The sequence below is a fragment of the Pseudomonas sp. GW822-FHT04C11 genome, from assembly GCF_058800905.1.
Window position 1 is genome coordinate 1 of sequence record NZ_JBXAMS010000007.1, and the last position, 227064, is coordinate 227064.

At 58.9% G+C, this 227064-nt stretch carries 209 protein-coding genes and 1 pseudogene (1 of these 210 only partly in view); 113 read left to right on the forward strand and 97 right to left on the reverse strand.

Annotation, left to right across the window (positions count from 1 at the left end; genetic code table 11):
* Positions 1–294 precede the first annotated feature (294 nt).
* The 5 genes from AC1RJ3_RS13160 to AC1RJ3_RS13180 are packed head-to-tail and all read left to right on the forward strand — an operon-like array spanning position 295 to position 4913.
* Positions 295–1338 carry a DUF5924 family protein gene (locus AC1RJ3_RS13160; protein ID WP_493079243.1) on the forward strand — a complete coding sequence of 348 codons (1044 nt, stop codon included), beginning with the start codon at positions 295–297 and terminating at the stop codon, positions 1336–1338.
* Positions 1339–1392: 54 nt separating this feature from the next.
* The gene (locus AC1RJ3_RS13165) at positions 1393–2538 is read left to right on the forward strand and encodes an ABC transporter permease (protein WP_347928528.1); all 1146 of its coding nucleotides are present in this window, start codon (positions 1393–1395) and stop codon (positions 2536–2538) included.
* Entirely contained in the window at positions 2535–3338 is an 804-nt protein-coding gene (locus AC1RJ3_RS13170) for an ABC transporter ATP-binding protein (RefSeq protein ID WP_347928527.1), read from the forward strand. The genes AC1RJ3_RS13165 and AC1RJ3_RS13170 overlap by 4 nt, the downstream gene beginning before the upstream one ends.
* A gap of 1 nt (position 3339) precedes the next feature.
* On the forward strand, positions 3340–4278 hold the full coding sequence (locus tag AC1RJ3_RS13175; protein ID WP_054594961.1) for an MlaD family protein: 939 nt from the start codon (positions 3340–3342) through the stop codon (positions 4276–4278).
* Positions 4275–4913, forward strand: coding sequence for an ABC-type transport auxiliary lipoprotein family protein (locus AC1RJ3_RS13180; RefSeq protein WP_493079244.1), 639 nt, complete (start codon positions 4275–4277; stop codon positions 4911–4913). Before AC1RJ3_RS13175 ends, AC1RJ3_RS13180 begins: the two co-directional genes overlap by 4 nt.
* Positions 4914–5082: 169 nt before the next feature.
* Here AC1RJ3_RS13180 and AC1RJ3_RS13185 read toward each other — a convergent pair whose 3' ends face one another.
* The 4 genes from AC1RJ3_RS13185 to AC1RJ3_RS13200 all read right to left on the reverse strand — a co-directional run bounded on the left by AC1RJ3_RS13185 (position 5083) and on the right by AC1RJ3_RS13200 (position 9138).
* The gene (locus AC1RJ3_RS13185) at positions 5083–6312 is read right to left on the reverse strand and encodes a nucleoside recognition domain-containing protein (protein WP_054594959.1); all 1230 of its coding nucleotides are present in this window, start codon (positions 6310–6312) and stop codon (positions 5083–5085) included.
* A 205-nt stretch (positions 6313–6517) separates the two neighbouring features.
* Positions 6518–7849 carry a glutamate/aspartate:proton symporter GltP gene (gltP, locus tag AC1RJ3_RS13190; protein WP_054594958.1) on the reverse strand — a complete coding sequence of 444 codons (1332 nt, stop codon included), beginning with the start codon at positions 7847–7849 and terminating at the stop codon, positions 6518–6520.
* 763 nt (positions 7850–8612) lie between these two features.
* A complete protein-coding gene (locus AC1RJ3_RS13195; protein ID WP_019694493.1) occupies positions 8613–8777 on the reverse strand; it encodes a DUF1328 domain-containing protein in 165 nt (54 codons plus the stop codon).
* A gap of 73 nt (positions 8778–8850) precedes the next feature.
* Positions 8851–9138 carry a hypothetical protein gene (locus tag AC1RJ3_RS13200; protein ID WP_054594957.1) on the reverse strand — a complete coding sequence of 96 codons (288 nt, stop codon included), beginning with the start codon at positions 9136–9138 and terminating at the stop codon, positions 8851–8853.
* Between the two features lie 441 nt (positions 9139–9579).
* On the opposite strand from AC1RJ3_RS13200, the gene algB reads away from it, so the two are divergent.
* Both algB and AC1RJ3_RS13210 read left to right on the forward strand, forming a co-directional pair.
* Positions 9580–10926: a sigma-54-dependent response regulator transcription factor AlgB gene (gene algB / locus AC1RJ3_RS13205; RefSeq protein WP_054594956.1), complete on the forward strand. Its 1347-nt coding sequence runs from the start codon at positions 9580–9582 to the stop codon at positions 10924–10926.
* 10 nt (positions 10927–10936) lie between these two features.
* Positions 10937–12727: an ATP-binding protein gene (locus AC1RJ3_RS13210; RefSeq protein ID WP_054594955.1), complete on the forward strand. Its 1791-nt coding sequence runs from the start codon at positions 10937–10939 to the stop codon at positions 12725–12727.
* A 7-nt stretch (positions 12728–12734) separates the two neighbouring features.
* Here AC1RJ3_RS13210 and AC1RJ3_RS13215 read toward each other — a convergent pair whose 3' ends face one another.
* The 7 genes from AC1RJ3_RS13215 to AC1RJ3_RS13245 form a co-directional block, all read right to left on the reverse strand.
* Positions 12735–14348: an EAL domain-containing protein gene (locus AC1RJ3_RS13215; RefSeq protein ID WP_493079371.1), complete on the reverse strand. Its 1614-nt coding sequence runs from the start codon at positions 14346–14348 to the stop codon at positions 12735–12737.
* 76 nt (positions 14349–14424) lie between these two features.
* Entirely contained in the window at positions 14425–15204 is a 780-nt protein-coding gene (locus AC1RJ3_RS13220; protein WP_493079245.1) for an N-acetylmuramoyl-L-alanine amidase, read from the reverse strand.
* 99 nt (positions 15205–15303) lie between these two features.
* The gene (locus AC1RJ3_RS13225; RefSeq protein WP_493079246.1) at positions 15304–17451 is read right to left on the reverse strand and encodes a GGDEF domain-containing protein; all 2148 of its coding nucleotides are present in this window, start codon (positions 17449–17451) and stop codon (positions 15304–15306) included.
* Positions 17448–18326 (reverse strand): endonuclease/exonuclease/phosphatase family protein, encoded by an 879-nt coding sequence (locus tag AC1RJ3_RS13230; protein ID WP_054594952.1) that lies wholly within the window; start codon positions 18324–18326, stop codon positions 17448–17450. The genes AC1RJ3_RS13225 and AC1RJ3_RS13230 overlap by 4 nt, the downstream gene beginning before the upstream one ends.
* A 12-nt stretch (positions 18327–18338) precedes the next feature.
* The gene (locus AC1RJ3_RS13235) at positions 18339–18968 is read right to left on the reverse strand and encodes a thiol:disulfide interchange protein DsbA/DsbL (protein WP_103314908.1); all 630 of its coding nucleotides are present in this window, start codon (positions 18966–18968) and stop codon (positions 18339–18341) included.
* A gap of 200 nt (positions 18969–19168) precedes the next feature.
* A complete protein-coding gene (locus tag AC1RJ3_RS13240; protein WP_054594950.1) occupies positions 19169–19774 on the reverse strand; it encodes a c-type cytochrome in 606 nt (201 codons plus the stop codon).
* Positions 19775–19820: 46 nt separating this feature from the next.
* Positions 19821–20111 carry a c-type cytochrome gene (locus AC1RJ3_RS13245; RefSeq protein ID WP_054594949.1) on the reverse strand — a complete coding sequence of 97 codons (291 nt, stop codon included), beginning with the start codon at positions 20109–20111 and terminating at the stop codon, positions 19821–19823.
* Between the two features lie 191 nt (positions 20112–20302).
* On the opposite strand from AC1RJ3_RS13245, the gene yihA reads away from it, so the two are divergent.
* The gene (gene yihA / locus AC1RJ3_RS13250; RefSeq protein ID WP_054594948.1) at positions 20303–20947 is read left to right on the forward strand and encodes a ribosome biogenesis GTP-binding protein YihA/YsxC; all 645 of its coding nucleotides are present in this window, start codon (positions 20303–20305) and stop codon (positions 20945–20947) included.
* Positions 20948–21386: 439 nt separating this feature from the next.
* On the opposite strand, the gene polA is transcribed toward yihA, so the two are convergent.
* On the reverse strand, positions 21387–24158 hold the full coding sequence (gene polA / locus AC1RJ3_RS13255) for a DNA polymerase I (RefSeq protein ID WP_493079247.1): 2772 nt from the start codon (positions 24156–24158) through the stop codon (positions 21387–21389).
* A gap of 74 nt (positions 24159–24232) precedes the next feature.
* Between polA and AC1RJ3_RS13260 the strand changes: the two genes are divergently transcribed.
* Positions 24233–24523, forward strand: a complete 291-nt coding sequence (locus tag AC1RJ3_RS13260; protein WP_054594946.1) for a DUF2782 domain-containing protein — start codon at positions 24233–24235, stop codon at positions 24521–24523.
* Between the two features lie 60 nt (positions 24524–24583).
* Positions 24584–25534: a homoserine kinase gene (locus AC1RJ3_RS13265; RefSeq protein WP_493079248.1), complete on the forward strand. Its 951-nt coding sequence runs from the start codon at positions 24584–24586 to the stop codon at positions 25532–25534.
* A gap of 49 nt (positions 25535–25583) precedes the next feature.
* On the opposite strand, the gene AC1RJ3_RS13270 is transcribed toward AC1RJ3_RS13265, so the two are convergent.
* Positions 25584–26513 carry a zinc ABC transporter substrate-binding protein gene (locus AC1RJ3_RS13270; RefSeq protein WP_081013722.1) on the reverse strand — a complete coding sequence of 310 codons (930 nt, stop codon included), beginning with the start codon at positions 26511–26513 and terminating at the stop codon, positions 25584–25586.
* A gap of 57 nt (positions 26514–26570) precedes the next feature.
* On the opposite strand from AC1RJ3_RS13270, the gene AC1RJ3_RS13275 reads away from it, so the two are divergent.
* The 7 genes from AC1RJ3_RS13275 to AC1RJ3_RS13305 all read left to right on the forward strand — a co-directional run bounded on the left by AC1RJ3_RS13275 (position 26571) and on the right by AC1RJ3_RS13305 (position 32095).
* Positions 26571–27053: a Fur family transcriptional regulator gene (locus AC1RJ3_RS13275; RefSeq protein ID WP_054594943.1), complete on the forward strand. Its 483-nt coding sequence runs from the start codon at positions 26571–26573 to the stop codon at positions 27051–27053.
* Positions 27053–27838 carry a zinc ABC transporter ATP-binding protein ZnuC gene (znuC, locus tag AC1RJ3_RS13280; protein ID WP_054594942.1) on the forward strand — a complete coding sequence of 262 codons (786 nt, stop codon included), beginning with the start codon at positions 27053–27055 and terminating at the stop codon, positions 27836–27838. The genes AC1RJ3_RS13275 and znuC overlap by 1 nt, the downstream gene beginning before the upstream one ends.
* A complete protein-coding gene (znuB, locus tag AC1RJ3_RS13285) occupies positions 27831–28619 on the forward strand; it encodes a zinc ABC transporter permease subunit ZnuB (protein WP_493079249.1) in 789 nt (262 codons plus the stop codon). The genes znuC and znuB overlap by 8 nt, the downstream gene beginning before the upstream one ends.
* Positions 28620–28656: 37 nt before the next feature.
* Complete coding sequence (locus AC1RJ3_RS13290; RefSeq protein WP_054594940.1) at positions 28657–29370, forward strand: PA5502 family lipoprotein; 714 nt, start codon at positions 28657–28659, stop codon at positions 29368–29370.
* A 208-nt stretch (positions 29371–29578) separates the two neighbouring features.
* Entirely contained in the window at positions 29579–30586 is a 1008-nt protein-coding gene (locus tag AC1RJ3_RS13295) for a methionine ABC transporter ATP-binding protein (protein ID WP_054594939.1), read from the forward strand.
* Positions 30586–31260, forward strand: a complete 675-nt coding sequence (locus tag AC1RJ3_RS13300) for a methionine ABC transporter permease (RefSeq protein ID WP_493079250.1) — start codon at positions 30586–30588, stop codon at positions 31258–31260. Before AC1RJ3_RS13295 ends, AC1RJ3_RS13300 begins: the two co-directional genes overlap by 1 nt.
* A gap of 61 nt (positions 31261–31321) precedes the next feature.
* Positions 31322–32095 carry a MetQ/NlpA family ABC transporter substrate-binding protein gene (locus AC1RJ3_RS13305; protein WP_347928521.1) on the forward strand — a complete coding sequence of 258 codons (774 nt, stop codon included), beginning with the start codon at positions 31322–31324 and terminating at the stop codon, positions 32093–32095.
* 153 nt (positions 32096–32248) lie between these two features.
* Here the strand turns inward: AC1RJ3_RS13305 and AC1RJ3_RS13310 are convergent, their stop codons facing one another.
* From AC1RJ3_RS13310 to AC1RJ3_RS13330, 5 genes are read right to left on the reverse strand one after another with little or no spacing between them, the layout of a single operon-like run.
* Positions 32249–32884, reverse strand: a complete 636-nt coding sequence (locus AC1RJ3_RS13310; RefSeq protein ID WP_054594936.1) for an SCO family protein — start codon at positions 32882–32884, stop codon at positions 32249–32251.
* On the reverse strand, positions 32881–33780 hold the full coding sequence (gene cyoE / locus AC1RJ3_RS13315; RefSeq protein WP_103314900.1) for a heme o synthase: 900 nt from the start codon (positions 33778–33780) through the stop codon (positions 32881–32883). The genes AC1RJ3_RS13310 and cyoE overlap by 4 nt, the downstream gene beginning before the upstream one ends.
* Positions 33768–34847, reverse strand: a complete 1080-nt coding sequence (locus AC1RJ3_RS13320; protein ID WP_493079251.1) for a COX15/CtaA family protein — start codon at positions 34845–34847, stop codon at positions 33768–33770. The genes cyoE and AC1RJ3_RS13320 overlap by 13 nt, the downstream gene beginning before the upstream one ends.
* 10 nt (positions 34848–34857) lie before the next feature.
* Positions 34858–35448 (reverse strand): PA_0111/PP_0108 family redox-active disulfide protein, encoded by a 591-nt coding sequence (locus AC1RJ3_RS13325; protein ID WP_054598210.1) that lies wholly within the window; start codon positions 35446–35448, stop codon positions 34858–34860.
* Positions 35414–36154, reverse strand: a complete 741-nt coding sequence (locus AC1RJ3_RS13330; protein WP_493079252.1) for an SURF1 family protein — start codon at positions 36152–36154, stop codon at positions 35414–35416. Before AC1RJ3_RS13330 ends, AC1RJ3_RS13325 begins: the two co-directional genes overlap by 35 nt.
* 69 nt (positions 36155–36223) lie before the next feature.
* On the opposite strand from AC1RJ3_RS13330, the gene AC1RJ3_RS13335 reads away from it, so the two are divergent.
* Positions 36224–36427 (forward strand): twin transmembrane helix small protein, encoded by a 204-nt coding sequence (locus AC1RJ3_RS13335; RefSeq protein ID WP_019694466.1) that lies wholly within the window; start codon positions 36224–36226, stop codon positions 36425–36427.
* Between the two features lie 8 nt (positions 36428–36435).
* On the opposite strand, the gene AC1RJ3_RS13340 is transcribed toward AC1RJ3_RS13335, so the two are convergent.
* The 4 genes from AC1RJ3_RS13340 to coxB form a co-directional block, all read right to left on the reverse strand.
* Positions 36436–37323: a cytochrome c oxidase subunit 3 gene (locus tag AC1RJ3_RS13340; RefSeq protein ID WP_054594932.1), complete on the reverse strand. Its 888-nt coding sequence runs from the start codon at positions 37321–37323 to the stop codon at positions 36436–36438.
* A gap of 34 nt (positions 37324–37357) precedes the next feature.
* Positions 37358–37915 (reverse strand): cytochrome c oxidase assembly protein, encoded by a 558-nt coding sequence (locus AC1RJ3_RS13345; protein WP_054594931.1) that lies wholly within the window; start codon positions 37913–37915, stop codon positions 37358–37360.
* Positions 37916–37946: 31 nt separating this feature from the next.
* Positions 37947–39542 carry a cytochrome c oxidase subunit I gene (gene ctaD, locus AC1RJ3_RS13350; protein WP_103314896.1) on the reverse strand — a complete coding sequence of 532 codons (1596 nt, stop codon included), beginning with the start codon at positions 39540–39542 and terminating at the stop codon, positions 37947–37949.
* A gap of 82 nt (positions 39543–39624) precedes the next feature.
* Positions 39625–40752, reverse strand: a complete 1128-nt coding sequence (coxB, locus tag AC1RJ3_RS13355) for a cytochrome c oxidase subunit II (protein WP_054594929.1) — start codon at positions 40750–40752, stop codon at positions 39625–39627.
* Positions 40753–41125: 373 nt separating this feature from the next.
* On the opposite strand from coxB, the gene AC1RJ3_RS13360 reads away from it, so the two are divergent.
* Positions 41126–41776: a hypothetical protein gene (locus AC1RJ3_RS13360; protein ID WP_054594928.1), complete on the forward strand. Its 651-nt coding sequence runs from the start codon at positions 41126–41128 to the stop codon at positions 41774–41776.
* 58 nt (positions 41777–41834) lie between these two features.
* Here AC1RJ3_RS13360 and AC1RJ3_RS13365 read toward each other — a convergent pair whose 3' ends face one another.
* The 3 genes from AC1RJ3_RS13365 to AC1RJ3_RS13375 form a co-directional block, all read right to left on the reverse strand.
* Positions 41835–43373, reverse strand: coding sequence for a SulP family inorganic anion transporter (locus tag AC1RJ3_RS13365; protein WP_493079253.1), 1539 nt, complete (start codon positions 43371–43373; stop codon positions 41835–41837).
* 89 nt (positions 43374–43462) lie between these two features.
* Positions 43463–44194, reverse strand: coding sequence for a carbonic anhydrase (locus AC1RJ3_RS13370; RefSeq protein WP_347928518.1), 732 nt, complete (start codon positions 44192–44194; stop codon positions 43463–43465).
* 243 nt (positions 44195–44437) lie between these two features.
* Positions 44438–45496, reverse strand: a complete 1059-nt coding sequence (locus AC1RJ3_RS13375) for a PA0069 family radical SAM protein (RefSeq protein WP_347928517.1) — start codon at positions 45494–45496, stop codon at positions 44438–44440.
* Between the two features lie 244 nt (positions 45497–45740).
* Between AC1RJ3_RS13375 and AC1RJ3_RS13380 the strand changes: the two genes are divergently transcribed.
* Positions 45741–46043, forward strand: coding sequence for a hypothetical protein (locus tag AC1RJ3_RS13380; protein WP_493079254.1), 303 nt, complete (start codon positions 45741–45743; stop codon positions 46041–46043).
* 99 nt (positions 46044–46142) lie between these two features.
* Here the strand turns inward: AC1RJ3_RS13380 and AC1RJ3_RS13385 are convergent, their stop codons facing one another.
* From AC1RJ3_RS13385 to AC1RJ3_RS13395, 3 genes are read right to left on the reverse strand one after another with little or no spacing between them, the layout of a single operon-like run.
* On the reverse strand, positions 46143–47450 hold the full coding sequence (locus AC1RJ3_RS13385) for a c-type cytochrome (protein WP_493079255.1): 1308 nt from the start codon (positions 47448–47450) through the stop codon (positions 46143–46145).
* A 12-nt stretch (positions 47451–47462) separates the two neighbouring features.
* Positions 47463–49247, reverse strand: coding sequence for a GMC family oxidoreductase (locus AC1RJ3_RS13390; RefSeq protein WP_054594922.1), 1785 nt, complete (start codon positions 49245–49247; stop codon positions 47463–47465).
* A gap of 2 nt (positions 49248–49249) precedes the next feature.
* The gene (locus tag AC1RJ3_RS13395; protein ID WP_493079256.1) at positions 49250–49990 is read right to left on the reverse strand and encodes a gluconate 2-dehydrogenase subunit 3 family protein; all 741 of its coding nucleotides are present in this window, start codon (positions 49988–49990) and stop codon (positions 49250–49252) included.
* A 307-nt stretch (positions 49991–50297) separates the two neighbouring features.
* On the opposite strand from AC1RJ3_RS13395, the gene AC1RJ3_RS13400 reads away from it, so the two are divergent.
* Positions 50298–50954 carry a dual specificity protein phosphatase family protein gene (locus tag AC1RJ3_RS13400; RefSeq protein ID WP_054594920.1) on the forward strand — a complete coding sequence of 219 codons (657 nt, stop codon included), beginning with the start codon at positions 50298–50300 and terminating at the stop codon, positions 50952–50954.
* A 137-nt stretch (positions 50955–51091) separates the two neighbouring features.
* Here AC1RJ3_RS13400 and AC1RJ3_RS13405 read toward each other — a convergent pair whose 3' ends face one another.
* Positions 51092–51382: a YheV family putative zinc ribbon protein gene (locus tag AC1RJ3_RS13405; protein WP_019694456.1), complete on the reverse strand. Its 291-nt coding sequence runs from the start codon at positions 51380–51382 to the stop codon at positions 51092–51094.
* Positions 51379–53457: an oligopeptidase A gene (prlC, locus tag AC1RJ3_RS13410; RefSeq protein ID WP_347928514.1), complete on the reverse strand. Its 2079-nt coding sequence runs from the start codon at positions 53455–53457 to the stop codon at positions 51379–51381. Before prlC ends, AC1RJ3_RS13405 begins: the two co-directional genes overlap by 4 nt.
* A 62-nt stretch (positions 53458–53519) precedes the next feature.
* On the opposite strand from prlC, the gene AC1RJ3_RS13415 reads away from it, so the two are divergent.
* Positions 53520–54065 (forward strand): gamma carbonic anhydrase family protein, encoded by a 546-nt coding sequence (locus tag AC1RJ3_RS13415; RefSeq protein WP_054594919.1) that lies wholly within the window; start codon positions 53520–53522, stop codon positions 54063–54065.
* Between the two features lie 27 nt (positions 54066–54092).
* Positions 54093–54743 carry an HAD family hydrolase gene (locus AC1RJ3_RS13420; protein ID WP_347928513.1) on the forward strand — a complete coding sequence of 217 codons (651 nt, stop codon included), beginning with the start codon at positions 54093–54095 and terminating at the stop codon, positions 54741–54743.
* A 162-nt stretch (positions 54744–54905) separates the two neighbouring features.
* Here the strand turns inward: AC1RJ3_RS13420 and AC1RJ3_RS13425 are convergent, their stop codons facing one another.
* Entirely contained in the window at positions 54906–55982 is a 1077-nt protein-coding gene (locus tag AC1RJ3_RS13425) for an aminopeptidase (RefSeq protein ID WP_493079257.1), read from the reverse strand.
* A gap of 59 nt (positions 55983–56041) precedes the next feature.
* Here AC1RJ3_RS13425 and AC1RJ3_RS13430 point away from each other — a divergent pair, with 59 nt between their 5' ends.
* The gene (locus AC1RJ3_RS13430; protein WP_493079258.1) at positions 56042–56458 is read left to right on the forward strand and encodes a PA0061/PA0062 family lipoprotein; all 417 of its coding nucleotides are present in this window, start codon (positions 56042–56044) and stop codon (positions 56456–56458) included.
* Between the two features lie 40 nt (positions 56459–56498).
* Entirely contained in the window at positions 56499–56918 is a 420-nt protein-coding gene (locus tag AC1RJ3_RS13435) for a PA0061/PA0062 family lipoprotein (RefSeq protein ID WP_054594915.1), read from the forward strand.
* Between the two features lie 6 nt (positions 56919–56924).
* Here the strand turns inward: AC1RJ3_RS13435 and AC1RJ3_RS13440 are convergent, their stop codons facing one another.
* A complete protein-coding gene (locus tag AC1RJ3_RS13440) occupies positions 56925–57158 on the reverse strand; it encodes a DUF1161 domain-containing protein (protein ID WP_054594914.1) in 234 nt (77 codons plus the stop codon).
* A 127-nt stretch (positions 57159–57285) separates the two neighbouring features.
* Entirely contained in the window at positions 57286–57717 is a 432-nt protein-coding gene (locus AC1RJ3_RS13445; protein WP_054594913.1) for an OsmC family protein, read from the reverse strand.
* A 241-nt stretch (positions 57718–57958) separates the two neighbouring features.
* Here AC1RJ3_RS13445 and AC1RJ3_RS13450 point away from each other — a divergent pair, with 241 nt between their 5' ends.
* Positions 57959–58960, forward strand: a complete 1002-nt coding sequence (locus AC1RJ3_RS13450; protein WP_489111976.1) for an LLM class flavin-dependent oxidoreductase — start codon at positions 57959–57961, stop codon at positions 58958–58960.
* A 67-nt stretch (positions 58961–59027) separates the two neighbouring features.
* Here the strand turns inward: AC1RJ3_RS13450 and AC1RJ3_RS13455 are convergent, their stop codons facing one another.
* Positions 59028–59249 (reverse strand): DUF1161 domain-containing protein, encoded by a 222-nt coding sequence (locus AC1RJ3_RS13455; RefSeq protein ID WP_493079259.1) that lies wholly within the window; start codon positions 59247–59249, stop codon positions 59028–59030.
* A gap of 132 nt (positions 59250–59381) precedes the next feature.
* Complete coding sequence (locus AC1RJ3_RS13460; protein ID WP_054594910.1) at positions 59382–59597, reverse strand: dodecin; 216 nt, start codon at positions 59595–59597, stop codon at positions 59382–59384.
* A gap of 142 nt (positions 59598–59739) precedes the next feature.
* Between AC1RJ3_RS13460 and AC1RJ3_RS13465 the strand changes: the two genes are divergently transcribed.
* Positions 59740–60066, forward strand: a complete 327-nt coding sequence (locus AC1RJ3_RS13465; protein ID WP_054594909.1) for an ElaB/YgaM/YqjD family protein — start codon at positions 59740–59742, stop codon at positions 60064–60066.
* Here the strand turns inward: AC1RJ3_RS13465 and AC1RJ3_RS13470 are convergent.
* Positions 60063–60953, reverse strand: coding sequence for a LysR family transcriptional regulator (locus AC1RJ3_RS13470; RefSeq protein WP_054594908.1), 891 nt, complete (start codon positions 60951–60953; stop codon positions 60063–60065). The two genes, AC1RJ3_RS13465 and AC1RJ3_RS13470, sit on opposite strands and share 4 nt — an antisense overlap.
* A gap of 126 nt (positions 60954–61079) precedes the next feature.
* Between AC1RJ3_RS13470 and trpB the strand changes: the two genes are divergently transcribed.
* From trpB to AC1RJ3_RS13485, 3 genes are all read left to right on the forward strand, one after another.
* Positions 61080–62300, forward strand: a complete 1221-nt coding sequence (trpB, locus tag AC1RJ3_RS13475; RefSeq protein ID WP_054594907.1) for a tryptophan synthase subunit beta — start codon at positions 61080–61082, stop codon at positions 62298–62300.
* Positions 62300–63112: a tryptophan synthase subunit alpha gene (gene trpA, locus AC1RJ3_RS13480; RefSeq protein WP_054594906.1), complete on the forward strand. Its 813-nt coding sequence runs from the start codon at positions 62300–62302 to the stop codon at positions 63110–63112. Before trpB ends, trpA begins: the two co-directional genes overlap by 1 nt.
* A gap of 123 nt (positions 63113–63235) precedes the next feature.
* Complete coding sequence (locus tag AC1RJ3_RS13485) at positions 63236–63667, forward strand: anti-virulence regulator CigR family protein (protein WP_054594905.1); 432 nt, start codon at positions 63236–63238, stop codon at positions 63665–63667.
* 165 nt (positions 63668–63832) lie between these two features.
* Here AC1RJ3_RS13485 and AC1RJ3_RS13490 read toward each other — a convergent pair whose 3' ends face one another.
* Complete coding sequence (locus tag AC1RJ3_RS13490) at positions 63833–64159, reverse strand: DOPA 4,5-dioxygenase family protein (protein WP_054594904.1); 327 nt, start codon at positions 64157–64159, stop codon at positions 63833–63835.
* Positions 64160–64199: 40 nt separating this feature from the next.
* Positions 64200–65150: a choline sulfate utilization transcriptional regulator gene (locus AC1RJ3_RS13495; RefSeq protein WP_347928510.1), complete on the reverse strand. Its 951-nt coding sequence runs from the start codon at positions 65148–65150 to the stop codon at positions 64200–64202.
* 114 nt (positions 65151–65264) lie between these two features.
* Between AC1RJ3_RS13495 and betC the strand changes: the two genes are divergently transcribed.
* The 3 genes from betC (at position 65265) to AC1RJ3_RS13510 (ending at position 69478) form a co-directional block, all read left to right on the forward strand.
* Positions 65265–66779 carry a choline-sulfatase gene (gene betC / locus AC1RJ3_RS13500; RefSeq protein ID WP_493079260.1) on the forward strand — a complete coding sequence of 505 codons (1515 nt, stop codon included), beginning with the start codon at positions 65265–65267 and terminating at the stop codon, positions 66777–66779.
* Between the two features lie 15 nt (positions 66780–66794).
* Entirely contained in the window at positions 66795–67715 is a 921-nt protein-coding gene (gene choX / locus AC1RJ3_RS13505; RefSeq protein ID WP_054594901.1) for a choline ABC transporter substrate-binding protein, read from the forward strand.
* A gap of 194 nt (positions 67716–67909) precedes the next feature.
* The gene (locus tag AC1RJ3_RS13510) at positions 67910–69478 is read left to right on the forward strand and encodes a SulP family inorganic anion transporter (RefSeq protein ID WP_347928507.1); all 1569 of its coding nucleotides are present in this window, start codon (positions 67910–67912) and stop codon (positions 69476–69478) included.
* Positions 69479–69644: 166 nt separating this feature from the next.
* On the opposite strand, the gene aroE is transcribed toward AC1RJ3_RS13510, so the two are convergent.
* Complete coding sequence (gene aroE, locus AC1RJ3_RS13515; RefSeq protein WP_493079261.1) at positions 69645–70466, reverse strand: shikimate dehydrogenase; 822 nt, start codon at positions 70464–70466, stop codon at positions 69645–69647.
* Between the two features lie 13 nt (positions 70467–70479).
* Positions 70480–71394, reverse strand: coding sequence for an oxygen-dependent coproporphyrinogen oxidase (hemF, locus tag AC1RJ3_RS13520; RefSeq protein ID WP_493079262.1), 915 nt, complete (start codon positions 71392–71394; stop codon positions 70480–70482).
* 178 nt (positions 71395–71572) lie between these two features.
* On the opposite strand from hemF, the gene AC1RJ3_RS13525 reads away from it, so the two are divergent.
* Entirely contained in the window at positions 71573–72550 is a 978-nt protein-coding gene (locus tag AC1RJ3_RS13525; RefSeq protein WP_054594897.1) for an NADPH:quinone reductase, read from the forward strand.
* Positions 72551–72696: 146 nt separating this feature from the next.
* On the opposite strand, the gene tsaC is transcribed toward AC1RJ3_RS13525, so the two are convergent.
* From tsaC to AC1RJ3_RS13540, 3 genes are all read right to left on the reverse strand, one after another.
* Positions 72697–73254, reverse strand: a complete 558-nt coding sequence (gene tsaC / locus AC1RJ3_RS13530) for an L-threonylcarbamoyladenylate synthase type 1 TsaC (protein WP_054594896.1) — start codon at positions 73252–73254, stop codon at positions 72697–72699.
* 51 nt (positions 73255–73305) lie between these two features.
* Positions 73306–74409 carry a DNA-processing protein DprA gene (gene dprA, locus AC1RJ3_RS13535; RefSeq protein ID WP_103314874.1) on the reverse strand — a complete coding sequence of 368 codons (1104 nt, stop codon included), beginning with the start codon at positions 74407–74409 and terminating at the stop codon, positions 73306–73308.
* Positions 74410–74489: 80 nt separating this feature from the next.
* The gene (locus AC1RJ3_RS13540) at positions 74490–75515 is read right to left on the reverse strand and encodes a LysM peptidoglycan-binding domain-containing protein (RefSeq protein ID WP_054594894.1); all 1026 of its coding nucleotides are present in this window, start codon (positions 75513–75515) and stop codon (positions 74490–74492) included.
* A gap of 170 nt (positions 75516–75685) precedes the next feature.
* Here AC1RJ3_RS13540 and def point away from each other — a divergent pair, with 170 nt between their 5' ends.
* The 5 genes from def to AC1RJ3_RS13565 all read left to right on the forward strand — a co-directional run bounded on the left by def (position 75686) and on the right by AC1RJ3_RS13565 (position 80415).
* On the forward strand, positions 75686–76192 hold the full coding sequence (gene def / locus AC1RJ3_RS13545) for a peptide deformylase (RefSeq protein ID WP_054594893.1): 507 nt from the start codon (positions 75686–75688) through the stop codon (positions 76190–76192).
* Positions 76193–76258: 66 nt separating this feature from the next.
* Positions 76259–77218, forward strand: a complete 960-nt coding sequence (gene fmt, locus AC1RJ3_RS13550; RefSeq protein WP_054594892.1) for a methionyl-tRNA formyltransferase — start codon at positions 76259–76261, stop codon at positions 77216–77218.
* A complete protein-coding gene (gene rsmB, locus AC1RJ3_RS13555) occupies positions 77215–78525 on the forward strand; it encodes a 16S rRNA (cytosine(967)-C(5))-methyltransferase RsmB (protein ID WP_103314872.1) in 1311 nt (436 codons plus the stop codon). The genes fmt and rsmB overlap by 4 nt, the downstream gene beginning before the upstream one ends.
* Before the next feature lie 23 nt (positions 78526–78548).
* A complete protein-coding gene (gene trkA, locus AC1RJ3_RS13560) occupies positions 78549–79922 on the forward strand; it encodes a Trk system potassium transporter TrkA (RefSeq protein ID WP_054594890.1) in 1374 nt (457 codons plus the stop codon).
* A gap of 178 nt (positions 79923–80100) precedes the next feature.
* On the forward strand, positions 80101–80415 hold the full coding sequence (locus AC1RJ3_RS13565) for a tetratricopeptide repeat protein (RefSeq protein ID WP_493079263.1): 315 nt from the start codon (positions 80101–80103) through the stop codon (positions 80413–80415).
* A 16-nt stretch (positions 80416–80431) separates the two neighbouring features.
* Here the strand turns inward: AC1RJ3_RS13565 and AC1RJ3_RS13570 are convergent, their stop codons facing one another.
* The 3 genes from AC1RJ3_RS13570 to tag all read right to left on the reverse strand — a co-directional run bounded on the left by AC1RJ3_RS13570 (position 80432) and on the right by tag (position 82245).
* A complete protein-coding gene (locus AC1RJ3_RS13570) occupies positions 80432–80671 on the reverse strand; it encodes a PilZ domain-containing protein (RefSeq protein ID WP_054594888.1) in 240 nt (79 codons plus the stop codon).
* 71 nt (positions 80672–80742) lie between these two features.
* The gene (locus tag AC1RJ3_RS13575; protein WP_054594887.1) at positions 80743–81630 is read right to left on the reverse strand and encodes a lysophospholipid acyltransferase; all 888 of its coding nucleotides are present in this window, start codon (positions 81628–81630) and stop codon (positions 80743–80745) included.
* A gap of 51 nt (positions 81631–81681) precedes the next feature.
* The gene (gene tag, locus AC1RJ3_RS13580; RefSeq protein ID WP_489111969.1) at positions 81682–82245 is read right to left on the reverse strand and encodes a DNA-3-methyladenine glycosylase I; all 564 of its coding nucleotides are present in this window, start codon (positions 82243–82245) and stop codon (positions 81682–81684) included.
* A gap of 81 nt (positions 82246–82326) precedes the next feature.
* On the opposite strand from tag, the gene glyQ reads away from it, so the two are divergent.
* The 4 genes from glyQ (at position 82327) to AC1RJ3_RS13600 (ending at position 86709) form a co-directional block, all read left to right on the forward strand.
* Entirely contained in the window at positions 82327–83280 is a 954-nt protein-coding gene (gene glyQ, locus AC1RJ3_RS13585) for a glycine--tRNA ligase subunit alpha (protein WP_031319418.1), read from the forward strand.
* Entirely contained in the window at positions 83277–85331 is a 2055-nt protein-coding gene (gene glyS, locus AC1RJ3_RS13590) for a glycine--tRNA ligase subunit beta (RefSeq protein ID WP_054594886.1), read from the forward strand. The genes glyQ and glyS overlap by 4 nt, the downstream gene beginning before the upstream one ends.
* A 4-nt stretch (positions 85332–85335) precedes the next feature.
* Positions 85336–85875 carry a D-glycero-beta-D-manno-heptose 1,7-bisphosphate 7-phosphatase gene (gmhB, locus tag AC1RJ3_RS13595; RefSeq protein ID WP_173859956.1) on the forward strand — a complete coding sequence of 180 codons (540 nt, stop codon included), beginning with the start codon at positions 85336–85338 and terminating at the stop codon, positions 85873–85875.
* Positions 85876–85938: 63 nt separating this feature from the next.
* Positions 85939–86709, forward strand: coding sequence for a lysophospholipid acyltransferase family protein (locus AC1RJ3_RS13600; protein ID WP_347928503.1), 771 nt, complete (start codon positions 85939–85941; stop codon positions 86707–86709).
* A 379-nt stretch (positions 86710–87088) separates the two neighbouring features.
* Here the strand turns inward: AC1RJ3_RS13600 and AC1RJ3_RS13605 are convergent, their stop codons facing one another.
* From AC1RJ3_RS13605 to AC1RJ3_RS13615, 3 genes are all read right to left on the reverse strand, one after another.
* Positions 87089–89395, reverse strand: coding sequence for a CHASE2 domain-containing protein (locus tag AC1RJ3_RS13605; RefSeq protein ID WP_493079264.1), 2307 nt, complete (start codon positions 89393–89395; stop codon positions 87089–87091).
* Positions 89396–89413: 18 nt separating this feature from the next.
* Positions 89414–90415, reverse strand: a complete 1002-nt coding sequence (locus AC1RJ3_RS13610; protein WP_493079265.1) for a FecR family protein — start codon at positions 90413–90415, stop codon at positions 89414–89416.
* A 429-nt stretch (positions 90416–90844) separates the two neighbouring features.
* Positions 90845–91021, reverse strand: a complete 177-nt coding sequence (locus tag AC1RJ3_RS13615; protein ID WP_158249100.1) for a hypothetical protein — start codon at positions 91019–91021, stop codon at positions 90845–90847.
* A 295-nt stretch (positions 91022–91316) separates the two neighbouring features.
* Between AC1RJ3_RS13615 and AC1RJ3_RS13620 the strand changes: the two genes are divergently transcribed.
* On the forward strand, positions 91317–92036 hold the full coding sequence (locus AC1RJ3_RS13620; protein WP_493079266.1) for a response regulator transcription factor: 720 nt from the start codon (positions 91317–91319) through the stop codon (positions 92034–92036).
* 79 nt (positions 92037–92115) lie between these two features.
* Here the strand turns inward: AC1RJ3_RS13620 and gyrB are convergent, their stop codons facing one another.
* Genes gyrB through dnaA form a run of 4 tightly spaced genes read right to left on the reverse strand, consistent with a single transcriptional unit; the run spans position 92116 to position 98322 of the window.
* Entirely contained in the window at positions 92116–94533 is a 2418-nt protein-coding gene (gyrB, locus tag AC1RJ3_RS13625; RefSeq protein ID WP_019694408.1) for a DNA topoisomerase (ATP-hydrolyzing) subunit B, read from the reverse strand.
* A gap of 4 nt (positions 94534–94537) precedes the next feature.
* Positions 94538–95641 (reverse strand): DNA replication/repair protein RecF, encoded by a 1104-nt coding sequence (gene recF / locus AC1RJ3_RS13630; RefSeq protein WP_054594865.1) that lies wholly within the window; start codon positions 95639–95641, stop codon positions 94538–94540.
* Positions 95642–95661: 20 nt separating this feature from the next.
* Entirely contained in the window at positions 95662–96765 is a 1104-nt protein-coding gene (dnaN, locus tag AC1RJ3_RS13635) for a DNA polymerase III subunit beta (RefSeq protein WP_044460382.1), read from the reverse strand.
* A 39-nt stretch (positions 96766–96804) separates the two neighbouring features.
* Positions 96805–98322, reverse strand: a complete 1518-nt coding sequence (gene dnaA, locus AC1RJ3_RS13640; RefSeq protein WP_493079267.1) for a chromosomal replication initiator protein DnaA — start codon at positions 98320–98322, stop codon at positions 96805–96807.
* A gap of 565 nt (positions 98323–98887) precedes the next feature.
* On the opposite strand from dnaA, the gene rpmH reads away from it, so the two are divergent.
* From rpmH to AC1RJ3_RS13790, 30 genes are all read left to right on the forward strand, one after another.
* Complete coding sequence (gene rpmH, locus AC1RJ3_RS13645; protein WP_003213577.1) at positions 98888–99022, forward strand: 50S ribosomal protein L34; 135 nt, start codon at positions 98888–98890, stop codon at positions 99020–99022.
* A gap of 16 nt (positions 99023–99038) precedes the next feature.
* Positions 99039–99440, forward strand: a complete 402-nt coding sequence (rnpA, locus tag AC1RJ3_RS13650) for a ribonuclease P protein component (RefSeq protein ID WP_031319651.1) — start codon at positions 99039–99041, stop codon at positions 99438–99440.
* A complete protein-coding gene (gene yidD, locus AC1RJ3_RS13655; RefSeq protein ID WP_052966011.1) occupies positions 99433–99678 on the forward strand; it encodes a membrane protein insertion efficiency factor YidD in 246 nt (81 codons plus the stop codon). The genes rnpA and yidD overlap by 8 nt, the downstream gene beginning before the upstream one ends.
* A 2-nt stretch (positions 99679–99680) precedes the next feature.
* A complete protein-coding gene (gene yidC, locus AC1RJ3_RS13660; RefSeq protein ID WP_054594863.1) occupies positions 99681–101363 on the forward strand; it encodes a membrane protein insertase YidC in 1683 nt (560 codons plus the stop codon).
* Between the two features lie 79 nt (positions 101364–101442).
* Positions 101443–102813 carry a tRNA uridine-5-carboxymethylaminomethyl(34) synthesis GTPase MnmE gene (gene mnmE, locus AC1RJ3_RS13665; protein WP_054594862.1) on the forward strand — a complete coding sequence of 457 codons (1371 nt, stop codon included), beginning with the start codon at positions 101443–101445 and terminating at the stop codon, positions 102811–102813.
* 605 nt (positions 102814–103418) lie between these two features.
* The gene (gene mnmG, locus AC1RJ3_RS13670; RefSeq protein ID WP_103314863.1) at positions 103419–105317 is read left to right on the forward strand and encodes a tRNA uridine-5-carboxymethylaminomethyl(34) synthesis enzyme MnmG; all 1899 of its coding nucleotides are present in this window, start codon (positions 103419–103421) and stop codon (positions 105315–105317) included.
* Positions 105314–105958 (forward strand): 16S rRNA (guanine(527)-N(7))-methyltransferase RsmG, encoded by a 645-nt coding sequence (gene rsmG / locus AC1RJ3_RS13675; RefSeq protein WP_103314862.1) that lies wholly within the window; start codon positions 105314–105316, stop codon positions 105956–105958. Before mnmG ends, rsmG begins: the two co-directional genes overlap by 4 nt.
* An 18-nt stretch (positions 105959–105976) precedes the next feature.
* On the forward strand, positions 105977–106774 hold the full coding sequence (locus AC1RJ3_RS13680; RefSeq protein WP_019694399.1) for a ParA family protein: 798 nt from the start codon (positions 105977–105979) through the stop codon (positions 106772–106774).
* A gap of 9 nt (positions 106775–106783) precedes the next feature.
* Positions 106784–107656, forward strand: coding sequence for a ParB/RepB/Spo0J family partition protein (locus AC1RJ3_RS13685; RefSeq protein WP_103314861.1), 873 nt, complete (start codon positions 106784–106786; stop codon positions 107654–107656).
* Between the two features lie 148 nt (positions 107657–107804).
* Positions 107805–108212, forward strand: a complete 408-nt coding sequence (locus AC1RJ3_RS13690) for a F0F1 ATP synthase subunit I (RefSeq protein WP_054594857.1) — start codon at positions 107805–107807, stop codon at positions 108210–108212.
* Between the two features lie 16 nt (positions 108213–108228).
* Positions 108229–109098 carry a F0F1 ATP synthase subunit A gene (gene atpB, locus AC1RJ3_RS13695; protein ID WP_054594856.1) on the forward strand — a complete coding sequence of 290 codons (870 nt, stop codon included), beginning with the start codon at positions 108229–108231 and terminating at the stop codon, positions 109096–109098.
* 133 nt (positions 109099–109231) lie between these two features.
* The gene (gene atpE / locus AC1RJ3_RS13700; protein ID WP_019694395.1) at positions 109232–109489 is read left to right on the forward strand and encodes a F0F1 ATP synthase subunit C; all 258 of its coding nucleotides are present in this window, start codon (positions 109232–109234) and stop codon (positions 109487–109489) included.
* 58 nt (positions 109490–109547) lie between these two features.
* Positions 109548–110018 carry a F0F1 ATP synthase subunit B gene (locus tag AC1RJ3_RS13705; RefSeq protein WP_054594855.1) on the forward strand — a complete coding sequence of 157 codons (471 nt, stop codon included), beginning with the start codon at positions 109548–109550 and terminating at the stop codon, positions 110016–110018.
* 12 nt (positions 110019–110030) lie between these two features.
* Entirely contained in the window at positions 110031–110567 is a 537-nt protein-coding gene (locus AC1RJ3_RS13710) for a F0F1 ATP synthase subunit delta (protein ID WP_054594854.1), read from the forward strand.
* A gap of 21 nt (positions 110568–110588) precedes the next feature.
* A complete protein-coding gene (gene atpA / locus AC1RJ3_RS13715; RefSeq protein ID WP_054594853.1) occupies positions 110589–112133 on the forward strand; it encodes a F0F1 ATP synthase subunit alpha in 1545 nt (514 codons plus the stop codon).
* 50 nt (positions 112134–112183) lie between these two features.
* Positions 112184–113044 (forward strand): F0F1 ATP synthase subunit gamma, encoded by an 861-nt coding sequence (gene atpG / locus AC1RJ3_RS13720; protein WP_054594852.1) that lies wholly within the window; start codon positions 112184–112186, stop codon positions 113042–113044.
* Between the two features lie 27 nt (positions 113045–113071).
* Positions 113072–114451, forward strand: coding sequence for a F0F1 ATP synthase subunit beta (gene atpD / locus AC1RJ3_RS13725; RefSeq protein ID WP_019694391.1), 1380 nt, complete (start codon positions 113072–113074; stop codon positions 114449–114451).
* 45 nt (positions 114452–114496) lie between these two features.
* Complete coding sequence (locus tag AC1RJ3_RS13730; RefSeq protein ID WP_054594851.1) at positions 114497–114922, forward strand: F0F1 ATP synthase subunit epsilon; 426 nt, start codon at positions 114497–114499, stop codon at positions 114920–114922.
* A 117-nt stretch (positions 114923–115039) separates the two neighbouring features.
* A complete protein-coding gene (gene glmU / locus AC1RJ3_RS13735) occupies positions 115040–116407 on the forward strand; it encodes a bifunctional UDP-N-acetylglucosamine diphosphorylase/glucosamine-1-phosphate N-acetyltransferase GlmU (RefSeq protein ID WP_493079268.1) in 1368 nt (455 codons plus the stop codon).
* Positions 116408–116620: 213 nt separating this feature from the next.
* Positions 116621–117397, forward strand: coding sequence for a DeoR/GlpR family DNA-binding transcription regulator (locus AC1RJ3_RS13740; protein ID WP_493079269.1), 777 nt, complete (start codon positions 116621–116623; stop codon positions 117395–117397).
* A gap of 1 nt (position 117398) precedes the next feature.
* Positions 117399–119231 (forward strand): glutamine--fructose-6-phosphate transaminase (isomerizing), encoded by a 1833-nt coding sequence (gene glmS, locus AC1RJ3_RS13745; RefSeq protein WP_493079270.1) that lies wholly within the window; start codon positions 117399–117401, stop codon positions 119229–119231.
* A gap of 528 nt (positions 119232–119759) precedes the next feature.
* Positions 119760–120767, forward strand: coding sequence for a 3-oxoacyl-[acyl-carrier-protein] synthase III C-terminal domain-containing protein (locus tag AC1RJ3_RS13750; RefSeq protein ID WP_493079271.1), 1008 nt, complete (start codon positions 119760–119762; stop codon positions 120765–120767).
* Positions 120764–121780 (forward strand): NAD-dependent epimerase/dehydratase family protein, encoded by a 1017-nt coding sequence (locus tag AC1RJ3_RS13755; protein ID WP_493079272.1) that lies wholly within the window; start codon positions 120764–120766, stop codon positions 121778–121780. Before AC1RJ3_RS13750 ends, AC1RJ3_RS13755 begins: the two co-directional genes overlap by 4 nt.
* The gene (locus AC1RJ3_RS13760) at positions 121773–122579 is read left to right on the forward strand and encodes an MBL fold metallo-hydrolase (protein ID WP_054594845.1); all 807 of its coding nucleotides are present in this window, start codon (positions 121773–121775) and stop codon (positions 122577–122579) included. Before AC1RJ3_RS13755 ends, AC1RJ3_RS13760 begins: the two co-directional genes overlap by 8 nt.
* Positions 122576–123859 carry a F390 synthetase-related protein gene (locus AC1RJ3_RS13765; RefSeq protein WP_054594844.1) on the forward strand — a complete coding sequence of 428 codons (1284 nt, stop codon included), beginning with the start codon at positions 122576–122578 and terminating at the stop codon, positions 123857–123859. Before AC1RJ3_RS13760 ends, AC1RJ3_RS13765 begins: the two co-directional genes overlap by 4 nt.
* On the forward strand, positions 123856–124473 hold the full coding sequence (locus AC1RJ3_RS13770) for a phosphatase PAP2 family protein (RefSeq protein ID WP_493079273.1): 618 nt from the start codon (positions 123856–123858) through the stop codon (positions 124471–124473). Before AC1RJ3_RS13765 ends, AC1RJ3_RS13770 begins: the two co-directional genes overlap by 4 nt.
* Positions 124473–125612 (forward strand): sterol desaturase family protein, encoded by a 1140-nt coding sequence (locus tag AC1RJ3_RS13775; protein WP_493079274.1) that lies wholly within the window; start codon positions 124473–124475, stop codon positions 125610–125612. Before AC1RJ3_RS13770 ends, AC1RJ3_RS13775 begins: the two co-directional genes overlap by 1 nt.
* Complete coding sequence (locus AC1RJ3_RS13780; protein ID WP_493079275.1) at positions 125605–126711, forward strand: fatty acid desaturase family protein; 1107 nt, start codon at positions 125605–125607, stop codon at positions 126709–126711. The genes AC1RJ3_RS13775 and AC1RJ3_RS13780 overlap by 8 nt, the downstream gene beginning before the upstream one ends.
* Entirely contained in the window at positions 126711–127796 is a 1086-nt protein-coding gene (locus AC1RJ3_RS13785) for a fatty acid desaturase family protein (protein WP_493079276.1), read from the forward strand. The genes AC1RJ3_RS13780 and AC1RJ3_RS13785 overlap by 1 nt, the downstream gene beginning before the upstream one ends.
* Before the next feature lie 54 nt (positions 127797–127850).
* Complete coding sequence (locus AC1RJ3_RS13790; protein WP_054594839.1) at positions 127851–128441, forward strand: metal-dependent hydrolase; 591 nt, start codon at positions 127851–127853, stop codon at positions 128439–128441.
* Here AC1RJ3_RS13790 and AC1RJ3_RS13795 read toward each other — a convergent pair.
* Entirely contained in the window at positions 128432–128662 is a 231-nt protein-coding gene (locus AC1RJ3_RS13795) for a hypothetical protein (RefSeq protein WP_054598207.1), read from the reverse strand. The genes AC1RJ3_RS13790 and AC1RJ3_RS13795 overlap by 10 nt on opposite strands.
* 162 nt (positions 128663–128824) lie before the next feature.
* Here AC1RJ3_RS13795 and AC1RJ3_RS13800 point away from each other — a divergent pair, with 162 nt between their 5' ends.
* The gene (locus AC1RJ3_RS13800; protein WP_347928487.1) at positions 128825–130483 is read left to right on the forward strand and encodes a SulP family inorganic anion transporter; all 1659 of its coding nucleotides are present in this window, start codon (positions 128825–128827) and stop codon (positions 130481–130483) included.
* A 63-nt stretch (positions 130484–130546) separates the two neighbouring features.
* Here the strand turns inward: AC1RJ3_RS13800 and AC1RJ3_RS13805 are convergent, their stop codons facing one another.
* Together AC1RJ3_RS13805 and AC1RJ3_RS13810 are read right to left on the reverse strand one after the other, a co-directional pair.
* Positions 130547–130732, reverse strand: a complete 186-nt coding sequence (locus AC1RJ3_RS13805; RefSeq protein WP_054594837.1) for a ribbon-helix-helix protein, CopG family — start codon at positions 130730–130732, stop codon at positions 130547–130549.
* A 254-nt stretch (positions 130733–130986) separates the two neighbouring features.
* Positions 130987–132627, reverse strand: a complete 1641-nt coding sequence (locus AC1RJ3_RS13810; RefSeq protein WP_347928486.1) for an NRAMP family divalent metal transporter — start codon at positions 132625–132627, stop codon at positions 130987–130989.
* A 1315-nt stretch (positions 132628–133942) separates the two neighbouring features.
* Here AC1RJ3_RS13810 and AC1RJ3_RS13815 point away from each other — a divergent pair.
* The 5 genes from AC1RJ3_RS13815 to AC1RJ3_RS13835 all read left to right on the forward strand — a co-directional run bounded on the left by AC1RJ3_RS13815 (position 133943) and on the right by AC1RJ3_RS13835 (position 140816).
* Complete coding sequence (locus AC1RJ3_RS13815) at positions 133943–135685, forward strand: ABC transporter permease (RefSeq protein WP_347928485.1); 1743 nt, start codon at positions 133943–133945, stop codon at positions 135683–135685.
* Between the two features lie 14 nt (positions 135686–135699).
* Complete coding sequence (locus tag AC1RJ3_RS13820; RefSeq protein ID WP_493079277.1) at positions 135700–137022, forward strand: ABC transporter ATP-binding protein; 1323 nt, start codon at positions 135700–135702, stop codon at positions 137020–137022.
* A gap of 43 nt (positions 137023–137065) precedes the next feature.
* Positions 137066–137968: a LysR family transcriptional regulator gene (locus AC1RJ3_RS13825; RefSeq protein ID WP_054594833.1), complete on the forward strand. Its 903-nt coding sequence runs from the start codon at positions 137066–137068 to the stop codon at positions 137966–137968.
* A gap of 130 nt (positions 137969–138098) precedes the next feature.
* Entirely contained in the window at positions 138099–138722 is a 624-nt protein-coding gene (locus AC1RJ3_RS13830) for a glutathione S-transferase family protein (RefSeq protein WP_493079278.1), read from the forward strand.
* 63 nt (positions 138723–138785) lie between these two features.
* Positions 138786–140816 carry a pyridoxamine 5'-phosphate oxidase family protein gene (locus tag AC1RJ3_RS13835; RefSeq protein ID WP_493079279.1) on the forward strand — a complete coding sequence of 677 codons (2031 nt, stop codon included), beginning with the start codon at positions 138786–138788 and terminating at the stop codon, positions 140814–140816.
* A gap of 12 nt (positions 140817–140828) precedes the next feature.
* Here AC1RJ3_RS13835 and AC1RJ3_RS13840 read toward each other — a convergent pair whose 3' ends face one another.
* Genes AC1RJ3_RS13840 through AC1RJ3_RS13875 form a run of 8 tightly spaced genes read right to left on the reverse strand, consistent with a single transcriptional unit; the run spans position 140829 to position 149817 of the window.
* Positions 140829–141959, reverse strand: a complete 1131-nt coding sequence (locus tag AC1RJ3_RS13840; RefSeq protein WP_493079280.1) for a glycosyltransferase family 4 protein — start codon at positions 141957–141959, stop codon at positions 140829–140831.
* Positions 141960–143090, reverse strand: coding sequence for a glycosyltransferase family 4 protein (locus AC1RJ3_RS13845; RefSeq protein WP_493079281.1), 1131 nt, complete (start codon positions 143088–143090; stop codon positions 141960–141962).
* A complete protein-coding gene (locus tag AC1RJ3_RS13850) occupies positions 143074–144441 on the reverse strand; it encodes a glycosyltransferase family 4 protein (protein WP_493079282.1) in 1368 nt (455 codons plus the stop codon). Before AC1RJ3_RS13850 ends, AC1RJ3_RS13845 begins: the two co-directional genes overlap by 17 nt.
* Positions 144438–145691 carry an ABC transporter ATP-binding protein gene (locus tag AC1RJ3_RS13855; protein WP_493079283.1) on the reverse strand — a complete coding sequence of 418 codons (1254 nt, stop codon included), beginning with the start codon at positions 145689–145691 and terminating at the stop codon, positions 144438–144440. The genes AC1RJ3_RS13850 and AC1RJ3_RS13855 overlap by 4 nt, the downstream gene beginning before the upstream one ends.
* Entirely contained in the window at positions 145691–146488 is a 798-nt protein-coding gene (locus tag AC1RJ3_RS13860; RefSeq protein WP_493079284.1) for an ABC transporter permease, read from the reverse strand. Before AC1RJ3_RS13860 ends, AC1RJ3_RS13855 begins: the two co-directional genes overlap by 1 nt.
* Positions 146489–147931 (reverse strand): mannose-1-phosphate guanylyltransferase/mannose-6-phosphate isomerase, encoded by a 1443-nt coding sequence (locus AC1RJ3_RS13865; RefSeq protein ID WP_493079285.1) that lies wholly within the window; start codon positions 147929–147931, stop codon positions 146489–146491.
* A 3-nt stretch (positions 147932–147934) separates the two neighbouring features.
* Positions 147935–148906 (reverse strand): GDP-mannose 4,6-dehydratase, encoded by a 972-nt coding sequence (gmd, locus tag AC1RJ3_RS13870; RefSeq protein ID WP_493079286.1) that lies wholly within the window; start codon positions 148904–148906, stop codon positions 147935–147937.
* Positions 148903–149817 (reverse strand): GDP-mannose 4,6-dehydratase, encoded by a 915-nt coding sequence (locus tag AC1RJ3_RS13875; protein WP_493079287.1) that lies wholly within the window; start codon positions 149815–149817, stop codon positions 148903–148905. The genes gmd and AC1RJ3_RS13875 overlap by 4 nt, the downstream gene beginning before the upstream one ends.
* Positions 149818–150246: 429 nt before the next feature.
* Between AC1RJ3_RS13875 and AC1RJ3_RS13880 the strand changes: the two genes are divergently transcribed.
* The 7 genes from AC1RJ3_RS13880 to AC1RJ3_RS13910 all read left to right on the forward strand — a co-directional run bounded on the left by AC1RJ3_RS13880 (position 150247) and on the right by AC1RJ3_RS13910 (position 159585).
* Positions 150247–151812, forward strand: coding sequence for a glycosyltransferase (locus tag AC1RJ3_RS13880; RefSeq protein ID WP_493079288.1), 1566 nt, complete (start codon positions 150247–150249; stop codon positions 151810–151812).
* Positions 151806–153110 carry a glycosyltransferase gene (locus AC1RJ3_RS13885; RefSeq protein WP_493079289.1) on the forward strand — a complete coding sequence of 435 codons (1305 nt, stop codon included), beginning with the start codon at positions 151806–151808 and terminating at the stop codon, positions 153108–153110. The genes AC1RJ3_RS13880 and AC1RJ3_RS13885 overlap by 7 nt, the downstream gene beginning before the upstream one ends.
* A complete protein-coding gene (locus AC1RJ3_RS13890; RefSeq protein ID WP_493079290.1) occupies positions 153107–154000 on the forward strand; it encodes a class I SAM-dependent methyltransferase in 894 nt (297 codons plus the stop codon). Before AC1RJ3_RS13885 ends, AC1RJ3_RS13890 begins: the two co-directional genes overlap by 4 nt.
* The gene (locus AC1RJ3_RS13895; RefSeq protein WP_493079291.1) at positions 153994–154833 is read left to right on the forward strand and encodes a class I SAM-dependent methyltransferase; all 840 of its coding nucleotides are present in this window, start codon (positions 153994–153996) and stop codon (positions 154831–154833) included. The genes AC1RJ3_RS13890 and AC1RJ3_RS13895 overlap by 7 nt, the downstream gene beginning before the upstream one ends.
* A 93-nt stretch (positions 154834–154926) precedes the next feature.
* Positions 154927–156135, forward strand: a complete 1209-nt coding sequence (locus tag AC1RJ3_RS13900) for an acyltransferase family protein (RefSeq protein ID WP_493079292.1) — start codon at positions 154927–154929, stop codon at positions 156133–156135.
* 116 nt (positions 156136–156251) lie between these two features.
* A complete protein-coding gene (locus AC1RJ3_RS13905; protein ID WP_493079293.1) occupies positions 156252–157451 on the forward strand; it encodes a DUF3142 domain-containing protein in 1200 nt (399 codons plus the stop codon).
* Positions 157438–159585 (forward strand): hypothetical protein, encoded by a 2148-nt coding sequence (locus tag AC1RJ3_RS13910; RefSeq protein WP_493079294.1) that lies wholly within the window; start codon positions 157438–157440, stop codon positions 159583–159585. Before AC1RJ3_RS13905 ends, AC1RJ3_RS13910 begins: the two co-directional genes overlap by 14 nt.
* Here the strand turns inward: AC1RJ3_RS13910 and AC1RJ3_RS13915 are convergent.
* The gene (locus tag AC1RJ3_RS13915) at positions 159582–160211 is read right to left on the reverse strand and encodes a LysE family translocator (protein ID WP_493079295.1); all 630 of its coding nucleotides are present in this window, start codon (positions 160209–160211) and stop codon (positions 159582–159584) included. The two genes, AC1RJ3_RS13910 and AC1RJ3_RS13915, sit on opposite strands and share 4 nt — an antisense overlap.
* A gap of 144 nt (positions 160212–160355) precedes the next feature.
* Between AC1RJ3_RS13915 and AC1RJ3_RS13920 the strand changes: the two genes are divergently transcribed.
* The 7 genes and pseudogenes from AC1RJ3_RS13920 to cfaB all read left to right on the forward strand — a co-directional run bounded on the left by AC1RJ3_RS13920 (position 160356) and on the right by cfaB (position 168401).
* Complete coding sequence (locus AC1RJ3_RS13920) at positions 160356–160829, forward strand: Lrp/AsnC family transcriptional regulator (RefSeq protein ID WP_054594814.1); 474 nt, start codon at positions 160356–160358, stop codon at positions 160827–160829.
* Between the two features lie 164 nt (positions 160830–160993).
* The gene (gene hflK / locus AC1RJ3_RS13925) at positions 160994–162967 is read left to right on the forward strand and encodes a protease modulator HflK (protein WP_493079296.1); all 1974 of its coding nucleotides are present in this window, start codon (positions 160994–160996) and stop codon (positions 162965–162967) included.
* Positions 162964–164013 carry a protease modulator HflC gene (hflC, locus tag AC1RJ3_RS13930; RefSeq protein ID WP_493079297.1) on the forward strand — a complete coding sequence of 350 codons (1050 nt, stop codon included), beginning with the start codon at positions 162964–162966 and terminating at the stop codon, positions 164011–164013. Before hflK (AC1RJ3_RS13925) ends, hflC begins: the two co-directional genes overlap by 4 nt.
* The gene (gene hflK, locus AC1RJ3_RS13935; RefSeq protein ID WP_493079298.1) at positions 164010–165068 is read left to right on the forward strand and encodes a protease modulator HflK; all 1059 of its coding nucleotides are present in this window, start codon (positions 164010–164012) and stop codon (positions 165066–165068) included. The genes hflC and hflK (AC1RJ3_RS13935) overlap by 4 nt, the downstream gene beginning before the upstream one ends.
* Positions 165065–166975, forward strand: a complete 1911-nt coding sequence (locus AC1RJ3_RS13940) for a cation-translocating P-type ATPase (protein ID WP_493079299.1) — start codon at positions 165065–165067, stop codon at positions 166973–166975. Before hflK (AC1RJ3_RS13935) ends, AC1RJ3_RS13940 begins: the two co-directional genes overlap by 4 nt.
* Positions 166976–167018: 43 nt before the next feature.
* A pseudogene (locus AC1RJ3_RS13945) lies at positions 167019–167129 on the forward strand (HvfC/BufC N-terminal domain-containing protein); the annotation flags it as partial.
* A gap of 84 nt (positions 167130–167213) precedes the next feature.
* The gene (gene cfaB, locus AC1RJ3_RS13950; RefSeq protein ID WP_493079300.1) at positions 167214–168401 is read left to right on the forward strand and encodes a C17 cyclopropane fatty acid synthase CfaB; all 1188 of its coding nucleotides are present in this window, start codon (positions 167214–167216) and stop codon (positions 168399–168401) included.
* Here cfaB and cls read toward each other — a convergent pair.
* Complete coding sequence (cls, locus tag AC1RJ3_RS13955) at positions 168398–169837, reverse strand: cardiolipin synthase (RefSeq protein WP_054594809.1); 1440 nt, start codon at positions 169835–169837, stop codon at positions 168398–168400. The two genes, cfaB and cls, sit on opposite strands and share 4 nt — an antisense overlap.
* A gap of 131 nt (positions 169838–169968) precedes the next feature.
* On the opposite strand from cls, the gene AC1RJ3_RS13960 reads away from it, so the two are divergent.
* A complete protein-coding gene (locus tag AC1RJ3_RS13960) occupies positions 169969–170490 on the forward strand; it encodes a DUF3617 domain-containing protein (protein ID WP_054594808.1) in 522 nt (173 codons plus the stop codon).
* On the opposite strand, the gene AC1RJ3_RS13965 is transcribed toward AC1RJ3_RS13960, so the two are convergent.
* The 7 genes from AC1RJ3_RS13965 to folE2 are packed head-to-tail and all read right to left on the reverse strand — an operon-like array spanning position 170474 to position 176651.
* Positions 170474–171394, reverse strand: coding sequence for a His/Gly/Thr/Pro-type tRNA ligase C-terminal domain-containing protein (locus AC1RJ3_RS13965; RefSeq protein WP_493079301.1), 921 nt, complete (start codon positions 171392–171394; stop codon positions 170474–170476). The genes AC1RJ3_RS13960 and AC1RJ3_RS13965 overlap by 17 nt on opposite strands.
* Positions 171395–171430: 36 nt before the next feature.
* Positions 171431–172768, reverse strand: a complete 1338-nt coding sequence (locus AC1RJ3_RS13970; protein WP_493079302.1) for a dihydroorotase — start codon at positions 172766–172768, stop codon at positions 171431–171433.
* 2 nt (positions 172769–172770) lie between these two features.
* The gene (locus AC1RJ3_RS13975) at positions 172771–173331 is read right to left on the reverse strand and encodes a gamma carbonic anhydrase family protein (RefSeq protein ID WP_489112023.1); all 561 of its coding nucleotides are present in this window, start codon (positions 173329–173331) and stop codon (positions 172771–172773) included.
* Positions 173328–174212 (reverse strand): metal ABC transporter substrate-binding protein, encoded by an 885-nt coding sequence (locus tag AC1RJ3_RS13980; RefSeq protein ID WP_489112024.1) that lies wholly within the window; start codon positions 174210–174212, stop codon positions 173328–173330. Before AC1RJ3_RS13980 ends, AC1RJ3_RS13975 begins: the two co-directional genes overlap by 4 nt.
* A gap of 11 nt (positions 174213–174223) precedes the next feature.
* Positions 174224–175090 (reverse strand): metal ABC transporter permease, encoded by an 867-nt coding sequence (locus AC1RJ3_RS13985; protein ID WP_347928459.1) that lies wholly within the window; start codon positions 175088–175090, stop codon positions 174224–174226.
* Positions 175090–175758, reverse strand: a complete 669-nt coding sequence (locus AC1RJ3_RS13990; protein ID WP_493079303.1) for a metal ABC transporter ATP-binding protein — start codon at positions 175756–175758, stop codon at positions 175090–175092. Before AC1RJ3_RS13990 ends, AC1RJ3_RS13985 begins: the two co-directional genes overlap by 1 nt.
* Positions 175755–176651 (reverse strand): GTP cyclohydrolase FolE2, encoded by an 897-nt coding sequence (gene folE2 / locus AC1RJ3_RS13995; protein ID WP_347928456.1) that lies wholly within the window; start codon positions 176649–176651, stop codon positions 175755–175757. Before folE2 ends, AC1RJ3_RS13990 begins: the two co-directional genes overlap by 4 nt.
* 86 nt (positions 176652–176737) lie before the next feature.
* Between folE2 and AC1RJ3_RS14000 the strand changes: the two genes are divergently transcribed.
* Positions 176738–177949 (forward strand): N-acetylmuramoyl-L-alanine amidase, encoded by a 1212-nt coding sequence (locus tag AC1RJ3_RS14000; protein WP_054594800.1) that lies wholly within the window; start codon positions 176738–176740, stop codon positions 177947–177949.
* Here the strand turns inward: AC1RJ3_RS14000 and AC1RJ3_RS14005 are convergent.
* Positions 177946–178323 carry a glutamine synthetase gene (locus AC1RJ3_RS14005; protein WP_103314824.1) on the reverse strand — a complete coding sequence of 126 codons (378 nt, stop codon included), beginning with the start codon at positions 178321–178323 and terminating at the stop codon, positions 177946–177948. The two genes, AC1RJ3_RS14000 and AC1RJ3_RS14005, sit on opposite strands and share 4 nt — an antisense overlap.
* A gap of 138 nt (positions 178324–178461) precedes the next feature.
* On the opposite strand from AC1RJ3_RS14005, the gene zigA reads away from it, so the two are divergent.
* Together zigA and AC1RJ3_RS14015 are read left to right on the forward strand one after the other, a co-directional pair.
* Complete coding sequence (gene zigA, locus AC1RJ3_RS14010; RefSeq protein WP_493079304.1) at positions 178462–179670, forward strand: zinc metallochaperone GTPase ZigA; 1209 nt, start codon at positions 178462–178464, stop codon at positions 179668–179670.
* Positions 179670–180311 carry a DUF1826 domain-containing protein gene (locus AC1RJ3_RS14015; RefSeq protein ID WP_493079305.1) on the forward strand — a complete coding sequence of 214 codons (642 nt, stop codon included), beginning with the start codon at positions 179670–179672 and terminating at the stop codon, positions 180309–180311. The genes zigA and AC1RJ3_RS14015 overlap by 1 nt, the downstream gene beginning before the upstream one ends.
* Position 180312: 1 nt before the next feature.
* Here AC1RJ3_RS14015 and AC1RJ3_RS14020 read toward each other — a convergent pair whose 3' ends face one another.
* On the reverse strand, positions 180313–180669 hold the full coding sequence (locus AC1RJ3_RS14020; protein ID WP_493079306.1) for an NADH:ubiquinone oxidoreductase: 357 nt from the start codon (positions 180667–180669) through the stop codon (positions 180313–180315).
* A gap of 27 nt (positions 180670–180696) precedes the next feature.
* Here AC1RJ3_RS14020 and AC1RJ3_RS14025 point away from each other — a divergent pair, with 27 nt between their 5' ends.
* Positions 180697–181668, forward strand: coding sequence for a CobW family GTP-binding protein (locus tag AC1RJ3_RS14025; RefSeq protein WP_493079307.1), 972 nt, complete (start codon positions 180697–180699; stop codon positions 181666–181668).
* Between the two features lie 13 nt (positions 181669–181681).
* Here the strand turns inward: AC1RJ3_RS14025 and AC1RJ3_RS14030 are convergent, their stop codons facing one another.
* Positions 181682–182080 (reverse strand): DUF3301 domain-containing protein, encoded by a 399-nt coding sequence (locus AC1RJ3_RS14030; RefSeq protein WP_493079308.1) that lies wholly within the window; start codon positions 182078–182080, stop codon positions 181682–181684.
* Between the two features lie 115 nt (positions 182081–182195).
* Here AC1RJ3_RS14030 and pdxY point away from each other — a divergent pair, with 115 nt between their 5' ends.
* A complete protein-coding gene (pdxY, locus tag AC1RJ3_RS14035; protein ID WP_493079309.1) occupies positions 182196–183068 on the forward strand; it encodes a pyridoxal kinase PdxY in 873 nt (290 codons plus the stop codon).
* A 65-nt stretch (positions 183069–183133) separates the two neighbouring features.
* Here the strand turns inward: pdxY and AC1RJ3_RS14040 are convergent, their stop codons facing one another.
* On the reverse strand, positions 183134–183616 hold the full coding sequence (locus tag AC1RJ3_RS14040; RefSeq protein ID WP_019694342.1) for an acyl-CoA thioesterase: 483 nt from the start codon (positions 183614–183616) through the stop codon (positions 183134–183136).
* 259 nt (positions 183617–183875) lie between these two features.
* Here AC1RJ3_RS14040 and AC1RJ3_RS14045 point away from each other — a divergent pair, with 259 nt between their 5' ends.
* The gene (locus AC1RJ3_RS14045) at positions 183876–185639 is read left to right on the forward strand and encodes a cation:proton antiporter (RefSeq protein ID WP_493079310.1); all 1764 of its coding nucleotides are present in this window, start codon (positions 183876–183878) and stop codon (positions 185637–185639) included.
* A 160-nt stretch (positions 185640–185799) separates the two neighbouring features.
* Here the strand turns inward: AC1RJ3_RS14045 and AC1RJ3_RS14050 are convergent, their stop codons facing one another.
* The 4 genes from AC1RJ3_RS14050 to uvrD form a co-directional block, all read right to left on the reverse strand.
* The gene (locus AC1RJ3_RS14050) at positions 185800–186207 is read right to left on the reverse strand and encodes an SMI1/KNR4 family protein (protein WP_019694340.1); all 408 of its coding nucleotides are present in this window, start codon (positions 186205–186207) and stop codon (positions 185800–185802) included.
* Between the two features lie 271 nt (positions 186208–186478).
* Complete coding sequence (locus tag AC1RJ3_RS14055) at positions 186479–187351, reverse strand: Tim44 domain-containing protein (RefSeq protein ID WP_347928446.1); 873 nt, start codon at positions 187349–187351, stop codon at positions 186479–186481.
* 178 nt (positions 187352–187529) lie between these two features.
* A complete protein-coding gene (locus AC1RJ3_RS14060; protein WP_071552707.1) occupies positions 187530–187970 on the reverse strand; it encodes an EamA family transporter in 441 nt (146 codons plus the stop codon).
* Positions 187971–188032: 62 nt separating this feature from the next.
* A complete protein-coding gene (uvrD, locus tag AC1RJ3_RS14065) occupies positions 188033–190216 on the reverse strand; it encodes a DNA helicase II (RefSeq protein WP_427532878.1) in 2184 nt (727 codons plus the stop codon).
* A gap of 261 nt (positions 190217–190477) precedes the next feature.
* On the opposite strand from uvrD, the gene AC1RJ3_RS14070 reads away from it, so the two are divergent.
* On the forward strand, positions 190478–193345 hold the full coding sequence (locus AC1RJ3_RS14070) for a putative bifunctional diguanylate cyclase/phosphodiesterase (RefSeq protein ID WP_493079311.1): 2868 nt from the start codon (positions 190478–190480) through the stop codon (positions 193343–193345).
* A gap of 84 nt (positions 193346–193429) precedes the next feature.
* On the opposite strand, the gene AC1RJ3_RS14075 is transcribed toward AC1RJ3_RS14070, so the two are convergent.
* Complete coding sequence (locus AC1RJ3_RS14075) at positions 193430–193744, reverse strand: hypothetical protein (RefSeq protein WP_493079312.1); 315 nt, start codon at positions 193742–193744, stop codon at positions 193430–193432.
* 422 nt (positions 193745–194166) lie between these two features.
* Here AC1RJ3_RS14075 and hexR point away from each other — a divergent pair, with 422 nt between their 5' ends.
* Entirely contained in the window at positions 194167–195033 is an 867-nt protein-coding gene (gene hexR / locus AC1RJ3_RS14080; protein WP_007954250.1) for a transcriptional regulator HexR, read from the forward strand.
* A 233-nt stretch (positions 195034–195266) separates the two neighbouring features.
* A complete protein-coding gene (locus AC1RJ3_RS14085) occupies positions 195267–195476 on the forward strand; it encodes a PA3496 family putative envelope integrity protein (protein WP_081013719.1) in 210 nt (69 codons plus the stop codon).
* Here the strand turns inward: AC1RJ3_RS14085 and AC1RJ3_RS14090 are convergent.
* Positions 195418–196380, reverse strand: a complete 963-nt coding sequence (locus AC1RJ3_RS14090) for a LysR family transcriptional regulator (protein WP_054594786.1) — start codon at positions 196378–196380, stop codon at positions 195418–195420. The two genes, AC1RJ3_RS14085 and AC1RJ3_RS14090, sit on opposite strands and share 59 nt — an antisense overlap.
* A gap of 189 nt (positions 196381–196569) precedes the next feature.
* Here AC1RJ3_RS14090 and AC1RJ3_RS14095 point away from each other — a divergent pair, with 189 nt between their 5' ends.
* Both AC1RJ3_RS14095 and oadA read left to right on the forward strand, forming a co-directional pair.
* Positions 196570–197985 carry an acetyl-CoA carboxylase biotin carboxylase subunit gene (locus AC1RJ3_RS14095; protein ID WP_019694334.1) on the forward strand — a complete coding sequence of 472 codons (1416 nt, stop codon included), beginning with the start codon at positions 196570–196572 and terminating at the stop codon, positions 197983–197985.
* Positions 197986–197996: 11 nt separating this feature from the next.
* On the forward strand, positions 197997–199805 hold the full coding sequence (oadA, locus tag AC1RJ3_RS14100; RefSeq protein ID WP_103314812.1) for a sodium-extruding oxaloacetate decarboxylase subunit alpha: 1809 nt from the start codon (positions 197997–197999) through the stop codon (positions 199803–199805).
* 499 nt (positions 199806–200304) lie between these two features.
* Here oadA and AC1RJ3_RS14105 read toward each other — a convergent pair whose 3' ends face one another.
* Positions 200305–202500 (reverse strand): autotransporter outer membrane beta-barrel domain-containing protein, encoded by a 2196-nt coding sequence (locus AC1RJ3_RS14105; RefSeq protein WP_493079313.1) that lies wholly within the window; start codon positions 202498–202500, stop codon positions 200305–200307.
* Between the two features lie 345 nt (positions 202501–202845).
* Between AC1RJ3_RS14105 and AC1RJ3_RS14110 the strand changes: the two genes are divergently transcribed.
* Both AC1RJ3_RS14110 and AC1RJ3_RS14115 read left to right on the forward strand, forming a co-directional pair.
* On the forward strand, positions 202846–203130 hold the full coding sequence (locus tag AC1RJ3_RS14110) for a helix-turn-helix domain-containing protein (protein ID WP_103314810.1): 285 nt from the start codon (positions 202846–202848) through the stop codon (positions 203128–203130).
* Positions 203131–203552: 422 nt separating this feature from the next.
* A complete protein-coding gene (locus AC1RJ3_RS14115) occupies positions 203553–203858 on the forward strand; it encodes a hypothetical protein (protein ID WP_103314809.1) in 306 nt (101 codons plus the stop codon).
* Between the two features lie 146 nt (positions 203859–204004).
* Here AC1RJ3_RS14115 and AC1RJ3_RS14120 read toward each other — a convergent pair whose 3' ends face one another.
* Both AC1RJ3_RS14120 and AC1RJ3_RS14125 read right to left on the reverse strand, forming a co-directional pair.
* Positions 204005–204841, reverse strand: coding sequence for an amino acid ABC transporter permease (locus AC1RJ3_RS14120; RefSeq protein ID WP_347928434.1), 837 nt, complete (start codon positions 204839–204841; stop codon positions 204005–204007).
* Positions 204838–205659, reverse strand: a complete 822-nt coding sequence (locus tag AC1RJ3_RS14125) for an ABC transporter substrate-binding protein (protein WP_493079314.1) — start codon at positions 205657–205659, stop codon at positions 204838–204840. Before AC1RJ3_RS14125 ends, AC1RJ3_RS14120 begins: the two co-directional genes overlap by 4 nt.
* Before the next feature lie 113 nt (positions 205660–205772).
* Between AC1RJ3_RS14125 and AC1RJ3_RS14130 the strand changes: the two genes are divergently transcribed.
* A complete protein-coding gene (locus AC1RJ3_RS14130; RefSeq protein ID WP_493079315.1) occupies positions 205773–206672 on the forward strand; it encodes a homocysteine S-methyltransferase family protein in 900 nt (299 codons plus the stop codon).
* 128 nt (positions 206673–206800) lie between these two features.
* Here the strand turns inward: AC1RJ3_RS14130 and AC1RJ3_RS14135 are convergent, their stop codons facing one another.
* From AC1RJ3_RS14135 to AC1RJ3_RS14145, 3 genes are read right to left on the reverse strand one after another with little or no spacing between them, the layout of a single operon-like run.
* On the reverse strand, positions 206801–207472 hold the full coding sequence (locus AC1RJ3_RS14135) for a GNAT family N-acetyltransferase (protein ID WP_347928429.1): 672 nt from the start codon (positions 207470–207472) through the stop codon (positions 206801–206803).
* A 17-nt stretch (positions 207473–207489) separates the two neighbouring features.
* Entirely contained in the window at positions 207490–207936 is a 447-nt protein-coding gene (locus AC1RJ3_RS14140) for a GNAT family N-acetyltransferase (RefSeq protein ID WP_347928428.1), read from the reverse strand.
* Between the two features lie 2 nt (positions 207937–207938).
* Positions 207939–208568 (reverse strand): FMN-binding negative transcriptional regulator, encoded by a 630-nt coding sequence (locus AC1RJ3_RS14145; RefSeq protein ID WP_493079316.1) that lies wholly within the window; start codon positions 208566–208568, stop codon positions 207939–207941.
* Positions 208569–208672: 104 nt separating this feature from the next.
* Here AC1RJ3_RS14145 and pdxR point away from each other — a divergent pair, with 104 nt between their 5' ends.
* The gene (gene pdxR / locus AC1RJ3_RS14150; protein WP_493079317.1) at positions 208673–210217 is read left to right on the forward strand and encodes a MocR-like pyridoxine biosynthesis transcription factor PdxR; all 1545 of its coding nucleotides are present in this window, start codon (positions 208673–208675) and stop codon (positions 210215–210217) included.
* A 41-nt stretch (positions 210218–210258) separates the two neighbouring features.
* Here the strand turns inward: pdxR and AC1RJ3_RS14155 are convergent, their stop codons facing one another.
* The 8 genes from AC1RJ3_RS14155 to AC1RJ3_RS14190 all read right to left on the reverse strand — a co-directional run bounded on the left by AC1RJ3_RS14155 (position 210259) and on the right by AC1RJ3_RS14190 (position 224836).
* Positions 210259–214836: a dermonecrotic toxin domain-containing protein gene (locus tag AC1RJ3_RS14155; RefSeq protein WP_493079318.1), complete on the reverse strand. Its 4578-nt coding sequence runs from the start codon at positions 214834–214836 to the stop codon at positions 210259–210261.
* A gap of 120 nt (positions 214837–214956) precedes the next feature.
* Positions 214957–216057 carry a polyamine ABC transporter substrate-binding protein gene (locus tag AC1RJ3_RS14160; RefSeq protein ID WP_054594775.1) on the reverse strand — a complete coding sequence of 367 codons (1101 nt, stop codon included), beginning with the start codon at positions 216055–216057 and terminating at the stop codon, positions 214957–214959.
* Between the two features lie 12 nt (positions 216058–216069).
* Positions 216070–217101: a histone deacetylase family protein gene (locus AC1RJ3_RS14165; RefSeq protein ID WP_493079319.1), complete on the reverse strand. Its 1032-nt coding sequence runs from the start codon at positions 217099–217101 to the stop codon at positions 216070–216072.
* A 164-nt stretch (positions 217102–217265) separates the two neighbouring features.
* Positions 217266–219155, reverse strand: a complete 1890-nt coding sequence (locus AC1RJ3_RS14170; RefSeq protein WP_493079320.1) for an ankyrin repeat domain-containing protein — start codon at positions 219153–219155, stop codon at positions 217266–217268.
* Positions 219156–219227: 72 nt separating this feature from the next.
* Positions 219228–220220 (reverse strand): AraC family transcriptional regulator, encoded by a 993-nt coding sequence (locus AC1RJ3_RS14175; RefSeq protein WP_347928419.1) that lies wholly within the window; start codon positions 220218–220220, stop codon positions 219228–219230.
* 165 nt (positions 220221–220385) lie between these two features.
* Positions 220386–221390, reverse strand: coding sequence for an asparaginase (locus AC1RJ3_RS14180; protein WP_493079321.1), 1005 nt, complete (start codon positions 221388–221390; stop codon positions 220386–220388).
* A gap of 97 nt (positions 221391–221487) precedes the next feature.
* Positions 221488–222939: an alanine/glycine:cation symporter family protein gene (locus tag AC1RJ3_RS14185; RefSeq protein WP_054594770.1), complete on the reverse strand. Its 1452-nt coding sequence runs from the start codon at positions 222937–222939 to the stop codon at positions 221488–221490.
* A gap of 472 nt (positions 222940–223411) precedes the next feature.
* Positions 223412–224836, reverse strand: a complete 1425-nt coding sequence (locus AC1RJ3_RS14190) for an aspartate ammonia-lyase (RefSeq protein ID WP_054594769.1) — start codon at positions 224834–224836, stop codon at positions 223412–223414.
* A 180-nt stretch (positions 224837–225016) separates the two neighbouring features.
* On the opposite strand from AC1RJ3_RS14190, the gene AC1RJ3_RS14195 reads away from it, so the two are divergent.
* From AC1RJ3_RS14195 to AC1RJ3_RS14205, 3 genes are all read left to right on the forward strand, one after another.
* Positions 225017–225925: a LysR substrate-binding domain-containing protein gene (locus AC1RJ3_RS14195; RefSeq protein ID WP_054594768.1), complete on the forward strand. Its 909-nt coding sequence runs from the start codon at positions 225017–225019 to the stop codon at positions 225923–225925.
* A gap of 240 nt (positions 225926–226165) precedes the next feature.
* On the forward strand, positions 226166–226657 hold the full coding sequence (purE, locus tag AC1RJ3_RS14200) for a 5-(carboxyamino)imidazole ribonucleotide mutase (protein ID WP_019694319.1): 492 nt from the start codon (positions 226166–226168) through the stop codon (positions 226655–226657).
* 11 nt (positions 226658–226668) lie between these two features.
* A protein-coding gene (locus AC1RJ3_RS14205; protein WP_054594767.1) for a 5-(carboxyamino)imidazole ribonucleotide synthase crosses the window boundary here: on the forward strand, positions 226669–227064 show its beginning. It continues 687 nt past the right edge of the window; the window shows 396 of its 1083 coding nt (coding positions 1–396); its start codon is at positions 226669–226671; the stop codon falls past the right edge of the window.

Below are 227064 nucleotides of genomic sequence, written 5' to 3' on the forward strand. Positions count from 1 at the left end.
ACTGGGGCTCAGCGGCACATGACTGGAAAAGCGCGATGAATCAATTTGCGATTCTGTACGGAGATCGATTTATCAGGTCGACCTGGTAAAAGCACGGCCTGCCTGACGGCAGGCCGTTACCGGCCCGCACACAAAATATCTGACAGTCCCGTTTTTAGGGCCGCTTCGCGACCCAGCGGGAGCAAGCTCCCTCGCCACAGTTGCTGTACCCGGTCACACAGTGGCTCCTCGCAACATCACTGTGCCAGCGTTATCCTGTCGGGGTTTTTTCCCACGACAATTGCGAACTACCGAATGCCTATCCTGACCCGTTACGTACTGCGCATCCTCGAACTGATGAAGCGCTATCCTGGGGTCATTGCGCTCGGTGGCTTCATCTCAGGGGTCTGCAGTTTCATTCTGGTCGACCGCCAACAAAGCCTGGCAACCTGGATTGCAACCATCATGCTGGTCAGCTGGCTCTGGCTGATGCTGGAAAACAGCCTGACGGAGCTGTTCACCAAAGTCTTCAAGCGTGAGATCCCGCAGCCGTTGTTGCGCTATGCGACGCAGATGATTCATCAGGAAAGTCTGTTCTTCGTCTTGCCGTTCTTTTTCATCACTACCACCTGGAACAGTGGGCAACTGGTGTTCACCGGGCTGCTCGGAGCGGCGGCGCTGGTTTCGATCACCGACCCGCTGTATTACAAATGGCTGGCGCCGCGCCGCTGGCTGTTCCTGGCGATGCACACCCTGACGCTGTTTGCCGCGCTGCTGACGGCATTGCCGATCATCCTGAACCTGACCACCGCTCAGAGTTTCAAACTGGCTCTTGGCACCGCGATGCTGCTGTCCTTTCCAAGCCTGGCGTCGATCTTTCCGATTCGTACGATCCGCGGCGGCCTGAGCGTGCTCAGCATCACCCTGGCCATCGGCTGCGCCGGCTGGTTGCTGCGTTCCTGGGTGCCGCCGGCCACGTTGTGGATGACGCAAGTGGCAATCAGCACACAACTACAAGACCGTACACCCGGCGACAGCCACAATGAAGTCAGCGTCGCCCAACTGCGCCCTGATGGTCTGTACGCCTACACCGCGATCAACGCACCGCGCGGGCTCGACGAGCGGATTTATCACGTCTGGCAGTTCAACGGCAAAGAGGTCGACCGCATCGCACTGGATATCCACGGCGGGCGCAAGGAAGGATACCGGGCCTGGAGCCATAAACAGAACTTCCCCGGCAACCCGGCAGGCGACTGGCAAGTAAGGGTACTGACTGAAGACGGTCAGGTGATCGGCGTACTGCGCTTTGAGGTGACCGACGCCAGCCAAAACGGCACGACGCCGAGCGAGGCAAAATAGCCGGGATCATGCTATTACGTAGCACTGCGTATCAGTCGAACAAGCACGGAGATTATGAGCAGCACAATTGCCGGCAGTGCCCAACTCGATACTTCGAACACCCCTGCGCGGTTGCGGGTCACGGGTGACTGGACGCTTGTCCATTACGCCGACCTCAAACGCCTGAGCAACACTCTCAAAGGTCAGTACGACGACCGAACCCCCATCGACCTCAACGGCCTCGGCGCGCTCGACACCGCCGGTGCCTCGCTGCTGGTCGAGCTGCTCGGTGCCGAACGCCTCGGCAAGTCCGCCGAGCACCCCGACTGCAGCCTGTCCGCAGCCGACCGCGCGCTGCTGCAAACCGTCTATTGCTCGCTGACTGACTTCTGCATCCCCATCAAAGAGCCCGAAATCAGTGTCGGCATTCAACTGCTGACCCGCATCGGGCGCGCGGTCGATGCGGTCTGGCAGGACACGCTGCAACTGTTGGGGTTTGTCGGGCTGATCCTGGAAACCATCACTCGCAGCCTGTTTCGCCCCAAGCGCTGGCGGATCACGCCAATGGTCGCGCACATCGAACAAACCGGCCTCGACGCCGCGCCCATCGTCGCCTTGCTGACCTTCATGGTGGGTGCAGTGGTGGCCTTCCTCGGTGCCACGGTACTCGCCAGTTTTGGTGCGAGCATTTTTACCGTGGACCTGGTGGCATTCTCGTTCCTGCGTGAGTTTGGTGTGCTGCTGACCGCGATCCTGATGGCCGGGCGCACTGCCAGTGCCTTCACCGCGCAAATCGGCTCGATGAAAGCCAACGAAGAAATCGACGCAATCCGCACCTTGGGCCTCGATCCGATGGAGCTGCTGGTGGTGCCGCGGGTGTTGGCGTTGCTGGTAGCGCTGCCGATGCTGACCTTTCTGGCAATGCTCTCGGGGATAGTCGGTGGCGGGGTGGTCTGTGCGATATCGCTGGGTATCTCGCCGGCGATGTTCCTGTCTTTGCTGCAATCGGACATCGGCGTTCAACATTTTCTGGTCGGCATGGTCAAAGCACCGATCTTCGCTTTTCTGATCGCCTCCATCGGTTGTCTGGAAGGCTTCAAGGTCAGTGGCAGCGCTGAATCCGTTGGCGCCCACACCACGTCCAGTGTGGTGCAGTCGATTTTCGTGGTGATCGTGCTCGATGCGGTCGCCGCGTTGTTCTTTATGGAGATGGGCTGGTGAGTCGTTTACCCCGTGCGCCCTCAGAGGCGGTGATCGAAGTCCGTGGGCTGTGCAATCGCTTCGGCCGCCAAAGCGTGCATGAAAACCTCGACCTGGATTTGTACAAGGGCGAGATTCTCGCCGTGGTCGGCGGCTCAGGCAGCGGCAAATCGGTGTTGCTGCGCAGCATCGTTGGCCTGCGCCAGCCCAGCGAAGGCATGGTGAAGGTGTTTGGCAAAAACCTGCCGAGCCTGACGGAGCATGAACGCTCACTGGTCGAGCGGCGCTTCGGCGTGTTGTTTCAGAAGGGTGCGTTGTTCTCTTCGCTGACCGTGACCGAAAACGTCGCCTTGCCCTTGATCGAACACGCCGGCCTGAGTCGCGACGACGCCGAACATCTGGCGGCGGTTAAACTGGCCTTGGCTGGCCTGCCGCTGTCGGCTGCCGACAAGTACCCGGCCTCGCTGTCCGGCGGCATGATCAAACGCGCCGCGCTGGCCCGCGCCTTGGCGCTGGACCCGGACATCCTGTTCCTCGATGAGCCGACCGCCGGCCTCGATCCGATCGGCGCCGCGGCGTTCGATCAGTTGATCCTGACGTTGCGTGATGCGTTGGGGCTGAGTGTTTTCCTGGTCACCCACGACCTCGATACGCTGTACACCATCACCGACCGGGTCGCGGTGCTGGCGCAGAAAAAAGTACTGGTGGCCGACGCCATCGACACCGTGTCGGAAACCGACGACGCGTGGATTCACGAATACTTCCACGGCCCACGCGGCCGTGCGGCGCTTTCAGCCGCTTCACAGCTTAACGAGGTATGACATGGAAACCCGAGCCCACCATGTATTGATCGGCCTGTTCACCGTATTGGTGGTGGCCGGTGCATTGCTGTTCGGCCTGTGGCTGGCCAAGTCCAGCGTCGACAGCGAGTTCAAGGATTATGAGGTCGTCTTCAACGAGGCGGTCAGCGGTCTGTCCAAAGGCAGTGCAGTGCAGTACAGCGGGATCAAGGTCGGCGATGTAGTGAGTTTGCGCCTCGACCCCAAAGACCCGCGCCGGGTATTGGCGCGGATTCGCCTGGGTGGCGAAACCCCGATCAAGGAAGACACCCAGGCGAAACTGGCGCTGACCGGGATTACCGGCACCTCGATCATCCAGCTCAGCGGGGGTACGCCACAAAGCCCCGAGCTACGCGGCAAGGACGGTAATTTACCGGAGATTGTTGCCTCTCCTTCGCCCATCTCACGATTGCTGAACAATAGTGATGACCTGATCAGCAGCGTCAACCTGTTGCTGCATAGCGCCAACCAGATGATGTCGCCGGAAAACGTCGACCGCCTGGGCAAAACCCTTGAGAACCTGGAGCAAACCACCGGAAGCATTGCCGAGCAGCGCGGGGATCTTAGCCAGGCCATGCAACAACTGGCGTCGGTAGGCAAACAGGCCAGCGCCACTCTGGAACAGACGTCTGCGCTGATGCGCAACGCCAACGGTATGCTCAACGATCAAGGCAAACAGATGGTCGGCAGTGCCGAGCAAGCCATGAAGTCGCTGGAGCAGAGCAGCGCGACCATCAACAGCTTGCTGACCGACAATCAGGATGCGCTGAATAACGGCATGCAGGGGCTCAACAGCCTGGCCCCGGCCATACGTGAGTTGCGCGACACCCTGAGTTCGTTACGTGCCATCTCTCGTCGCCTGGACTCCAACCCCAGTGGTTACTTGCTGGGCGGCGACAAGGATAAGGAGTTCACGCCATGAAACCTGTCTACCGCGGCTTTGCGCACTGCGCGCTGTTGGCGAGTTTCGCGCTGACCAGTGCCTGCTCGATTCTACCCAAGGCTGACCCGCTGGATGTCTACCGCCTGCCTGCCACGCCGAACGCCGCGTCATCGATGCACGCCAACTCGGTGCTGTGGTCGCTACGTCTGTCTAAACCTCAGGCCAGCGACGTGCTCAACAGTGCAAAAATCGCCGTGATCCCTCAAGGCGATCTGATCAGCAGCTACAAGGCTTCGCGCTGGAGCGATCCTACGCCGATCCTGTTGCGCAATCGGCTGCTCGCCGGGTTTGCCCAGGATGGCCGCGTACAGCGGCTCAGTACCGACGACAGCAACTTGCAGACGGATCTGGAACTGGGCGGGAACCTGCAAGCGTTCCAGACGGAATATCAAGGCAACACCGCGCAAGTGGTCATTAGCCTGGATGCGCTACTGGTGCGTGGAAATGACCAGCGGATCCTCGCCAGCCGCCGCTTCGAAGTGCGCCAGCCATTGAGCGATGTGAAGGTGCCCGCAGTGGTGACCGGGTTTGGTCAGGCCAGTGACACGCTCACGGCGCAGGTGATTGCATGGACGGTAGAGCAGGGGCAGAAGACTGCGACCATGAAGCCCTGAGCCAGCACCGTACCCGTGGCAAGGGAGCTTGCTCCCGCCGGCCGGTCCGCGCTCGGGCGAAGCAGTCGCAAACCATTGGGCACGGTGTGCCAGACAGAATGTAATCACAGGTTTTAGGGCCGCTACGCGACCCAGCGGGAGCAAGCTCCCTCGCCACAGAGATAGCGGACTACCCAAAGAACCAGTAGCAAACCCCGATCGCCCCCAGCACCCCGGCGAGTTCCGCCAGCAGTGCGCAACCCACGGCATGTCGCGCACGCTGAATGCTCACCGCTCCGAAGTACACCGCCAGCACATAGAACGTGGTTTCGGTACTGCCTTGAATAGTTGCTGCCACCAGCGCCGGGAAGCTGTCGACGCCTTGAGTCTTCATGGTTTCGATCAGCATCGCCCGTGCAGCGCTGCCGGAGAACGGCTTGACCATCGCGGTCGGCAGGGCATCGACGAAACGCGTGTCCCATCCGGCCCACTGCACCAGATGGCGAATCCCGTCCAGACCGAAGTCCAGCGCCCCGGACGCGCGCAATACGCCCACTGCACAGAGCATCGCTACCAGATACGGCAGCAGGTTCTTGGCGACATCGAAGCCTTCTTTGGCACCTTCGACGAACGCTTCGTAGACCTTGACCTTGCGCAGCGCGCCAATCACCAGAAACAGCATGATCATCCCGAACATCGTCAGGTTGCCGAGGATCGATGACAGGCTCGCCAGGGCAGTGGCTGAGAGCGCCGTCAACAGCGCCATGAAGCCACCCAGCAGCAGCGCACCCGGAATCAGATAGGCCAGCACCACCGGGTCCCACAGTCGCAGACGCTGCATGAACGATACCGACAGCAGACCGACGATGGTTGAACAACTGGTCGCCAGCAAGATCGGCAGGAACACCAGCGTCGGGTCGGCCGCACCTTGCTGGGCGCGGTACATGAAGATAGTCACGGGCAGCAGGGTCAGGGACGAGGCGTTAAGCACCAGGAACAGGATTTGTGCATTGCTTGCGACCGTGGTGCTGGGATTGAGCTCCTGCAACGCACGCATCGCCTTGAGACCAATCGGCGTAGCGGCATTGTCGAGCCCCAGGGTGTTGGCAGCAAAGTTGAGGGTGATCAGGCCGATGGCCGGATGACCCGCCGGCACTTCGGGCATCAGGCGCAGGAACAGTGGGCCCAGCGCCTTGGCCAGCCAGTCGACGATCCCGGCTTTTTCAGCGATCCGCAGAAAGCCCAGCCAGAGGGTCAGGGTGCCGAACAGCAACACCATGACGTCGACCGACAGCTTGGCCATGGCGAAGATGCTTTCCACCATCGTCGCGAAGATCCCGGCATTGCCGCCAATCAGCCACTGCGCGAGTGCCGAAACGGCCGCCACGATGAAAAAGCCAAGCCACAGGCCATTGAGCATCAGTCAAATCCCCCAGAAGATGCCGCGAATGATAGCGGGGTGGGCAGAAACGACAAACCCCGGATTTCTCCGGGGTTTGTTTGGCTCTACTTGTAGGAGCGGGAGGCGTCTGGCTCTTGCCCGCGATGAACAATGATGCGGTGTATCTGATACACCGTGGCGCCTGCATCGCGGGCAAGCCTTGCTCCTACAGAGGGCGGCACTGTCAGTTGCGGGAAGCCTCGCCAGCCGGCAGCTTCTCTTTGCTGCGCCAGTGCGGCAGGGAGTTCCAGTAGCGCTGGCCCTTGGCGTCGTCGTACATACCTTCCCAACGGGAGACAACCAGCACAGCCAAGGCGTTGCCGATCACGTTCAGTGCGGTACGGGCCATGTCCATGATGCGGTCGACACCGGCAATGAACGCCAGGCCTTCCAATGGAATACCGACACTGCCCAGCGTTGCCAGCAGAACCACGAACGACACGCCCGGCACGCCGGCGATACCTTTGGAGGTGACCATCAGCGTCAGTACCAGCAGCAACTGCTGGCTGATCGACAGGTCGATACCGTACAGCTGGGCAATGAAGATCGCCGCGATGCTCTGGTACAGGGTCGAACCGTCGAGGTTGAACGAGTAACCGGTTGGCACCACGAAGCTGCAAATAGCTTTCGGTGCGCCGTAGGCTTCCATCTTCTCGATCACGCGCGGCAGCACGGTTTCGGAGCTCGCGGTGGAGTAGGCCAGCACCAGCTCATCCTTGAAGATGCGCATCAGCTTGATCACCGAGAAACCGAACAGGCGAGCAATCAGGCCCAGCACTACGAAGGCGAAGAAGGCGATGGCGACGTAAACCAGGATCACCAGTTTGGCCAGCGGCAGCAGGGACGCGAAACCGAAGTTGGCAACGGTCACTGCGATCAGTGCGAACACGCCGATCGGGGCGTAGTTCATGATCATGTGAGTGACCTTGAACATGCTCTCCGAGACGCCCTGGAACATCTTCACCAGCGGCTCGCGCAGGTCCGATTGCAGGCTCGACAGACCAAGACCGAACAACACCGAGAAGAAGATGATCGGCAGCATCTCGCCACGCGCCATGGCGGCAAAGATGTTCGATGGAATCAGGTTGAGGATGGTTTCGATGAACGCGTGTTCATGCTGAACCTCGGCCGCGGTCGCCTGGTACTTGGAAATATCCACAGTGCCCAGGGTGCTCATGTCGATGCCGGAACCCGGGTGGAACACGTTGGCCAGCACCAGGCCGACCAGAATGGCGATGGTAGTGACGATTTCGAAGTAAATGATGGTCTTGAGACCAATGCGCCCCAGCTTCTTCGCATCACCCACACCGGCAATGCCGACGACCAGCGAGGAGATCACGATAGGGATCACGATCATCTTGATCAGACGGATAAAGATATCGCCCGCCGGTTGCAGGACGTTACTGATCCACCAGGCTTTTTCCGCACTGAAGTGGTTGAGCAACGCACCGATTGCAATGCCCAGTACCAGACCGATGAGGATCTGCCAAGCGAGGCTCAGCTTTGCCTTCTTCATATCATTACCCTTTTCTTATAAATGGACTCGGGAAGATGCACAAACTGGAACGCCCAATGGCGGAAAAGTCTGTGCATCTGCCCCCGGATAAGGTCGCCCGGAGCGCGTAATTACGGCTCTCTGGCAGATAAAAAAGGCGCAACTATTCCGATGCACAGGAGCGACGTCTAATGCCGTAAACGCCTACCCTATGCCGAATCGGCATGAGCTTTTTCAAAGCAAACCGCCGTCCCAACCGGTTCGAATACGACATTTCGGCAGGCATAAGTGCCGTGAACCGGCCATCGCAGAGGGGATTGATCGTTTTTTGAGCAACGGAATATGGACAAAAACCAAGGAAAAATCCTACGCGCCGTAGTGAATAGTGAGCAGCAATCAGCGCCAAATTTGTCGATATACGGTCACCCGGAAACACTGCGAAATGTTTTGTGAAGAACACCGATGGTTTTTTTGCCGGCCGGGGTAGCGATAAAAATGGTTTGGCAGCTCTAGGTCAATGCTTTGCACATATAAGCACGCCGCAGATTTGTCACGTCATGAATGACGGTCAAATATGCGGCGCTGCTTGTCCTGACCCGGCCCTTGCGCGGGTACTCCCTGTACCCGTAGGTCACTCCAATTCTGAAGCAATCAGAACGTCCCGGCCCCTTGGCCATGCGCGCACCCTCCTCGGGTGGGCGCAGAGGAAAGAGGTATTGCTGACCTCCTTCTGTTTTTCAAACCCGCTACCCGTTCGGGTCTGTCTTCAAGCAAATGCCCACGATCAGCCTCGACCACGACGGCCAAAGATGAACGAAGCAACAAACATCACCAGGAACACGACAAAGAGAATCTTGGCGATACCCGTGGCGGTGCCCGCGATACCACCGAAGCCCAGTACGGCAGCGACAATGGCAATAATCAAAAATGTAATCGCCCAGCTCAACATGGTGATTCTCCTTACGCTTCTATTTAGAGGTGTTGCTATTCCCGGCACATGAACATCGCGCCGAGCCAGTTACCTAGAACACCCAACGGTCCTGACGCAGCGCCACGGCACCAGGTTCTGCCTGGTCCACACTCATCATTCGCATTGAGGCTGCACCAGCAGGCCGACTGCCTACTGCGCTGAAATGGGTTTGGGTCAAGTGATGAGTCGGCGCAATCGCTGCCTCTGGCTGCTGGCTTTGTTCCCAGCGCAAGAACTGCTGGCCGCCGATCAAGGTGATCAACAAGGCAAACACGGCAAACATCCCTTGCTGGATAGACAGTGGCGAGATACGCAATTGGGCGGCACGTTGGCGATTCATCCGAAACTCCTCCCACACTGGTGGTTATTGGTCAGGGGGCTTCTTCTTAAAATGCCCCCGACTTAACCAGACCGTTGCAGCCTGCATGCCAGCTTCAGGACAGAAATAAACACAACAAAATCAAATAGATATCTTGATTAGCAAAGTGCATTCGGACGCATCCTGCACGATGCCCCGCAGAAGATCGTGCGTAATGCACGATCGATTTGCAGGAAATCGAAAATTTTTGGAATGTATGAAGGGATACGGATGTCAGAAAAAGAGACGGGAAAACGTCGAGGCCGTCAGATAAAGAATAAAAGCCATTAAAATCATATAGTTATTATAAATCCCGACAGACAACTACCCCATTCTGATGAGAAGCGCCCAGAATAAACCATGCAACTTGCCCGATTTTTCCGAGACTAAATTAAGAGCATTCATTTAAGGAGCGTAGGAAAAATGGAATCCGCCACCGAGCATCAAGGCCGCATTTTGCTGGTAGATGATGAATCCGCCATCCTGCGCACCTTCCGCTACTGCCTGGAAGACGAAGGCTATAGCGTTGCCACCGCCAACAGCGCGGCCCAGGCCGACGCCTTGTTGCAACGGCAGGTCTTCGACTTGTGCTTCCTTGACCTGCGTCTGGGCGAAGACAACGGTCTCGACGTCCTGGCGCAAATGCGTGTGCAGGCGCCCTGGATGCGCGTAGTGATCGTCACCGCACACTCGGCCGTGGACACCGCCGTCGATGCTATCCAGGCCGGCGCCGCCGACTATCTGGTCAAACCTTGCAGCCCTGACCAATTGCGCCTGGCCACCGCCAAACAACTGGAAATGCGCCAGCTCTCGGCACGCCTTGAAGCCCTCGAAGGTGAAGTCCGCAAACCCAACGATGGCCTGGATTCCCACAGCCCGGCGATGAAAGTCGTACTGGAAACCGCCCGCCAGGTCGCCAGCACCGATGCCAATATTCTGATACTCGGCGAATCCGGTACCGGTAAAGGCGAACTGGCCCGGGCCATTCACGGCTGGAGCAAACGCGCGAAGAAATCCTTCATCACCATCAACTGCCCATCATTGACAACCGAGCTGATGGAAAGCGAGCTCTTCGGCCACAGCCGCGGGGCATTTACCGGTGCCAGCGAAAGTACCCTCGGCCGGGTTAATCAGGCCGACGGGGGTACATTGTTTCTTGATGAGATCGGCGATTTTCCGCTGGCCTTGCAGCCCAAACTGCTGCGCTTCATTCAGGACAAGGAATACGAAAGGGTCGGCGACCCGGTGACCCGTCGCGCCGATGTGCGAATCCTCGCCGCCACCAACCTCAATCTTGAAGACATGACTCGCGACGGTCGTTTCCGCGAAGACCTGCTCTACCGGCTGAACGTCATCACCTTGCACCTGCCACCACTGCGCGAACGAACCGAGGACATTCTGGCCCTGGCCGAGCGCTTCCTGGCACGCTTCGTCAAGGAATACGCGCGGCCGGCTCGTGTCTTCAGCGACGAAGCACGCGAGGCGCTGCTCGGCTATCGCTGGCCAGGCAACATCCGCGAACTGCGTAACGTGGTCGAACGAGCAAGCATCATTTGCCCACAGGAGCGAGTCGAGATCAGCCATTTGGGCATGGCCGAGCAAACCACCAGCAACGCTCCCAGAATCGGAGCGGCGCTAAGCCTGGATGAATTGGAGAAAGCCCACATCGGCGCGGTACTGGCCAGCGCCGGCACCCTCGATCAAGCAGCCAAGACCCTGGGTATCGACGCCTCGACGCTGTACCGCAAACGCAAGCAGTACAACCTGTGAGCAACACCTTATGAAGCTGGCGATGAAGTTGCGCACACGGCTGTTTCTGAGTATCTCGGCACTGATCACCGTGGCGTTGCTCGGCCTGGTACTCGGGCTGGTCAGCGTGATGCAGATAGCCAGTAACCAGGAAGCGCTGATCCGCGACAACTTCATCACCCTCGACCTGGAGCTCAAGCTGCGCCAGACCCTGGACGATCAGTTGATCAACATGCTCAGCATAAAGCCCGACCTTGAGGCACTGGAATCCTCTGAACGGCGCTACTTCGAGCTACTGGATCAAGGCATCGAGCACGAAAACAGTTTCAATGGCGAGCATCACGGCTTCGAGCAGGCCCGCACGGACTACCTGTCCTTTCTCAAGGCCTTCAGCCTCACGCAGGAACCGTCCGGCAAGCTCGCCGGCAATCGGGACCTCACCGAAAAGTTCAACGTGCTGCGCAACGGCCTTATTGCCGAACACAAACAGGCTCTGGACAACATCGACGAGACCCAGCGCAATGCCCGCGAACATGCACTGCTGATTGCCGGTTTGCTCGGATTGGTCGGGTTGGCAGTACTGGCCATCGGCTTCATCACCGCTCACGGCATCGCCCGGCGCTTCGGTGAGCCGATCGAGGCACTCGCCAAGGCCGCGGATAACATCGGCCAGGGTAACTTCGATGTCACCCTGCCGATTTCCCCGGCAGTGGAACTGACCCAGCTCACCCGGCGCTTCGGGATCATGGCCGAAGCCTTGCGCGAGCATCAGGCAACCAATGTCGATGAACTGCTCGCCGGTCAGCAACGCTTGCAAGCCGTGCTCGACAGCATCGATGACGGTTTGCTGATGATTGATCGTCAGGGCCAACTGGAGCACCTTAATCCGGTTGCACAGCGTCAATTGGGCTGGGACGAAGGCCGCCTCGGCCAAGGCCTGGGCACCGCACTCCAGCGGCCAGAGCTCGATGAACAACTACAAACGGTACTGCGCGGCGGAACGCTGGAGCGTGCGCCTGAAGACCTGAGCATCGAAGTCGATGGCGAGTCGCGTCTGTTGACCTACAGCCTGACGCCGGTCATTCATCCCCAGGGGCATATCCTCGGCGCCGTCATGGTGCTGCACGATGTCACCGAGCAACGGGCCTTTGAACGGGTGCGCAGCGAGTTCGTACTGCGTGCCTCCCATGAGCTGCGTACGCCGGTCACCGGCATGCACATGGCCTTCGGCCTGTTCCGCGAGCGCGCGCACTTTACCGAGGACTCTCGCGAAGCCGACCTGTTGAACACGGTGAATGAGGAAATGCAGCGTTTGATGCAGTTGATCAACGACCTGCTGAACTTCTCGCGTTATCAGAATGGTCTACAAAAACTCACCCTGGCGCCGTGCAACATCGATGACCTGCTGGAGCAGGCACAGGAGCGTTTCGCCGAGCGGGCTAATGAGCAAAGCATCGAGTTGCTGGTGGAAGTGCACACACCACTCCCGCGCCTGCAGGCCGATCAGGCGCAACTCGACCGGGTGCTGGACAACCTGATCGACAACGCGCTGCGCCATACCAGCCACCATGGGCAAATACGCTTGCAGGCTCGCCGGCACGGCGAAAGGGTGATCGTCAGCGTCGAGGACAATGGCGAAGGCATCGCTTACGGCCAGCAGGGGCGGATTTTCGAACCCTTCGTTCAAGTCGGGCGCAAGAAGGGCGGCGCCGGGCTCGGCCTGGCACTGTGCAAGGAGATCGTGCAGCTGCACGGTGGTCGCATGGGCGTATATTCCCGGCCGGGACAGGGCACCCAGTTCTATATGGCACTGCCACTCTAACGAGCGATCACGCCTCGTCATCCAACCGCCGTGACGCCAACCGACGGCCTCGGGTGATCAGTTCAATGAACTGCGTCGCGGTCAAGGCATGGGCGAACAACCAGCCTTGGCCGTAATTCACTCCCTCACTGCTCAGCAACGTGGCCTGGGCTTCATGTTCGATACCTTCGGCAATCACCTTGAGCTGCAAGGCATGCGCCATGCGAATGATGTGCGGCGCCACGCCGCTGCTGGCGGCGTCGTGGCCCAGCGCATCAATGAAAGCCTTATCGATTTTAAGGTAGTCCACTGGCAGGGTTTGCAGGTAAGCCAGGCTGCAATAACCGGTGCCAAAGTCGTCGATCAACACTTGATGCCCGGCATCGCGCAACGCTTGCAGGTTCTCCCGTGCGACCACCACATCGATCAACCCGCGCTCGGTCACCTCAAATGCGATCTGCCGCGCAGCGATCCGGTGCGTGGCCAGCAAGCCTGCCATGACCTGGCCAACCCGCGGCACCATGACGTCGCAGGCCGCCAGGTTGACCGAAATATACAGCTGCGGGTTGGCGCGAAGTAACTTACCGAGCTGTTCAAGCAATCGCTGCAACACGAAGTCAGTGATCTGACGGATCTGCCCGGAGTCTTCCGCCATGGGAATAAACAGGTCCGGGCTGGTCAGCGTGCCGTCCGGCCGGCGCCAGCGCAATAAGGCTTCGGCACCGACACAGTGACGGCTCTTGAGATCGAAGATCGGCTGATACAGGACCTGTAACTCCCCCCGCTTGAGGGCTCCCTGCAACTCACCGCCCAACGATTGCCGCTGGCGGGCCATCAAAAACACCAAACCGCCAATGCTCAAGCCCAGCACCAGGCTTGCCGGCACCAGCCACCACCACAGCGTGGGCAGGTGCGATGCGGTTCGAGGGCTGATCAACACCAACTGGTACTCGGGATTGTTGGTCGGCATGCGATAGATCAGCCGGGTTTTCGTGACCTGCAACGGTTCACTGCTGAAGGACGACCAAGGGTCGCTGAGTGGCCAGGCTTGTGGTGTGCCGAGTACCGGGATCGCCCGAGCGCCATGATCGACCACCACCAACAGGCTGCTGCCGGGCGTGAGATCAACCATGTCGGTCAAATGCCCTCGGGAGGTAGCGACGCGAAAATTACCGCGTCCCAACATCAGCGCTGCACGGTCTTCATCGGGCTCGGTCGAGGTGTTGAGCCAATAACTGTAGGTCGGCCCTTTGATGTCCGGCGGTCGGATTGCCGAAAGCCCATCCTGCCGCGGTCGGCTCGAACAAAATTGCGTGCTATCGATATAGGCCGCTTCATAGACGAAGCGGTAATTGAAACTGACCTGCTGCAAGGTCGCGATCATGTCTGCATCACAGTTACGCAACGGCTGCGCTTCCAGGTCATCCAGGCCTTCGCGCAGTTGACCGAACAGTTGCTCCAGACGCTCCAGAAAGCGTTCGCCCTGAGCATTCATCTGTTCGCTTTCACGTTGCTGGACCTGCCGCTGCGCCACCCCGAGGCTGCCAGCCAACAGCAAGGCCGCACTCAGCGCAGCCGCTAGTATCGCCAAAGACCAAGGGCGATAGAACCAACTGCGCAGGGTTTCGCCAGCGACTGCCATCATTGAATATCCGAAGGATTACCAATGAGTTATAGCTACTGATCAGAAAATAGCCCTGACCGTCGGGCGGGCGTCATTATTTTGTCTGGTTGAGCACCTGCAGAATCGCGGCGCTTTGCGCGTCTGGCGTACCGTCAAACCGTGAAGGTCGATAGTGCATCTGGAAAGCTGCCAGCACATGCCGGGTGGCCACATCCAGTTCACCGGTCTGCGGCGTTGTATAGCCCAGACGCGCGAGCTCTTCCTGAAACCAGGTGATACTCGGAAGTTGTGCTTCGAATAACGCCTGCTGACGCGCTACGGCCTGGGCATCGGGCCAGACCACCAGCCCTTCGTCGGCCAGACGCTTCCACGGGAACAACGGACCCGGATCAAGCTTGCGTAGCGGCGCGATGTCACTGTGGCCAATGATGTTTCGCGGGCTGATGTTGTTGCGCTTGCTGATGTCCTTGATCAGGAAAATCAAAGACTGAACCTGCGCCTCGCTGTAGGGATACCAGACGCGCCCGGCAGGCGTATCGTGAAATCCCGGATTGACGATTTCGATGCCAATCGAGCTTGAGTTCAGCCAGGTCCGGCCCTGCCACTCGCTTTCCCCGGCATGCCAGGCCCGACGGCTTTCATCCACCAACTTGAAAATAGTGGCGCTCTTGTCATCGCCCACCAGGTAATGGCTGCTGACCTCGCCATGGGTCAACAGCGCCAACGAACGCTCCTGCGAGGCGGTGGTGTAATGCACCACGATAAACTGCACACGATTGTCGAAGTTCACCGACGGATGGTTGGTGTCGATTCGCGGGCCGCTGGCGCAACCCGCCAGGACCAGAAGTACCAAAAGCAGAGGAATCGATTTCATGATCTGGACAATACGCTGAGATAGTAATGCAACAGTGTAACGTACCGCCTTCTTCTGGACCGGCAAAGCCTGGCATTTAACCCGATGGATCACTTATCGTCAGCCCAGCTCCACTCGGTTTCGGCCGGCATTTTTTGCCCGGTAAAGCGCCTGATCGGCTCTTTTCAGCACAAGATCGCTGTGTTCTCCCGCTTTGAACGCCGTCATTCCCATGGAAACCGTGATCGTCACGCGCTCACCTTTGAAATGAAACGGGCAGGCTTCGATAGCCGCGCGCAGGGTTTCTGCCAACTTGGCGCCGACAGCCAAAGGGGTATTGGGCACCAACAAGACAAACTCCTCACCACCGAAACGGGCAATGAAGTCCGTACCGCGCAGGCGCTTGCGCAGTACGTTGGCAATGATCTTCAGCACTTTGTCGCCGGCCAGGTGACCGTAGTTATCGTTGATGCGCTTAAAGTGGTCGAGATCGAGCATCGCCAGCAACAGCGAGTTTCCGTGTTGCTGCCACTGGGCAATCTCGTGCTCCAGACGCTCGCTCCAGGCCGCCCGGTTCGGTAAACCGGTCAGCGGATCGACCAGGGCTTTCTGACGTTGCTCTTCCAGGTGCTCGCGGTAACCCTGAGCCTCCTGCTCCATGCTCGCAACTCGCTCGGCCAAGCCTTGTAGACGTGCCGCAACCTCCTGCTCACGCTCGTCGCGCTGTTTCTGGTGCTGATCCATGGTGCCGAGCAACCCTTCCAGATGGTTCTCCAGCACATGCTTGAGGCCCTCCAGATCGGCGGCGTCCTGCATGCTGCTCTGCAAGCCATCGACCTGCTCACGGATCTGCGTGTCCATCTCCCGCGCAGCAGAGCGGTTGTCGGCATGACCCTCACTGGCGGCTTGCAGGTTGCTTTGGAAGGACTCCAATCGCTCATTGAGTTGCTTGAGGTAAACCTCGAACTCATGCTGACCGCTGTCAGTGATCGCCAGCATCAAAACCGCCAGATCATCGAGGATCGGCAGCAGTTCGTACCAATTCAAGCCATTTTGCAGCCGATCGCGCATCGCCTCGGCCTGCGGACGGTGACGCTCGGGCAGCGACAAATCGTCCAGCAGCCCCAGCAGCGTGCTCTCGATGTGTTTGGCCACCGAGCTGTAGGACGGCTCCGGCGAGTCGGGCAGTGCGTAAAGAACATCCTGCTCAGGATGCTCCGGGTCCAGAGTAGCCAAGGCTTCTGCCATCGCCGGCAGGGGAGGAAGGCTATCAATTAACGGCGAAGCTTCATCCGCCGCCCGAGGGACCTCGGATGTCAGCTCGTCGGGATTGATCGCCATTGAATCAGCAACCGTCACCGGGTCGGGTGTCGGGGATATCTGCGGTTCTTCCGGCGTATCCACATCCGGCAGATTCTGTTCCGCTACCTGCGCTTTGCCACGCGCAGCTTCGACGGCCAGCACTGGAGGAACAAAAGCCACCACGTCAGGTGCTGGCTTTGCTTCTTCCAGCGACTGAGGTGCCAACGGCTCCGACTCTGCAATCACAGCGTGCGGCACCTGCGCGGTGGGTGCCGGGATTTCGTGTACAGCGGGGGTAATAACCTGGATCGGCAACGGCACTGGTGATTCATGCACCTGCTCGGCTGTCGCCTCTGTTACAGGTGCCGACACTTGCTCAACAGGGCTCGGAGCAGGCGCTTCGTGTTGTAGCGCACCGGCTTCTGAAGCCTGAGCATCCGCCTCTCTACCGCCAAACAAACGCTGCAGCAAACCTGGGCGGCTTGGCTCGGCAGGGTTATCCAGCAGATTCAGCGCCTGACCTTGCAGACCACTGAGCTCACCGAGCAACAGGGGGATTTCACGTGCCTGGCCAACCCGTCCGTCGAGCTGCTTGGCAAAGGTCTTGAGCGGGCGGCTGATCTCGCGCGGCAACGGCAACGCCTGGAGCTGACTGACCAGGGCGGTCAATGCAGCGCTGACTTGATTGACCCGGGTCTCGCGCCGCTGCTCGGAGTCGAGCACCGCTTTCTCCAGGCGTGGTAGCAATGCCGCCAATCCAGCATCCATATCGTTGGTGCGGATGACTTCGCGCATTTCCTTCATGCACTGGTCAACCGCACGGTCGGTGCCCTCGGCCGCCAGCGTGCTGCGAACCAGTCCGCGACGCAGCAAGTCGAGGCGGGCATCCCAACGACGCTCGAGCTTTTCCTGTTGTTCGATACTTTTGAGGTATTTCTCTTTCCAGCGCTGTGCTTCGTCGCTCATTCAGGGGTTCCGCGAAGGGCAGGACTCAGCGCGGGCAATGCATCGACCGTGAGCGAACCCGGCAGACGAATCTCTACCGCGACGGGCAGGTGATCGGAAATCGGTTGCGCCAGCACTTCGACCCGTTCAAGGACCAGCGTAGGGCTGAGCAGAATATGGTCAAGACAGCGTTGCGGGCGCCAGCTGGGGAAAGTCGCTTCGACTTGCGGCGCAAGCAGGCCCAGGTCTCGCAGTGGAGAGGTTTGCAGCAGGTCACTGGCGTGGGTGTTCATGTCGCCCATCAGCACCTGATGCTTGTAGTCACCGATCAGCTCGCGAATGTAGGCCAACTGCATCGTCCGCACGCGCGCCCCCAGCGCGAGGTGCATCATCACGACCACCAGCGCATCCGGTCCTTCGCCAAACCGCACAAGAATCGCACCACGGCCCTTTGGCCCCGGCAGCGGATGATCTTCAATCGCCCATGGGCGCAATCGACTGAGCACGCCATTGCTGTGCTGGGCGAGGCGGCCCAGGTTGCGATTGAGTTGTTGATACCAGTAGGGGAAGGCACCGAGCTGGGCCAGGTGTTCGACTTGATTGACGTAGCCTGACCGCAGGCTGCCGCCATCGGCTTCCTGCAAAGCGACCAGATCGTAGTCGCCCAGCAGATTGCCGATTTTCTGCAGGTTATCCGCTCGCCCGGTGTGCGGCAGCAAATGCTGCCAGCTACGGGTCAGGTAATGCCGATAACGCTCGGTACTGATACCGACCTGGATGTTGAAACTGAGCAAACGCAGACGGCTGTCTGCAGGCAAGCCCGAGGACTCCAGATGATGCTCGTTGACCTGCGGATCATGCAGACCAACGAGACGTTCAGTACCCCAGCGGCGCATGGCGGGCGCCGCTTACTTAGCGGCGCGCTCCTTGGCGATTAGCTGATCGGCCACGCTCAAGGTGCCTTCAGGACCACCGGCAGTGCCCAGATCGAAGCGGTATTTGCCGTTCACGACCATGGTTGGTACGCCAGAGATCTGATAGGCCTGAGCCTTTTTCTTGGCATCTTCAACTTTGCCTTTGACGGCGAACGAGTTGTAGGTGCTCAGGAACTTCTCTTTGTCGACGCCTTCGCCGGCCAGGAACTCAGCCATTTCTTCCGGGGTAGCGAGCTTCTTGCCACTGTGGATCGCTTCGAAGACGGCTTTATGGACCTTGTGTTCCACGCCCATCGCTTCCAGGGTGATGTACAGTTGGCCGTGAACGTTCCAGATACCACCGAACATGGCCGGAATACGCACGAAGTTCACGTCTGCAGGCAGTTTTTCAACCCAGGGATTGATGGTCGGCTCGAATGCATAGCAGTGCGGGCAGCCATACCAGAACAGTTCTACGACTTCGATCTTGCCAGGCACAGCCACCGGAACGGCGCTGCCCAATTCGACATATTGTTTACCGGCTTCAAGCGGTTCGGCAGCTTGGGCGGTCATACCAAACAGGCTGGCAGTGACGAGTGCGGCGCTGAGAATCAGATTACGCATGCTTTACTCCTGAACAAATTGGGTCGCCTCGCGCGACCTGTTTTCTGGCAGATCATGGCGGGCATTAGTGCTCTAGTGTAACGGCAGCAGCCACAAAAAAGGGCAGCCTAAGCCACCCTTTTTATGTTTGCATCGAAGGATTAATCGAGCGTTAACATTGCGCGAGATCAACACCCTGCGCAACGCCTGCTCAACCGACCTTAGTGCAGGCCCTGAATGTAGCTGGACACCGCTTCGATGTCCTTGTTGCTCAATTTTGCAGCAATGCTCTGCATGATTTTCGTGTCGCCGTCGTTGGTACGGTTACCTTCGCGGAAATCAGTCAGCTGCTTGGCGATGTATTGAGCGTGCTGGCCGCCCAGATGCGGGAAGGCAGCAGCGGCGTTGCCCGCGCCATTAGGTGAGTGGCAACCGGTGCAAGACGGCATGCCCTGGTCCAGTTTGCCACCACGGAACAACTCTTCACCGTGAGCCACGACTTTAGGATCTGCTGCGCCGACGCTGCCTTTCTGGCTGGAGAAGTAGGCAGCAAGGTCAGCCAGGTCCTGATCGCTCAGGTTGGTCAGCAGGCCGGTCATCTCCAGAACGGTGCGCTTGCCCGACTTGATGTCGTGCAGTTGCTTGTTCAGGTAACGCTCACCCTGACCCGCCAGCTTTGGAAAGTTTGGCGCCATGCTATTGCCGTCCGGGCCATGACAGGCGCCACATACTGCGGCTTTCGCCTGACCAGCAGTCGCATCGCCTGCAGCATGGGCTATGCCGGAGATCCCCAGGGTCAACAGCAGACTCACGATCAATTTGTTCATCAGCTAATCCAACTACGGCTAAGGGTTAAAGAGTTATGGACCGGGATCACTCGTTCATCCACTGGATGATTGCTCGGTAATCCTCGGCACTGCAGTCCATGCACAAACCACGCGGCGGCATCGCCTTGAAACCCTGGGTCACGTGTTGCACCAGCGTCTCCATACCTTGCGCCAGTCTTGGCGCCCAAGCTTCCTGATCGCCCTTTTGAGGCGCCGTTGGGAGTTGGCCGGAATGACAGGCTCCACAAACACGGTTGTACACAGCTTCCGGATCCTGTGTAGCCTGAGCGCTGTAAAGCGGCATCAAGACACCGGCAGCTAGCAGCCATTTCGTCATAAAACGACCTTTTCAGGGTTGAGAGCGTGCTGCGTTCTAGTGCGCAATCAAGGTTAATCGCTCTCGTGAACTTCATCCTACGCCGGGACAAAGCGCACACAAAATCTGCGGCATTATATACTGGCGTCACTGAAACGGAAACGACGCTGCTCTTTGCGACCAATCTCGGCACCGCCCACATCGGAAATCCCATGCAACTCAAGAACCCCATCCTCGGCCTGTGCCAACAGTCCACCTTCATGCTCAGCGCCGCCAAAGTCGACCAATGTCCTGACGATGAAGGCTTTGAAGTGGCCTTCGCCGGGCGTTCCAACGCCGGCAAATCCAGCGCCCTGAACACCCTGACTCACGCCAGCCTGGCGCGCACCTCGAAAACACCAGGCCGCACGCAACTCTTGAACTTCTTCAAGCTAGACGATGAACGCCGTCTGGTCGACCTGCCGGGTTACGGTTATGCGAAAGTACCCATCCCGCTGAAGCAACACTGGCAGCGCCACCTGGAAGCGTATCTGGGTAGCCGCGAGAGTCTGAAAGGCCTGATTCTGATGATGGACATCCGTCATCCAATGACCGACTTCGACCTGCTGATGCTCGACTGGGCCGTGGCCAGCGGCATGCCGATGCACATTCTGCTGACCAAGGCCGACAAACTGACCTATGGCGCAGCGAAGAACACCTTGCTCAAAGTTCAGGCAGAAATCCGTAAAGGCTGGGGCGAAACCGTGACCATCCAGCTGTTCTCGGCACCAAAACGCCTGGGCCTCGAAGACGCCTACACCGTATTGGCGAACTGGATGGAACTGGCCGACAAGGGCACCGAGACAGAAGCTCAATAAGCTTTTGGGGATATCCGAGATACGGAAAACTGTCTGTGGGACGGTCAGGCAAGGCAAAAACACGGCTCGAAAGCGGAGTTTAGGGACCTAAATGAGCATTTCGAGCCGTGTTTTTAACGCAGCATGGCCGTTCCACAGGCAGTTTTTGGGCAAAAAAAACCCCGAATTACGTATGGGGAGAGAGTAATTCGGGGTCTAAGTTTCCGGACCGCTAGGGCGGGGTCCAGATATCTGCCAACACTTAACACAACATAGGAGCATCGAAGGGCTTCACCACCCATTCAGTAACTCTGAGTGGCGCTTCACAGATTTAGTTCCGGTTAATTTCAAAACCTATTGGGAATAACCCCAAGAATTTTCCGAACTAAGAGCCCTTCGCCGATGACTTGCCGCGACACTACGCCGCGGCGCTATCCCCGAAAAAGTGCCTCACACCGGCTTAGTGCGCTTCATCCCAGTTATTTCCAACGCCGACTTCCACCAAAAGTGGTACATCCAGGGTCGCTGCACTGCTCATGTGAACGCGAATTTCCTCACGAACCTGGTCAATCAGGTCTTCGCGAACCTCAAGTACCAATTCATCGTGCACCTGCAGAATCACTTTGGCGTCCAGACCCGAGGTCAGCAGCCAGTTATCCACCGCCACCATGGCCTTCTTGATGATATCCGCCGCAGTGCCTTGCATCGGCGCGTTGATTGCCGTGCGCTCGGCGCCTTTGCGCAGGGCCGGATTTTTCGCGTTGATGTCCGGCAGGTACAGGCGACGACCGAATATGGTTTCGACGAAACCTTGCTCGGCCGCCTGGGCGCGGGTGCGCTCCATGTACTCGAGCACGCCTGGATAGCGGGCGAAATAACGGTCGATATAGGCTTGGGACTGTTTACGGTCGACGCCGATCTGCTTGGCCAGGCCAAATGCGCTCATGCCGTAGATCAGGCCGAAGTTGATCGCCTTGGCGCTGCGCCGCTGATCGGTGGTGACGTCCGCCAGCTCAACCCCAAACACCTCGGCAGCGGTGGCTTTGTGCACGTCCAGATCATTGCGGAAGGCGTGCAACAGCCCTTCGTCCTTGGCCAGGTGGGCCATGATCCGCAGCTCGATCTGCGAATAGTCCGCCGCCAGCAGCTTGTAGCCTTTGGGGGCAATGAACGCCTGACGAATCCGTCGACCTTCGGCAGTACGAATCGGAATGTTCTGCAGGTTTGGATCGCTGGAAGACAAGCGACCGGTCGCTGCCACCGCTTGATGGTAGGACGTATGAATCCGCCCGGTGCGCGGATTGATCTGCTCTGGCAGACGGTCGGTGTAGGTGCTTTTCAGCTTGCTCAAGGAGCGGTACTGCATCAATACCTTGGGCAGCGGGTAATCCTGCTCGGCCAGTTCCGCCAGTACCGCTTCGGCAGTCGAAGCCTGGCCCTTGGCGGTTTTGCTGAGAATCGGCAGCCCGAGTTTTTCGTAGAGGATCACACCCAATTGCTTCGGTGAACCGAGGTTGAACTCCTCACCGGCAATGGCGAACGCCTCACGCTCCAGCGCGACCAGCTTATCGCCCAGTTCAACGCTCTGGATGCCCAGCAGGTTGGCGTCGACCAACGCGCCCTGGCGCTCGATACGCGCCAACACTGGCACCAGCGGCATCTCGATTTCGCTGAGGACTTTGCTCAGGCTCGGAATGGCGTCGAGCTTTTCATGCAGGGTCTGATGCAGACGCAGGGTCACGTCGGCGTCTTCGGCGGCGTATGGCCCGGCCAGCTCCAGCGAAATCTGATCGAAGGTCAGTTGCTTGACGCCCTTGCCCGCGATGTCCTGGAAGCTGGTGGTGGTGTAGCCCAAATACTTGAGCGCCAGGCTGTCCATGTCGTGACGGGTCGCTGTCGAATCCAGCACGTAGGACTCGAGCATGGTGTCGAAGGCGATGCCCTGCACCATGATGCCGCAGCTCTGATCGCCACCGATGGCGCAGTTGGCCAGGATGTTCATGTCGAACTTGGCGTGCTGGCCGACCTTGAGTTTGCTCGGGTCTTCCAGAATCGGCTTCAGTGCGCGCAACACCGTGTCGCGATCCAGTTGATCCGGCACGCCCATGTAGGAATGGGTCAACGGAATGTAGGCTGCTTCGTTGGCCTGCACAGCGAACGACAGCCCGACAAGTTGCGCTTGCTGCGCATCGATGCCGGTGGTTTCGGTATCGAAGGCGAACAGCGTGGCGTTTTGCAGCTTCTTCAGCCAGACGTCGAAATCTGCCTGGGTGAGGACCGTGGTGTAGTGGGGACCATCGCTATCGGCTACGGCTTCTTCAACCGCCGCGACCACTTCCTGGCCCGCTCGCTTGGCATCACGCTGAACTTCCTCGAACCAGCTCTTGAACTCGAGCAGGGTATAGAGCTCGGCGAGCTTTTCACGGTCCGGCTCACGCAGGTGCAAGTCGTCCAGACCGATATCCAGCGGCACGTCGACCTTGATGGTCGCCAGTTGATAGGAGAGGAACGCCATCTCCTTGTGTTCTTCAAGCTTGGCAGGCAACGTTTTGGCACCACGAATCGGCAGCGTCGGGACGATATCGAGTTGCGCATAGAGCTCGGTCAGGCCGCCGTTCACACCCACCAGCAGGCCGGACGCCGTCTTTGGGCCAATGCCCGGCACGCCTGGAATGTTGTCGGAGGAATCGCCCATCAGTGCCAGGTAATCGATGATCTGCTCGGGAGCGACGCCGAATTTCTCCTTCACGCCAGCCACATCCATCGCGCTACCGGTCATGGTATTGACCAAGGTAATGTGCCCGTCGACCAACTGCGCCATGTCCTTGTCGCCCGTCGAGATCACCACCGGACGATCGGCGGCCGCGCTGCTGCGGGCCAGCGTGCCGATCACGTCGTCGGCCTCAACACCATCGACGCACAGCAACGGAAAGCCCAAGGCAATCACGCTCGCATGCAATGGCTCGATCTGCACACGCATGTCATCGGGCATGCTGGGACGATTGGCTTTGTACTCGGCGTACAGGTCATCGCGAAATGTTCCGCCCTTGGCGTCGAATACCACGGCGAACGGGCTGTCCGGGTACTGCTTGCGCAGACTCTTGAGCATGTTCAGCACGCCCTTGACTGCGCCGGTCGGCAGGCCTTTGGACGTGGTCAACGGTGGCAGCGCATGAAAGGCGCGGTACAGGTAAGAAGAACCGTCCACCAGGACGAGGGGGGCTTGGCTCATGAGCAGGATCAACCTTTTCGGCGGGTCCGGCGCTAGAATAGCGGGACCGTTGACGACAAAGGGACAAGGTTATCATGCGCTCACTCAATCGCTTGTTACTGGCTGGCTTCTTTGCAATCACTCCCCTGGCCGTCATGGCAGCCAATGATGCACCGACGCCGGAACCGGAAGTCACCATCCACACTGAAGGCGACAAAGTCATTCAGGAGTACCGCCAGAACGGCTTCGTGTACGCGATCAAGGTCACACCGAAGGGTGGAAAACCGTACTTTCTGATACGTGCGGACGGAACGGAGGCAAACTATATCCGCTCGGATCAGCCGAATATGCTGATTCCGGCGTGGGAAATTTTTACGTGGAAGTAGTTTCTTAACTTTAATCGGCGCTGGCTCAACCGCGGCGCCCGAACTGAGCAGTTTTTAACCATGTCTGTGTTCACCCCCCTGGCTCGGCCCGAGCTGGAAACCTTTCTCGCCCCTTATGGGCTCGGCCGCCTGCTTGATTTCCAGGGGATTGCCGCGGGTAGCGAAAACACCAATTTCTTCATCAGCCTGGAGCAGGGGGAGTTTGTCCTGACCCTGGTTGAGCGCGGCCCCGTGCAGGAGATGCCGTTCTTCATCGAGCTGCTCGACGTGCTGCACGACGCCGACCTGCCGGTACCCTATGCGCTGCGCACCACCGACGGCATCGCCCTACGCGAACTGGCCGGCAAGCCTGCACTGCTGCAGCCGCGGCTGGCCGGTAAGCACATCAAGGAAGCCAACGCACAACATTGCGCACAAGTCGGCGAATTGCTGGGGCACCTGCACCTGGCGACCAAAGACCACATGATCAAGCGCAAGACTGATCGTGGCCTCGACTGGATGCTCGAAGAAGGCACGCAACTGCTGTCGCACCTGAATGCCGCGCAAAGCAATCTGCTGCAACGCGCCTTGAACGAAATCACTGAGCAGAAGATTAAAATTCTGGCGCTGCCTCGGGCCAACATCCACGCCGACCTGTTCCGCGACAACGCGATGTTCGAAGGCACGCACCTGACCGGGCTGATCGACTTCTACAACGCCTGCTCAGGCCCGATGCTCTACGACGTGGCGATTGCCCTGAATGACTGGTGCTCGGACGAAGACGGCGTGCTTGACGGCCCGCGGGCCAGGGCATTGCTCGGGGCTTATGCCGCGTTGCGCCCATTTACCGCCGCCGAGGCCGAGTTGTGGCCGACCATGCTGCGGGTAGCCTGCGTGAGGTTCTGGCTATCGCGCTTGATCGCCGCCGAATCCTTTGCCGGGCAGGACGTGCTGATTCACGACCCGATGGAGTTCCAGCAACGGTTGGCCCAGCGTCAACACGTCAGCACGCCGTTGCCGTTCGCCCTCTAAACCGTGGCGAGGGGGCTTGCCCCCTCACCACAGGGTCTGCGCTCGGGGGTTAAAGCGACTCCAGGCAACCCGCCAAATCATTCCCCAATTTCTCCAACACCTGCTCATAGCCGCGAGCCGTTGCCGGCGTGTAGCCGCCCAACGCATCCAGCTCCGCCAGTTTCACCGGCAAACCGGCCACCAGCGTCTCGGCCAGGCGTGGGCGCAGCGGTGGTTCGCTGAACACGCAGGTCTTGCCGACTTCCTGCAAGCGCGAGCGCATCGCTGCAACATGCTGTGCACCTGGCTGTACTTCAGCGGCTACGCTGAACACGCCGGTGTGCTTGAGGCCGTAGGCGTCTTCGAAGTAATCGAACGCTTCATGAAACACGAAGTAAGGCTTGCCCGCGATACCGGCCAAGCGCGCTTTCAAACGCAGATCCAGCGCGTCCAGGCGCTCATCGAACGCCTTGAGGTTGCTCTGATAGCGCGGCGCATTGGCCGGATCGGCAGCACTCAAGTCGGTGGCGATTTTTGCCGCGATCACTCGCGCATTAACCGGCGACAACCAGAGGTGAGCATCGAGACTGCCAGGGCGATGGTCGTGATCGTGTTCGTCTGCCTCTTCCGCATGGGAGTGGCTGTCTTCGGCAAAACGCCGCAGCTTCAGACCTGGCAGGTCCTGCACCGCAACCGATGGCAGGCTACGACCTTTGAGCACGCGCGGAAGGAAACCTTCCATGTCCGGGCCGATCCAGTAGAGCAGCTCCACCGACTGCACCTTCCGTACGTCGGATGGACGCAAGGCATAGTTATGCGGCGATGCACCCGGCGGCAGCAAGACCTCGGGAACCCCGACGCCATCCTGCACCGCAGCAGCAATCAGCTGCAGGGGCTTGATGCTGGTCAGTACGTTCACTTCGGCATGAGCGGCGCCGATCGCAAAAAAACCGGCAGCAAATGTGACAAAAATGGCAAAAAGTCTGGGCACGATGACCACTCAAGTAGGCGAGAACGGGTAACATAATAACGTCTCTCACAAAACTCGTCGCCGCTCATGCCTAAAACACCGCTAGCCAGCCGTCCCCACGACCACTCTCATTGCGTGCACAGCGCATTGTCCGAGGCCGATGTCATTTGCGCACGTCAGGGCTTGCGCCTGACCGCGCTGCGTCGGCGGGTGCTGGAACTGGTCTGGCAAAGCCACAAGCCGCTGGGCGCCTACGACATTCTGGCGGTACTCAGCGAGCAGGATGGCCGCCGCGCCGCGCCGCCGACGGTGTATCGCGCGCTGGATTTCCTGCTGGATAACGGCCTGGTCCACCGCATTTCCTCACTCAACGCCTTCGTCGGCTGCAATCATCCGGGGCACGCCCACCAGGGCCAGTTCCTGATTTGCCGTGAATGCCACGCGGCCATCGAACTCGAGCAAAAATCCATCAGCGACACCATCATCCACAGCGCCGGCGAAGTCGGGTTTGTGGTCGAAGGCCAGACCGTCGAAGTGGTCGGTCTTTGCTCGGGTTGCCAGGGGGCTTGATGAGCACTGCGTTAATTCGCCTCAATCAGGTTGCGGTGACCTTTGCCGGACAAAGCGTACTGGACAACATCGAGCTGAGCGTCGAGCCGAGGCAGATCGTTACCCTGATCGGCCCCAACGGCGCCGGCAAGACCACGCTGGTCCGCGCCGTGCTTGGCCTGCTCAAGCCCGACAGCGGCAGCGTCTGGCGCAAGCCGAAACTGCGGGTCGGCTATATGCCGCAGAAGCTGCATGTTGACCCGACCTTGCCGCTCTCGGTACTGCGCTTCTTGCGCCTGGTGCCGGGCGTAGATCGTGCGCGCGCCTTGGCAGCGCTCAAGGAAGTCGGCGCCGAACAGGTGATCGACAGCCCGGTGCAAAGCGTTTCCGGCGGCGAAATGCAGCGCGTATTACTGGCCCGCGCCCTGTTGCGCGAGCCAGAACTGCTGGTGCTTGACGAGCCGGTGCAAGGCGTCGACGTGGCCGGACAAGCCGAACTCTATAGCCTGATCACTCGCCTGCGCGACCGCCACGGTTGTGGGGTGTTGATGGTTTCCCACGATCTGCACCTGGTGATGAGCACCACCGACCAGGTGGTCTGCCTCAATCGCCACGTCTGCTGCTCCGGGCATCCCGAGCAGGTCAGCGGCGACCCGGCGTTCGTCGAGCTGTTCGGCAAGAACGCGCAGAGCCTGGCGGTCTATCACCACCATCACGACCACGCCCACGACTTGCATGGCTCGGTCGTCAGCGCGGCACCGACCGTTCACACCCACGTTCATGGAGATGGCTGCAAGCATGGCTGATTTTCTGTTGTACGCCCTGCTCGCAGGCCTGGCCCTGGCCGCCGTCGCAGGTCCGCTGGGATCGTTCGTGGTCTGGCGGCGCATGGCCTATTTCGGCGACACCCTGTCCCATGCAGCGCTGCTCGGCGTGGCGTTGGGTTTTCTGCTGGATGTCAGCCCGACCATCGCGGTGACCGTCGGCTGCCTGTTGCTGGCCGTGCTGCTGGTGACCTTGCAACAGCGCCAGCCGCTGGCCTCCGATACCTTGTTGGGGATTCTTGCGCCGAGCACGCTCTCTCTCGGCCTGGTGGTACTAAGCTTCATGCATGAAGTGCGGATCGACCTGATGGCCTATCTGTTCGGCGACCTGCTGGCGATCAGCCTGACCGATCTGGCGTGGATCCTCGGCGGCAGTGCGGCGGTGATGCTGCTGTTGGTGGCGCTGTGGCGGCCGTTGCTGGCGATTACCGTGCACGAAGAATTGGCCACGGTTGAAGGCCTGCCGGTAGCAGCATTGCGCATGACCTTGATGCTGCTGATTGCGGTGGTGATCGCGGTGGCGATGAAAATTGTCGGCGTGCTGCTGATTACCTCGTTGTTGATCATCCCGGCGGCTGCGGCACAACGTCACGCACGTTCTCCAGAGCAGATGGCCTTGGGCGCGAGTTTGCTCGGTATACTCGCGGTCTGCGGTGGCCTGGCGCTGTCGTGGTTCAAGGACACGCCGGCCGGCCCATCGATTGTGGTGGCTGCCGCCGCGCTGTTTCTGCTGAGTTTTGTCCTGCCCCGTCGAGGGGTGTAGACTTGCTCGTTTTTTGCGCAATCAGAGAGTCGCAGGAATGAAGCCGTTCGCCTCCCGTTATCTGCTCCTTGTTGCATTTTCGCTGCTACTTGGCGCCTGCCAAAGCACGCCGCCGGCCCCCGAGGTCCCGGACGCACGGGCTACGGCGATCGCGCAGCTGGAGCAAAGCCTGGCCAGCAGTGAACTGGCCACCGCCGAGGATCAATTGGCCGCCTTGCAGGCCGAATCACCCAACGATCAGTCGCTGGAGCAATATCAACGGCAACTCGCCGAAGCCTATTTGCAACGCAGCCAGATCGTTCTGCAAAAAGGCGACGTGAATGCCGCCGCCACGGCCCTGAGCCGGGCCCGTGCGTTGATGCCCAAAGCTCCGGCGCTGACCGGTGGTGTCAACAACGCCATCAGCCACGCGCGCAAGGCCGAACTGGACCAGGCCGAGGCAGCCCTCAAAGCCGCCGAAGCCAAGCGTGTCGCCAAGGTCATCGACCCAACGGCCGAGAGCACCACCGTTGCGCTGAACATCGCCGATAGCAAGCAATTGCGTCGGCAACTCGATGCGATTGCCAGCGATGTGGTGAGTTATGAGTGCGACGTCAGCATTCAGGCGCCGCGCACCGAAGATTATCCGTGGCTGGCCACGTTGCTGACCAAACGGGTGAAGAAGCTGGATGCCGACTTCGACCTGAAGATCGAGCGGCAGATTCTGCGCAATGTCCCGGCACAGATGGTTCTGACGCCGCGCAAGCCTTAAAAGAAGAAGATCGCAGCCTCCGGCAGTGCCTACATCGGTCCGTAGGAGCTGCCGGAGGCTCCGATCTTTTGCATTTCCGGTTATCGCGTTATTTCCAAATGACTGGATGAATGCGAAATAAATGCTAAGAGCCTCTATACGGACAGGCTAAAATGCCCGCCCGGCTAACCGCTGATCCTTTTCTAACGCGCCCCACAAGGTTCGCTACGTGATCGAGTTTCAAAACGTCCATAAAACTTACCGCGTTGCCGGTAAGGATATTCCCGCGCTGCACCCTACCAATCTGTCGATTGAGAACGGTCAGGTATACGGCCTGATCGGTCATTCCGGTGCGGGAAAAAGTACCCTGTTGCGCCTGATCAACCGCCTGGAAGACTCCAGCGGCGGCAAGATCATCGTCGATGGTGAAGAAGTCACCGCGCTGGACGCCAATGCGCTGCGCCGTTTCCGTCAGCAAGTCGGGATGATCTTCCAGCACTTCAACCTGCTGGCCTCCAAGACAGTTGCCGACAACGTCGCACTGCCACTGACCCTGGCCGGTGAACTGTCGCGCAGCGAGATCGATCAACGGGTGGCCGAGTTGCTGGCTCGCGTCGGCCTGTCCGACCACGCAAAGAAGTACCCGGCGCAGTTGTCCGGTGGCCAGAAGCAGCGCGTCGGCATCGCCCGCGCCCTGGCGACCAAGCCAAAAATCCTGCTGTGTGACGAAGCCACCAGCGCCCTCGACCCGCAAACCACCGCGTCGGTCCTGCAATTGTTGGCCGAGATCAACCGTGAGCTGAACCTGACCATCGTGCTGATCACCCATGAAATGGACGTGATTCGCCGGGTCTGCGATCAGGTCGCCGTGATGGATGCCGGCGTGATCGTCGAGCAAGGTCCGGTGGCCGACGTGTTCTTGCACCCCAAGCACCCGACCACCAAGCGTTTCGTGCAGGAAGACGAGCAAATCGACGAAAGCGAGCAGCGCGACGACTTCGCTCACGTGCCGGGCCGTATCGTGCGCCTGACCTTCCAGGGCGACGCCACCTACGCGCCGTTGCTGGGCACCGTCGCCCGCGAAACGGGTGTGGACTACAGCATCCTCGCCGGTCGTATCGACCGCATCAAAGACGTCCCCTACGGGCAACTGACCCTGGCGGTCACCGGCGGTGACATGGAAGCGGCCTTCGCCCGCTTCACCGCAGCCGACGTCCACATGGAGGTGCTGCGCTAATGGAAATCCTGATGAGTTTCTTCGCCAATATCGACTGGCTCGAAATCTGGCAGGCTACCGGCGACACCTTGCTGATGCTTGGCGGTTCGCTGTTGTTCACCGTACTGCTCGGCCTGCCGCTGGGTGTGTTGCTGTTCCTCTGCAGCCCGCGCCAGTTGCTCGAAGCCAAAGGCGTTTACGCGCTGCTGTCGCTGATCGTGAATATCCTGCGCTCGCTGCCGTTCATCATTCTGCTGATCGTGATGATCCCGTTCACCGTACTGATCACCGGCACCTCGCTGGGCGTCGGCGGTGCGATTCCGCCGCTGGTGGTGGGCGCAACGCCGTTCTTCGCCCGTCTGGTGGAAACCGCCCTGCGTGAAGTCGATCGCGGCATCATCGAAGCGACCCAGGCCATGGGCGCGACGACCCGCCAGATCATCGTCAACGCGCTGCTGCCCGAAGCCCGTCCGGGTATTTTCGCAGCGATCACGGTGACCGCGATTACGCTGGTGTCCTACACGGCGATGGCCGGTGTGGTCGGTGCCGGTGGTTTGGGTGACCTGGCAATCCGCTTCGGTTACCAACGCTTCCAGACTGACGTGATGGTGGTGACCGTGGTGTTGCTGCTGGTGCTGGTCCAGGTTCTGCAAACCGTCGGCGATAAGCTGGTGGTGCACTTTTCCCGAAAATAAATGCAATCGCCGGCCACGGCTGGCAGGCGCTCGAAAGGGCGCCTCACAAGGAGTTTGCTGGATGAAAAAACTACTCGTCGCATTCGCTGCCGTTGCAGCGTTCTCCGCTCAGGCCGCTGAAACCCTGACCGTCGCTGCTACTCCGGTTCCGCACGCGGAAATCCTCGAGTTCGTGAAGCCGGCACTGGCCAAAGAAGGCGTCGACCTCAAGGTCAAGGTGTTCACCGACTACGTGCAGCCGAACGTACAGGTTGCCGAGAAACGCCTGGACGCCAACTTCTTCCAGCACCAGCCGTACCTCGATGAATTCAACAAGGCCAAGGGCACACACCTGGTGAGCGTTGCCGGTGTGCACCTCGAGCCGCTGGGCGCGTACTCCAACAAGTACAAGACCCTTGCCGAACTGCCAGGCGGCGCCAACGTGGTGATCCCGAACGACGCCACCAACGGCGGTCGTGCACTGTTGCTGCTGGAGAAGGCTGGCCTGATCAAGTTGAAGGATTCGAAAAACATCCTGTCGACCGTCAAGGACATCACCGAGAACACCAAAGACCTGAAGTTCCGTGAACTGGAAGCCGCGACCATCCCGCGCGTGCTGACCCAGGTCGACCTGGCACTGATCAACACCAACTACGCGCTGGAAGCCAAGCTCGATCCGTCCAAGGACGCGCTGGTGATCGAAGGCAAGGACTCGCCTTACGTGAACATCCTGGTCGCCCGCGCGGACGACAAGGACAGCGACGCGATGAAGAAACTGGTTGCTGCGCTGCACAGCCCGGAAGTGAAGGCGTTCATTCTGGAGAAGTACAAAGGCGCGGTATTGCCGGCGTTCTGATCTGCTGATGTAAAACAAAACGGGGACACAATCACTGTGTCCCCGTTTTTTTATGCCTGTGTCCCGTCTGGCTGCTATGGCCCTTTCCACTGTAGGAGCACAGCTTGCTGGCGATGGCGCCCGCAAGATCGCCATTGCCAGCAAGCTGTGCGCCTACATACGCTTGAGCATCACTGGCAACTGGGCCACCAGTTTCGTGTTGTTCAACGGTGCACGAATGAACCCGCGCTGGGTGCCGTCCGGCCCGATTACCGCCAGGTTGCCGCTGTGGTCGACGGTGTAGTTGGGTTTGCTGGTGTCCGCCGGAATGAACGGAATGCTCACCGCATTGGCGACTTTCTGCAGGTCTTCGACCGAAGCCGGCGTCAGGCCGACAAACTGCGGATCGAAGTAGCCCAGGTATTGCTTGAGCTGCTTGGGGGTGTCGCGGTTCGGGTCGACGCTGACCAGAATGATCTGCAACTTGTCGACCGCGTCCGCTGGTAGCTCGCTCTTGATCTGCCGCAGTTGCGCCAGCGTGGTCGGGCAGATGTCCGGGCAGAAGGTGTAACCAAAGAACAGCAGGCTCCATTTGCCTTTCAAGGCGTTGACCGTGACGGGTTGGCCGTCCTGATTGGTCATCTGCACGTCCGGCAGGTTACGGCTTTGCGGCAACAGGATGATCCCGGCGTCGATCAGCGCAGTCGGATCGCCCTGGCCTTTGCCAGACAGTACTTTGTTGACGGTAAGCCCCAGGACCAGCGCGATCAGGGCAACAAGAATGAAGACGGTTTTCTGGGTTCGGGTCATAGGTTCAACATTAAGTAGTGGTCTACGAGCAGGGCGATAAACAGCAGGAACAAGTAATAAATAGAGTACTTGAAGGTGTTGATCGCCGCGTGCGGCTGAGTGCCACGGTACAGCACCACGGCCCATTGCAGAAACCTCGCGCCCAGTCCCAGGGCGCAAATCAGGTACAGCAAACCGCTCATGTGAATGACATAGGGCATCAAGCTCACGGCCAGCAGGGCAAAGGTGTAAAGCAGGATGTGGATCTTGGTGTAATGCTCGCCGTGGGTCACCGGCAGCATGGGAATATCGGCCTTGGCGTACTCCTCTTTGCGATGAATCGCCAGCGCCCAGAAGTGTGGCGGGGTCCAGGCAAAGATAATCAGCACCAGCAGCAGCGGTTCGGCGCTGACATGCCCGGTAGCGGCGACCCAACCCAACAGTGGCGGTGCAGCGCCGGCCAGTCCGCCGATAACGATGTTCTGCGGCGTCGCCCGCTTGAGAAAACCGGTGTAGACCACCGCATAGCCAAGCAGCGAGGCGAGGGTCAGCCAGGCGGTCAGCGGGTTGGTGAACGCCAGCAGCAGGGCTTGCCCGGCCACCGCCAATAACAGCGCGAAGGTCAGTGCGGCGGTTGGTGAAACCCGGCCTTCGGCCAGTGGCCGCTTGTGCGTGCGCGCCATCACCGCGTCAATCCGCCGGTCCACCACATGGTTGACCGCCGCCGCGCCGCCCGCGCACAGTCCGATCCCCAGGTTGCCAAACACCAGCACCGTCCACGGCACCCCGGCACGCGTGGCGAGAAACATACCGACCAGCGACGTGATCAGCATCAACACCACGACTTTCGGCTTGGTCAGCTCCAGATAGTCACGCCAGATCGCTTGGCGGTGACGTTCGCCGATCAGAGTCGCCATGGCATTTCTCCTTTTATTGTTATCGGCCCGGCTGCGTGTTTACGCGGGCTGAAGCGCCAGCGTCCGGGGGCCTGCTGCCTGACTCGAACCAGGCTGGTTCGTGCGTGATAGTTGACCAGCACCATCGTCAGCAACAGCGCCGCGCCGCCTGCGTTATGGGCAACGGCCACCGGCAACGGCAGGTGAAACAGCACATTGCTGATGCCCAGGGTGATCTGCACTGCCAATGCCCCCAGCACCAACCCGGCGAGTCGGGTCATGCCGACGACTTTGAGCTGCCAGGCCAGCCCCAGCAGCACTACTGTGACCAGCAAAGCGCCAATGCGGTGAGTCAGGTGAATCGCCGTGCGCGCATCGCTGTCGAGCTGCCCGCCGAGGTAATTGGGGCCGATGTGTTGGGTCAGGTGAAAGCCGTTGGCAAAATCAGCCGGTGGCAACCATTGGCCATGGCAGGTCGGGAAGTCGATACAGGCCACCGCCGCGTAGTTGGCACTGACCCAGCCGCCGAGAGCGATCTGTCCGATCACCAGCAACAACCCGGCCGTCGCCCAGTACTGCAAACGTCGCGGCACGATCAGCGCCGGCAATACGCCAGACAAGCGCAAGGTCAGCAGAAACAGCAGGCTCAAGGTCGCAAAGCCACCCAGCAAATGTCCTGTCACCACCTGCGGCCAGAGCTTGAGGGTGACCGTCCACATGCCAAAGGCCGCTTGGGCAAACACCACCGCGAGCAAGAACAACGGCAACTTCAAGGGTTGGTCCAGATGATGGCGATGGGTCCAGGCGCGTGCCGCCAGCAACACAATCAGCAAACCAAGGGTGCCGGCGAAATAGCGGTGAATCATCTCGTTCCAGCCCTTGTGGGCAACCACCGGCGTGTCTGGAAAATGCAACTCGGCATGAGCCAGCTGGGCTTCGCTCTTCGGCACGCTGATAAATCCGTAGCAACCCGGCCAGTCCGGGCAACCAAGGCCGGCATGGGTTAGCCGGGTATAGGCACCCAACAAGACGACAATCAGTGCCAGCAAGGTGGCAAACAGCGCGAGGCGAAATCCAGGTTTGGCCATGACGATGCCCTTATCCGATGTTCGACAGTTTGAGCAGGTGGCGCAGGTCGTTGAGCAGGTCCTTGCCTTTGACGGTAGGGTCGAAGCGCAGCACCAGATTGCCGTGCGGATCGATGATCCAGAGCTGCGCCGAGCCTTTGCCCTGAACATTTTTAGTGTAGGTCGAAAGGTCCAGTGGATAACGCTGCAACTGCGGGTATTCGCGCTTGAGCTTGCCCTCATAGTCCGCGCTCAAGGGTTGGGCCACGGCCAATGCATGGCTGGCACGCGAGGCATCACGACCCAGAGCGACCTGAATCTGCCGGGCCAGGTACACCAACTGCTGACAATCGACCGAGCAGTCCTGCGGTGCGGTCACCAGCATCTGCCAGCGGTCTTCGTCCGCCTGCACCCCCAACTCGGCACGGCTCTGACCGTTGCCGATCAGTTCACCGTGATAGCTGCGACCTTCCGGCACCCAGAACTGCAACTTGTACATGCCGGTGGCTAGGATCATCGGACCAATCACCATCAGCAGGATCAGCACCAGCTGCCAGCGCCCACGACGACGCTGTGGCGCCTGCGCTTCAGACATGTTGGGTGGATTCATGGCCGCTCCCATGCTGTTTCTCCTTTGCGTTGTGCCATCCGAAGTAGAGATAAAGACCGAACAGCGCGAGCGCCATGGCGAACCACTGCACGGCATAACCGAGGTGTTTTTCCGGCCCCATGGCCACGACCGGCCAATCGGCCTCGTAGGACGCCGGCCCGGCTTCTTCACGTAATTCGTAAGCAAACCCGGTTCGACCCAGCTCGCTCCAGAGCTTGGCCGGATCGATCGCCGTCACCAGCCTTGGCCAGTTGGCGTTCGCCGGATCGGCGTGCAGTTGAAAGGTCGCACCCGGAGGGACATACACCCAGGCGTCGAGACTCAACGATTGCTCGGGGGTGGTGAACACTGGCGGTGTGCGCCGGTTCGGCCACGGCAGCCAGCCGCGATTGAGCAATAACCAGAGACCGCTCGCCTGGTCGTGAAAGGGTTGCAGCAGCTCGACCCCCGGCCGGCCATTGCGGGTGCGGTTGTCGAGCAGGTAACTGTGGGCCGCATCGAACTGGCCATGCAGGCGAACGCGTCGGAATGCCGGGTCTTGAGTGCTCGACAGTAGTTCGCTGGTCATCGGTTCAGCCACGCGGCGTTCGGCGTAGCTCACCAGCAACACGCGTTTCTGCTCGCCCCGGCTCAATTGCCAAAAGCCCAGAAAGACCAGCAACGGCAGCAGTGCAAGCACCACCAGGGTCGGCGCGATACCTGGCCGAAAGCGCTTCATGGCGTCGCCAAAAAGTTGATAAACAGGGTAGCTATACTCAAGTACATCGCATTCCCCCGGAGTCTCACCATGCTCAAAGCAGCCATCGTCCTGATGCTGATTGCCACGGTTGTCAGCCTGTTCAGCGGCCTGTTTTTTCTGGTCAAGGACGACAGCAGCTCAAAACGCCTGGTCACCGCCCTGAGTGTTCGTGTCGGCCTGGCTGCCATCACCGTCGGCTTGATTGCCTGGGGATTCTTCAGCGGCCAGCTGGTGTCCAGCGCGCCCTGGTAAGCGCCACCTCAAAGCACGTAAACGAAGACAAACAGGCCAATCCACACCACATCGACGAAGTGCCAATACCAACTGGCCGCCTCGAAGCCGAACTGGTGATCGCCATCGAAATGCCCACGCATGATCCGCATCAGCATCACGAACAGGATGATCGTGCCGATGGTCACGTGAGCGCCGTGGAAACCGGTCAGCATGAAGAAGGTCGCGCCATACACGCCTGAGCCCAGGGTCAGTCCCAGCTCGTGATAGGCGTGGATGTATTCCTTGGCCTGGAAGCTGAGGAACGCACAGCCCAGCAGTACCGTCAGCGCCAGCCAGAGCTTCAGTGCACCGCGATGGCCCTTTTTCAAGGCATGGTGGGCGATGGTCACCGTGACGCTGGAGCTCACCAGCAACACCGTGTTCAGCAGCGGCAAACCCCAGGGACTGATAACTTCCTTGGGCGGCGGGAAGAGTGTCGGGTCAGGGGTGTGCAGCAACGGCCAGGCGAACTGGAAGTTCGGCCAGAGCATGTGCGCGATGCCCTTGCCGCCCTCACCGCCGAGCCACGGCCCGGACAGGTTGCGCACGTAGAACAGCGCACCGAAGAAGGCGATGAAGAACATCACCTCGGAGAAAATGAACCAGCTCATGCCCCAGCGGAACGAGCGATCGAGCTGCGAGCTGTACAACCCCGCGCGGCTTTCCTTGATCACCGTGCCGAACCAGCCGAACAGCATGTAGGCCAGCAACAGGCCGCCAACGAAGAAGATCAGCGGGCCGTGGGATTCCGGGCGCGCGGCCTTGAGGTCGTTGAACCAGGTCGCCAGGCCAAACACGGTGACGAACATGCCGATCGTGGCAATGATTGGCCATTTGCTCTGGGCGGGAACGTAATAATGCTCATGACTTGCCATTTATTGTTCTCCTTATCGGGCACGCTTGAACGCCTCAAGGACCGGCATTGGTGTTTGCCACGACCGGTGGATGACGTGCGGTGATATCGAACAGCGTGTAAGCCAGCGTCAGGTGCTTCACATCCTTGGAAATCTCACGGTCAACGATGAAACGTACGGGCATTTCGATTCGTTCGCCGGGTTGCAGCACCTGCTGGGTGAAGCAGAAGCACTCGGTCTTGTGGAAATACACCGCTGAGTCGCCCGGAGAAATGCTGGGTATCGCCTGCGCGCTCATCGGGTGATCGGTCGGGTTGCGGGCAACGAAGATCATCTCGTTTACTGCCCCCGGATTGATCACCATGTCGTCGGCCTTGGGATAAAACTCCCAGACCATGTCCACGGCGTTGGTCGACAGAAACTGCACGCGAATTTGCCGCGACGTGTCGACCACCTGCTCGCCTTCGTACTGCCCGGCGGTTTTGCCGTTGATACCGAACGCCTTGCACATCACGTCGTAAATCGGCACCAGGACAAACCCGAAGACAAACATGCTGGCCACCACCAACAGCAGCCGGGTGACCAGCTTCTTCAAGGAAATAGAGTCAGCCATGGCGCAAGCCCTCCCACAAAGGTCATGGCGTTCATTTCACTTCCGGTGGCGTGACAAAGGTGTGATACGGCGCCGGCGACGGCACGCTCCACTCCAGGCCTTCCGCACCTTCCCAGGGTTTCGCCGGGGCTGCCGGGCCGCCACGGATGGTCTTGATCACGATGAACAGGAAAAAGATCTGCGTTGCCCCGAAGGTGAATGCGCCAATCGACGACACCATGTTGAAGTCGGCGAATTGCAGGTTGTAGTCCGGAATCCGCCGCGGCATACCCGCCAGGCCCACGAAGTGCATCGGGAAGAAGGCCATGTTCATGCCGATGAACGACAGCCAGAAGTGCAGCTTGCCGAGGGTTTCGTCGTACATGTGGCCGGTCCATTTCGGCATCCAGTAGTAGGCCGAAGCGAAGATCCCGAAGATCGCCCCCGGCACCAGCACGTAGTGGAAATGCGCGACCACGAAGTAGGTGTCCTGGTACTGGAAGTCCGCCGGAGCGATGGCCAGCATCAACCCGGAGAACCCGCCAATCGAGAACAGGATCACGAACGCTACGGCAAACAGCATCGGTGTCTCGAAAGTCAGCGAGCCTTGCCACATGGTGCTGACCCAGTTGAACACCTTGACCCCGGTGGGCACCGCGATCAGCAGCGTCGCGTACATGAAGAACAGCTCGCCCACCAGCGGGATGCCGACCACGAACATGTGGTGCGCCCAGACGATGAACGACAGGAAGGCGATACTCGCCGTGGCGTAAACCATCGAGGTGTAGCCAAACAGTGGCTTGCGAGAGAAGGTCGGAATGATCGAGCTGACGGCACCGAACGCCGGCAGGATCATGATGTACACCTCGGGGTGGCCGAAGAACCAGAACACGTGCTGGAACAGCACCGGATCACCGCCACCGGCAGCGCTGAAGAAGCTGGTGCCGAAGTGGATATCCATCAACATCATGGTCACGCAACCCGCCAGCACCGGCATCACCGCGATCAACAGGAACGCGGTGATCAGCCAGGTCCAGACGAACAGCGGCATTTTCATCAGGGTCATGCCCGGGGCACGCAGGTTGAGGATGGTGGCGATCACGTTGATCGCGCCCATGATCGAACTGATACCCATCAAGTGGATGGCAAAGATGAAGAAGGTCACGCTTTCCGGCGCGTAGGTCGTCGATAGCGGGGCGTAGAAGGTCCAGCCGAAGTTCGGTCCGCCTCCTGGCATGAACAGCGTCGACACCAGCAGCAGGAACGCTGCCGGCAACAGCCAGAAGCTGAAGTTGTTCATCCGCGGCAGGGCCATGTCCGGCGCGCCGATCATCAGCGGGATCATCCAGTTGGCGAGGCCGACAAACGCCGGCATCACCGCACCGAAGACCATCACCAGACCGTGCATGGTGGTCATCTGATTGAAGAATGCCGGTTCGACGATCTGCAGACCGGGCTGGAACAACTCGGCGCGAATCACCATGGCGAACGAACCGCCGAGCAGGAACATCATGAAGCTGAACCACAGGTACAGCGTGCCAATGTCTTTGTGGTTGGTGGTCAGCACCCAGCGCATCAGGCCCTTGGCCGGACCGTGGACGTGGTTGTCGACGATTGCATGACCGTGGTCATCGTTCACAGCATTCATGGCCTGTCTCCTGCAAACGGGTGGGCTGGACAGCTCGGGGTGCTTGGCCCCGAGCGTTCAAGGGAACACGCAATAGACCGGGTCATTTGCTTGCCGCCTGTTTGAGGGCCAGTACGTCTTTAGGGGTGACCATGTCGCCTTTGTTGTTGCCCCAGGCATTTCGTTCGTAGGTCACGACGGCGGCAATATCGACTTCCGACAGCTGCTTGCCGAACGCCGCCATGGCGGTGCCGGGTTTGCCGAAGAACACACGATGCAGATGGTCTTCTATTGGCCCGGTCGCGATAGGCGAACCTTTGAGTGCCGGGAACAGCGGTGGCATACCCTGGCCTTCAGGTTGGTGACAGGCAGCACAGGTGGTGTGATAAATCTTGTCGCCGCGTTCCTTCAGCTCGTCAAGGGTCCACTCTTTGCTGGTCAGCTCCTTGAGCTTGGCGGCGTCGGCTTTGCGCTCAGTCAGCCAGGTGTCGTAGTCGGCCTGGGTTTTGACGTCGACCACAATCGGCATGAAGCCATGGTCCTTGCCGCACAGTTCGGCGCACTGGCCACGGTAGATGCCGGGTTTGTCGACGCGGGTCCAGGCTTCGTTGACGAACCCTGGAATTGCATCGCGCTTGACCGCAAATGCCGGCACCCACCACGAGTGGATGACGTCGGCAGAGGTCACCAGAAAGCGCACCTTGGCACCGATCGGCAGCACCAGCGGCTGATCGACTTCCAACAGGTAATTTTCGCCTTTGGCAGTTTTGTTGTGGATTTGCTCTTGCGGGGTGGCCAGGTTGCTGAAGAACTCGACGTCCTGACCCAGGTATTTGTAGTGCCACTTCCACTGATAACCGGTGATCTGGATATCGATATCCGGCTCACTGGTGTCATACATCTTGATCAGGGTCGCGGTCGCCGGAACGGCCATGGCGACCAGAATGATGAAAGGCACCACGGTCCAGAGGATCTCCACCGTCGTACTTTCATGGAACTTGGCAGCCACCTGCCCGGTGGAGCGTCGATGCAGCATCATCGACCAGAACATGGCGCCGAAAACGATGATGCCGATCACCACACAAATCCAGAAAATGGTCATGTGCAGGTCGAATACTGCGTGACTGACTTCAGTCGCTCCAGGCGCCATATTCACAGTCCAGGCCGCTTGCGCCTGACCGAAAATCGACCACAACAGGAGGCCCATCCAGACATGTGGATGTCGCATCATTGCGGGTTCCCCTTATCGTTCTTGTTATCCCGCCGGCTAACACCGACGGCAAGGGAGCGGCTTTTTCAGACTACGAACTTGAATCGCCGGGCCTTGCTGCCTACGCAGTCGGGCGTCATCAGCTAACTCCATTCAGATCCGAGTATAGACAGCGAGTGCGACCCCGCAATGCGATGGCGTAAATGAGCTGAAACACCTGACACTTGCGCCACAGGCCACGGATGGAGAAGGATGTGGGATCGGTGATGGCAAATCGATATAACGCAGTGGCATGAAAGGTGAAATAATTATGACAAATACGTCTTAGCCACGTTTATAAGCAGGCTAACTTATGTCTTCCCCTATTTCCTTGCCTTCGTTTCCTGGAGTTTTCATGAACACCGCCGCATTGCGCGAGCAGATTCAACGTGCACAACAACATGAAGCCGAAACCGGTCAGCTGACCCGTCAGCTGGAAGTCCAATTGCCGCACCTGCATTCATCCATCCAATTGCCAGACATCGACGCCAAGGGCGTGATGACCCGTTTTGTCACTGCTTATATAGAACAAGTGCCGGACTTGCTCGACGCTGCCAATGACGTAGCGCGTGAAGCGGGGATCGAGTCTCAGATCAAACCGGTGCTGACAATCGCCGAGCAGTTCTTCCTCCAGCCACCGGCAATCATGGCCGGTCACGAAGGCCTGGATGGCCTGCTGGACGAAGCCTACCTGGCACATCGCCTGGTAGAAGAGGTTAACGACCTCTACATCAAACATTTCGGCCAGCCACTGATCCCATTGGACATGACTGTCGCCAACCTGATTGCCCACCAACTGATCGGCGAGGACTTCGCCAATCAACTGGATGAGGCTGTGCATCACGCCGTTGATGAGATGCTGAACGAAGAAAGCTTCGCGCTGGAGTCCGTCGAAGCCTACCGGGAAAAACTCAACAGCCCGGACACCGGCGCCGCCTGGAAGCGCTGGCCATGCCTGTCGCGCCAGCTGGGCGTAGGCCTGGAACTGGATCAGCCTGCGGCTTGATCCAACTGTAAAAACCGAACACCTGTGGGAGCGGGCTTGCCCGCTCCCACACTGTTATCTATCCCGCGGAACCCACTCCTACGGTCGTCCGCAATCGCCCCTCCAGCCGGCGCTTCAATCCGCGCGCCTCGATCAGCAGTTTCGAGCCTTTGCTGGCATTGGCCCGCCCCCATTCCTCAAGCAACTCCAGACATGAGTGGTCGATATAACTCAGGTTATTCAGCGGCACATGCACCGTCGCGCCCGCCGGAATAGCCCCTAGCACCCGGGTCAACGCCGGCACCTTGAGAAAGGTCGCAGCCCCCATCAATCGCAACTCCATTTCGCCCTCTGCCGGAAGGTTGATCAGGCTGATTTTCAGTCGAGAAGCCTTCCAGGCCAGCTTCGCCAGGGTCAAGCCAAAACCGACCAGCACTCCGGTCAGCAAGTCGCTGAAGATAATCGCCAGCGCGGTCACCGCGTAGGTAATCATCGGCATCCGGCCATACCGTCCCAGTCCGCGAAACGCCTTCAAATCCACCAGTTTCACCCCGGTGTACACCAGCACGCCTGCCAGACTGGCAACCGGGATGCTTTGCAGCACACTGGACAACAGCAACACAAATGCCAGCAGCCAGACACCGTGAAAAATCGCCGACAACCGCGTTTTGGCGCCGGCCTGTACGTTGGCTGAACTGCGCACGATCACGCCCGTCATTGGCAGAGCGCCGACCAGACCGCAGAGCATGTTGCCGATGCCTTGGGCGGACAGTTCGCGGTCGAAATCCGAACGCTCGCCGCTGTGCATGCGATCGACCGCAGCGGCCGAAAGCAGGGTTTCGGCGCTGGCGATAAAGGCCACGGCAAAGGCGGCGATCAGCAGGTTGGGGTCGGCGAAACTCAACAGGTCGGCCGGTTTCAGCCAGTCAATTGCCTCGGCGAGGTTAGCCGGGACTTCGACCCGCTTGACGTTCAATGCCAGCGCCAGACTGGCAAGGGTCGCCAATCCAACGCCAAGCAACGCACCAGGAATAAAGCGCAGCGCTTGCGGGCGAAATTTCTCCCACAGTCCCATGACCAGAATCGTCGACAGCCCAAGCAGACCGGCCTGCCAACCCAGCCCGCCACCCAGGGTCGGCAAGGCTTGGGCAACAGCCGCCGGAAACCCGCTGAGGTTGTCCAGGCCTGAGGGTTTAGGGACTCCGTCGAGCATCACATGTATCTGCGACAGCACGATCAACACACCGATGCCTGCCAGCATGCCGTAAACCACCGCTGGCGCCGTCACGCGGAACCAGCAGCCCAGCCGCAAACGCCCTGCCACCAGTTGCAGAAACCCGGCCAGTAGCAAAATCGGCCCAAGCATCGCCACACCATGCTGGCGCACCAGTTCAAAGACCAGTACCGCCAGCCCCGCAGCCGGACCACTGACTTGCAGCGGCGAACCGGCCAGCCAACCGACCACCAGACCACCGATAATCCCGGTGATCAGGCCCTTGGCCGGCGGCATGCCGGAAGCGATTGCAATGCCCATGCACAAGGGCAGGGCGACCAGAAACACCACCACCGAAGCCAGCAGCTCCCGTGGCAAAACAGCTTTCAATTGCGCAGCACGCATGAGCGTTCTCCTGAGATTCTTCAGGCGTGGCGAAGCCCGACCGCTTTTTCAGCAGCCTTGGCCAGACCAGACAAGGTGTTTAGGAGGATTTAGAAGCGCGCTTTGGGCGTCGCCACGGGAATCGGATGACTGCCATCCAGAGGCAGGAAGCAGCCCTTATCCGCGTCGTAGGCTTTTATTTCGCTGGTTTCGATGCTGTAGACCCAGCCATGGATAAACAGCTGACCGTTGGCCATGCGCGAGGCCACTGAAGGGTGAGTGCGCAAATGCTGCAACTGGGCGATGACGTTTTCTTCGGTAAGCACCTGCATGCTTTCGTTTTCGTCAGCGCAATGGCAGTTTTCCTGGACCATGGTTTTTGCCACTTCGGCGTGGCGTAGCCAGGCTTTGACCGTGGGCATTTTTTCCAGGCTTTGCGGATTGAGTACAGCACGCATGGCACCGCAATCGGAATGCCCACAAATGATGATGTGCTGCACGCCAAGAGCCAGCACTGCATATTCGATGGCCGTGGAAACCCCGCCGTTCATCTGGCCATAGGGCGGCACTACGTTGCCAACGTTGCGGGTGACAAACAGATCGCCAGGAGCGCTTTGGGTAATCAATTCGGGAACGATGCGCGAGTCCGCGCACGCAATGAACATCGCTCGGGGCCGTTGAGCCGTGGCGAGTTTCTTGAAGAGTTCTTCCTGTTGCGGGAAGACCTCGTGGTGGAAGTGTAAAAAGCCGTCAACGATATGCTGCAGCGCTGCATCGGCGCTTTCAGCCACAGGGAGGGCGGAAGCCGACGCAGCCAACGGCTGTTTATCCTTGTCACTCATGATTCATCCTCTTTGACGGAGTAGGGAAATTTTCCCGATTTACCTGGGATAAAGCCAGCGACTGGTAAGGAAACATCCAGATCGCCGATCAGTGACCATCCAGTCACTTGATGAGCAAGGTACCCACCGAAACTTAACTCAAACTGAATCAACTGCTCTAGAACGTGCGTTCCAGGTTAAAAAAAACGTGACTGACGGACAAACACACAACGCTTTTCACTACTCACCATAGGCCAATTGTTGCTAAAGCAACGACATTTGAGCCCCGGGCGGACAAAAGGCTGTGCAGTCCAGGTTGAAGCCTTCACGTTGATTGAGCCCAAGACGTTTTATTGTTTTGGCGAAGCGTTGCGCCAACAGATCGGCGAACGGTCCTTCACCGCGCATACGAGCGCCAAAACGACTGTCATACAGTTCGCCGCCGCGGCTTTGACGGATCAAACTCAATACATGGGCTGCACGCTGCGGATAGTGGGCTGCCAGCCACTCCTCGAACAACGGTGCCACTTCCAGCGGCAGACGCAACATCATGTACGCCGCACTCTGCGCACCGGCCGCGTGAGCTTCGGTCAGCAGGCTTTCCAGTTCACTGTCGTTGATCATCGGGATCATCGGCGAACACAAGACACCCACCGGAATCCCGACCTCACGCATGACCCGAATCGCCCGCAACCGCGCCTTCGGGGCGGCCGTTCGCGGCTCAAGGATGCGCTTGAGCTCGTCGTCGAGGCTGGTCAGGCTGATCATCACCGCCACCAGCCGCTGTTCGGCAAGCTCACCGAGCAAATCCAGATCACGAAGAATCAACGAGCCTTTAGTGATGATCGTCACCGGATGCCGGTAACGCAGCAGCACCTGAAGAATCCGCCGGGTGATTTTGTGTTCACGCTCGATCGGCTGATAGGGATCGGTATTTGAGCCCAGATTGATCGGCGCACACTGATAACCGCGCTTGGAAAGCTGCTGCTCCAGTACGTCGGCCGCGTTGCTTTTGGCGATCAGCTTCGTCTCGAAGTCCAGACCCGGTGACAGGTCCCAGTAGGCATGACTGGGTCGCGCATAGCAGTAGATGCAGCCGTGCTCGCAACCTCGATAGGGATTGATCGAGCGATCGAAGGGCAGGTCGGGCGAGTTGTTGCGGGTGATGATGGTTTTCGCCGTTTCGATGCGCACCTCGGTGCCTTGGGTCAGCGGTGCTTCCTGGTACCAGCCATCGTCTTCGACCACCGAACGGTTCGGTGCAAAGCGATTGTGCGGGTTGCTGGCGGTGCCACGTCCGCGAGGTGGCAAGGGCGTGAACATTGGAAAAACCCTCATTGCTGTATGCATGTACAGTACCGAAAGATCCAATGTCAGGCCAGTGCCGTTCGGCAGCTTCAGCGAAAAGATCAGGCTAGCCGCCTACCCACTTTATATAACTACTTGCTAATCACGCTATATACGCAAGAACGAGAAACATATAAGCATTGGTCATCCGATAAAGATAACCCGTACTATCCTTGGCACACGCACCACCAGACTGAATAACCATTAAAAGGATTTAACAATGTCTTTCTTTAATCAACGCGGTATCTTTCTGCAACTTATGCAGCCGAGTCCTTCTGAACCCAATACCCTGGTTTCACTGCAACTTGCCCGTAAAGAACTTGGTTGGGATGCGGAAAATGAAATGCAAACCGAGACGCTGGTGAAATCGATTTTCATGACGGCGGTTTCCAGCGACGGCGGGCACTCCTTCACCCTCGGAACCGTGCGCAAGGATGTCGACGGTGATGGCGACATTGATGCCAATGACAAAGCCAAGCTGCTGGCACTGGCCAAAGCTTACGCAAATATTGTTAATCCATGATTAAACTTGATCGCGTAGCGGCTAATGCACTCTACCGATCATAAACCAACGCCTGCGAGGCTCATTTCGCAGGCGTTGATTATTACAACTTAATAAACATCAATTAGAACTTGTTAGTTTTCCAGACTTGTCAGCAGGCATTGATTTCACTTCATCCTTGCGCACGTCAGCGACGTCAGCCGGCTTAATCTGCGCCCCCTTGTTTCCCCAACTCGTGCGAATGAAGTTCACCACATCCGCCACTTCCTGATCCGACAAACGCCAGGCGAATGCCGGCATGGTGAACGTCGACGGCGCCGTGTGGGTCGCCGGCAAGGTACCGCCCTTGAGCACGATATTGATCAACGAGACCGGATCGTCCGATTGCAACACCGGATTGCCCGCCAGTGCCGGGAATACCCGGGTGTAGCCATGCCCGTCGGTACGGTGGCAGGCGGCACAGTTGTCGATGTACACCGAGGCACCGGGTTTGCTGTCGTCACCTTTCCACAGCGCTTGTGCCACTTGCGGGTCGTACGGGTGTGGCTGATCGTTCGGATCATTCGCCGGCAAAGACTTGAGGTATCGGGCGATCGCTGTCAGGTCGTCATCGCTCATATATTGCATGCTGTGTTCCACCACATCGCTCATGCCGCCGAACACTGCACTGCGGTCACTACGACCGGTCTTGAGGAGCTGCACCAGTTGCTCTTCGCTCCAACTACCGAGTCCATCCTTGTGATCGCCACGCAAGCTTTTCGCGATCCAGCCTTCTAACGGCGCACTGCCTGACAGAAACGCACTGCCTTCGTTGGCGCTCAAGGCTTTTTCCTGCATGGTCAGGGCTCGTGGCGTATGGCAAGCGCCGCAATGTCCGAGGCCTTCCACCAGATAGGCTCCACGGCTGATTGCCGCCTCTTTACCGTCGGCCGGCTGATACGCCACGACGCTTGGCGCAAACATCCAGCGCCAGCCGGTCAGTGGCCAGCGCATGCTCAACGGCCAGGGAATGTCGCTGCCCTTGTTCTCTTGAGTGACCGGCGCCACGCCTTTCATGAAATAGGCATACAAGGCTTTCATGTCTGCATCGCTGACACGGGCATAGGACGGATACGGCATCGCCGGGTAAAGCGTACTACCGTTTTTGGCCACACCATGGCGCACGGCTTTGTCGAAATCGTCAAAGCTGTAGTCGCCCAGGCCGGTTTTGTCCGGGGTAATGTTGGTGGAATAGATCGTGCCGATCGGCGTCTCCATCGGCAGTCCGCCTGCAAACGGCTTACCACCCTTGGCGGTATGGCAAGCCACACAGTCACCCGCGCGGGCGAGGTATTCGCCCTGTTTGATCAACGCTTGCGATGCATCTTCTGCCGCGCTGATCGAGCAACTGCCGAGCAGGGCAAGGGTGGCGATAACGAGATTTTTCATGGTCATCGCTCCTTAAGCCTGAACCAGCGGGCCGGGATTCTTCAGGTACTGCTCGCGAATCGCCCGCGCCGACCAGTAGGTCAGTGCCGCGACCAGACCGGTCGGGTTGTAACCCAATCCTTGCGGGAACGCCGAAGCGCCCGGCACGAACACGTTATGTACGTCCCAGCTCTGCAAATAGCGGTTCAGCGCACTGGTTTTCGGATGGGTGCCCATGATCGCGCCACCATTGAGGTGGGTGGTCTGGTAAGAAGCCGTGTTGAAATGTTCACCCACCTGTTTGCCGAGCAGGGCAATGGCCTTGGGGTTCATCGCTTGTGCGATCTTGCTCATCTTGTCGACCATGAAGCGGTTCATCTTGATGTCGTTTTCATGCCAGTCGAAAGTCATCCGCAGCAGCGGCTGGCCGTAGGCATCGCGGTATACCGGGTCGAGATCCAGGTAGTTGCCTCGGTAGGACTGATGCGCACCGTGAGCGTCCATCGACACCTGGTGGGTGTAATAATCGGCAGTCGCACGTTTCCATGCACTGCCCCAGGCGGGTGTTCCCGGCGGGTTCGAAGTTCCGGCAATCGGCCGGCTGCCGGCCTGGTTGACCCACATCGGTGCACCACCGACAAAGCCGTGCGGGCCGTGATCGAAGTTGTCGGCGTTGAAGTCATCCACCGCCACACCATTGCCACCTGCGCCAATGAAATTATTGGTGTGCACGTCTTTGTCGAAGTAGGCCTTGATCGTCGCCATGTTCTGATAGGCGAAGTTCTTGCCGACCACACCTTCGCCGCTGATCGGGTCGTACGGTTTGCCGATCCCGGACAACAGCATCAACCGCACGTTGTGGAACTGGAACGCACCGAGGATCACCAGGTCCGCCGGCTGCTCGATTTCCCGGCCCTGACTATCGATGTAGGTCACACCGGTCGCCTTGCGCTTGGTACTGTCGAGATTGACACGCAGCACGTGGGAATTGGGTCGCAACTCGAAGTTCGGCAATGGCTTGAGCGCCGGCAGGATGTTCACGTTCGGCGAAGCCTTGGAGTACATGTAGCACACGTAGCCACTGCAAAAACCGCAGAAGTTGCACGGCCCCATCTGCGCACCGTAGGGATTGGTGTAGGGCCCTGAGGTATTGGCGGAAGGCAGGTTGTAGGGTTTGTAACCGACAGCATTGGCGGCATTCTGGAACAACTGCGCGGAGTAGGTGTTCTTCTGCGACGCCAACGGGAAGTGGTTCGAACGGTCCGGCGCATAGGGGTTACCGCCCTTGCCTTCGCCGACCACTTGACCTTTCACGGTCCAGGCCTGACCCGAGGTGCCGAAGACTTTCTCGGCGTAATCGAAAAACGGTTCCAGCTCTTCATAGCTGACGCCAAAGTCCTGGATGGTCATGTCCTTGGGGATGAAGTGCTTGCCGTAGCGCTCCTCATAATGACTGCGCATACGCAACTCGATCGGATCGACCCGAAAGTGCACACCCGACCAGTGCAGTCCGGCCCCGCCCACACCATTACCCGGCAGGAACGCCCCGAGCTGACGGTTGGGCAGCGCAATGTCATTCACGCTATGGCGAATGGTCACGGTCTCTTTGGAGATGTCCTGAAAGAGTTTCTTGCGCACGCTGTAGGTGAGTTCGTCGATCACCTGCGGATAGTTGCCGTCGGGGTAAGTGTCCTGCATCGGCCCGCGTTCCAGCGCCAGCACATTGAGGCCAGCCTCCGTCAGTTCCTTGGCCATGATCGCGCCGGTCCAGCCAAACCCGACGATCACTGCGTCGACCTTCTTCATCGTGGTTGTCATGCTCACGCCCTCTCGCCGCGAATAGAAACTGCCGGGAAGGGGTATTGCTCGTTGCGTTCAACCCAATCCATGAAATCGGCGCGCGCGCCGGGAAAGCCGATCATGGTCCAGCCGACCATGCCTTTGTTGCCGCCGTGGATCGGGTCGCAGAAGAACCCTTCCTTGGTGTTTTGCAGCAAAAGGCTGAAAAAAACCTTCGGCGGGACGCTGTCGAATGTTGGCGTACCGGCCTCCAATTGCTTGAGCAACTCGTCTCGGGTAGCGCTGTCTTGCGCAGCAAAAACTTTGCCGTTGAACGCCTTCGACCAGGCGTCCGTCGCGGCGATACCCAAACGGTAGATGTCCTTGGGAACCAGTTTGCTCTGCCAGCCCATTTCCGGCGCAGCGTCTGCATTGAACGGGCCTTGCATGTACCAAAGAGCACCCGCCGCGTACGGGGTATTCATTTGCCGGTCGATGTACTCCGGCACACCCGCTTCGAGTGCACCCGGTCCCTGTTCATCGGCAGGAATCAAGCGGGCAACCGCTGCCTGGATGAATGCCCACTCTTCGGCGGTGAAGTAGCTCGGCTCATAAACACTGCTGCTGACCGGCGTTTTGCCAGGACCGGCCGGTGCGGCTTCAGGAGCGGCCATCAAGACCGAACTGCCCAAACCGGTACTGGCAACGGTGACCACCGGGATCAAGGTCAGGGATTTGCGTAAAAACTCACGCCGCGGGTTGTCTCGATCTTGATCAGACATGGGGGGGGCACCTCATCAGGCATTCACGGATAGATCAGCTGCTTCATGGAGCAGCTTGTCGTTTTGGCAGCGATGCAGGCCGATAAGGCCCGAAGGAAAAGAACATATCTGCAAACTTTAGTTACAAATGGTAGCAGGCTAAGCATATGAGTGAATCGTTTCAGTTTAAAATCCACAGATTATTTCTGAAGTATCGAGGGCCCCTCAGGCTTAACGATTCTTTGACAAGCCCCTCACAGAGCTTTGACTGCTCAGGGTTCAGGCTGGGATTTAGTCACCCATTCCTTCATCCACGGCTCCCTGACTCATGTCGAAAAACCACCTCTTGCTCGCACTGTGCCTGTCGCTCATGGCGTTATTTGCGTTCGATCAGGTTCAAGCCGAGCAAACCCAATCCATCCGTCCCGGCGAATGGGCCCAGCCCGTCGAAGCGCAGTACGGCCTTTACCAGATGTCACCGACTCTCTACCGCAGCACACTTCCCGATCACGGAGCGCTGCCGCTGCTGGAAAAACTCCAGATCACGACGGTGATCAATTTTCTGCCCGAGTCCGACGCAAGCTGGCTATCGACACCCGGCATCAACCTGGTGCAATTGCCGTACAAGACCAGCCATGTCGATGACAGCGAGGTGCTCAGTGCATTGCGGGCCATACAAACCGGTCAAAGCAAAGGCCCGGTGTTGATCCATTGCAAACGCGGATCGGATCGCACTGGCCTGATGGCTGCGATGTACCGCGTGGTGGTACAAGGCTGGAGCAAGGAAGACGCCCTCGACGAAATGACCCAGGGCGGTTTCGACGACAATACCCACTTCAAGAACGGCATTCGCTACATGATGAAGGCAGATATCGACAAACTGCGGACCGCACTGGCCAACGGCGATTGCAGTACCAGTGTGTTTGCGACCTGCTCGATGAAAAGCTGGTTGAAAACGGTCAATAGCGAAAAACCGAAGATCTGAGGGGCGCACCACAACCAGCCCCTGCCCCAAACAGGCAAGGCGGGGTCGTGAACATACAATCGAGGAGTGTGGCGTCAGTCGATAAATACCGCCCTTGAGCGCTCAGACTCAAAGGCGGATTACCAAGCGCCGGGAGATCAGGAGTGATCGTCGGGCTTTTTCTTCAGCTTCGGATTGGGGAAGAACTGCACAGCCTGGACCTTGGCGTCCGGGACTTTCAACGCGGTGGTATTGACCCGCGTACCCAATTCCTTGGGCACTGACAGACCTTGCTCGTTCAGCGTGTCGGAATAACCGCAGGCCACGCATTCGCGGTGCGGCACCTCGTCTTCGCTCCACATCATCAACTTGTCCGGCTCGCTGCACGCCGGGCAGACTGCCCCGGCGATGAAGCGTTTCTTGGTTTTGCTCACTGGCGCGTCACTCATGCTGCCGCGTCCTCGTCGAGGCCGCTATGGCGCAAGAGTGCGTCAATCGACGGTGCACGTCCGCGGAAGTCGACGAACAGCACCATCGGCTCCTGAGAACCGCCGCGCGCCAGGATCGCCTCGCGGAACGCACGACCGGTGGCCGCATTGAGCACGCCGTCTTCCTCGAATTTCGAGAAGGCATCGGCCGACAGCACTTCAGCCCATTTGTAGCTGTAGTAACCCGCCGCATAACCGCCAGCGAAGATATGCGCGAAGCTGTTAGGGAAACGGTTGTAGGCCGGCGGACGCATGACCGAAACCTCGTCGCGCACGCCTTCAAGCACTTGCAGTACGCTGCGACCGTCGCCATGGGTAGCGTGCAGCTCGAAGTCGAACAGCGAGAATTCCAGCTGGCGAACCATCATCAGTCCGGACTGGAAGTTCTTCGCAGCGAGCATTTTTTGCAGCAGGTCCTGCGGCAGTGGCTCGCCGGTTTCGTAATGACCGGAGATCAACGCCAGGCCTTCCGGCTCCCAGCACCAGTTTTCCATGAACTGACTTGGCAGCTCGACCGCGTCCCACGCCACGCCGTTGATCCCGGACACGCCGGAATATTCAACGCGGGTCAGCAGGTGATGCAGGCCGTGACCAAATTCGTGGAACAGCGTGGTGACTTCATCGTGGGTCAGCAGGGCAGGCTTGCCACTGTCGGCCGGGGTGAAGTTGCACACCAGATTAGCCACCGGGCTTTGCAGTACACCTTCAGCGGTGCGGCGACGGTCGCGGGCGCCATCCATCCAGGCACCGCCGCGCTTGTTGGCACGGGCATACAGGTCGAAGAAGAAGCGCCCGACGTGCTCGCCGTTCTCCTTGATTTCGAACAGGCGAACGTCCGGATGCCAGGTGTCGAAACCTTTCAGCTCGGCGATTTCGATGCCATACAGACGCTGAACGATGGCGAACAGACCGCTCAGGACTTTATCGATCGGGAAGTACGCACGCAGGGTTTCCTGGGCAACGCTGTAACGCTGTTCACGGAGTTTTTCGCCGTAGAAACCGCTGTCCCAGCTTTGCAGATCAGGGCAACCCTGTTCGGCAGCGTAGGCTTTGAGTTGCTCGAGATCCTGCGCGGCGAACGGTTTGCTGCGCTTGGCCAGATCGCGCAGGAAGCTCAGCACCTGATCGCTGGACTCGGCCATTTTGGTTGCCAGGCTCAGCTCCGAGAAACTGGCGAACCCCAGCAGCTTGGCCAGCTCCTGACGCAGGTCGAGGATCTCTTCCATCACTGGGCTGTTATCGTTCTGACCGGCGTTCGGGCCTTGGTCCGACGCACGGGTGCAGTAGGCGGCGTAGACTTCTTCGCGTAGCGCGCGGTCTTGGGCGTAGGTCATCACCGCGTAGTAGCTCGGGAATTCCAGGTTGATCAGCCAGCCTTGCAAATCTTTGGCTTGGGCGGCGGCGGCCATTTGCGCCTTGGCCGAATCGGTCAGGCCGGCGAGGGCGGCCTCATCGGTGATGTGTTTGGTCCAGGCCTGGGTGGCATCGAGCAATTGGTTGGAGAAATGGCTGCCCAGCTCGGACAGCTTGCTCTGCACCTCGGCGTAACGTTTTTGCTCAGCCGCCGGCAAATCGATACCCGACAGACGGAAATCACGCAGCGCGTGTTCCAGAATGGTTTTTTGCGCGACATCGAAACCGGCTGCTTCCGGGCTATTGACCAGCGCTTCATAGGCCTGGAACAGCTCGCGGTTCTGGCCCATTTCGGTGGCGTAGGCACTCAGCGCCGGCAGGCAGGACTCGTAAGCCTCACGCAGTTCGGCACTGTTGCACACCGCATTCAGGTGACTGACCGGGCTCCAGGCTGCGCCCAGGCGATCGTTCAGTTCGTCCATCGCCAGCACCAGGCCCGCCCAGGTAGGCTGTTTGCCCTGGGTTTTGAGGATCTCGGCGATGGCGGCGCGGTTGTCCGCAAGGATCTGTTCGATGGCCGGTTGTACGTGCTCGGCGCGGATCGCCGAGAACGGCGGCAGGTCGTAGGGCTGCAAAAGAGGATTGTTCACGCTCACGGTTGGCACCTTGGCTGGAAGAAACATGTAGCCATCTTAATTACAATCGACGCCAACCGCAGCTATCAACAACAGAGAGAGAGCCTATCGTGTCCCTTCGCAAGTACCAGAACCACACCCCCGTGCTCGGCAAATGCGCCTTTGTCGACAGCTCGGCGGTGGTGATCGGCGACGTCGAAATAGGCGAAGACAGCTCTGTCTGGCCGCTGACCGTGATCCGCGGCGACATGCACCGCATCCGCATTGGCCAGCGCACCAGCGTGCAGGATGGCTGTGTGCTGCACATCACCCACGCCGGGCCCTTCAACCCTGACGGTTTCCCGCTGTTGATCGGCGACGACGTGACCATCGCCCACAAAGTCATGCTGCACGGCTGCTCCGTCGGCAACCGGATCCTGATCGGCATGGGCAGCATCGTCATGGACGGCGCGGTGGTCGAAGACGAGGTGATCATCGGCGCTGGCAGCCTGGTGCCGCCGGGCAAACGCCTGGAAAGCGGTTTCCTCTATGTCGGCAGCCCGGTGAAACAGATCCGTCCACTGACTGACAAGGAACGGGCGTTTTTCACCTACAGCGCGGCGAATTACGTGAAGCTCAAAGACCTGCATCTGGCCGAAGGCTACGACCAGCTCTGACACCGGCAGACTCACTCAGGAATATTCATGCATTACCAAACCGTTTTATTCGACCTCGATGGCACCCTGACCGACCCGCGTGAGGGCATCACTCGCTCGATCCAGTTCGCCTTGAGCAAACTGGGGATCGACGAGCCAGACCTGACCAAGCTCGAACACTTCATCGGCCCGCCGTTGCTGCAAGCCTTCATGCAGTTCTACGACTTTGATGAGCCGAAGGCCTGGGAGGCGGTGAATTTCTACCGCGAGCGCTTCAAGGTTACCGGCCTGTACGAAAACCGCGTGTTCGACGGTGTCATGCCATTGTTGGAAACCCTTGATGGGCAAGGGCGGCAGCTGTATATCGCGACGTCGAAGCCGTGGGTTTTCGCCCGGGAAATCGCCCGGCACTTCGGTTTCGATCGGCACTTCAAAGTGATCTACGGCAGCGAACTGGATGGCACCCGCACCGATAAGGTCGAGCTGATTGCCCATTTGATGGCCGAAGAAGGCCTGGACCCGGCCACCACACTGATGATCGGCGACCGCAAACACGACCTGATCGGCGCCAAACGCAACGGTCTGGACGCAGCGGCGGTGGGCTATGGATTCGGCAGCCACGAAGAATTGAGCGCCGAACAGCCGGCGTATCACTTCGAGACATTGGCCGAGTTGCATCAGACGTTTTTGCGGGGTTAACCGCTGGACCGCTTTTGTGGCGAGGGAGCTTGCTCCCGCTGGCCGGTCCGCGCTCGGGCGCAGCAGTCGTAACCTGTGGAAGGTGTTCAACTTGAAACACCGTGCCGCATGATATTGGGGTCGCTGCGCGACCCAGCGGGAGCAAGCTCCCTCGCCACAGGGCTATTTGCCAACCAACGCCTTCAACGCTGCCTTTCGCTCCCCAACTGGCAACCTGCCGAGTTTTTCCACGGCGGCGTAGAAAGCCACCCAATTACCATCGATCTGTCTAAACAAAGCGGAAAACGCCGGCACCCATTGATCATAGAGTCCGAATGGCAGCAGCCGGGCGTTGTTCATCGGGGCATTGATCCAGGCATCAAAGCGCTTGTCGCCGGCCCATTGGCTGTCGCGCAGGGTTCGATAATCGCTGCGCAAACGTTCGAACTCGGCGACTTTACGCTGGCGCATCTGTTCGGTCGCAAGGGGCAATGCATAGAGTTTTTCGAGTCGCGTACGGGTGTCCAGAATCAGCTGGGTAAATTGATCACGTTGCTGCTCTTGAGCTTTGCCGGCCGGCGGTAAACCGCAAGCTGCACGCCATTGGCGGGTGCCTTCCTGTTCGACGAAGGTGGCGAAAGACTCGTTGAACTCTGTGTCGTCCTTCACATAAAACCGCTGATGCGCCAGTTCGTGAAAAATCAGCGTCGCCAGACGCTCGTCACCCCAGTTCATCATTGAACTGATGATCGGGTCGTTGAACCAGCCCAAGGTCGAATAGGCTTCAACACCGCTGATCGACACGTCCATGCCCTGCAGGCGCAACAGCGCAGCGTTGCCTCGCGCGGCGCTCTGGCTGTAGTACCCGCGATAGGCCACGCACCCGGCGATCGGAAAGCAATGATTCTGCGGCTTGAGGGAAAACTCCGGCGTGGCGAACACATTCCACACCACATACGGTCGGCCAATGTCGGCGTAGAGGCGATAACTTTTGTTGTCTGGCAAGTGCAACCGCTGGCTGGCGAACTCGCGGGCCTTTTGCGACTGAGCCAGGCGCGCGCGCAGTTTCGCGTCACGCGCAGGGTCGGCAACCACCTCGCTCACCGGCTCACGCGCCCGCAGCAATTGCCACTGACCGCTGGCCAACTGACTGTAGTAATTGACGCTCGAGCAACCGTTCAGCAACAAAAGCAACGCGGCCGGAAACAAAACGCGCAAAACGCGATCAAGTAACCGATGGCTTGAAAGCAGCCTGATCACATCAAATCATCCTTGGGGAGTCTGCTCGCAAGACTATCTCGCCTGACTGGAGCTTCGCTATGCGCGCGTTATTGCTGACTGCAAACCTGCTGATGCTGGCTGGCTGTGTTGGACTGCCCCAACCCGACCCGGCGCAAGCCTGGATCGACCTCGGGCCCCATCAACATGACACTGTGTTGCAAGCGCTGGAAGTGGACACCAAGGCCACCGCCGATAAACGCTACTTCCAGATTCCACCGGGCAGCCATGAGTTGAAGGTGCGTTATCAGTTCGCGGTAGAACCAACGAATATCGGCCCCGACGCCGAACCGCTATGGCGCGATTGCCGGTTAAGTGTGAAGTTCAACGACTTCAGTGCCGGCCAGCGATATCAACTGCAAGCGGGGAATATCGGCTTCCGGCCGTGGGCCAAACTCTATGATCAGCAGCGCAAAGTCGTTGGCCAAGCGCATCTGGCGGGCTGCCAACGCACCTGATCAGCGCTATGCTTATTACCTGACCGCTCGGAAATCAATCATGCGCAGGTATCTGCTGTTTTTCGCTATCAGCTCTCTGACTGCCTGTGTGAGCCCGCTACCCACCGCGAACCCGAACATGGCCTGGGTCGACTTCGCCATGCCGACGCCCGGGGGCAAAGTCCTCATGGCCGAGAGCCTGGACAATAAGCGCCTGAAAGACGGGCGATTCTTCCAGGTCACACCCGGCAGCCATGAATTGAAGGTTCGCTTCGACTTTGAGCAGTTTTACGGAGGTTTTGGCATGCAATTCGACTCGCCAAACCGACTGTGCTATTTGACCGTGCGCTACGATCATTTCGAAGCCGGCCAACGTTACCTGCTCGAAGCTCGCTCGCTGACCACCACACCCAGCGCCCGGCTGTATAACGCCAAGCGCGAGCTCGTCGCCGAAGAGAGTCAGACTTTTTGCATCCCGTAAGACGGATTATCTGTCGTTCTTCTGATAGATGATTTTCTTCGTTCCGCCTTCACACGTGCCGACCACCATGTTCTGGTCGTGCACTTCGTCATTGGTGACGATCTCCAGGGTGTAGGACGATACGTTATTGGCCTGGATCTTGGATTCGATCTCGGCCTTGAGTTCTTCGCAGGATTTGGTTGCCGCCAGGGCCGATGTGGCCAGCACACTGCAGATAACCGCCAAGGCAAAACGTTTCATGGTTGAAGCTCCCTTGAGGCAGCGCGCACAGTCATGCGCTGAAGCTGCTGTCACTTATTCGACCACAGTTTCAGTTCACGAGTTCTGATTTGTAGCAGCTGGCGTGCCAGCTGCTACCAGGACGCGATCAGCCCACGAGTGTCGCATCAAGCGTGATTTTAGCGTTCAACACCTTGGAAACCGGGCAGCCTACTTTAGCCTTCTTGCTCAACTCCTCGAATTGCTGCTGGCTCGCGCCAGGGATTTTCGCTTTGAGCGTCAGGTGCACGGCGGTGATCGCAAAACCACCGTCGACCTGATCCAGCGTCACTTCGGCCTGGGTGTCGATCGTGTCGGCCTTGAGGCCAGCCTCGCCGAGAATCATCGAAAATGCCATGGAGAAACACCCCGCATGAGCGGCGCCGATCAGTTCTTCCGGGTTGGTGCCCGGGCCGCCTTCGAAACGCGCCTTGAAGCCATAAGGTGCATCTTTCAGGACCCCGGTTTCGGTGGAGATAGAACCAAGGCCGGTCTTCAAATCACCGACCCAATGTGCCGATGCTTTCTTTTTGATACTCATCTCTGCCTCCTCAATATCCGGCGCGAGGATCGCGCCTTCATGGTTTTCGGTTGCCTGGGTTCTGAGGATAGAAGGCTGGGCAAAGTTCATCGTGTCGGATCGAACCGCTTATCTGGTCGGCAATTTCACGTCTGCTATTGAAACTCGGGTATATGCCCACATTGCATAGAACACGCTCATGCATTCGGCAGGTTTTCGTTGGTGAGAAAAGCCTGCGTACCCTCATTGGAGAAGCCGGCTTATGAAACAACTGTCCGATATCAAGTTCTCGACGCTGGACCTGGTGCCCGTTCGCGAGAACGGCAGCCCTGCGCAATCGCTGCGCAACTCGCTGGACCTGGCGCAACATGTGGAGAAGTGGGGATATAACCGCTTCTGGGTCGCCGAACACCACAACATGGATGGCATCGCCAGCTCCGCGACTTCCGTACTGCTTGGCTATCTGGCCGGCGGGACGTCGAGCATTCGTGTCGGCTCTGGTGGCGTGATGCTGCCCAACCATGCACCACTGGTGATCGCCGAACAATTCGGCACCCTCGAAAGCCTCTATCCGGGGCGAATCGACCTCGGTCTGGGTCGCGCACCGGGCTCCGATCAGATGACCGCCCGCGCCTTGCGCCGTGAACGCTCCGGCAGCGCCGACGATTTCCCCGAAGACGTCGCCGAACTGCTGCGCTACCTGGGCCCACGCACGCCGGACCAGCGCATTATCGCGATGCCCGGCACCGGCACCCATGTGCCGGTCTGGCTGCTGGGCTCCAGCCTGTTCAGCGCGCAACTGGCCGGCGAGCGCGGTTTGCCTTACGCCTTTGCCTCGCATTTCGCACCGCGTTATATGCATGAAGCGATTCGGGTTTACCGCAATCACTTCAAGCCTTCAGCCGTACTGGATAAACCCTACGTGATGCTGGGCGTGCCGCTGGTAGCCGCCGACACCGACGAACAAGCCGATTACCTGGCAACCTCGGTCTACCAACGAATCCTGGCGCTGATGCGCGGCCAAAGCCTGGTTCAACGGCCACCGGTGAAAACCATGGATGGCCTGTGGTTGCCCCATGAGAAAGAAGCCGTCGGTGATTTCCTCGGCCTGGCCATGGTCGGCAGCCCGGCGAAAATTCGCGGCAAACTTGAAGTGCTGATCGAGCAGACTCAAGCCGACGAGTTGATTTTCACCTGTGACCTGTACGAACACGCTGATCGCCTGCATTCCTACGAACTGCTGGCGCAAGTGATGAAGGGCTAAGTCTCTGACAACACCTGCAAAAAAGCCGACGCCATGGCGTCGGCTTTACATAAACAGCTGACTCAACCTACTTCTTGTAGATGATGACCTTCTTGCCTGCCTCGCATTTACCGACCACCTTGCCACCCGCGGCCGCGCCTTTATCGACGATTTCCAGCGAATAGTTTTTGGAGCCCTTGGCATCGATTTTTGCCGCAATTTCGCTTTTCAGCTCTTCGCACGGTTTGCCCGCCGCAAAGGTTGTTCCCGCAATGCTCAACAAACCCACCGCCAATATAAATTTCTTCATCGGTCACATTCCCTGGTCGGATCAAAAGGGGTAAGCGTTAACACTCGGGCGCCTGCCGCCCAAGACGAAGTAGCGCTTTGCCATTCCCTATGGCAATCGGCCAGCGCACAAGTTCAGAAGCCTAGCTCAACCTCAGCTATTGGCAATCCGGAACCCGACTTTGAGCGTGACCTGAAAGTGTGCCGCCTTGCCGTCCTTGATGTGCCCGCGGGTTTCGGTAACCTCGAACCACTCCATGAGCTTGATGCTTTTGCTGGCCTCGGCCAATGCATTGTTGATGGCATCTTCAATGCTGGTAGGGGACGAGCCAACCAGTTCGACTTTCTTGTAAGTGTGATGGTCAGTCATGGCGTTCTCCTGGAATTGTGATTAGAGCCTAGCAGCGATTGTCGGTATTTCTTCTGTCGTTGAAGGTTCAAAATGAATGCACTTTCCCGAACCGTTGGAGTCCCAACCAACACAAGCACTCAATCAATGAAGGAGAGTCATCATGGCCATCACCTCGTTGCGTAAAGCCTCATTGCAAAGCATGGAAGCCGAGATCGAAAGTCTGCTCAAGTCGCTGGAAAGCTTGAAGAGTGATACCTCGGACGAGTCGCTGAAAACTCTCAAGGCCCTCAAAAACAACGCCGAGAACGCGCTGAGACACTCGCGCCACCTGCTCAGCGATGCGTACGAAGAAGTCAAAGTCAAAACCCGCGAAACCGGGATCGCCACCCGCGATTACGCCCAGGAACACCCATGGACTAGCGCTAGCGTCGCAGTCGGTGCCTTGGGTTTGCTGGCCGCGTATCTGCTATACAAACGCGGCCATTAAGGCTGGCGCAGCTCGTTTTTCAGCCACTGCGCCAACTGCCGAGCGCGCCCGTCAGCGGCGCGCTTGGGTAGCCACAACGCCAGTTGCGCCGGGGTTTCACTGAAACCCCACGGCGCAACCAGGCGACCGGCCTTCAAGTCCTCGGCCACCAGCGGCTCAGGGGCAATCGCCACGCCCAGCCCGGCCACCGCCGCCTCCAGCAAATAATACAAATGCTCGAAACCCTGCCCGAACTTCAGCGCCTTGGCGTCGAGGTCGTTGCGCTGAGCCCAACTGGGCCAGGCTTGCGGGCGTGAAGTGGTGTGCAGCAAGGATTGGTTGAGCAGCGCGGCCGCTGGCGCCTGGCACAGACTGTCGTAACCGGCAAAGCGAGGGCTGAGCACCGGGCCGATGCGCTCGCTGGCCAATTCATAAACCTGCATGTCCGCAGGCCACGGCGGCTCGGCAAACACCAGCAAGGCATCGAGCCCCGGCCGCCGTGGGTCAAGATCGCCTTCACCCGCCGACAGGTGCAAACGCAAGTCCGGCAGGTCGGCATTCAACCGGCCCAGACGTGGAATGAACCAGCGCGCCAGCAAACTGCCAGAGCAGCCAAGCACGAACGGCGCGTCGGCGTGACCTTGCGTCAGTTCACCGCAAACGGTGCGCAAACGCTCGAAGGCCTCGCTGCTGGCATCGCGTAAGCGCACGCCGGCATCTGTGAGTTTCAGGCCGCGCCCATCCTTGACGAACAGGCTCACCCCCAGATGCTCCTCCAGTACTTTCAACTGTCGACTGACGGCACCGTGAGTCACATGCAGTTGCTCCGCAGCCTGACTGACGCTGTTCAGGCGGGCAGTGGCTTCGAAGGCGCGCAGGGCGTTCAGCGGGGGGAGGTCGTGGCTCATGATATCTGTGAGTTTTTCTGACAGGTTACGGCGATCTTATCGGTTTTCAGCTCAAGACGTCAGGGGTAGAGTGAACGCCATTGCCCTGCTACGAATTAACTTTTTGAAATTCAACTGGAGCGCCCCATGACCCAGACTAATCTGCGCAACGGCCCTGATGCCAACGGCCTGTTTGGCGCGTTCGGCGGCCGCTACGTCGCCGAGACCCTGATGCCGTTGATCCTCGACCTGGCCCGCGAATATGAAGCGGCCAAGGATGATCCGGCGTTCAAAGAAGAACTGGCCTACTTCCAGCGCGACTACGTCGGCCGTCCAAGCCCGCTGTACTTCGCCGAGCGCCTGACCGAATTCTGCGGCGGCGCGAAGATCTACCTCAAGCGCGAAGAGCTGAACCACACCGGCGCGCACAAGATCAACAACTGCATCGGCCAGATCCTGCTGGCGCGGCGCATGGGCAAAAAACGCATCATCGCCGAGACCGGCGCCGGCATGCACGGCGTGGCGACCGCCACCGTGGCCGCGCGCTTTGGCCTCGATTGCGTGATCTACATGGGCACCACCGACATCGAGCGCCAACAGGCCAACGTGTTCCGCATGAAACTGCTGGGCGCCGAAGTGATCCCCGTGGTCGCCGGCACCGGCACCCTGAAAGACGCGATGAACGAAGCCCTGCGTGACTGGGTGACCAACGTCGACAGCACCTTCTACCTGATCGGCACCGTGGCCGGCCCGCACCCTTATCCGGCGATGGTCCGCGACTTCCAGGCAGTGATCGGCAAAGAAACCCGCGAACAACTGCAAGCCAAGGAAGGTCGCCTGCCGGACAGCCTGGTGGCGTGCATCGGTGGTGGTTCCAACGCCATGGGCCTGTTCCACCCGTTCCTCGATGACAAAAGCGTCGAAATCATCGGCGTTGAAGCGGCGGGTCATGGCATCGAAACCGGCAAACATGCGGCCAGCCTGAACGGCGGCGTACCGGGCGTGCTGCACGGCAACCGGACCTTCCTGCTGCAGGACGACGATGGCCAGATCATCGATGCTCACTCGATCTCCGCCGGCCTCGACTATCCGGGCATCGGTCCGGAACACGCCTGGTTGCATGACATCGGCCGCGTTCAGTACACCTCGGTGACTGACCACGAAGCCTTGGACGCCTTCCACAAATGCTGCCGCCTGGAAGGGATTATTCCTGCACTGGAAAGCGCCCACGCCCTGGCCGAAGTGTTCAAACGCGCACCGACCCTGCCGAAGGATCACCTGATGGTGGTCAACCTGTCCGGCCGTGGCGACAAAGACATGCAAACCGTGATGCACCATATGGATCAGTCCCAGCAGGAGAAACACTGATGAGCCGCCTGCAAACGCGCTTCGCCGAACTCAAAGAACAGAACCGCGCCGCCCTGGTGACCTTCGTCACTGCCGGCGACCCGAGCTATGACACCTCGCTGGCGATCCTCAAAGGTTTACCAGCGGCAGGTGCCGACGTGATCGAGCTGGGCATGCCCTTCACCGATCCGATGGCCGACGGCCCGGCAATCCAGCTCGCCAACATCCGCGCCCTGGGTGCCAAACAGAACCTGGCGAAAACCCTGCAAATGGTTCGCGAGTTCCGCAAAGACAACAACCACACGCCGCTGGTGCTGATGGGTTACTTCAACCCTATTCATTACTACGGCGTACCGCGCTTCATCAGCGACGCCAAGGAAGCCGGTGTCGATGGCCTGATCGTGGTCGACATGCCGCCAGAACATAACGCCGAGCTGTGCGACCCGGCGCAAGCGGCTGGCATCGACTTCATCCGCCTGACCACGCCGACCACCGACGACGTGCGTCTGCCGACGGTGCTCAATGGCAGTTCCGGTTTTGTGTACTACGTGTCGGTGGCCGGTGTGACCGGTGCTGGCGCAGCGACCCTGGAACACGTCGAAGAAGCCGTGGCCCGCTTGCGTCGCCACACCGACCTGCCGATCAGCATCGGGTTCGGCATCCGCACACCAGAGCAAGCGGCGTCCATCGCCCGTCTGGCAGACGGCGTGGTGGTGGGTTCGGCACTGATCGACCACATCGCTAACGCAACCACACCCGAGCAGGCCATCGACGGCGTACTCGGCCTGTGCTCGGCGTTGTCCGAAGGTGTGCGTAAAGCCCGCGTCAGCTAAGAGTAAAGTTCCTGATACAGAGGAATTAGTGCCCGGCGCCGCAGACTAAATAGCAAGACCCAGGGGTTTGGAACCGAGTTCTAAGCCCCTTTTTTTGCTGTGGATGCTCTGAGGAAGACCCAAATGAAAATGCCCAAACGCTTGATCGCCAGCCTGGGTGTATTGATGCTCAGCGCCACGCCCTTGCTCCACGTAAGCGCCGATGAGCGCGACGATCATGATCGCGGTGGCCCGCGGTATGAGCATCGCGGCGATGATCACCGCGATCACCGCCCTGAATACAGACGGCCACCTCAGGACTTCGGTCCGGTGCGCGAAGTGATCCGCGTCAACCACGGGTATTTCGTCCGCGGTGCACCACCACCGCCAGGCGTTCGCTGGGTCAGAGGCCAACCCTTGCCGCGCGGCTACTACGGTGAACGCCTGGACAGCCGGGCCCTCGAACGCTTGCCGTATTACCCAGGTTACGAATGGCGACGCATGGGCGGTGACATCGTGCTGATCGCCATAGGCACCGGGGTGGTTTATGAAGTGCTGGAAGGGGTTCTGTACTAAATACCGTCCGTGGCGAGGGAGCTTGCTCCCGCTCGACTGCGTAGCAGTCGTAACTCAGCGACCTCGTCTTACCTGATGTAACCGGGTCGTTGAAGTTGGGGCCGCTTCGCGACCCAGCGGGAGCAAGCTCCCTCGCCACGGGTTTGCACTGTACTGAACATATGCTCAAAAAATCGACAAATCCAGTGGCCGAACCGCACCCATCCAGATCGCATGGTCGGTGTGGTCGGCCAGGTCGTCACCCGTATCCGGGTGCACAAACACCACCAGGCCTTTGCGATTGAGCGCCAGCCACGGCAGCACTTCGCCGAGCAGCTCCGGTGCGAAGGCCAATTGGCAGCTCCAGTCCGGGTGCGGGCCGACCAGCCGTTCGTGGACCCGGCCCATCTTCAGCGGGAACAGCTGCGCAGCCTGCTCACACAGGGCTCGCGCCTGATCGATGGTGTTCGCGTCAAAGTACACATGGGCGTGATAGCCCTTGATCCGTTGCATAGCGTTCTCGTGTCTCGGGATTCATTCCTCACCCGCAACGCTACACCGCAATAGACGGCAGCGCCAAACCTGTCAGCGACTCCGCGCTGCTGGCCTGTTCGGTCATCAGCCAATCGACGAACTGCTGGATCAGCGCACTGCGGCGTTTGCGTTGGGGCAAGACCACGTAATAGCCGAAGCTCGATATCGCAGTCTCGGCAATCGGCCGACACAACAGACCTTGCGCCAGCAAGTTATCCACAAGGTGCCGCCAACCAATCGCCACGCCCTGGCCGCCAATCGCCGCTTGAATCAACAGTGTGTAGTTATCGAAACGTAGCTGCCCCGGTGCCGGTGGGGTAGCGATACCCAAGGTGCGGAACACGCCGCTCCAGTCGAACCAGTGGCTGCTGTTTTCGCCACGTAAATGCAGCAGCGGCAACTCTTGCAGAGCGTGGGCGGGCAGGGGCACTGCGCGGTCTTTGAGCAGCAGCGGGCTGCACACCGGGAACACTTCTTCACTGAACAGCCAATGGCTCTCGCCCTGCTTGAAACGCCCATCACCAAACAGCACGGCCACATCGATGTCAGTGCGCAGCATGTTGTGGCTGCGCTCGCTGGTGACCAGGCTGACGTCCACCTGTGGATTGGCCTCATGAAAACGGTGCAAACGCGGCATCAGCCAATAGGCGGCGAAGGCGAAGTCGGTGGCCACCTGCAACACCTCGTGCTGATGCTGGGCGCTGATCGCATTCAGCCCGGCGTCGATGCTCTGCAAACCGGCCTGCACCTGCTCGAACAGAATCGCCCCGGCCTCGGTCAGCTCGATGCCTCGGTAGATGCGGTCGAACAACCGCGTGCCGAGTTGCTCCTCCAGCCGTTTGAGCTGCTGACTGACAGCGGGCTGCGTGGTGCCGAGTTCCACCGCCGCAGCGGTGAAGCTGCGGTGACGTGCCGCGGCTTCAAAGGCGCGAAACAGGTCCAGGGACAAATCACCAAGGGCGTCATACATAAGCTGTGCTTATCCTAGTCATTGCCGGGCGTGGGCTTTACCACAAAGTGCTTGGGTTACATCCTCGATCACAGCACTTTCGCATAACTGCTCACTATGGAATGCCGCGATCTCATGAAGCGCAAGAACATTCTTTTCATCATGGCCGATCAAATGGCCGCGCCCCTGTTGCCGTTCTACGGTTCATCGCCGATCAAGCTGCCCAACCTGAGCCGCCTCGCCGCACAAGGCGTGGTGTTCGACGCCGCGTATTGCAACAGCCCGTTGTGTGCCCCTTCGCGTTTCACCCTGGTCAGCGGCCAGTTGCCAAGCAAGATCGGCGCCTACGACAACGCAGCGGATTTTCCGGCAGATGTACCGACCTATGCCCACTACCTGCGACGCCTCGGCTACCGCACCGCGTTGTCCGGCAAGATGCATTTCTGTGGTCCGGATCAGTTGCATGGCTACGAAGAACGCCTGACCAGCGACATCTATCCGGCCGACTACGGCTGGGCAGTGAACTGGGATGAACCGGACGTACGCCCGAGCTGGTATCACAACATGTCCTCGGTGCTGCAGGCCGGGCCTTGCGTGCGCACCAATCAGCTGGATTTCGACGAGGAGGTGGTGTTCAAGGCCCAGCAGTACCTGTTCGATCACATCCGCGAAGATGGCGATCAGCCGTTTTGCCTGACCGTGTCGATGACTCACCCACACGATCCGTACACCATTCCCAAGGCCTTTTGGGACCTGTACGACGACAACGACATCCCATTGCCGGAAACCCCGGCGCAAGCCGATCTCGATCCGCATTCCCAGCGCCTGCTCAAAGTGTACGACCTGTGGGACAAGCCGCTGCCTGTGAATAAGATTCGCGATGCGCGCCGCGCCTATTTCGGTGCGTGCAGCTATATCGACAGCAACGTCGGCAAACTTCTGCAAACCCTCGAGGATACGGGGCTGATCGACGACACCGTCATTGTCTTCTCCGGTGACCACGGCGACATGCTCGGCGAGCGTGGGCTCTGGTACAAAATGCACTGGTTCGAAATGGCCGCCCGCGTGCCGCTGCTGGTCAGCGCACCGGGGCAGTTCGCCGCTGGGCGAGTCGGCGCTGCGGTGTCCACCGCCGACTTGCTGCCAACCCTGGTGGAACTGGCCGGCGGCACGTTAGAGCCCGGCTTGCCACTGGACGGTCGCTCGCTGGTGCCGCACCTGCAAGGGCAGGGCGGACACGACGAAGTGTTTGGTGAATACATGGCCGAAGGCACCATCAGTCCGCTGATGATGATCCGCCGTGGCGCCTACAAATTCATCTACAGCGAAGACGATCCGTGCCTGCTCTTCGACGTGCACAACGATCCGCATGAACAGGAGGAACTCAGCCAATCCGTGCAACATCGCCAGTTGTTCGACGATTTTCTCGCCGAAGCACGGGCTAAATGGAATATCCCGGAAATCCACCAACAGGTGCTCGCCAGCCAGCGTCGACGACGTTTCGTCGCCCAGGCGCTGACGTTCGGCAAGCTGAAGAGCTGGGATCACCAGCCGTTTATCGATGCCAGTCAGCAGTACATGCGCAACCACATCGACCTCGATGATCTGGAGCGCAAAGCACGTTATCCACAACCCTGCCAAAACCAATAACGTAAGGGGAAGAACATGCAAAAGTTATCCACAGTACTGACGGCGGGGCTGCTGGCCTTGAGCAGCGTTTCGGCCTACGCCGAGCAAAGTTGCGACACGGTGAAAATGGCGGACCCGGGCTGGAGCGACATTGCCGCAACCAACGCCATCACCGGTTTCCTGCTTGAAGGCATGGGCTACAAGGCCAAGGTCGACACCTTGGCGGTGCCGATCACCTTTGGCGGGCTCAAGGACGGCCAGGTCGATGTGTTCCTGGGTAACTGGATGCCGGCGCAGCAGGGCTTCTACGACAAATTCGTGGCCAATGGCGATGTCACCCAGCTGTCGAAGAACCTCGACGGCACCGAGTTCACCCTGGCAGTGCCAGACTACGTGTGGGACGCCGGTGTGCATAACTTTGCCGACTTGAACAAATACGCCGACAAGTTCGACAAGAAGATCTACGGCATAGGCTCCGGAGCCCCGGCGAACATCTCGCTGCAAGAGATCATCAAGAAGAACGATTTCGACCTCGGCCAATGGAAGCTGATCGAATCCAGCGAACAGGCAATGCTCGCCGAAGTGTCCCGCGCGGTGAAAAAGCAGAAGTTCGTGACCTTCCTCGGCTGGACCCCGCACCCGATGAACGTGCAGCTGAAAATGCATTACCTGAAGGGCGGCGAGAAATACTTCGGCGATACCGGCAGTGTGCACACCCTGACCCGCAAAGGTTATGCACAGGCCTGCCCGAACGTAGGCAAACTGCTGACCAACCTGAGCTTCACCCAGGAGATGGAGAACAGCATCATGGCCGAAGTGGTCAACAAGAAGCTCAGCAACGCCGACGCGGCGAAGGCGTGGATCAAGGCCAATCCGGCGGTGCTGGACAAGTGGCTGGATGGCGTGAAGACCGTGGATGGGAAGGACGCGTTGCCAGCAGTAAAGGCCAAACTGTAAGGATCTCTGACCACCCTGTGGCGAGGGAGCTTGCTCCCGCTCGACCGCGCAGCGGTCGCAAAATCGCTCATTGCGTTGTATCTGAAAGAGCGCGATTGCCGGTTTTGGGGCTGCTATGCAGCCCAGCGGGAGCAAGCTCCCTCGCCACAATGCTTTATCCTGACGCCTTTGAATGATTCCGACCGAGAGGCCCCATGGCAATCTCCAGACGCCATAAGCTCTTCCCCTTTCTCAGTTGGCTGCCCCGGCAAACCCGCGCCAGCGTTGGCCGCGACCTTGTCGTAGGCCTCAGCGGGGCGATTCTTGCGTTACCACAATCCATTGCCTACGCCCTGATCGCCGGGTTACCCGCCGAATACGGCTTGTACGCTGCCATCATCCCGGTATTGATTGCCTGCCTCTGGGGGTCGTCCTGGCATTTGATCTGCGGCCCGACAGCAGCGATCTCTATCGTTCTTTACGCCAGCGTCAGTCCCTTGGCCATGCCCGGCTCCCAGGACTACATCACGCTGATCCTGCTGCTGACCTTCCTCGCCGGTATTTTCCAGTGGCTGCTGGGCATGTTGCGCTTTGGCGCGCTGGTGAACTTCGTTTCGCACTCGGTGGTGCTGGGTTTCACCCTCGGTGCGGCGGTGGTGATCGCCCTTGGGCAGTTGCCGAACCTGTTGGGGCTGGACCTGCCGAATCAGGCCACGGCGCTGAACAGCCTGGTGTCACTGATCGGCGATATTGGCGCGCTGGATAAACCATCGCTGGTGCTGGGTCTTGGCACTCTGGCAGTGGGCATTGTGCTGAAACTGCTGCTGCCACGCTGGCCGAGCCTGTTGATCAGCCTGATTTTCAGCGGCCTGTTGGTGTGGCTGTGGCCGTCGATGTTTGGCCATGTGAAGTTGGTCAGCTCGTTCGTCGGCCGGTTACCGCCATTCAGCCCGTTGCCGCTGGATCTGGACCTGGTGTTGCGCCTGCTGCCCAGTGCGGTGGCAGTCGGCATGCTCGGGCTGGTGACCAGCCTGTCGATTGCCCGCTCCTTGTCGCAACGCTCGCAGCAGTTACTCGATGCGAATCAGGAGGTCCGCGCGCAGGGGCTTTCGAACATCGTCGGCAGCTTTTTCGCAGGCTCGCTGTCGGCCGGCTCCTTTACCCGTTCGGGATTGAGTTATGAGGCGGGTGCCTGCTCGCCACTGGCCGGGGTGTTCTCGGCGCTGTGGGTGGCGTTGTTTGCACTGACCGGGGCGACGCTGATAGCGCATATCCCGATTCCAGCGATGGCCGGGAGCATTCTGCTGATTTGCTGGGGATTGGTGGACCATCGCGGCATTCGCGCGTTGTTCCGGGTCAGCCATGCCGAATTCGCGGTGATGGCGCTGACGTGCGTCGCCACCTTGCTGCTGGAGCTACAAACGGCGATCTACGCTGGGGTGTTGGTCTCGCTGTTTTTCTACCTCAAACGCACCTCGCAACCCCGCGTGCAGCAATGGAGCGAAGGCGATGAAGAGATTCTGCGGGTCGGTGGCTCGATCTTCTTCGGCGCCAGCCACTACCTGCAAGTCCGTCTGCAACGTACTCAAGGCTTGAAGGTGGTAATCGAAGGGCAGTACATCAATTTCATCGACTATTCCGGCGTAGAGATGCTGCACCAGGAAGCGCGAAGACTGCTCAGACAAGGCCGCAGCCTGATCCTGCGCCGGGCGCGCGGGCATGTGGTCGAAGAGTTGTTGAGACTGGAAGGACCGGAGAAATGCCCGATCCGGTTTGAGGATTGAAACACGCAAATACCACGTCGACCCCACCCCCTGTGGCGAGGGGGCTTGCCCCCGTTCGGGTGCGAAGCGCCCGCGCTCTTACTGATGCATCGCGTTAGCAAATTTCAGGGCCGCTGCGCAGCCCAACGGGGGCAAGCCCCCTCACCACAAAGGCCAGCATCGCCAGTTACAGCGCCAACTGGCGGCGGAGTTCAACCAGCACAGGGGCGGTGTCCGGGCGTACGCCGCGCCACAGGAAGAACGCTTCGGCGGCCTGTTCGGCGAGCATCCCCAAGCCATCCATCGACACCGCGGCGCCGTGTTCGCTGGCCCAGCGGCAGAACGAAGTCGGTTCCTTGCCGTACATCATGTCGTAGCAAACGGTCTTGCCCGGTTCGATCAGGCTGCTGGCAATCGGCGGCACATCGCCTGACAGGCTGGCCGACGTCGCGTTGATAATCAGGTCCACGGGCTCACGCAACCAGTCGAAACCACTGGCGGATACCGGGCCAAGATCCGCGAACAGTTCAGCCAGCAACTCGGCTTTTTCCAGTGTTCGATTGGCGATGATCACCGACGCCGGCTGCTCGGCCAGCAACGGCTCCAGCGCGCCACGCACTGCACCGCCTGCACCCAGCAGCAGAATGCGTTTACCGCGCAGGCTGAATCCGGCGTTGACCGTCAAATCCCGCACCAGCCCGGCACCATCGGTGTTGTCGCCCAACAGGCTGCCATCCGCCAGTTTGCTCAAGGTGTTGACCGCCCCCGCTCGCTGAGCCCGTTCCGTCAGGCTGTTGGCCAGACGATAGGCCTCTTCCTTGAACGGCACCGTGACGTTGGCTCCACGACCTTCGCGGAAAAACTCCGTGGCACAACCGGAAAAGTCATCCAGCGGCGCCAGCAAGGTGCTGTAGTCCAATTTTTGGGCGGTCTGCTCGGCAAACAGGCGATGGATCAACGGCGATTTACTGTGGCCAATCGGGTTACCGAATACGACGTAACGGTCCATCAGGATTCCTCGTTCAGACGTTTGCCAACCAATCGCGATCTTGCAGGAAATACTCGGTCAGGCGCGCTTCTTCACTGCCAGGCTCGGCCTTCCAGTCGTAACTCCAGCGCACTTGCGGCGGCAGCGACATGAGAATCGACTCGGTACGACCGCCCGATTGCAGGCCGAACAGCGTGCCGCGGTCGTACACCAGGTTGAACTCGACGTAGCGCCCACGGCGGAATTCCTGAAACTCGCGCTGTTTTTCGGAGAAGGCTTGTGCCTTGCGACGCTGGACGATCGGCAAGTACGCATCGATGTAAGCATCGCCGATAGCGCGCATGAAGGCGAAACAGGTGTCGAAGTCCCACTCGTTCAGGTCATCGAAGAACAGACCGCCGATACCTCGGGGTTCGTTGCGATGCTTGATCTGGAAGTAGCTGTCGCACCACGCCTTGTAACAGCTGTAGACGTCCGGCCCAAAGGGCTCGCAGGCCTTCGCGGCTACACGGTGCCAATGCACGCAGTCTTCTTCGTTGCCGTAGTAAGGGGTCAGGTCGAAGCCGCCGCCGAACCACCAGACCGCTTCTTCACCTTCTTTCTCGGCGATGAAAAAGCGCACGTTGGCGTGGGACGTCGGCACATGCGGGTTGTGCGGGTGAATCACCAGCGACACACCAAGGGCTTCGAAGCCGCGCCCGGCCAGTTCCGGCCGATGGGCGCTGGCGGACGGCGGAAGACCGCTGCCAAAGACGTGGGAAAAGTTGACGCCGCCCTTCTCGATGACCGCGCCGTTTTCGATCACCCGCGTGCGACCGCCACCACCGGCTGGCCGGGTCCAGGCGTCTTCGACGAAACGAGTGCCACCATCTTCGGCTTCCAGCGCAGCACAAATGCGGTCTTGCAGGTCGAGCAGGTAGGCTTTTACGGCCTCGGTGCGGGTAGTCATGGCATCACCTTGAATCGGGCAAAGCTACGCGGCGCTCGATCAGAACGGCGGCCGGCGCAAATGGGCGCGTAGCATAACACTGCACTCGTGACCGTCGCAGTTGACGAAGATCAAGCTTAGGAGTCCGATAGGGTCCTTCGCCGAAAGACCGACGGCAAACACACCAAGGAGAGTGCAGATGGCCAAACGTATCCAGTTCCGAGCCCATGGTGGCCCCGAAGTGCTTGAGTATGTGGATTATCAGCCTGCCGAGCCGGGCCCGCAGCAAGTGCGCGTCAGCAACAAGGCTATCGGTCTGAATTTCATCGACACCTATTACCGCAGCGGCCTCTACGCGCCGCCCGCCCTGCCATCGGGCCTTGGCGCGGAAGGCGCGGGCGTGGTCGACGCAGTGGGCAGCGACGTCACGCGTTTCAAGGTCGGTGACCGCGTGGCCTACGGCAGTGGCCCACTGGGTGCTTACAGCGAGATGCATGTATTGCCGCAAGACAATCTGGTGCATCTGCCGGATGCCATCAGTTTCGAACAGGCCGCGGGCGTCATGCTCAAGGGCCTGACCGTGCAGTACCTGTTGCGTCAGACCTACGAACTCAAGGGTGGCGAGACCATCCTGTTCCACGCCGCTGCCGGCGGTGTCGGTTCGCTGGCCTGCCAATGGGCCAAGGCCTTGGGCGTGAAGTTGATCGGTACCGTCAGTTCGCCGGAAAAAGCCGCACTGGCAAAATCCCTCGGCGCCTGGGCAACCATCGACTACAGCAAGGAAAACGTCGTACAACGCGTGCTGGAACTGACTGACGGCAAAAAGGTGCCGGTGGTCTACGACGGCGTTGGCAAGGACACCTGGCTGACTTCGCTCGACTGTGTAGCGCCACGCGGGCTGGTGGTGAGTTTCGGCAATGCATCAGGTGCGGTGGACGGGGTGAACCTGGGGATTCTCGCGGCAAAAGGCTCGCTGTACGTGACCCGGCCAACCCTGGGGACTTACGCCAACAACGCTGAAAACCTGCAAACCATGGCCGATGAGCTGTTCGGGATGATCATCAGCGGCCAGTTGAAAGTGGACATCAACCAGCGTTATCCACTGGCTGACGCGGCTAAGGCGCAGATTGAGCTGTCGGCGCGGCGTACTACCGGGTCGACGGTGTTGTTGCCTTAAATCTGAATTGTGGTGAGGGGACTTGCCCCCGTTGGACTGCGCAGCTGTCCCAAAATCTGCCAATGCAGTAAATCAGGCATATGACCCACGCCTGATTTACCGGCGCTACGCGCCCGAACGGGGGCAAGCGCCCTCGCCACAAGGTCTCAGGCCGGGCGCACCACATTGCCGGTCGCCAGATCGCGAATCAGGCTCGGGTTTTTCCGTCCGCCCAGATTCCCGCCCAGCACCAGATCGATTTGCCCGCGGAAATACTGCTCGACGCGAATTCGCGAACGCGCTGCCGGCCGGCCTTGCGGGTTGGCAGAAGTCGACACCAGTGGTCCGACCAACGCACACAAATCCCGCACCTGCGGGTGATCGCTAACCCGCAACGCCACGGTCTCATGCACTCCGGTGATCCATTGCGGCAGCATGTTTTGATGGGGCACCAGCCAGGTGTTCGGCCCCGGCCAGGTGCTGGCCATGCGATCCATCCACAGTTCCGGGAAATCTTCGAACAGGAAGTCGAACTGGCGAATGTTGTCGGCAACCAGGATCAGGCCCTTTTCCACCGAACGGCCCTTGATCGCCAGCAAGCGATACACCGCCTCTTCATCCCACGGGTCGCAACCCAGGCCCCAGACCGCTTCGGTTGGATAGGCAATCACCGCCCCTGCGCGAATCGCTTGTGCGGCTTGTTGCACACGCCAACTGTTGACCATTACCGACTCTCCAAAATAAGGCTGTGCGCAGTTTACCGATCTTTCATGAACCTAGCTTACGCGCGCAAACCAGCGTCCGCCTTCGCTCACCGCCCGTCCCTCCATTTCAAGCTCCGTCAGCGCCGCCAATACCTTCGGCAACGCCCATCCCGCCGCGTCGGCCAGGGCCTCGCTGGTATGCGGGGCGGCGAATAGCAGGCACAGCAACGGATGATCGACGGGCGCCGCAGTGTCTGTGGATAACGGCAGATTCTGCCAACCGCGCAGGCCTTCGAGGATATGTTCGATAGTCTCCACCAACACCGCGCCGTCACGTATCAACTGGTGGCAACCACGAGCCCCGGGGTGATGGATCGATCCTGGAATGGCATACACCTCACGACCCTGTTCCGCTGCCAACCGTGCGGTAATCAGCGAACCGCTGGCGACACTGGCCTCGACCACCAGCACGCCGAGGGATAAACCGCTGATGATCCGATTGCGCCGCGGGAAGTTGCTGGCCTGTGGTCCGGCGTCCAGCGGGAACTCGGAAACCACCGCACTGCCTTGCGCAATCATCGCGTCGGCGATCCGCCGATTGCGCTGTGGATAAAAATTTTCCAGGCCGGTGCCGAGCACTCCAACGGTCTGCCCTCCGACGTCCAGCGCGGCTTGATGCGCTGCCGCATCGATTCCCAATGCCAAGCCGCTGGTGATGACAAAACCGGCGCCTGCCAGGCTGCGGGAAAACGCCGTGGCGGTGTCCATCCCCGGCCTTGATGCGCGTCGGCTGCCGACCATCGCCAGCTGCGGTTTTTCCAGAATGCCCGGATCGCCCGCGACAAATAACAGCGGTGGCGGGTCACTGATTTCTGCCAACAGAGCCGGGTAGCCCGGCTGGTCAACCATCAGTAAATACTGGCCTTCACGCTCTAGCCAGGCTAATGCGTGGTAGGCGCCATCACGAATAAGCGGGCTACGCCGAGCGTCGGCGCACGCCGCTGGCAACCCCAACGCACGCCAGGCAGAGGCTGGTGCGCTGATGGCTTTTGAGGCCGAGCCAAAAGCTTCGAGCAGCTTTTGAAAACGTCGAGGGCCGAGCTCCGGAAGACGATGCAAACGCAAACGCGCTTCCAGTTCCGCCGGTGAAACCTGCGTAGGTGCGAACAGCGGCATAAGATCATCCTTGATCGTTATTGGTCGTGTTGAATCAGCAACAAGCTGTGGATAAGTCTGTTGGTAACTTGTTGAGTCTTTTACGGATTACGCACCTTGTCCATCACCGCGAGGGAGCGCGAAGCGTTGAGCACCAAGCCATAGCTGAGCTTTTCGTAGGTGCGGAAGATCATCAGCAAACCGGCGCGTTCATCCGGTATTTTCACCTGTTCGCCGGTGACCCGGTCACGTACGGTTTCACCGGTTTTCATCACCACCAGCACGTTGCCTTCGGCCAAGCCGTCGCGCTGGCCCTTGTTCAAAGTGACCACATCGAGCGCACCGATCTGCGTAACACCACGTGGCACGTCGATGATCAAGCCGTGAATATCGGTTTTCGGTGCGCTGGGCATGAAGGTTGAGTTGATCGCCCGTTCTTCGCCGCTGAACAAGCGGTCGCCGAGTCGAACCTCTTGAGTGGTGCGTTGCAAGGCGAGAGTGGCGACATCGCCTTCAGTGGCGATGATCTCGCCGCCGCCGATATCGTCGGCGTTGATCCCCAGAAACTCTTTGCTTTGCGGGTCGCTGTAGACCTTGCCCTGACGGAAAATGCCGTACACCGAATGCTCCGGGTCGAACTTGCCGCGTGCGTAGATGCGATCGCCCATACCGCTGAGTACCCGTTCGGCGTCGCCGGCAACGATGTACGGTGCCTTGTTGAAGTCTTCGACGTTGTCGATGATGCGGTTGCTCAACAGGAAACTGTTGATCGAGCGCAGCGGAATACTCGGAATGGCGTCGGCCATCGGCGTGCTGCGCACTTGTGGCGAAAGCTTGATAGTGCCGCGTGAAGCCCCGCGATTGAGGGTCAGGCGCGGTTGCCCGTTGATATAGACCAGTGACAGCGAGTCACCGGGATAGATCAGGTTGGGGTTTTCGATTTGCGGGTTGGCCTGCCAGAGTTCGGGCCATTTCCAGGGTTCGCGGAGGTATTTCCCGGAGATGTCCCAAAGTGTGTCGCCCGCCACCACGGTGTAATGCTGTGGAAAACCTTCCTTGAGTTGCACTTGTCCGTGTGCGAAACCGGCCGAGGCCAGAAGCAGCAAGGCGAGTAGTGATTTCCTCATGCGGTGAATCCCTTTATTATGTGCATTCGAGTAGAACGCCAGAGCCCTCGTGGCCCGCTCCCCCTTTCTAATGAAAAGAAGGGAGCTACGTTTTACAACGGTAGCCTGCATCTTCGGACCCGCCAGGCCATCGGCCCAGACTTTACTTCACACGTGCAGCAATTACGCTTATGGCTATTTTGAACATCCTCGAATTTCCCGACCCGCGCCTGCGTACTATCGCCAAACCGGTGGCCGTAGTGGACGACGAAGTGCGGCAGTTGGTCGATGACATGTTTGAAACAATGTATGAAGCACCCGGCATCGGCCTCGCGGCGACCCAGGTCAACGTGCACAAACGCATCGTGGTCATGGACCTTTCCGAAGACCGCAGCGAACCTCGGGTGTTCATCAACCCCGAGTTCGAAGTCCTGACCGACGAAATGGGTCAGTACCAGGAAGGCTGCCTTTCGGTACCGGGCTTCTACGAAAACGTCGACCGTCCGCAACGCGTGAAGATCAACGCCCTGGACCGTGACGGCCAGCCTTTTGAACTGATCGCCGAAGAACTGCTGGCGGTGTGCATTCAGCACGAATGCGACCACCTCAACGGCAAATTGTTCGTCGATTACCTGTCCACGCTCAAACGCGACCGGATCAAGAAGAAGCTGGAAAAGCTCCATCGCCAGAACGCTTGATGCCCTTCCAAAGGCTTGCTGCGGCAAGCCTTTTTCTTTTCCGCGTGTTTCCAACCGAGAATTCCCATGACTGAGCCACTGCGCATCGTCTTTGCCGGCACCCCCGAATTTGCCGCCGAACACCTCAAGGCCCTGCTCGACAGCCCTTATGAGATCGTTGCGGTCTACACCCAACCGGATCGCCCGGCGGGTCGTGGGCAAAAGCTGATGCCGAGCCCGGTCAAGCAGTTGGCTCTGGAGCACAACATCCAGGTGCTGCAGCCACCAACCCTGCGCAACGCCGAGGCCCAGGCCGAACTGGCCGCACTCAAGCCGGACCTGATGGTCGTCGTTGCCTACGGCCTGATCCTGCCGCAAGTGGTGCTGGATATTCCGCGTCTGGGTTGCATCAACAGCCACGCCTCGTTGCTGCCACGCTGGCGCGGTGCGGCGCCGATCCAGCGCGCCGTCGAAGCGGGCGACGCTGAAAGCGGCGTGACCGTGATGCGCATGGAAGCTGGCCTCGACACCGGGCCGATGCTGCTCAAGGTCACCACGCCGATCAGTGCTGATGACACCGGTGGCAGCCTGCATGACCGTCTCGCCGAAATGGGCCCGCCAGCCGTGGTTCAGGCAATTGCCGGGCTGGCCGCCGGTACGCTGGAAGGCGAAATCCAGGACGACAGCCTGGCTACTTATGCGCACAAACTGAACAAAGACGAAGCGCGCATCGACTGGAACCGCCCAGCGGTTGAGCTGGAGCGTCTGGTTCGCGCGTTCAATCCGTGGCCGATCTGCCACAGCACGCTCAATGGCGAAGCCTTGAAAGTACTCGCTGCCAGCCTCGCCGAAGGCAAGGGCGCACCGGGCGAGATCCTCGGCGCCAGCAAAGACGGCTTGATCGTCGCCTGCGGTGAACAGGCGCTGTGCCTGACGCGCCTGCAATTGCCTGGCGGCAAGGCGCTGAACTTCAGCGACTTGTTCAACAGCCGTCGTGAGAAATTTGCCGTGGGCACCGTCTTAGGCCTTGCGGTGGACGCCCAATGAACCCGCGTCTGGCCGCCGCCAAGGCCCTGGCCGCCGTCCTTAACGGCAAGGCTTCGCTGAACAGTTCGTTGCCGACGCAACTGGACAAGGTCGAAGACCGCGATCGCGGCTTCACCCAGGACCTGGCCTTCGGCACCGCACGCTGGCAGCCGCGCTTGTCGGCGCTGGCGGCCAAGCTGCTGCAAAAACCTTTCAAAGCTGCCGACGCTGACGTCGAAGCGCTGTTGCTGGTCGGCCTTTACCAGTTGCTGTACACCCGTGTCCCGGCCCACGCCGCCATCGGTGAAACCGTGGGCTGCGCCGACAAGCTGAAAAAGCCTTGGGCCAAAGCCTTGCTCAACGCCGTGCTGCGCCGCGCCCAACGTGAAAGCGAAGCACTGCTGGCCGAGCTTGAGCACGATCCGGTGGTGCGCACCGCCCACCCGCGCTGGCTGCAAAAATCCCTCAAGGCGTTCTGGCCAGAACAGTGGGAAGCCATTTGCGCCGCGAACAACGCGCATCCACCCATGATTTTGCGGGTCAACCGTCGTCATCACACTCGCGATGCCTACCTCGCCTTGCTGAGTGATGCCGGTGTCGCGGCCAAGCCGTGCGTGTTCAGTCGGGACGGCATCGTGCTCGACACGCCAGGCGATGTGCGCCAACTGCCGGGTTTCGCCGAAGGCTGGATCAGCGTGCAAGACGAAGCCGCGCAACTGGCGGCGGATCTGCTGGACCTGGCGCCGGGCCAACGGGTGCTCGACGCCTGCTGCGCACCGGGCGGCAAGACCTGCCACATCCTCGAAGTCGAGCCAAAACTGGCCGGCGTAGTGGCCGTGGACCTGGAAGCCAAGCGTCTGGTGCGTGTGCGGGAAAACCTTGAACGGCTGGGCCTCAGCGCCGAATTGATCGCCGCCGACGGCCGCGACACTCAAGCGTGGTGGGACGGCAAGCCGTTCCAGCGCATCCTGCTCGACGCGCCCTGCTCGGCGACCGGCGTGATTCGCCGCCACCCGGACATCAAACTGACCCGCCAACCGGATGACATCGCTGCGCTCGCGGTGCTTCAGGGTGAACTGCTCGACGCGATGTGGCCGACCCTCGACGTCGGCGGCATCCTGCTCTACGCCACCTGCTCGACCTTGCCGACCGAAAACACCGAAGTCATCGAAGCCTTCCTCGCCCGAACTCCGGGTGCTCGCGAGCTGGATATCGCCAGCCAGGCCGGTATCAAGCAACCGCATGGCCGCCAGTTGCTGGCACAAGAGGGCGGTCACGACGGGTTCTACTACGCCAAGCTGATCAAGATTGCCGCCGCGCGCGGTTAAGCGGATTTCAAGGGAGTGACCGGATGAAGATCATCATCCTCGGCGCCGGGCAGGTCGGCGGTACGCTGGCTGAACACTTGGCCAGCGAAGCGAATGACATCACCGTGGTCGATACCGACGGCGAACGCCTGCGAGACCTCGGTGACCGCCTCGACATCCGCACTGTGCAAGGTCGCGGCTCGTTCCCAACGGTGCTGCGCCAGGCCGGTGCCGACGACGCCGACATGCTGGTGGCGGTGACCAACAGCGACGAGACCAACATGGTCGCCTGCCAGGTCGCGCACACCCTGTTCCATACGCCGACCAAGATCGCCCGGGTGCGCGAAGCCGCGTACCTGACCCGCGCCGGCCTGTTCGACAACGACGCGATCCCGGTCGACGTGCTGATCAGCCCCGAACAAGTAGTGACCCATTACATCAAGCGCCTGATCGAGCACCCCGGTGCATTGCAGGTGATAGATTTTGCCGAGGGCAAGGCCCAACTGGTGGCGGTCAAGGCCTACTACGGTGGACCGTTGGTGGGGCAGCAACTGCGCCAGTTGCGCGAACACATGCCGAACGTCGATACCCGCGTGGCAGCGATTTTCCGTCGTGATCGACCGATCCTGCCGCAAGGCGATACGGTGATCGAAGCCGACGACGAAGTGTTTTTTATCGCGGCCAAAGCGAACATTCGCGCCGTGATGAGCGAAATGCGCCGGCTCGACGAGAGCTACAAACGCATCGTCATCGCCGGTGGCGGGCAGATCGGCGAGCGGCTGGCCGAGGCGATTGAAAGCCGCTATCAGGTGAAGATCATCGAGATGAACCCGGCGCGCTGCCGCTACCTCTCGGATACCCTCGACAGCACCGTGGTGTTGCAGGGCAGCGCCTCGGACCGCGATCTACTGCTGGAAGAGAATATCGCCGACGCCGATCTGTTCCTGGCGCTGACCAACGACGACGAAGCCAACATCATGTCGTCGCTGTTGGCCAAACGCCTGGGCGCGAAGAAGGTGATGACCATCATCAATAACCCGGCCTATGTCGACCTGATCCAGGGCGGTGATATCGATATCGCCATCAGCCCGCAACTGGCGACTATCGGTACTTTGCTGGCCCACGTGCGCCGGGGCGATATCGTCAGCGTGCACTCGCTGCGTCGCGGTGCGGCAGAAGCCATCGAGGCGATTGCCCATGGTGACGCGAAGTCGAGCAAGGTGATCGGCAAGGCCATCGAAAACATCGTCCTGCCGCCGGGGACTACTATTGGTGCAATCATTCGCGATGAAGAAGTGTTGATCGCCCACGACGACACCGTGATCGAAGCCGGCGACCATGTGATTCTGTTCCTTGTGGATAAAAAGCATATTCGCGATGTGGAGAAGTTGTTCCACGTGGGGTTGAGCTTTTTCTGATCTGTGCGCAATTGTGGCGAGGGAGCTTGCTCCCGCTCGGCTGCGCAGCAGTCGCAAAATCTGCAACTATGTTCTTTCAGGCACATCGAGTCAGCTGAGTTGCGACCGCTTCGCGCTCGAGCGGGAGCAAGCTCCTTCGCCACGAAAGCCATTCGACACCCATTCAAGGAGCCCATAGATGATCGAATCGCTGGAAAAAATGCTCGCCAAGGGTGTGGATAACTCGCTGCTGCGCTTCGGTCTGGGCAAGGGTTATCTGGATCTGGGCGAACATGCCAAGGCCGCCGAGCATTTCAGCCGCTGCGTGGCATTCGATCCGAAGTACTCGGCAGCCTGGAAGCTGTTGGGCAAGGCTTATTTGGCACAGGCAAACCATGCAGCCGCCCGTCAGGCCTGGGAGCAGGGTCTGGAAGTAGCTCGCGAGCATGGCGACAAGCAGGCAGAAAAGGAAATGACGGTGTTTCTGAAGAAGCTTGACCGGTTGGACAGCTGATCAAAAAACGCTCAACTCAAAGGTAACGCAGGCCGATGCCTTCCGCGTCGACCTGCACCACTTCCATGCGCACTCGCGGCGCACCGCACGGCAACCCCTGCACCTGACCATAGACGACCGCGCCTTTGGCCAACGCCGCGAGCGTCGGATGCTTCACGTAGACGCCGCTGGCGGAAAGGTTGCGAGTCTGGCCCAGGCACTCGCCGAAGCTCTCATGCTGGATCTTGATTCGAAATGACTTACGGTGTTCGGACATCTTCTGCGCCCTTGATTGAACGGTTGTGGATAACCCCAGCCCAAGGTTATCCACAGATCATGCCAGCTGGATCAATACCAGCGTGCTTCGCCCGGCGGGCGTTTCTTGAAGCGCTTCATGCTCCACATGTATTGGCTCGGGTAAGCCCGCACATATTTCTCGACGATCTGGCTCATGGCTGCGCAGGACGTCTCGGTATCGGTGCTGTACATAGCCTCGGGCGCGGCTTCCAGGATCACTTTGTAGCCTGAACCGTCCGGCAGGCGCAGGGCGTGCAGGAAGACGCCGACCGCTTTGCCGCCCGCGAGCATGTTCGGCACGAACTTACTGGTCAAAGCCTTGGTGGCGAAGAAGGGCACGAAGATCCCGGCGGATTCGGCCGGTTCTGGGTCAGCCGGAATCCCCACTGCACCACCTTTGCGCACTTCCTTGATGACACTGAGGATGCCTTCCTTGGTAGAAGCTGCCACGCGGTTGCCCAACTGCACCCGTTGCTTGCGCAGCAATTCATCCACCGCCTTGAGCTTGGGCGGACGGTAGAAAATGATCGGTTTGCACTGGCTGCAATAGAAGTGGTTCAACACCTCCCAATTGCCCAGATGGCTGGTGATGCCGACCACGCCTTTGCCGGAAGCCAGCGCGTCCTTGAGCACATCGAGGCCTTCGACTTCACGCACCAGATCGATGGAACGCTGGGCCGGCCAGATCCAGGCGCAGGCGCTTTCGGTCAATGATTTGCCGATGTCCATCAGGCTCTGTCCCACCAGACGCTCGCGCTCGGCGGCGTCCATGTCCGGGAAACACTTGGCGAGGTTGATGCGCACCACGTCGCGGGAACGGTTGGGGGTTTTCCACATGACCCAGCCAATCGCCGCACCTACCGTTTGCACCGCCCGCCACGGGAGCAGGGCAAACAAACGCAGAGCGCCTACCAGCAAGGCGCCTTTAAACTTATCCACAGGTCACTCCTGATCTTCTGAACCGACGTCATGAACCTTGTCGCGAGCCGGCTATTCTAACCGCCCACTGCGCAAGATGGCGTAACGATCACAATCGGTGGTGTGATCCATGACCATGCCCGAGGCCTGCATCAAGGCATAGCAGATGGTCGGGCCGACAAACGTGAAACCGGCTTTTTTCAGACCTTTGCTCATCTCCACGGCGGCCGGCGTCACGGCCGGCACTTCGCTGCGATCCTTGAAATGATTGATCTTCGGGACGCCGCCGACAAACGACCAAAGCAGCTCCACCGGGTCCTCCAGCGCCATCCAGGCCTGGGCATTGCGCCGTGCGGCATTGAGTTTCAGGCGGTTGCGGATGATCCCCGGATCGAGCATCAAATCGTCGATTTCAGCGTCGCTCATCTGCGCCACCCGTTGTACATCGAAGCCGAACAACACCTCACGGTAGCGCTCGCGTTTCTTCAGCACGGTGATCCATGACAGGCCGGCCTGGAACCCTTCAAGCAAAAGCAACTCGAACAAACGCTGCGCATCGCGTAGCGGTACGCCCCACTCCTGATCGTGATAAGCCATGTACAGCGGATCTTCGGAACACCAAAAGCAGCGTGGCATAAGGCTCCAGGGGGCGTGCGGACGAATGAATCGGGTATACTCCCGCTCTTTAAATCGCAGCCCAAGAAACAGGTGAATTTCGTGAGCCAGCCTACGCCAGCCGTGCGTACCTTCCAAGACTTGATCCTCGCCCTCCAGCAATACTGGGCCGAGCAAGGTTGTGTGGTACTTCAGCCCTACGATATGGAAGTAGGCGCCGGCACTTTCCATACCGCCACGTTCCTGCGCGCCATCGGCCCGGAAACCTGGAACGCCGCTTATGTGCAGCCCAGTCGTCGCCCGACTGACGGCCGCTACGGCGAAAACCCGAACCGTCTGCAGCACTACTACCAGTTCCAGGTAGTCCTGAAGCCGAACCCGGACAACTTCCAGGAACTGTACCTGGGCTCCCTCAAGCACGTGGGCCTGGACCCATTGGTGCACGACATCCGTTTCGTCGAAGACAACTGGGAATCGCCGACCCTCGGTGCCTGGGGTCTGGGCTGGGAAGTCTGGCTCAACGGCATGGAAGTGACGCAGTTCACCTACTTCCAGGCGGCGGGCGGCATCGAGTGCTACCCGGTGACCGGCGAGATCACCTACGGCCTCGAGCGTCTGGCCATGTACCTGCAAGGCGTGGACTCGGTCTACGACCTGGTCTGGGCTGACGGTCCGTTCGGCAAAGTGACCTACGGCGACGTGTTCCACCAGAACGAAGTGGAGCAGTCGACCTACAACTTCGAACACGCCAACGTCGAGAAGCTGTTCGAACTGTTCGATTTCTACGAAAGCGAAGCCAAGCGCCTGATCGAACTCGATCAACCGCTGCCGCTGCCAAGCTACGAAATGGTCCTGAAGGCCTCGCACACCTTCAACCTGCTGGATGCACGCCGGGCGATCTCGGTGACTGCGCGTCAGCAATACATTCTGCGTGTTCGCACCCTGGCGCGTTCCGTTGCGCAAGCCTACCTGCTGGCTCGCGCCAAGCTGGGCTTCCCGATGGCAACCCCGGATTTGCGTGATGAAGTGTTGGCTAAGCTGGAGGCTGCACAATGAGTGCTCAAGATTTCCTGGTTGAACTGGGCACCGAAGAGCTGCCACCCAAAGCCCTGAACACCCTGGCCGATGCGTTCCTCGCCGGTATCGAGAAGGGCCTGCTGGCCGCTGGCCTGGGCTTTGAAGCCAAGCAGGTCTACGCCGCACCGCGTCGTCTGGCCGTGCTGATCACCAAACTGGCCACTCAACAGCCGGATCGCAGCATCAACCTCGACGGCCCGCCACGCCAGGCCGCGTTCGACGCCGAAGGCAATCCGACCCAGGCTGCCCTGGGCTTCGCCAAGAAGTGCGGCGTAGAGCTGAGCGAAATCGATCAAAGCGGGCCGAAGCTGCGTTACAGCCAAAGCATCGCCGGCAAGCCGACCGTCAGCCTGTTGCCGACCATCGTCGAAGACTCGCTGAACGACCTGCCGATCCCGAAGCGCATGCGTTGGGGTGCTCGCAAGGAAGAATTCGTTCGCCCAACCCAATGGCTGGTGATGCTGCTTGGTGATCAGGTGATCGACTGCACCATCCTCGCCCAGAAGGCCGGTCGCGATTCCCGTGGTCACCGCTTCCATCACCCGGAAAGCGTGCGCATCACCTCGCCAGCCAACTACCTGAACGACCTGCGCGCAGCCTACGTACTGGCCGATGCCAATGAGCGCCGCGAGCTGATCAGCACGCGTACCGCCGAACTGGCCACTCGTCAGGAAGGGACCGCGATCGTTCCGCCAGACCTGCTCGATGAAGTGACCGCGCTGGTGGAATGGCCAGTGCCGCTGGTGTGCTCGTTCGAGGAGCGCTTCCTCGATGTGCCGCAAGAAGCCCTGATCACCACCATGCAGGACAACCAGAAGTACTTCTGCTTGCTGGATGCCGACGGCAAGTTGCTGCCACGTTTCATTACCGTGGCCAACATCGAGAGCAAAGACCCGCAGCAGATCATCGACGGTAACGAGAAAGTGGTTCGCCCACGCCTGACCGACGCCGAATTCTTCTTCAAGCAAGACAAGAAGCAGAAACTCGAAGACTTCAACCTGCGCCTGCAAAACGTGGTCTTCCAGGAAAAACTCGGCAGCGTCTACGACAAGGCCGAGCGCGTGTCCAAACTGGCCGCATTCATCGCTCAACGCATTGGCGGCAACGCCTCGTGGGCGGCGCGCGCAGGCCTGCTGTCGAAGTGCGACCTGGCAACCGAGATGGTCGGTGAGTTCCCGGAGATGCAAGGTGTCGCCGGTTACTACTACGCCCTCAACGATGGCGAGCCGGAAGATGTCGCACTGGCGCTGAACGAGCAGTACATGCCGCGCGGTGCCGGCGCTGAACTGCCGACCACCCTGACCGGTGCGGCCGTGGCCATCGCCGACAAGCTCGATACCCTGGTCGGGATCTTCGGTGTCGGCATGCTGCCAACCGGTAGCAAAGACCCGTATGCCCTGCGCCGTGCTGCGCTGGGCGTGTTGCGGATCCTGATCGACAAGAAGCTCGACCTCGACCTGACCGACGCCGTGGCGTTCGCTGTCAATGCGTTCGGCAGCAAGGTCAAGGCTGCCGGCCTGGCTGATTCGGTGCTGGAGTTCGTCTTCGACCGTCTGCGTGCCCGTTACGAAGACGAAGGCGTGGATGTGGCCACTTACCTGTCGGTTCGTGCCCTGAAACCAGGTTCGGCGCTGGACTTCGATCAACGTGTACAAGCCGTAGAAGCGTTCCGCAAATTGCCGGAAGCCGCTGCACTGGCTGCGGTGAACAAGCGCGTATCGAACCTGCTGAGCAAAATCGAAGGCAGCGTGCCGAGCACCGTCGAAGCCAAGTACTTCGACAACGCCGCCGAATTCTCCCTGTACTCGGCGATCCAGCAAGCGGATCAAGCGGTGCAGCCAATGGCTGCAGCCCGTCAGTACAGCGAATCTCTGGCACGTCTGGCCGCGCTGCGCGAGCCGGTCGATGCGTTCTTCGAAGCCGTGATGGTCAACGCGGAAGACGCCAAGGTCCGCGCCAACCGTTATGCGTTGCTGGCACGTTTGCGCGGTCTGTTCCTCGGCGTTGCCGACATCTCGTTGCTGGGCTGAGGAGCTGCTGTTGAAACTGCTGATTATCGATCGGGACGGAGTGATCAATTACGACTCCGACGCTTACATCAAGTCGGTGGAAGAGTGGATTCCGCTCCCGGGCTCGATCGAAGCCATCGCGCAGTTGAGCAAGGCCGGCTGGACGGTAGCTGTCGCTACCAACCAGTCCGGCATTGCTCGCGGCTACTACGATGTCGCCACCCTCGACGCCATGCACGAGCGCTTGCGCACGTTGGTGGAAGAGCAGGGCGGCGAGCTCGGCCTCATCGTCTATTGCCCGCACGGGCCGGACGAAGGCTGCGATTGTCGTAAGCCAAAACCCGGCATGCTTAAAACCATTGCCGCACATTACGACGTGGCGCTGACTGACCTATGGTTCGTCGGCGACAGTCTCGGTGACCTGGAGGCGGCAAAAGCCGTCGACTGTCAGCCAGTTTTGGTAAAAACCGGGAAAGGCGAAAAGACTTTGGGCAAGACCCTACCGGTAGGTACTTTGATTTTTGACGATCTGGCGGCGATTGCCGCAGAACTTATCCACAACTAGGGCGATTCTGACATCCTGATCAAGGATTGTTCGGGTGCGCACTTTTAATAGGCAAATGCCGCTATGTCGATCTTGCAGGCAATCAGAACCTTTCTTTTTTACCTGCTGCTGGGCACCAGCTCGTTGCTCTGGTGCAGCCTGAGCTTTTTTATCGCGCCTTTTTTACCGTTCAAGGCGCGCTACCGTTTCATCAACGTCTACTGGTGCCGCTGCGCGCTGTGGCTGAGCAAGGTGTTCCTGGACATTGACTACGAAGTCAAAGGCGCCGAGAACATCCCCGACCAGCCGTGTGTGATTCTCTCGAACCACCAGAGCACCTGGGAAACGTTCTTTCTGTCGGCCTACTTCGAGCCATTGAGCCAGGTGCTCAAGCGCGAACTGCTGTATGTGCCGTTCTTTGGTTGGGCGATGGCCATGCTGCGACCAATCGCCATTGACCGCGACAACCCGAAAGCCGCGCTCAAGCATGTGGCGAAGAAGGGCGATGAACTGCTCAAGGACAATGTCTGGGTGCTGATCTTCCCGGAAGGCACCCGCGTTCCGTTCGGTACCGTCGGCAAGTTCTCCCGTGGAGGCACGGCGTTGGCGGTCAATGCGCAGTTGCCTGTGCTGCCAATCGCGCATAACGCCGGCAAGTTCTGGCCGAAAACCGGTTGGCTGAAAACACCCGGCACCATCACCGTTGTCATCGGTGCACCGATGTATGCCGAAGGCACTGGCCCAAGGGCGATTGCCGAGCTCAACGACCGCGCTGCGGCCTGGAACGAGCAGACCCAGCGGGACATGGGTTCGCTACCGCCACTGCCTGCTGCGGCGGATAAAGAGACTGTCTGACGTTCTGTGGATAACCTGTGTACCGTTTTGTTGAAAAGCGTCTTATTTGTTAGCTAAATTTATGATTTATATAGATATTTCTTAAGCTCATAAAACGCAGGAAAACGTGCATAAGTTTTCGCGACGCAAAAAAAACCGGCTATTTGCGCCGGTTTTTTTATGCCTGTTTCAACCCCCGGTTATCACGCGATCCGTAGCAGCTGCCGAGCCTGCGAGGCTGCGTTCGGCTCGGTCCGCGCTCGGGCGGAGCAGTCGTAAAATCAGGTAACGCATTCTTTCAGGTAAACCGCATACACAGGATTTGCGAGGACTTCGCCCGATCGCGGTCCGCCTCGAACGCAGCCTCGCAGGCTCGACAGCTGCTACGGAGGGAAATGCTTCACTCCTCCAGCAACGGCAGTTGAACGCTGAACGTCGTACCTTGCCCAACCTGGCTTTCACAGAAAATCCGTCCCCCGTGGCGATCCACCACGGCCTTGACCATCGACAACCCCAGGCCCAGCCCCTCACTGCCTTGAGACGAAGCAAAGCGCCGGTACTGGCTGAACAGTTCCGGTAGTTCTTCGGCTGCAATACCTTTGCCCTGGTCGGCGATCTCGCAGGTCAACCAGCCCTGTGCACAACTGACCCGCACGCTGACTTGCGAACCTGCCGGGCTGTATTTGATGGCGTTTTCCAACAGGTTGAACAGCGCCCGGGTCAGCAACGACTGATCGGCCAGGACCATGCCTTCCGCTTCTTCATCCAGATCATGCAACAGCTCGATCTGCTTGAGTTGCGCGATACTCATCGCCTGATCAAACGCGTCAAGCACCAGCATCGCGAACATGCTCGGTTCGAACTGGTACGCCTCGGACTCGGCTTTGGCCAGCTGCACAAAAGCCTCGGTCAGGCTCAAGGCCTTGCGTACCTGCAACTCGATCTGGCTGAACAACTGCGCGTCACCCGTGCCTTGGTGATGCTGGACGTCGAGCAAGGCCAGAATCGCTGAATGAGGGGCGCGCAGGTCATGGGAAAGAAACCGCAGCAGCACCGCGCGCTGTTCCTCGGCATCGCGCTCGACGCTCAGATCCGTCAGGCTAAGCAACCAGCCAATCGCCGTTCCGCCTTCAGCCGGCAGCAATGGAGCCAGGTCCATACGCAAACTTCGCCCTTGGGTATCGCGAAACTCGTTGGTCTCAAGCGTCGACAACACAGGACTTCCCTGCTCGAGCAGCCCCGGATAACCAATCTCCGAGAGCCGTCGCAGCAGGTCTTCGCCGACCAGATCGCTGGCAAACAGCCCCCGCGCATTGCGGTTGGCCAGCAGGATCCGTCCGTTCGGATCGCTGATCAGCGTCGCCACCGGCAGGTATTCCAGACCGTCGGCGATGAAGCGTCGGGTATCGCGGGTCCGGCTCATCGCCTGTTCCAGCGCGACGATCTGCCCCTGCAATACATCACCGGCCGGTGACGGCGTGCGGCGGCGCTCTGGAAACACTTTCGGTTCGCTATCAAGCCGTGCCAGTTCCCAGCCGAAGTAAGCGAGCACTGCGCTCAAGCGGCGCCAGTTCCAAATCAAATACCCCAGCAGCATCCCCAGCAAACTGGCGCTGGGCGACCACCACCAACCGACTCGGAGCAACAGCGCCGAGGCGACCAATGCCATCACCACGCAGCCCAGGGTCAACCACAAGGCACGCCGTGGACGGAACAGTAGCAAGGCCAGCAGCAACGCGACGATGGCCGTCGACAACCCGACCGCCCAGCCATCGGCGAGCACCACGATGCTGCGCTGTTGCAGCAGTCCGTTGAGAATGTTGGCTTGAATCTCGATGCCCGGCGTGGTGCCAATGCTCGCTGATTGCGGTGTTACATAGCGGTCGCCCAACCCCGGCGCCGTAGAGCCAATCAGGATCAGGCGATCACGCAGCAGCTCGGGTGGCACTTCACCCCGCAGCACGCTCACGTAAGGAACGCTGGGAAAACCTGCATTTGCGCTGATAAAGGGAATTCGAATGCCGTTGGTTCGTTGCCAGCCTTGCACCGTTAATGCCAACGGCGAGCCGGGCAGGGTATCCGAACCTTCAGTGGTCGTCTCATAAAGCAGCCAGGCCAGTTGCGCCCTTGGATTACGCTCAGGGCCTTCGCGCAGGTACACGCTGCGTACGATGCCATCAGCGTCCGCCTCGGCGTTGATATGCCCGATACCTTTGGCACAGAGCCTCAACGGCGCCACGGGTTCGATTTCACCCAGCGGCAACCCATAACGGGCAACCCCTTCGCGCAGCAAAGGCACGAACACGTTGCCAGCCTGGCATGCGGCGTGTGCCAGGCGCAGGTCGTTGTCGGGAAGCTTGTCTGGCTCGCTAAAGATCACGTCAAACAGCACACCCTTGACCTTTGCAGCGCTGAGCCGATCCAGCAGGTCGGCGTGCAAGGTTCGCGACCAGGGCCACTGACCGAGTTGCTGCAGGCTGTAATCGTCGATGGTGACGATAAGGATTCGCGGGTCAACCGGAAGCGGACTCAGCCGACGCAGGTTGTCGTACAGCAGATTGCTCAGCGTCAGCCCATGGTTCAAGGACAGCAGCGCCGTCAATGGCAGCAGGATCAGGCTGACCCACAGCCATTCACGGACCATCCGATGAAACAGCCGCTGGGCCTGGGTCGGCTCGCGACCTTCCTTGCTTGGCCAGGGTTTCATCGACAATGGGCCGAGTCGTTATTGGACACGCGTGGTCCTGGGGTAATAGAAGATGTCATATACCCCGGTCTCTCCCTCAAGCCCCTGCTCGTCATACGCAGAGAGTCGAACATGGTAGAAAAACGCCTTCAATCCACTGAAGTCGATCTCTGGCGTGCTGGAAAACTGTTCCTGCTTGATGTTCAGGAAGTCTGTGTCGGTCGCCACTTGTGCCCGGTAGCGCGTGGCCCCGTTCAAGGGTTTCATGATCAACTGCCAGACCGGTGCGGGGCCGGTTTGGCCGGTCTGCCCCAACAACTGCGGTGCTGGCAACAGCTCGCTCGGCGTCAGCTTGCCTTCCTTCTGAATGCGTAACCCCTGGCGAGCCATGACCTGCACTTCATCTACCGGTTTTTCGGCTTTTTTCGCGAGTGGTTTGCCTGTGCGTTTTTTCGCTGGCGCATCAAGGTTTTCACCACGATCGACCGCCACCTGGCCATTCAGCACTTCGATCAGCGATTGCCCATTGTCGTTGTTTCGCACCCGAAAGTGGGTGCCTCGGACCCCAAGCACGCCGACCGGCGTCACAATCTGAAAACGATCATAGTCGCTGGCGCGCTTGATCACATACGACTCGACCTGACCTTGCTCAAGAATCACCTGAGGGACAAGGAGTTCTTCGTTTAATCGCAACGTGACCTGCGAACTGGACGGCAGAACGATACGTGATCCATCACCCAGCGACAGGCTGACGAACGCCGAAGGGGAGGTCTTCACGCCTTCCTGCTCGTCAACCGTCATCCCTTCTTCGAGCGCCACCTGATTGCCCTTGCGGTCGAGCTTCCAGGCTTCGCCCGTCAGGTGTTCGACAGTGGCGGGCAGGGGTTGTCCGCGGCATTGCTGGTTGTCATCGATATACGGCAAGCGCTTTGAGCTGAAGAACGCTGCGGATGCGCTCTGGGTCAATGGACTGACCAGGCCAATGACCAGTAACAGGCAGGTGCCCAGGTGGCGACAATGCAAAGAAGTCATTTGGCTCATTGGATTCGCTTTTCAGGCTTTTATTAGAATCTGGCCGATCATCTGATTCATCAGCCTTACGCACCTTACCCGACAGGGCTCTGCGGCAGATAGCCCACGTCTATGCATAACGTCCACATCCATTACAAAAGCAGTCGCGGATATCCATAAAGGCAAACAAATCGAAGAGGGGAGGAGGTGACACATCCGTGTGTCGGAACCGAGTCAGTATCAATCCGGTTTTACAATGTGAGACGGCACTCCTTTTTTCCCCCTGAACTGCAGACCGCAAGCGAACCGGCGATCGGCGGTCCCGCCAGGTTGGCGATGACACTCCCTGTGTCGGAGCACTTCCGAATGCTCCTGTGCCACTCAACGCTTGAGAATTTACCGACCCCGACGTTCGATGAGGCAATTCTCCACATTTGTTCAGAATTGCCCGAGTCCGCGTTAGAACACCCAGCGCTGCTGCTCTTCAGGAAGCCGCAGTGGCAACGGTTGCTCGCCGTCCGCAGGAGTGCTCACCGGTGCAAAGCCCCGTGAGTCACTGAACGCCACATTCACCACCGCTGGACTGAAATAGCGCTGTGTCACATGTTCATTCGGTGCTTCGCTGCTTGAACTCACAGCTTGCGAAGCAACTCCTATATAAGCCAAAAATGCCAATGACAGGCAGCGTGTCAGCGCCTTGTCCCTGGTCACCTTCACGATCAGTGTACGAACATTCCGACTGTTCCTCATCGCTGCGCCCTCGAGTCTTCGAGCTGATATCTGCCGATTGCCGGCCAATTGATATCAGCCTACCCAGACGCAAGGAACCTGGAGCAATTCACCACAATTGTTCAGATTCAAACAATCAGCCTAAACTCCGCACATAGGATTTTTTACCCATCGCACTCTACGAGATGAAGGAACGCCCCGCATGCGTGTCGCAATACTGGATGACGAACCCGCCGAGCTACGCCGGGTGGAACAGACACTGCGACAGATTCCCGGAGCCGGAGAGCAAGCGTGGACCTTGCACAGCTTCGAGCGCGGCGAAGACCTGCTACGCCAGCTTCGACGCGAGACGTTCGACCTGTTGATACTCGACTGGCAGCTGCCTGATATCAGCGGTCTATCGCTGCTGCGCTGGACCCGCGAACATATGGAGGCACCTCCCGCCGCGATCATGCTCACCAGCCGCGATGCGGAGAGTGACATCGTCCAGGCCTTGAACGCCGGCGCCGATGATTACGTCAGCAAGCCGTTCCGTCCCAATGAGCTCCAGGCCCGTGTCAGTGCCGTACTGCGCCGACACGGCTTGCAGCGCAATGCTGCCAGCGAAGTGCTGAGTTTCAACGATCTGAACTTCGATGACGCCGAACTGACGGTGACCCGCGCTGGAAAACCCATCAGCCTGACCGAACGGGAATACCGTCTGGCCCGCTGCCTGTTTGCCAACCTGGGCCGGCCGCTGTCGCGGGAATATCTCTACGAGCGTTTCTGGACCCATGAAGAGATGGTGTCTTCACGGCCACTGGATACGCACATCTACCGCCTGCGCAACAAGCTGGGGCTGACGGCCGATCGGGGTTGGCAGTTGCTGACGATCTATGGATATGGGTATCGGCTGGAAAGCGTCGCGGCTGCGAACGAGTAAAATCTCCAGCCGTTTCTTGTGAACAAAAAAAGGCCAACGCTGAGCGTTGGCCTTTTTTATTACTGCAGGTCGTACCAGATCAGAAGTCCAGGTTAGAGACTGCCAACGCGTTGCTTTCGATGAAGTCTCGGCGTGGTTCGACCGCATCACCCATCAGGGTGTTGAAGATCTGGTCCGCGCCAATGGCGTCTTCGATGGTCACTTTGAGCATCCGGCGCGAGCCTGGATCCATGGTGGTTTCCCACAGCTGATCCGGGTTCATCTCACCCAGACCTTTGTATCGCTGGATGGTATGACGCTTGGTGCTTTCGGCCATCAACCATTCAAGAGCTTCCTTGAACTCGGTGACGGCTTTCTTGCGCTCGCCGCGCTGAATGTAAGCGCCTTCGTCCAGCAAGGTGCTCAACTGAGCGCCCAGGGAGACGACGGTCTTGTAGTCGTTGCTGCCGAAGAAGTCGCGGTTGAAGGTGACGTAGTTCGACAGGCCGTGGGAGATCAGTTCGACCTCTGGCAACCAGACGTTACGTTCACGGTCTTCACGCAGGCTGGCTTTGTAGACCAGGCCGGATTTCTCGACGGTGCGCAGGCGAACTTCGTACTGGGCCAACCAGTTCTGCATCGCTGCGTGATCGGACAGTTGGTCCATGCTCACCGCTGGCAGGTAGATGAAGTGCTCGGTCAGCTCCTGCGGGTACAGGCGCGACAGACGCTTGAGGGTCTTCATTACCAGACGGAAGTCATTCACCAGACGCTCGAGGGCTTCGCCGGAGATACCCGGTGCTTCCTCGTTCAAGTGCAGGCTCGCATCTTCCAGGGCCGACTGCGTCATGTACTCTTCCATGGCGTCGTCGTCTTTGATGTATTGCTCTTGCTTGCCTTTCTTCACTTTGTACAACGGCGGCTGAGCGATATAGATGTAGCCACGCTCGATCAACTCCGGCAACTGACGGAAGAAGAAGGTCAGCAGCAGGGTACGGATGTGCGAACCGTCGACGTCAGCATCGGTCATGATGATGATGTTGTGATAACGCAGCTTGTCGATGTTGTACTCATCACGGCCGATGCCGCAGCCCAGCGCGGTGATCAAGGTGCCGACTTCTTGCGAAGAGATCATCTTGTCGAAACGAGCCTTCTCGACGTTCAGGATCTTGCCCTTGAGGGGCAGAATCGCCTGGGTCTTGCGGTTACGTCCCTGCTTGGCGGAACCGCCAGCAGAGTCACCTTCCACGAGGTACAGTTCGGACAGGGCAGGGTCTTTTTCCTGGCAGTCCGCCAGTTTGCCCGGCAGGCCGGCGATATCCAGCGCGCCTTTACGACGGGTCATCTCGCGAGCTTTACGCGCTGCTTCACGAGCACGGGCCGCATCGATCATCTTGCCGACAACCAGCTTGGCTTCGTTCGGGTTTTCCAGCAGGAAGTCGGAGAAGTATTTGCCCATTTCCTGTTCGACCGCGGTCTTCACTTCGGAAGAAACCAGCTTGTCTTTGGTCTGGGAGCTGAACTTGGGATCCGGCACCTTGACCGAAATGATCGCGGTCAGGCCTTCACGGGCATCGTCACCGGTGGTGGCGACTTTGTGCTTCTTCGCCAAGCCTTCTGCTTCGATGTAGGTGTTCAGGTTACGCGTCAGTGCCGAACGGAAACCCACCAGGTGAGTGCCGCCATCGCGCTGGGGAATGTTGTTGGTGAAGCACAACAGGTTCTCGTTGAAGCTGTCGTTCCACTGCAAGGCGATTTCCACGCCGATGCCGTCTTCACGCTGGACGTTGAAGTGGAACACCTGGTTGACCGGAGTCTTGTTGGTGTTCAGGTATTCAACGAATGCACGCAGGCCGCCTTCGTACTTGAACAGCTCTTCCTTGCCGCTGCGCTCGTCCTTGAGGACGATGCCGACACCGGAGTTGAGGAAGGACAGTTCACGAATCCGCTTGGCCAGAATGTCCCAGCTGAAGTGGATGTTCTTGAAGGTTTCAGCCGAAGGCTTGAAGTGGATCTGCGTACCGGTAGATCCGCTTTCGCCAACGATTTTCATCGGCTCTTGCGGAACACCGTGGACGTAAGTCTGTTCCCAGATTTTGCCGCTGCGGCGAACGGTCAGGATCAACTCTTCGGACAGGGCGTTTACAACCGACACACCTACACCGTGCAGACCGCCGGATACTTTGTAGGAGTTGTCATCGAATTTACCGCCGGCGTGCAGCACGGTCATGATGACCTCGGCCGCCGAGACGCCTTCTTCTTTATGCACGTCTACCGGGATGCCACGACCGTTGTCGCGCACGGTGATGGATTCGTCCGGGTGGATGATGATACTGATGTCGTCGCAATGACCAGCCAAAGCTTCGTCGATCGAGTTATCGACCACCTCGAACACCATGTGGTGCAGACCGCTGCCATCGTCGGTGTCACCAATGTACATACCGGGACGTTTGCGTACGGCATCCAGGCCTTTCAGCACTTTAATGCTCGTTGAGTCGTACGTATTTTCTTCGCTCATGCCTTCACTCCCGATGGTCGTGGGTCTGGGTGATACGGCCCTGTTCCACGTGGAACAGGGCGACTGGCGTTTCCGTCTGCCAGCCTTCCCTCAATAATTCATGATCTACACAGGTGATAAAAACCTGGCAGCGTAAGTCTTCCAGCAAACGGCAAAGCGCGCGGCGGTGCTGCTCATCCAGCTCGGACGGCAAGTCATCCACCAGATAAATACATTGGCCGCGCCGGGCCTGGCTGACCAAATGCCCTTGGGCAATCCGCAATGCACAAACCACCAACTTCTGCTGACCACGAGACAAGATGTCCGCGGCATTGTGTGCACCCAATCGAAGGCGCAAATCAGCGCGTTGTGGTCCGGCCTGGGTATGCCCCATTTGCTGATCCCGGTGAACGGACGCGGCGAGCACTGCACTCAGCTCTCGCTCTTTGTCCCAACCCCGGTAATAGCTAAGCGTTAAGCCCTCGAGTTCGACGAGTTCGCTCAAGGTCTGTTCAAAGACTGGTTTCAAGGCTTTGATATAAGCGCGGCGGTATTCATCAATTTCAGCGCTGGCCTGGCACAATTCTCTGTCCCAAACCGCTTGCGAAACGGCGTCAAGTGTACCATGCCGCAGCCAAGAGTTTCTCTGGCGCAGGGCCTTCTGCAAGCGCTGCCAGGTAGACATGAAACGTGGTTCCACGTGGAACACGCCCCAATCGAGAAACTGTCGGCGAATTTTCGGTGCGCCTTCCAACAGGCGGAAGCTGTCGGGGTTGATCAATTGCAGCGGCAGGATTTCTGCCAGTTGCGCAGCACTGCGGGCGTTCTGCCCGTCGATGCGAATCTGGAACTCCCCTTGGCGGTCCCGGGATATCCCCAGCGCGCTGTGTCCACCTTCGGCCAATTCGACCTGGCCAAACACCGTGCACGCTAACTGCTCGTACTGGATGACTGGTAAAAGGCGGCTGCTACGAAACGAACGGGCGAGCCCCAGCAGATGGATGGCTTCCAGAACACTGGTTTTGCCGCTGCCGTTGGCGCCGTACAGGATATTGATGCGGGGGGAGGGGGAGAAGGTCACCGGGTGCAGATTGCGCACCGCGGTGACCGAGACACGACTGAGGGACATCTAGCGTCTGCTGAACATGTTTACAGGCGCATCGGCATGACAACGTAAGCCGAGTCGTCGTTGTCGGACTCTTGCACCAGCGCACTGCTGTTGGAGTCAGACAGGATCAAACGCACTTGCTCAGTAGTCATCACGCCCAGCACGTCGAGCAGATAACTCACGTTGAAGCCGATTTCCAGCGAGCCCCCGTTGTACTCAACGCCAACCTCTTCTTCCGCCTCTTCCTGTTCCGGGTTGTTCGCCTGGATCTTCAGCTGACCGTTGGCCAGTTGCAGGCGAATGCCGCGGTACTTCTCGTTGGACAGAATCGCGGTACGGCTGAACGCTTCACGCAGTGCCTGACGATCGCCCAATACCAGCTTGTCGCCACCTTTGGGCAGAACGCGCTCGTAATCAGGGAATTTGCCGTCGACCAGTTTCGAGGTAAAGGTGAACTCGCCGGTGGTGGCGCGAATATGGTGCTGGCCCAGAACGATGCTGACATTGCCATCCGGCTCGGTCAGCAAGCGCGCCAGTTCCAGAATACCTTTACGTGGAACGATCACCTGGTGACGATCCGGCTGGCCGATGTCAGCCTGCATCGAGCACATGGCCAGACGGTGACCGTCGGTGGCCACGGCGCGGATGATGCCCGCCGAGACTTCCAGCAACATGCCGTTAAGGTAGTAGCGAACGTCCTGCTGAGCCATGGCGAAACTGGTACGTTCGATCAAACGACGCAGTTTGCTCTGCTCCAGACTGCAGGTCAGCGAGCCCGGGCCTTCTTCCACTGTCGGGAAATCGTTGGCTGGCAACGTCGACAGGGTAAAGCGGCTACGGCCGGCTTTCACGACGAGTTTCTGCTCATCGACCTTGATGTCGATCAGCGCGTCGTTCGGCAGGCTCTTGCAGATGTCCATCAGCTTACGCGCCGGGACAGTGATTTCGCCCGGCTCGGCCGGTTCTTCGAGTTGCACACGACCGACCAGCTCGACTTCCAGGTCGGTACCGGTCAGCGACAACTGCTGGCCTTCGACAACCAGCAGCACGTTGGAAAGCACCGGCAAGGTCTGTCGGCGCTCGACGACGCCTGCGACCAGTTGCAGGGGTTTCAACAGGGCTTCGCGTTGAATGGTGAAATGCATGGTCTAGTCCCTTGCCTTAATTAGCTGCGCTGGTGTTCATCAAGTGGTCAGTGTACGCAGCAGGTTCTTGTAGTCCTCGCGGATGTCCGCGTCGGATTCCTTAAGTTCGTTGATCTTGCGGCATGCGTGCAAAACCGTGGTGTGGTCGCGACCGCCAAATACGTCGCCGATTTCCGGCAAACTGTGGTTGGTCAGTTCCTTGGACAGCGCCATGGCCACTTGCCGTGGACGTGCGACCGAACGCGAACGGCGCTTGGACAGCAAATCCGAAATCTTGATCTTGTAGTACTCAGCGACCGTGCGCTGAATGTTATCCACAGAGACCAGTTTGTCCTGAAGCGCCAACAGGTCCTTCAAGGATTCGCGAATCAACTCGATGGTGATATCGCGGCCCATGAAGTGCGAGTGGGCGATTACGCGTTTGAGCGCGCCTTCGAGTTCACGGACGTTGGAACGAATACGCTGGGCGATAAAGAACGCAGCATCGTGCGGTAGGTCGACTTTGGCCTGGTCGGCTTTCTTCATCAGAATCGCGACGCGGGTTTCCAGCTCCGGCGGCTCGACGGCGACCGTCAGGCCCCAGCCGAAGCGCGACTTCAAGCGCTCTTCAAGGCCTTCGATTTCTTTCGGATAACGGTCACTGGTGAGGATGACCTGTTGGCCACCTTCAAGCAGGGCGTTGAACGTGTGGAAGAACTCTTCCTGGGAACGTTCCTTGCGGGCGAAAAACTGAATGTCATCGATAAGCAGCGCATCGACCGAACGGTAGAAGCGTTTGAACTCGTTGATAGCATTCAGCTGCAACGCCTTGACCATGTCGGCCACGAAGCGCTCGGAATGCAGGTACACGACCTTGGCATTCGGGTTCTTCTTTAATAGGTGGTTACCCACAGCGTGCATCAAGTGGGTTTTACCCAAGCCAACGCCGCCATACAGGAACAGCGGGTTGTAACCGTGCTTGGGATTGTCCGCGACCTGCCAGGCTGCCGCACGGGCCAGTTGGTTGGACTTACCTTCGACAAAGTTCTCGAAGGTAAAGGTGCGGTTCAGGTAACTGGTGTGCTTGAGCGCGCCTTCGACCTGCACGGTGCGTTGTTCTGCACGTACCGGGGCCTGTTGCGAGCTGGCGCCGGCCATTGGGTCGAAGCTGTCGCGAGACGGTTCTTCGCTGACCTCGGCGGTTTTTTGTGTTGCTCGCTTGGTCGACGTGGCAGGTGCAGGCGCACTGACGGGTACAGGTGCAGCCGCGGCCTGGGCTTGAGACGCCGCTGCGGCCAACGGTGCATTCGGCGCAGCACGAGGTGCTGAACTGCGTTTGCTGCCTATTAATAAGGAAAGCGCCGGCGCCATGCCATTGCCGTGCTCATCCAGCAGCTCGAGCACGCGGCTCAGGTACTTTTCGTTGACCCAGTCGAGAACAAAACGATTCGGTGCGTAGACACGCAACTCGTCGCCTTCGGCTTCGACCTGTAGTGGACGGATCCAAGTGTTGAATTGTTGGGCAGGCAGCTCATCGCGCAAAAGCTCCACGCACTGCTGCCAAAGTTCCACTGACACGGATATCCCCTAAGTTGAAAGCCGGTGAGGCAAAAACAAGCGGCCATTGTAGCGACCAGACGCCGACTTATCCACACGTAGGTTGCTCACGGGTGTCGAAGAATCAACGCTTTATACGTAAAAAAGACGACCAATGGTCTGTGCATAAGCCCTGTGGATAAACCTACCTAAGCTCATTGTACAAGTGGGGGGCAAACCCGGTGGATAACCTGCCTGTGGATAACCACCCATTCCACACACAGCTTATCCGACAGCGCAGCACAGGCTGACCACCGTTTTCCACTGTAGTTGTCATTCTCTGTACAGCACGGAATAGAAGGGCTAAAGGTAGTTATCCACAGAGGATGGCAGGCCTAGCTTTTATAAGCTTTACAGAAAAGCTTTAAATAATTCCCTTCTTTATTTTTATATCTAGCTGTCCACCTTTCAAGGACGAACCCTTCGGATATCCATTTAAAGGAAACGTTGGTTGGAAATTGACCTAGAGGCTTGCTTTCTCTAGAATCCCCGGTCTCTTAAAACGGGGGCCATTCCGGCCCGTTGTGGACGAACCAGGTAACACGACATGAAACGTACTTTCCAACCAAGCACTATCAAACGCGCTCGTACCCACGGTTTCCGTGCTCGCATGGCTACCAAGAACGGCCGTGCCGTCCTGTCGCGTCGTCGCGCCAAAGGTCGTGCGCGTCTGGCAGTTTGATAATCCGGTACTGGAGGTGAGTCAGGACTTCAGTCGGGAAAAGCGTTTGCTTACCCCCCGGCATTTCAAGGCAGTCTTTGACTCCCCTACCGGCAAGGTTCCGGGGAAAAATCTCCTGCTCCTTGCACGCACCAACGATCTCGATCACCCCCGCCTAGGGCTGGTTATCGGGAAAAAGAGTGTGAAGCTCTCCGTTGAGCGCAATCGCCTCAAGCGTTTGATGCGCGAATCATTTCGCCTCCACCAGGATTCTCTGGTTGGTTGGGATATCGTTATCGTCGCGCGCAAAGGTTTGGGTGATGTAGAAAACCCCGAATTGATTCAGCATTTCGGCAAACTCTGGAAACGTCTGGCACGCAGCACGCCGGTACCAGCAGTCAAAACCGAAACTGTAGGGGTAGACAGCACTGATGCGTAAACTGGCGCTCGTTCCGATCCAGTTTTATCGCTATGCCATTAGTCCTTTGATGGCCAGCCACTGTCGTTTCTACCCCAGTTGTTCCTGCTACGCGTATGAAGCCATAGAAAATCATGGCCTTCTGCGCGGTGGCTGGCTGACCTTTCGTCGTTTAGGTCGCTGTCATCCGTGGAATCCCGGTGGTTATGACCCGGTTCCATCTATCCCTACCTCCCGTTCTTCTTCGATGGCCGAGTAATCATGGATATTAAACGCACGATCCTGATCGTCGCCCTGGCAATCGTGTCCTACGTTATGGTTCTGAAATGGAACCAGGACTATGGTCAGGCTGCCCTGCCGACTCAGAATGTTGCTTCCAATCAGGCTGCCCCGGCTATTCCGGACACGCCACTTGGTAACAATGCTGCCGCCAGTGCCGATGTACCCAGCGCGAATACCGATATCAGTGCCCCTGCCGCAACGCCGGTAGTCACCAATAAAGATCTCATCCATGTCAAAACGGATGTGCTCGAACTGGCTATCGATCCTCAAGGTGGTGATATCGCCCAGCTGATGCTGCCGCTGTATCCACGTCGTCAGGACCATCCGGAAATTCCGTTCCAGCTGTTTGATAACGGCGGCGAACGTACTTACCTGGCTCAAAGCGGCCTGACCGGTACCAACGGTCCGGATGCTCGTGCTACCGGTCGTCCGGTTTACTCGACCGAACAGAAGACTTATCAACTGGCTGATGGCCAGAACCAGCTCAACGTTGACCTGAAATTCAGCGACGCTGGCGTCAATTACATCAAGCGCTTCAGCTTTACTCGCGGTCTGTACGATCTGAAAGTCACTTATCTGATCGACAACACCAGCGATAAAGCCTGGACGGGCAACCTGTTTGCCCAGCTCAAGCGCGATGCAAGTGCCGATCCTTCTTCGACTACCGCTACCGGTACTGCGACTTACCTGGGCGCTGCCCTGTGGACAAGTGCAGAGCCGTACAAAAAAGTGTCGATGAAAGATATCGACAAAGCGTCGTTGAAAGAAACCGTTAACGGTGGCTGGGTCGCCTGGCTGCAACACTACTTCGTGACTGCCTGGATTCCAGCCAAGAACGACAGCAACGTGGTGCAGACTCGCAAAGACAGCCAAGGCAACTACATCATCGGTTTCACTGGCCCGGTATTGTCCGTTGCGCCAGGTGCCAAGGCTGAAACCAGCGCTACGTTGTACGCAGGTCCGAAAAGCCAGGCGATACTGAAAGAGTTATCCCCAGGTCTGGAACTGACGGTCGACTACGGCATTCTGTGGTTCATCGCCCAGCCGATCTTCTGGCTGTTGCAACATATCCACGCGATCGTTGGTAACTGGGGCTGGTCGATCATCTTCCTGACCATGCTGATCAAGGGGATCTTCTTCCCGCTGTCGGCTGCCAGCTACAAATCCATGGCGCGCATGCGTGCAGTGGCACCGAAACTGGCTGCGCTGAAAGAGCAACATGGCGATGACCGGCAGAAAATGTCGCAAGCCATGATGGAGCTGTACAAGAAAGAGAAGATCAATCCACTGGGTGGTTGCTTGCCAATCCTCGTGCAGATGCCGGTTTTCCTTTCGCTGTACTGGGTACTTCTGGAAAGCGTGGAAATGCGCCAGGCACCGTTCATGCTGTGGATTACTGACCTGTCGATCAAGGATCCGTTCTTCATTCTGCCGATCATCATGGGCGCAACCATGTTCATCCAGCAGCAGCTGAACCCGACTCCTCCGGATCCGATGCAGGCCAAGGTGATGAAGCTGATGCCAATCATCTTCACCTTCTTCTTCCTGTGGTTCCCTGCGGGTCTGGTGCTGTACTGGGTTGTGAACAACTGCCTGTCCATCACCCAACAGTGGTACATCACACGTAAGATTGAAGCGGCTACCAAAAAAGCGGCTGCATAACTTACTCTGTGGGTAACCACTCAAAACGCCCCCTAGTGGGGCGTTTTGCTATCCGTCATTTTTATCTGGATATCGAATCATGAGCACTCCTCGTGAAACCATTGCCGCCGTCGCCACTGCTCAAGGCCGTGGCGGTGTCGGTATCGTCCGTATTTCCGGTCCGCTGGCGAGTGTTGCGGCGAAAGCCATCAGCGGTCGCGAACTGAAACCACGGTTCGCCCATTACGGCCCGTTTCTCAGTGAAAACGAGGATGTGCTGGACGAAGGCATCGCCTTGTATTTCCCTGGACCGAATTCATTCACCGGTGAAGATGTACTGGAACTCCAGGGCCATGGTGGTCCGATCGTTCTGGATATGTTGCTGCAGCGCTGCCTGCAATTGGGTTGCCGTCTGGCCCGGCCGGGTGAATTCAGCGAACGCGCGTTCCTCAACGACAAACTCGACCTGGCCCAGGCCGAAGCCATCGCCGATTTGATCGAAGCGAGTTCTGCACAGGCAGCCCGAAATGCACTGCGTTCGTTGCAAGGCGCATTTTCGCAGCGTGTGCATAACCTCACCGAGCAATTGATTGCACTGCGGATCTACGTTGAGGCGGCAATCGACTTCCCTGAAGAAGAAATCGACTTCCTTGCCGATGGCCACGTGCTGAAGATGCTCGATGCGGTGCGCGACGAGTTATCCACCGTATTGCGTGAAGCCGGGCAGGGCGCATTGCTGCGTGATGGCATGACCGTGGTGATTGCCGGTCGCCCTAACGCCGGAAAATCCAGCCTGCTCAATGCATTGGCCGGCCGTGAAGCCGCGATTGTTACCGAGATTGCCGGCACGACCCGGGACATCCTGCGCGAACATATCCACATCGATGGTATGCCTCTGCATGTGGTCGACACCGCTGGTTTGCGCGACACCGAAGACCAGGTCGAGAAAATCGGTGTGGAACGGGCATTGAAAGCCATCAGCGAGGCAGATCGGGTGTTGCTGGTGGTTGATGCCACTGCGCCTGAAGCGCTCGATCCTTTTGCCTTGTGGCCTGAATTCCTCGAGCAACGCCCGGATCCGGCCAAAGTGACCTTGATCCGCAACAAGGCAGACCTGACCGGAGAAGCGATAGCGCTGGAAGTCAGTGAAGATGGCCACGTGACCATCAGCTTGAGCGCCAGGTCTGCTGGCGAAGGCCTGGAACTGCTGCGTGACCATCTCAAGGCCTGCATGGGCTATGAGCAAACCTCGGAAAGCAGCTTCAGCGCGCGCCGGCGTCACCTGGAAGCCCTGCGCCATGCCAGTGCTTCACTCGAACATGGTCGCGCACAGCTGACTTTGGCTGGTGCCGGAGAGTTGCTGGCTGAAGATTTGCGTCAGGCACAGCAGTCGTTGGGTGAAATTACCGGCGAATTCAGCTCCGACGACCTGTTGGGCAGGATCTTTTCCAGCTTTTGTATCGGTAAATAACCTCACCTCTCCCTCCGTAGGAGCCGAGCTTGCTCGCGAGGCGGCGTGTCTGACACACCGTGTTGCTTAAATCGCAGGCAAGCCAGCTCCCACGAATCCGTGTATCCCCCAGATTTTTCGCATTGCCGAGCGGCATCGATCGCTTCGGTGGTTTTTCCGTGGGCGGAATTTGCTCCATTCAGCGCTTTTCTGTGGATTAAGCCCTGTGAATAACTGCCACTGAGCACGGTTGATAACAGGGCTTCAAAACTGAGGAAAACCACCTCTGTGGATAACCACCCCATTCATCCACAGGCTTACACCGGTTATCCAAGGGCCTCCTTGGCACATGATCACAGGCTTTCATTCCTCTGTACACCTTGAAAATAAAGGGCTACAGAAATCTATCCACAGAAAAGGTGCTCTATAGAAATAAACATAAAAACAAAGATTTAATAAATTTCTTTCTTTTTAATTTCTATTGTCCGTGACTTACCCACAGCTGGTTAAATTTTGTGCAAAGGGTTCTTTAGGAAGGGCGAAGTCCCTATACTTGTCGACCAGGTCCGAAAACCTGAGCTCAAACTATTCCTGATTACCCAACTGAAGCAGGCACGAGGTGCGTGGTGGATTTCCCTTCCCGTTTTGAAGTGATCGTCATCGGCGGCGGTCATGCCGGTACCGAGGCAGCACTTGCATCAGCACGTATGGGGGCAAAAACCCTGTTGCTGACGCATAACGTGGAAACCCTCGGAGCAATGAGCTGCAACCCCGCGATTGGCGGGATCGGCAAAAGCCATCTGGTCAAGGAAATCGATGCCCTTGGCGGTGCGATGGCCATGGCTACCGATAAAGGTGGTATTCAATTTCGCGTCTTGAACAGCCGCAAAGGCCCAGCCGTGCGCGCTACTCGCGCCCAGGCCGATCGCGTTCTGTACAAGGCCGCTGTACGCGAGATTCTCGAGAACCAGCCGAACCTGTGGATATTTCAACAGGCCGCCGACGACCTGATCGTCGAACAGGAGCAAGTGCGTGGTGTTGTCACCCAAATGGGCCTGCGGTTCTTCGCAGATTCCGTGGTGTTGACCACTGGCACGTTCCTCGGTGGACTTATCCACATCGGTTTGCAGAATTTTTCCGGCGGTCGCGCCGGTGATCCACCATCGATCGCACTGGCTCACCGTCTGCGTGAACTGCCATTGCGTGTGGGTCGTTTGAAAACCGGTACTCCGCCGCGTATCGACGGCCGCTCTGTGGATTTCTCGGTGATGACCGAGCAACCGGGCGATACGCCGATCCCGGTGATGTCGTTCATGGGCAACAAGGAACAGCATCCACAGCAGGTCAGTTGCTGGATTACCCATACGAATGCGCGTACCCACGAAATCATTGCCGCGAACCTCGACCGTTCGCCTATGTACTCCGCTGCCGGTGAGATCGAAGGCATCGGCCCGCGTTACTGCCCGTCGATCGAAGACAAGATTCACCGCTTTGCCGACAAGGAAAGCCATCAGGTCTTCATCGAGCCGGAAGGTTTGACCACCCACGAGCTGTACCCGAACGGGATATCCACATCCTTGCCGTTCGACGTGCAATTGCAGATCGTGCAATCGATTCGCGGCATGGAAAACGCCCATATCGTTCGCCCGGGCTACGCCATCGAGTACGACTACTTCGATCCGCGCGACCTGAAGTACAGCCTCGAAACCAAAGTTATTGGTGGTCTGTTCTTCGCCGGACAAATCAACGGCACCACCGGTTACGAAGAAGCCGGGGCCCAAGGTTTGCTGGCCGGGGCCAACGCAGCATTGCGTGCCCAGGGCAAAGACAGCTGGTGCCCGCGTCGCGACGAAGCGTACATCGGCGTATTGGTCGACGACCTGATTACCCTGGGGACCCAGGAACCGTATCGGATGTTCACGTCCCGCGCCGAATACCGTTTGATCCTGCGCGAAGACAACGCCGACCTGCGCTTGACCGAAAAAGGTCGCGAGCTGGGTCTGGTGGACGACGTGCGCTGGGCGGCTTTCTGCAAAAAACGCGAAAGCATCGAAGTGGAAGAGCAACGCCTGAAAAGCACCTGGGTTCGCCCCGGTACGGAGCAGGGCGATGCGATTGCCGAAAAGTTCGGCACGCCGCTGACCCACGAATACAACTTGCTGAACCTGCTGACCCGTCCGGAAATCGACTACGCTGGTCTGATCTCGGTGACCGGCGCCGGTGCAGAAGATCCACAGGTCGCCGAGCAGGTCGAAATCAAGACCAAATACGCCGGTTACATCGACCGTCAGCAGGATGAAATTGCTCGCCTGCGGGCCAGTGAAGACACCAAATTGCCTGTGGATATCGATTACACGAACATCTCCGGTCTCTCCAAAGAGATCCAGAGCAAGCTCGGCGCGACCCGTCCAGAGACCCTGGGCCAGGCTTCGCGGATACCGGGCGTGACCCCGGCAGCGATTTCGCTGTTGATGATTCATTTGAAAAAACGCGGCGCGGGCCGTCAGTTGGAGCAAAGCGCTTGAGTTCGTTGGTCACCTCGCAACATGCCGAAGAGTTATCCACAGGTGCTCGCCAGCTCGGTGTGAGCCTGACAGAAACCCAGCACGCACAGCTGCTGGGTTATCTGGCCCTGTTGATCAAATGGAACAAGGCTTACAACCTGACCGCCGTGCGTGATCCGGACGAAATGGTTTCGCGGCACCTGCTCGACAGCCTGAGCGTGATGTCCTTCATCGAAAACGGTCGCTGGCTGGATGTTGGCAGTGGCGGCGGCATGCCGGGTATTCCACTGGCGATCCTGTTTCCCGAGTCGCAAGTGACGTGCCTGGACAGCAACGGCAAGAAAACCCGCTTCCTGACTCAGGTCAAACTCGAACTCAAACTGGATAACCTGCAAGTTATCCACAGTCGCGTCGAAGCCTTCACGCCTGAACTGCCGTTCAACGGGATTATTTCCCGGGCATTCAGCAGCATGGAGAACTTCAGCAACTGGACTCGCCACTTGGGCGATAGCGACACGCGTTGGCTGGCAATGAAGGGCGTTCATCCCGCCGATGAGCTGGTAGCATTGCCGGCAGACTTCCACCTCGATAGCGAACATGCCCTGGCCGTACCCGGTTGCCAAGGCCAACGCCATCTGCTGATACTGCGCCGCAGGGCATGATTGGGAACACAAGCAAGAATGGCTAAGGTATTCGCGATAGCGAACCAAAAGGGTGGTGTGGGCAAGACCACCACCTGCATCAACCTCGCAGCATCCCTGGTCGCGACCAAGCGTCGGGTGTTGTTGATCGATCTTGATCCACAGGGCAACGCCACCATGGGTAGCGGTGTGGATAAACACGGCCTGGAAAACTCGGTCTACGACCTGTTGATCGGCGAATGCGACCTGGCTCAGGCCATGCACTTCTCCGAACACGGTGGTTACCAGTTGTTGCCGGCCAACCGCGATTTGACCGCGGCTGAAGTCGTTCTGCTGGAAATGCAGATGAAGGAAAGCCGTCTGCGCAGCGCTTTGGCGCCGATCCGTGAGAACTACGATTACATTTTGATCGACTGCCCACCTTCGCTGTCGATGCTCACGCTCAATGCTCTGGTTGCTTCCGACGGGGTAATTATCCCCATGCAGTGCGAGTATTTTGCGCTCGAAGGGTTGAGCGACCTTGTGGATAACATCAAGCGTATCGCTGAGCTGCTGAACCCGAACCTGAAAATCGAAGGCCTGCTGCGGACTATGTACGACCCGCGCCTGAGCCTGATGAACGATGTGTCGGCGCAGCTCAAGGAACACTTCGGCGAGCAACTGTACGACACCGTGATACCGCGCAACATCCGTCTGGCCGAAGCGCCAAGTTATGGCATGCCGGCGTTGGCCTATGACAAACAATCCCGTGGCGCACTGGCCTATCTGGCCCTGGCGGGCGAGATGGTTCGTCGTCAACGCAAAAATTCACGCATTGCCGCTGCTCAGGCAACTTAAGGAATCCCCATGGCCGTCAAGAAACGAGGTCTCGGACGTGGACTGGATGCACTGCTGAGTGGTCCGACCGTCAGTTCGCTTGAAGAGCTGGCGGTGCAGGCCGATCAGCGTGAGCTGCAACACCTGCCGCTGGACCTGATCCAGCGCGGCAAGTACCAGCCGCGTCGGGATATGGATCCCCAGGCGCTGGAAGAACTGGCACAGTCGATCAAGGCCCAAGGCGTGATGCAGCCGATCGTGGTTCGCCCGATCGGTGCTGGCCGCTTTGAAATCATCGCCGGTGAACGCCGCTGGCGTGCCAGCCAGCAGGCTGGCCAGGAAACCATCCCGGCGATGGTGCGCGATGTGCCGGATGAAACCGCAATCGCCATGGCGCTGATCGAGAACATTCAGCGCGAAGACCTCAATCCGATCGAGGAAGCGGTCGCCCTGCAGCGTTTGCAGCAGGAATTCCAGCTGACTCAGCAGCAAGTTGCCGAGGCTGTGGGTAAATCCCGCGTGACGGTGGCCAACTTGTTGCGCCTGATTGCATTGCCGGAAGTCATCAAGACCATGTTGTCCCACGGCGACCTGGAAATGGGTCATGCCCGGGCTTTGCTCGGGTTGCCGGAAAATCAACAGGTCGAGGGGGCGCGACATGTTGTCGCACGTGGCCTCACCGTGCGCCAGACCGAGGCCCTGGTTCGCCAGTGGTTGAGTGGTAAACCGGCGCCTGCCGAACCCTCGAAACCGGACCCGGATATCGCTCGTCTCGAACAACGCCTGGCAGAGCGCCTAGGCTCTGCGGTGCAGATCCGCCACGGGAAGAAGGGCAAAGGACAGTTGGTGATTGGCTACAACTCCCTTGACGAGCTTCAAGGCGTCCTCGCACATATCCGCTGAAACATTTCCTCATGTAGCGCGACGTTCGAAATCACTACCTGACAGTTGAATAGGGGCTGAACCGCCCCTATACTCTGCGCGCATTTTGTCGGCACAAATTATGCCAAGTTATTGAATTCTGGCAGCCGGCCTTTGAGGAGCAAAAGTGATGGAAACCCGCACGCCAAACCGCTTGCCGTTCCATCGCTTGGCGGTTTTTCCCGTGTTATTGGCGCAATTTGTCGTTTTGCTGCTTGCAGCGACGGCGCTCTGGCGATGGCATGGAGTCGTAGCCGGATACTCAGGACTCTGCGGAGGTCTGATAGCCTTGCTTCCCAATGTTTATTTCGCTCACAGGGCATTTCGGTTTTCCGGCGCCCGAGCAGCTCAAGCCATTGTCCGGTCTTTTTATGCCGGCGAGGCAGGCAAACTGATTTTGACGGCAGTGCTCTTTGCATTGACGTTCGCAGGTGTGAAGCCACTGGCGCCGCTAGCTGTATTCGGCGTCTTCGTGCTGACCCAACTGGTCAGCTGGTTCGCTCCCCTGCTGATGAGAACAAGACTTTCGAGACCTTAGGGCGTTTGAGGCAACCATGGCAGCAGAATCCGCTTCGGGCTATATCCAGCACCACTTGCAAAACCTGACCTTCGGTCAGCTACCTACCGGCGGCTGGGGTTTTGCCCACACCGCAGCAGAAGCCAAGGCAATGGGCTTTTGGGCTTTCCACGTCGATACCCTCGGCTGGTCGGTCGCGTTGGGGCTGATCTTCGTTCTTCTTTTCCGCATGGCGGCGAAGAAGGCGACTTCCGGCGTACCAGGCGCCTTGCAGAACTTCGTTGAAGTATTGGTCGAATTCGTCGACAGCAGCGTGAAAGACAGCTTCCATGGCCGTAGCCCGGTGGTTGCACCTTTGGCACTGACCATCTTCGTCTGGGTGTTCATGATGAACGCCATCGACCTGGTACCGGTCGACTGGATCCCGCAACTGGCTGCGGCCATTTCCGGCAACCACGAGATTCCGTTCCGCGCCGTATCGACCACCGACCCGAACGCTACGCTGGCCATGGCCTTCTCGGTGTTCGCGCTGATCATTTTCTACAGCATCAAAATCAAGGGCATCGGCGGCTTTATCGGCGAACTGACCCTGCACCCGTTCGGCAGCAAGAACATTTTTGTTCAGGCGCTGCTGATTCCGGTGAACTTCCTGCTGGAATTCGTGACGCTGATTGCCAAGCCAATCTCGCTGGCACTGCGTCTGTTCGGCAACATGTACGCTGGCGAGCTGGTGTTTATCCTGATCGCCGTGATGTTCGGCAGCGGCCTGCTCTGGCTTAGCGGCCTGGGCATTGTGCTGCAGTGGGCGTGGGCTGTGTTCCACATCCTGATCATCACCCTGCAGGCGTTTATCTTCATGATGCTGACCATCGTCTACCTGTCGATGGCGCACGAAGAGAACCATTAAGACCGGCTTCGGCTAGTCTGATGTCCCTCTCGCCTCGGCGAGAGGGGGCCCGTACCGGGCTCGATGAAACGATTTGTTTTACCGCTTTAATCTAAAAAACCTAAACCATACGACGTAAAAGTCGGGAGGAAAGATGGAAACTGTAGTTGGTCTAACCGCTATCGCTGTTGCACTGTTGATCGGCCTGGGCGCACTGGGTACCGCAATTGGTTTCGGCCTGTTGGGTGGCAAGTTCCTGGAAGGCGCAGCGCGTCAGCCAGAAATGGTTCCAATGCTGCAAGTTAAAATGTTCATCGTTGCCGGTCTGCTCGACGCCGTAACCATGATCGGCGTTGGTATCGCTCTGTTCTTCACCTTCGCGAACCCTTTCGTTGGTCAACTCGCTCACTAATCACTCGGATTTTCGAGTTGAGCAAGTCTGATGGACAACGAACGAGCGAGGTGTTGGCGTGAACATTAATGCAACCCTGATTGGCCAGTCCGTTGCGTTCTTCATTTTTGTACTGTTTTGCATGAAGTTCGTGTGGCCTCCGGTCATCGCGGCTTTGCACGAACGTCAGAAGAAGATCGCGGATGGACTGGACGCTGCCGCCCGAGCAGCTCGCGACCTGGAATTGGCCCAAGATAAAGCGGGTCAACAACTGCGCGAAGCTAAAGCTCAGGCAGCCGAAATCATTGAGCAAGCCAAGAAGCGCGGTAATCAGATCGTCGAAGAGGCTGTTGATAAAGCCCGTGTCGACGCTGAACGTGTGAAATTGCAGGCTCAGGCCGAGATCGAACAGGAACTGAACAGTGTCAAAGACGCGCTGCGTGCCCAACTGGGTGCACTGGCCGTTGGCGGCGCCGAGAAGATCCTGGGTGCCACAATCGATCAAAACGCGCACGCGGAGCTGGTAAACAAACTGGCTGCTGAAATTTAAGCGAGGGCGATCATGGCAGAACTGACCACGTTGGCCCGACCTTACGCTAAGGCAGCCTTCGAGCATGCCCAGGCCCACCAGCAACTGGCCTCTTGGTCAGCCATGCTCGGCCTGGCTGCAGCAGTGTCGCAAGACGACACCATGCAGCGCGTGCTCAAGGCCCCGCGACTGACGAGCGCAGACAAGGCCGCCACGTTTATTGACGTGTGCGGCGACAAGTTTGATGCCAAGGCACAGAACTTCATCAACGTCGTTGCCGAAAACGACCGTCTCCCGCTTTTGCCGGAGATATCCGCTCTGTTCGACCTGTACAAGGCCGAACAAGAGAAGTCGGTAGACGTTGAAGTGACCAGTGCTTTCGCGTTGAACCAAGAACAGCAAGACAAACTCGCCAAGGTTCTCAGTGCACGACTCAACCGGGAAGTGCGCCTGCAAGTCGAGGAAGACAAATCCCTGATAGGGGGCATTGTCATCCGCGCCGGCGACCTGGTTATCGATGGCTCGGTTCGCGGCAAACTCGCGAACCTTGCCGAAGCATTGAAATCTTGAGTTTGAAGGGGCAGCAGAGCAATGCAGCAACTCAATCCTTCCGAAATAAGTGAAATTATCAAGGGCCGCATCGAAAAGCTCGATGTGACCTCCCAAGCCCGTAACGAAGGCACTGTCGTCAGCGTATCTGACGGCATCGTGCGGATTCACGGTCTGGCCGACGTAATGTACGGCGAGATGATCGAGTTTCCGGGCGGCGTCTACGGTATGGCCCTCAACCTGGAGCAAGACTCTGTAGGTGCCGTTGTATTGGGCTCTTACCAGACTCTGGCTGAAGGCATGAGCGCCAAGTGCACTGGCCGCATCCTTGAAGTTCCTGTTGGTAAGGAACTGCTGGGTCGCGTAGTCGACGCACTGGGTAACCCAGTTGACGGTAAAGGTCCGCTGAACAACACCGAGACCGATGCGGTCGAGAAAGTTGCTCCAGGCGTGATCTGGCGTAAGTCGGTAGACCAGCCTGTACAGACTGGCTACAAGGCTGTTGACGCCATGATCCCTGTCGGCCGTGGCCAGCGTGAGCTGATCATCGGTGACCGTCAGATCGGTAAAACCGCTCTGGCGATCGACGCGATCATCAACCAGAAAGACAGCGGCATCTTCTGCGTCTACGTAGCGATCGGTCAGAAACAATCGACCATCGCCAACGTGGTTCGCAAGCTGGAAGAAAACGGCGCCTTGGCTAACACCATCGTCGTAGCTGCCAGTGCTTCGGAATCGGCTGCACTGCAATTCCTGGCACCGTACTCCGGTTGCACCATGGGCGAATATTTCCGCGACCGCGGTGAAGACGCGCTGATCGTTTATGACGATCTGTCCAAGCAAGCAGTGGCTTACCGCCAGATTTCCCTGCTGCTGCGCCGTCCACCAGGCCGTGAAGCCTACCCAGGCGACGTGTTCTATCTCCACTCCCGTCTGCTGGAGCGCGCATCCCGCGTTTCGGAAGAGTACGTAGAGAAGTTCACCAACGGTGCCGTGACTGGCAAGACCGGTTCCTTGACCGCTCTGCCAATCATTGAAACCCAGGCTGGCGACGTTTCCGCGTTCGTTCCGACCAACGTGATTTCGATCACCGACGGTCAGATCTTCCTGGAATCGGCCATGTTCAACTCCGGGATCCGTCCTGCAGTGAACGCCGGTGTTTCGGTATCCCGTGTGGGTGGTGCCGCTCAGACCAAGATCATCAAGAAGCTTTCCGGTGGTATCCGTACCGCTCTGGCTCAGTACCGTGAACTGGCTGCATTCGCCCAGTTCGCTTCTGACCTGGACGAAGCCACTCGCAAGCAGCTTGAGCACGGTCAGCGCGTTACCGAGCTGATGAAGCAGAAGCAATATGCGCCGATGTCCATTGCCGACATGTCGTTGTCCCTGTATGCCGCTGAACGTGGCTTCCTGGTAGACATCGAGATTCCAAAAATCGGTAGCTTCGAGCAGGCGATGATTGCTTACTTCAACCGCGATCACGCCGAATTGATGGCGAAGATCAACGTGAAGGGTGACTTCAATGACGAAATCGACGCTGGCCTGAAAGCCGGTATCGAGAAGTTCAAGGCCACCCAAACCTGGTAAGCCGCAGCGGGGGCCGAGAGGCTCCCGCTTGCTAACCTGATAGGTGTTACATGGCAGGCGCAAAAGAGATTCGCAGTAAGATTGCGAGCATCAAAAGCACGCAAAAAATTACCAGCGCCATGGAAAAAGTGGCGGTCAGCAAAATGCGCAAGGCACAAATGCGCATGTCGGCTAGCCGTCCTTACGCGGAGCGCATCCGCCAGGTTATTGGTCATCTGGCCAACGCTAACCCGGAATATCGCCACCCGTTCATGATCGAGCGCGCTATCAAGCGCGTTGGTTATGTCGTCGTGAGCAGTGACCGTGGTCTGTGTGGTGGCTTGAACACCAACCTGTTCAAGGCTTTGGTCAAGGACATGGCGGTAAACCGCGAACAAGGCGTCGAGATCGATCTGTGCGTGATTGGTAGCAAAGGTGCGGCTTTCTTCCGCAACTTCGGCGGTAACGTCGTTGCAGCTATCAGCCACCTGGGTGAAGAGCCGTCGATCAATGATCTGATCGGCAGCGTCAAGGTGATGCTGGATGCCTACCTGGACGGCCGTATTGACCGCCTGTGCGTGGTGTCCAACAAGTTCATCAACACCATGACGCAACAGCCTACCGTGGAGCAGTTGATTCCACTGGTGGCGACCCCGGATCAAGAACTCAAGCACCACTGGGACTATCTCTACGAACCGGATGCCAAGGAGCTGCTTGACGGCTTGATGGTCCGCTACGTGGAGTCGCAGGTCTACCAGGCGGTGGTCGAGAACAACGCAGCTGAACAAGCGGCGCGGATGATCGCAATGAAGAACGCTACCGACAACGCCGGTGACTTGATCAGCGATTTGCAGCTGATCTACAACAAGGCGCGTCAGGCTGCGATCACCCAAGAGATCTCGGAAATCGTCGGCGGCGCTGCCGCGGTTTAACGGTTCAAATATTCAGAGGATCCAGCTATGAGTAGCGGACGTATCGTTCAAATCATCGGCGCCGTTATCGACGTGGAATTTCCACGCGACAGCGTACCGAGCATCTACAACGCGCTGGAAGTACAAAGCGCGGCCGGAACTACGCTTGAAGTTCAGCAGCAGCTGGGCGACGGCGTGGTTCGTACCATTGCGATGGGCTCCACCGAGGGCTTGAAGCGTGGTCTGGAAGTCAAGGACTCCGGCGCAGCCATCTCCGTACCGGTCGGTAAAGCGACCCTGGGCCGGATCATGGACGTACTGGGTAACCCGATCGACGAAGCTGGCCCGATTGACACCGAAGAACGCTGGGGCATTCACCGTCCTGCGCCGTCCTTCGCTGAACAAGCTGGCGGCAACGACCTGCTGGAAACCGGCATCAAGGTTATCGACCTGGTTTGCCCGTTCGCCAAAGGCGGTAAAGTCGGTCTGTTTGGTGGTGCCGGTGTAGGCAAAACCGTAAACATGATGGAACTGATCCGTAACATCGCCATCGAGCACAGCGGTTATTCCGTGTTCGCCGGTGTGGGTGAGCGTACTCGTGAGGGTAACGACTTCTACCACGAGATGAAGGACTCCAACGTTCTGGACAAAGTGGCACTGGTTTACGGTCAGATGAACGAGCCGCCGGGAAACCGTCTGCGCGTAGCACTGACCGGCCTGACCATGGCCGAGAAGTTCCGTGACGAAGGTAACGACGTTCTGCTGTTCGTCGACAACATCTATCGTTACACCCTGGCCGGTACTGAAGTATCCGCACTGCTGGGCCGTATGCCTTCTGCAGTAGGTTACCAGCCGACCCTGGCTGAAGAGATGGGCACTCTGCAAGAGCGCATCACTTCCACCAAAAACGGTTCGATCACCTCGATCCAAGCGGTATACGTACCTGCGGATGACTTGACTGACCCGTCGCCAGCGACCACCTTCGCCCACTTGGACGCCACCGTCGTTCTGTCCCGTGACATCGCTTCCCTGGGTATCTACCCAGCGGTAGATCCACTGGATTCGACTTCGCGTCAGCTGGACCCGAACGTGATCGGTCAGGACCACTACGACACCGCTCGCGGCGTTCAGTATGTTCTGCAGCGTTACAAAGAACTGAAGGACATCATTGCGATCCTGGGTATGGACGAGCTGTCGGAAACCGACAAGCAGTTGGTATCCCGCGCTCGTAAGATCCAGCGCTTCTTGTCGCAGCCGTTCTTCGTGGCTGAAGTCTTCACTGGTGCATCGGGTAAATACGTTTCCCTGAAAGACACCATTGCTGGCTTCAAAGGCATCCTCAACGGTGACTACGACCACCTGCCAGAACAAGCGTTCTACATGGTCGGCGGCATCGAAGAAGCGATCGAGAAAGCCAAGAAACTGTAATCCCGGCGCCCGGCGACGGGCGCTAATTTAGGTTGAGGCAAGCAGATGGCTATGACAGTCCATTGCGACATCGTCAGTGCGGAAGGGGAAATCTTCTCTGGTCTGGTCGAGATGGTGATTGCGCACGGTGAGCTGGGTGATCTTGGTATCGCTCTGGGTCACGCTCCGCTGATCACTAATCTGAAACCAGGTCCGATCCGCTTGATCAAGCAGGGCGGGGAAGCCGAGGTGTTTTACATCTCCGGTGGTTTCCTCGAGGTTCAGCCGAACATGGTCAAGGTGCTTGCCGACACTGTGCAACGTGCTGCCGACCTGGACGAAGCCTCCGCTCAGCTAGCCGTTCAGGCTGCTGAGAAGGCCTTGCATGAAAGAGGCGCCGAGTTCGACTACGGTTCCGCTGCCGCTCGTCTGGCCGAGGCGACAGCTCAGCTGCGCACCGTCCAGCAGATCCGCAAGAAGTTCGGCGGCTGATAAGCCTCCCGCTTGTTGTGTGATTGATTAAAAAGGGTAGCCTCGGCTACCCTTTTTCTTTTTCTGCAAATTACCTCTTGGTCGCAGCCGCTGACCTCCCAGGATTGGTTGCCAGTCATGTCTCTAGAAATCGTTATTCTCGCTGCCGGTCAAGGCACTCGCATGCGTTCGGCACTGCCAAAGGTGCTTCACCCGGTTGCGGGAAATTCCATGCTTGGCCATGTTATCCACAGCGCCCGCCAACTTGATCCACAGCGCATTCACGTGGTGATCGGTCATGGTGCCGACGTGGTACGCGAGCGTCTGGCAGCAGATGACTTGAACTTCGTGTTGCAGGACCAGCAACTTGGCACAGGTCACGCCGTGGCCCAGGCCGTGCCGTTCATTACCGCCGATACCGTATTGATCCTTTACGGTGACGTGCCGCTGATCGAAGTCCCGACCCTGCAACGCCTGCTCAAGCTTGTGGCGCCACTGCAGATGGGTCTGTTGACCGTCGAACTCGATGACCCGACGGGTTATGGCCGTATCGTGCGCAACGCTGATGGGCGCGTGACCGCTATCGTCGAGCACAAGGATGCCAGTGAAGCCGAGCGTATGATCACTGAAGGCAACACCGGCATTATGGCGGTGCCGGCCAGTCATCTGGGGGACTGGATGAGCCGGCTCTCCAACAACAATGTGCAGGGCGAGTATTACCTGACCGACGTGATTGCCATGGCAGTCAGCGACGGTCTGGTGGTGGACACCGAGCAGCCTCACGACGCGATGGAAGTGCAGGGCGCCAACGACCGCAAACAGCTCGCAGAGCTGGAGCGTCATTATCAGTTGCGCGAAGGCCGTCGTCTGATGGCCCAGGGCGTGACGTTGCGCGATCCGGCGCGTTTTGATGTGCGCGGTGAAGTGACTGTCGGCCGCGATGTGCTGATCGACATCAACGTGATTCTCGAAGGTCGTGTGGTCATCGAAGACGACGTGGTCATTGGTCCGAACTGCGTGATCAAGGACAGCACCCTGCGCAAGGGCGTGGTCATCAAGGCCAACAGCCACATCGAAGGCGCGGATTTGGGCGAGGGTAGCGATGCCGGTCCGTTCGCGCGCTTGCGTCCGGGCACGGTGCTGGAAGCCCGCGCCCATGTGGGTAACTTCGTCGAACTGAAGAATGCCCATCTGGGTGAGGGCGCCAAGGCCGGCCACTTGACCTACCTGGGTGATGCCGAAGTCGGCGCGCGCACCAACATTGGCGCCGGCACCATCACCTGCAACTATGATGGCGTCAACAAGTGGAAGACCGTCCTGGGTGAAGACGTATTCATTGGCTCCAACAACTCGTTGGTAGCGCCTGTGGATATCCTGGACGGCGCGACCACTGCGGCAGGTTCGACGATTACCTCGACTGTGGATAAGTCCCAGCTGGCCGTTGGTCGGGCTCGACAGAAGAATATCGATGGCTGGAAGCGTCCGGTGAAAGTCCAGAAGAGCTGAGTTATCCACAGATCGTTCGGGCCGTGTATCTGTGGCGCTGGTGAGATAGCCATCGCGGGCAAGCCTTGCTCCTACAGACGGTGAGATCCGTAGGAGCAAGGCTTGCCCGCGATGCTTTTATCCACAGATCTTTTTTCGTGTGCCGGCTTGACGAGGTTTCGCCGATAGGTTTTGATTGCTTTCGTTATCTTTCGAATCGAAACTTACCAGCTCATGTCAAAGCGCAATACACCACAACGTCGCCATAATATCCTTGCCTTGCTGACTGAGCAGGGCGAAGTCAGTGTGGATGAATTGGCCAAGCGTTTTGAAACCTCGGAAGTTACAATTCGCAAAGATCTGGCGGCGCTTGAAAGCAATGGCTTGTTGTTACGCCGATACGGCGGCGCGATCACCATGCCCCAAGAGTTGGTCAATGACCCGAGCCAATCCGTTTCCCTGTACAAACAAGCCATTGCCCAAGCCGCGGTGGCGCGGATTCGTGAGCATGCGCGGATCATTATCGACAGTGGCAGCACCACGGCGGCAATGATTCCACAACTTGGCCAACAGCCGGGCCTGGTGGTCATGACCAATTCGTTGTACGTCGCCAATGCGTTGGGTGAACTTGAACATGAACCGGTGCTGTTGATGACCGGTGGAACCTGGGACCCGCATTCCGAGTCATTCCAGGGGCAGGTCGCCGAGCAGGTCCTGCGCTCGTACGATTTTGATCAGTTGTTCATCGGTGCCGATGGCATTGATCTGCTACGAGGTACCACGACCTTTAATGAATTGCTCGGTCTAAGCCGAGTGATGGCCGACGTGGCCCGTGAAGTGATCGTGATGGTCGAATCCGACAAGATCGGCCGCAAGATTCCAAACCTGGAGCTGCCATGGAGCAGCATCCATACCCTTATTACCGATGATCGCCTGCCGCAAGAGGCTCGTGATCAGATTCAGGCCCGCGGCATTAACGTGATATGCGCGGCAATCAGCCAGGAGAAATAGCATGTGTGGAATTGTCGGCGCAGTCGCGGAACGTAATATCACCGCTATTTTGCTCGAAGGTCTGAAGCGCCTCGAATACCGCGGCTACGACAGCGCCGGCGTGGCGGTTTACACCAACGCTGAAAAACTTGAGCGCATGCGTCGCCCGGGTAAGGTCAGCGAACTTGAACAGGCCCTGGCGCAAGAACCGCTGGTTGGCCGTCTCGGTATCGCCCACACCCGTTGGGCCACTCACGGTGCGCCGTGCGAGCGTAACGCTCACCCGCATTTCTCCGGCGATCTGGCGGTGGTGCACAACGGCATCATCGAAAACCATGAAGCCCTGCGTGAGCAGCTCAAGGCACTGGGTTACGTGTTCACCTCGGACACCGATACTGAAGTCATTGCCCACCTGCTGAACCACAAACTCAAAGACCTCCCCGACCTGACCGTTGCCCTCAAGGCCACCGTCAAGGAGTTGCACGGCGCTTACGGCCTGGCCGTTATCAGCGCGCAGCAACCGGATCGTCTGGTCGCCGCTCGCAGTGGTAGCCCGTTGGTGATCGGCCTGGGTCTGGGCGAGAACTTTCTCGCCTCCGACCAACTGGCACTGCGTCAGGTCACTGACCGTTTCATGTACCTGGAAGAAGGCGACATCGCCGAGATCCGCCGTGACAGTGTGCAGATCTGGGATATCGACGGCAATGTTGTCGAGCGTGACGCGGTGCAGTACCGCGATAACACCGAATCTGCCGAGAAGGGCGAGTTCCGTCACTACATGCTCAAGGAGATCCACGAGCAACCGTCGGTAGTGCAACGCACTCTTGAAGGCCGTCTTGGCCCGAATCAGGTGTTGGTCCAAGCGTTCGGCCCACAAGCCGCCGAGCTGTTTGCCAAGGTCCGCAATGTGCAGATCGTCGCCTGCGGCACCAGTTACCACGCCGGTATGGTTGCACGTTACTGGCTGGAAGAACTGGCCGGGATCCCATGCCAGGTCGAAGTCGCCAGCGAATTCCGCTATCGCAAAGTGGTCGTGCAGCCAGATTCGTTGTTCGTGACCATCTCCCAGTCGGGTGAAACGGCTGACACCCTGGCGGCACTGCGCAATGCAAAAGAGTTGGGTTTCCTTGCCAGCCTGGCGATCTGCAACGTCGGCATCAGTTCCCTGGTGCGTGAGTCCGACCTGACGCTGCTGACCCAGGCCGGTCGCGAAATCGGTGTGGCGTCAACCAAAGCCTTCACCACTCAGTTGGTGGGCCTGTTGCTGTTGACTCTGTCGCTGGGTCAGGTGCGTGGCACCTTGGCTGAAGGCGTGGAAGCGACACTGGTCGAAGAGCTTCGCCGTTTGCCTGCGCGCCTGGGTGAAGCGTTGGCCATGGACAGCACTGTGGAGAAAGTCGCCGAGCTGTTTGCCGACAAGAAACACACGCTGTTCCTGGGTCGTGGCGCACAGTACCCGGTGGCGATGGAAGGCTCGCTGAAGCTCAAAGAAATCTCCTACATCCACGCTGAAGCCTACCCGGCCGGCGAGCTCAAGCATGGCCCGTTGGCGCTGGTCGACGACGACATGCCTGTAGTGACAGTGGCACCGAACAACGAACTGTTGGAGAAATTGAAATCCAACCTGCAGGAAGTTCGTGCCCGTGGCGGCCAGCTGATTGTGTTTGCTGACGAAAAAGCCGGCATGAGCAATGGCGAAGGCACGCATGTGGTCAACATGCCGCACATCCACGACATCCTGTCGCCGATCCTCTACACCATTCCGCTGCAACTGCTCTCGTACTACGTCGCTGTGCTTAAAGGTACTGACGTCGACCAACCGCGTAACCTGGCAAAATCGGTGACGGTGGAGTAAGTCATTGCGGCGATCAGGAGCTCGTGGTTTTCAATAAATCACACTGACATAGAATAATTAACGTCTGACACAGTAGTCATTAAGTACGACACAATGAAAACCCTTTAAATAAAAAGGGTTTTCATTTTTTGGTCTCGCCGCTCATCAGGTTTCCGTCGCGCTGAGTACGATGTAATACTTTTCCGAAAACGTCATAGACATTCGAGAACAGTTCCCACACTTTTCCGTGTCTGCACTTGAGGTAATCGTCTCTCCTTGGCTGACTAAGCTCCTTCGTTTTTATAAATACCCGCTGTCTCCTCAACAACTAACAAGCGCTCACACCATGGATGGAATCGATATGCTGGCTGGGGTCTTTTTCGTGGGTTCTAGTGGTCTGTGCGCTGCGCGCCGAGTGGGTTATCCACCGCGGTGCCCTGAGCAAGACCTCGCCGAATGCCGGTTTTTCCTCCCTGCGCAGTAACAACTTCGGTGCCGATGTCTGTCGGCCTTCCGTCCTTCATTGCTGAATTCAAGGTCGAATATTTAATGAAGTCACCGTTTTCATCGCCCGCATTGCTTCCCCTCAAGATCATCGCCACCGGCGTGGCGCTACCGCCCAATCGCGTCGATTCGGTCGACCTTGATCGGTTGTTGAACAAGCCTGCGGGCTATGTCGAGAAGCGTTCGGGCATTATCTATCGCTATCATGCCTCGGATGATGCCAGCCAGGCAGAGCTGGCGGCAGCCGCTCTTCACGACGCCCTGGACCGCCAGGGTATCGACGCCGCATCAATCGACTTGCTGATCTCGGCTTCGGCGATTTCCGTGCAGGCATTGCCGTGCACGGCGGTGCACATCCTAAAGGTCTCCCAGCTGGCGCCCGGCACCCCTGGTTTCGACATCAATAGCAGCTGTGTGAGCTTTATCTCGGCGCTACAGGTCGCCGCAGGGCTGTTAAATGCCGGCACCTACCGACGCATTGCGATCGTGTCGGCCGACCTGGCGTCACGCGGGATCGACTGGGACGATGAAGAATCCTCACTGATTTTCGGCGACGGTGCAGCGTGCGCCATCGTTGAACGGGGCGATGGCACCAGTGGGATCCTCGCCAGCCTGGTTGAAACCCACCCCCAAGGCAGCGGACTCTGTGAGATACGGGCGGGCGGCACACGACGCAATCCGCGCGCAGGTATGACCGATAGCGACTTCCTGTTCCAGATGCGCGGCAAGCAATTGTTCAGGCAAGCCTCGGCGTTGATCGAGGACTACCTGGCTCGTCTGTTGGGGGCGAGCGGGTTGACCCTGGAACAAATCGCCACGGTGGTGCCGCATCAGGCCAGCCATCTGTCGCTGGAGCATATGCGTCGACGCCTGAATGTCTCTTCCAGCGTGTTGGTGGATATCTACCGCTATCACGGCAACCAGGTGGCCGCATCGATCCCCACGGCATTGCACGCGGCGGTCACCAGTGGACGGTTTAATCGCGCCGAGCCGGCTATGCTCATCGGCACAGCGGCTGGTTTATCCTTGGCCGGCATGGTCCTGCTGCCATGAAGGTACTGCTGACCGGCGCCACCAGCGGGCTTGGGCGAAACGCAGCACAGTGGCTGCTCGACGCCGGTCATGCGGTGCATGCCACCGGTCGCGACACCCAGGTTGGTAACGCCCTGCGTGAGCTGGGCGCCGACTTTACGGCGTTGGATTTAACCCATGCAAGCCTTGAGCAATGCCAGCCATTGATGAGCGGGTGTGATGCGGTCTGGCACTGCGCCGCGAAGTCTTCGCCGTGGGGTCGCCGGGAAGATTTCTACCAGGCGAACGTGGTTGCCACGCAAAAACTGGCTGAGTCAGCAGGGCGTGCCGGTGTTCGGCGTTTTGTTCATATCTCCACGCCCTCGATCTACTTTGATTTCCAGCATCATCATGAAATCGTCGAGAGCTACCGCGCCCCACGGTTTGCCAACCATTACGCCGCCAGCAAGTACGCGGCGGAGCAGGGCATCCAGGCGCTGGTGCCGCGCTATCCGGAAACCACCTACGTAATCTTGCGGCCCCGTGGCCTGTTCGGCCCACATGATCGGGTGATCCTGCCCAGGGTGCTGAGCCGGCTTGAGCACGATCGCGGCGTGTTGCGCCTTCCCGGCGGCGGCAAAGCGCTGTTGGACCTGACCTTTGTGCTCAACGTGGTGCACGCCATGGACCTGGCGAGCCGCAGCAACCCTTTGCCTTCCGGGGCGGCCTACAACATCACCAACCACCAGCCGATGCGCTTGGCTGACATGCTGCATCTTTTGCTCCATGGACAGTTGGGCCTGCGCTATCAGTTGCAGGCGATTCCCTACCCGCTCTTGCACGCACTGGCCGGCGGGCTGGAGCTACTGAGCTGCGCTACGGGCAAAGAGCCGCAACTGACGCGCTACAGCGTCGCCGCGTTGAATTTCGATATGACGCTCAGCCAGGTGCGCGCCACTGAGGAACTGGGATACTCGCCACGCTACACGATGGAGCAGGGGATCGAGCAAACAGGTGCCTGGTTCAGGCAACAGGGGGCGGCGGCTCATGGCTAAAGTCACCCAATTCGAGGTGGGCTACTGCACCCATATCGCCTGCATGGCACAACGCGGGGCCGGTCTGCGCGTGTGTAAGTTCCCGGCCCGGGCGTATCTGCTGGAGGTCGGCAGTCGTCGCTGGCTATGGGATACCGGCTACTCGACGCATTTCCAGGAGCAGACGCAGTCCGGCCTCTTTCGTGTGTACCGTCAGGTCACTCCGGTGTACTTCGACCCACGCGAGTCATTGCTCGAGCAACTGCGCAGCGCAGGCTTGGCGGGCAATGACATCGAGGGGCTGATCCTTTCGCATTTTCATGCCGACCATATTGCCGGGCTGCGCGATTTCAGCCAGCCCAATTTCATCTGCTCGGGCCAGGGTTGGCAACAAACCCGGACACTGCGTGGGTTTGCGGCGCTGAAGCAGGCCTTCATTCCCGGCTTGATCCCGGAGAGTTTTGAAGCACGACTGCAGTTTATGGAGAGTTTTGCACGGGTGGGCTTGTCTGAGCAGTTGGCGCCTTTCGATCACGGCTTTGAACTGCCGGGAAGTGAGGGGCAGATCTTCCTGGTGCCTTTGCCAGGCCATGCGGCGGGGCATATCGGCGCATTCATTCTCACCGACGAAGGCTGGACGTTGTTGGCCAGTGACGCCGGATGGTCTGCCCAGAGCTATCAAACCTTGCGCGGACCCTCGGTATTGGCCAATTTGCTGATGGATGATTCCCGCGTCTATTACGACACGCTCCGCCGACTGAACCAGCTGTGGGCGGCCGGTCATGTCGACATCCGTCTGTGTCATGAGGGCGACCTATGATCCCGGTGAAGACCCTCTGGCACTACTTTCGTACCCAACGTTTGAGCTTCACCGATCGCGCGGTGCTGCAAGCCTATCAGGCAAAACAGCTGAAGCGCTTCGCTCGACGGGTCCTTGCACAGAGTCCCTATTTTCGCCCTTACAGCACGCTGTCGGTGACCGAGTGGCCGCTGATGGATAAGGCGCTGATGATGGCGCAGTTCGACCAGATGAACACCGCCCAATTGCAGCGCGATCAGTTACTGGCGTGTGCCCGACGCAGCGAAACCGAACGCGACTTCACCCCCACGGTCGGCGCCTACAGTGTTGGGTTGTCGTCTGGCACGTCGGGGCAGCGCGGTGTGTTTGTCGTCAGTGAGCGGGAGCAACAGGTCTGGGCCGGTGGCATGCTGGCAAAGATGCTGCCCGAAGGTATTTTTGCCGGTGAACGCGTCGCGCTATTTTTACGTGCGGACAACAACCTCTACCACAGCGTGAACAACCGCTGGCTGAGCCTGGAGTTCTACGATCTGTTTGCGCCTTTCCCGGCGCAACTGCCGCGCTTGCAGCAGCAGGCACCGACGATCATTGTCGCGCCGGCCCAGGTGTTGAGGGCGCTTGCGCTCGCGGTCCTCGATCAGCAACTGGCCCTCAACGTCAAGAAAGTGATCTCGGTAGCCGAAGTCCTGGACATGCATGATCGACGGATACTGGAGCAGGTGTTTCCTGACATCGGTGAGGTGTATCAGGCCACCGAGGGTTTTCTGGCAGCTTCATGTTCCCATGGCACGCTGCATTTGAATGAAGAGTTTCTCTACATCGAGCCACAGTGGATCGATGAGCATCGCTTTACGCCGTTGATCACCGATTTCACCCGTAGCACACAACCCATCGTGCGCTACCGGCTCGATGATGTACTGGTCAGGAAGGCCACCCCATGCCCGTGCGGGCAAGCGACCATGGCCATTGAACGGATAGAAGGTCGATGCGATGACCAGTTGTTGTTGCTCAATCGCCAGGGGACGCCGCAGGTGATATTTGCCGATCTGTGCACGCGGGCCATTGCCAACGCGTTGCCGCTGACCAGTGATTACCGGTTGATTCAACAGGCCGAACATCGTTTACAGCTCGTTGCCGACTGTTCACAACAGGAGTTGGCACAGTGTCACGCGCAACTCGTGGCAGTGCTCGAGCAACAGGGGATCGCCACCGAACCACTGGAGTGGCAACTGACGGTACAGGCCGTGATGCCAGCGTTCGATCAGAAAAGACGACGAATCATTCGGCAGATGAATCCATGATCAAGGCAATCTTTCCAAGGTTGTGGCACATGCTGTTGGGTTGGGGATCTGTGGGGGTTGTTTACAACCTCACTGACCGTCTTCAAGACGCGGGGACTGTCATCTCGCCCTCATTGATTGATCGCCTGATCACATTCAGCCCGCACGCCATTTGGTTGTACCTGTCGTTCTTCATCATGATTGCGTTGGCTTACCTGCTTGCCCCGCTTGATCGGGTTAAATGGTTGGCCAGGGCCATGCAACTGACTGCGATAGGGGCGGGGGTCGTTTATGTGTTGTGGCCGACGACCATGGTCTATCCGCTCGATCACGGCACCACCCTCAGTTCTGAAGTGTTGAGTGCATTAACACGGTTCGACTCAAAGCAAAATTGCTTACCGTCATTGCACATGGCACTGACGGTGCTGGCCGTATGGGCAGTTGGCGATGAAAGGCACAAAGTGAGAACGGTGTTGTTCATCCTATGGGCTGTGGCGATTGCCTTTTCGATCCTGCAGTTACGCCGACACCTGTTGATTGACCTGGTCAGCGGTACGTTGTTGGCACTGGTGGCTGGATGGCTGGTGCGGTGTGTTGGTTTGATTCGCTATCGTGCGGTCAAAGGAGTGGCGTGATGATTGATCTGGCGTTCCCCATCCTGTTCATGTTGCTGGTGGTGATTGGCGAGATGCTGGTCGTGCAGTGGCGCCAGCGTGACGTGGTCAACTGGCATGACGTGATGTTCAACCTGAACTCCGGCCATCTCATGCTGTGGTTGTTCCGTGGGCTGGAAATCACCTGTTACGGCTATGTCGCCAGCCGCTTCAGCCTCTCGCTGTTTGAGTCATGGCCACCGGTGCTGACTTGGGTATTTGCACTGTTTGCCTGGGACTTCGGTTTTTATTGGTTGCACCGGGCGCATCACTACTTGCGTGTGCTGTGGGCGGTGCACGTGGTTCATCATCAGGGCGAGCATTTCAATCTGTCATTGGGGGTACGCAACTCTTGGTACTCGTCACTGACCTCCATTCCATTCTTTATGCTGTTGGCTGTGCTGGGCGTACCGTTGTCGGTGTTTGTCACGGTGTCCATCCTGCATTACACAATTCAACTGTTTAATCACAGTGCATTGATGCCCAAGTTGGGAGTCCTGGAGTCGGTGTTCGTCACGCCTGCCCATCATCGGGTACATCACGTCAAAGACATGGCCTACTCGAACAAGAACTTTGGCGGCAGTTTCATCTTCTGGGACAAACTGTTCGGCACGTTTTGTCCCAGCCTGCCGCAAGTGCCGTTCGACTATGGCGTGGATGGCGCCAAACCGTCTGCAAACCCATTCTGGGCGAGCAATCTGCCGTTGTTGCGCTACATGCACATGCCGGTGAGCGTGTCCGATGAAGGCGGACGCTGGCGTTGCTCGAACCTGACCGTTTTCAGTGGTGCGCTGCTGGTGTTTGTCGGGGTGATTGCCTATGTCTATGAATATGGCTACGGCTACACCAACGTTCATTGGCCGCAAGTCGCGCTGTTCACCTTGTTGGCGCTGGGACCGGTGGCGCTGGCGGGCATGGTGCAAGGGCGCGCCTGGAGCGTAATGGGGTGGCTGGCAATTTCATTGGGGCTGCCAATGCTGTTTCTCGGGCTGCTGAGGTGGTCACAGGGGTATTGGCAGGTCGTGCTTGTCTCGCTTGGGGTGCACGGAGTAGCGGTGCTGTGGTCTTGCACCCGGCGGCGATCCGACGCTGCGCCTGCGGTGGAGCAATCTCATGGCTGAGTCGCTCAGGCCCCTGGTCTTTCCCGCCGATGGCGAGCAGGCCTTTCATCAAGCACTCAAGCGCGCGGCTCGCGCCTATCTGGCGGATGACCACCGTTATGCCGATGGTTGGCTGCTCGCCAGGGCCTTGGTGTTGCTGGTGTTGTGCGCGGGGTTCTACGCCGTGAGCCTGATGCAGCACAACGCGTGGGCGTTTGTCGGTTGCTACTTCCTGTTTGTGATGATGGGAATGCTGTTAAACGTGGTGGTCAATCATGACGCCTCTCACAACGTCTTCTTCCGTGCACCTTGGGCCAACCGCCTGGTAGGGCGCTTGGTCACGCTGCCGTTGGGTGTGGATCCGGATTACTGGCGGGTGCGCCATGTCGATTTTCACCACGTCTACGCCAACGTCGAACATTACGACCTGGATACGGAAGAGAACGGCATCTTCCGACAGACTCCGTTCCAGCGTTGGCGTGCACACATGCGCTATCAACACCTTTACTGGCCGGTGATCGCGGCGTTGTCGCTGCCCTATGTCGCCTGGATATTTGACTGGTCGGATCGATTAGGAAAAACGCCACTCAAGTCAAAAGACGTGTTGCCGGGCCGCTGGGGCTGGACGCTGTTTGTCGTCAGCAAGGTTACCCATTTGCTATTGGTGCTGGGGGTGCCGTTGGCTGTTTGTCAGCTCAATGGCATCAGTGGGTCGACGGTGCTGCTGGCGTATGCCGTGAGCCAGATGTGTGCGTCGTTGTTGGTGGTTTACTTGCTGCTTGGTACGCATTGGGCACAGGCGCAGTTTTATCGTGCGCCTGATATGGCGGTGATGCCCCATGGCTGGTATCGACATAATTTCTCTACGGCTTGCGACTGGCTGACCACGCCGCCCTGGCTGCGCCATTTCACCGGTGGGCTGAATTACCATTTGACCCATCATCTGTTCCCCGGTTGGAGTCATCGTCATTACCCCGCGCTGGCGGCGATCATTGAACAGTTGGCGGTGCAACACGGCATGGACTATCGCTGTATTGGCTATCGCGAACTGCTGAGGCAACAGCAACAGTTCCTGCGCCAGATGGGGCAGGAGACGTCCATGGACAAGGTGCCCCAATAATGAAACCGCTAGCATTCCAGCGCGATGACGCTGATGTGCATAAAGCGCTGATGCGGGCGGCCAGCGACTATCTGGCGGCGCACCATGATCATCGTTTCGCCGATACCTGGATGATCGCCAAGCTACTGGTGCTGGTGCTGCTATGTACCGGGTTTTACGGCATGAGCCTGGAGCAGTCCACAGGGTGGGCTTACTGCGGTTATTACTTCGGCTTCATTTTTACGGCCATGTTTATCACGGTCAACGTGGTCCATGATGCGTCCCATGATGCGTTTTTCAAACGACGCTGGGCCAATCGCTGGCTCAATTGCCTGGTCAGCATACCGCTGGGTCTTGATCCTGATTGTTGGCGAGTGCGGCACGTTATTTTTCATCACTGGCACAATAACGTTGAGGGCTACGACCTCGATATTGAGCCCAATGGTGTTCTACGCCAGACCCCATTCCAGCGCTGGAAGCCCTTTATGCGAGTGCAGCGCTTTTACTGGCCACTGGTTGCGGCCATGACCTTCCCTTATTACATTTTTCTGTTCGACTGGTTGGACCGGGCGGGGCAAACGCCGGTGACCAGGCGAATGGCGCAACACGGCGTGCGCGGCTGGAGTGTGTTTGTGTTTGGCAAAGGCACGCACCTGGTATTGGCGCTGTTGATCCCGCTCCGGGTTTTGCCAGCGACCATCAGCGCGCTCGACATCGTGCTGGTTTACCTGGGCAGTCAAATGCTCTCCTCGTTGCTGTTCGTGATGCTGATCATCGGTACTCATTGGGCAAAGGCGAAGTTTTACCAGGCGCCGGAAAGTGGCGTATTACCTCACGGCCGGTATCGCCATGTGTTTTCTACCACCATCGACTGGCAGACAACGCCGCGCTGGCTGGGGTATTGGCTCGGCGGGGCCAACCTGCACCTGACACACCATCTGTTCCCGCACTGGAGCCACCGGCATTATCCGGCCTTAAGCCAGCTCATCAGCGAGGTTGCTCCACGTTTCGGCCTTGAGTACCAGCGTATCGGTCCCAGTGAAATGCTGAGGCTCCAACAGCGGTTCCTCAGTGCGATGGGCGCGAACAAAGGGGCGGATGTTTAAACGTGAAGGACCTTCAGCCTTCACTCCTGTTATTACCGTGAGGAACAACGCTCCATGCCTAGCATTATCACCCATGCTGTCGTGCCCCTTATTGTTGGAGCGGCGATGGGGCGGCGCCACATCAGCGCCAGGTTATTGATCATGGGCGCGGTGCTGGCCGCGCTACCTGATGCCGACGTGATTTCATTCAAACTGGGCATTGCCTATACCGACACCTGGGGGCATCGCGGTGCAGCCCATTCGATAGCTTTTGCCTTGGCCATTAGCTGTCTGGCGAGTGTGTTTTATAAGTCACTGCATACGAGCCTTGGGCGCTGCATCAGCTTTCTCTTCCTGGCGGCCGTGTCTCATCCATTACTGGATGCCTGCACCGATGGCGGCCTCGGGGTTGCCTTGTTCTGGCCCTTCAGTGAGCTACGGTGGTTCATGCCGTTCAGACCGATCGAAGTGTCCCCCATCGGTTTGACGCAGTTTCTGAGTCAGCGCGGCTGGGCAGTGCTGCAGTCTGAGATTTTATGGGTGTGGTTGCCCACGCTGGGGCTGGCCGCTGTTCTCCTTGCTGGTCGATGGGTATGGCCTGCCAAGTACAGCAGAGCGCTCGCTACCGACATGACCCCCCTCCAGGGGAGGGGCAGTCAGAAATGAATCTCAGCGGATTTGATGCCGATCTCCCGAAGCTCATGGATCAGGTCATCCAGCTGTCGAAATGACTCGATTTCTTCATTGTCATTGATCAGAAAATAACTGCTTCCCACCTCTTTTTTAAACAGGATGATCCACTCGTGCGTGTTGGCCGGGTTGACTATCACGTGCGTGTCGAAGTGCATGCCTTCACCGTGTTTGGTTTTGACGTCTTCGCGTTTCATGTGGATCTCCGAGCGTGGACTCATTTTGTCCACAAACATGATTCTGGATCATTCAACACTGGTTTTTTCAGCGTCGCGGATGCTGTGCAAAGGGTATTTCAGTGGCTTTGCTATTATCACTTCATGTAAATATTATGCACATGCCACCAGAGAGGGCCAGTCATGATTGCGATACGAGAAGCCTGGAAAGCGGGCCTGTTGAGGCCCGAGCACTGGCTTCGAAATATCGTCTCCGGGGTCATCGTCGGCGTTGTGGCGCTGCCCTTGGCCATGGCGTTTGCCATCGCCTCAGGCGTCAAGCCGGAGCAAGGAATTTACACAGCCATTGTCAGCGGTCTCCTGGTTTCTCTTTTCGGAGGGAGCCGTCTTCAGATCGCAGGCCCGACAGGGGCATTCGTTGTCATTTTGTCCGGAGTGACCGCCAAATACGGCGTTGATGGCTTGCAGATCGCAACGATGATGGCCGGGGCGATTTTGTTATTGCTCGGTATCACCAAGCTTGGCGCCATCATCAAGTTCATTCCCGACCCGGTGATTGTCGGATTCACCGCCGGCATTGGTGTGATCATCTGGGTCGGGCAGTGGAAAGATTTCTTCGGTTTGCCGAAAATCAGCGGTGAGCATTTCCATGAGCGACTCTGGCACCTGGTTCAGGCTCTCCCCAGCTTTCATGTGCCTACGACACTGTTAGCACTCTCGAGTCTGGTGCTGGTGATCACCGCCCCCAAAATACCTGGCATAAGACGTGTTCCTGGCCCTTTGATCGCCATGGTCGTCGTGACGGCGCTGCAGGCATTTTTTCAGTTCGCTGGCGTTGCAACGATCGGGAGTGCTTTCGGGGGGATTCCTCAAGGATTACCTGCGGTCGGCCTTCCCGCAATAACACTGCCTCAAGTGATTGAGTTGATTGGCCCGGCGTTCGCCATCGCGATGTTGGGCGCTATCGAGTCGTTACTGTCTGCTGTTGTCGCCGACGGTATGGCCGGTACCAAGCATGACTCCAATCAGGAGTTAATCGGCCAAGGCATCGCTAATCTGGTCACCCCTTTGTTCGGTGGCTTTGCCGCGACAGGTGCAATTGCTCGAACCGCTACCAACATCCGCAATGGAGGTAACAGTCCCATCGCGGGTTTTGTACATGCGCTCACATTGATATTGCTGATTTTATTCCTGGCGCCTTTGGCTTCGGATATCCCGCTGTGTGCGCTGGCAGCGATCCTGTTCGTGGTCGCCTACAACATGAGCGAGTTGAAGCATTTTCAACGCATGGTCAAGCGTGCCCCGAAAGCCGACGTGGCGATACTGCTCATCACCTTCAGCCTGACCGTTTTCAGCGATTTAGCGATCGCTGTGAACATTGGTGTCATTCTCGCGATGCTGCAATTCATGCGTCGGATGGCATCGTCTGTCGAAGTGCAGCAAATGGTCGAAAAAGAGCTTGAGGTTGAGTTACGGATCAATGGGCACGTTCGTCTGCCGCCTGGCGTTTTGGTGTACACCATTGAAGGGCCGCTTTTCTTTGGCGCAGCAGAAACCTTTGAGCGTGTTCTGGCCCAAACGCACACCGATCCGGGGACATTGATTATTCGTCTGAAGCGAGTGCCGTTCATGGACATAACGGGCTTGCAAACGCTGCTCGAAGTCATTGAGCACTTACGCAAGCGCAGCATTGTCGTAAAACTGTGCGAAGCCAACGAGAAGGTTCTTGGCAAGCTGGACAAAGCAGGAATACTCCAAGCGCTCGGTCCGGAGCATTATCATGCCGACTTCAGTGGTGCATTGGGCAGTTTCGAGATCGACAAGACACCACACCTCGGCTGAGCGGAGCTTTAGTGGGCAGAGCGATAATCGGGTTCCCGATCTGCCGGCCGCATGGCGAGTGAACTACTTACCATTGGCCGTTATTTTGCTTTTGGTCGAGTAGGACACGCCATGTGTCTCCAGGTAGTCTCGAATAAGCTGACGGACGACCTGTGAAGGCGTCAGGTCCTGAGATGCACAGAGCTCCTCCAGGGCTTTTTTCTTGACGGGATCAATGAGCACAGTCAGTCGTGCAGTCTTATTTTCCATGGAGTTGGCAGTACCCTAAGGCGTTCGATGATAATCAAATTCTAATGGCCGAGGCTTTGTTTGTCACCGTTCAGGTTCGTATGGTTCAGTTAGTTTGACTGTGATCAATGAGTAGTGCGAGCGCGTGAATCGGTGGTTTAAACGGATTAAGGTTTGAGTTGCAAGGCGGTGTAGTTCGGACGCTTACAAAGGGATAGCGGTTGTTTTACAGGCGGGACGAAAGCTTGCGCAATCCGGCCCGCCTGCTCACAGATTTAGGCGAGTGCCAGTTGAATGACTTTGTAAATCACCATACCCATTGCCACCACCAGGTAACCGCGCAACACGCCCATCCAGATACGGTTTCGTTGCGACAGTACCATCGGCTTCAGCTGTGCCAGTGGCGGCATCCGCCACGAGTACATCATTTGTTGGGTGAAGGTAACGGTGCTCTCAGGCAGCATCCCTTTGTCGACTTCTGCGCGAGCGTGCAGCACATTCACCGCAATGGCGATGACGAGCCCCACCATGCCTCCACCGATGAGGATGTTGGTGATGGTTTCACCGGACATATCCGGGAAGGCCACCGCCGCGGTCAAGATGACCGACATCAGTACGAGCACTGCCACAATGACTGCAGTAATGAGATTGGTGAAGCGCTTGTTCGTCCATGGGCCCAGTACTTCCTTATCGTTGCACAGTAGCAACAGGAATACGGTGGCGCTTGGCAGCAGTACCCCCGCCAGCGTCTGTACCGCGTTGGTCAACAGGCCGAGCGGCACGCCCGGAATCAACACCAGCGCCGCAGCGAGGGCGATCAAGGCGCAGTACATCAGGTAAAAGCCTTTGGCATCGCCTGGTTTACGGTGTAGCGAGTGTTTCAGGTTCAGGACATCACCCAGTGCGTAGGCGGTCGATAGCGACACCGCCATTGCACCGATGATGCTGGCGTCGATCAACGCGATGGCAAACAACACGCCCGGCAGGCGTCCGTGATATTTGGCGATACCTGTGGCGATGGCGCCGGCATCGGTGAACTGGCCAAACTCAGGGTGACCGACAAAAACCTGCGCGGTGAAAGCGATCATTGCCACGGCACCAATCACCACCATTGCAATGCCCAGCCATAGATCGGCGCGTTCGTACTTGATGAAGCGCGGAGTGATGCGTTTGTCGATCACGTAGCTTTGCTGGAAGAACAGCTGCCATGGCGCCACGGTGGTACCCACGATGCCGATGATCAGCAACAACACTTCCGACAGCTTGCCGTCAGTCGGCAGTTGCGGGATGAAAAAGTCGTGAGCGACTTGTGCCATCGGTGGATGAATCATCACGAAAATCGGTACCAGCAGCAGGCTACCGATCACCAGGATCAACGCGAAGCGTTCGAAGCGCCGGAAGTCGCCGGTACAGGCGGCGAGCATGATGAACACCGCTGCCACACACACACCGGCCACCTTGGGCACACCGAGGAAATCCATCCCGAGGCTGATGCCGATGAACTCGGTAACAATGGTCAGCGCGTTGAGGATGAACAAGTCGATCGCACTGAACGCACCCCAGAACTTGCCGAAGCGTTCAATGATCAGTCGGGCGTGACCGACACCCGTCACGGCCCCCAGACGCAGCACCATTTCCTGATTGACGTACAACACCGGAATCAACAGTGCCATGGTCCACAGCAGCATGGTCCCGTAGTTCTGGCCGGCCTGGCCGTAAGTGCTGAATGCGCCGGCGTCATTATCGCCGACCATTACGATCAACCCGGGGCCGAGGATGGCCATCAGTGTTTTGAAGCGCTGCCACCAACCCTTGCGCGGGGCGATGTCGTCATGACGGATGGTACCGAATGCTCCGCGGATGTCTCCGGCGTGGGCGCTGTCAAGAACAGCCGTTTCAATCTTCAAGTTGGACATAACGAATCTCTCCAAAAGCGTAACGCTGGATGCCGCTTTCGATTCCCGCCGGACAGGTGCGTAGGTGCTTTCCCTCTGAAAACCACAGCCTGAAGCTGGATCCGAGTGAAAAATCAGGCGTCCTGGCGCTCAGGGGCGCGAAATAAACGGGCACTAAACCATCGACACAAAAGTGGTCAGGGTCGTGAAGAGGTCACACGGAGAGAAATGCGGGGGAAATACAGGAAGGAGATCAGCCAGTGATGGTTGTGCTGCTACCCGCTAGATGCCGCCATTTCAGTCAGAGTGACCGGACTACTATTACTGGGGTCCATAGGTGGTCTCTCCTTCATGTTTTTCATGGCGGCACAGCTTCAAATATTGAGAGGGCTGTAGATTCTTTTCAGGTGGCATGACGCCCTCCTTTACGTACCTGGCGGTACGAACACGTTAAAACAATCGCTACTGCACAGATGAAGGCAGGCGATGGGTCAGAAACCTGTGACCGTAGCGAACGCGAGGCGCACGTACGGATTAGAAGCGCACAGAAAAATCCGCCCGCTCAGGTTTGATGTTTTAGTTACGCGAAGGAGTTTGATACTGATGCGCGCAACGTCCTGCTCTCGGCAAGACGTTGGCTAAGGGGATCTAGCTGAGGTCGTGCCGAGTTTTTACGGAGGATTTCTCCGATTTACAACAATGACTGTCCAAAGAAAAATGACCTCAGATGTAACAAGTTGTAAATTTTGGCGAGCCGAGCAGGGAAAGTCAACACAGCTCACCCAACCCCCCGCTCGCTACCAGATGGCCCGTGGAATCGGGGTGCGGCGACAGGCATCGATTCTGCCAAGGGGATGGTGGTCATTCACAAATACGTAAAAAATACGTCAATTTTATGTTTCTGTAACAATTTGAAACGTACAATCCGCCCCGGAAATGCAGCGCGTCGGCATTGATCTCGGTTGCGTGTGCCGCAGGCAAAACCTGCGGCCGAATGACGTCGTGCTTTTCCTGTCCAAATATCCTTTTCACTCCCGTTCAGGAGACTCCAGCCATGGATCCTGCCGATTCTCGGCGGGCCACCCATTGAGATGCCGAGTGAGGCGCAGAGGGTAAATGGTGTGTTCGGATCCCCGGAGTTCTGAGCCACTGAACCATTTTCTGCATCGCCCCGTAGCGTTCGTTTGTGTGGCCTCCCTCCGTCGTTTTATTACCCCGCTAGAGTGTACTTAGCTGTACTTCAACTGCTTGTTGAGCCGTTCTGTGCGCGGTTGCTCTAGAACCTGTTGATCGGTGGTCAACGATCACCTCCAGAACGCTACTGGAATCACTGAACATGAATAAGGTATTGCGTCATTACATACCGGCCACGGCACAACGATTGCTTCCCAACCGATGGGACCTGATCGCCATGCCGTTGGTGATTGGCTTCTTGCTGTTTTTCTCGATTGGTGCGCGCGAGACCTGGGCTCCAATTTCGACGTTGCAGACGCAGGTCATTTCACTGGACCCGAGCGACCTGCCTGAATATGCAATCCGCACGACATTGCGCATGCTCGCGGCCATGGTGGCGGCGCTGATTTTCACGTTGGTCTACGGCACGTTGGCGGCCAAGAGCCGGCGGGCAGAGAAGCTGCTGGTGCCGGTGCTGGATATCCTGCAATCGGTGCCGGTGCTTGGCTATATCTCGTTCACCGTGACATTTTTCCTGCTGCTGTTTCCAGGGCGTGTGCTGGGCGCGGAGTGCGCAGCGATCTTTGCCATTTTCACCAGCCAGGCCTGGAACATGACGTTCAGCTTCTACCAGTCGCTGCGTACGGTGCCTCGGGATCTGGAAGAGGTGTCCAGCAACCTGCAGCTTTCCGGCTGGCAAAAGTTCTGGAAACTCGATGTGCCGTTCGCCATTCCGGGCCTGGTCTGGAACATGATGATGAGCATGTCCGGTGGCTGGTTTTTCGTGGTGGCCTCGGAAGCGATCACCGTGGGAGACAAAACCATCACCTTGCCGGGCGTCGGCTCCTATCTGGCGACCGCTATCGAACAACGCGACATGCACGCCGTGGGTTACGTCATTCTGGCGATGATTGTGGTCATCCTGATTTACGACCAGTTCCTGTTCCGGCCTCTGGTAGCCTGGGCAGACAAGTTCCGGATGGAAAACACGGCTTCACAGGCCGGGGCTCCCGAGTCCTGGGTACTGAATCTGATCCAGCGCACCCGCGTCGTTCAGCGCCTGTTGCGACCTTTTATCCGGGTTATCGTGCGCATCACCAACATGCGCCTGAGCCTGCCACGTTCCAAAGCGGTGGCCGTTCAGGCCAGTCCGACGGTTTCAAGAGTTATCGATTGGGTCTGGGGCTCGGCGATTGCGCTAATGACCCTGTACGCGCTGTATCACATCGTGATTTACGTTGGCAGCGAGGTGACGCTGGGCGAACTTTGGCATGTGATCGGTCTGGGCACCATCACCCTGCTGCGGGTGGCTTTGTTGATTCTGGTGGCCTCGCTGATCTGGGTCCCGCTGGGCGTGATGATCGGCTTGCGCCCGCATCTGGCGGAGAAAATCCAGCCGCTGGCCCAGTTCCTCGCAGCGTTCCCGGCGAACCTGTTGTTTCCGGTGTTTGTCATCGTGATTCTGCGCTATCAGTTGAACCCGGATATCTGGTTAAGCCCGCTGATTGTGTTAGGCACCCAGTGGTACATCCTGTTCAACGTGATCGCTGGTGCCAGCGCCTTTCCCAACGACTTCCGCGAGGCTGCGACCAATTTCCGTATTCGCGGCTGGCAGTGGTGGCGCAAGGTCATGCTGCCCGGCATCTTTCCTTATTATGTGACCGGTGCGATTACCGCCTCGGGCGGGGCGTGGAACGCCAGTATCGTGTCCGAATTCGTTTCCTGGGGGCAGGACAAGGTGGTCGCTCACGGTTTGGGGGCCTACATCGCCCAGACCACTGCGGCTGGTGACTTTCCGAAAATTACCTTGGGTGTGGTGGTGATGTCGTTCTTTGTAGTGGCGTTCAACCGCGTGCTGTGGCGACCGTTGTACGCGGTTGCTGAAAACAAACTCCGTCTGAATTAACAGGGGTCGATTTGATGAATAGCCAGACTGAAAAAACAGGCGCGCACTCCGAAATTTATGCACTCAAGAACGTCTGTCGAGGGTTCGGTAAGGGCAAGGACGAGTTACAGGTACTCAGCGATGTCGATCTGACCCTGCGCGAAGGTGAAATCGTCGGCATGCTGGGTCGCTCCGGCTCCGGCAAATCGACGCTGCTACGGATCATTGCCGGTCTGATCCTGCCCTCCTCAGGCGAGGTTCGCTATAACGGCTCGTTATTGACCGGACCTGCCGAAGGCGTGGCCATGGTCTTTCAGACCTTTGCCCTGTTTCCCTGGCTGACCGTTCTGGAAAACGTCGAAGCCGGTCTTCAGGCGTTGCAGGTTGAACCCAAGGCCGCGCGCAAGCGTGCACTGGCAGCGATCGACCTGATCGGCCTCGACGGTTTTGAAAACGCGTACCCACGGGAATTGTCGGGTGGCATGCGCCAGCGCGTAGGCTTTGCCCGGGCGCTGGTGGTCAATCCGACCTTGCTGTTGATGGATGAACCCTTCTCGGCGCTGGACGTACTGACGGCAGAAACCCTGAGAACCGATTTGCTGGACCTGTGGAGCGGCGGCCAGCTGCCGATCAAGTCCATCCTGATCGTGACTCACAACATTGAAGAAGCGGTGTTGATGTGTGACCGCGTGTTGGTGTTGTCGTCGAACCCCGGCCGGGTCGTGGCACAAATCCGTGTGCCGTTCGCCCACCCGCGCAACCGTCTGGACCCGGCCTTTCGCAAAATGGTCGATGACATCTATGCACTGATGACCAACCGTCGCAGTGCCGATGCCAAAACCGGCAAGGCCGAACTGCAATTGGGCAGCCCATTGCCTGACGTGTCGACAAACCTCATGGCGGGTTTGATTTCCGCACTGGCGGCCGAGCCGTATTATGGGCAGGACAGCCTCTCCAATGTTGCCGAGCGCCTGTTGCTGGAGGTCGACGACCTGTTTCCGGTGGCGGAGATGCTCGAGCATCTGGGGTTTGCCGAACTCAAGGGCGCCGACATCAAGTTGACCGACGCGGGCAAGCTGTTCGATGAGTACGGCACCCAGGAACGCAAAACCATTTTTGCCGATCATCTGCTCCGTTATGTGCCCTTGGCCGCCCGTATTCGCCAGGTGTTGCAGGAGCGACGCGGTCATTGGGCGCCGCGTGTGCGTTTCGAGCAGGAGTTGGGGGACTCGCTCAGTGACACCGCAGTAGAAGAAACGCTGGAGAACGTGATCAGTTGGGGCCGGTACGCCGAAATATTCTCCTATGACGACAACACCGAGACTTTCAGTCTGGAAGATGTCGAAGGCAGTCTGTAACCGGCTCATTCAGGGCCGGACACGACGATGCAACAGGTAGCTCATGGACAGACTCCAGGAAATGCAGGTATTCGTCGCCGTGGCGCAAGAGCAGGGTTTCTCTGCGGCGGCACGGCGCCTGGGGTTGTCTGCTGCCAGCGTGACGCGGGCGGTGGCGGCGCTGGAGGTGCGTATCGGTACTCAATTGCTCACACGGACCACGCGCAGCCTGCATTTGAGCGAGGCCGGTCAGCGTTATCTGGACGACTGTCGACGCATTCTGGCGGACATTCAGGAAGCCGAGGCGTCAGCCGCCGGCAGTCACGCGCAGCCACGTGGTCAACTGACGATCACCGCGCCGGTGCTATTCGGTGAGTTGTTCGTGACGCCGGTGATGGTTGGTTACCTTGAGCAGTTTCCCGACATCAGTATCAACGCGTTGCTGGTCGACCGGGTGGTGAGCATGGTCGAGGAGGGCATCGACGTCGCTGTGCGCATCGGTGAACTGCCTGACAGCAATCAGCACGCCATTCTGGTCGGCGAGGTGCGGCGGGTTATCTGCGGGTCTCCCGATTATCTGAAGCGTCATGGCCGGCCAATGCATCCCAATGATCTGGGCCGAGCGCGGATTGTTGCCACCTCGTCCATTGGGCAGCAGCGAAACTGGCCCTTTAGCGAGGCCGGAGAGGTGTTGAGCATTCGCCCTGAACCGCGTCTGGTCGTCACGGCGAATCAGGCGGCAATCACGGCCGCCGCTCTGGGGCTTGGATTGACCCGGGTTCTTTCCTATCAAGTGGCCAGCAAGGTCGCCAGCGGTGAGTTGGAAATCGTCCTGCAAGACTTCGAACTGCCGCCGTTGCCCATCCATGTGGTGTATCAGGGCGGGCGCAAGGCGCCGGTGCGGGTACGTAGTTTCGTGGACTATGCGGTGAAGGCATTACGTGAACATCCGGCATTGCGCGCCTGAGGTGTTATTGCGCTGGATGAAATGATTGATTGTGTTTTCTGGTTATTCTGTTGATTTGATGGCAGGTGGAAGATAACGCCACTTAGCGCGGTTCCCTCCTGAACCGCGCGATCCAGCCGCGGAGTCGACCATGCACGCCATCAAACTCTACAACTTCCCTCGCTCTGGCCACGCCCACCGTGTGGAGCTGATGCTCTCACTGCTTGAGCTGCCCACCGAACTGATCTTCGTCGATCTGGCGAAAGGCGCGCACAAACAGCCGGACTTTCTTGCACTCAATGCCTTTGGTCAGGTCCCGGTGATCGATGACCAGGGTGTAGTGCTGGCCGATTCCAACGCGATTCTGGTCTATCTGGCGCAGAAATACGGCAAGGGCCGCTGGCTGCCCGCCGACCCGGTCGGTGCGGCCAGGGTTCAGCGCTGGCTGTCGATAGCGGCCGGGCCGATTGCCTTTGGTCCGGCCATTGCCCGGCTGATCACGGTATTTGGTGCGCCTAACAATGCCGATGAAGTGATTACCCGTTCGCACAACCTGCTCAAAGTGATTGATCAGGAACTGAGCAAATCGGCCTATCTTGCGGGTGATGAGCCGACCATCGCCGATGTTGCCGCCTACAGCTACATCGCCCATGCGCCGGAAGGCAACGTGTCGTTGACTGACTATGCCAACGTGCGGGCCTGGCTGGCGCGGATCGAGGCCTTGCCCGGTTTTGTCGGCATGCCACGCACCGTGGCCGGATTGCAAACTGCCTGAAGCGCTACGGCCCGACGATGTCGGGCCGTTCACACTGCGCCGGGTGCGCAGGGGAGAACCGTGATGGAGCTTTCACCTTGGCATGCCGGCGAGAAACAGTTGCAGGCTCATGCAGGGGTTGCCGAGCGTATGGAAGCGCACGGGCGCAAGGTGATCCGCAAGCAAATGCCGGATCAGCATCGGCAGTTCTATCGGCAGTTGCCGTTCATGGTGTTCGGTGCCGTGGACGCCGACGGTAACCCTTGGGCGAGTATCCTCGAAGGCCCACCGGGGTTCGCCCATTCCCCTGAACCTGCACAGTTGCAACTCGACAGCCTGCCAACGCTGAACGACCCGGCGCAATTACACGCCGGGGCGGCGATTGGTTTGCTGGGGATCGAGTTACACACCAGGCGGCGTAACCGGATCAACGGCCGGGTCAGCACGATTGGCGCGCAAGGCCTGAGCGTCTCGGTCGAGCAGTCTTTCGGTAATTGCCCGCAGTACATTCAATTGCGGCAGTTCGAATCGGTGCCGTTGGCCGATCCGTCGACCCGTATCGCACAGCGCCTGAATTCGCTGGATGACGCGGCCACGGCGATGATTCGGGATGCCGACACCCTTTTTGTCGCCAGTTACGTGGATGTGGATAACTCGCGCTCTGTGGATGTTTCCCACCGTGGTGGCCTGACGGGTTTTGTTCAGGTCGAGGGTGACTGCCTGACCATCCCTGATTTTGCCGGCAATCTGCACTTCAATACCTTGGGCAACCTGCTGCTCAATCCGCGGGCGGGGTTGCTGTTTATCGATTTCACTACGGGCGATCTGCTGCAGGTCAGCGGTCGTACCGAAATCATCCTCGATGGCCCACAAGTAGAAGCCTTTCAAGGCGCCGAACGGTTGTGGAAGCTGCATGTGCAGCAGGTAGTTCGGCGACCCGCAGCGTTGGCGTTGCGCTGGCGCTTCGATGGGATTTCGCCCACCAGTCTGCTGACCGGCACCTGGGAACAGGCTGCCGCCAGGTTGCAGGCAGCGGCATTGGGCGATCACTGGCGGCCATTGCGGGTGTCCCGGATCGAGCGGGAAAGCCAGAGCATTCGCTCGATCTATCTGGAGCCGGCTGACGGCGCCGGGTTACCGCTGTTCCAGGCCGGGCAGCACTTGCCGGTGCGTTTCACGCTTGATGGCCAGGTGCACATCCGCACTTACAGTCTGTCGAGTGCGCCCTCCGATGAGTTCTTTCGTATCAGCGTGAAACGTGAAGGGTTGGTGTCGTCACATTTGCACGAACACATTCGGGTCGGTGACCTGATTGAAGCCCGCGCACCGCAAGGGCATTTCACGCTGGCCGCCAATGAACGCCGGCCGCTGGTGCTGTTGGCGGCCGGGGTCGGTATCACGCCTTTGTTGTCGATGCTCCGTGAAGTGGTTTACCAGGGCCAGCGCACACGGCGTACCCGCCCGACCTGGTTGATCCAGAGTTCGCGTAGCCTGGCTGATCAGCCATTTCGCGCTGAGCTTGAGCGCTTGCTGGAGGGCGCGGATGACGCAGTTCGGGTATTACGTCTGCTCAGCCAGCCGGAACGCGAAGCCCTGGAAGGCGAGGATTTTGACCTGACCGGGCGCATCGACCTCGCACTGCTTAAAACCATCCTGTTGGTGGAAGACTACGATCAGCTGGATTTTGTCCTGTGTGGTCCGAGCAGTTTCACTCAAGGGCTATACGACGATTTACGTGGGCTGGATATCCGCGATCAGCGGATTCACGCCGAAACCTTTGGTCCTTCGACGCTACGTCGGCAGCCGGATCCAGAGGTGGTAGTCATCGATCAGCCTCCAGTGGCCACCACCTCGGTCGCGGTGGTGTTTCAGCGCTCGGCCATTGATGCTCGCTGGCAGCCGGACGGCGGCAGTTTGCTGGAGTTGGCAGAAAGCCAGGGTTTGCGGCCAGAGTTCAGCTGTCGCGGCGGTTCCTGCGGCACTTGCAAGACCCGTTTGATCAGCGGTCAGGTGAGTTATCCACAGCCCCCGGCGGAGTTACCCGGTGCGGGGGAAGTGCTGATTTGCTGTGCGGTTCCGGCAGAGGGCCAGCAACCGCTGGTGCTTGATCTGTAATCAGTGTGGGAGCTACGCATAAGACAGCGATTTCTCTGCCAGTAACTCCTGATACAACTCGGTCCATTTGCGACCCATTTCGTCAGCGGTAAACAACTGCCGGTAACGCGCTTCAGCCTTCACACCCATTTCCGCTGCCTGGAGAGGGTTTTCCCATAGCGTGCACATGGCTTCGCGAAACGCCTGTGGATCACTCGGAGGCACCACCAGCCCGGTCTCACCGTGAATATTGATGTAACTGGTACCGGTGCCGATTTCGCTGGAGATCATCGGTTTACCGTACATCGCCCCTTCGAGCAGGGAGATGCCAAATGCTTCGGAGCGTAGGTGTGACGGGAACACAATCGCGTAGCTCAGCTGCAACAGCGCGACTTTGTCTTCGTCATCCAGGCGCCCAAGGAAATGCAGGTTGCGCAGACCCAGCCTTGCCGCCTGGGCGTGCAGCTCATTCTCCAGTGGCCCGGCACCAACAATCACCACCGGGTAATCGACGCCTTTGAGCGCATCGAGCAGGATGTGCAGGCCTTTGTAATAGCGCATGACGCCCACAAACAGGAAAAACCGCTCACCCAGGCGCTCGTGCCAACAAGCCATACGTTCGGTGTCAGGTTTTGGATAGCCTGACTTGTTCAGGCCATAGGGAATGACCCGGGTTTTGTCTGGAAAGCTCTGAAGAACGTCGCTGGTGTGAAGGTAGTTCGGTGATGCCGCGACAATCCGGTCGGCGCTGGCGAGAAAACGGTTCATCAGCGGCTGGTAGAGTTTGAGCAGGTGTTTCTGACGAATAATGTCGGAGTGATAGGTCACTACGCAGGGCTTGTTCATGCCGCTGAAAAAATGCACCAGGTCCATGAATGGCCACGGAAAGTGATAATTGATCACATCGGCCTCAGCGGCCATTTTCCGAAACTGCTTGAACACGCTGTAAGAGAAACCGGTGGAAGCGAACTGCACGTCAAGTTTGGCCCGATGAACTTCATGCTGCCCCAGTTGGATGACTGCCGGGCTCGGGTTAGCGCTAAGCGTCAGAACCTGGCTTTCGATGCCGTGCTGGGTGCCACTCTCACACAATTGAAAGATCACTTGTTCGATACCGCCGACTGAGTCGGGCAGATACGTTTTGAAAAAGTGGAGTACGCGCATTCAACCTCCCAGAGCCTGGTGGTAGGCGCTAGCTGTAATCGCCGCGCAACGCTCCCAGGAAAAAAGCTTCGCTTGTCGCAACCCTGCTTCTCGGCATGCCTGCCAATGCGCTTGATCGTCGGCCAGACGCCTCATGGCCTCGCTCAATCCGTGCAAATCGTCAGGCTCGATATAGTTACCTGCAGCACCCGCGACCTCCGGCATGGCCGAACGTCGGGTCAATATCACCGGAGTACCGCTGGCCATGGCCTCCAGAACCGGAAGGCCGAAACCTTCATAAATTGACGGAAAAACAAGCGCTCGGGCACCGGCGAGCAGTTCTGCGACCTGTTCATCCGGCAGGTACCCCAGCAGGCGGATATGACCGCTTGCCAGCGCCGTGTGTAATTCATTTACGAGCTGGTCGCCTTTCCACCCGGCCATTCCCACCACCAGTAAAGGAAAGTGCTGACGCACTGTTTCAGGCAACTGCGCGTGAGCACGCAATGCCAGCGACAGGTTCTTGCGCGGCTCCAGAGTACCGACACACAGAAAGTACCCCTGTGGCTGCACGCCGTGAGTGTGCAGCGCCTGCTGCAAGAACTGCTTCGAACGTGGATGAAAACGCGCTGCAGCCCCCAGAGGGGCAACCACGAAGCGCTCGGGCCCGAGACCGAAATAACGCTGGGCCTCGTCGGCGACAAACTGTGAGTCGGTCAGGATCAGGCGTGCCTGGCGCACGCCTTGGCACAGTCGACGTTCAATCTCCCGTAACCGCGCTGCCGGTTGGGTCGACGGGTAGTGCAGGTGGGTCAGGTCGTGCAGGGTGATGATGGTCGGGCCCTTGAACGCCAGGGGCCACAGACTTGGTTCGTGGTAGAGGTCAATGGCCGTCGAGTGTCCTTGGTCGAAGCGCCGTTGTTCCAGCCAGCGACGTGCCTGATAGGCACCGGGGATCTGCCGCAGCAACGGAGTCAGTCGTGAGTAGCCGGGCATTGCTGCTGCCGGTAGCGACGAGCTCCAGCCCCAGCCGTGGAAAAATGACAGTTCCAGGTCAGGCTCATGGGTCAGTGCATTGACCAGTTCGGCTAGGTAGTGGCCGATACCGGTTCGGGGTGCCTGCAGGATTCGTGCGTTAAGGGCAATCTGCATGTTGCCTCTCAACGGCTACCGGAGTCCTCTTCAGGTTGCGCAGGACTCGCTCGATCAATTGTGCACTGGCCTCGCGCCAGCCGAACCAGCGCCATTCGCTCACCTTGCGCGCGGCCGGGAAAGTCCCGGTGTTTTCCATGTGGGTGACCAAATCAACCAAGCTTTGCGGGGCCGCGAGATCGAAATAGGCCATGAATTCACCGCCAATCTCGCGGAACACCGGAATGTCGCTGCCCATCGCCGGCAGGCCGCGCTGCATCGCCTCCACCAGCGGCAGGCCGAAGCCTTCGACGTAGGACGGAAATACCAGTGCACTGGCGTGAGAGTAGGCATGTTCGAGACTGGTGTCGCTCAGGTCGTTAAACATGAACAGTCGTTGGTTCAGCTCCGGGTGCTTACGCACACGGTCGAGCAGGGCATCGCACTTCCAGCCGACTCTGCCGGCAATGCACAGTCGTGCTTTAGAGCCCGCTGTCCAGGCAAGCTCGAAGGCGTCGAGCAGATAGTCGTGGTTCTTTCGCGGCTCGATGGTACTGACCATCAGGAATACCGGTTCCGGTGTTGTGAACAACCGGGCCAGGCGCGGCTCCACGGCAGCGGTGGATTCGCTCAGGTCCAGTTCGGAGCCGAGGTGGAAATAGTCGAACCACAATGTTTCGGCTTTCGCCGGTCCGACCCGGCGATGCAATTCTTCACGCACCTGATCGCGCACCGTGGAGGAAATCGCCACGTAACCGTCGGCGGTTTGGCTGATCCAGTCGAACCACTCGTTGAAAATCTGCACCAGCCGTGTGTCGTAGAATTGCGGGTGAGTCAGGGGAATCAGGTCATAGACCACCGAAACGATGCCCACGCCTTCGCGTTTGAGTTGTTCGGCAAACGGGAAAAAATCGGTATGCCAGGACGAGTCCAGCAGCACCAGTTGATCCCCTGGTTGATGCTGCAGCGGCGAGCAACGCTTGGGCAGTTGATACTGGTTGACCTGATCAATCAGGCGCAACGGAACGCTGAATACTGACAGTGCCGTGAGGCGGTAAGCCACATACAACGCTCGCTGGGTCCATCGCGAAGTGCACTGTTTGTCGAGACGTTGGTGCAGTTGGCAGTAGCGATGCGCCAGGCGCTCCAGGCGTCCGCCGAATGCCATCAACCTATCGAAAAACGGAGTGTTCAAAGGGCCCAGTTTCAGCACTCGATAGAGCTTGCCCTTGAGCATCACGACGGGAATGCATTCTGCGTCGTCGACGTTTTCCGACAGTTGATTGATGACGTTGCGCACCACCCGCTGAATGCCCGAATTGACCTTGGGGTGTTGGAACACATGGGTGCATTCCACCAGCAGGCGAGTCATGACGCGATCTCCGAAACACCCTGTGCGGTTGTGCGGGTGATGGTGGTTTTCGCGCCCAGCCATGAGCAGCCGACGAAGTCTTCATGCCGGTTGTTGATGACGTGGAACACCAGGCCGTAGTCGCGCCATTCGAAATTGCGGTCCAGGTGCGAATCCAGCCGAGACAGGCTCAGGGCAACGGAATAGTTGCCCTTGCCAAGGCCCATGACGAAGACAAAGCGGTAGGTGACTCGCTCAGAGGCCTGCAGGTCGGTCAGCGCCTGATCCTGGCGATGGGTGTTGATCCCGTACATGGCCTGGCCCAGGCGATCCTTGATCATGAAACCCAGCACCAGCCGTTCGATGTCCTGGCGGACTTCGACCTGCACCTCCAGTACCACCGGCTGACCGACTTCGGCGGCGTCGATGGTGCGTTCGTGCTCATCCAGCAAGCGCACGCTGAGGATTGCGGCTTCGCCGGTGCCGGAAACGGTTTGCACTTGTCCGCTGGCGAGCATTTCCTGACGCACGGTCTGGCCTTCCCGTTCGGCGAGCAAGGCGTTGTAGTAATCCATGACGGCTTCGGGTGTGCCATGCATGGCCATGCGACCGTTTTCCAGGAGGATCGCCGAATCACAGATCGACTGGATGGCCGACCGGTCGTGGGACACGATCAGCAGCGTGGTACCGGCTTTGCGAAAGCTGCGGATGCGCTCGAAGCTCTTGTGCTGGAAGTAGGCGTCGCCTACCGACAGGGCTTCATCGACGATCAGGATGTCGGGGCGCCGGGCGGTAGCCACGCTGAAGGCCAGACGCATCTGCATACCGCTTGAATAGGTGCGTACGGGGTGATCGATGGCGTCGCCGATTTCCGCGAAACGTTCGATTTCGGGCATCAGGGCTTCGATCTCTTCGATCGGCATGCCCAGCAGTTGCCCGGCCATGACCGCGTTCTGCCGACCGGTGAAATCCGCATGAAAGCCCATGCCCAGTTCCAGCAGCGCGGCCACCCGGCCTTCGAGCTGAATCTGTCCACAGGATGGCTGGGTGGTCCCGGTGATCATCTTCAGCAAGGTGCTTTTGCCGGCACCATTAACCCCGACGATGCCCACCGCTTCGCCGGGGGCAATCTCGAACTCCACACCTTGCAGCACCCAGTGCTGGCGATGGCGGATCGGCGAAAACGGGATCAGCCATTCGGCCAGTCGACTCCAGCGGCTGGGGTACTGCTTGTAAGCCTTGCCCAGGCCGGTAACGCGTATGTGCCCCATCAGAGTTCATCCACCATTTCGCCGACCCGTTGGCGAAACAGTCGCAGGCCGATCACGCAGAACAACACACCGATCACCAGGATCGGCAGCAGGGAACTCCATATCGGCCATTGGCCGTAGAGGAACAGGTTCTGGTAACTGCTGATCAGGTTGGTCAGGGGGTTGAGTTGCAGCAGGCGCTGGACCCACTCGGGAAGGATCGCCATCGGGTACACGATCGGCGTCAGCCAGAACCAGAATTGCAGGCAAATGCTGAATAACTGTCCGACATCGCGAAAGAATACGTTCAGCACGCCAAGAATCATCCCCAGTCCAGCGCAGAAGATCACCTGTAAGGCCAATAGTGGCACCAGCGCCAGCAAGGCGATGCCCGGCAGTCGCCCGGTGATCAGTAGAAAACCCAGAAACAGCCCGATGATGATCGCGAAGTTGATGCCGGCATTGAGCAGCACGATCACCGGTAAACAGATTCTCGGGAAGCTGATTTTCTTCAGCAGATTGGCGTTTTCCAGAAACATGTTCTGGCTGCGCAAGGTGATTTCCGAAAACAGGCCCCAGGTCAGTAATCCGGCGCAGAGGTAGACACTGTAGGCCATGCCGTCATCCACGCCCGGCAAGCGGGCGCGCATGATGTGGGAAAAGATCACGGTGTAGACGACGATCATTGAAAGCGGGTTGAGCACGGTCCACAGGGCACCGAACAACGAGTTGCGATAGCGCGACTGGAACTCTCGCTTGACGCTACCGAGGATGAAACCCCGGTAGCTCCACAGCGAGTGATACACGTTGAGCAACATTCAGACCGTCCTGCCGTACTGATCTTCGAAGCGGACGATATCGTCCTCTCCCAGATACTCACCGCTTTGCACTTCAATGATCACCAGATCGATCACCCCCGGGTTTTCCAGACGATGCTTGTGCCCGGCGGCAATGAAGGTGGACTCGTTTTTAGCCACCAGATGCGATCCCGAACCGTTGTTGGTGACCTTGGCCATGCCTTCGACCACCACCCAATGTTCGTTGCGGTGGTGGTGCATTTGCAGCGACAGCTTGGCGCCGGGTTTGACCACGAGGCGTTTGATCTTGAAGCGCGGGCCTTCCTCCAGCACGGTGTAAGTGCCCCACGGCCGGCTGACGGTACGGTGCAGGCGATAGCTTTCGTGCTCTTTCTCTTTGAGCTGTTTGACCACCTTGCGCACGTCTTGCGCGCGGTCGGCGTGGGCCACGAGTACGGCGTCGGCGGTGTCGATGACGATCAGGTTATCCACGCCTACGGTCGCGATCATGCGGCCATCGCTCTGGACGAAGTTGTTGTGACTGTCGATGAACAGCGCTTCGCCACTGGCGCGGTTGTTCTGCGCGTCGGCCGCAACCAGGGCACTGACCGCCCCCCATGAGCCGATGTCGCTCCAATCGAAGCCGGCAGGCACCACCACCACCTTGTCGGAACGCTCCATCAAGGCATAGTCGATAGAAATATCAGTCATTTCGGCGAAATGTGTCGCCGACAATTCCTGTTGCAGGCAGCCGCCGGTCTCGACTGTGGCGCTGGCCGCCAGGCACGCGTCGGCTTGTTCCAGCAGTTGCGGGGCGTGGAGCTGCAACTCCGCCAGCAAGGTGCCGACCGAGAAGCAGAACATGCCCGAGTTCCACAGGAAATTGCCGCTTTCCAGGTAATGCGTGGCGGTTTGCAGGTCGGGTTTTTCGACGAAGCGTGCGACCTTGGCCGCGCCTTGCTCGTCCAGCGACTCACCGCGTTCGATGTAACCGAACCCGGTCTCCGGTGCCGTCGGGATCACACCGAAGGTCACCAGATGTCCGGCCTCGGCCAGTTTCACGGCATGCCTGACGGCGGTCTTGAAAGCCTCTTCGTTCTGGATCAGGTGGTCAGCCGGCATCACCACCAGAATCGCTTCGTTGCCATGCAATGCCTGCAGCGACAGGGCGGCGGCGGCGATGGCCGGGGCGGTATTGCGGCCTACCGGTTCGAGCACGAAGTGTCCGCGGTGATGACCCAGATGGGCGTCCTGATAGTAATCTTTGCTTTGAAAGTAGTAGTCACGGTTGGTCACCGTGACGATATCGCCGTGTGTGCCGAGCAGCCCGGCCGCGCGCTGATAGGTCTTGCCTAGCAGTGTCTGGCCATCGGGCAGGGTCATGAAAGGCTTGGGATGTCCTTCACGCGAAACCGGCCACAGCCGGGTTCCGGCCCCCCCTGAAAGAATCACGGGAATCAGCATGGCCTACTCCTTGGCGACGCGTTTCATGTCCGCATCCATCATCATGCGGATCAGGGTCTGCAAATCTGTTTTTGGTTTCCAGCCCAACAGCCGTTGCGCCTTGGCCGGATTACCCAGCAGCACGTCGACTTCGGCCGGGCGGAAAAACGCCGGATCGATCTTCACGAAGTCACGGTAATCGAGGCCGACATGCTCGAAGGCGATCTGGCACATCTCGCGCACCGTGGTGGTCACACCTGTGGCGACTACGAAGTCATCGGCCTTGTCCTGTTGCAGCATCAGCCACATGGCTTCGACGTAGTCGCCGGCAAAGCCCCAATCGCGCTTGGCGTCGATGTTGCCCAGGCGCAACTCCTGCTGCTTGCCCTGTTTGATGCGGGCGGCGGCATCGGTGACTTTGCGGGTCACGAACTCGATTCCACGCAGCGGTGATTCGTGGTTGAACAAGATGCCGCTACTGGCATGCAGGTTGAAGCTTTCGCGGTAGTTCACGGTGATCCAGTGGCCGTAGAGTTTGGCCACGCCATACGGGCTGCGCGGATAAAACGGAGTGTTTTCGTCCTGCTGCTCGGCCTGGATCAGGCCAAACATCTCGCTGGTCGAAGCCTGGTAGAAACGGGTGTGCGGGCTGCACTGACGAATCGCTTCAAGCAGGTGGGTCACACCCAGCCCGTCGACGATCCCGGTAGTCACGGGTTGGTCCCAGGACGCGGCGACAAAGCTTTGCGCTGCCAGGTTATAGACTTCATCGGGAGCCGACTTGATCACTGCACGCTGCACCGAACAGGCGTCTGCCATGTCGCCGTCCAGATAGACGATGTCACCTTCGACGCCCATTTCGCGCAGACGCCAGCGCGAGTCGCTGCTGCGCCGTGCTACCAGGCCGTGGACTTTATAGCCCTTGTCGAGCAGCAGCTTGGCGAGGTAGGCGCCGTCTTGTCCGGTGACCCCTGTGATCAATGCACTTTTTGTCATTCTTGTCGTACCCGTGACTCCCAGTCGGACAGGATCGCCCGCAGGGATTGTTGTGTTGTAAGTTCAGGCGCCCATCCTGTGGCCTGGTGCAGCTTGGCATGGCTGCCACAGACGCGACGCTGTTCTGCGCGGCGCAGACGCGCAGGGTCTTGAATCAGTTGCATATCGACCTGGGCCAGATCGGCCAGTTGCTCGATCAGGGCGCGGATGCTCTGCTCGACACCGGAGCAGATGTTGTAGACCTGCCCGGGCGCACCGCGTTCAAGCAATGCCAGGTAGGCGGAGACGACATCGCGGACATCGAGAAAGTCGCGCGTCACGTCGATGTCGCCCACTTCAAGTTCAGGCGCTTGCAAGCCGAGCTTGATCCGGCAGATCTGCCGGGCGGCGCTGGCGATGACGAAGCTGTCCAGCTGCCCGGTGCCGATGTGGTTGAAGGGACGCGCGACTAGCACGGGCCAGCCTTCGGTCATGCCCCATTGCAGACACAGCATTTCCGCCGAGAGCTTGCTCACGGCATACGGGTTGCGCGGGCAGGGTGGCTGGCGTTCGTCGATCGGCAAGGCGCTTTCGCTGACCTGGCCGTAGACATCGCCGGAGCTGACATACAGGAAAGTACCGTTGAAGCCCCGCGCCTTGAGGGCTTGCAGCAGGTTCAGGGTGCCTAGCAGGTTGACCTGAAAAGTCTTAGCCGGGTCGCGAAAGGCTTCGGGGACGAAAGTTTGCCCTGCCAGATGAATCACCGCATCCGGCATATGCGGCCACAGGCCGTCGAGGCTTTTGGGTTCACACAGGTCATAACGGGATGGGACGGGCGACAATTCCCAACCCGAGTCAGAAGAGTTCAGACGGGATTGGATGTGACGTCCTACGAATCCACTCAGACCCGTAACGAACAGACGCTTCTTCAAGCAGCAGCCCCCTCAATGAGCAAACTTCGGCAACCCCAGTCTTTACTAGGTAAAACCGGAAAGCAGAGGCTGCTTTCTCGGAAATGTCTGGTATGCGAAGTCGTTGTTGTAGTTGTTTGGTAGCCAATCTGTGCCAATTGCGCGGCAATTTCAATAAGTCCCACCGTGACCGGTCAGTTCTCGTCAGCGTAGCCTGATTTATTCTCGCCGGACGGTTCACGAACCCTCGGCGGATGTGTTTAGAATGCCCCTCGTCATGATCGTCCAGGGTTCGGCGGGTTGTTCTGAAACTCCGCGAAACTGACCACTAAAACAAGAACGTAGACGGGCAAGAAGACGATGGACGAGGGCCGGCAAATACCGACTCGATCCATGGTTTTGCCGTCATAGAGTGAGGCTGCCGGGACGGCAGTTTCATCGTGGGATGCCATGAATTTCATTCTTTACTCGGACGTCAACGACAGTTCCATCAGCCAGAGCCTCGGTCGTCCCGAATACAGTTATTACTTCGTGCTCAAGGCTTATCGCCCGGTGCTCGAAAGCCTTGGGCGGGTGCATGTGGTGTCCTCCACTGCCGAGGTCGACCCCCTCTATCGACAATTGCTTGCCGTCGGCGAAGACAGCCTGTTCCTGTCCTTCACTCCGCCGCAGAAAACCCCGAACGACCTTGAGTGCCCGACGATCTGTGTAGTCGCCTGGGAGTTCGACTCGATTCCCGATGAGCAGTGGGACAACGATCCGCGACAGGACTGGACGCAAATGTTCGCGCGCCAGGGGCGGGTGATCACGCTCTCCAGTCACACCGCCCGGGCGATTCGTCGGGCCATGGGCGAAGACTTCCCGGTGTTGGTCTTGCCGACACCAATATGGGAAAACTTCTCGGCCATTCGTAGCTGCCACACCAGCAGGCCGGTCAACTCGGGATCGACCCTCGACATCAAGGGCTGCATCTTCGATAGCCGCACGCTCGGGCTGTCTGCCGATGCGCTGATTCCCGTGCCGCTGACCGCCGAGCAACTGGCGGAACTGGAAGCCTTGCGGCCGCCACCGCTGACGCTAAAGCGCCGCGTGGTCATTGCTCGCCATTACCTGCGCCTGTGGGCGCTGGATCTGGGCAAGGCGCAACCGGTGCCGGTTCATCGCACGCATTTCCTGAGCCAGTGGTACTGGGAGGGGATTCGCGATCTTTTGTCGGACGCTGCCCATTACCGACTGGCGAGGGTCCTGCCGGCCATCGCCGGCCCGCAGTCGATAGTGGCACCCGAGCCTGCCCCGATCGATTATCCCGACACCACCGCCCAGGTCGAAACCGATGTGGACGGCGTGATCTACGTCAGCGTGTTCAACCCTCAAGACGGTCGCAAGAACTGGCATCGGCTGATCTCGGCGTTCTGCTGGGCTTTCCGCGAAACCGAGGACGCCACGCTGGTGCTGAAGATTACCCACAACGATCTGTCGTCCTACTACACCGAACTGATGACCTTGTTGGCGCAGCTGTCGCCGTTCGCCTGTCGGGTGGTGGTGATGCACGGTTATCTGGACGATCCGCAATACGCCCGGCTCTACGAAGCCGCCAGTTACTACGTCAACGCTTCACGCTGCGAGGGCCTGTGCCTGCCGTTGATGGAGTTCATGGCCAGTGGCAAACCGGTGATCGCTCCGGACCACACGGCGATGGAGGATTACATCGACGAGCGCGTGGCGTTCGTGGTCGAGTCCAGCGAAGAGCTGACCATCTGGCCTCAGGACAGTCGCATCATCTACCGCACCCTGCGCTATCGGCCGGACTGGGGATCGTTGAAAACGGCTTACGAAAACAGCTATCGAATGGCCAAGGAGCAACCGCAGGATTATCAGCGTATGTCTCGCGCCGCCATCGAACGCATGTACGACTACTGCGCTTTCGCCCCGGTGCAACAGCGCCTGTCGGATTTTTTCGGGTTGGCACCGCTGACTTCGCAGGCAACAGCTGTGACGGATAACGCCTCATGCTGATCATCATTCATTCGGAAACCAACCAGCACACCATCGCCCAGAACCTTGGGCGCTCGGAGTACAGCTATTACTTCGTGCTCAAGGAATACCGGCCGGTGCTGGAGCGATTGGGGACGGTGGTGGAAGTCAGCGACCCGCAGACCGAAGTCGATGCCCTGTACCTCGACTGCCTGTCCCGTGGGGAAGATTGTGTGTTCCTGTCGTTCTCGCCGCCTCATCGCACACCGGTACATTTTGCCTGTCCGACCCTGGCGGTGTTCGCATGGGAGTTCAGTACCATTCCCAACGAGCCATTTGCCGGTGAACCGCACAATGACTGGCGTACCGTATTGCGGGCGTCAGGCGCGGCGATTACCCATTCCAGCTACACCGTCAATGCAGTGCGCGAGGCAATGGGCGCCGATTATCCGATCGTGGCAGTACCCGCGCCGGTGTGGGACCGTTTTGCCTCGCGGGGTGCACAGTTACAGCGCCAGCCGCTGGCCCGTCAGGTGCGATTGAAGATCAGGGGATTGTTGGCAGACAGTCGCCAGCTCGACCTGCGTGCCTTTGGTCCTGCGCATTTGCGCGCCGGCAAAGGTATCGATTTCCAGGCGCCGGCTCGCGAGCATGATTTAGTCCTCGACGGAGTGATCTACACCTCGGTATTCAACCCAAGTGACGGGCGCAAGAACTGGGAAGACATGCTCAGTGCCTTCTGCGTGACCTTCCGCGAGGTGGAAGACGCGACGCTGGTGCTCAAACTGACCCACCACGATGCCGAAGAAGCGCTGACCGACATTCTTCACCACTTGTACAAAAACCAGTCTTATCGCTGCCGTATCGTACTGATTTACGGCTACCTCGCGGATGCGGACTACGAGCGTCTGGTTCAGGCTACCAGTTATGTGGTGAACACATCCTACGGTGAAGGCCAGTGTCTGCCGTTGATGGAGTTCATGTCCTGCGGCAAGCCGGCGGTGGCGCCACGCACCACGGCGATGATCGATTACCTGGATGTCGACAACGCTTTCCTGATCGATACCACTGACGAACTGACCGCCTGGCCTCACGACCCGCGAAGGGCATTCCGCACCCTGCGATACGTCACCAATTGGGCGTCGTTGTGCAGGGCTTATCGGGCTAGCTACGAGGTTGCCAAAGACGATCCCGGGCGTTACGCACAGATGTCCACCCATGCGGTGGCCAGTCTCGAAACCTTCTGCAGCCAGGCAACCGCTGAACAACGCCTTGAAGGATTTTTTGCTCGGCTGTTCAAGGCCCGTGCGGTGTCTGCCATGGAAACCCCCAAGGCATGATCCGCGCACTGATGAAACGCCTGTTTCCAGCGGTGAAATCCAAACCGTTACCGATTGTGCCGAGCCCGGTTTCGCCCAGGGATGTGGGTCTGCACGACGCCGTGCTCGACGGCTGGTTTTCGGGTGACAGCGGTGAGTTGCTCAAGGGCTTCGCCATCACGGCGGACGACACCTTGCTGGACGTCGGTTGCGGTGAAGGTGTGGCGACGTTGTTTGCGGTGCGCCAGGGTGCGTCGGTGATCTTCACCGACAGCGAGCACGACAAGGTCCGCGACCTCGCCCGGCAAGTGGAAGCCCAGTCAGACAAGCCGAGCCTGGGGCTGGTGAGCAACAGCCTGCCGCTGCCCTTGGCCGATGGCTGTGCAAGCAAGGTCGTGTGCATGGAAGTGCTTGAGCACATCGATCAGCCCGAGCCGTTCATGGCCGAACTGGTGCGCGTGGGACGCCCCGGCGCGTTGTACCTGCTGAGTGTGCCGGCGCCGGTAGGTGAACACCTGCAAAAGGGCATCGCGCCCGCTGGCTATTTTCAATCGCCCAACCATGTACAGATCTTCACCCCGGAACGCTTTGCCGCGTTGGTTGAAGACGCTGGGCTGGTGATCGAGCATCGTCAGGCCGCAGGCTTTTTCTGGGTCATGGGCATGATCTTTTTCTGGGCCGGCGAGCGTGCGGCCGGGCGTGACCTGGGCGGGGCGGTGCGTGACCGGATCACGCCACCGTTCTCACCGTTGATGGAGAGTTGGGCGCGTACCTGGCAGGACTTGCTGGCGCAACCCGACGGGCTGGCGATCAAACAGATGCTGGACGGATTCATGCCCAAAAGCCAAGTGATTATTGCCCGTAAACCCTACGCAAGCAGCGACCCCCACACTGGAGCCACCTCATGCTGAGCCTTCTGAAAAAACTTACGGCGGGCAAAAAAACCGCTCCGATGCAGGCAGAAGTTGCGGCAGCCACCCCGCCCAAGGTCGACTCCTACCAGCTGGGCCTGGAAGATGCCATGCTCAGTGGCTGGTTCAATCAGCAAATCCACGAGCTGTATACCGGGTTCAAGATTTCCCCTGAGGACACGGTGTTGGACGTCGGTTGTGGGGACGGCGGCAACGTGCGTTATTGTGCGATGAGCGGCGCGAAAATCATTGTCGCTGACATCGACGCCGCAAAGATTGCAGCTACCGGCGAGCGCCTCAAGGACACCCCGGCGCGTGATGTCGAATGCTATGTCACGGACTGCAACCCGCTGCCATTGCCTGACGCCATTGCCACGCGCATTGTGTCCACCGAAGTGATCGAACACGTGGACGATCCGGCGCAGTTTCTCGCAGAACTGGTGCGGGTTGGCAAGCCAGGCGCCTTGTACTTGCTCAGTGTTCCCCACCCCAGCTCCGAACACCTGCAAAAGGGCATTGCCTCCGAGCAATATTTCCAGAAGCCCAATCACATCCGGGTCATCGGCGAAGAGCAGTTCAAGCAGATGGTTGGTGATGCCGGCCTGGAAGTGATCAGTCACAGCCAGTTCGGCTTCTACTGGTCGATGTGGATGTTGCTGTTCTGGGAGACTAAGGTCGATCTCTACAATGCCGATCATCCGCTGCTCAATCACTGGGCTGAAATGTGGCGGCTGATTCTTGACTCCCCACGCGGTCCGCAGCTCAAGCAGGCGCTGGATGCGGCCGTGGCAAAAAGTCAGGTGATCATTGCCCGCAAGCCGCTGTCTGCCTAGCGCTGAGCAGCCAGGCGCCCGAATGACAACTGCCGGTCAATCAAGCTGACTGGCGGCCGCAGATGAAAACCAATAATGAATGTAGAGCGTTCGATGAGTAGCAAGAAAAACCTGGAAATCGAATACCTGCGTGGCATGGCGATTGGCCTGACCCTCTTCGCGCATCTGTCGATGCTGCTGCCGTTCTACAAAGACTTTTTTTCCCGTGTGTTCAATCTGTATGCCATGGGGTCAGGGGTGGATTTATTTTTCTGCATCTCAGGCTACGTTGTAAGCAAAAGTTATCTGGACTACTTCGACAAACACCGGCAACAGGGTAGCTACGGTCTTGCGACCTTTACCTTCTGGCTGCGGCGTGCGTACCGACTGCTGCCTACAGCTTGGCTCTGGGTACTGATTCCGCTGTTCTTTTCGATTTTCTATAACCAATCCAATGCATTTGATTCCTGGTTCAACAACGTTCGCAGTTTCACAGCAGTTGCCACCTTCAGCGGTAACCTCGCGAATCAATATGGAATGTTGCTGGGTCCCAATTCCGTTTACTGGAGTCTGGCACTGGAAGAGCAGTTTTATTTCATTTTCCCCCTGTTCCTATTGTTGGTTACCTCGCAGCGCTGGCGAGTCATCGTGTTGCTGCTGCTGATTGCTGCGCAGTTCGGTCTTGATCGCAACATGTTCGCTCCTGCCCCGGCGGCCATGCTGTTTTCATTCCGTCTGGATGCCATGATGTGGGGCATTTTACTGTGCATGTTCACCCGCACCGACCTCTACAAACAGATGGAACCGATAGTCCTGCGCAGTAGCCTGCTCAAACGTCTGGGTGTGACTCTGTTCTTGCTTTACATGCTCGGTGCCGCGGGTGCGCAATTGAGTTCGACACCGATTGCCTACGGCCTGGTCGCGATCGTGTCGGTCATTCTCGTTTGGCTGGCCAGCTACCAGAAAGGCTATGTGTTCAGCCCTTCGCCACTGTCTCTTGTGCTGGAATGGCTAGGCTCGCGCTCGTACGCACTGTATGTGATTCATGTGTTTGCCTATCACCTGAGCACTGAAATATGGTCGCGGGTTGCCACGGAACAAGGACTTACACTTGCTCAGGGTTTCACCACCGAACTGCTACTGACAGCGGTGGCAATCATGCTGGTATGCGCTGAGCTGAACTACCGCTTCATCGAAACACCCTTGCGACGCCGGGGTGCGGAAATCGCCCGGCGCAAACTGGCACACCTGGAAACTGAGTCAGCCCCCCAACCGCCTCGCCCGTCAACGCCTGACATTCTCCCCGGCGCGGTGAAAGAGTGAGGCAGGCTCGACATCAGCTTGTAGCGAAAAAGTGATTCTGAGTGGCTAGTGTCAGTCAGTTAAGCGCAATCCATGTGGGGTCGGCGCACGGCCGTCCCCAAAGGTTCCATGCCTTAATGTCTGCGATATTCTTTGTCCGTTGCACGCTGGTACTAGCCGCTTTGCTGCTCAGCGCGTGCCAGCAGCAGGACGCGCCGCCGCTCGATCAACAGCTTTACGTCTGGCAGCGGCAATGGACCGATGCCCATGAGGATGCTCTGGCTCAATCGCGCGGGGACTTTTCGACGTTGCGGGTGTTGGCCTTACAGACTTATCCACAGGCTGGCTGGCGTCGCGCGCGAATCAACCCGGCGCTGTTGAAAAATGATGGTCGCCCGCTGATTGCGGTGATTCGACTCGATGGCCAGCTCAAGAGCCTGGATCAAACCGAAACCATAGCGCAGATCCAGCGTGTAGTAGCTGATTGGCAGGCTCAGGGGCTGACACCGGCGGGCGTCGAAATTGACCACGATGCTGGCACGGCGCGCCTGCCGGCCTACCGTGAGTTTCTCGTTGGATTGCGCAACGTGTTGCCGGCTACGTTGAAACTGAGCATCACGGCGCTGCCGGCCTGGCTCGACAGTCCCGAACTGCCGGGGTTGCTGGCGGTGGTCGACAGCAGCGTGTTGCAGGTGCACGCGGTGAGCAGTCCCGAACACGGGTTGTTTGATCCGGCCCAGGCGAAACAATGGACCGGGCGCTGGAGTCGGATCACTGCGAAACCTTTCTACCTGGCGTTGCCGGCCTACGGTATCGCATTGCTGCCGGGGGACGGCGGGGCGCCGATAGTCGAAAGCGAAGTGCCGTTAGAACGCGTTGGCCAGCGCCGTGAGTTGCTGGCTGATCCGCACCAGTTATCGACACTCGCCAGTCAATTGCGCGCCGAGCCACCGCCCCATCTGGCCGGGTTGATCTGGTTTCGTCTGCCGCTCAAGAGCGATCGACGCGCGTGGAGTCTGGCAACGTTGCGCGCGGTGGCGCACGGTGATCGGTTGGCCAGTCAGCTCGAGCTGAACCTTTCCAGCCATGACGGTCTGTACGACATTGCGGTGAGCAATCGCGGCAACCTCGACGCAGGTCTGCCCGAGCGCGTGACGCTGGCGGTCACTGAATGCGATGCGGTGGATGCGCTCAACGGCTATGCCGTGCAGCAGACACCCGGACAACTCAGCTTTACCCGCCTCAAAGACGGCCGATTGCCGGCAGAGGCCGAACGCACCCTTGGTTGGGCGCGCTGCACAAAAATTGATCAAGGAAGTTCTCATGTCTATCCCTAACTGGCCGCGTCAATTGCTCGCTTTAGGTCTCTGTCTGCCGCTGGGCTGCGCGATGGCTTGTGGGCCTGATTTTCCGCTGCGCTTGCTCGGTGACCGGGCACAGACCCTGGGTGAATTGCCGGAGGGCAGCTTCCGGTTCGAAGTGAATCGCCTGGGCAAATCCATCGCCGGTTTGAAGCCTGCACAGGTCATGACGGGCGACTTTGTTTACGGCGCAGAGAATGATCTTTATGTGCAGGCGCGAAAAACCGCTGAACAGATGGGTTTGAGCGACGCTCAGCGCGCGCAGGTAGCGCAGTTGCGAACACTTCCGGACGCGCAACAAGTGCAAGCCGAGGGCGCCAACCTGCCGCCTGAACTCAGCCTGTACACCGCCGGAGCGGTAGCCTTCAATGCGGGCGAACATGCCGTGGCGGCAGAGTATTTCCGCAAAGTGCTGGCGTTGCCGGCCGATCAGCGGGCGTTGCGCAGCACCTGGGCGGCTTACTCGCTGGGACGGGCCTTGTTCGCCATCAGTCAGGAGGCCAATGACCTCGATGAAACCGGGCGCCGCGAGAGTCTGCAACAGGCCCGTCAGGCCTTTGTGCAGGCTCGCCAGTTGAGTATCGAAGGCTTCAGCGACCCTCAGGAATTGGGCGTCGCCAGCCTCGGCGAAGAAGCGCGGTTGGTACGTCTGGCCGGCGACTGGAACACCGCCGTCGAGCTTTACGCGACCCAAAGCCTGCAAGGCTCGCAAGTCGGTTACAGCTCGCTCAAGCAGTTGATGAATGAACTGGGCGAGATGCCGGAGGCGCAGCTCAACGAGGTACTCAAAGGCAAAGCGGTGCAGCAATTGGTCACGGCGGCGTTGATCAGCCATGTCGGCTGGTCGTACGGTGAACAACCGCCAGCTGAACAAAAAATGATCAAGTCGCTGGTCCAGAGCACCGTTGGCAGTCTGGATAACGCCGACCGTCTGGCGGCGCTGAATTATCAGATCGGTGATTACGTCACCGCCAAAGCCTTGCTCGAACATGCCGGTGACGGCGGCCTGGCCTGGTGGCTGCGAGCCAAAATGGCGTTGCGTGAGGGTGACAAAGCGGCGGCTGCCGGCGCCTATGCCAAGGCAGCCAAAGCCTTCCCGCAGGATGAAAACTGGGGCGATCGCAGGGCGTCCAGCGGCGACTACGAAACGCTCAAACCCGGCTGCCGGGTCGACGGTGAAAGTGCGCTGTTGGCGCTGGAGCGTGGTGATTACCTGCAAGCCTTTGAGCAGCTGTATCGCAGCCAGGATCTCTACTGGGAAGACGCGGCTGTTGTCGCGGAACGGGTGCTTACCGTCGATGAATTGAAGCAGTTTGTCGATCGTCAGGTGCCAGCACCAACGCCGTTGACCCAGCAGGAGCGCGAGCGTTATGTGCCGGTACCGATCGCGGCACGTCTGCGGAACTTGCTCGGGCGTCGGTTGCTGCGTGAAGAGCGCTACGACGAAGCACCGGGGTACTTTGATAATCCTGAGTTGCAAACCAAGGCCAAACATTACGCCGAGCTGCGCCAGGAGGCTGAATCAGCGTGGTGGCCCACTCGTCGTGCAGCGGCTTATTTCAATGCAGGCATGGCTGCTCGTCATTGGGGAATGGAGCTTCTCGGTTACGAAATGGCCCCGGATTACGCGACATTCGATGGCAACTACAGCCTTGAGACAACTGAGTTAAAAGTCGGTCCGCTGATTTCAGAAGGGGAGGTGCAACGCCAGCAGGCCAGCGCAGCCAAACCGGACGAACGTTTCCACTACCGTTACATTGCTACAGGCCTGGCTAGCAAGGCGGCGGACCTGTTGCCCCACAGCAGCGGGGCGTTCGCGGCGGTTCTGTGTGCAGCGGCGGGTTTTGGTACCAGCGTTGAGGAGGAAAAGGCCTTCTACCAACGTTACGTCAAAGAAGGACCTTATGTGGATTGGGCGGTGAACTTCGGGCATCAATGCCCTTATCCCGACTTTCAGAACGCCGATAAACGTTACGTGACTCAAGTCCTGGAGCCCGTGCGTTCAACCTTGCGGCCCTATAAAAAGTGGCTGCAAATGGGGTCTGTGGTGATGTTCACGGCATTGGCCCTGTTGCTGATCAATCGCCACAAGCGCAAGGCCCATCGTTAAGCCTGCTGAACGAACGTCAGGCGCAGTGCAAAACCGATCAGCAGGCTGCCAAACAGCCATTGCTGCATGCGCTGCGCCGAGGGGCTGCGTTCAAGCCAGCGACCGAGCCAGGCACCGATCAGTGCGTAACCACTGTCGAACAGCAAACCGGCCACCACCAGCAACACGCCCAGGGTCGCGAACTGCGTCAGCACCGGCCCTGCCTGCGGGTAGATGAACTGCGGCAACAGCACCGAGCAAAACAGCAGCGCCTTGGGGTTGAGCAGGTTGGTCAACAAGCCGCGCTGGATCGCCGCGCGCCACGCAAGTTTCGCAACGGCTGTGCCGTTGGCATTCAGGTTCGGCAGCATGTTTGAGCGCAAGCATTGAATCCCCAGCCACAGCAGATAGGCCGCGCCGGCCAGGCGCACCACTTCAAAGGTCCAGGGTGCAGCCTTGAATAGCGTCGCCAGGCCCAGCGCTGCCAGCGCAACGTGGCAACCCCGGGCAATCGCCAGGCCAATGGCGGTGGCCAGCGCGGCGGCTTTGCCCTGTCGGGCACCGGTTTGCAGCAGCAGAATCATGTCCGGGCCGGGCAACAGGTAAACCACTGCCAAGGCCAAAAAGAACATCCAGAGTCCTGCCATGCTGCACCCCATTCGTTAGCGATTCGGTGATCAAAGTCTAGGGCCGAAGGGCAGGGCAGGTGGTTGCGTAGTCGCGGCTGGAAACAGCTAGACTTGGCAGCTTCTGCCAATCAATGAATAAAAACAGTCGGGAACTGCCAAACCATGAAACTGGACGCCTACGACCGCCGAATCCTTGCCGCGCTGCAACGCGACGGTCGCCTGAGCAACGTGCAACTGGCGGATGAGATCGGCCTGTCCGCTTCGCCGTGTCTGCGTCGGGTGCGAATGCTGGAAGAGGCCGGGGTGATTCGCGGGTATCAAGCCAACCTGGATCGCGACGAAGTGGGGCTGGGGCTGACCGTGTTTGTCGGGGTCAAGGTCGAGCGCCACAACGACGAAGAGGCCGAAGCGTTTCGACTGGCGGTAACGGCATTGCCCGAGGTGATTTCGGCGTTTCTGGTGTCAGGCGAATCGGATTTTCTGCTGCAGGTGGTGGTGCCGGATTTGCGCGGTTATGAGCGTTTTCTGACCGGCAGTCTGCTCAAGTTGCCGGGTGTGAGTGATATTCGCAGCAACTTCGCAATTCATACGGTGAAAACCCCAGGACCATTACCGCTGGGGCATTTGCCGAGCTGATGCTCAGCCCGGCTACGCTTTCATCTTTATATGTGCGGGTTGGGTGATGGGCGGGGAGCCAAAAATTCACTACCATCGTTATATCGTAACGATTTGCAAAAAATGCAACGGCCTGACGACTTATCCACAGGTCTGGTTCACGTAACAGCAAGTACTGAGGTGGTATGCAAGTCGATCTGGAGGCTGAGGGGACGAACGTGGAAGGACTGCCGCGTTTTCAGCAGGCGGTGTTTCACGGACGTCGGTTGAAGCGGGTGGGCATCGGCCTGGCGAGTCTCGCAGCAGCAGGCTTGTTGTTGGCGTTTTTTGTCGGGCTATTTGCACCGCAATCGATCTGGCCGCCGCTATTGGTCAGTCAGTCTTCGGCGTTGATCGTGGTGGTGGCCGGTTTGCAATCGGCCTGGTGGATCACCCAATGGCGGGCGCGGGCGCTGGTTGAACCGGTGGTTGTGCTGGCTGCGGAGCAGCTCGAACCGATCGAGGCGCTCGGCTGGTATGAGCGACTGTTGGCGCGAGCGGGTGAGCGCTGGATCGGGTTGCTGGCGCAGATCGGCGCACCGACGTTGTGGCTGGCCGGTTGGTCATTGCTGGCGTTGTTCAGCCTCGAACAATTCTGGAACCTGACATTACCCGCCGCTGCACTGGGTCTTTCGGCCAGCGTTGGGGCGGCGCTATCGTTGTTGCTGGCGTTCGGCTTGCTGGTGTGCGAGCGCCAACTGACTCAGGAAGTTCCCGCGCAATGGCCCGAAGCCGGGCAGTTGGCGCAGCTCACTCGCGTGGCGATCATCTGTCTGGTGACCGGCGCATTCTGCCTGTTGTTCAGCAGCGAAACTGCTGTCTGGCCGGTGCGTCTGGCGGTATTGATCGGTCTATTGCCGGGGCTGGTCGCCGCAGAGTTGTTGCTGCGTGCGGTGTTGTCGTTGTTCAGTCCGCGTCGCGATCTGCTCGAACCGACGTTGCTGGCGCGCAGTTTTGTCGCGGACATGTTGCGCTGGCCACCACAACCTTTGTTGGCGTTGCAGCACGAATTGCATAACCGCTTTGGTATCGATCTGCGACAGATCTGGGCTTTCACTTACATGCGTCGGGCCTTCTTGCCTGTGCTGAGCGTGGTGCTGTTCGTGGGTTGGCTGCTCACCGGGATTCACGAAATACCGCTGCAAGGGCGGGGGATCTACGAGCGCTTTGGCAAGCCGGTGCAGGTGTTTGGCCCGGGTTTGCATGCCGGTTTGCCTTGGCCGTTGGGGCGGGTGCTGAGTGTCGAAAATGGTGTGGTTCACGAATTGGCGACCAGCGTCGGTGACACGCCAGCGGTGACGGTGGCCGATCCTGCGGAAGGGCCCGCGCCGGCGATTGCCAACCGGTTGTGGGACGCCAGCCACGTGAATGACAAGTCCCAGGTGATTGCCAGTAGCAGTAACGATAAACAGAGCTTCCAGATCGTCAACATGGACGTGCGTTTTGTCTACCGCATCGGTTTGAGCGATCAGGCCGCGTTGGCGGCGACCTACAACAGCACCGATGTACCTACACTGATTCGCAGCACCGCGAGCCGGATTCTGGTACACGACTTTGCCTCGCGGACCCTCGACGGTTTGCTCGGCGCAGATCGGGTAGGGCTCGCCGAAGACATTGGTCGTGCCGTGCAGGCTGATTTGCAGAAACTCGACAGTGGCGTGGAAATCCTCGCCACGGTCGTCGAAGCGATTCACCCTCCGGCCGGCGCTGCCAACGCCTATCACGGCGTGCAAGCGGCGCAGATCGGCGCGCAAGCATTGATCTCGCGCGAGCGTGGCGCAGCTGCCGAGCAGACCAATCAGGCGCAGTTGCAGGCCAGTGTCGCCCATGACCAGGCGCTGGCTACGGCCCGCGAAGTCAACGCTACGGCCCAGGCCGCCGACCTGCGCTTCGCTGCCGAGCGCAAAGCCTACGCCGTAGCCGGTCGGGCCTTTGTGCTGGAGCAATATTTCGCACAACTGAGCCAAGGATTAGCCAACGCCAAAGTACTGGTCCTCGATCATCGTCTGGGCGGCAACAGTACGCCGACCATCGACTTACGCAGCTACACGTTACCCGCCACCTTACCGACTGACACTTCGCCGTCACGTCAACCCGTTCAGTCAGGAGCCGCCAATTGAGCCCGTCGCATTCCCACGAGCCGCATGATCATCACGACCACGCCGGCCACGACCATGGCCATGGCGGGCATCATCACGGCCATCACCATCATCACCATGGCGACCAGCAAGAGGCGGGCCCCTTCCCGTGGCGACGCATGGGCTGGGCGGCGCTGCTGGTGCTGTTTGCCATTGCGGCGGCGAGCCTGGTGCAAGTGCGTTCGGGCGAGGCGACGGTGATTACCCGTTTCGGCAATCCTTCGCGGGTGCTGCTGGAGCCCGGCCTCGGTTGGCGCTGGCCGACACCGTTCGAGGCGGCGATTCCGGTCGACCTGCGTCTGCGCACCACCTCCAGCGGTTTGCAGGACGTGGGCACGCGCGATGGTTTGCGGATCATCGTTCAGGCTTATGTCGCGTGGCAGGTGCAGGGTGATCCAGACAATGTGCAACGCTTCATGCGAGCGGTGCAGAACCAACCGGACGAAGCAGCGCGGCAGATTCGTACGTTTGTCGGCTCCGCGCTGGAAACCACTGCCAGCAGTTTCGACCTGGCCAACCTGGTGAACACCGACGCCAACCAGGTGCATATCGCTGATTTCGAGGCGCAACTGCGCAAGCAGATCGATCAACAGCTGCTGACCACTTACGGCGTGCGTGTGCTGCAAGTGGGTATCGAACGGCTGACATTGCCGTCAGTGACCCTGACTGCCACCGTCGATCGTATGCGCGCCGAGCGTGAAACCATTGCCACCGAACGCACGGCCATCGGCAAGCGCGAGGCGGCGCAAATCCGTTCTGCCGCCGAGCGCGATGCGCGCATCGTCCAGGCCGACGCCACAGTGAAGGCTGCGGACATCGAGGCTCAATCGCGGGTTGAAGCCGCGCAAATCTACGGCAAGGCTTACGCGGGTTCGCCGCAGTTGTACAACTTGCTGCGTTCGCTGGACACCTTGGACACGATGGTAAAGCCGGGCACAAAGCTGATTCTGCGTACCGATGCTGCGCCATTCCGAGTGTTGGTTGATGGACCGCCGACGCTGGATAACAAATCTGGGTCGCAGCCATGAGTGTGGTTCCACGTGGAACAAATGAACTCGACAGCCCGTGGATTCAGGCGGGGCGTCTGGCATTTCTCGCGCTTTATGCGGTAACGGTGTTGGCTGCGTTGGCTTGGGCTTTCTCCAATGTGCGGCAGATTGATCCGCAGAATCGCGCCGTGGTGATGCACTTCGGCGCGCTGGATCGCATCCAGAACGCCGGCTTGCTGTTGGCGTGGCCGCGTCCGTTCGAGCAGGTGATTTTGTTGCCGGCAGCGGATCGGGTGATCGAACGGCGGGTGGGAAATCTGCTGCGCTCCGATGCTGCGCTGCAAGGTGAGCGTGTGGCGAATTTCGCCAATCCACTGAGCGATGCGCTGGCCGGCTCTGGGTATTTGCTCACTGGCGATTCGGGCGTGGTGCAACTGGATGTTCGGGTGTTTTACAAAGTGACCGAGCCTTACGCCTTCGTCCTGCAGGGTGAACATGTGCTGCCGGCGCTGGATCGTTTGGTGACTCGCAGTGCGGTGGCGCTGACGGCTGCACGAGACCTGGACACCATTCTGGTCGCTCGGCCGGAGTTGATCGGTGCCGACAATCAGGCCGCCGAACGTCGCGAACGTCTGCGCGGTGATCTGGTGCAAGGGATCAATCAGCGCTTGTCCGAGTTAGCCGCGACGGGGTTGGGACTGGGGATCGAAGTCGCCCGGGTCGACGTGCAATCGAGTCTGCCCGAACCGGCGGTCAATGCTTTCAACGCGGTACTGACTGCCAGTCAGCAGGCAGATAAGGCCGTGGCGAACGCACGTACTGAAGCCGAAAAACTTACTCAGACCGCGACCCAACAAGCTGATCGCACGCTGCAAGTGGCTCACGCTCAAGCAAGTGAACGCCTGGCCAAAGCGTCGGCCGACACTGCCACGGTGCTCAGCCTGGCCCAGGCACAACAGAAGGGCAGCGACCCGGAAATGCTCCTGCGGATCTATCGCGAGCGTATGCCGAAAATTCTCGGTCAGGCCGGTTCGGTTACCACGGTCAACCCTAAAGACGATTCCCGCCTGATCATTCAGGGAGCCGAACAATGACCGTTCAAACCGCCGCCGCGCCAAGCATGTTGAGCACGGCTGAACAACGCAGCGCCGCACGCCAGTTGACCCTGGCGATGCTCGCTTTGGGCTTGCTCGGCCTGGGGCTGGTCTGGCGCTGGTTGTCGCCGGAGCAAACCGGTGTCAGCCAGTTATTGCTCGGGTTGGCTTCGTTGCTGGTGGCCGTTCCGGTCATGCGTTCGGCTTGGTACAGCCTGCGCTATCCGAGCCTGCACGGAATCACCGATCAACTAATCGCCTTGGCGATGATGGGCGCCTGGGCGACGGGAGATCTGCTGACCGCGGCCTTGTTGCCAATCATCATGATCTTCGGCCATGTCCTGGAAGAGCGCAGCGTGATTGGCTCTCAGGAAGCGATCCACGCGCTGGGCCGTCTGACGCGCAGCCACGCACGCAAGGTTCAGGCCGATGGCTCGATTATCGAAATCGACAACGCTACGCTGAAGGCTGGAGACATCGTCGAAGTGCGCGCAGGCGATCGAGTCCCAGCGGATGGGCGGGTGTTGTCCGGTCAAGCGAGCCTGGACACTGCGCCGATTACCGGTGAGTCGGTGCCGCTTGAGGCCATCGTCGGCATGCAAGTGTTCGGCGGGGCGATCAACCTCGATGGTTTGCTGCGGTTGGAAGTGACCCGCACCGGCAACGAATCGACCCTCGGCAAAGTCATCGCGCTGATGCAAAGTGCCGAGCGCTCCAAGCCACCGATCACCCGTTTGCTGGAACGCTACGCCGGCAGCTACATGGTGCTGGTGTTGCTGTTGGCCGCAGTGACCTGGTTCGTCACCAATGATGCGCAAGCAATGCTCGCGGTACTGGTTGCCGCCTGCCCATGTGCATTGGTGCTGTCGGCCCCGGCCACGGCGATTGCCGGGATCGCCGTGGCTGCGCGCCATGGCATCCTGATTCGCAGCTCGGCATTCCTCGAAGAGTTGGCGGACCTGACGTCGTTGGTGGTCGACAAGACTGGCACCCTGACGTTTGGCACGTTGCGTTTGCAGTCGATCGACAGCCCGGTCGAGGACCGCAGCACCTTACTGAAACTGGCCGCCAGCCTCGGTTCGGCCAGCAGCCACCCGGTCAGTCGGGCATTGGCCGGGTTGGTCGCTCAGGAGCATTTCCTGTTGCTGTCGGATATTCGGGAACGCCAGGGTTTGGGTGTGGTGGCGATGACCGAACAGGGCGAAGCGGCGCTCGGCCGACCTGAATTGTTTGCGCAGTTGGGCATCGCCACCTCGACGGTGCCGGTGCACGATGGGCCGATTGCCGGTCTGGCATTGGATGGGCGTTTCCTCGCGTGGCTGTTGTTGGCAGACAGCATCAAACCGGAAGCGCGTTTTGCCATGAGAGAACTGCGCGAACTGGGCCTTGGCCGGCAGTTGTTGTTGACCGGTGATCGACAAAGCGTCGCCCACAGCCTGGCCCATGAAGTCGGCATCAGCGATGTCGAGGCGCAAGCCTTGCCGGAAGACAAACTCAATCGCGTCCTGACTGAAATCGACAATGGTTTCCGGCCGATGGTGGTCGGCGACGGCATCAATGATTCGTTGGCGCTGAAGGCTGGCGTGGTCGGAGTGGCCATGGGCGCGGGCGGGGCAGACATCGCCCTGGCCTCGGCCGACATCGTATTGATCGGCAGCGATCTGCGTCGACTCGGGACTTGCGTACGCCTGAGCCGCCAGTGCCGGCAGACCTTGCAGGTCAATGTGATCATCGGTCTGGGCTGGACGCTGGCGATCGTCGCGTTCGCCGCGTTTGGCTGGCTGGGAGCGGCAGGGGCGATGATCGCTGCGGTCCTGCATAACCTGAGCACGTTGCTGGTGTTGGGCAATGCCGGGCGTTTGTTGCGGTTCCAGGAGCCGCTGCTGAAGCTGAAAGAAGAAGGTTGAGGACGTGGCCGGTCAGTTCGTAACGCGACCTGTAGCAGCTGGCGAACTGTGCGCACAATTGACAGTCAACTGTGAAGAGGGCGCACCTCTTCAGGTCGTTACGTGGCTGAAACAGTGGGTTTACGACAGCTTGTTGCTCTATCGTGACTCATAGGAAAAGGCTATTAAATCGATAGCCAGCTAATTTTCCACAATGGTCTACCCTCAAATCAGACGTCTGAAACAAGGGGGACTATTCATGCTCGCGCAACTGCCACCGGCCCTACAGAATCTGCAATTACCGCTTCGCTTGCGACTCTGGGACGGCCATGAATTTAATCTGGGCCCTGCGCCCAGCGTCACGATTGTGGTCAAGGACCCACAAATGGTGTCTCAATTCACCCACCCAAGTCTCGACCTGCTGGGCGCCGCTTTCGTTGAGGGCAAGCTCGAACTTGAAGGCCAGATCAGCGATGTGATCCGGGTATGTGATGAGTGGAGCCAAGCGTTGCTGGATGATGCCGACGGCAAGCAGCCGGTGCGCTCTGTCCATGACAAAGCCACCGACGCGGCGGCGATTTCCTATCACTACGACCTCTCGAATGCTTTCTATCAGCTCTGGCTCGACAGTGACATGGCGTATTCCTGCGCTTACTTCGAAACCGGCAGCGAAACCCTGGAACAGGCCCAACAAGCAAAATTCCGCCACCTGTGTCGCAAACTACGGCTACAACCCGGCGAATACCTGCTGGATGTCGGCTGCGGCTGGGGAGGGTTGGCGCGTTATGCGGCGCGAGAGTTCGGGGTGAAAGTATTTGGCATCACCCTTAGCAAGGAGCAGTTGGCATTGGCCCGGGAGCGGGTGATCGCTGAAGGTTTGCAGGATCAGGTTGAGCTACAACTGCTCGATTACCGCGATCTGCCTCAGGATGGGCGGTTCGATAAAGTCGTGAGTGTCGGCATGTTCGAACACGTCGGGCACGCCAACCTGGCGGAGTACTGCAAGACATTGTTCGGTGCCGTGCGTGAAGGCGGCCTGGTGATGAACCATGGCATTACCGCCAAGCACACAGATGGCCGGCCGGTCGGACGCGGAGCGGGTGATTTCATCGAGCGCTACGTATTCCCTAACGGGGAATTACCGCACCTGTCGATGATTTCGGCTGAAATCAGTGAAGCGGGGCTGGAGATCGTCGACGTCGAAAGCCTGCGTCTGCATTACGCACGCACGCTGGACCACTGGAGCGAGCGGCTGGAGGACAACCTTGAAGCCGCTTCCAAAGAGGTGCCGGAGCAGGCGCTGCGGATCTGGCGACTGTACCTGGCAGGCTGCGCCTATGCGTTCGCACGAGGCTGGATCAACTTGCACCAGATCCTCGCGGTCAAGACCCATCCCGACGGCAGCCATGAGCTACCGTGGACGCGTGACGATATCTACAACCCTTAAAGGATCGGCGAGATAAGCCGGGCGACCCGCATGCCAAGCTGTTGCAGGCGGTGGGTCTTCCGGCTTTCGCCTTTGGCAATTTCGTGGGCCTGAGCAAAGTCGTCGTTGAGCATATGTTCCACCAAACCTGCGAATTCGCTGTCGACGGTCAGTAGCATGACTTCGAAGTTGAGCCGGAACGAACGGTTGTCCAGATTCGCACTGCCGATGGCCGTGATCTCACTGTCGATCAGCACGACCTTCTGATGCAGGAAGCCCGGTTGGTAACGGAATACCCGAACCCCGGCGCGTACCGCTTCGAAAGCGTACAGGCTGGAGGCGGCATAGACGATCCGGTGATCCGGTCGAGATGGCAACAGGAGCCGCACATCGACACCGCGCAGCACCGCCAGGCGTAGCGCGGCAAATACCGCTTCATCGGGTATGAAATACGGGCTGGTGATCCACACGCGTTCGGTCGCGGAGTGGATGGCTTCAACGAAAAACAGCGAGCAGGTTTCGTAAGGGTCCGCCGGTCCGCTGGCCAGTAGTTGGCAGAGTACGCCGTCATCGGGGTAGCTCTGTGGCAGTATCAGCGGTGGCAGTTTTCGGGAGGCCCAGAACCAGTCTTCCGCGAAAGACTCCTGCATGCACGCAACCACGGGGCCGCTGACGGCGATATGCGTATCGCGCCACGGTGCCAGCGGTGGTTTCTGGCCCATGTATTCGTCACCGACGTTATGCCCGCCGACAAAGCCCAGCGCGCCGTCGACCACGACAATCTTGCGATGGTTACGGAAGTTCACCTGGAACCGATTGAGCCAGCCACTGCGTGTGGCAAACGCTTCGACCTGCACCCCGGCATCACGCAAGGGTTGAACATAGCTGTGAGGCAGGGAATGGCTACCGATCCGATCGTAGAGCAGGTAAATAGCGACGCCTTCAGCGGATTTTTCCATCAGCAGTGTTTGCAGGCGTCGGCCGAGCTGGTCGTCATGGACGATGAAAAACTGAATCAACACGGCTTCACGGGCGGTGCGTATCGCTTCGAAAATCGCATCAAAGGTTGCCTGGCCGTTGATCAATAGCCGTACCTGATTGTTTGCCAGGCACGGCATCCGCCCCAGCTTCGGCATCGCCCGCAACGAGGTGTAGGCTTTGGAGGCGCGGGCGGTCAGCGCTTCCTCGATCCACGGACGCCAGTTCAGGTCGGCGATGGCCTTGTGCATTTCTTCGTTGGCTTGCCGACGAGCCTTGATATAAGCGTCGAAGGTGCTGCGACCGAAGACCAGATAAGGGATCAGCGTCAGGTAAGGTATGAAGACCAGTGACAAGGCCCAGGCAATCGAGCCTTGAGCGGTCCTGACGGTCAATACGGCGTGAATGGCGGCGATCGTGCCCAGTGAGTGGATGAGCGCGATCAGATACGCGAAAAGATGGGGTCCAAAAAAATCCATGGGGCAATCATGCTCCTGACAATTCAATGCTTAACAGACCATGTTCCACGGTGAATGTCGCTATTTAATTAGACATGCAACCGAAGTAGATTGGCGACGTCTAACGGGCACTATTGTCTAGGAGTTACTCGATGAACGTACGTCTGCTGGGTTTGGCCATGGCTGTTGGCTTGTCACTTCCTGTGGTCGCTCAGGCGCAGATGCTGCAACCGGGTTTGTGGGAGTTGACCTCAAGCAACATGAAGGTCGATGACCAGAACCTCCCGGATCTGCAGTTGATCCTTAACCAGTTGGGCAGCCAGATGACGCCGGCACAAAAGGCTGCACTGGAGAAACAGGGCATCACCATGGGGGGTAAAGGGATTCGTGTGTGCCTGACCCAGGCACAGGTTCAATCCGACACCATTCCCCTGCAAGACCCACAGTCAGGCTGCACGCAGCAGGTCACCGACCGCAGCGGCAACCAGTGGAAATTCCGCTTCAGCTGCCCGAAAGCCCAGGGCGCCGGTGTTGCTACGTTCCTTAGCGATCGCGAATTCAACACCACGGTCAACGGCACGTTCAACGCCACCGGCATTCAGCAAAAGGGCAGCATGGATACACGCGCCGTGTGGCTGGGACAGGATTGCGGAACGGTCAAACCTCGCGCTTGATCTCTATTGCTGGCAAGGCTGCGGCCTTGCCAGCGACAGCGTCCACTTCGATCCGCAGCCGCTCACACACCACTTCAACACTCATCCGCCCAAAATCCTCGCCCTTGCCGCTGCGCAAACTGACGAATCCGCCGTCCATTTCCTTGTCACCGATCACCAGCAAGTAGGGCACCGCCAGCAGAGTGTGGTGGCGAATCTTGTTCCCGATGTTTTTCTTGCGTAGATCGGAGTTGGCGCGAAAACCTGCGCGACGCAGTGCTTCGGTGACTGATTGTGCGTAGCCGATCTGACGCTCATCGATGTTCACGACGACTACCTGTTGCGGGGCTCGCCATTCATCGAGCTCCTGCTGACTAGCCCAGCACACGCCGTAAATCCGTTGCCGCGATGTTCCGCAAAGATGGGCCAGGGTGAACGCCTGCAATACTCTGGTTGAAGGTACGTACGGACCATCACCCATCTCTTCGAAGTTCCCCTGCCGAGATTGCGACAGCACGTAATTGATCGAGTGGTTGGTGGTTGCCAGGGCGTACATCCGCGCTTCGATCAGCTTCAGGTCGTCAAGCTGTAACGATTGTTCGTGGGTAAGTTCACAGTAAAAACCATCACCGACAACCGCACCTGCGTACAGCTTTACCTCGGTATAGAGCTGCCTGATCGCCATCGCCAACAAGCGCACGCAAGACCGGCGAAGGATCTCCAGACCTTCCGGTTCCTGCGGTGTGACGATGTTCACCCGTGCGTCCTGACTGATCACGAATGCACAATCCACCAGCGTGCCATTCACCCGGCCGGCGACCGCCGCTTTAGCCAGGCCAATACCAATGCTGGCTGCAACTTCAAATACCGAGAGTGGTTGGTCGTACTCGCGCAGCGAGCCGTCAGGCAGGGTGATGTGAATCATCGTCGGTTTTCCTGGGTGTCTCATGCAAAACGCTATTCAACGCATAAACCGTAAGGGCAAACCCTGACAGTCTTCATTTAGACGTTCGGCGTGCCAGGCAATTTGCCCCGAAACCAATGTCGTGCTGACGCTGTGTCGAAAGTGCTGCCCGGCGAACGGTGTCCAGCCGCATTGAGCGAGAATCGGCTGCTGGGAAACAGCTTTGCCGGCAGGCTCTGGTTTGATCAAAACGAGGTCGGCCCAATAACCTTCACGCAGGTAACCGCGATCCGGTATGGCAAACAGATCGGCCACGCGATGGCTGGTTTTGGCCACCAGGGTGGTCAGTGGAATCAACTGATCGGCCACCAGTTCCAGCAGCGCGGGGAGGGCGTGTTGTACCAGCGGCAACCCGGAAGGTGCCTGTCGGTAGGGCAACTGTTTTTCAGCCCAGGTGTGGGGCGCGTGGTCGCTGCCGATGATGTCCAGTCGGCTGCTGAGCAACGCTTGGCGCAATGCATCGCGGTCAGCTTGAGTCTTGATCGCCGGGTTGCACTTGATGAGATTACCCAGGCGCAGATAGTCGCGATCATCGAACAGCAAGTGATGCAGGCAGACTTCGGCGCTGATGTGTTTTTCCTTCAGCGGTTTGTCTTCGAACAAGGCCAGTTCGCGAGCAGTGGTCAGGTGCAAAACATGCAATCGAGTGCCGTGTCGTTTGGCCAGATCGACCGCCATTGAGGAGGAGCGAAAGCACGCCTCGGCATCGCGAATCAGCGGATGAGCCGCAACGGGAATGTTCTCCCCGAACAGTTCGGCAAGGTTGTTTTCGTTGGTCTGAATGCTTGGCGTGTGTTCGCAATGGGCTAGCAGGATCGTCGGAACCTCGGCAAAAAGCCGTTCAAGAATTTTCGGGTCGTCCACCAGCATGTTGCCGGTGGAGGCGCCCATGAAGACTTTGACCCCGGCGACCTCGCAGGGGTTGAGAGCTGCGACAGTGTCGAGGTTGTCGTTGCTGACGCCGAAGTGAAAGCCGTAATTGGCCACCGAGTGGATCGCCGCCCGGCGCTTTTTTTCGGCCAGTGCATCGAGCGTCAGGGTTGCCGGTCGGGTGTTGGGCATGTCCATGAAACTGGTGATACCCCCCGCTACGGCTGCCCGCGATTCGGTATGGATGCTGCCTTTGTTCGGTGCACCCGGATCACGAAAGTGCACCTGGTCGTCGATCATTCCCGGCAGCAACCATTGGCCATTGGCGTCGATTTCCAGCGTCGCGTTTTCACCTTCGATGCTGCTGGCGATCTTCACAATGCGCCCGTGATCCACCAGCAGATCGGCGTCGAACTCGCGGCCTTCATTGACCAGTCGGGCGTTGCGAATCAGCACGCTGCTCATGCTCAAAACTCGTTCTGCAGGGCTTTGTAGCCGCGCACCAGATCGACGTTGGTGCGCGCCACGTCCTCAGAAAACTCTGAGGCGCTGATGCTGACCGGCGGAAACTGCGACAAGTCGGTTTTGGGGCCGATGCGTGTGGTGGACGGCACATAGAAGTCGGCCGGCAAGTCTCGCCCGTCGACCACCGAGTTGTGCCGCACCACGCAGCCGTCGCCGACCGCACAGTTGAACAGCACGCTGTTGAAACCGATGAACACCCGGTTCCCGACGGTGCACGGGCCATGGACGATGGAGCGGTGAGCGATGGAACTGAACTCGCCGATGGTCACCGCTGCACCGGATTTGGAGTGGATCACCACACCATCCTGAATGTTCGAGTTGGCGCCGATGGTGATCGGTTTCATCTCGCCCGAGTCATCGACTTCATCAGCACGGATCACCGCATAAGGACCGACGAAGACGTTCTCGCCAATCACTACCTTGCCGCAGATGATCGCGGTTTTATCGACGTAGGCGGACTCGGCAATCCGCGGTAAATCACCGGACGGGTTCTTGCGGATCATGGCGTGCTCAAGGCGTTGTAAAGCGTGTTGAGGTTGTATTCGAACAGCCCGGAAAAGGTGCTGGCCGGACCTTCGGCGGCGAGTGCATCCGAGTACAGGGTGCCGCCAATGTGCGCGCCGCTTTCATCGGCGATTTGCTTGAGCAGGCGGGCGTCCTTGATGTTTTCCATGAACACCGCTTTGACCTTGGCCTGACGGATCTGGGTGATCAATGCGGCCACTTCGGCGGCAGACGGTTCGCGTTCGGTGGACAGGCCTTGAGGTGCCATGAAGTCGATGCCGTACGCTTGACCCAGATAGCCGAAGGCGTCATGAGACGTAACGATCTTGCGGTTGCCCGGAGGCAATGCGCCGAGCTTGGCTTTGGCTTCGGCCAGCAGACGGTAGATCTGTTTCAGGTAGGTCTGGCTGTTGTGTTCGTAGTCGGATTTGTTCGCCGGGTCTGCGGCGATCAGCGCCTTGGTGATGTTGTTCACATAGAGTTCGGTATTCGCCAGATTGTGCCAGGCATGCGGGTCGGGGAGGGTCTCGCCGTTCTCGTTCATGGTCCTTGGAATCACCCCGCGGCTAGCGGTGATTACTGGGGTTTTGGTGGCAGTGCTGGCAACCATGCGGTCCAGCCACGGCTCGAAACCGAGGCCGTTCTTGAAGATCAGCTTGGCTTTGAGCAGGGCCTTGGCGTCGTCCGGAGTGGGCTCGTAGGTATGAGCGTCAGCGTCCGGGCCGACCATGTTGGTGATCTGGATGTGTTCGCCGCCGACCTGATGAACCATGTCGGCAAGGATGCTGAAGCTGGTGACCACCGGGAGCTTTTCGGCTGCCGATGCCGTTGAAAGCGACATCGACAACCACACACTGAATAGCACGAGTAGAGCGCGCATCGGGAAACACCTCATTGGGACGTGAGCAAAGGCGGGCGCCGCAGCAGTCCGTGCACCGGACCGAACACCACGGATAGCAGGTACAACGCGCCGGCTACCAGCACGATGGCCGGGCCGCTGGGCAGCGAGTAGTAGAACGACAGCAACAGACCGAACCATACCGAGAGACAGCCGAGCAGCCCGGCGATGGCCATCAACATTGGCAAGTGACGGCTCCAGAAGCGTGAAGCAGCGGCCGGCAACATCATCAAACCGACCACCATCAGTGCGCCGATGGCCTGGAAACCGATCACCAGATTCAGCACCACCAGGGTCAAAAACACGCCGTGTGCCAAAGGGCCAAGACGGCTGACGGTTTGCAGAAACAGTGGGTCGAGGGTGTCCAGCAGCAGTGGCCGATAGATCAGCGCCATGGCGATCAGGCTGATCCCCGAGACCCAGAGCATGCCGGTTAATGTTGGGCCATCGACAGCCAATGCCGAGCCGAACAACAGGTGGAGCAAGTCGAGGCGTTTGCCGGCTATCCCCAGAATCAGCACGCCACTGGCCAGCGAGATGGGGTAGATCGCCGCCAGGCTGGCGTCCTCCCGAAGGCCAGTGCGGCGAGTGATCCACGCTGCCAATCCGGCCATGCTCAGCCCCGCGCCGAGGCCACCGATGGTCAGTGCTGGCAAGCTCAAACCGGCGAACCAAAACCCTAATGCGGCGCCAGGCAAGATGCCGTGAGCCACGGCGTCGCCGATCAGGCTCATGCGCCTCAGGATCAGAAACACCCCAAGCGGTGCGGTGCTGCAAGCCAATACCAGACCGCCGATTAGAGCTCGGCGCATGAACACGAATTCGTGGAACGGTTGCCAAAGTTGCGCAGCGACGAGCATTACGCCACCTGCGTATGTGGTTGCTGGAGGATCAGTTCACGGCTCGGCGCCAGGACACAGCCCGAGCTTTTGATCAGCAATGCTTGAGGAATGTGTTGGCGAACCGCAGCCAGGTCATGACACACCACGACCAGCGTTCGGCCCTCGTTGTGCCAGCTGTGGATGTGTTTCCACAGCAGCGCCTGGCCGAGTTCGTCCAGTGCGGCGTGAGGTTCGTCGAGCAGCAACAGTGGCGCTTCGGCGAGGCTCAGACGAGCGAGCAGGGCGCGTTGCAATTCGCCGCCCGACAGCGCCATCAACGGGCGTTGTTCCAAACCGTTCAGACACCAGTCGTTCAGCACGCTGTCGAGGCGTTGGCGGCGAACGTCCGGAGTTTGTTTGTTGCCCCAGAATCCGGCACTCACCAACTCTTGCAGGCTGATGGGGAACTGTCGGTCGAGGTGCTGTTGTTGTGGCAAAAAGGACAAGCCACCTCGTGGTGAAACATCGAGGACGACTTTACCTGCTAGCGGCTTTTGCAGACCGGCGATGACTTTCAGCAAGCTGCTTTTGCCCGAGCCGTTGGCACCAATGATTGCGGTCAGGCTGCCGCGGGGCAAATTGAAATCGAGGGCGGGAGTGAGCGGTTGACCGGGCGCACCCCAGCGGAGCCTTTGGCAGCGAATCATGCGGCCTCCCAGTTCCAACGACTTTCAGCGACTGCATCGTGGGCGTGCAGACTTTCAGCGTGAACCACGCGCAACTGAAATGCCTTGATGCCGGGAGAGCGTTTCAACGCCAGATTCAAACGTCGTGCAGCGTCTTCGCAGAACATCAGGTTCTGGCCATTCGCGAGAGCGAAGGCTTGTTCGTCGGCACGCTTTACTGCGGTTTGAACGGCGGTGCCGAGCGCGGCTTCCGCATCATTGATCGCCGCGATCAAGGGCAGATCGTCCAGATAGTCATCCAGTCGTAGCCGCAATTGCGCACTGCTGCGTTGGCTGTGGGGCGTCGCGACGATGCCTTTTGATGATCCGAGCCAAGTCAAAACGTCGGCGTGCTGCAACGGTTTGTTGGCAAAGTCATCGATGAATTGCTGCTGAATAAGTTGTCTCGACAGTGCGGCTGAACAGGGGCATGTGGACGAATAAAGAACTTCAATTTTAAGTTCCACGTGGAACACTGTGTTTTCCAAGCGCGCTTCGATGCTGATCGGATAGCTTTTCCAGCCGGCCAAAGGGCTGATCAGGGCTGGGCGTTTGAGCAGTAAATCAGCGTGAATGCGCAGGTAAGCGGCATTGGATAAACCCTCGTGGCTGTCGAGGAAACGTTGCAGAACTTGCCGCAATAACGCCGGGGTGAGGCTTTCTTGCTCCAGCATCTCCAGCGCCAGATACAGCCGCGACATATGAATGCCACGCGCTTCGCCATCATCGAGACTGACGCCCGCGTCGGCTCTTGCGCTTAATCGCTGACCGTCGAACACAACAGGAAGAGCAATGCCGCACATGCCCACCCATTCGAGTGGCAAGGCTTGGCGTGAGGCCTGCGCGGCGATATCCGGCAAAGTCAGCGCATTCATGAGCAGGTCCATCGTTGGAAATATTTTGCCATGTTATATTATAACAATACAGTCGACGATACCTTTTTCTCGAGCGGTCTTTCACTATGCACAGGCGACAATTGCTCAACCTGTTGTTGGCCAGCGCTGCGCTGGTTTTACCCTTCGGCGTGTCGGCCACGCAGATCCGCAATGCACGGCTCTGGCGTTCGGATGACAAGCTTCGCCTGGTACTCGATCTGAGCGGACCGGTGCAGTACAAAACCTTCTCGTTGAGCGCGCCCGAGCGACTGATCATCGACTTGAGCGGTGCGCAGCTCAGCGGTGACTTCAGCCAATTGGCGCTCACCAACACGGTGATTCGTTCGATCCGTTCCGGGCACTTCGGACAAGGCGATACGCGGATCGTGCTCGACCTTACCGGTCCGGTGCGGCTCAATAGTTTTCAACTGCCGCCACAGGACGGGCAGGGCCATCGTCTGGTGCTCGACCTGCTTAACGCCGCGCCCGTGCAGATCGCTGCGGCGGCACCTTTGGTCCAGCGAGAAACACCGGCTGACAAGGCTCACCCCAAGCGCGACATCATCGTCGTGGTCGACCCTGGCCATGGCGGCAAGGACCCCGGCGCAATTGGCGCCAAAGGCGAGCGCGAGAAGGACGTGGTGCTGTCCATCGCACAATTGCTGGCCAAGCGCTTGAAGCGCGAAAAAGGTTTTGATGTGAAATTGGTGCGCAACGACGACTTCTTCGTGCCGCTACGCAAGCGCGTGGAGATCGCCCGTACGCACAAGGCCGACATGTTCATCTCGGTGCACGCCGACGCGGCGCCACGGCTCACGGCTTCTGGCGCTTCGGTTTATGCATTGTCCGAAGGTGGCGCGACCTCGGCCACGGCGCGTTTCATGGCGCAACGGGAAAACGGCGCGGACTTGCTGGGGGCGAGCAGTCTGCTCAACTTGAAGGACAAGGATCCGATGCTCGCCGGGGTGATACTCGACATGTCGATGAACGCCACCATCGCCGCCAGTTTGCAGCTTGGCAGCACGGTACTTGGCAGCTTGGCAGGCATTACCACGTTGCATCAGAAACGTGTGGAACAGGCCGGATTTGCGGTGCTGAAGTCACCGGATGTGCCATCGATCCTGGTCGAGACCGGCTTCATTTCCAACGCCCGCGACAGCCAGAGGCTGGTGACGGCGCGGCATCAAAAGGCGGTAGCCGATGGCCTTTTTGAAGGCTTGCAGCGCTATTTTCAGAAGAATCCACCGATGAACAGCTACATGGCCTGGCAGCAGTCGCAGCAAAAATCGCAGGTCTAGCAACCGGTCAGTCGGCTACAGGTGAACTTGCCGCTGGAACCGCCGGAGCTGGAAAACCGATTGAGGGTGGTCCAGCCAACGCGGCGGCTGTAACCGACCCAGGCTTCGCCATCCGACGCCAAGCCGGTGAAGAACGTCAGTTGGCCATAACGGCTGCTGGTCTGCGCCCAATAGCGTTTACCGCTCACTTCAAACCCGCGCATGTAGGTCGTGCTGCCCGCCGTAGCGACGCTGTAAGAGTTGCCGTCCGGGTCTACGCAGGCCAGCAGATTGGCGCTGCGCGTGCACTTCGCCTGGCTCGATGCCTGCGCGCAGGCGTTTGCCGCGACCAACAGCGAAAGGCTCAACAGTGTGCATTTCAAGGCGTTGTGCATGGGTTTTCTCGTGGTGCGAACGGGCTCAAGCATTGCGTCCTTCGTCGCAGGGAGCAAGAGGGGATTGGCGTCTTTATGTTGTTATACTATAACATTAAAAAAATCGCCCGACCGGCCACTCCCGATGAGGAACACCTGATGCCCAATCGTCTCCCCGTTACCGTGCTGTCCGGCTTTCTCGGCGCCGGCAAAAGCACGCTGCTCAACTACGTACTGCGCAACCGCGAGAATCTTCGGGTCGCGGTGATCGTCAATGACATGAGCGAAATCAACATCGACGGCAGCGAAGTTCAGCGGGATGTCACCTTGAACCGCGCCGAAGAAAAACTCGTCGAAATGAGCAACGGCTGTATCTGCTGCACCTTGCGCGAAGACCTGCTGGAAGAGGTCAGCAAGCTGGCCAGGGACGGTCGCTTTGATTACCTGCTGATCGAGTCCACCGGTATTTCCGAACCTCTTCCCGTGGCGGAAACATTCACCTTTCGCGACGAAGAAGGCAAAAGCCTGGCCGACATCGCGCGGCTCGACACCATGGTCACGGTGGTCGACGGGATGAACTTTCTGCTTGATTACCAGGCCGCCGAAAGCCTCGCATCACGGGGTGAAACCCTTGGCGAGGAAGATGAGCGTTCGATCACGGATTTACTGATCGAGCAGATCGAATTCGCCGACGTGCTGCTAATCAGCAAGATCGATCTGATCAGCAGCGCCGAGCGCGAAGAGTTGATCGCAATCCTCAAGCGGCTCAACGCCCAGGCGCACATTATCCCGATGGTCATGGGTGAAGTACCGTTGAAACAGATCCTCAACACCGGCCGCTTCGACTTTGAAAAAGCCTCTCAGGCACCGGGCTGGCTGCAGGAATTGCGCGGTGAGCATGTGCCGGAAACCACTGAGTACGGCATCGCTTCCATGGCTTATCGGGCGCGTCGACCGTTTCATCCGCAGCGCTTTTTCAGCTTCATCGATCAGCCGTGGGTGAACGGAAAACTGCTGCGCTCCAAGGGCTTTTTCTGGTTGGCCAGCAAGCATCAGGACGCCGGTAGCTGGTCGCAGGCCGGTGGTTTGATGCGTCATGGATTTGCCGGTCGCTGGTGGCGCTTTGTGCCGAAAGCACAGTGGCCACAGGATCAGGAAAGTACCGCCGCGATCATGGAAAACTGGACCCCAGCCACCGGTGATTGCCGTCAGGAACTGGTGTTCATCGGCCAGAATATCGACTTTGCCCAACTCACCGCGCACCTCGATAACTGCCTGCTCAACGATGACGAAATGTCCCTCGGTGTCGAAGGCTGGCGCCTGATGGCAGACCCGTTTGGTCCATGGCTCGAAGAGGAGGCGGCCTGATGTTGGCGCCGAGTCTGAAAGCGCGCCCGGTGGTTCGTCAGGTACAGGGGCAAACCCCAGACGTCTTCACGCAGATATTTCAAGACGGCACCAACCTGGCGCTCTGGCAGCGTCGTTTGCCGGCACATATCGCTGACTTCGGCGCATTGCTGTTATCGCTGAACGAGCCGCTGGCCGAGTCGTTGGTGGTGGAATTGGCGACTGACGACGCTGAACCCAATCTGCGTGGCCTGGCCGAAAGCTACAGTGACCTGGAGGGCCACGAAGGGTTTATCGCCGATGTTTCATGGTTGGTCAGCGCGTTTGCCTGCTTGCTGGGCGCGACGCGTATCGGCTTGCGTTTGCGGGTGCTGGATAACGCCATGTGCCCGCGTTTTCATGTCGATCATGTGCCGGTGCGGCTGATTACCACCTACGCCGGCATCGGCAGTCAGTGGCTCAAGGAGGGCGCCATGGAGCGTAAGCGTCTGGCCAGCGCCGAGGCTGAGCCGCAAGACTGTGAGCAAATGCTCTGTGGTGAAGTGGCGTTGCTCAAGGGCGAGAAGTGGCACGGCAACGAGGGTTTCGGGCTGATTCATCGTTCGCCGCAACCCGCGCCGGGTGAGCGTCGGCTGATCCTGACTCTCGACTGGCTCGGTTGATTCAAGGCGTGAGCCAAGCGCCCTGGCTTTGGCTTTCGCAATACGGCTTGAGGTACGCGGCGTCTGTGGCTACGCCGTAATAGTGAATATCCTGTCGGTAAGGCATATTGGCAACTTGAGCGTTGCTGCACACACCGAAGGCACCGCTGGGGCATTGGTCGAGGAATGCGACGTCGATCTTCTGCCCCGCGAGGTTTGGTTGACAGAAACCGTCATGGAACATTTTTTCCGGGATATTGCGGTTCTGCTGACAGACTTTGACGTCGAGCCGCTCCGCCTGGCTGTGAACCACGCAGGCCTGGGCCAACGCCTCGCTCGAAGCGAAGGCCAGCAGTAACGACAAGCCAATCAGTCGCATCCTTTTCCTCCCAAGAAACCATCGAACATGTTGCAGAACATTCCTACTCACGTCATCGCCGGACCGTTAGGCGCCGGCAAGACCAGTCTGATCAAGTATCTGCTGACACAGCGGCCGGCGAGCGAACGCTGGGCGGTGCTGATCAACGAGTTTGGTCAGATCGGTCTCGACGCCGCGCTGCTGACCACGGGCGCCGATGGTATCGCACTGGGAGAAGTGGCTGGCGGCTGTTTGTGTTGCGTGAATGGTGCGCCGTTTCAGATTGGCCTCGGGCGGTTGCTGCGCAAATCACGGCCGGACCGCTTGTTTATCGAACCCTCGGGGCTGGGACATCCGGCGCAATTGCTCAAGCAATTAAGTGAAGCGCCGTGGCAGGGCGTACTGGCGATTCAACCGAGCGTTCTGGTGCTCGACGCTCAAGCTCTGGCTGCCGGAAAACCACTGCCAGAGGCGCAGCAGCAAGCGCTAGCGAGCGCGGGTCTGTTGCTGTTGAACAAGGCCGAGCACCTGAACGATGAAGATCGCCAGCGCATCACCGCGCAGTTACCGGAATGCCCGCTGTATTGGACGCAGCAGGGCGCTCTGGCATTGGCTGACTTGCCGGGCGTGCACAGTCGAGCGGTCGAGGGTGTGGATAACTTCAAAGTGCCTAAAGGTCTGGCGCAGATGCCGGCAGTCTGGCCTGATCCGACGCAGCCGATTAGCCTGAGCCAGCAGCAGGAAGGTGGCTGGAGCATTGGTTGGCGTTGGCACCCGAGTCAGTCGTTCGAACTTTCCCGGATCCAGGCTTGCCTGGCGGCGTTGGACTGGCGCCGGGCCAAGCTGGTTATCCACAGCGCCGAGGGTTGGGTGTCGGCCAATTCGCTGGATAACGCCGCGCTGCGCTGGCAACCCAGTGAATGGCGTCAGGACTCGCGCATCGAGCTGATTTTCGATAAGCCGCAGGATGCCGAATCACTACAGGGGAAGCTTGCGAGTTGCCGGGTGAACCTGACTTAACGCGGTTCAGGGCTCAGTGGCGCAACTTGTTGTGGTCCTGGCGCCATTGACTCAGCTCGATCACCTCGGCGCTGGGCAGCACAGGTTTTTCCTCGAACGGGACCGGGTAGGGTGCCAATTCGATCTGCGCGCTATGGGCACCGAATTGGGTAATGGTGCCCATGTGACGCGTTTCGCCGGTCACGGTGAACTCAAAGTTATACACGCGGGCCAGGCGTCGCCGCCCGTTGGCGTCCTTCACGAAGCCGATTTTTTTCAACGCCACATTGCCGTCGAGCAATTCGATGTCGAGCTTGGCGCAATGCCGCTTGACCCGTTCCAGGGCCCGCTCGCGCAAGCCATGGTTGTGCCACAGCCAGGCGGCACCGGTCGCCAGCAGCATCAGCACGAAGATATTTCCAAGGGTCAGCATGAACAGCGCTCCAACGAATTAGTATCAGCTTAACTGTGTCTCTGGTCTGTCGTACAGGCTCCGTTTAGTCGCATACTGCGCGGCTCGAATTTCAATCGGTTTACGGATATCCCGCATGAAACGTACTCCTCATCTGCTCGCCATCCAGTCCCACGTGGTTTTCGGTCACGCCGGCAACAGCGCCGCGGTTTTCCCGATGCAGCGGGTCGGGGTGAACGTCTGGCCGCTGAATACCGTGCAGTTTTCCAACCACACTCAATACGGCCAGTGGGCCGGTGAAGTGCTGGCGCCGCAGCAGATTCCCGATCTGGTGGAAGGGATTGCGGCGATTGGCGAGCTGGGCAACTGCGACGCCGTGCTGTCCGGTTATCTGGGCAGTGCCGCTCAAGGACGGGCGATCCTTAGCGGCGTTGCACGAATCAAGGCGATCAACCCCAGCGCCTTGTACCTGTGCGACCCGGTGATGGGGCATGCGGAGAAAGGTTGCATCGTACCGGCTGAAGTCAGCGACTTCCTGCTGGTTGAAGCGGCGGCGGTGGCGGACTTCATGTGCCCGAATCAGTTGGAGCTGGACAGTTTCTCCGGTCGCAAGCCGCAGTCATTGTTCGATTGCCTGGCGATGGCTCGCGCGCTGCTGGCGCGTGGCCCGAAGGCGGTGCTGGTCAAGCATCTGGACTATCCCGGCAAGTTGCCGGAGAGCTTCGAGATGTTGCTGGTGACGGCCGAAGGCAGTTGGCATCTGCGTCGTCCATTGCTGGCGTTTCCACGTCAGCCGGTGGGCGTGGGCGACCTGACGTCGGGCCTGTTCCTGGCGCGGGTGTTGTTGGGTGACAGCCTGGTCGCGGCCTTTGAGTTTGCGGCGTCCGCAGTGCATGAAGTGCTGCTGGAAACCCAGGCCAGCGCGAGCTACGAGCTGGAACTGGTGCGGGCCCAGGACCGCATTGCCCATCCTCGGGTGAAGTTCGAGGCGACGGCGATCAGTTTGTAACGGCGTCACGGCGGAAAAGATCGCAGCCTGCGGTAGTTTCTACAGAGGCTGCGATCGGCGCGGTGTCAGGCGTCAGCCTTGATTTCGCGATAACGCTGATCCAGTTCCTGACGAATCTGCCGACGCTGTTTGGCTTGGGCGTATCGGCGTTTATCTTCGCTGTTCTGCGGTTGCAACGGCGGGACAGCCGCCGGCTTACGCTGATCGTCGACCGCAACCATGGTGAAGAAGCAGCTATTGGTGTGACGCACCGAGCGCTCGCGGATGTTCTCGGTCACCACCTTGATGCCGACCTCCATCGAGGTATTGCCGGTGTAGTTGACCGAAGCCAGAAAGGTCACCAGCTCACCGACATGGATCGGCTCGCGAAAGATCACCTGATCCACCGACAGGGTTACCACGTAGCGCCCGGCATAACGGCTGGCGCAGGCGTAGGCGACTTCGTCGAGGTATTTGAGCAGGGTGCCGCCGTGGACATTGCCAGAGAAGTTGGCCATGTCGGGGGTCATCAATACCGTCATCGACAGCTGGGCGTTTCCGGGTTCCATAGCACACTACTCACGGTTCAAGGCTGGGATTGCGGGAGCACCTCTGTGGGTGCCTGGCTGGTTTTTCAAAACCACCGTTAACGGGACGCCACGCCAATGAAGGCCGTCACGCCCGAATCGATCTGTTTCTATATATTGCACCGCCTTTGCGCCCGAAGTCGCGGTGTTACCCTTCAAAAGCCCACCTCAAGGGCCCTTTCATCCGATCTGGTAATCGCCCAACGACGTCAGCACACCCACGCGCCAAGGAGCCCTCGCCATGCATGCCATCAGTTTTATTCAGGACCTGGCAGTGATCATGCTGGTTGCGGGTGTGGTGACCATTGTTTTTCATCGGCTCAAACAGCCGGTTGTCCTGGGCTATATCGTGGCCGGTTTCATCATCGGCCCGCACACCCCGCCATTCGGGTTGATCCACGACGAGCAAACCATCAAGACCCTCGCCGAACTCGGGGTGATTTTCCTGATGTTCTGCCTGGGCCTGGAGTTCAGCCTGCGCAAGCTGTTCAAGGTCGGTGCCACGGCGTTTATCGCGGCGTTCCTGGAAATCGTGCTGATGATCTGGATCGGCTACGAAATCGGCCGCTGGTTTGACTGGAGCACCATGGACTCGCTGTTTCTTGGCGCGATCCTGGCGATTTCCTCGACCACCATCATCGTCAAGGCCCTCAACGACCTGAAGATGAAGAACCAGCGCTTTGCCCAGCTGATCTTTGGTGTGCTGATCGTCGAAGACATCCTCGGCATCGGCATTATTGCCTTGCTCTCGAGTATCGCCGTCAGCGGCACCGTGAGCTCCGGCGAGGTGTTTTCCACGGTCGGCAAACTCTCTTTGTTCATGATCGTCGCGCTGGTGATCGGTATCCTGCTGGTGCCGCGCTTGCTGGCTTATGTGGCGAAGTTCGACAGCAATGAAATGCTGCTGATCACCGTGCTTGGCCTGTGTTTTGGCTTTTGCTTGCTGGTGGTCAAGCTTGAATACAGCATGGTGCTCGGGGCATTTCTGATTGGCGCGATCATGGCCGAGTCTCGGCAACTGGTGAAAATTGAACGCCTGATCGAGCCGGTTCGCGACATGTTTAGCGCCATCTTTTTCGTTGCGATCGGTCTGATGATCGATCCGCAGATTCTTCTTCAGTACGCCTGGCCCATTGCGGTAATCACCGTCGCAGTGGTGCTCGGCAAGATGCTCTCTTGCGGCCTTGGGGCGTTTATCGCCGGCAATGACGGACGCACCTCGCTGCGAGTCGGCATGGGCCTGTCGCAGATTGGCGAGTTCTCTTTCATCATCGCGGCGCTGGGCATGACCTTGCAGGTCACCAGCGATTTCCTTTATCCGGTGGCGGTCGCTGTTTCGGCCATCACCACCTTACTGACGCCGTACCTGATCCGTGCCGCCGATCCGCTTTCGTTGAAGTTGGCTGCAGTTATCCCGCAACGTTTGGGCCGCGTGTTGGGGATGTATGGGGAGTGGCTGCGCAGCATTCAACCGCAGGGCGAGGGTGCGCAGCTGGCGTCGATGATTCGGCGGATTTTGTTGCAGGTCGGGGTCAATCTGGCGCTGGTGATGGCAATCTTCTTCTCGGGCAGTTTTTTTGCCGAGCGGATTTCCAGCTATCTGCATGCCTGGATCAATGATCCGAGCTGGCAGAAGGCGTTGATCTGGGGCGGGGCGTTGTTGCTGTCGCTGACATTCCTGATTGCCGCCTATCGCAAGCTGAAGGCGCTCTCGATGTTGCTGGCGGAAATGGGCGTGAAACCGGAGATGGCGGGCCGCCACACGCAGCGAGTGCGTCGGGTGATCGCCGAAGTGATCCCGATACTCTCGCTGCTGGTGATTTTCCTGCTGCTGGCAGCCTTGTCGGCCAGTATCTTGCCGACCAACAAGTTGCTGGTGCTGATTGCCGTCGTGACCGCCGCGGTGGCGGCCCTGCTCTGGCGCTGGTTCATCCGCGTGCACACGCGGATGCAGGTCGCCCTGCTGGAAACCCTGGACAACCACAAGGACTCGTCCGGGCATTGAGGACTGGTTAATGAGCCGTAGCAGCTGGCGTAGCCTGCGTTCGGTTGCGCAGCGACCGTAAACCCTACCGCTCGGTTAACCTGAAACACCTCTTTGCCTGATTTTACGACTGCTACGCAGCCGGACGCAGGCTACGCCAGCTGCTACAGACCAAGGCAGATCAGCTTTCCAGCCAGACGTCCCGCGCCCAGTGCCACACCGATTCCCAGGTTTCTTCGGCCAACAGCTCTTCTTCGGCCAGCCACAGCACCACGGTGCCGTCTTCTTCGACCAGGTAGTAGTTGTCACCGTCCTGGCAGATCGGAATCATGCTGCGATCAACACCGGCATCCCAGGCGTTGGCGGCAACGTCCGGCAGGTAGGTGTGCGATTGCGGGTCAGTGACAGTCACCGGCTCCAGGCTGCCGTACACGACGTCGCTGACGGTCAGCAGGAATTCTCTGAAGACGAACGGGATATCGATGAACAGTTGTTCTTCGATTTCCACCAGCAGGTCTTCGTCAGGCAGCTCCAAGGGCACCGGTACCGGTTCGTTGGCTTCTCGCAGTTGTTCGATGATTTCTTCCACGTCCGGGATCCTCTTGCTCAATGGCGCGGTTTAGTTGGGGCGGTTTATACAGTAGCTCGCTATAGATGCAACTGCGAAATAGAAAACCCCGGACGAGTCCGGGGTTTTCATTACAGCATGCTCGGTTCTGTCTGGAACACGCCTGCGCGTCGATCATCCGGCGTTAAAAACAGGCTCGGAATGCTCATTGACTAACGTCAACTCCGCTTCCTCACCTGTTTTTGCCTTGTCTGATCTTAGCTCGGCATCTTCCAAACAGAACCGTGGGCTATTAGCCGTTCTGACGAATACCGGCCACCAGCCAAGGCTGGTTTTCGCCTTGCGGACGTTCCATGTTCCAACTTTCGCTGAACACTTCGCCCTGGTCGAAGCGCGAGGTTTTCGACACGCCCGTAAAGGTCAGGGTGGCGATGGTCTTGTCGGCGCGATCATCCACGCCGTCCAGTTGAACGTGGAGGTTGTCGATATAGGTGGACTGGAAGCCGTCACCCAGATCGGCGCGTTCGCGTTTGAGGAACTCCAGCATTTGCGGGGTCACGAACTCGGCGATCTTGTCCATTTCATTGGCGTCCCAGTGCTGTTGCAGGGACTGGAAGTGGTTGCGTGCGGCTTCAACGAAGCGCTCTTCGTTGAACCAGGCCGGAGCGTTGATCACCGGACGAGCGGCAGCAGGGGCAGCCGAACCGCCGAAGATCGAACCCATGGCCGGCTTCTGTTCGTACACTTCACGCTGCATTGGCGCGCCCGCAGGGGCCATATGCTCTTGTTGCTTGCGGCGACGAGCGGCGATGAAGCGAAAGATCACGAACGCAATGATTGCCATGATCAGGATGTCGAAAATCTGCATGCCCTGGAAGCCGCCGCCCATGAACATGGAGGCCAGCAGGCCGCCGGCAGCGATACCGGCCAGAGGGCCGAGCCAGCGCGAAGCACCGCCAGCTTTGGCGGCAGCGCCTGCGGCACCCGCAGCACCGGCGGTCGCGGCAGCAGGACCCATGCCAGGCGAGGACGGCGCCATTTGGCTGGTCTGGTGGGTAGGCGCAGCGCCTACGCTTTTGCCGCCACCGAAGCGCTTGGCGTTGGCGTCGAGGCTCATCGTCAGGCCGATGCACAGCGCCAGGGCGATGCTAAGAAAACGTTTCATAAAGGGAATTCCCATTTGTGGATGGCACGCGCGCCATGTTGCACAGGTGAAGTGACACTGGCTAGCGGCAGAGTGTTTCGGGCTTTTGCCTGACAGGCTGCGTTCAGCTCCGTCGATACAAGGAGGCGCTTGTACATTTGTCTGTAGGACAAGTGGATAGATAGAGCAGGAGCGTTGTTTAACGTCGCAATGCCAACATCACCACACCCGCCGTGATCAGACCGATTCCGCCCCATTGACGCAGGTCGAGCCGCTCACCCAACAACACTACGCCCAACACGGCGACCAGCACCACACTGAGTTTGTCGACGGGTGCTACCAGCGAGGCTGGCCCGAGTTTCAGCGCACGAAAGTAGCAAATCCACGAGGCACCGGTTGCCAGGCCGGACAGCAGCAGGAACAGGTAGCTCTTGGCGGATATCGATCCCAGTGACTGATATTGGCCCGTTGCGTACAAAATCAAGGCCAGGCTGACCAGTACCACGATCGTGCGCAGCAGCGTGGCGAAGTCAGAATTGACGTTTTCGATGCCGACCTTGGCGAAAATCGCCGTCAGCGCAGCGAAAGCCGCCGACAGCAGGGCCCAGAATGTCCAGGAAGAAAAGAAGCCCGAGCCCATGTGTGATCCTCACCGTTTATCGTTCCCACGCAGGAGCGTGGGAACGATCAAGCAGATAGCCGTTAGATGGCTTCGAGCTTGGCGTAGCCGAGCATCAGCCACTTGCTGCCTTCACTGAAGTTCACTTGCACCCGGGCCTGCGCGCCGGCGCCTTCGAAGTTGAGGATCACCCCTTCGCCGAAGACCGCATGTTGCACTTGCTGACCGAGGCTGAACGCGGTTTCCGGGATTTCCGTGCCGGCGAACATGCTGCTCGAGCTTTGCTTCTGGCCGCCACCGAATGGACGGCTGACGCTGTTGGACAGCCGCACTTCCTGAATAAGGCCTTTAGGTACTTCACGTACGAAGCGTGAAACCTTGTTGTAGGTTTCGCTGCCGTACAGGCGTCGGGTTTCGGCGTAGGTCATCACCAGGTTTTGCATGGCCCGGGTAATGCCGACATAAGCCAGACGGCGTTCCTCTTCAAGGCGGCCGGGCTCTTCCAGGCTCATCTTGTGCGGGAACAGGCCTTCTTCCATGCCCACCAGGAACACGTAAGGGAATTCCAGGCCTTTGGCGCTGTGCAAGGTCATCAGCTGAATGCTGTCTTCGTGCTCGTCGGCCTGGGTGTCGCCGGCCTCCAGCGAGGCATGGCCGAGGAACGCGGCCAGTGGCGTCAGGTCTTCGTCTTCCTCGGCGCTTTCAAAGTTGCGCGCCGCACTGACCAGTTCCTCAAGGTTTTCTACCCGCGCCTGACCTTTCTCGCCTTTTTCCGCTTGGTGATAGGCAATCAGGCCGGACTGCTCGATGACGGTCTGGGTCATCAGGTGCAGTGGCATTTCAGCGGTGGTGGTCGCCAAGTGCTCGATCAACTCGATGAACGCACCCAGTGCGCCGGCTGCGCGGCCGGTTAGGCCTTTATTGGTCACCAGCTGACGCATGGCTTCCCACATCGACACATCGCTGTGACGAGCGTGGTCGCGGATCGCTTCGACGGTTTTTTCGCCGATGCCACGGGCTGGAACGTTGATCACCCGTTCCAGCGCCGCATCGTTGCCGCGACCTTCGAGCAACCGCAGGTAAGCCATGGCGTTCTTGATTTCAGCCCGCTCGAAGAAGCGCTGGCCGCCATAGATGCGGTACGGAATGCGTTCGCGCAGTAGCGCTTCTTCCAAAACCCGCGATTGGGCGTTGGAGCGGTACAAAATCGCGATATCGCTACGTGCCATGCCGGTTTTCAGCGCGCTTTCGATGGTTTCCACCACGTAGCGTGCTTCGTCATGTTCGTTGAACGCGGCGTACAGGTTGATCGCTTCGCCTTCGCCGCCGTCGGTCCACAGCTCTTTGCCCAGGCGCCCGGTGTTGTTGGCGATCAAGGCGTTGGCAGCCTTGAGGATCCCGGCGGTGGAGCGGTAGTTCTGTTCCAGTCGAATGACTTCCGCGTCCGGGAAGTCGGCCGAATACTGGTGAATGTTCTCGATTTTCGCGCCGCGCCAGCCGTAGATCGACTGATCGTCGTCGCCAACCACCATCAGGCTGTCGCCGCCCTTGGCCAGCAGACGTAACCAGGCGTACTGCACGGCGTTGGTGTCCTGGAATTCGTCCACCAGCACATGACGGAAGCGCTTCTGATAATGCGCCAGCAGGCCCGGATGATCGCGCCACAGGTCGAGGGCGCGCAGCAGCAGTTCGGAGAAGTCGATGACGCCCGCGCGCAAGCACGCGGCCTCATAGGCTTCATAGATGCTGCGCATGGTGGCCAGGAACAGATCGCCACTGGCTTGAATATGTTGCGGGCGCAGACCTTCGTCTTTCTGCCCGTTGATGAACCACTGGGCCTGACGGGCCGGCCAGCGTTGCTCGTCGAGTCCCAGTTCGCGGATCACCCGCTTGACCAGACGTTGCTGGTCATCGCTGTCGAGGATCTGGAAAGTCTGGCTCAGGCCGGCTTCCTGCCAGTGCGCCCGCAGCAAGCGGTGCGCCAGGCCGTGGAAGGTGCCGACCCACATGCCGGCCGGGTTGATACCCATCAGCTGCTCGATGCGATGGCGCATCTCGGCAGCGGCCTTGTTGGTGAACGTCACCGACAGGATCGAGTGTGGCGAGGCGTTCTCGACCTGGATCAACCAGGCGATACGGTGCACCAGCACACGGGTTTTACCGGAACCAGCACCGGCCAGGACCAACTGACGACCCACGGAGGCAGCTACGGCCTGACGTTGGGCATCGTTGAGGGAGTTCAGCAGAAGGGAGAGATCATCGCGCATCAGGGCATTCTAGGGCGCCACGCCACACCGGGCAAACCGAGCTTTGCATTAACCGATGAAAGAAGCGTAGGGGACGACCGGTCAGTCATTCGTCGCAAGCCCTGATGGGCCGCGCTTCTGTGGTTTTGAACACTGGCAACGGGCCATTTGTTTTGTCGGTTTTATGATTTGGAGCAGTTTGGTCCGGGCCATTGCTTGTGTATGCTCCGTCGACATTTCGGGCTCATCACGCTCACCCTTATAAGAACAAGAATATTGCCTATGACCCTCAGCCCCAGCCTGTCGGGCCCTTCTGTGGAACCGCGGGTTATCCGCAAACAGTACGCCATGGAGATGGCGGTCGAGCGCACGCGTCTGCTGTATCAGGGCTCGTTGTTGCCCACGCTGTTCATGTTGATCAATGGTCTGGTCTGCGCCGGGTTGCTCTGGAGCCCGCAGCGCTACTTCCTGGTGAGCATCTGGCTGATCTGGTTACTGTCGCTGGTGGCGCTGCGGGTGATTCAAGTCGCAGCCTTCGACTCGGCGATGCCCAGTCGTCAGGCGCAGCCAGTCTGGCGTCGAATGTTTCTGCTGGGGTCGGCCATGACCGGCCTGACGCTGGCCGGTGCCGGTATTGCCCTGGTGCCCACCGACAGCTTCCTGCAACAAGCCTGGGTATTCGGCCTGATCGGCGCGGCAACCCTCTCGGCCAGTGTCGCCTATGCGGTGAGCCTGCCGGCCTTCCTGTCGTTCACCTTGCCGTGTCTGTTACCGGCGATCGGTTATTTGTTCTGGGGCGGCGATGAACAGCAGCAAGGCTGGGGTTGGCTCGGGCTGATTCTGTTGGGCTCTCTGAGTGTGGTCGCGTGGCAGGTCAACCGGCTGATCCAGCACGGCTTGATGCGGCGTTTCCAGAATCAGGCACTGATCGAGCACTTGCAGCAGGCGCAAAGTCGCAGCGAGCAGCTCAATCAGGAGTTGGCGCGGGAAATCGAACAGCGCCGCCACGCCGAAGAAGAGCTGCGTGAAGCTCAGGTCGGCCTCGAAAGCCGTGTCGCCCAGCGTAGCCGCGAACTGGACGCCGCCAACCAGGCCCTGAGCAAGAGCGAAGCGCGGCTGGCGCTGGCGTTGAAGGCCAGTGAGCTGGGTCTCTGGGACTGGAACCTGCAAACCGATGAGGTGCATCACACCCAGCTCAAGGAGTTGTTCGGCATTGAGCCGGAATTCGTCACGGCGATGCTCAGTCATCTGAAACCGCGGCTGCACCCTCAGGACTTGCCGCCGCTGCGGCGGGCGCTGGTCGAGCATTTGAAGGGCCGCACCGAGGATTATCAGATCGAATACCGCGTGCGCCATGGCGATGGCCACTGGGTCTGGATCGAAGACCGCGGTCGGGCGGTGGAACGAGGTGCCAACGGACGGGTGATCCGTATGGTCGGCACCCGGCGTGACATCAGCGTCAGCAAAGGGCTTGAAGAGCAGCGGCAACTGGCGGCGACAGTGTTTGAAGCCGCCAGCGAAGGCATTGTGATTTTCGACCCGGATTACGCCTTGATCGCGGTCAATCAGGCGTTCAGCCGGGTCACCGGGTATCAGATTGAAGATTTGCTGGGGCGCAATGTGGTCGAGTTGCCGTGCAGTCGCGACGCGCGGCGGCATTATTCGGTGATCCATCAGGCACTGGAACAGCAGGGCAGTTGGCAGGGCGAGTTGGTGGAGGCGCGCAAAAACGGCGAGCTCTATCCGCAATGGCTGCAACTGAATGTGGTGCGCGATTCTCGGGGAAATGTCAGTCATATCGTGGGCTTTTTCGCCGATCTGTCAGCCCGGCGCGAATCTGAAGAGCGCATGCGCTACCTGACCCACTACGACGAACTGACCGGCCTGGCCAACCGCTCATTGTTCCGCGAGCGTCTGCATGAAGCCCATCAACGGGTACGCCAGGGCGGCCGGAGCCTGGCGTTGCTGCACATCAACCTGGACCGCTTCAAATTGCTCAACGACAGCCTCGGCCATGAAGTTGCCGATCAGATGCTGCAGAAAATCGCTCGGCGTCTGGTCAATGCGCTGCCGGAGGCGGACACCATTGCGCGCTTGTCCGGCGACGAGTTCGCGGTGCTGTTCGACGCTTATGGCAACCTGTCGAGCCTGGCGCGGGTCGCCACTCGATTGTCGACCAAGCTGCGCTTGCCGCTGACCGTTGAAGGCCATGAGTTGGTGGTCAGTGCGTCAATGGGCATCAGCATGTTGCCGGATAACGCGCGAGAAATTTCCGCGCTGGTCAGCCAGTCAAACATGGCCATGCAACATGCCAAGCATCTGGGCGGGAACAATTTCCAGTTCTACACCGACAGCCTGCAGGCCAGCACCCTTGAGCGCTTGCAGCTGGAGAACCAGCTGCGCAAGGCTATCGAAGAAAAGCAGTTGAAGGTGTTTTACCAGCCGAAACTCTGCCTCGCGACTGGCCGGCTGAATGCCGCCGAAGCGTTGGTGCGCTGGGATCATCCGACCATGGGGCAGGTGCCGCCGGGGGATTTTATCGGGTTGGCAGAGGAGGTCGGGTTGATCGGCGCCATTGGCGAGTTCGTGCTACGCCAGGCCTGCTGGCAAGCGTGCGAGTGGCAGCGTCAGGGGCTGGAGCCGATTCGGGTTTCGGTCAATCTGTCGGTCCACCAGCTGCGTCAGGGCAAGTTGGTCAGCCTGGTGCGCCAGGTGCTTGAAGAAACCGGTCTGGCGCCGCACTACCTCGAGCTGGAGCTGACGGAAAGCCAATTGCTGGACAGCGTCGAACACATCATCGCGACCTTCCAGCAATTGCGTGATCTTGGTGTGAAACTGGCGATCGACGACTTTGGCACGGGGTATTCGTCGCTGAGCTACCTCAAGCGCATTCCTGTGGACTACGTGAAGATCGATCAGGCGTTTATCCGTGGGTTGGGCGAGGGCGGGGAAGATGCGGCGATCACCCGGGCAATCATTGCCATGGCGCATGGGCTTTCGCTGAAAGTGGTAGCAGAAGGCGTGGAAACTGCAGAGCAGTTGGCATTCCTTGAGGCTGAGTCCTGCGATGAGGTGCAGGGCTACCTGATCAGCCGTCCGGTGGAGGCGTTCAAGCTTGCAAGCTTGTTAAGAGGGGAGCGCCCAGAGTGAGTTTTTTTACGTACGAAAAAAGCCTGCCAGTTAATGTGATTAGCCTGGCAGGAAAAGACCCGGGAGTAATAAGTGTCTTTTATCTTAATGGGTGATCATGACGTCTTTAATATGGTGAAGAAGTTTGCCTTCGAAGAAGATACTGACGCCGGTGACATGTGAGTCGCCCAGGTTTTTATAGGTGACGGCTTTTTCTGTTTCGACCTGAGTTGTAATGTCACCAGAATCTTTAAGTTCCAGATCAAGTCTCAGGTCGAAGGACTTGTCTTGCAGTGGGCTCAGCACCAATGTCGGTATAATGCCGGGATGCGCCACGGTCACGGTTCCGTAAGTGCGGAAGAAGAGGTCCTTCGGCATACGGTTGATTTGTGCTACCCAGTCACTGTTTTTAATAGTCATATTTAATATTCCATAAGTTAAAGTTAAGTGCTTCCTGCCCGGCCATTATTAGCGCGAAGTATTTTGTTTGTGGAGTGGCAGAGTTGTTCAAGATGTGAGCGTGTTCATGCGTTGAGAGTTAGTTGGGGGGGTGACTTTGTTAGTTGGGCGAAGTGCAGGTGTCGGCAGTGAGTGCTGAGGGGGGGACGTTGTCGTTTCAAGTTGAGGTAAGGGATGAAGGCGTGTCAAGGGGCTTGAAAACGACAGCGGCTGCTTGCGGATGGGGTAACGTGCGAAGGCAGCTACATCGGGTATGCATGGCCAAAACCGTGGGCAGCACAGGCATTGAGTTACGGATTGAACAGGCAAAAAGCGAATTCTTGTAGTATAACTACAAAATTGCTACATCCCCGGCGTCAGCCAATAACAATGAGTCCTGCCCTTTGAACCTGTTGCAGCACATCGCCCAGTCACGCCATCTGTTACGCAAGTCGGAGCTCAAGGTCGCCGATCATGTGCTGCTTGATCCTGCGGCTGTGATGCACAGTTCCATGGCCGATCTTGCCCACAGCGTCGGCATCAGCGAGCCGACCATCGTGCGCTTCTGTCGGGCCATCGGTTGTTCGGGCTTCCAGGACTTGAAGCTGAAACTGGCGCAAAGCCTGGCAGCAGGGGCGAGTTTCGGGCAGTTCGCGATTCACGAAGACGATTCCGTCGCCGACTACAGCCTGAAAATTTTCGACACCACCCTGCACACCCTGATGGAAGTTCGCGAGAAGCTCGATCCGTTGGAGTTGCAGAGGGCTGTGACGCTCATGTCCCAGGCTCAGCGCGTCGAGTTCTATGGTTTTGGGGCGTCCGGCGCCGTTGCGGCGGATGCCCAGCATAAATTCTTCCGGTTGCTGCTGACGGCTGCGGCCTATTCCGACCCGCACATGCAGGCGATGTCGGCGGTCACGCTGAAGCCGACGGACGTGGCTATCTGCATTTCCCAGTCCGGCCGCTCCAAGGACCTGTTGATCACCGCCAACCTGGTGCGTGAAAGCGGTGCCTCGCTGATCACGTTGTGCCCGAGCCAGACGCCGTTGGCCGAGCTGTCGACCGTCAACCTGGCGATCGATGTGCACGAAGACACCGAGATCTATACACCGCTGACCTCGCGTATCGCACACCTGGTGGTGATCGACGTGCTGGCCATGGGCGTGGCCATGGCGCGTGGGCCGAGCCTGGTCAACCACCTCAAGAGCGTCAAACGCAGCCTTCGAAGCCTGCGTCTGTCGCCCAAGTCGGTAAAAGCCCTCGACGATTGATCCGACGATAGTGCGACAAGGGGCTTTTTGTGGCGAGGGGGCTTGCCCCCGTTCGGCTGCGCAGCAGTCGCAAAAGCTTTGGGGCCGCTTCGCGACCCAACGGAGGCAAGCCCCCTCGCCACAATGGATCTGGTTGCGGCAAAAATTTTCATCTGTCTGTAATCCCCGTGCCGCCAAACCGTCATCCCCTGCGCCTATCTTGAAACTCCCGTACTCGCCTTGGGAGACTCGAAATGGCCCAGCACTACGAAGAACGCAACAGCGCTGTCAAAACCCGCCGTCAGCAAGAAGACCAGCGTCGCATGGCGTTTCGCCGAGCGATTGAAGATCGCTGCGAGCACCGCCAGCTTCTCGCCGAGATCGGTGAATATCCGGATCTGGAACTCAACTATTGGCAGGCAACACCGGCAGCTTCGCGTCGAAACGCTCAACCAGCGCGCTGATCTGCGCCCGTTCACTGCGGATAAACCCCAGGAACGCATGCGCTACCGGTGACAGGCGTTTGGCTTTGGCCTGCACCAGGCACCAGCTGCGGTACAACGGCAGCTCTTCGACCGGCAGCTCTTTGAGTCCGCCGGTCGCCAACTCCAGGTTCAGGGCGTGGCGCGTCAATAAAGCCACGCCCAGACCCGCTACCACGCATTCGCGCTGGGCTTCGGCCGACGAGACCTCCTGGGTCTGGTTGAAGTGCACGCGCTTCTCTTTGAAATACTCCTCGCACGCCAGCCGTGTCCCGGAACCGGGCTCGCGCAGCAGCAATGTGTAGGGTTCAAGATCCTGCAAGCGCAAGGGCCCCATGTGGCACAGCGGATGATCCGGTGGCGCCACGGCAACGATCGGGTTGTTGAGGAACGGCAAAAACTCCAGGCCCATATCCTGCGGCACCATGGACATGATCACCAGGTCGTCACGGTTGTCGGACAGCCGTCGGATGACCTGTCCACGGTTGACCACCGTCAGTTGCAGGTTCACTTCCGGGTGCTGGCGCTTGAAGGCGGCAAACAAGTGCGGTACGAAGTACTTGGCGCTGGATTCCACGGCCAGTTTCAGCTGACCTTGCAATGAACCTTGCATGTCCGAGAGCTGCATGTCGAGGTTTTCCAGGCGCCCGAAAATGTCCCGGCTGGCGCGCTGTAACGCTTCAGCCGCTTCGGTCATGTAGAGCTTTTTGCCGACGTAATCGAACAAAGGCTGACCAATCAGCTCTTCAAGCTGACGAATCTGTAGGCTGACGGCCGGTTGTGTGAGCGACATTTCGTCAGCTGCACGGCTGTAGGAGCGCAAATCGCAGACTTCGTTGAAGATCTGAAGCTGGCGTAATGTCATACGCATCAAGGACTTACGCATTATTTAAACACTCTGGTCGCGGGTTGGCTCTTCAACTATAAGTCTTTACTTATGCCTGACCCAATTATTATTGATTTTTGTTAATCCCTTGAGCGGGCTAGTGTGACTGTGCGACTGGCTTGAAACATTTAGTCACGCGCCGACCCAGTCCAAGGTCGTGGGTAGCAACCGGCTCAAGGGAACCTCCAAGTGATAAAAAAGATCCTGATTGCCAACCGTGGTGAGATTGCCGTACGAATCGTACGTGCCTGCGCCGAGATGGGCATTCGTTCGGTCGCGATCTATTCCGACGCCGATCGCCATGCGTTGCATGTCAAACGTGCCGATGAAGCCCACAGCATTGGTGCCGAGCCACTGGCCGGTTACCTGAACCCGCGCAAGCTGGTGAACCTCGCGGTGGAAACCGGTTGCGACGCGTTGCACCCAGGTTACGGCTTTCTTTCGGAAAACGCCGAGCTGGCCGATATCTGCGCCGAGCGCGGTATCAAATTCATTGGTCCGTCGGCAGAAGTCATTCGCCGCATGGGCGACAAGACCGAAGCCCGCCGTAGCATGATCAAGGCTGGCGTACCGGTTACGCCGGGCACTGAAGGCAACGTCGCCGACATCGCCGAAGCCCTGGCCGAAGGCGATCGCATCGGTTACCCGGTGATGCTCAAGGCCACCTCCGGTGGTGGCGGTCGCGGGATTCGTCGCTGCAACAGCCGCGATGAACTCGAACAAGCTTTCCCGCGGGTGATTTCCGAAGCGACCAAGGCCTTTGGTTCAGCGGAAGTCTTCCTCGAAAAATGCATTGTCAATCCCAAGCACATCGAAGCGCAGATCCTTGGCGACAGTTTTGGCAACGTGGTGCACCTGTTCGAGCGTGACTGCTCGATCCAGCGTCGTAACCAGAAGCTGATCGAGATCGCCCCGAGCCCGCAACTGACACCAGAGCAGCGCGCCTACATTGGCGACTTGTCGGTGCGTGCGGCCAAGGCCGTGGGTTACGAGAACGCCGGCACCGTGGAGTTCCTGCTCGCCGAGGGCGAGGTGTACTTCATGGAGATGAATACTCGGGTGCAGGTGGAACACACCATCACCGAAGAAATCACCGGTATCGACATCGTCCGTGAGCAGATCCGCATTGCCTCCGGCCTGCCGCTGTCGGTGAAGCAGGAAGACATCCAGCACCGCGGCTTTGCGCTGCAGTTCCGGATCAACGCCGAAGACCCGAAAAACAACTTCCTGCCGAGCTTCGGCAAGATCACCCGTTACTACGCACCCGGCGGTCCCGGCGTACGTACCGACACGGCGATCTATACCGGTTACACCATTCCACCGTTCTACGATTCCATGTGCCTGAAACTGGTGGTCTGGGCGTTGACCTGGGAAGAGGCGATGGACCGTGGCTTGCGCGCCCTCGACGACATGCGTCTGCAAGGGGTCAAGACCACTGCCGCCTATTACCAGGAAATCCTGCGTAATCCGGAATTCCGTAGCGGTCAGTTCAACACCAGCTTCGTTGAAAGCCACCCTGAGCTGACCAACTACTCGATCAAGCGCAAACCCGAAGAGCTGGCCCTGGCCATCGCCGCCGCCATTGCCGCCCACGCAGGCCTGTGAGGAATATTCCAATGACTAAAAAAATCCACGTAACCGACACAATCCTGCGCGACGCTCACCAATCGCTGCTCGCGACTCGCATGCGCACTGACGACATGCTGCCGATCTGCGACAAGCTCGACAAAGTCGGCTACTGGTCGCTGGAAGTCTGGGGCGGCGCGACCTTCGATGCCTGCGTACGCTTCCTCAAAGAAGACCCGTGGGAGCGTCTGCGCAAACTGCGTGCAGCGCTGCCTAACACCCGTCTGCAAATGCTCCTGCGCGGCCAGAACCTGTTGGGCTACCGGCACTATAGCGACGACGTGGTCAAAGCCTTCGTCGCCAAGGCGGCCGTGAATGGCATTGACGTGTTCCGCATCTTCGATGCGATGAACGACGTGCGTAACCTGCGGGTGGCCATCGAAGCGGTGAAAGCGGCCGGCAAACACGCCCAGGGCACCATCGCCTACACCACCAGCCCGGTGCACACCATCGAGGCGTTCGTGGAGCAAGCCAGGCAAATGGAAGCCATGGGTTGCGACTCCGTGGCGATCAAGGACATGGCCGGCCTGTTGACCCCGTACGCCACTGGCGAATTGGTCAAAGCACTGAAAAGCGAGCAATCGCTGCCCGTGTTCATCCACTCTCACGATACCGCCGGCCTGGCCGCGATGTGCCAACTCAAGGGCATCGAAAATGGTGCCGACAATATCGACACCGCGATCTCCAGTTTCGCCTGGGGCACCAGCCACCCGGGCACCGAGTCGATGGTTGCCGCCCTTAAGGGCAGCGAGTTCGACACCGGCCTGAGTCTGGAGCTGCTGCAGGAAATCGGTTTGTACTTCTACGCCGTGCGCAAGAAGTACCACCAGTTCGAAAGTGAATTCACCGCCGTCGACACCCGCGTGCAAGTCAACCAGGTGCCGGGCGGGATGATTTCCAACCTGGCCAACCAGTTGAAAGAGCAGGGCGCGCTGAACCGCATGAGCGAAGTATTGGCCGAAATCCCGCGGGTTCGCGAAGACCTCGGCTTTCCTCCGCTGGTGACCCCGACGTCGCAGATCGTCGGTACTCAGGCGTTCTTCAACGTGTTGGCCGGTGAGCGCTACAAGACCATCACCAACGAAGTGAAGCTCTACCTGCAAGGCGGTTACGGCAAAGCGCCGGGTGTTGTTAACGAGCAGCTGCGCCGTCAGGCGATCGGCAGCGAAGAAGTCATCGATGTCCGCCCGGCGGATTTGATCAAGCCGGAAATGACCAAGCTGCGCGGCGAAATCGGTGCGTTGGCCAAGTCTGAAGAAGACGTACTGACCTATGCGATGTTCCCGGACATCGGGCGCAAGTTCCTTGAAGAACGCGAAGCCGGCACCCTGACTCCGGAAGTGTTGTTGCCGATTCCGGAAGCCGGCGGTGTGACCTCGGCGGGCGGCGAAGGTGTGCCGACGGAGTTCGTCATTGACGTTCACGGTGAAACCTATCGCGTCGACATCACCGGTGTGGGCGTCAAGTCCGAAGGCAAGCGTCACTTCTACCTGTCCATCGACGGCATGCCGGAAGAAGTGGTGTTCGAGCCACTCAACGAGTTCGTCAGCGGTGGTAGCAGCAAGCGCAAGCAAGCCAGCGCACCGGGCCACGTCAGCACCACCATGCCAGGCAACATCGTCGATGTGCTGGTCAAGGAAGGCGACACCGTGAAAGCCGGCCAGGCAGTGCTGATCACCGAAGCGATGAAGATGGAAACCGAAGTACAAGCGGCCATCGCCGGCAAAGTCACCGCCATCCACGTGGCCAAGGGCGACCGGGTCAATCCGGGCGAAATACTGATCGAGATCGAAGGCTGATTTAACAGCCTCGACTGCAACGCTTTACCTCGGGGGGGCATGTGCCCCCCTTTTTTTGTCCATGTGCAAGGAACTGCTAGACAACGATCCTCAGTGTTCCGATTAGCGGATCTTTTATCGGGCTTTGCGCCGGGTATGTGCCTTTTATGTTGTACTCGCCTGGCTGTACATAAGGGACTGTGAACCACGCATAGCTTTCAGACTGACGGCAGATGTTTGCTACGTGTACCGCTCCTCCCGCTAGAGGTACAAATTGGATTGAATAAACTCCAGTCATACTCCGGACTTTTTCATGCGTTAGTGAGATGAAATCACCCGCTTTTGCTGTTGCAGGCAGACTTACTAATGATGTCTCGTTGTTCATCACGGAAACTCCTTAACGATGGAGAACTGAAATCAGAGCAAGTAGTCGACACCTGCTTCAGGGAAATAGGCTAGGCTGCAGGTTATAAGGTCGTCTACTGTCAGAAGTGACAGGTGTTTGTCCATCCAGTCCTTATCAAAAACTCATCCGCCACTGACCCATCACGCCGCTTTCGTGGCTGTTGCTGCTCATCTCACCGTTGTAGGCAACGCTCAGAGCGTGATGCTTCGAGACCCTCAAGTCCAACCCCGCTTCCAGTGTCAGGCTGTTGCGATCCAGTGGAATGCCTTCGACATAGAACGACTCGCTACCCGCCAAAAAAGTCTGACGTACATGGCTGCTGACATCGCCATAGGTGTGCTTCCAGCCAGCGCTCATACGCGGGGTCAGGCGCATGCCGTTTTCCAGGTCGCTGCGGTGTGCCAGGCGCAGGCCAAAGATGCTGTTGAAGTTGCGTAGGGTTTGCTTGTCGACTTTCAACGCAGCATCTCCACCTTTTTCCCGGTAGCTGTCGCGTTGATAATGTTCATACCCCAGGCTTGCGAAAGGCTCGACCTGCAGGGCGCCACTGCTCAGGTTGTAGCCGACTTCGGCGAAAACCTGCTGGCTGCTGGCGTCATAGCTGCCTTTGAGCTGGTCGCTGTAACGAGCGAAGGCAATGTTGCGTTTGGTGGTTCCGTCATGACTGCTGTAAGTCGCACCCAATCGCAATGCCAGCGGGCCGCTTTGACGCAAGGCATAGGCCCCGAGGTGCCAGCTGTCGAGATCGCCGTCCAGCAGCACCCCGTCCAGGCGAGTCTGTGATTTGCCACCGAGTAAGCCCGCGCGCCATTCATTATCGAGTGACCAGTCGGCCCCCACCACGATGCCGTGAGTGCGTTGCCGAAGGGCGCTGTCGTCCAGTTTGTCATCATGGGTTGCGGAGTTGCCCAGGGCCTGGACCCAGACCCTGCCGTTGGTATCGTGACCGGTTGCCGAGAAATCTTGCAGGCTCGCATCGTTGCTCAACTCGCGCAGGGTCGAAAGCATGCTCGCGCTGACCGGCCGGACACTGCTCAAAGTGGCACTGGCGAGATTGGCGTTGCTGACGCCGGCCAGTTGCTCCAGCGCTATGGCGGCCGTTGCGGTGTTGCTGGTGAGCAGGGCATTGATGGCGGTATTCATCACAGGAGTAAGTGCTGGTTGATGTTCATCCGGTGGGCTTGGCAGAAGCGCTGGCGCGATATCGGCGGTTGCTGGAGTGGGCGGGGATTCATCGTGTGGCGCTGCGGCAACCGGGGCGCTCTGTTGCTCGGGTTCGAGGCTATTGGCGAGTGCCCGACTGTTCTCGGTCGTGGCAAAGGTTTCCAGTGGCACGTCGTTGCGGGCATAGATCAGGCCCACGTGGGTGTCGGTGTAGGCCAAGGTTGGCGTCATATAGGCGAGGTTGCTGCTGACTTTACCAAACTCACCTTCGACCTTGTTCGCTTCAAGCACTGTGTAGCGTTGTGTGAGCGGGTATTCGCCGTCCATCGCATTGACTGTCAGGCTCGCGTTTTCGAGTATTGCGGTACCGTCGACTATGATGGTTTCGGCGCTACCGTCGGCGTTGATCTCATAGGACAACTCGGCACTTTCGAACAGTTTCAAATCACCGTTGATCTGCGCTGCGCCCTGCGAACGGTCGACCACGAAGCGGCCATGCACATTCAGACTACCGACGTTGCCTTTGCCGCTGAATGTTGCGCCTTCGCCAACGACCACATGGCCTTTGATGTCGCCCATGTTGCTCAGATGGCCACCGTGGAGGACGTTTGCGCTGCCACCGATCCAGCCGTTGTTGATGAGCGTGCCTCGGGTTTCTGCACCGCCTGCAACACCTCCATTGTTGGTTAGCGTGGAGCCTTTATCGACCAGCGTACTTTCCTTGAAATCCTTGGAACCGGTCAGTATCCAATCGCCCTGTTTGGCATGCAGCACGGTAAAGTTGCGGCTCTCATCCAGTGTGCCGCCGTTCTTGGCGTCGAGCTGCAATACGTTTTGACCACCACCTCCGTCAACCACCCCGTTGAAGCTTCCGCGGTTGAGTACGATCACCAGATCATTGGCGTCGTCCAGCTGCAGGGCGATACCGTCGGGACCTTTTTTGTAAGCCTTGGTGATCTTGGTTGGGGTGGTATCGGTCGCCTTGATGAATGCTTGAAGCCGTGCGAACGGGTCGACTGGCGTCTCGATCTGATGGGGTTCGGCATTGATGGAAAGCTGCTGGGCAATCGCAATGTCGACACCGCTTAGTGCGAGCGCGATTGCCAGGGCGAGATGGTGTGGACGATGAGCGTGCAAAATGGGCATTGAGTGCGACCTCTTCCTTGGGGAGGTCGAACTTTAAAAGGGCGGGCACATGCCCCGATGCCGGGTATTTCTTGCTCTTGTGCAAGGCGCTGGAGCTTCGGTTGTAGCAAAGGGCACGTCCAGGAGGCCATATGACTATTGGCCTCCCTATGCTGACGTTTTTCCTTACACCGTTCTCGGATGTGTCGATTGGCGAAGGCTCGGAAACTCGTCTGCCACCGCTCTTTCGCACTGAAAAACGCTTTGATATGCAATTTAATGCATGTTTTATCTGTGTTTAGTCTCAATATCTGCATTAAATTGCATAGTCGGAGGGTGGGTTGGATTTGTTCGGAGTCGATGAACATGGGAATGTCGGTACTTGAGCGAGGGGCTCTACTCGAAAGCATTCAGGAAGGATTGGCTGACGGCACCTTGGAGATTGGTGAGGCGGTCCGACGTTTGCGGGTTGAGGTTACGGGGTTGCATCAGAGTCAGTTTGCGAAGATGTGCAAAATTTCGGTGCGCACGCTGGTGCATATCGAGCACGGGGAAGGGAACCAGACGCTGAAGTCGTTGAATGCAGTGTTCAGACCGTTTGGGTTTCGAATGGGGGTTGTGAAGGTTCGTCGTTTTATCAATCGAGACTAGAGGCGACCCTCCGGTAAGTTAAGGAGCTTCGGCTTCAATATATTCCCCGTAGCAGCTGTCGAGCTTGCGAGGCTGCGTTCGAGTGCGTAGCGCTCGCAAAATGCCAAACTTCATCCTTTCAGGAACACTGCATATCGCCTATTTGCGACTGCTTCACAGCCGAACGCAGGCTTCGCCAGCTGCTACGGTTCGCGTAACGGCGTAACTTGCCGGCATTGGGGCTGCCCGCGAGGGCGACCTCATAGCTAACCTGTTTCAAAAGGTCATTTCTCTCATTCGCGTAGGACGACTCCGAGATGCGGAAACCGGGTTTTGCATCGCTTTTTGCTCGCCTATAGTCCTTGTGTCACCGCTCAGGCCGTGACTGATCTTAGCCGGTCAAACACCAGGAGCCATTCCTTGCAAACTACCGGAGTTAGATCATGCCCAACTTTTCCCCCCTCCAAAGCAACCTCAGTCTCGACCCTACGCTGTTCATCAACCTCGACGCCGACGCCTGTGATCTTTTCGAAACCGCCATTCACCGTCTCAAGATCGGTCGAAATCTGCTTAACAGCGTGAGCTGCCTGAGCGTGAAGGATGCCGAAGGCTACGACCTGGAGCACTTCGCCAATGCCGCGCATTTGTTGATTCAGGACGGTTGTGACGCACTGGATGCGTTGGGGTGGAAGCTAAGTCGCAATTGCGGGCCGACGGAGTCAGCTCCAGGCGAGCCCGCGAAGGGATAACCACTCAGCAGAAGAGGTAGTTCTATTCAAATAAAGCTGTTTATCCACGCAGCTTTATTTGCTGTCGATTGCAAATCGCTTTCTCCGGTTCGATCAATTGCCAATTGTTGGCGTAGTGAAGATTCGGCGTACGATCAGCTGAACCCTTAGCTCCGCTGCTTGTACGCCTTCCCGTAATGCCGCTCCATCCGCGCCTGAATCAACTCCAGACCAATCGACAACAGCCAGTAAATGATCGCTGCCGTGCTCAGCATTTCGATGTAGCGGTAGCTGGAGCGGCCATACGACTGCGCCAGGAACATCACTTCCCAGACGCCCATCACCGAGATCAGTGATGAGTCTTTGAGCATCGAGATGAATTGGTTGGTGGTGGGCGGGATGATGGTGCGCATGGCCTGTGGCAGGGTGACTCGCCAGAAGATCACCGACTCGCGCATCCCCAGCGCGAGGGAAGCTTCGCGCTGGCCATACGGTACACCGACAATGCCGGCGCGGAAGATTTCGCTCAGGTACGCACCGTAATTCAGCGATAACGCAATGATCCCGGCGGCAATGGCGCCAGGAACAATGCCCAGCTGTGGCAGGCCGAGGTAGATCAGCAGGATCTGAATCAGCAACGGCGTGCCCCGAAAAAACGAGGCGTAGAAGCTGGCGATGCCGAACGCCACGGCACTCTTCGACAACCGCGCCAGGGCGGTGATGAAGCCCAGCAGCGACGAGGCGACAATCGAGCACAGGCACAAAAACAGTGTCAGTGCTGCGCCTTGCAAGAAGCCGTTGGGCGCCAGATGCAGGCCGATCAGGTTCGGCAGCTTGTCGAGAATGATCGAAAACTTCAGGTCGAAGCTCAGGAAGAAACTCGCGAACAGGCCCAGCATCGTCGCCCAGGTCAGGTACAGGCGGGTACGAAAACCAAAGACACGTTTGAGCAATGACTCAGCCACCGGTTGCGGCGGCTGAGGAGGTTTGGGGAAAGAAGTCATTTGCTGATATCGGCGCCGATCCATTTTTGCGAGAGCTTGCTCAAGGTGCCGTCCTGTTTCAACTGGGCAAAGACTTCGCGCACTTTGCCATCCCACTGAGCATCACCCTTTTCGATGGCCACGGAGTTGGGTTCCGAGTACAGCGGCTCACCGGCAAGCTTGAAGCGCTGGTCCTGGGTCAGGCGCGGTTGTGCGGTTACAAGGTTGGTGAGGACTGCATCCAGTCGCACGCCAGCGCCCAGACTCAGGTCCTGGAAGGCGACGTTGTCGGTGTCATACGGGGCGATCTGCACGTCCTCGAACGGGTACTGCAATCGGGTGTCTTCAGCGCCTTCGATCACCAAGTTTTTGTTCAGGTAGCTTTCGTAGCTGGACGCGCTGGTGAGGCCGACTTTTTTGCCGCTCAGGTCTTTGGCACCATGGATGCGATCGTCTTTGGCATTGACCACGATCACGGCTGGCGAAGCGTAGTACTCCACCGGGAAATCGAAGACTTCGGCGCGGGCCTTGCTCGGGGTCATGGAGCAGATGCAGATGTCATAGCGACCGCTCCAGCGACCGGCAGCGATCACGTCCCAGGACGGCGTTTCGAGACGCAGTTTGACGCCAAGTTTGTCCGCCACGGCTTTGGCCACGTCGACGTCGAAACCGTCGAGCTGGTTCTGATCGTTGAGGAACGAGAACGGCGGATAGCTTTCCATCAGCACGCCCACCAACTCTTTCTTTTGCTCGATACGATCCAGTGTGGCACCGGCAAAGGCTTGGGAAGAAGCAGCGAGAATCGTCAGGCCCAGGGCCAGTAGCGGTTGAAGTTTCACGGGCAGTTCCTGACTAAAAAAGAGTTTGTTATTAACGGAATGGTGCGTATTTAATAGTTATAAGAACGACTCTGATAGTGAGTTATTTTCATAAGCATATGAGTAAAAAATATATGGACGCAGGCAGCACGGTAATTCTGGATGGCGGTATGGGTCGCGAACTGCAACGCCGAGGCGCGCCGTTCAGGCAGCCTGAGTGGTCCGCGCTGGCGTTGAGCGAAGCACCGCAAGCGGTTGAGGCCGTCCATACGGCTTATATCGAAAGCGGTGCAAACGTGATCACCAGCAACAGCTACGCGGTGGTGCCGTTTCATATCGGTGAAGATCGTTTTGCCGCTGAGGGTCAGGCGCTCGCCGCATTGGCGGGGGAGCTGGCACGGCGTGCAGCCGACGCGGCTAGACAGCCCGTGCGTGTGGCGGGTTCATTGCCGCCGCTGTTCGGTTCCTATCGTCCGGACCTTTTTGATGCTGCCCGGGTGACTGAATTGCTGACGCCATTGGTCACGGGCCTGGCACCTCATGTCGACCTGTGGCTGGCTGAAACCCAGAGTTCGATTGTCGAAGCGCGGGCTATTCATGCCGGTTTGCCAAAGGACGGCAAGCCGTTCTGGTTGTCGTTTACCTTGAAGGATGAAGACACGGACGAAGTACCGCGTTTGCGTTCAGGTGAACCGGTGGCCGATGCCGCTGCGGTGGCCGCAGAGCTGGGGGTCGAGACGCTGCTGTTCAACTGCAGCCAGCCGGAAGTAATCGGTGCAGCGATTGATGCTGCGCGGGAAACCTTCGAGCGTTTGGGTGTGAAAGTCCACATCGGTGCGTACGCCAACGCCTTCCCGCCGCAACCGAAAGAGGCCACGGCCAATGATGGTCTGGACCCGTTGCGTGAGGACCTCGATCCGCCCGGTTACCTGCATTGGGCGGCCGATTGGCAGAAACGCGGCGCGAGCCATCTCGGTGGTTGCTGCGGGATTGGCCCGGAGCATATAGCGGTGTTGGCGCAGAAGCTGGCGTAAAGATCGTTCCCACGTCGAGGCGTCGAACCGTCCGCGTGGGAATGCAGCCCCTGACGCTCCGCGTCATATTCAAAAGCGGACGCAGAGCGTCCAGTGAGGCATTCCCACGCAAAGCGTGGGAACGAACATCAGGCGCGGCACTCAGCCAGGGTTTTCAACTGCCCCGAATCTGTCTGGTTCTCATCCGACAGCCACTTCTCAAACCCCGCCCCAATCGCCGGCCATTCCGAATCCAGAATCGAATACCACGCGGTGTCGCGGTTCTGGCCCTTGACCACCATGTGCTGGCGAAATACGCCTTCGAAGCTGAAGCCCAGGCGTTCGGCGGCGTATTTGGAGCGGGCGTTGCCGTTGTTGCACTTCCATTCCAGGCGACGGTAGCCCAGGGCGAACGATTCTTTGGCCAGCAGGAACACCGCTTCGGTGCTTTTCGGTGAGCGCTGCATCGCTGCGCCGAAGGTGACGTGACCGATTTCGATGCGGCCGTGGGCCGGGACGATCGACATCAGGCTGAGAAGGCCTTGCACTTCACCGGTGGCGCGGTCGATGACGCTGAAGAAATACGGGTCGCTGTTGGCGGCGTGGTTATTCAGCCAATCATTGAAGGCGCTGCGTTCCGGGAACGGGCCGTAAGGCAAGTAATCCCACAGCTTCGGGTCGGCGCCGGGGCCTTGCAGGGCTTTGAACAAGCCGTCGGCGTGGCGTGCCGGGTCGAGTTTTTCCAGACGAATGAAGCGTCCTTCGATCAGTTGAACCGAGGGCGCTGGAGCGCCTTTCCAGTCAGCGAGTGAAGTCGACATGTTGCTCTCCTTGAGCCTTAAAGGGCTTGGCGAAACTGGATGAAACCAGGACGTTCGGCAATGCGCTCATAGAGCTGGATCGCGGTGGCGTTGGTTTCGTGGGTCAACCAATGAACCTTGCAGCAACCGTCGGCCTTGGCCGTGGCGTAGACGAATTCGATCAGCTTGCGGCCGACGCCGGTGCCACGGGTTTCGGGCGTCACCAGCAAATCTTGCAGGTAGCAGGAGTTTTCAATGCTCCAGTTCGAGCGGTGATAGATGAAATGCACCATGCCCACCGCTTTGCCATCGGCCCAGGCGAGGGCTGCGTGAGTCGGCTCGCTCGGGTCGAGGAACCGTTGCCAGGTGCTGTGACTGACAGCCTCTGGCAGCTCGGTGTTGTAGAAGCGCAAGTAGGCTTGCCACAACGGCAGCCAAGCGGCGTGGTCATCGGCGGTAACGCGGCGAATCTCGATCTGACTCATGATCATTCCTTGGGCATCAAATGGGCGAGGGCCTGGTCGTGCGGGTTGGCGCTGGCGATCAGCCCTTCGCGCACGCCGGCGATGTCTGCGGTACTGCGGTTCTGGTTGAGCTTGCGCTTGCCTTCCAGACGCTGGATCGGCAGGGCGAAGCCGACAATGGCCTTGAGCATGCCATCGATGTAATGGGCCGGCGCGTCGTCGACTTTCCACGGCTGGGTGCGGTCGCGTTCATGGCGATCGGTCAGGGCGCTGACCAGATTGCGCAGGCGGTGAGCATCGCTGAACACTTCGGCGTTGCCATAGGCGTGTACCGCCACATAGTTCCAGGTCGGCACGACTTTGCCGTGGTCCGCTTTGCTGGGGTAGTACGACGGGCTGACGTAAGCATCGGCCCCGGCAAAAATCACCAGCGCCTCGGCCCCGGCTTCCAGCTCCTGCCACTGTGGATTGGCTCGGGCCAAGTGGCCGTAAAGAGTGCCATTCGGCCCTTGTTCCGGGCTGAACAACAGCGGTACATGGCTGGCCTGCAAACCCTGCTCGCCGTGAGTGACGAGGATGGCCAGGCGTGTGTCGAGGATCTGCTGATGCAGGGCGGGAAGGTCTTCGATGGCAAATGCGCTGGGGGTATACATGGATATTTTCCTTGGCGAATGCCTTTATCCTAGGCAGGCTATTGGTCTGTTGTAAGAGCCATTAACAGTCAATTTCGTAGGTCCATTAGCGGGACTCCATTGCCATGAACAACTCGCTGCTGTCCCTGTCGTTCAACCCGGCAGGTATCGAACTCGATCGCCGTCAGGGCTTGAGTCGTCAGCTCTATCAGGCCTTGCGCCTGCGTGTGCTCGACGGTCGGCTGGTGAGTGGCACACGCTTGCCTGCCAGCCGCGATCTGGCTGCGGCGTTGTCGATTTCGCGCAATAGCGTGGTCCGTGCCTACGATCAGCTCTACGCCGAAGGTTTCATCGAGGGACGGGTGGGGGACGGCACGTATGTGGCGCAATTGCCGCAAACGGCATTGCCGACGAAAAAACTATCCACAAAAGTATCCACAGGGTTACCAACAGGCTTACCCACAGGGTTATCCACAGAATGGCTGGATTTGCCTGTGGTTTCATCCAGTAAAGTTATCCACAGCGGTGCTTTGGAGCGGGTCGAGAAGCACCATTTGCCCAGGCCTCCAAGTGGTCCGCCGAGGGCTTTTCGGGTGGGTGTACCGGCCTTTGACCTGTTCCCGTTTGAGGTCTGGGCCAAGCTGAATGCGGCTTTCTGGCGTAGGCCGGATTTACAGCAACTGTGTTACGGCGCGCCCGAAGGTTACGAGCGCTTGCGCGGATTGATCGCGGCCTATTTGCGCAGTTCGCGCGGCATGCAGTGCAGTGCTGAGCAAATTGTGATCACCAGTGGCGCACAGCAGGGGATTAGCCTTTGTGCACAGCTGCTGGTGGAGCCCGGCGATGGAGTGGCTGTGGAAAACCCCGGCTATCGCGCGGCTGGGCATGCCTTCGCCGTAGCCGGGGCGCGGCTGCATGGGGTCTCGGTGGACAACGAAGGCATCAATTGTGCTGAACTGGCTGAATTGAGCGACTGTCGATTGGCCTACGTCACGCCGTCTCATCAATATCCGACCGGGGTGATCATGAGCCTGGCGCGGCGTCTGGAATTGCTCGCCTGGGCTGAACGCACTGACGGCTGGATCATCGAGGATGACTACGACGGCGAGTATCGCTACAGCGGCGCCCCACTGGCACCCTTGGCGGCGCTGGATCGACAGGGGCGGGTGCTTTACGTCGGCACCTTCGGCAAAGTCGCGTTTCCGGCATTGCGTCTGGGGTATCTGGTGTTACCGATGGGCCTGGTAGACGCGTTCTCCCAGCGTCGTGCAGTGGATGTGCGCCATTCCGAGGTGAGCACTCAGGCGGTGATGGCCGAGTTCATGGCTGCCGGGCATTTTCAGCGGCATATCCGCCGTATGCGGCGCGCGGCCTTGAGTCGGCGCAACACGCTGTTGGCGGGTTGGCCTGTGGATATCCCGGGTGTTGGCAGCCTGCCAAGTGTCGCGGCGGGGCTGCACTTGACGGTGGCGGTCGACACTCAGGCCCGCGAGCGCGAATTGATCGACGCCGCGGCGAGTGTTGATGTCGAGATCAATGGTCTGAGTAACTATTGGCTGCCGGAGTCATGCACCCCGCCAGACCAGCGCGCCGGGCTGGTGCTGGGTTTCGCGGCGGTGCCCGAGGAGGCGATCCGCGCAGCGCTCGGGGGGTTGAAAAAGGTCTGGTGATGCTGGGGGCGGAGGATGGAGTCGCGATCAGCGTCCGTCCTTCATGGCGTTGCCTGGGGTTCCAGATCCAGAAACAGTTTGCGCAGGCTCGGGTCGACTATTTTCCGTAGCACACCATCAATGGGTTCGACGGAGGTCAACAGTCGCCGCTGTTCAGGGGGGAGCGTCTCCAGGTATTTGTCCGCGACTTTCAGGTGAGCAGTAGCGGGCGTGTCTACTGGACTGCTGAGGGTTTCGTAGTGGAAATGCGCCACCCACAACGCCTGATCATTGTTCGCCTTATCCAGAATCCGGTACTCCTGAAAGTAGTCCCCGAGCTGTTTGGTCTGGATTCGGCCTTGTTCGTTTCGGGTGATTCGAACCTGCTCGTTTTCGTGCATCCATTTGAGGCTGCTTTGCGTGGGTTTGCGCTCTTTGTACAGGCCCGCTCGGGTGCTGATGCCCGCTTCTCTTACCTTGATTGCCGCCTGACGCAGTTCCAGGCTCAGGGTGGCCACTGGCGGAAGGGTACCTTCGGCGTTTTTGCTCCTGATCATGGCCAGATCAACGCTCGTGGCGTTTTGTTCCAGTTTGAGTGCGTACTGATCGAACAGATCCTGCATGTCGGCGGGGATGCGTCGCGGTCGCAAAGCGTCTTTGCGGGTGCGCTCGATAAATGGCTGAACATCCAAGCTCTGCTCAAGACCGGCCTCGATGATGTCGGTATCGCTCAGCACCGGCGTTGGCTGCACGCTGACACCTGGCATGACTGCCTTGAGTGGAGCTTCCTTGGCTTTGGTGACTTCGCTATTACCGGGATCGCGAGGGCGGGTCTTGCTAACTTTTACCGGCAGGCGTGATGGGCCGGGACGTGCGGGTTCTGTTGAGCCCTGCGTTATCAACACTTCACTTTCGGGCAGCAACGTATGCAGTTGGGTGTGCGCCAGTCGTGAAAACTCTTCGATCAGTTTTCGCAGATGATCGAGTTGAGGCTGTTTGAACAGGTGGGGGTAGGTGTCTGGTAACTCCCGGATTCTTTGATCGGTGTCGGCAAAGGTATCGACAAGTCCGCCGAAGTCTTCAATACGTTCTTGTGGGGCAGCGTTACCGCCTGCAATGTTCATCAGGTCCGCAACCCGATGAGCGGCCTCGGCGGCGCTCACGATAATGCTGCCGACGGCGTTACGGGCCTGGGACATTGTCGGGCTGGCCTGCTCTTGCATACACAGCTCTTGCGCCATGCCTATCTCGTTTGCCTTGAGTTCCAGTGCCGAGAATGAAGGCAGCAGCTTGCTGATTTTTATGGCTTCAGCTATGCCCGGCCTTCCCGCCGCATGCATTCCTTGAAGTGCCGTTTGCGAGAGTTCAAGTTTCTCGACCATTGCGTGGCTCAGGTCTGTCGCCCGCCGGATGTTGTCAATGTAGGTTTGCCGTGTGATCGCTGTGTCCGGCTGGGGGGCTTGCGTAAATGCGCTGGTGGCTTGGATATACTGGTGTTTTTTTGCGGTAAACCAGAGCGAAAGATGCTTCTGCATCTCCGTGCTCAGGCGTAGCAAGTCGTAGGTATAGCCTGTTGTTCCGCCGAGCGTGCGCCACTCTCGCAGTTGCTCGAGTGCTTGCTCATAACTATTGATCAAGACTTCCAGTTTTTCCGCGTAAACCCCGAGCATTCGGTCGTAGGCATCGCCGTTGGCTGTCAGCAAATCTGTTTGCGCTCTTGCCAGCTCCCTTGCCTTCGCAGGTTCCTGGGCCTTGAATGAGTCCAGTGTGTTTTCCAGTTCATGTTTACGCTGCTCTTTGGCCGCTTTCATGCTTTTGAGGCGATTTTTCGGGCCGCCGCCGCGCAAGCGCAGTCGGGTGTCCACGAACCATTGACCTTGCTGGTTATGGACTAGCAGGGGGCCGGTTCGCGTGACGTCTTTGGGGTCGATGAGAATGACCTGAGCGTCGGCGTCCAGCATGACGTTGAACCAGCGTTCGCCGACCTGTGCATAGATCTTGTCGTTGAGCTGGTAGAGGTGGGGAGGTGCTTCATTGACCGTGGTCAGTTCTGTGTCGGCAAGGTTTGGCGCGGAGACTTTGAGGGTGTCCAGGTAGGTGCCCAGCGTCGAAATGGTGCGGCGCGGCACGGATCCCGCGACCTCAACCGAGGAGCGATGGCTCTGTGGCAGTTCAGCGACAAGCGGGGTGGGGTCCAATGCAATGGTGAGCGGCGCGGTAGGTGGTTTTATCTGCTCCTCTATCGGCAGTGCAGGTTGCAGTTTGCCCGATGCCGTTTTGCGCCGCATCACGGCGTGATGGCTGAGGATGATCCCGAGTGCCAGCAGAATATCCGCTACGGAAGTCCATTCGATGAAGCTGTCACCCTGATCTCGGGCATCGAGTGCCTGCTGGATTTCGTTGATGGTCTGCCAGACCCAGACAGCGGTTCCTACTGCACCACTGAGGAAGTTTGAGGTGACGCTGAACAGCGCCCAGCTGCTGTCTTTCAACAAGCGCCAGCGCCGTTCGGCATTTGATTGCGACTGACGGTCAGCCAAATCGACGATCGTCTGTGCGTTGTTTTTGAACAGTGTCGAAAGAATGTTGCCGGTTATCTCCTCGTATTTGAATATCACGTGTCCGAACCTGTCCACCCTCAGCAATGGATCGACAACCTGTTCGGCCACCAACCAGGGGGACGGCAGACCTACAGGGAAAACATATTGAGCGTATTCAAAGCTCAGGGCCTTGTCGGGTAGCCATGCCAGCACCGAATCTCGGAGTTCACCGGGTTGGTGCAAGGCATACAGCAAATTTTGCCGGGAGGGGAACTGCATCAGTGGCGGGTCCAGCATCGGACGATAAAGCAGACAAGCGCCGCTCTCGGCGCTTCGAGGGCTGATGATGTACATGTTGGCAACCGTGTCGCTGGTGCTGATCAAGCGATGTTGCGGGGTCATCGAGAGGGGGTAGATAGCAATCGGTTGCGCTGTCTCCGTGTCGGGGTTGAGCAGCTCACGGATGTATCGATAGCCGTGCTCATCAATGCCCGCTTCTTGCCTGACCTTGCTTTCCAGTGCCATGAGCGGCAATAGCAAACGCAGCTGGTCGATATAGAAATTTTCCTGGCGTCGGGATTCAACCAGGTCATCAATCAGCTTGCGCTTGATCAGTGCGGGATAGACCTCACCGATATTGGCTCGAGCCGACAACGTTGTGAGGAATTCTGGCGTCAGCCAATCCGGAACCTGCCGGGCATTTTTGAAGAAGATGCTCGCCAGGTAAGGCGCTTCGTTCTCCAGGGCGAAGTCGGCGAGTGTTTCGATGTGCTGGTTGCGGGGATCGGGGAGAGTGAGATCGTCGACGGTGAAACTATCGGTGATCTTGATCCGCAACTCATCCAGCACCAGGTCCGCCGCACCGACGGCGTGAGGGTCGGCGATGATCGCTTCGCTCATCAGGCGCTGGGCGTATGAGGTGATAGACGGGATCTCGTCTTTGGCAGCCTTGTAGTCGGGCTGGCGATACACTTTTCCCAGCGCCGTGACGTAACGACTGTAGTCTTGTATATCGCTGAACGATGCGTTGCGCAGCCAGTCGGGAATCGCCGCAGCCAATTGCTCGATCCGTACGTGTTCCGTGGTGTCGATCTCGACCTCGGAAGCAAGCACATCGGTTGTTGGCGCCTCCAGGAATCGGAGTGCATCGATGGCATCGAGCTGCGACGACACCAGTGCCCAGGCCATGTGATCGAAGATATTCCCGTCGGGCTCGTAAAGCCGCCACTTCAGGTCGCGCCCTGCCAGTTGGTCTTCCAGGCGCGCTGGAAGCGAGTTACCCAGTTGTTCCATTGAGTCGAAAGACTCGTAAGCGCGCTCGATGGTGTACATCACGATCAGTTCGCGCTTGCGATACGTTGCCTTGAGCACCAGAGCACCACCGACCAGGAGGTGGCTGGCAACCTCATTCTCGATGGTGTCTATGTCGATCAGGCACGCCTGGATCGCTGAAAAGTCGCTGTTCACGGGGCTGCGCAGGGCTTTGTCGGGAGCCATGGAAATCTCCCGCGCCATGGCGCATTCATCGGCATTCCAACCGTTGACCTGTCGTACGTTCAGCGCCTTGCGCAGTGTGTCGGAGAGTTCCTGCCAGCGCGCGATCCTGTGTCCCTTCTGGTTCCAGAAATCCAACTGCCGCGCCTGGAATTCGACAAACAATAACGGTGCTGAGTCATTGAGCACGCCGGCGACTTCCTCGATGCTGACGGCGAGATGAATCGGATCTTTGGCATGTCGCTCCAGGGTGAGAAAGTGTTCGCCTTCGATGTAATTGGCCTTTGTCGTGTTAAAGCTATGGCGGATCAGTGCATGCGTCAGTGATTCGAATCGAAAGGGGCCGGCCTCGATCCGGTTATCAACCTGGAGCCAATGTGGTGTTGCGATCATTGCGTGGTCCGGGTCAATGTCCAGGTCCGGATAAAGCTCTTTCAGCGCCTGAGTCATCAGGTTCGAAGCAATCTGGTTGAGGGTTGGGCCGTGGCTGGTCAGGGTGACCAGATCGCTTTTCTCTACAAGGCGCGTGGTGTCGCCGGATGTCTCTAGAGGAACGTTATCAGTCATGTTCGCTTCCTTCGTGTGGTTTCCAGGACGCAAAGACAAGTCCTGGTCGTGGCACCGAAGGTAGTGGGCAGTGGGCAATGCAGGGTGGTAACTAATTATGTGCTGGCAAAAAAATGACCCGCACACAGGCGGGTCTTCGGTTTCAGCGGCGTGAGCGTTTCAGGTACCGGACTTGATCTTGGTCCAGGCCCGGGTCCGCGCCCGTTCCGCGTCGCGCGGCAGCGGTTGCAGGGTGTAGAGCGTGCTCATGGCCGCTTCGGTCGGGTACAGATTAGGGTTGCTGCGGATCGCCGGGTCGACCATTTCCGTGGCGTCCTTGTTCGGGTTCGGATAGCCGACAAAGTCGCTGACCGGCGCGATGACTTTCGGTTGCAACAGGTAGTTCATGAAGGTGTAGGCGTCTTCCGGATCTTTCGCCCCTTTCGGGATCGCAAGCATGTCGAACCAGATCGGCGCGCCTTCTTTCGGCAGGCGCATGTCGACGATCACTCCGTTCTTGGCTTCCTTGGCGCGGTTGGCGGCCTGGGAGAAGCTGCCGGAGTAACCGACGGCGACACAGATATCACCGTTGGCGATGTCGGCCATGTACTTGGATGAGTGGAAATAGGTGATATACGGGCGAATCTTCATCAGCAATGCTTCAGCCTTGACGTAGTCATCCGGCTTTTTGCTGTTCGGGTCCAGGCCCAGGTGCTGCAGGGCCAGCGGCAGGATCTCCGACGGTGAATCGAGCAGGGCCACGCCGCACTGCTTGAGTTTGCTGATGTTCTCTTCCTTGAAGATCAGGTCCCAGCTGTCCACTGGTGCGTTGGTGCCCAGCGCGGCCTTGACCTTGTCCGGGTTGAAGCCGATCAGGATGGTGCCGTACATGTATGGCACGGCGAATTTGTTGCCCGGGTCGTTGGCTTCGATCAGCTTCATCAGCTTGGGATCGAGGTGGTTCCAGTTCGGCAGTTTGCTGCGGTCCAGTGGTTGGAATACCCCGGCTTCGATCTGCTTGGCGAGGAACACGTTGGACGGCACCACCACGTCGTAACCGGAGTTGCCGGTGAGCAGTTTGGCTTCCAGCGCTTCGTTGGTATCGAAAATGTCGTAGACCAGTTTGACCTTGGTGTTCTCGGCCTTGAAGTCTTCCAGTGCCTTGGGGGTGATGTAGTCGAACCAGTTGTAGACCCGCAAGGTGCGCTCTTCAGCATGCACAGCAGTGCTGAGAACTGCTGTGCACAGAGCCGGGATGATAAAACGCTTGAGTTGATTCATTGTTCTAATTCCTCATTGGGCGCTTTTGAAACCTTCGAGAACGTTCACGGCATTGATGCCGATTTCTTCCACCGCGTAGCCGCCTTCCATCACGAACAGGGTCGGCTTGCCAAGGGCGCCGATGCGCTTGCCCATCGCCAGGTAATCCGGGCTGTCGAGCTTGAACTGGGAGATCGGGTCGTCCTTGAAGGTGTCGACGCCAAGAGATACGACCACGATATCGGCGCCGAAGCGCTCAATCTCTTTACAGGCCTGCTCCAGCGCCGCGCTCCAGGTGTCCCAGCCGGAACCTGCGGGCAGCGGGTAGTTGAAGTTGAAACCTTCACCTGCACCTTCGCCGCGTTCGTCTTCGTAACCGAGGAAGAATGGAAATTCAGCTTCGGGGTGGCCGTGGATCGAGGTGAACAGCACATCGCTGCGCTGATAGAAAATCGATTGGGTGCCGTTGCCGTGGTGGTAGTCGACGTCGAGGATCGCGACTTTCTTGTGGCCTTGATCGAGGAATGCCTGGGCAGCGATGGCGGCATTGTTGAGGTAGCAATAACCGCCCATCAAGTCGCTGGCAGCGTGATGTCCCGGTGGACGGCACAGGGCAAACGCACTGCGCGCACCGCGTTGGATCGCGGCCTGGGCGGTCAGCGCGACTTGCGCCGCGCTATACGCTGCTTGCCAGGTGCCGGCGGTGATCGGTGCGCCGCCGTCGAAGCTGTAATAACCGAGTTGGCCGTGCAGGCTTTTCGGGATGACCGTGCGCAGGGTGCGTGCCGGCCAGGTGTACGGCAGCAAATCGCCGTCGCGTTCAAACTCGGTCCAGCGCTGCCATGCGCCTTTGAAGAACGTCAGGTAGTCGTCGCTGTGGATGCGCTGGATCGGCCCCAGACCAAAATCCTGCGGCGCTTGCACCGGCCCCAGGCTGCGGGATTGAACGCGTGCCAGAACGTGGTCGGCTCGCGAGGGCATTTCGAAGCAGGGCATCAATTGCCCGTCCATCAATTCGCAGCGTCCGTGGTGCAGGTGGTGATCGTCCGAGTAGATCGTCAGCATTTTCTTGTTCTCCGCAGGCTGATTCGGTTGAACACAGTCTTGCGGCGTGCGGCGATTCAGAGAACGGCAGGAAAGGCCAAAAGGGGATCAATATGGCCAAAAGATCTGACCGAAATTCGCCCCTTGTTGGCGCGGCGACGCCCCGGTTCGGGGCGACAAGATACTTACGCGCTTGGCGTGGCGCCTGCCTCTTCCGGGAAGTAGCGTTGCAGCACTTGCAGCATGTCGTCACGTTTGCGTTGTTTCAGCCAGAAACGCGTGACTTCCAGGTTGTCGCCCTTGCACTGATGACCGGCGCGAGGGTCGGCGCCTTTTTCCAGCATCAGCGTGAACAGTTCCAGCGTTTGTTGCTGGTAGACGACAGGGTCAACTCCGCTCGACCCGCTCGCTCGGGCCAAGCGCAGCAATGCCGGTTCGAGTACTTCTTCATTGCTGTTGCAGCGGCCTTCTCGATAACCCGCATTGAGTTGCACTCCGCTTTTGACCAGCAGTACAGCAGCGGGGTAGGCACCGCTTTCGATGGTCCGATAGAGTGCAGATTCCCCCTGTTTTTTATCTCGCAGGTCAAGGTTTTGAGGGTACTTGAGCAGCCAGGTGAAAAGGTCGGAATCCATCACCGTGGCGTGTTGCATCAGCACGGTTTCACCGTCGACATTGGTTTCGTCGATGGCGGCTCCCGCCTCAAGCAAGAATTGCAGACGCCGGGCCTTCTCCGGGTCTTTGCTTTCGCGACGATCCTTGTTCAGCGCCTGCATCACCACGGGCTCGCTACCGTTGATACCTTGAGTTTTCGCACCGTGTTCCAGCAGCAAACGGGCGATTGCAAAGTTGGGCTTGTCCAGCGCATGAAGCAGCGCACTGCGCCCGTCTTCGTCTTGGGTGTCGGCAGGTATGCCGGCGTCCAGCAGACTGCGTACGCGGGTTTCATCCTGAGCGTCCACCGCTTGCAGCAGCGGCCATTGAGCCTTGCAGATTTTTGGGTCGCCTTGGGTGATGCTCAGTCTTTCCAGGACCCGCTGAGGAATACTCATGTTGCGCGCCAGGCGCAGGCCGCAGTAAATCCGGTAGTACTCCAGTGCTGGGGCCAGGCTGGTGGTGTACTCGGGAAATTTCTCATACCGGGACCAGTACAGGTCTGCCATGTTCAGGTAGACCGGGATGCGTTGAGGGTCGCGGCGCACGACTTCCTTGAACAAGTTCGTGGTGACGTTGTCCGGTTTGGTTGCACTTCGCCAGAACGCGATGTCATTGAGCAGCCCGGCAAAGTCTTTCTGGTCGGCACCGACAAGGCGAAAGTCAGTGTTGATAAACAACTCTTCGACATTCTTCAGGCCCGGGCCTTTGTCCTTGTCTTTACTCAGTTGCTGGTGCAGCTCGCGGAGGCGTTTCGCGCCGTCTTCGGCTACGTAGGGCTGGTCGGCCACGCTGAAGCTGAATGGTGTTTCCGGGACGTGGTACAGCATCGCCGGTCGCGCGGATTCGAGCGCCTTGAGCCAGGCGTCTGAAACCTGCGGGAGGGTCGCTTGCAACGCCTGGAACACCAGGTGCTGATCGTTTGAAAAGCGCCCGATAGCCAGTAGCGGCGTACCCGGTTGGCGGCTGTCGACCAGCAGGTAACGCCGGGTTTCCCAGCCGTTACGTCCACATTCAAATTTCAGTTCGTTCATTGCGATGCCGGGTGCCAACTCGATATGAGTGGCGCTAGGGCTCATGACAAGACCGTCCTGGTTCTTGGTGCAGTAGCGAAATTCTTCCGTCGTCATCAGCGGTATCGGGCCAAATTTATACGCACGCTCCCGATAATTTTCATCGCGATAAATGTTGAGGTAAAACAAACCGCGGTACTGACTGAGCAAGCCGACCAAGGGCGGCGACATGCCCGTCGCGCTCTCCGTGACAGCCGTGGGAACGATGATGGCCTTGTATTCAGGCGCATCAACCACGGCATGCGGGGGTAGCCCAAACCAGTCCAGTTCAATCGCTTGCGCCACCACAGGCAGGTTGAGTAGCAGGGCCAGCAAGGCAAAGCGTGTGCAGCGACGAGGAAGGGGCATCAAGCAGGAACACCGACAACATGATTGGGCTGCGTAATGTAGTTCAGCGTCGTCCACTGTGCCTACTTTATCTCAAGGCCTGAACTGGCTGGGCGCGACCCCACTCCAGCGCACAAAGGCATGGCGGAAACTCGCGGTTTCGCTGAAGCCCAGCGCCTCGGCGATGCGATAGATCGGCAGCTGATCTTCGTAAAGCATCTGCTTGGCGCGCTCAAAGCGCAGTTCGTCGAGCAATTCCTGATAGCTGCACCCCAGATCCTTCAGGTGCCGACGCAGAGTCCGCGCCGAGCAGTTCATCTGTTCGGCCAGGCCTTCCAGGCCTGGCGCGGCGTCGAGTTGGGCGGTGAGCAGTTGGCGGATCCGCCCCAGCCACGCCTGGCGTCCGGTGAATTCGGTGTTCTGCTTGCGACAGCGTTCGGCCATGGCCTGATGGGTGATGCTGTCGGCCAGAGGCAAGGGCTGGTCCAGCCAGTGTTTGTCGAAAGCGAAGGCGTTATCGGTGCCGTCAAAGCGCAGGGGGCAATCAAAGTGCGTCGCGTAGCTGGCCCGATAATCCGGTGCCGAATGTTCGAAACGGGCACCCAGCAGCGGCAGTGGATGGCCGAGCAGGTCGTCGCAGATGACTTTCAGCGAGACCAGGCAGAACTCGGCGTTGAACACTGCCAGCGCCGGACTTTCCCGGTAATCGGCGGCGGCGAACCAGATGCGCTCGCCATCGTCCTCAAGGCTTAGCTCGAAAAGTGTTCCCAACAGCGCCGGATAGCGCAGCGCCAGGCGCAAGGCGTCACCGAAGGTGGCACTGGTGAGCAGGGCATAACCGAGAATGCCGTAGGACGAAACGTGCATCCGCCGGCCCAGTTCCAGGCCGATGTCACGCTTGAGCGCGACCGCGTTGGCGCAGACCTGCATTTCCTGATTGGTGGTGATTCGCGTGTCGGCGCGGCTCAGATCCGCGGCGCTGATGCCGCTGCCGGCCAGCAGCGCCTCACTCGAAAGCCCATCGGCCTTGAAGGCATTGAGCACCAGGGAAACGGCGTTGAGGGTGGTGAGGTGGGAGTGGAGCATGGGCGATTCCAGCCTTTGGGTGGCTGGAAGCGAGCAAGTTGTATGCCGGGTGTCATCAACCTGTAGGAGCAAGGCTTGCCCGCGATAGGGACGACGAGGTCTACCAGACACACAGCGTCATCGTTCATCGCGGGCAAGCCTTGCCCCCACAGGATATGTGTGGTGTCAGCTAAGTTCGCCGCAAAGGTCGAGCTCTACAAGCCGTCGAACCTCTGCCGTGTCCAGATCTGCACCCAACAGCGCATGCAATTTGCCAAACGCGGCTTCACGGGTCATGCCGCCGCCAGACAACACGCCCACGCCACGCAAGCGACTGCCGGCCTCGTAGACATCCAGCTCAACCCCGCCTTCATGGCACTGGGTGATCGCGACCACCACGACCCCCTGATCCCGCGCGCGCGCAAGGCTGGCGAGAAACTCGGGGTTATCGCTCGGCCCGGTGCCGCTGCCGAAGCATTCCAGCACCAGACCCTGAATGCCGCTGTTCAGCACGCCATCGAGCTGTTCCGCGCCGATTCCGGGAAACAGTGGCAGCACGCCGACCTTGGCCAGTTGCTTGCTCTGACGGTACTCAAGCGCTGTCGGGAGGGCAGGTGCTTTGACGCCGCCGCCCTGGCGTTGCAGGCGAGCAAACGGGTGCCGACCGAAGCTGCGAATCTTCGCGCAACGGGTCGGGTCCAGCAGCTCGCCATGGAAGTACAACTGCACGCCCGGTTCCAGGCCTTGGCCGAGGGCGACAAGCGCACCGCCGAGGTTTTCCCAGGCATCGCTGTCAGGCACGCCGGCCGGCAGCATGGAACCGGTAAACAGCACCCGTGCGTGCAGGCCGAGCAATTGGAAACTCATGGCGGCGGCGCTGTAGGCCAGGGTGTCGGTGCCGTGCAGGATCAGCACGCTGTCGCAGCCGTCGACGTCGACCGCTTCGATGACCGCATCGCGCAGGCGCTGCCAGTAGGCCGGGGTCATGTTGGCGCTGTCGATCAGCGGGGTCATTTCTCGGAAGCGCCAGTTCGGCACCACCAGATCAGGCTGGCTGTGCAGGTAGTCGCGCATCCGGGCTTCAAAACCGGACGCCGGGGCCAGGCCGTTGGCGCTGGCTTGCATGCCAATGGTGCCACCGGTGTAGAGCACCATGACGTGCTGCGCAGCAGGATAAGTTGCGGGAATCATGTGGGGTCTCCTGAACGATGACAGCGTACGACCGAGCATGACGCCGGTCGCACGCTGTGTCACGTCGGGCGCAGGGGATGCGCCCGGTTTTAACCGATCAGCGTTGCGCTGCGGTCACGCCTTGCGGCTCGGCTTCAGATTTTGGAGCGGCGGCTGGCGGGTTGGCTGGCCAGGCTTTGAGGTCCAGGTCCAGGTCCGGGAATTTGCTGGAGTCGAACACTGGCGTCTTGATCCCGGCGCGGCGTTGAGCGTCGTAGTCATTCAGGATGCGCATGCCAACGTTGAACAGCAGGAACAAGGCGATCAGGTTCACGAACGCGAGCATTGTCATGGTGATGTCGGCGAAGGCGAACACGGTGCTCAGGTTTTCGATCGCACCCCAGAAGATCAACGCCAGTACCAATGCGCGGTAGCCGATCAGCACCTTGCGGTTTTCACCGACCAGGAAGCGCAGGTTGCTCTCGCCCAGGTAGTAGTTGTAGAGGATCGAGGTGAACACGAACAACGCCAGCGCGACGCTGATGAACATCCGGCCCCAATCACCGACTACGGCGGCCAGAGAGTTCTGGGTCAGGGCAATGCCGTCGCCTTCGAAGCCTGGTGTGTAGAAGCCCGACAGCAAGATCAGCAATGCAGTGCAGGTGCAGATCACGAAGGTGTCGAGGAACACGCTGAACGCCTGAACCACGCCTTGTGCGACCGGGTGCTCGACCGACGCCACGGCTGCGACGTTAGGCGCACTGCCCAGGCCGGCTTCGTTGGCGAACACGCCGCGCTTCACGCCCATGACGATGGCGCTGCCGATCAGGCCACCGAAGGCCTGGTCCAGACCGAATGCGCTCTTGACGATGGTCATCAGCATGCCCGGCACATGGTCGAATTGCAGCACGATCACGTAGATGGTCACGCCGATGTAGACCAGGGTCTTCACCGGTACCAGCAGGTCGGCCACTTTGGCGATCCGCTTGATCCCGCCGATAAACACCAGGCCCAACAGCACCGCCAGGCCCAGGCCGGTGTAGGTGGTGTTCAGGCCGAAGGCGTTATTGAGCGAGTGGGTCACGGCATGGGATTGCAGGCCGTTGAAGGCGAACCCGAAGGTCACCAGCAACAGGAATGCCATGATCATGCCCAACCAGCGCTTCTGCAGGCCGTGCTGGATGTAGTAGGACGGGCCGCCGCGGTACTGACCTTCGGAGTCGCAGCGCTTATAGAGCTGGCCGAGGGAGCATTCGAAGAAGCTGCTGGACATGCCGACCAGTGCGGTCACCCACATCCAGAACACTGCGCCTGGGCCACCGAGGGTCACGGCGATGCCGACACCCGCGATATTGCCTGCGCCGACGCGGCCGGCGAGGCTGAGCATCAGGGCCTGGAACGAGCTGAGTTGCTCGCTGCTGCTACGCAGGCTCTCTTTGAAGACCGAGAACATGTGTAGGAAGTGACGCAATTGGACGAAACGCGAGCGGATCGTGAAGTAGCTACCGAGCCCGACAATGAGCACGATCAGTACTTTCCCTGAGAGGAAGTCGTTGATGACTTCGAGCATGGAGTATTCCTCGCTGTTTTTTGTGTAGGCGATTGTGGGTGGTCGAAACATTGCGTTACACCGGTCTGTGCACGGCACAACGGATGGGGCGATGTTCGTCCTGGATCCATATCGCGGGTTTGTTATTAGTTCGGGTTTCGCATGGGTTTGGGTCTCGTTACCGACGACCGCTCACGCGAAGAGGGGCGGCACTATACCTATCAGTGCGGCGTCCGTCTGCACGGTTGTGGTGCGAACGATAAAACAAGGGGCTGCAAGATCAAAAAATCGCAGCCTTCGACAGCTCCTACGGGTGTACGTTGATCCCTGTGTAGGAGCTGCCGAAGGCTGCGATCTTGGCGGTATTGAAAACACACGACATGTTTGGAAAATCCGCAAAAGATTTAAAAAAAAGGGCCTGGAGAATGAACTCCAGGCCCTCAAAAGGTGAGAGGTGTCTAGTCCCTCGACCTGGTGAGCAGTAACTACAGCGTTAGGCTTTCAGTGGTACCAGACGCGGAGCAATCATGTTTTCCGGGCGCAGGATGTCGGCGAGCATGGCCTCATCCAGCAAGCCTTCTTCTCGCACCAGTTCCAGCACGCCGCGGCCGCTTTCAAGGGCGATACGGGCGATGCGGGTGGCGTTTTCATAGCCGATGTACGGGTTCAGCGCGGTGACCAGACCGATCGAGTGTTCGACCAGTTCACGGCAGCGGGCTTCGTTGGCAGTGATGCCGACGATGCAGTGCTCGCGCAGCATGTCCATGGCGCGTTGCAGCAGGCGGATCGAGTCGAAGATCTTGAAGGCGATCAACGGCTCCATCACGTTCAGTTGCAACTGGCCGCCTTCGGCCGCGATGGTCAGTGCCAGGTCGTTACCGATGATCTGGAAGGCCACCTGGTTAACGGCTTCAGGAATAACCGGGTTGACCTTGCCTGGCATGATCGAGCTGCCCGGCTGACGCGCTGGCAGGTTGATTTCGTTGATGCCGGTGCGTGGGCCGCTGGACAGCAGGCGCAAGTCGTTGCAGATCTTCGACAGCTTGACCGCGGTGCGCTTGAGCATGCCGGAGAACAGCACGAAGGCGCCCATGTCGGAAGTCGCTTCGATCAGGTCGGCGGCCGGTACCAGCGGTTGACCGCTGATCAGTGCCAGGCGCTGAACAGCCAGGTGCTGGTAACGCGGGTCGGCGTTGATGCCGGTACCAATCGCGGTGCCGCCCAGGTTCACTTCGGTCAGCAGTTCCGGTGCCAGTGTCTTCAGGCGTGCCAGGTCTTCGCTCAGGGTGGTGGCGAAGGCGCGGAATTCCTGGCCAAGGGTCATCGGCACGGCGTCTTGCAGCTGGGTACGACCCATCTTCAGAACGTGGCTGAATTCTTCACCTTTGGCAGCGAACGACTGGATCAGGCTGTCGAGGCTGGCGAGCAGGGCGTCGTGACCCAACAGCAGACCCAGACGGATGGCCGTCGGGTAGGCGTCGTTGGTCGACTGGGCCATGTTCACGTCGTTGTTCGGGTGCAGGTATTGGTATTCGCCCTTGCTGTGGCCCATAGCCTCCAGCGCGATGTTGGCGATGACTTCGTTGGCATTCATGTTGGTTGAAGTGCCAGCGCCGCCTTGAATCATGTCCACCACGAACTCTTCGTGGAAATCGCCGCGGATCAGACGGGCACACGCTTCGCTGATGGCAGCGTGCTTGACGTCGCTCAGGTGACCCAGCTCGCGGTTGGCGTCAGCAGCAGCCTGCTTGACCATTGCCAGACCCACAACCAGTTTCGGGTAATGCGAAATCGGAACGCCGGAGAGACGGAAGTTGTTCACCGCTCGCAGGGTCTGGATGCCGTAATACGCTTGAGCTGGTACTTCGAGTACGCCAAGCAGGTCTTTTTCTGTGCGGAAAGATGCAGCGGAGGACATGATAGAAATCATCTCGATATGGACCCGGTCTATGCCGGAACGCTGCGAATGCTAGGCTTGTGGAAAATTTTGGGCCAATGCTGTTAAGCACTGCCCTATGCACATTCGGCATAATACCCGTGTGACGCCGTGTATACGGCAAGCGTGTGACCTAAATTGGTGCGTGTCCGGGAGGGCGTGATGAATCTGGAAAGCAAATGGCTCGAGGACTTTAGTGCCCTGGCCGCCACCCGCAGCTTTTCGCAGGCCGCCGAACGGCGCTTTGTGACTCAGCCGGCATTCAGTCGGCGGATCCGCAGCCTCGAAGCCGCACTGGGGCTGACCCTGGTCAATCGCTCGCGCACGCCCATCGAACTGACGGCGGCGGGGCAGTTGTTTCTGGTCACGGCGCGTACAGTGGTCGAGCAACTCGGCGAAGTGCTGCGGCATTTGCATCACCTCGAAGGCGGGCAGGGCGAAGTGATGCAAGTCGCGGCCGCTCACTCCCTGGCCCTGGGTTTCTTTCCGCGCTGGATCGCGCAATTGCGCAATGAAGGCCTGAACATTGCGACGCGGCTGGTGGCGACCAACGTCGGCGACGCCGTGCACGCGTTGCGCGAAGGCGGCTGCGATCTGATGCTGGCGTTTTATGACCCGGATGCGGCCATGCAAATGGACCCGGAGATTTTCCCGTCACTGCACCTGGGCGACACCGAAATGCTCCCGGTCTGTGCGGCCGATGCGGATGGCAAGCCGCTGTTTGACCTCGAAGGCGAGGCCAGCGTGCCGCTGTTGGCTTACAGCGCCGGGGCTTTTCTCGGGCGTTCGGTGAACATGCTGCTGCGCCAGCGCGCGCTGCGTTTCACCACCATTTATGAAACCGCCATGGCCGACAGCCTGAAAAGCATGGCGCTGGAAGGGCTGGGCATTGCCTGGGTGCCGCAGCTCAGCGTGCGTGCCGAACTGGCGCGCGGTGAGCTGGTGGTCTGCGGTGGCCCGCAATGGCATGTACCGCTGGAGATTCGTTTGTACCGCTGCGCGCTGGTACGCAAGGCCAACGTAAGGCTGTTGTGGCGCAAGCTGGAAGGCAGCGCCGCGCAAACCCCTTGAGACGCTGAAGATTCAGTGTGGGATTCGTGTTGTATTGGATTGACCTTAAAGTCAATAAAACCGGTACTTTGCGCCGTATGACAGATGGTCGCGCGGGGGGCTGTTTATCTGCTTCATTGAGGTATACTGCGCGGCCTTCGGCCGGTTCGTCTGGCCATAATTCGTACAACAAGCCACGCATTTGCGTGGCTTGTTGTTTTTTGACGCGCCTGCGGGCGCCCAGAGAGAAGAGGCACGACGATGAGCGCACTGGTTGGCGTGATCATGGGCTCCAAGTCCGATTGGTCCACCCTTAGCCACACCGCCGATATGCTGGAAAAGCTCGGCATCCCTTACGAGGTGAAAGTGGTCTCTGCCCACCGCACCCCGGACCTGCTGTTCCAGTATGCCGAAGAGGCCGAGGCCCGTGGCATCGAGGTGATTATCGCCGGTGCCGGCGGCGCGGCCCACTTGCCTGGCATGTGTGCGGCCAAGACCCACCTGCCGGTGCTGGGCGTGCCGGTGCAGTCGTCGATGCTTTCGGGCGTCGATTCGCTGCTGTCGATCGTGCAGATGCCTGCGGGCATCCCGGTCGCTACCCTGGCCATCGGCAAGGCCGGCGCGATCAACGCAGCCCTGCTCTCGGCGAGTATCCTGGGCGCCAAGCACCCGCAATTCCACGCGGTGCTGAAAACCTTCCGTGCTGAGCAGACAGACAGCGTCCTGGACAATCCAGACCCACGCATCGCCTGAGGTTGTTGACGATGAAGATCGGTGTAATCGGTGGCGGCCAGTTGGGTCGCATGTTGGCCCTGGCAGGTACGCCGCTGGGAATGAACTTCGCTTTTCTGGACCCCGCGCCGGATGCCTGCGCAGCTGCGCTGGGTGAGCACCTGCGGGCCGATTACGGCGATCAGGATCACCTGCGCCAGTTGGCCGATGAAGTCGACCTGGTGACCTTCGAGTTCGAAAGTGTCCCTGCCGAAACCGTGGCCTTCCTGTCGCAATTCGTTCCGGTTTACCCGAGTGCCGAAGCGCTGCGCATCGCCCGTGATCGCTGGTTCGAAAAGAGCCTGTTCAAGGACCTGGGCATTCCGACGCCGGCCTTCGCCGATATCCACTCGCAAGCCGACCTGGAGGCTGCGGTAGCCACCATCGGC

What these genes read in the sequence shown, in the direction of transcription:
- cyoE (WP_103314900.1), bottom strand. Translation starts at nt 33,780, where the DNA reads ATGGCGACTCTGATCGGCGAACGTCACCGCCAAGCGATCTGGCGTGAC.
- AC1RJ3_RS13905 (WP_493079293.1), top strand. Translation starts at nt 156,252, where the DNA reads ATGTCTGCGATATTCTTTGTCCGTTGCACGCTGGTACTAGCCGCTTTG.
- AC1RJ3_RS13370 (WP_347928518.1), bottom strand. Translation starts at nt 44,194, where the DNA reads ATGAGTGACAAGGATAAACAGCCGTTGGCTGCGTCGGCTTCCGCCCTC.
- AC1RJ3_RS14040 (WP_019694342.1), bottom strand. Translation starts at nt 183,616, where the DNA reads ATGGAACCCGGAAACGCCCAGCTGTCGATGACGGTATTGATGACCCCC.
- yihA (WP_054594948.1), top strand. Translation starts at nt 20,303, where the DNA reads ATGCAACTCAAGAACCCCATCCTCGGCCTGTGCCAACAGTCCACCTTC.
- AC1RJ3_RS13330 (WP_493079252.1), bottom strand. Translation starts at nt 36,154, where the DNA reads ATGAAGCGCTTTCGGCCAGGTATCGCGCCGACCCTGGTGGTGCTTGCA.
- AC1RJ3_RS13455 (WP_493079259.1), bottom strand. Translation starts at nt 59,249, where the DNA reads ATGAAGAAATTTATATTGGCGGTGGGTTTGTTGAGCATTGCGGGAACA.
- AC1RJ3_RS13940 (WP_493079299.1), top strand. Translation starts at nt 165,065, where the DNA reads ATGACCGTTCAAACCGCCGCCGCGCCAAGCATGTTGAGCACGGCTGAA.
- atpD (WP_019694391.1), top strand. Translation starts at nt 113,072, where the DNA reads ATGAGTAGCGGACGTATCGTTCAAATCATCGGCGCCGTTATCGACGTG.
- AC1RJ3_RS13365 (WP_493079253.1), bottom strand. Translation starts at nt 43,373, where the DNA reads ATGCGTGCTGCGCAATTGAAAGCTGTTTTGCCACGGGAGCTGCTGGCT.
- AC1RJ3_RS14135 (WP_347928429.1), bottom strand. Translation starts at nt 207,472, where the DNA reads ATGTCGACTTCACTCGCTGACTGGAAAGGCGCTCCAGCGCCCTCGGTT.
- AC1RJ3_RS13900 (WP_493079292.1), top strand. Translation starts at nt 154,927, where the DNA reads ATGAGTAGCAAGAAAAACCTGGAAATCGAATACCTGCGTGGCATGGCG.
- polA (WP_493079247.1), bottom strand. Translation starts at nt 24,158, where the DNA reads ATGAGCCAAGCCCCCCTCGTCCTGGTGGACGGTTCTTCTTACCTGTAC.
- AC1RJ3_RS13450 (WP_489111976.1), top strand. Translation starts at nt 57,959, where the DNA reads ATGAAACAACTGTCCGATATCAAGTTCTCGACGCTGGACCTGGTGCCC.
- AC1RJ3_RS13790 (WP_054594839.1), top strand. Translation starts at nt 127,851, where the DNA reads ATGCCTAGCATTATCACCCATGCTGTCGTGCCCCTTATTGTTGGAGCG.
- AC1RJ3_RS13895 (WP_493079291.1), top strand. Translation starts at nt 153,994, where the DNA reads ATGCTGAGCCTTCTGAAAAAACTTACGGCGGGCAAAAAAACCGCTCCG.
- trpA (WP_054594906.1), top strand. Translation starts at nt 62,300, where the DNA reads ATGAGCCGCCTGCAAACGCGCTTCGCCGAACTCAAAGAACAGAACCGC.
- AC1RJ3_RS13275 (WP_054594943.1), top strand. Translation starts at nt 26,571, where the DNA reads ATGCCTAAAACACCGCTAGCCAGCCGTCCCCACGACCACTCTCATTGC.
- AC1RJ3_RS13730 (WP_054594851.1), top strand. Translation starts at nt 114,497, where the DNA reads ATGGCTATGACAGTCCATTGCGACATCGTCAGTGCGGAAGGGGAAATC.
- oadA (WP_103314812.1), top strand. Translation starts at nt 197,997, where the DNA reads ATGACTAAAAAAATCCACGTAACCGACACAATCCTGCGCGACGCTCAC.
- rpmH (WP_003213577.1), top strand. Translation starts at nt 98,888, where the DNA reads ATGAAACGTACTTTCCAACCAAGCACTATCAAACGCGCTCGTACCCAC.
- gyrB (WP_019694408.1), bottom strand. Translation starts at nt 94,533, where the DNA reads ATGAGCGAAGAAAATACGTACGACTCAACGAGCATTAAAGTGCTGAAA.
- AC1RJ3_RS13420 (WP_347928513.1), top strand. Translation starts at nt 54,093, where the DNA reads ATGCATTACCAAACCGTTTTATTCGACCTCGATGGCACCCTGACCGAC.
- AC1RJ3_RS13830 (WP_493079278.1), top strand. Translation starts at nt 138,099, where the DNA reads ATGCACGCCATCAAACTCTACAACTTCCCTCGCTCTGGCCACGCCCAC.
- AC1RJ3_RS13185 (WP_054594959.1), bottom strand. Translation starts at nt 6,312, where the DNA reads ATGCTCAATGGCCTGTGGCTTGGCTTTTTCATCGTGGCGGCCGTTTCG.
- glmS (WP_493079270.1), top strand. Translation starts at nt 117,399, where the DNA reads ATGTGTGGAATTGTCGGCGCAGTCGCGGAACGTAATATCACCGCTATT.
- prlC (WP_347928514.1), bottom strand. Translation starts at nt 53,457, where the DNA reads ATGTTTCTTCCAGCCAAGGTGCCAACCGTGAGCGTGAACAATCCTCTT.
- AC1RJ3_RS14120 (WP_347928434.1), bottom strand. Translation starts at nt 204,841, where the DNA reads ATGACTTCTTTCCCCAAACCTCCTCAGCCGCCGCAACCGGTGGCTGAG.
- AC1RJ3_RS13565 (WP_493079263.1), top strand. Translation starts at nt 80,101, where the DNA reads ATGATCGAATCGCTGGAAAAAATGCTCGCCAAGGGTGTGGATAACTCG.
- AC1RJ3_RS13890 (WP_493079290.1), top strand. Translation starts at nt 153,107, where the DNA reads ATGATCCGCGCACTGATGAAACGCCTGTTTCCAGCGGTGAAATCCAAA.
- def (WP_054594893.1), top strand. Translation starts at nt 75,686, where the DNA reads ATGGCTATTTTGAACATCCTCGAATTTCCCGACCCGCGCCTGCGTACT.
- AC1RJ3_RS14055 (WP_347928446.1), bottom strand. Translation starts at nt 187,351, where the DNA reads ATGAAACGTTTTCTTAGCATCGCCCTGGCGCTGTGCATCGGCCTGACG.
- aroE (WP_493079261.1), bottom strand. Translation starts at nt 70,466, where the DNA reads ATGGACCGTTACGTCGTATTCGGTAACCCGATTGGCCACAGTAAATCG.
- atpG (WP_054594852.1), top strand. Translation starts at nt 112,184, where the DNA reads ATGGCAGGCGCAAAAGAGATTCGCAGTAAGATTGCGAGCATCAAAAGC.
- AC1RJ3_RS13210 (WP_054594955.1), top strand. Translation starts at nt 10,937, where the DNA reads ATGAAGCTGGCGATGAAGTTGCGCACACGGCTGTTTCTGAGTATCTCG.
- AC1RJ3_RS13290 (WP_054594940.1), top strand. Translation starts at nt 28,657, where the DNA reads ATGAAGCCGTTCGCCTCCCGTTATCTGCTCCTTGTTGCATTTTCGCTG.
- dnaN (WP_044460382.1), bottom strand. Translation starts at nt 96,765, where the DNA reads ATGCATTTCACCATTCAACGCGAAGCCCTGTTGAAACCCCTGCAACTG.
- AC1RJ3_RS13840 (WP_493079280.1), bottom strand. Translation starts at nt 141,959, where the DNA reads ATGCGCGTACTCCACTTTTTCAAAACGTATCTGCCCGACTCAGTCGGC.
- AC1RJ3_RS14175 (WP_347928419.1), bottom strand. Translation starts at nt 220,220, where the DNA reads ATGCTCCACTCCCACCTCACCACCCTCAACGCCGTTTCCCTGGTGCTC.
- AC1RJ3_RS13160 (WP_493079243.1), top strand. Translation starts at nt 295, where the DNA reads ATGCCTATCCTGACCCGTTACGTACTGCGCATCCTCGAACTGATGAAG.
- AC1RJ3_RS13605 (WP_493079264.1), bottom strand. Translation starts at nt 89,395, where the DNA reads ATGAAACCCTGGCCAAGCAAGGAAGGTCGCGAGCCGACCCAGGCCCAG.
- AC1RJ3_RS14085 (WP_081013719.1), top strand. Translation starts at nt 195,267, where the DNA reads ATGGCCCAGCACTACGAAGAACGCAACAGCGCTGTCAAAACCCGCCGT.
- AC1RJ3_RS14195 (WP_054594768.1), top strand. Translation starts at nt 225,017, where the DNA reads ATGAATCTGGAAAGCAAATGGCTCGAGGACTTTAGTGCCCTGGCCGCC.
- glmU (WP_493079268.1), top strand. Translation starts at nt 115,040, where the DNA reads ATGTCTCTAGAAATCGTTATTCTCGCTGCCGGTCAAGGCACTCGCATG.
- fmt (WP_054594892.1), top strand. Translation starts at nt 76,259, where the DNA reads ATGACTGAGCCACTGCGCATCGTCTTTGCCGGCACCCCCGAATTTGCC.
- yidD (WP_052966011.1), top strand. Translation starts at nt 99,433, where the DNA reads ATGCGTAAACTGGCGCTCGTTCCGATCCAGTTTTATCGCTATGCCATT.
- trkA (WP_054594890.1), top strand. Translation starts at nt 78,549, where the DNA reads ATGAAGATCATCATCCTCGGCGCCGGGCAGGTCGGCGGTACGCTGGCT.
- cfaB (WP_493079300.1), top strand. Translation starts at nt 167,214, where the DNA reads ATGCTCGCGCAACTGCCACCGGCCCTACAGAATCTGCAATTACCGCTT.
- AC1RJ3_RS13800 (WP_347928487.1), top strand. Translation starts at nt 128,825, where the DNA reads ATGATTGCGATACGAGAAGCCTGGAAAGCGGGCCTGTTGAGGCCCGAG.
- AC1RJ3_RS14190 (WP_054594769.1), bottom strand. Translation starts at nt 224,836, where the DNA reads ATGTCCTCCGCTGCATCTTTCCGCACAGAAAAAGACCTGCTTGGCGTA.
- AC1RJ3_RS13755 (WP_493079272.1), top strand. Translation starts at nt 120,764, where the DNA reads ATGAAGGTACTGCTGACCGGCGCCACCAGCGGGCTTGGGCGAAACGCA.
- atpA (WP_054594853.1), top strand. Translation starts at nt 110,589, where the DNA reads ATGCAGCAACTCAATCCTTCCGAAATAAGTGAAATTATCAAGGGCCGC.
- AC1RJ3_RS13305 (WP_347928521.1), top strand. Translation starts at nt 31,322, where the DNA reads ATGAAAAAACTACTCGTCGCATTCGCTGCCGTTGCAGCGTTCTCCGCT.
- AC1RJ3_RS13785 (WP_493079276.1), top strand. Translation starts at nt 126,711, where the DNA reads ATGAAACCGCTAGCATTCCAGCGCGATGACGCTGATGTGCATAAAGCG.
- AC1RJ3_RS13300 (WP_493079250.1), top strand. Translation starts at nt 30,586, where the DNA reads ATGGAAATCCTGATGAGTTTCTTCGCCAATATCGACTGGCTCGAAATC.
- AC1RJ3_RS13850 (WP_493079282.1), bottom strand. Translation starts at nt 144,441, where the DNA reads ATGACTCGCCTGCTGGTGGAATGCACCCATGTGTTCCAACACCCCAAG.
- AC1RJ3_RS14020 (WP_493079306.1), bottom strand. Translation starts at nt 180,669, where the DNA reads ATGCGACTGATTGGCTTGTCGTTACTGCTGGCCTTCGCTTCGAGCGAG.
- hflK (WP_493079298.1), top strand. Translation starts at nt 164,010, where the DNA reads ATGAGTGTGGTTCCACGTGGAACAAATGAACTCGACAGCCCGTGGATT.
- hemF (WP_493079262.1), bottom strand. Translation starts at nt 71,394, where the DNA reads ATGACTACCCGCACCGAGGCCGTAAAAGCCTACCTGCTCGACCTGCAA.
- znuB (WP_493079249.1), top strand. Translation starts at nt 27,831, where the DNA reads ATGGCTGATTTTCTGTTGTACGCCCTGCTCGCAGGCCTGGCCCTGGCC.
- AC1RJ3_RS13395 (WP_493079256.1), bottom strand. Translation starts at nt 49,990, where the DNA reads ATGTCTGATCAAGATCGAGACAACCCGCGGCGTGAGTTTTTACGCAAA.
- atpB (WP_054594856.1), top strand. Translation starts at nt 108,229, where the DNA reads ATGGCAGCAGAATCCGCTTCGGGCTATATCCAGCACCACTTGCAAAAC.
- hflK (WP_493079296.1), top strand. Translation starts at nt 160,994, where the DNA reads ATGCAAGTCGATCTGGAGGCTGAGGGGACGAACGTGGAAGGACTGCCG.
- AC1RJ3_RS14030 (WP_493079308.1), bottom strand. Translation starts at nt 182,080, where the DNA reads ATGCTGACCCTTGGAAATATCTTCGTGCTGATGCTGCTGGCGACCGGT.
- pdxR (WP_493079317.1), top strand. Translation starts at nt 208,673, where the DNA reads ATGAACAACTCGCTGCTGTCCCTGTCGTTCAACCCGGCAGGTATCGAA.
- AC1RJ3_RS13540 (WP_054594894.1), bottom strand. Translation starts at nt 75,515, where the DNA reads ATGAGGAAATCACTACTCGCCTTGCTGCTTCTGGCCTCGGCCGGTTTC.
- AC1RJ3_RS13980 (WP_489112024.1), bottom strand. Translation starts at nt 174,212, where the DNA reads ATGCGCGCTCTACTCGTGCTATTCAGTGTGTGGTTGTCGATGTCGCTT.
- AC1RJ3_RS13760 (WP_054594845.1), top strand. Translation starts at nt 121,773, where the DNA reads ATGGCTAAAGTCACCCAATTCGAGGTGGGCTACTGCACCCATATCGCC.
- AC1RJ3_RS13405 (WP_019694456.1), bottom strand. Translation starts at nt 51,382, where the DNA reads ATGAGTGACGCGCCAGTGAGCAAAACCAAGAAACGCTTCATCGCCGGG.
- AC1RJ3_RS13525 (WP_054594897.1), top strand. Translation starts at nt 71,573, where the DNA reads ATGGCCAAACGTATCCAGTTCCGAGCCCATGGTGGCCCCGAAGTGCTT.
- AC1RJ3_RS13970 (WP_493079302.1), bottom strand. Translation starts at nt 172,768, where the DNA reads ATGAGCAGCGTGCTGATTCGCAACGCCCGACTGGTCAATGAAGGCCGC.
- AC1RJ3_RS13435 (WP_054594915.1), top strand. Translation starts at nt 56,499, where the DNA reads ATGCGCAGGTATCTGCTGTTTTTCGCTATCAGCTCTCTGACTGCCTGT.
- AC1RJ3_RS14145 (WP_493079316.1), bottom strand. Translation starts at nt 208,568, where the DNA reads ATGTATACCCCCAGCGCATTTGCCATCGAAGACCTTCCCGCCCTGCAT.
- AC1RJ3_RS13490 (WP_054594904.1), bottom strand. Translation starts at nt 64,159, where the DNA reads ATGCAACGGATCAAGGGCTATCACGCCCATGTGTACTTTGACGCGAAC.
- uvrD (WP_427532878.1), bottom strand. Translation starts at nt 190,216, where the DNA reads ATGCGCGATGATCTCTCCCTTCTGCTGAACTCCCTCAACGATGCCCAA.
- zigA (WP_493079304.1), top strand. Translation starts at nt 178,462, where the DNA reads ATGCCCAATCGTCTCCCCGTTACCGTGCTGTCCGGCTTTCTCGGCGCC.
- cls (WP_054594809.1), bottom strand. Translation starts at nt 169,837, where the DNA reads ATGGATTTTTTTGGACCCCATCTTTTCGCGTATCTGATCGCGCTCATC.
- AC1RJ3_RS13230 (WP_054594952.1), bottom strand. Translation starts at nt 18,326, where the DNA reads ATGCGCCGCTGGGGTACTGAACGTCTCGTTGGTCTGCATGATCCGCAG.
- AC1RJ3_RS13240 (WP_054594950.1), bottom strand. Translation starts at nt 19,774, where the DNA reads ATGAACAAATTGATCGTGAGTCTGCTGTTGACCCTGGGGATCTCCGGC.
- trpB (WP_054594907.1), top strand. Translation starts at nt 61,080, where the DNA reads ATGACCCAGACTAATCTGCGCAACGGCCCTGATGCCAACGGCCTGTTT.
- AC1RJ3_RS13495 (WP_347928510.1), bottom strand. Translation starts at nt 65,150, where the DNA reads ATGTATGACGCCCTTGGTGATTTGTCCCTGGACCTGTTTCGCGCCTTT.
- AC1RJ3_RS13345 (WP_054594931.1), bottom strand. Translation starts at nt 37,915, where the DNA reads ATGGCTGACTCTATTTCCTTGAAGAAGCTGGTCACCCGGCTGCTGTTG.
- AC1RJ3_RS13920 (WP_054594814.1), top strand. Translation starts at nt 160,356, where the DNA reads ATGAAACTGGACGCCTACGACCGCCGAATCCTTGCCGCGCTGCAACGC.
- AC1RJ3_RS13855 (WP_493079283.1), bottom strand. Translation starts at nt 145,691, where the DNA reads ATGGGGCACATACGCGTTACCGGCCTGGGCAAGGCTTACAAGCAGTAC.
- dprA (WP_103314874.1), bottom strand. Translation starts at nt 74,409, where the DNA reads ATGCCGCTGTTCGCACCTACGCAGGTTTCACCGGCGGAACTGGAAGCG.
- AC1RJ3_RS13825 (WP_054594833.1), top strand. Translation starts at nt 137,066, where the DNA reads ATGGACAGACTCCAGGAAATGCAGGTATTCGTCGCCGTGGCGCAAGAG.
- AC1RJ3_RS13965 (WP_493079301.1), bottom strand. Translation starts at nt 171,394, where the DNA reads ATGATTCACATCACCCTGCCTGACGGCTCGCTGCGCGAGTACGACCAA.
- atpE (WP_019694395.1), top strand. Translation starts at nt 109,232, where the DNA reads ATGGAAACTGTAGTTGGTCTAACCGCTATCGCTGTTGCACTGTTGATC.
- AC1RJ3_RS13465 (WP_054594909.1), top strand. Translation starts at nt 59,740, where the DNA reads ATGGCCATCACCTCGTTGCGTAAAGCCTCATTGCAAAGCATGGAAGCC.
- AC1RJ3_RS13400 (WP_054594920.1), top strand. Translation starts at nt 50,298, where the DNA reads ATGTCGAAAAACCACCTCTTGCTCGCACTGTGCCTGTCGCTCATGGCG.
- AC1RJ3_RS14000 (WP_054594800.1), top strand. Translation starts at nt 176,738, where the DNA reads ATGCACAGGCGACAATTGCTCAACCTGTTGTTGGCCAGCGCTGCGCTG.
- mnmE (WP_054594862.1), top strand. Translation starts at nt 101,443, where the DNA reads ATGAGCACTCCTCGTGAAACCATTGCCGCCGTCGCCACTGCTCAAGGC.
- AC1RJ3_RS13430 (WP_493079258.1), top strand. Translation starts at nt 56,042, where the DNA reads ATGCGCGCGTTATTGCTGACTGCAAACCTGCTGATGCTGGCTGGCTGT.
- betC (WP_493079260.1), top strand. Translation starts at nt 65,265, where the DNA reads ATGAAGCGCAAGAACATTCTTTTCATCATGGCCGATCAAATGGCCGCG.
- AC1RJ3_RS13570 (WP_054594888.1), bottom strand. Translation starts at nt 80,671, where the DNA reads ATGTCCGAACACCGTAAGTCATTTCGAATCAAGATCCAGCATGAGAGC.
- AC1RJ3_RS14075 (WP_493079312.1), bottom strand. Translation starts at nt 193,744, where the DNA reads ATGACTATTAAAAACAGTGACTGGGTAGCACAAATCAACCGTATGCCG.
- AC1RJ3_RS13195 (WP_019694493.1), bottom strand. Translation starts at nt 8,777, where the DNA reads ATGTTGAGCTGGGCGATTACATTTTTGATTATTGCCATTGTCGCTGCC.
- AC1RJ3_RS13750 (WP_493079271.1), top strand. Translation starts at nt 119,760, where the DNA reads ATGAAGTCACCGTTTTCATCGCCCGCATTGCTTCCCCTCAAGATCATC.
- recF (WP_054594865.1), bottom strand. Translation starts at nt 95,641, where the DNA reads ATGTCCCTCAGTCGTGTCTCGGTCACCGCGGTGCGCAATCTGCACCCG.
- gmd (WP_493079286.1), bottom strand. Translation starts at nt 148,906, where the DNA reads ATGACAAAAAGTGCATTGATCACAGGGGTCACCGGACAAGACGGCGCC.
- AC1RJ3_RS13320 (WP_493079251.1), bottom strand. Translation starts at nt 34,847, where the DNA reads ATGGCCAAACCTGGATTTCGCCTCGCGCTGTTTGCCACCTTGCTGGCA.
- AC1RJ3_RS13985 (WP_347928459.1), bottom strand. Translation starts at nt 175,090, where the DNA reads ATGCTCGTCGCTGCGCAACTTTGGCAACCGTTCCACGAATTCGTGTTC.
- AC1RJ3_RS13175 (WP_054594961.1), top strand. Translation starts at nt 3,340, where the DNA reads ATGGAAACCCGAGCCCACCATGTATTGATCGGCCTGTTCACCGTATTG.
- AC1RJ3_RS13310 (WP_054594936.1), bottom strand. Translation starts at nt 32,884, where the DNA reads ATGACCCGAACCCAGAAAACCGTCTTCATTCTTGTTGCCCTGATCGCG.
- yidC (WP_054594863.1), top strand. Translation starts at nt 99,681, where the DNA reads ATGGATATTAAACGCACGATCCTGATCGTCGCCCTGGCAATCGTGTCC.
- AC1RJ3_RS13845 (WP_493079281.1), bottom strand. Translation starts at nt 143,090, where the DNA reads ATGCAGATTGCCCTTAACGCACGAATCCTGCAGGCACCCCGAACCGGT.
- purE (WP_019694319.1), top strand. Translation starts at nt 226,166, where the DNA reads ATGAGCGCACTGGTTGGCGTGATCATGGGCTCCAAGTCCGATTGGTCC.
- rsmB (WP_103314872.1), top strand. Translation starts at nt 77,215, where the DNA reads ATGAACCCGCGTCTGGCCGCCGCCAAGGCCCTGGCCGCCGTCCTTAAC.
- AC1RJ3_RS14170 (WP_493079320.1), bottom strand. Translation starts at nt 219,155, where the DNA reads ATGCCCCTTCCTCGTCGCTGCACACGCTTTGCCTTGCTGGCCCTGCTA.
- AC1RJ3_RS13180 (WP_493079244.1), top strand. Translation starts at nt 4,275, where the DNA reads ATGAAACCTGTCTACCGCGGCTTTGCGCACTGCGCGCTGTTGGCGAGT.
- AC1RJ3_RS14180 (WP_493079321.1), bottom strand. Translation starts at nt 221,390, where the DNA reads ATGATTCCCGCAACTTATCCTGCTGCGCAGCACGTCATGGTGCTCTAC.
- AC1RJ3_RS13765 (WP_054594844.1), top strand. Translation starts at nt 122,576, where the DNA reads ATGATCCCGGTGAAGACCCTCTGGCACTACTTTCGTACCCAACGTTTG.
- AC1RJ3_RS14105 (WP_493079313.1), bottom strand. Translation starts at nt 202,500, where the DNA reads ATGCCCATTTTGCACGCTCATCGTCCACACCATCTCGCCCTGGCAATC.
- AC1RJ3_RS13690 (WP_054594857.1), top strand. Translation starts at nt 107,805, where the DNA reads ATGGAAACCCGCACGCCAAACCGCTTGCCGTTCCATCGCTTGGCGGTT.
- AC1RJ3_RS14140 (WP_347928428.1), bottom strand. Translation starts at nt 207,936, where the DNA reads ATGAGTCAGATCGAGATTCGCCGCGTTACCGCCGATGACCACGCCGCT.
- AC1RJ3_RS14015 (WP_493079305.1), top strand. Translation starts at nt 179,670, where the DNA reads ATGTTGGCGCCGAGTCTGAAAGCGCGCCCGGTGGTTCGTCAGGTACAG.
- AC1RJ3_RS13440 (WP_054594914.1), bottom strand. Translation starts at nt 57,158, where the DNA reads ATGAAACGTTTTGCCTTGGCGGTTATCTGCAGTGTGCTGGCCACATCG.
- AC1RJ3_RS13485 (WP_054594905.1), top strand. Translation starts at nt 63,236, where the DNA reads ATGAAAATGCCCAAACGCTTGATCGCCAGCCTGGGTGTATTGATGCTC.
- AC1RJ3_RS13325 (WP_054598210.1), bottom strand. Translation starts at nt 35,448, where the DNA reads ATGGGAGCGGCCATGAATCCACCCAACATGTCTGAAGCGCAGGCGCCA.
- AC1RJ3_RS14005 (WP_103314824.1), bottom strand. Translation starts at nt 178,323, where the DNA reads ATGCACAACGCCTTGAAATGCACACTGTTGAGCCTTTCGCTGTTGGTC.
- AC1RJ3_RS13810 (WP_347928486.1), bottom strand. Translation starts at nt 132,627, where the DNA reads ATGTCCAACTTGAAGATTGAAACGGCTGTTCTTGACAGCGCCCACGCC.
- folE2 (WP_347928456.1), bottom strand. Translation starts at nt 176,651, where the DNA reads ATGAATGCGCTGACTTTGCCGGATATCGCCGCGCAGGCCTCACGCCAA.
- AC1RJ3_RS13385 (WP_493079255.1), bottom strand. Translation starts at nt 47,450, where the DNA reads ATGAAAAATCTCGTTATCGCCACCCTTGCCCTGCTCGGCAGTTGCTCG.
- choX (WP_054594901.1), top strand. Translation starts at nt 66,795, where the DNA reads ATGCAAAAGTTATCCACAGTACTGACGGCGGGGCTGCTGGCCTTGAGC.
- ctaD (WP_103314896.1), bottom strand. Translation starts at nt 39,542, where the DNA reads ATGAATGCTGTGAACGATGACCACGGTCATGCAATCGTCGACAACCAC.
- AC1RJ3_RS13885 (WP_493079289.1), top strand. Translation starts at nt 151,806, where the DNA reads ATGCTGATCATCATTCATTCGGAAACCAACCAGCACACCATCGCCCAG.
- AC1RJ3_RS13710 (WP_054594854.1), top strand. Translation starts at nt 110,031, where the DNA reads ATGGCAGAACTGACCACGTTGGCCCGACCTTACGCTAAGGCAGCCTTC.
- AC1RJ3_RS13360 (WP_054594928.1), top strand. Translation starts at nt 41,126, where the DNA reads ATGAACACCGCCGCATTGCGCGAGCAGATTCAACGTGCACAACAACAT.
- AC1RJ3_RS13375 (WP_347928517.1), bottom strand. Translation starts at nt 45,496, where the DNA reads ATGTTCACGCCCTTGCCACCTCGCGGACGTGGCACCGCCAGCAACCCG.
- AC1RJ3_RS13390 (WP_054594922.1), bottom strand. Translation starts at nt 49,247, where the DNA reads ATGACAACCACGATGAAGAAGGTCGACGCAGTGATCGTCGGGTTTGGC.
- AC1RJ3_RS14160 (WP_054594775.1), bottom strand. Translation starts at nt 216,057, where the DNA reads ATGAATCAACTCAAGCGTTTTATCATCCCGGCTCTGTGCACAGCAGTT.
- algB (WP_054594956.1), top strand. Translation starts at nt 9,580, where the DNA reads ATGGAATCCGCCACCGAGCATCAAGGCCGCATTTTGCTGGTAGATGAT.
- AC1RJ3_RS13335 (WP_019694466.1), top strand. Translation starts at nt 36,224, where the DNA reads ATGCTCAAAGCAGCCATCGTCCTGATGCTGATTGCCACGGTTGTCAGC.
- AC1RJ3_RS13990 (WP_493079303.1), bottom strand. Translation starts at nt 175,758, where the DNA reads ATGATTCGCTGCCAAAGGCTCCGCTGGGGTGCGCCCGGTCAACCGCTC.
- AC1RJ3_RS13215 (WP_493079371.1), bottom strand. Translation starts at nt 14,348, where the DNA reads ATGGCAGTCGCTGGCGAAACCCTGCGCAGTTGGTTCTATCGCCCTTGG.
- AC1RJ3_RS13865 (WP_493079285.1), bottom strand. Translation starts at nt 147,931, where the DNA reads ATGCTGATTCCCGTGATTCTTTCAGGGGGGGCCGGAACCCGGCTGTGG.
- AC1RJ3_RS13915 (WP_493079295.1), bottom strand. Translation starts at nt 160,211, where the DNA reads ATGGCAGGACTCTGGATGTTCTTTTTGGCCTTGGCAGTGGTTTACCTG.
- AC1RJ3_RS13820 (WP_493079277.1), top strand. Translation starts at nt 135,700, where the DNA reads ATGAATAGCCAGACTGAAAAAACAGGCGCGCACTCCGAAATTTATGCA.
- AC1RJ3_RS14045 (WP_493079310.1), top strand. Translation starts at nt 183,876, where the DNA reads ATGCATGCCATCAGTTTTATTCAGGACCTGGCAGTGATCATGCTGGTT.
- AC1RJ3_RS13680 (WP_019694399.1), top strand. Translation starts at nt 105,977, where the DNA reads ATGGCTAAGGTATTCGCGATAGCGAACCAAAAGGGTGGTGTGGGCAAG.
- AC1RJ3_RS13880 (WP_493079288.1), top strand. Translation starts at nt 150,247, where the DNA reads ATGAATTTCATTCTTTACTCGGACGTCAACGACAGTTCCATCAGCCAG.
- AC1RJ3_RS14025 (WP_493079307.1), top strand. Translation starts at nt 180,697, where the DNA reads ATGTTGCAGAACATTCCTACTCACGTCATCGCCGGACCGTTAGGCGCC.
- tag (WP_489111969.1), bottom strand. Translation starts at nt 82,245, where the DNA reads ATGCCACGCTGCTTTTGGTGTTCCGAAGATCCGCTGTACATGGCTTAT.
- AC1RJ3_RS13795 (WP_054598207.1), bottom strand. Translation starts at nt 128,662, where the DNA reads ATGAAACGCGAAGACGTCAAAACCAAACACGGTGAAGGCATGCACTTC.
- pdxY (WP_493079309.1), top strand. Translation starts at nt 182,196, where the DNA reads ATGAAACGTACTCCTCATCTGCTCGCCATCCAGTCCCACGTGGTTTTC.
- AC1RJ3_RS14110 (WP_103314810.1), top strand. Translation starts at nt 202,846, where the DNA reads ATGGGAATGTCGGTACTTGAGCGAGGGGCTCTACTCGAAAGCATTCAG.
- AC1RJ3_RS13740 (WP_493079269.1), top strand. Translation starts at nt 116,621, where the DNA reads ATGTCAAAGCGCAATACACCACAACGTCGCCATAATATCCTTGCCTTG.
- tsaC (WP_054594896.1), bottom strand. Translation starts at nt 73,254, where the DNA reads ATGGTCAACAGTTGGCGTGTGCAACAAGCCGCACAAGCGATTCGCGCA.
- AC1RJ3_RS13380 (WP_493079254.1), top strand. Translation starts at nt 45,741, where the DNA reads ATGTCTTTCTTTAATCAACGCGGTATCTTTCTGCAACTTATGCAGCCG.
- AC1RJ3_RS14060 (WP_071552707.1), bottom strand. Translation starts at nt 187,970, where the DNA reads ATGGGCTCGGGCTTCTTTTCTTCCTGGACATTCTGGGCCCTGCTGTCG.
- AC1RJ3_RS13815 (WP_347928485.1), top strand. Translation starts at nt 133,943, where the DNA reads ATGAATAAGGTATTGCGTCATTACATACCGGCCACGGCACAACGATTG.
- AC1RJ3_RS13835 (WP_493079279.1), top strand. Translation starts at nt 138,786, where the DNA reads ATGGAGCTTTCACCTTGGCATGCCGGCGAGAAACAGTTGCAGGCTCAT.
- AC1RJ3_RS13780 (WP_493079275.1), top strand. Translation starts at nt 125,605, where the DNA reads ATGGCTGAGTCGCTCAGGCCCCTGGTCTTTCCCGCCGATGGCGAGCAG.
- AC1RJ3_RS13510 (WP_347928507.1), top strand. Translation starts at nt 67,910, where the DNA reads ATGGCAATCTCCAGACGCCATAAGCTCTTCCCCTTTCTCAGTTGGCTG.
- glyS (WP_054594886.1), top strand. Translation starts at nt 83,277, where the DNA reads ATGAGTGCTCAAGATTTCCTGGTTGAACTGGGCACCGAAGAGCTGCCA.
- AC1RJ3_RS13225 (WP_493079246.1), bottom strand. Translation starts at nt 17,451, where the DNA reads ATGAGCGACGAAGCACAGCGCTGGAAAGAGAAATACCTCAAAAGTATC.
- AC1RJ3_RS13265 (WP_493079248.1), top strand. Translation starts at nt 24,584, where the DNA reads ATGTCTGTGTTCACCCCCCTGGCTCGGCCCGAGCTGGAAACCTTTCTC.
- AC1RJ3_RS13445 (WP_054594913.1), bottom strand. Translation starts at nt 57,717, where the DNA reads ATGAGTATCAAAAAGAAAGCATCGGCACATTGGGTCGGTGATTTGAAG.
- AC1RJ3_RS13245 (WP_054594949.1), bottom strand. Translation starts at nt 20,111, where the DNA reads ATGACGAAATGGCTGCTAGCTGCCGGTGTCTTGATGCCGCTTTACAGC.
- AC1RJ3_RS14165 (WP_493079319.1), bottom strand. Translation starts at nt 217,101, where the DNA reads ATGCTGACGATCTACTCGGACGATCACCACCTGCACCACGGACGCTGC.
- AC1RJ3_RS13775 (WP_493079274.1), top strand. Translation starts at nt 124,473, where the DNA reads ATGATTGATCTGGCGTTCCCCATCCTGTTCATGTTGCTGGTGGTGATT.
- coxB (WP_054594929.1), bottom strand. Translation starts at nt 40,752, where the DNA reads ATGATGCGACATCCACATGTCTGGATGGGCCTCCTGTTGTGGTCGATT.
- AC1RJ3_RS13685 (WP_103314861.1), top strand. Translation starts at nt 106,784, where the DNA reads ATGGCCGTCAAGAAACGAGGTCTCGGACGTGGACTGGATGCACTGCTG.
- AC1RJ3_RS13460 (WP_054594910.1), bottom strand. Translation starts at nt 59,597, where the DNA reads ATGACTGACCATCACACTTACAAGAAAGTCGAACTGGTTGGCTCGTCC.
- AC1RJ3_RS14185 (WP_054594770.1), bottom strand. Translation starts at nt 222,939, where the DNA reads ATGCTCGAAGTCATCAACGACTTCCTCTCAGGGAAAGTACTGATCGTG.
- AC1RJ3_RS13620 (WP_493079266.1), top strand. Translation starts at nt 91,317, where the DNA reads ATGCGTGTCGCAATACTGGATGACGAACCCGCCGAGCTACGCCGGGTG.
- AC1RJ3_RS13910 (WP_493079294.1), top strand. Translation starts at nt 157,438, where the DNA reads ATGTCTATCCCTAACTGGCCGCGTCAATTGCTCGCTTTAGGTCTCTGT.
- AC1RJ3_RS13600 (WP_347928503.1), top strand. Translation starts at nt 85,939, where the DNA reads ATGTCGATCTTGCAGGCAATCAGAACCTTTCTTTTTTACCTGCTGCTG.
- AC1RJ3_RS14090 (WP_054594786.1), bottom strand. Translation starts at nt 196,380, where the DNA reads ATGCGTAAGTCCTTGATGCGTATGACATTACGCCAGCTTCAGATCTTC.
- AC1RJ3_RS13165 (WP_347928528.1), top strand. Translation starts at nt 1,393, where the DNA reads ATGAGCAGCACAATTGCCGGCAGTGCCCAACTCGATACTTCGAACACC.
- AC1RJ3_RS13220 (WP_493079245.1), bottom strand. Translation starts at nt 15,204, where the DNA reads ATGAAATCGATTCCTCTGCTTTTGGTACTTCTGGTCCTGGCGGGTTGC.
- AC1RJ3_RS13470 (WP_054594908.1), bottom strand. Translation starts at nt 60,953, where the DNA reads ATGAGCCACGACCTCCCCCCGCTGAACGCCCTGCGCGCCTTCGAAGCC.
- AC1RJ3_RS13860 (WP_493079284.1), bottom strand. Translation starts at nt 146,488, where the DNA reads ATGTTGCTCAACGTGTATCACTCGCTGTGGAGCTACCGGGGTTTCATC.
- AC1RJ3_RS13260 (WP_054594946.1), top strand. Translation starts at nt 24,233, where the DNA reads ATGCGCTCACTCAATCGCTTGTTACTGGCTGGCTTCTTTGCAATCACT.
- AC1RJ3_RS14130 (WP_493079315.1), top strand. Translation starts at nt 205,773, where the DNA reads ATGGACGCAGGCAGCACGGTAATTCTGGATGGCGGTATGGGTCGCGAA.
- AC1RJ3_RS13975 (WP_489112023.1), bottom strand. Translation starts at nt 173,331, where the DNA reads ATGATCCGCAAGAACCCGTCCGGTGATTTACCGCGGATTGCCGAGTCC.
- AC1RJ3_RS14115 (WP_103314809.1), top strand. Translation starts at nt 203,553, where the DNA reads ATGCCCAACTTTTCCCCCCTCCAAAGCAACCTCAGTCTCGACCCTACG.
- gltP (WP_054594958.1), bottom strand. Translation starts at nt 7,849, where the DNA reads ATGAAGAAGGCAAAGCTGAGCCTCGCTTGGCAGATCCTCATCGGTCTG.
- znuC (WP_054594942.1), top strand. Translation starts at nt 27,053, where the DNA reads ATGAGCACTGCGTTAATTCGCCTCAATCAGGTTGCGGTGACCTTTGCC.
- AC1RJ3_RS13340 (WP_054594932.1), bottom strand. Translation starts at nt 37,323, where the DNA reads ATGGCAAGTCATGAGCATTATTACGTTCCCGCCCAGAGCAAATGGCCA.
- AC1RJ3_RS13770 (WP_493079273.1), top strand. Translation starts at nt 123,856, where the DNA reads ATGATCAAGGCAATCTTTCCAAGGTTGTGGCACATGCTGTTGGGTTGG.
- AC1RJ3_RS13805 (WP_054594837.1), bottom strand. Translation starts at nt 130,732, where the DNA reads ATGGAAAATAAGACTGCACGACTGACTGTGCTCATTGATCCCGTCAAG.
- AC1RJ3_RS13200 (WP_054594957.1), bottom strand. Translation starts at nt 9,138, where the DNA reads ATGAATCGCCAACGTGCCGCCCAATTGCGTATCTCGCCACTGTCTATC.
- AC1RJ3_RS14070 (WP_493079311.1), top strand. Translation starts at nt 190,478, where the DNA reads ATGACCCTCAGCCCCAGCCTGTCGGGCCCTTCTGTGGAACCGCGGGTT.
- AC1RJ3_RS13610 (WP_493079265.1), bottom strand. Translation starts at nt 90,415, where the DNA reads ATGAGCCAAATGACTTCTTTGCATTGTCGCCACCTGGGCACCTGCCTG.
- AC1RJ3_RS13235 (WP_103314908.1), bottom strand. Translation starts at nt 18,968, where the DNA reads ATGCGTAATCTGATTCTCAGCGCCGCACTCGTCACTGCCAGCCTGTTT.
- AC1RJ3_RS13960 (WP_054594808.1), top strand. Translation starts at nt 169,969, where the DNA reads ATGAACGTACGTCTGCTGGGTTTGGCCATGGCTGTTGGCTTGTCACTT.